This window comes from Maribellus sp. YY47 (assembly GCF_023111095.1).
In the GTDB taxonomy this organism is placed as follows: Bacteria; Bacteroidota; Bacteroidia; order Bacteroidales; family Prolixibacteraceae; genus Draconibacterium.
This window is the reverse complement of the sequence record NZ_JALGYW010000001.1, coordinates 115,344-278,878: the sequence shown is the minus strand read 5'-3', so window position 1 is coordinate 278,878 and position 163,535 is coordinate 115,344. Positions and strand designations below refer to the sequence as shown.

Here is a 163,535-nt window from a genome sequence, read left to right as displayed (position 1 = left end):
CATGGCGCTTACGGTCGTTTCATCGATACTTCCGTTGTTGTCCCAATCCCATCCATAAGTGGCGATTGGCATGCCGTTGGTTCCGGCTGTACTTCCTGAAGCATCAAAATCAACAACTGCATTGCCCAGACCATCCTCGCATTCATCGTCGGCATCCAGATCAGCTACCGGGTTGTCGTATACTGTAAACTGGGTGGTCGTACTGTTGTAGCAGCCAAACTCATCGGTTACGGTTACGCCTACCGTATGCGTTCCTACTGCAAAACTGTGGGAAGCCATTGCGCTTACGGTCGTTTCATCGATACTTCCGTTGTTGTCCCAATCCCATCCATAAGTGGCGATTGGCATGCCGTTGGTTCCGGCTGTACTTCCAGAAGCATCAAAATCAACTACTGCATTGCCCAGACCATCCTCGCATTCATCGTCGGCATCCAGGTCAGCTACCGGATTGTCGTATACAGTAAACTGGGTGGTCGTACTGTTGTAGCAGCCAAACTCATCGGTTACGGTTACGCCTACCGTATGCGTTCCTACTGCAAAACTGTGCGAAGCCATGGCGCTTACGGTCGTTTCATCGATACTTCCGTTATTGTCCCAATCCCATCCATAAGTGGCGATTGGCATGCCGTTGGTTCCGGCCGTACTTCCTGAAGCATCAAAATCAACTACTGCATTGCCCAGACCATCCTCGCATTCATCGTCAGCATCCAGATCAGCTACAGGATTGTCGTATACAGTAAACTGGGTGGTCGTACTGTTGTAGCAGCCAAACTCATCGGTTACGGTTACACCTACCGTATGCGTTCCGACTGCAAAACTGTGGGAAGCCATGGCGCTTACTGTCGTTTCATCGATGCTGCCGTTATTGTCCCAATCCCATCCATAAGTGGCGATTGGCGTGCCGTTGGTTCCGGCGGTACTTCCTGAAGCATCAAAATCAACTACTGCATTGCCCAGACCATCCTCGCATTCATCATCGGCATCCAGATCTGCTACCGGATTGTCGTATATAGTAAACTGGGTGGTCGTACTGTTATAGCAGCCAAACTCATCGGTTACAGTTACGCCTACCGTATGCGTTCCTACTGCAAAACTGTGGGAAGCCATTGCGCTTACGGTCGTTTCATCGATACTTCCGTTGTTGTCCCAATCCCATCCATAAGTGGCGATTGGCATGCCGTTGGTTCCGGCTGTACTTCCTGAAGCATCAAAATCAACAACTGCATTGCCCAGACCATCCTCGCATTCATCGTCTGCATCCAGATCAGCTACCGGATTGTCGTATACTGTAAACTGGGTGGTGGTACTGTTGTAACAGCCAAACTCATCGGTTACAGTTACGCCTACCGTATGCGTTCCTACTGCAAAACTGTGGGAAGCCATTGCGGATGCTGTCGTTTCATCGATGCTGCCGTTATTGTCCCAATCCCATCCATAAGTGGCGATTGGCATGCCATTGGTTCCGGCAGTACTTCCAGAAGCATCAAAATCAACTACTGCATTGCCCAGACCATCCTCGCATTCATCGTCGGCATCCAGATCAGCTACCGGATTGTCGTATACTGTAAACTGAGTGGTGGTACTGTTGTAGCAGCCAAACTCATCGGTTACAGTTACACCTACCGTATGCGTTCCTACTGCAAAACTGTGGGAAGCCATGGCACTTACGGTCGTTTCATCGATACTTCCGTTGTTGTCCCAATCCCATCCATAAGTGGCGATTGGCATGCCGTTGGTTCCGGCAGTACTTCCTGAAGCATCAAAATCAACTACTGCATTGCCCAGACCATCCTCGCATTCATCGTCAGCATCCAGATCAGCTAAAGGATTGTCGTATACTGTAAACTGGGTGGTGGTACTGTTATAGCAGCCAAACTCATCGGTTACAGTTACGCCTACCGTATGCGTTCCTACTGCAAAACTGTGGGAAGCCATTGCGGATGCTGTCGTTTCATCGATGCTGCCGTTATTGTCCCAATCCCATCCATAAGTGGCGATTGGCATGCCGTTGGTTCCGGCTGTACTTCCCGAAGCATCAAAATCAACTACTGCATTGCCCAGACCATCCTCGCATTCATCGTCAGCATCCAGATCAGCTACCGGATTGTCGTAAACTGTAAACTGAGTGGTGGTACTGTTATAGCAGCCAAACTCATCGGTTACAGTTACGCCTACCGTATGCGTTCCTACTGCAAAACTGTGCGAAGCCATTGCGCTTACCGTCGTTTCATCGATACTTCCGTTGTTGTCCCAATCCCATCCATAAGTGGCGATTGGCATGCCGTTGGTTCCGGCTGTACTTCCCGAAGCATCAAAATCAACTACTGCATTGCCCAGACCATCCTCGCATTCATCGTCAGCATCCAGATCAGCTACCGGATTGTCGTAAACTGTAAACTGAGTGGTGGTACTGTTATAGCAGCCAAACTCATCGGTTACAGTTACACCTACCGTATGCGTTCCTACTGCAAAACTGTGCGAAGCCATGGCGCTTACCGTCGTTTCATCGATACTTCCGTTGTTGTCCCAATCCCATCCATAAGTGGCGATTGGCATGCCGTTGGTTCCGGCTGTACTTCCTGAAGCATCAAAATCAACAATTGCATTGCCCTGACCATCCTCGCATTCATCGTCGGCATCCAGATCGGCTACAGGATTGTCGTATACCGTTATAGTAACCATTTCATAGTCGAAACAATCAAGATCGCCGTCTCCAGGATTCGAACTGCGAATCCAATATTCAGAACTTCCAACAGCTACCACAACGGACGGATCAATTGCACTTGCGCTATCGATCGCATTCTGCTGAGTCATGTGATAACTTAATACGCCTCCTCCATCACTGGTTACGGCATCATATAAATTAAAGCTGGCTTCACCTGTATTTCCTACTTCACAAGCTTCCAAATCTTTTACCATTAAATCAGGTGTTGCATGAATGGTAACCATAGCAGGTTCACTAGTCTTAATACAACCTTCTATACCTCCATTTATCGCTTTAACACTTACCTTGAAGCTAAAATCGCCAACAACATTTGTTGGAACGGGATAGGTTGGAGAATCAGTGCCAACTACAGTCCAAACATCTGCTGGTCCTTCTTTGTACCAGGTATACTCATAATCTACAGACGGCGGATTTTCTGCCGGAGAATTCCCCAGGTCAGCAGTCAGCACGACTGGCGGATCACCTTCACAGGCTGCTCCTCCTTCAAGAAATACTTCCAGTTGTGGTTTATCTCCCAAGTCAAATGGTCCACCCATATCTTTCAAAGATGATGGCAAAGATGCAGATGAACGGGATTTCACAATCACACTTCCCAAAGTTGAGATACAAGGATCGGCACCCGACCGAGTATCGAAACCCAATGCGGTTGCATTTATCGCAAACTCAACCAAAGTATTTGTCGGATATTGAGTTACAACATTTCCTTTTGAATTAATTGTACCCCAGGGTGGTGCCGCTACCTGTCCCGCATCGTTTAACTGCGTGTGCACAGCTTCATCCTGCAAATCACTCCTTAACTGAATCAATTGATATCCAAAATTATCATCATCAGGATCGTCGTCGAAAGAATTGGTACATGCATAAAACGCATCGTTTGCAATTACAAATTCGAATGGCCTCCCCGGTAATAAATTGAATGCATCAAGGTCAGCATCCGTAGGAAAATCTCTTTTATCGATCCACGCATACATGCTAATATTGGCATTTACACCTCCATTAACATAATCGACAGAAAGTATCACATCGCCATGTATTTCCACACTTCCATCCGGAAAAAAACTATAGGCCGTGTGTCCGCAATCGCCTCCGTCGTTTTCATCCTCATAAACAATGTGGTTATCGACAAAGTCTACCCTTTTTCGGAAGTATTCAAAATCAAGGTGGTTACTTCCGTCAGCATCGGCTGTGGAGGCGCCAAAAATGGCATACTCGTCATCAGCTGGTGGGGCAAGGGGTAGTCTGCGAATATGACCATAAACATCAATAATGTCGGTTTTCGCAGGTACATCACCTTCTTTGAAGCCCCAGGATCTTGGGTCATCAAAGTTTTTGTTAATACTTTGATCGAATACAGTCATGTCCTGATTTCCCCCGGCAATGTTCTGGTCGCGAAGATATGCAGCGTCAACCCAGGTACCGTTGCCATCGGGTGCCGTGTAAACAGGCGCCGACATTCGCAGTTCAATACCGACATTCTGTCCGCCGGATATTTTGGCTATTTCAGCCACGGCAGCAGCAGAAGTGATATCGATTACCCCCGCGCCGGTTGCAGTATTCCCATCAGGTAGTGCTGAAAACCAGTCATCGGTACCTATTGGATTTATCGGTGGTGGTGTCGGATAAAAAGATAAAATATCAGCCCAGACATCGCCATCAATACCAAAGTCGGCCCTCACAGTAGTTTCTGTGTTTATTAGCTGTGAATAAACCGGGTTATTCAAACTAAACAGGACCAAAAAAAATGGCAAAAAAAGCAAATGACGCCAATATCGGAACCATAACTTTTTTTGCCCGACGAATAACAAACGCGTGTCATCCGTAAGTTCGAAGTAATTGTTTCTCATAATCTGATAATTTAAAGTTTCTGATGTGCTCTAATCATTATCAGGTCATCTAAAAAACAAGTGCCTATAAAGTATAAATTGGTTTTAGGAATTAATCTAAGGGGAACAGATTTAAGTCCTTATTTTTATCAGTTTTCATGAGTGAAAAGTTACGGCAGCATAAAAAGGAAGTCAATCGGGTTTTATACTGATTTATTGAAGCATATTTTTAATCATACCAAAAAGTATTTTTTAAGAACTTATGACAAAATATTGTGGTGAAATGCATACCGTACCATATCTGCTGTAGAGTTAATTTTCAATTTCGAAAGTATATTCCTTTTGTGCGATTCAACGGTTCGCGGGCTGATACTTAACCTCGCCCCTATTTCCTTGTATGTCAATCCACTGGAAAACAGCTTCAGTACCGCCACTTCCCTTTCGGTAAGGTTTTCTACTTTTTTCTTGCTGTATTTCCGCTTTTGAAGAGAAGTCTTAAAAATATCCCACACCTTTTTTCTGAAAAATTCGCCACCGGCATGTAGCCTTTTAATGGCTTTAACCAGGTCATCTCCCGTCGCGTCGTTAAAAACAAATCCCTTCACGCCCAACCTGATATATTCTTCAAAACAATCGGAATAATTCTGACTTAATATCAATAAAACGGGAATTTCGGAGTACGCCCGCCTGATTTTTTTTATCTGCTTCATCCCCGAATTCTCTCCGTGTATCACGTCAAATATGATTACATCGGGCGCCCCGTTTTTTAATTGTTTAAAGAGATCGTTGCAATCTACAGCCTGAACAATTACCTCGCACCCTTCTGATTTATCCAGTATCGACTGGATTCCTGCAGCAAACAAAACAAACTTATCTAATATGGCAACTTTACACATGGCTAAACAATTAAGAGTGAACATTGTATCATTGATCGAAATTTTCATTTCAATACAACAATATTTTCATGCTTTCCTTTGGTATCTCCAATAAGATAATATTTACCTTACCAGCAAATCAGTCACATGTAAAAAGCTTCTCCACAGGTTAGTCTTGAGAAAGGGATTCTCGTTCTCAGTGGATAGACAAGTTACAACAATATACGACGCAATTCAATACGGATTTTTACGGATATGAATATCGGGAAATACGTAAATCCGGTCAATAAATGGCTATGGATAAACGATGTCATCACCCACAATAAGGGTATTTTATTACACAATCATTTGGTATCCGACGTGCAAATTTCGACAAATCTGTTCAATTTCGGGCAGCTTAAAATTCTAAGAGAAAATCTAACCCGGGATACCGGACAAACTCCATTTCATTCAACATTAAATCCCTGTGTCTGTGACTCAAGAGAACTCAAATGTATTTTTCCGATATCAGTTCCACCATCAAAAACAGTAAGCGGCGCTGATTTTGGGTTCCACTCTTGCTCAAAGAGCAAAAGAATCCGGCAAACAATCATCCTGCATTCTTCATTTCGTGCCACAAAATCTCTTTACATAAAAAAGCCTCTGTTTACCACTGCTCTGTTTATCAGTTGATTATGGAACTTTTTTTTTGGCTTTTATTATTTTTTATCTGAGTATCCAAACAGCAGCAAACACTGCTATTTCACCCACTTATAAACAAGATTTTGCGAGACAAGGCATCTCCCTGTTTAAAAAAACACTTGGATTACAATTAACAAGCATCTACTTTAGTCCTGCAAACCTGTTAGACAACAATCATAATTTGCTAATGGACGATCTTTCTATTTTATCCATGCAACTCTTGATTAATTAGAGATTTAAATTATTGAGGTATTAATTTTTATTAAGTTGTGAAAGGAATTTGATTAGGGGTATTTGAAGTTTTACAAACCCACTGTTTGTTTTTACAACAAACAGATCAAAAAAAGCAGGACCATTTAATCACTTTCAAAGGTATGCTATGAAAAAATCAGGGCTTTTTGCACTGCTGATTGTATTAATCAGCTGGGCTTCGTTTGGACAAAATTCAGACGACAATTTCAAAAAGGAAGGAAAAAATTCTCAATCCGTTAGTATCAATCAAAGCTTTTCCGGCTCATCCGAAATATTTCCGTTTGGACAAAACGGAGAGATAATTTACGGGCTTGATGCCACGGCTACCATTGAGCTGAATGGCGACAACTCGCTGGTGAGAATGATATTGACCGACAGTAACTATAACGAATATTTGATTTACGAAAGTTATAATCTCTTACTGGACGCGTCAACTTCTTTTACTATCGAAAATATTTGTGAGGAAACAAGTATCCTGGATGGAGTCTCACCACGCTCCATTCAAATTGAGATAAAAAATGCTCAGTTGCAGTTACAAAGTATAAGCTACTCAGCGGGTATTGACCCGGGCCTTAGCATCGAAAACCTAAAAAAGGAAAAGAAAAAAGGTCAGAATAAGGTCAAAATCAATAAAATCAACAATAACTTAAAAATGAAAGGACAACACTGGCTTGCAGGAGAAACCAGTGTTTCGGAGTTAAGTTTTGGTGATAGAAAAAAGCTGTACGGACAAAGCACTTTCCCTGCAGGATTTGAATATTACTCAGGCGGAGTGATTACAGCAGGCAGCACAGATTCAGGAACTACAACTGATGGCACTTTAAAGTCAGCTACTACCGCAACAGAAAGTCCTTATGTTGACAAATGGGACTGGCGCGACCGGCATGGGAAAAACTGGATCACTCCGGTTACTAACCAGGGAACTTGTGGTTCGTGTTGGGCATTTGCAGCAACGGGAGCTACAGAGGCTATGGTAAATCTTTTTTATAACCAGCAAATTAACCTCGACCTGTCAGAACAAGACCTTCTTTCGTGCAGTGGGGCAGGTGATTGCGGCGGCGGGTACCCGTCATATGCACTCGATTATATTGCAACTAAAGGTATCGTTGATGAGGCAACATTCCCTTATGCTCAAAGTGAACTTGCATGTAGCGAGAAAGGAAGCAATCCTCAGGAAACGATAAAAATAGGGGGCAGAGTAAATTTTGGATCCACTGCCTATCCCAAAAATGAAGATGTATTAAAAGACATGTTGATAAAGATGGGCCCATTAAGCGCCGGACAACGCAATTGGGCGCATGCAATGGTACTTGTTGGCTATCGGGTGGTAAAAGAAGGTGACATTTTCTATTATCAGAATTTAGATGGATATCGAAGTTGGGAAATTGTAACAGCCGAGAGTTCCTTGATTGGAAGAACTGTCTGGATTTTCAAAAACAGCTGGGGATCATATTTCGGAGATTCAGGTTATGTCTATATCGAATCCACCATGGATAATTTTGACTGGACACATGCGGTACTGACTCCGATCACCAGTACGGTAAAAAATTATAATGTAATTTGTGAAGATAAAGATGGAGATGGTTATTACTGGTGGGGAATGGGTCCAAAACCCGCAACATGCACAGGACCAGATGAACCAGACGGAGACGATTCTGATGCCACTCTTGGCCCGCTGGATGATTATGGACATTGTACTGTAATTGGGGGGCAACCTGTAGCTAATTTCCTGGCTGATATTACATCAGTTGTCGAAGGTGAGTCTGTTCAATTTAAAGATGTATCTTCAAACGCCTTAGCCAGAGAATGGACTTTTGAGGGAGGAACTCCTGCCACATCAACCTCCAGCAGCCCATCCGTGCTATACGAAACTCCCGGAATATATGATGTAACCTTAACCGTTTACAATAAGGAAAAATCAGACGTAAAGACCGTTGCCGGTTATATTGTGGTAGAGAAATACATTCCGGATTATTGCAAATCACATGGAGATGCATCAGCCCAATGGATTGAATCCGTACAGCTCGGTTCACAGATTTATACTTCAGGTTCTTCAGGAACAGCAGGTTATCAGGATCTAACGAACTTTACATACAATGTTGATCCTGGATCGGTTGTAACATTTACTTTAACGCCGGGTTTCTCCGGAAGGACATATCTTGAACAATGGAAGATTTGGATTGATTATAACGGAGACCTCGACTTCGATGACACAGGAGAACTCGTTTATACGAGTAGTATCACCAGTTATCCGGTTTCAAAAACAACAACTATACCTTCTAATTTAAACATTAAAACAGGCATGCGGGTCTCAATGAAACGTAACGCAAGTGCAAGCGCATGTGAAATATTTACAGAAGGAGAAGTTGAAGATTATACCATACAAATCGGCACACCTACCGGCAATTCTCCGGTAGCGAACTTCTCCACAAATAAAACCTTGGTTACAACCGATGAAACCGTCTCTTTTACTGATTTGTCAACCAACACACCAACTTCCTGGTACTGGACATTTGAGGGCGGAACTCCGGCCACATCAACGGCTCAAAATCCAACCGTTACTTATGGTTCTGCAGGAAGCTATAAAGTAACGCTGACAGCAACCAATGCCGACGGATCGAATACCAAAGCCATTGATAATTATATCGAAGTAACAGAACCGATTGTTGCTCCGGTGGCTAACTTTTCGGCCAATCCCAGATCGCTTGTTGAAGGAGAATCCGTTACCTTCACCGACCTGTCGTCGAACGAGCCGACCTCATGGGAATGGATTTTTGAAGGAGGCGATCCGGCTACATCTACCGCGCAAAACCCAACGGTTACCTATTACACTGCCAACACTTATTCCGTAACATTAACGGTTACAAATGAGGCGGGATCGAATACTCAGGTACTAGATAACTATATTGAGGTAAGCAAGCCGGTTATTCTTCCGATCGCTGATTTTAAGGCTAACACTACTTCGGTGACAACAAACCAAAGTGTCAATTTTACAGATCTGTCTTCCAACACCAACTCGTGGAACTGGACATTTGAAGGTGGTAATCCGGCAACATCATCAGCGCAAAACCCAATTATTTCCTATAGTGCTGCAGGAACCTTTAAAGTAACGCTAACCGCAAGTAATACCGATGGTTCGGACACAAAAACCATTGATAATTACATTGTGGTAACAAAACCGATTATTCTTCCGATTGCTGACTTTTCGGCTAACACTACTTCGGTGACAACAAACGAAAGCGTGATCTTTACAAATCTGTCTTCCAACGGCAACTCGTGGAGCTGGACATTTGAAGGTGGTAATCCGGCAACATCATCAGCACAAAACCCAAGTATTACCTATAGTACTGCAGGAACCTATAAAGTAACGCTAACCGCAAGTAATACCGATGGTTCGGACACAAAAACCATTGATAATTACATTGTGGTAACAGAACCGGTTATTCTTCCGATCGCTGATTTTTCGGCAGATAAAAGATCGGCAGACGTTGAAGAAACCGTAAACTTTACCGACCTGTCATCTGACGCAGACTCGTGGAGCTGGACTTTTAAAGGTGGTAATCCGGCTACTTCTACTCTCCAAAATCCTTCTGTTACCTATGCCGCTGCCGGTAATTACAATGTAACACTGGTTGCTAAAAATAAAGATGGGTCCAATACAAAAACAGTAGATAATTATATTCAGGTAAATGAAGCTGGTGTTGCTCCGGCAGCTAATTTCACGGCAAACATGACCAGCATTACGCAAGGAGAAACCGTAGCCTTTTCTGATTTATCAGCAAATGAACCAACCTCGTGGAACTGGACGTTCGAAGGCGGAAATCCAGGCACGTCAACAGCACAAAATCCAACCATTACCTATAGCGCTGCAGGAACTTATAAAGTTACCCTAGTCGCTGCAAATAACTTTGGTTCTGACACTAAAACCGTGGATAGCTACATTCAGGTAACAAAACCACTTGTTTTACCTGTGGCTGATTTTTCGGCAAACAAAACATCGGTAACGACTGATGAAACTGTGACCTTTACGGATTTAACAAGTAACAATCCTGTTAGCTGGAACTGGACTTTCGAAGGAGGGACTCCGGCGACTTCAACACAACAAAACCCAATGGTTACCTATAGTTCTGCAGGAACGTATAACGTAACGTTAACAGCAACTAATGCTGACGGTTCTGATACAAAATCAGTTTATAACTACATTGAAGTAACCAAACCCGTTGTTGCTCCGCTGGCTGAATTCTCGGTAGAAAACACTTCAATAACAGAGGGCGAGACAATAATTTTTTCTGATTTATCGTCGAATGAACCGACCTCCTGGAGCTGGAGTTTCGAAGGAGGAACCCCGGGGACTTCAACCCAACAAAATCCTTCTGTTACTTATACTACACCGGGCGTATACAGCGTAACACTAGTCACGTCAAACGCTGGCGGTTCCGATACAAAAACAATTGTCGGTTACATCCAGGTCGAAGAATATATTTCATCCTATTGTATTCCCACAGTAAATGCGAATGAAGAATGGATCGCCGGCGTTAAAATTGACGAACAGTCCAATACATCCGGATCAAACGGTTATGCAGACTTTACATCATTTGGATTTGACCTGGAAAGTGGATCAAACCAGACCATAACACTTACTCCCGGATTTAGCTCACGAAGCAAATTTGAGTATTGGGCAGTCTGGATCGATTTCAATCAGGATATGACTTTCTCTGACTCCGAAAAGGTTTTCAGTTCAGCAAAATCGAGATCAGCAATTACTGCAACAATTTTCATTCAGGCAGGAATAAACATCACTACACGAATGAGGGTGGCAATGAGTCCAACAGCACCTTCAGCATGTAATGAACTCACCGGAGAAATTGAAGATTATACGGTAAAAATATTTGAACCGGCTCCGGTTGCTGACTTTACAGCAAACAGTACAAGTGTTGCAGTGGGCGAAACGGTGCAGTTTACCAATACTTCGCTGTACAATCCAACCAGTTTACTGTGGAATTTTTACGGCATCAACCCCGGCACGAGTACTGCCAATAATCCAATTGTTACCTATAATATTCCAGGCGAATATATCGTTACCTTAACTGCATCAAATAACGCGGGAACATCGCAGAAAAGCATGAACATTACGGTTTATGCCCAGAACGATAACGCAATTCCAGACTATTGTTCACCCCAAGATGTAAGTAGTACACTTAACTATATCAGAAGAATTGTATTTGCAGGATCCGACATAGAATCAGGTGCCGAAAGTTATCAGCTGTCAGCATCAAAAATGGATAATATTACTGCCGGTGAAAATTACATCGCAGAATTTTATCCATACTCAAACGCTACTCGTAATTACTGGAAAGTATGGATAGACTATAACAACGATGGCGATTTTGATGATTCCAATGAAATGGTGCTCGATATCAGCAATAAAAAAGGAATGGTTAGCGGGACGATCTCCATTCCTTCAGATGCAGCAGGCACCACGCGAATGAGAGTGGTTATGAAAGTAGGCGGCGCTCCGGTAAGTCCATGTGAAACTGGCTTCTCCGGAGAGGCTGAAGACTACACTATCACCATTAACGAAGCATTGCCACAAGCGGCTACTCCACCATCGCCAATGGGAGATGTGATTCAAAACCAGTTAAAAGTATACCCGAATCCTACCACAGATTACGTCAACATTAAAATAGATGAAATAGGATTCAACGATATTTATTCCATCTACGACATAGGCGGTAAGCTGTTAGCTCAGGGACAGATTAGTTCATCCGACACAAGAGTTAATCTTTCAACCTATCCGCAGGGGATTTATATGATAAGAATTGCCAACAATGACCGAATCCATAATATGAAAATTATAAAAAAAGATTAGGGGCGCAAAGAGGATTTCTTAGAACACGATTAAAGGATTGCTAAAAGTTGAAAACATTTTTAGTAATCCTTTTTTTGATCTCTTCAAATCCTAATCAGAAGGACTAAAAACAAAGGAAAATCAGATAAATCAGATCCGATTCCTGCGAAGTAACAATTCTTTGTATTCTGACGGATCGACCACCGCTTCAATCACCATCGGTCGGTTTGCGTCAAGAGCTTTTTTTAGCGCTTTTTTATAGGTATCGAGATCCGCCACCTGAATAATAGGAACGCCAAAATAATAATTGGTGGGTGCTCCCGAAGCTTGATTCAGGTCGGTACCATAGTGAGAATCGTAGCCTTTATTTGTCTGTTTTATATTGATGAGCGAAAGGCTGCTATCGTTAATCACTACAAACACGATGTTTAAGTCCAAGCGGCTCACCGTAGCCAGTTCGCCAACGGTCATATGAAAACCACCATCTCCCAGCAAAGCTACAACAGGCAGTTCGGGATAATTCAGTTTGGCCGCCATTGCCGCCGGAATTGCAAAGCCCATTCCCGACCATCCGTTTGTCATCAATAACTTACCTGGCGCAGGAGTCCTCCATTGCTGACCGGCGAGGTGCAAGTGAGCTCCTACATCGACAGTAAGAACTCCGTCGTCGGGCAAAATATTTCTTAGTTCATGCAAAACTGCACGCGGACCAAAACTTCCGGGAGGAGGAGTCAACTTTTGAAACATCCTCTTTTTCCGTTCGGCTAACAACTCCAGATCCCAGTTTTTAGCTACTCCGTTTAACTTAAGCAATTCCTGCAAAGCCATCTCAATATTTCCGGTTACATTCAACACTTCGCGAAGCTTTCCGGTATCTACGTCGGCCTCTTTTTCGTCGATATGAATCAACGGAACGGGCGGCATCCATTCTTCATAATTAAATTCCACCGGATCGTAACCTACTCCAATCACCAAATCTGCCTGGCTGTACGTTTCAGCAACACTGTCCGACAAAGCATGAAACAATACCCCAGCATAAAGAGGATGATCTTCTGAAAAAATACCTTTTGCCATGGGTGTAAGCACCACTGGCATTTTGAATTTTTCAGCCAGGTTGATTAGTGCGGCCTGCACGTTATTGCGAACAGCCGATAAACCAACCACAAGTACAGGGCACTTACTTTTTGCAAATAACGACTCCACTTTTTTCACCTGCTCAGCCACCAGCGGCGACCAGCGCTTTTTCTCCACACGAAGGTATTCCAGCTCTTTCCCTACATTGTGCACTTCCTGCCTGCCGATACCAGCCGGCACACCAATGTGAACCGGACCGGGAACATCAGAAGTGGCAATTCCGGCAGACTTTAAAATAACCTCTTCCACATTTTCGGCTGAAAGGCGGGTAGTATGTTTGGTTATCGGAAAAAACAATTGCTGGTGGTTGACATTCATTTGAACTACACGGTTCAGCAAATGATCCGGCATCTCGTCGGTAAATGCAAGAAGTGGCGAACGGTCGAGCAATGCTTCTCCAACGCCGGTACTCAGATTGGTAGCCCCCGGCCCGAAAGTGGCAAAACATGCCCCCGGTATTCCGGTGATCCGCCCGCAAATATCTGCCATGATGGCTGCAATGGCTTCGTGCCCCACCAAAACAAAATCAATCCCGTCTTCTTCGCGAAGTGCCTCGATGTAATCAATCATGTTTCCGCTGGGAACGCCAAATACATACCGCACGCCTATTTCGCGAAGGGTGTGTGCAAATTGCTGAGCTACCGTTGGCATAAAAATTTATTTTTCGAAGATGGAATATACAATAAAAGAGGGCAAGAAAAAAGGCTCTTTCAAAAAGAACCTTTTCCTTTTCTGCTTCCCATTTCTGATGATCGTCAGAAAATAGGGGAAATAAGAAAACCTGCAGAAAACTATGTTCCCGGGTGTATCCCGAGCAGATTTTCAATATATTCCAGTTCCACATCAGGAACCGTTATTTGGTATTGAGCCTGAGTATAAAACTCGTTTCGCTTTTTTAATGTTTCATCGATAAAAGCCACCAGCTCTTCGCGCGACTTTCCTTTGATGAGCGGACGTTCGGTTTTTGACGTTAAAAGACGATCGGCCAAAATTGCGGGATTAATATTCATGTAAATGGTTTTCCCGGTGCGATTCATGAGATCAATGTTATCGAAAAAGCAAGGCGCTCCTCCACCGGTCGCAATTACAATGTCGGTAAATTCAGAAAGTTCTTCCAGCGCTTTTCGTTCTTTGCTTCGGAACTCTGCTTCCCCTTCTTCCTCAAAAATTTGCGGAATGGTTTTGCAGTTTCGTTCTTCAATGTAATGATCCATATCTACAAACTGCACATCCAGATGTTTCGCCAACCTTCTCCCCAATGTGGATTTTCCACATCCCATATATCCGATCAAATAAATTCTCATACAAAGTAGTTTAGAGTTTAGAGTTCAAAGTTTAAAGTAGATACTGAACTCCAAACTTGGAACACATAACTAAAAAAGTGACATCTGGTTTGAATTATCTTCGTCCTTTTTGGGTCGGTTCACTTCAAACGGAATATTATCGGTGTCTTCTTCCATCTCTGCATCTTCGGGCTCCGGCCTGTCGTCTTCATCCTTTATTACCGGTTCAAGCTCGGTAATATCTTTCACTTCGTAATTCGACAGTCGCTTTCCTTTAGCCTTCCACGATTTTACTCCGATAAACTCAGCCACCTCGATAATTTCATTTTCACGTTCTTCATTCTTCCCGCCAAAAGTGATTTCCAATCGAGGATAGTGCACCCAGGTAATACTCACCAGTTTGTTGTCGGGATGATCACCGATAAAACGAATCTGCTTGCCTTCCGGTTCATCAATTTCGAAACGTTTCACATAATAAAATTGCTGTTCGGCATCAAAATAAACAGCTGAAAGAACTTTGCTTTGGTCAAATTTCTCAATGGTAAGAATATTGTCGCTAAAGTGATTACTCAAATCATAGTTATACAATTGCAGATCACCGCTTTTATAAATAACCAGGATCTGATCCTCCCCGGAGAATTCACCCAGATAATCTCCGCGACCATCGGCATTCAACCTCAAAACATCGGGATCAAACCATATTTTGCGACCTCCCAGGGTAGAAACGCCTTTTTCCTTTAGCGAAATCTTATGCACATCGTATTTGGTTAATATGTTCCCCATCGATTGCCGTCCCTTAATGGCCAACTCACCAAGATCGACTTCAAAAACCAGCTTTTTAATACGCGGTTTTGGTTTTAAGACGATACGCAACGTTTCCGCCTCACCGTTCGGGTTTGCCGAAAAATAGGCAATCCTCGAACCCTTTGTTTCCTGGGTAATATTGTATTCCTTATCGCGGGTAACTCCGGTTACAGAAAATCTTTTCATGTAGAATACACCCGACTCACCGTCTTTGTACACTACGTTGTAAATGGTACGCTTGTCGTTCTTTTTGAAAACCGCCACGTACAATGGATTCTTTCCGATAAAGGCTTTGTCCGAAACTTTAGAGATAAAATATTTGCCATCGCGATGGAACACAATAATATCGTCGATATCGGAACAGTCGCAAACGTATTCAGCCTTTTTCAGCGAAGTTCCTATAAATCCTTCAGCCCTGTCCACATAGAGTTTTTCGTTGTTCACTACTACTTTGGTAGCCACAATGTTTTCAAAACTCCTGATTTCGGTTTTTCGAGGAAAGTTTTTGCCGTATTTATCTTTCAGATGCTGAAACCATTTTATGGTAAATGGAACAATATTCTCAATGTGATTCAGCACTTCAGCAATCTCGTCTTCAATGGCTTGCAGCTGATCGTTGGCTTTGTCGGTATTGAATCTCAGGATACGCGCCATGCGAATTTCCATCAGCTTCAGGATATCATCCCGCGTAATTTCCCTTCTTAGCTTAGGCTTCCAGGGATCGAGACGCTGATCGATATGTGCGACCGCCATATCCATGTTTTCTGCATCTTCAAACTTCTTGTCTTTGTAAATTCGCTCTTCAATAAATATTTTTTCAAGCGACAACGAATGCCATTGTTCATCCAGCTCGTTTTTTCTGATCTCGAGCTCCAGCTTTAAAAGTTGGAGTGTACTGTCGGCCGAACGTTTTAAAATCTCAGACACGCCGATAAACAACGGTCTGTCGTTTTCGATGATACAGGAGTTGGGCGCCAGTGAAACCTCGCAGTCGGTAAAAGCATAAAGTGCATCGATGGTTTTATCGGATGAAACACCGGGAGCCAAATGCACGAGGATTTCGACGTTTGCCGCCGTATTATCGTCAATCCGCTTGATTTTTATCTTTCCTTTTTCGTTGGCCTTTATAATCGACTCGATCAGCGAAGTGGTATTTTTACTAAAAGGTATTTCGGTAATGACCAGCGTTTTATTGTCCTGCTTTTCAATTTTCGCCCGCACTTTAATTGTACCGCCACGCACTCCATCATTGTATTTACTGAAGTCGGCCGAACCTCCTGTCGGAAAATCGGGATACAATTCAAAATCCTGTCCTTTCAGATAAGCGATTGAAGCGTCGAGCAGTTCGTTAAAGTTATGCGGAAACAACTTGGAGGCAAGACCAACGGCGATACCTTCAACTCCCTGTGCCAGCAACAGCGGGAATTTCACCGGCAGTGTCACCGGTTCGCGTTTACGACCATCGTACGAAAGTTTCCACTCCGTTGTTTTCGGATTAAACAGCACTTCGAGGGCAAATTTCGATAATCGCGCCTCGATGTAACGGGGAGCAGCCGCTCCATCACCGGTTAGAATGTTCCCCCAGTTACCCTGCGTATCAATCAAAAGCTCTTTTTGCCCCAACTGAACAATGGCATCACCAATGGAAGCATCACCATGCGGGTGATACTGCATGGTTTGCCCGATAACGTTGGCCACCTTGTTGTAACGCCCATCGTCCATTTCGCGCATGGCATGCAAGATACGTCGCTGCACGGGTTTTAAACCGTCGTTGATATAAGGCACTGCACGCTCAAGGATTACATACGAAGCATAGTCGAGAAACCAGTTGCGGTACATCCCCGACAAATAGGTAATTTCTTCTTTTGCGTTATCGTCCTGAATTTCTTCCTGATTCAAATTCTCTTCTGACATTCTTTCTCCTCAAAATTAGCGGTCCACCCTGTCGGGTAAATACATTGTTTAAGCCACCTCGTCTTTTTCTACGTACAGGTTATCAATAATAAAATCCTGCCGTTCAGGGGTATTTTTCCCCATGTAAAATTCAAGCATCTGTGCTGCCGATTCATGTTTTTTCATCTGCACCGGATCCAAACGGATATCTTTCCCGATAAAATTCTGGAATTCGTCGGGCGAGATTTCACCCAAGCCTTTAAAGCGGGTAATTTCAGGCTTTCCTTTCAACTGATCAATGGCAGCCTCTTTTTCGGCTTCTGAATAACAATATATGGTTTTTTGTTTGTTGCGCACCCTGAACAAGGGGGTTTGTAAAATATACACATGCCCCTTTTTAATCAGCTCCGGAAAAAACTGCAAAAAGAAAGTAATCAGCAGCAAACGAATGTGCATTCCGTCAACGTCGGCATCGGTAGCTATAATTACTTTGTTGTAACGAAGATCTTCCATGCTGTCCTCGATATTCAGCGCAGCCTGCAAAAGATTAAACTCTTCGTTTTCGTAAACTACTTTCTTGGTCAAGCCAAAAGTATTCAGCGGCTTACCTCTTAAACTAAATACTGCCTGCGTGTTTACATCTCTCGATTTGGTAATCGAGCCACTGGCCGAGTCTCCCTCGGTAATAAAAATACTCGAGGCTTCTTTTAACTCGTGCGAGCTGTTGAAATGCACCCGGCAATCGCGTAATTTCTTATTGTGAAGGCTCGACTTTTTGGCTCTTTGCTTCGCCAGTTTCTTGATTCCGGAAATGGCTTTACGTTCTCTTTCCGATTCAACAATACGCCGGTGGAGTACTTCGGCGGTATCCGGATTTTTATGCAAAAAGTTATCCAGTTCCTTTTGCAAAAAATTCCCAACGTGTGCTCTTACCGAAGGCCCGTCGGGACCAATATCTCTCGAACCAAGTTTGGTTTTGGTTTGCGACTCAAATACAGGCTCCTCAACCTTAATACTGATGGCCGCCACAATCGATGCACGAATGTCAGACGGGTCAAATTCCTTCTTGTAAAAATCCCTGATCGTTTTTACCAGTACCTCGCGAAAAGCCTGTAAGTGGGTTCCCCCCTGGGTCGTGTGCTGTCCGTTAACGAATGAATAATAGTCCTCCCCGTATTGGTTTCCATGCGTTATGGCAACCTCAATGTCTTCGCCTTTTAAATGTATAATTGGGTAAATTGGGTCATGATCCATGTTCTCTTCCAACAGGTCACGTAATCCGTTGCGCGAATAAAAACGTTCTCCGTTAAATTCAACGGTAAGCCCCGAATTCAGGAAAGTGTAGTTCTTCATCATGTTCACGATGTAGTCGCTGATGTAGCGGTACTTTTTGAACACGTTGACATCGGGAACAAAAGTTACTTCTGTACCATTTTCTTCCTCAACGCCGGTAAGATCTTTTTCGCCCTGCTTAATCCCTTTACTAAAGTAAACTTCCTTGCCTACTCCTTCACGAACGGCTTTGATGGTAAAATCGGATGAAAGCGCATTTACCGCTTTGATACCCACCCCGTTCAATCCCACTGATTTTTTAAAAACCTTATTGTCGTATTTCGCTCCGGTGTTCATTTTACTGACCACATCAACAAGCTTTCCGAGCGGAATACCACGGCCATAATCACGAATGGAAACTTTATCCTGATCCACATTCACCACGATCTTTTTCCCAAACCCCATCATAAACTCATCGATAGAGTTATCCATCACTTCCTTCAACAGTACATAAATACCGTCGTCGGCCGATGATCCGTCGCCAAGTTTCCCAATATACATCCCCGGACGCCTCCGGATATGCTCCTGCCAATCTAAGGTTTTAATTGTTCCTTCGTCGTAGTTTGCGCTCATAATCGAATTTCCAGATTTATATTCCGGATGCTGAACGCCGACATTATTGAAATTTATCTGGGGAGTGCTGTATTTCAAATAACTGCGGAGTTCACCGGATTGCCACAAATATAATTAAATCAAGCTGTTTTTTTGCCTTTTTACCCCCGCCATTAACTAACAATGAAGAGTTGAAAAATAGTGAATAAGATTTCCTCTGAAATGCGCACAAATAAAGGAAAAATATGGGGAATGACCGGCTCCGGAAAAAATTACAGCCACCATTCTTGATAATTTATTCAACTGAAAAAAAAGCCCCGAATTGAATCCATTTACATAGTTTCAGTGAGTTGTCGACAATAAAAAAATGTATCCAAAATGCTAAATCTGACAAAGGCAAACCGATTGTATCGTTCCTAAAAATTTCCGGAGCTACAAATTAGCTAACTTGCCCGGAAGAAAACAGACAGCCATTTCAATTCATGCCACTTACAGCTTTCATCCGGTCGAAACAAATCTCAAACAGCATAAGAACCATATTCAGGTCGCTGCAATACAGAAACTTCAGGCTGTTTTTTAGCGGGCAAAGCATTTCCCTGATCGGAACCTGGATTCAGCGGATTGCCATGCCCTGGCTGGTTTACGACCTCACCAACTCGGTTGTTCTTTTGGGTGTTGTGGGTTTTGCCGGACAAATTCCTACTTTTCTGATGGCTCCCTTTGCCGGGGTAATTGTCGACCGTAAAAATCGTTACAAGATTCTGGTCGCCACACAGGTTCTGGCGATGATTCAGGCACTGATGCTGGCCACCCTGGTTTACACCGGACAAATTCAGGTGTGGCATCTTATTGCACTCAGCATTATGCTCGGACTGATCAATGCCTTCGATATGCCTTCGCGCCAATCGTTTATGATTGAGATGGTGGAAAAGAAAGACGACCTGGGAAACGCCATCGCACTGAATTCTACGATGGTAAACGGCGCCCGGCTGCTGGGGCCTTCCATCGCTGGAGTTCTCATATCGCTGGCCGGAGAAGGAACCTGTTTCCTGATCAACGGACTGAGCTATACGGTTGTAATCACGACACTCCTTTTAATGAAAACCAAAGTCAAGCCGAAAATAAAAAAGACAACGAAAGCAGCACATGAGTTCCAGGAAGGATTTCGATATACATTTGGATTTAAACCCGTGCGTTTTCTCATTCTGTTACTTGCCCTGGTAAGTTTAATGGGCATGCCCTACTCGGTACTCATGCCCGTTTACGCCAAGGAAATTCTTCACGGCGGATCACACACTTTCGGGTTTTTAATGGGAGCTTCAGGCCTGGGTGCCTTGTCGGGAGCACTTTACCTGGCTTCGCGAAAAAATGCCGCCGGACTGGAAAAATTAATACCCGTTTCGGCTGCAGCTTTTGGAGTTGGCCTCATCCTGCTGGCGCTCACCAATACTTTCTGGGTAGCGTGTATCGTTATGACCATCACCGGCATTGGACTGATGATGGTGATGGCATCAAGCAATACGGTAATACAAACCATTATCGACGACAACAAACGGGGCCGGGTAATGAGCATCTATTCGATGGCATTTATGGGTACCGCACCTTTCGGAAGTCTGATGGCCGGTTCGCTGGCCAAAGCAGTCGGCACACCCATGACACTTGTTTTCGGAGGCTTGTGCTGTATCATAGGAGCCTTGATCTACCTGCGTAAATCTCCTGAACTGCAAAAACACATTCAGCCTGTTTATAAAACACTTGGAATTCTGAAAGAAAAGGAACCTAAAGGACTGAAGGATTGAAGGATTGAAAAGGAAATGCGGAAATGCATTAATGCCAGAATGCTTAAATATCAGAAAAATACGACAACACAAATTCCCTTTTACCGGAGTATTCACAGACGGAATCTTAAGCAACCGGCAAATAAAGACAACTTTAAACACTAAAACCGAAACTAAATAATCCCCATCTTTTTCATCAGAAAAGTGGCGTTCATTGTTTGGGTCACACCATCCGAAAGTTTGTAATCAAATATAAGTTCGTCATTCTCAATCCTGATCTCAAAACATTTATTAAATACTTGCTGCGGAAAATTTTTCTGCATTTCGCTTAGTTTCAGATCATGGGTGGCAATCAATGAAACCGACTGATACTGCACCAGTTTTCGAATCAGCTCGCGCGAACCATTTAACTTATCCACCGAATTGGTGCCCTTCAGCATTTCATCGAGAATAACAAAAATACGATCACCGTTCTGCAAACGGTCGAGCACCCCTTTGATACGTTTCAGTTCGGCAAAAAAGTACGATTCGTCTTTCAGCAACGAATCGGTGGTTCGCATATTGGTATACAAATCGATGGGTGTAACTGTCATACTTTTGGCGCACACCGGAGCTCCCGACTGCGCTAACAAAAGATTCACTCCAACGGTTCGCAAAAACGTACTTTTCCCGGCCATATTTGCACCGGTTACAATCATCACTTTTGACCAACCCTGAATACCAAAGTCGTTGCAAATCCTTTTTCCCTGCCGAATTAAAGGATGACCTAACTCTGTCGCGTCAAACACAAAGTCATCGCCATTCATTACAGGATAATTGAAATCCGGATGATTGTCGGCAAAATTTGCCAGGCTGATCAGCGCATCTACCTCGGCAATCGCATCGATCCATTTCTCCAAACTTCGATGATGAAGCTGATGCCATTTCCAGAGTTCATATACACAACGAATATCCCACAACAAAACAGAATTCAGGACAAAACCAACCAACAGATTCTGCCGGTATTCAAACTCCCCAACCCGTTTTTTTAGCTGACTGAAGGTTTTCCCTGCTGAAGGACTTTTAATATTTTGCTGCAGTTTACTGAGGTAAGCGGACTGAAAATCCTGTTGCTCCAGCAATTCCAACAATTTCATGTATTTTGACAACAACTGCGATTTCCGGCCAAAAAAACTAAAAAAGTAAGTGATTCGTTTCCGGTAAAAATAGGCCATCGCCCATTGCACGAAAACTGCCACAACCAAATAGGAATTTGACACTCCCGTAATCGCCAACGCAGCAGCCAGCAATGTCAGCGCCGAAACAATCCGAAGGATCCACTTCGTTAATTCCGGATTCCTAAGCTCAAATTCAGTCTCCGACCAGCCAATAATTTCACGGCTCAGCGCTTCTGTTTCTTCAAACAACTTTCCTTCGGCTAAAAACTGCAAGCGCCACTCGCGTCTTCCCGAAAGTTCTCGTACCGCCTGCTGCCTGTCTTCAATCTCTTTTTTATTTTTTGAAGGATTCACAAACCAGGATGCCAGTTTTTTAGCGCCGCCAACAGTGGAAGTGCGATTTAAAAACTGATAAAGCGAACCATCACCAAACAAATCGAGATCGTAGGAAAAGAAATGATTGGTATCCAAAAATTCAGCTCCGTTTTTAAAATGCAAAAAAGAATGATCGAGCGCCAGAAGCTCTTCTTCGGTCAGTTGCTTTAAAACAGCACATTTCTTTTTGCGTCTGTCGAGCCGAATACTGGTTTTGATCAGGAAAGAAAACAAAACCAGAAGCGACAAGGTCAAACCACCTGTTGCCCAACTTAATCCCAGGAAATAAAATGGAAAAAACAACGACACAAAAACCACCAAGCGCCACCAGGCCAACCACCTGATCTTTTGAGTCAGACTTTTAAACTCTGCTTCAAAAAGACTCTGTTGTTGCCGGTAGAATGCATGGCTATTGATCATTATAGATAATTGAAATGATGAAGCAGGCTAGTTACAATAAAAAAAGTAACTACCAGCACCACAAATACCAGCCAGATAATGCCCGACTCTTCGCGATGCAGCGCTGTTTTCTCGATTCTGGGCGATTTTGAATAAAAAAAATGGTTTTCCACAAACATCATCAACCTGAACAGAGCCCATCCAACACCCCACCCGAGCAGGATTCCACCCAAAATATCAAAAGGATAATGAACCCCTGAATAAATGCGGGAATAACAGAATGCCGCCGCCCACAAAAAAAGCAAAATGGAGTAACTTCTTCGTTTAAAAATCAATGATGTAAAAACCAGGATCGCCACCGAATTGGCCGCATGCGACGACACAAAGCCATACATGCCTCCTTTGCGGAGTACATTGTGAACCAAATGCCCGATAGCCGGATCGTGAACCGGCCGCAGCCGTTGAAATCCGATCTTCATCAACCCTGACAGCTGATCGGCAGCCAGTACCACCAGCGCCAGCCCAATAATGATCAGAATGGCCTTTGTCCGGTAATTTTTGACAATGTAATACAGAATCACCACAAAGAAAGGCAACCACGTTTCCTTGCGGGTTACGAGCAACATGATCGTGTCCCAGAAATCGTTATGAAAACTGTTGAGGTATAAAAACAGTTCCTGATCCCAGTTTAATATCGTATCTAAAAACCCCATTAACTATTTAATATATCCCAGATCTTATCTTTTAAAACCTGGATATTTTTACCTGACACCGAAGAGAAAAACAAATGTGGGATGTCTTTTAATTCCCTGCTGATTTCCTTCATCAGTTCTTCATCCAGCATATCCGCTTTACTAATCCCCAGGAAACGCTCTTTATCAAGCAATTCGGGGTTATATTTCTCGAGCTCATCCAGTAAGATCCGGTATTCTTTCAGGTGATCTTTGCTGTCGGCCGGAATTAAAAACAAGAGCATCGAATTTCGCTCGATGTGCCTCAAAAACCGCAATCCGAGCCCGCGTCCCTGATGTGCGCCTTCAATAATCCCGGGGATATCGGCCATTACAAACGAACGTTGTTCGCGGTGGCCCACAATGCCAAGGTTCGGAACCAGAGTGGTGAACGGATAGTCAGCGATTTTGGGTTTGGCAGCCGAAACCACCGACAACAAGGTTGATTTTCCTGAACTCGGAAATCCTACCAGTCCAACGTCGGCAAGCACTTTCAACTCCAGAATCTTCCAACCTTCCTGTCCCTCTTCGCCGGGCTGGGCAAAACGGGGCGTTTGGTTGGTAGCCGATTTAAAATGGTCGTTTCCCAGTCCGCCACGGCCTCCTTTCATCAAAACCTGGCTTTCGCCGTGCGTAGTAATTTCGAAGAGGAATTCACCGGTTTCTCCATCTCGGGCAATGGTTCCCAGCGGCACTTCCAGCACAATGTCTTCACCATCGGCTCCGGTACTGCGCTGCTTTCCACCCGATTCCCCATTTCCGGCTTTTATATGCTTCTTGTATTTTAAATGAAGAAGGGTCCACATATGCTGGTTTCCCTGCAAAATAATGTGTCCGCCTCGGCCTCCATCACCTCCATCCGGGCCTCCTTTGGGTACGAATTTTTCTCTGCGCAAATGCGCTGACCCGGCACCTCCCGCACCTGATTTACAGTGAATTTTCACATAATCCACAAAATTTGTCTCGGCCATTTTTCTTCTTTTAACTATTTCTCAAATTTAGCAACAAAGGTGAGAAATCCGGTTTACTTACAGAATTCCCACCTTCGTAACCGACTTCTAGTGAAGTCTATAACTTTTCAATAACTTCCTTCAAACGTCCGGCAATCTCTTCAATACTGCCCATTCCATCGATACCAAAATGCTTGCCTTGCGGCTTGTAGTACTCGATCAGCGGAAGTGTTTTTTCGCCATATACCTGAATACGGTTCTCAATCACTTTTTGGTTCTGATCATCCACACGGCCCGAGACTTTTCCCCGGCTCAGCAAACGGTTGATCAATTCCTGTTTCTCTACTTCGAGGCTCAGCATTCCCGATATTCCGGTTCCATGTTTTTCCAACATAGCATCCAACGCTTTTGCCTGGTCTACGGTTCTCGGAAAACCATCAAAAATAAAGCCTTTAGCTTCACGGCGGCTTTCCAGAATTGCCTCAATCATTTTTACCACCAACTGGTCCGGAACCAATTCTCCCTTGTCCATAAACTTTTTGGCTTCCAGCCCAAGTTCTGAACCTGCAGCAATCTCATTCCTTAAAATCTCTCCGGTCGACAAATGGATCAATCCGTAAGATTCAATCAAAAACTCGGCCTGAGTCCCCTTTCCTGCTCCGGGGGGGCCAAATAATACAATATTCAACATGTTGACTTTGGTTATTTTTCGGTTATTCTTTTACGACTGAATAAATATCAGTCAAATTTCTTCCATGTCCATCATAATCCAACCCGCACCCGACAATAAAGTCATTCGGAATTTCAATTCCTACATATTTCAGATCAACTTCTTTTTTAAGAGCATCCGGTTTCAGCAGCATGGTGGCTACCTGTATTTCTTTTGGATTCATACTTTTCAGTTGCTGCTGAATGGCATTGATTGTAATTCCTGTATCTACAATGTCTTCCAACACCACAACGGTTCTTCCCTCAATATTTTCATTCAACCCAATCAATTCTTTGACGCTTCCTGTGGAATGCTCTCCGGAATAAGACGCCAGTTTTACAAATGAAATTTCGGATTCAACAAAATTAATTCTTTTGAAGATTTCGGCAGCAAACATGAACGATCCGTTCAGTATACACAGAAAAAGCGGATCCTTACCAACCAGCTCGGCATTCATTTTTTCAGCCATCTCTTGAACAACGGACTGAATTTTTTCGTTTGAGATGAATAATTCGAACTCTTTATCGTGAATTTTTACCCGCTTCATGTAAATGTATGATTTTTATTAATACTTAAATTGCCTTAATTTTGCACTGAAAAATTTGGGCTACAAAATAACAAAAACAAATCGAGTATCAGAAAATAAAACTTAAATATGACACCAAAAGTTAGCATTATCATGGGCAGCACATCCGATATGAATGTGATGGAAAAAGCAGCCAGATTATTTGATGAATTTGAAATTCCGTTTGAGATCAACGCTTTATCTGCCCATCGCACACCCGAAGCAGTGGAAACTTTTGCCAAAGGAGCGAAAGACCGTGGCATTAAAGTGATTATCGCAGGAGCTGGAATGGCGGCTCATTTGCCGGGTGTTATTGCCGCTATGACGCCGCTACCGGTTATTGGTGTTCCGATCAATGCCAGCCTTTCTGGTTTCGATTCAGTACTTGCAATCCTGCAAATGCCTCCCGGAATTCCGGTGGCAACCGTTGCTGTTAACGGAGCCATGAATGCCGCCATTTTGGCCGTTCAAATGATGGCAACCGGCGACGAAGCCTTGATGCAGAAAATGCTCCAGTACAAAGAAGAGCTAAAAGAAAAAATTGTTAAGGCAAACCAGGAATTAGCCGAAGTTAAATTTAAGTTCAAAACGAACTAAGCAAAAGAAACATTTTTCGTACCTTTATAAGGGCGCAGTAATTATTACTCGCCCTTTTTTAGTGTATGAAAAAGCCCACTCACATACTCATTCTGTTTTTAGCCTTATCGTATACATCGATAGCCTCTGAAAATTTCACGGCCGGAGCCCGTGCAGTAGCGCTTTCCAATGCAACGGTTTCGCTGTCGGACGTATGGAGCACTTTTCACAACCAGGCCACACTCGCCGGCATGTCAAAGCTTTCAGCGGGCATTTATTACGAATCGCGGTTTATGCTGGAAGAACTTTCGCTGACCGCCGGAACCTTTTCCGCTCCATTTGGCGGCGGAACAGCCGGTATCAGTTTTTATCAATTTGGCAAAGGCAGCTACAAAGAATCAAAACTCGGACTGGCCTATGCCCGGCAACTTTCGCGAAAATTAAGCGCCGCTCTTCAATTGGATTATTTTGCCAGCCGCTTCCCCGAAAACGAGGGGGCTTTTACTTTCCTTACTTTTGAATGTGGCCTCGTGTACCAGTTAACACACGAACTGACATTGGGTGCGCATGTGTTTAACCCGGTAGAAAATGGTTTCGAAACCTATTCCGGAAAACAGGAAATGCCTTTCACCTATCGACTGGGAGGACATTATCTCCTTTCAGAATATGTACTCGTATGTGCTGAAGTTCAAAAATCCTCCGGATTCCCGGCACAGGTAAAATCGGGAGTGGAATTTATGCCGGTAAAAAACCTGGCTTTACGACTGGGGGTTTCGGGTAAGCCCTTTAACTATTCAGGAGGAATAGGCTACTCGTTGGGCAACATCTCTACCGATTTTGCCTTCAGCTATCACGGCAACCTGGGCTTTACGCCGTCTGTATCCGTTCAATTTCATTTAAGATGAAACGAACTCCCTTCCATATTACCATTTTACTGATCGTTGGGATTTCGCTCACAACGAACGCACAGGAACTTTCGCATCAGGAAATCATTGAGAATACTATTGAATCGCAATTGGAAAACCTCGAAGAAGAAGCGGATGCGGCATTGATGATCGAGGACCTGGAACGACTGATTGAACATCCGATCAACCTTAACTCCACGAATTCGGATGAACTTTCAAAAATGTACTTGCTGAACAGCATTCAAATTAAAAATCTGTTGGCTTACCTGGAGGAATACGGACCGGCTTATTCGATCTACGAATTAAATACGATTGATGGGTTTACCACCGAACTGCTGCAAAAAATGCAGGTATTTGTTGTTTTCGGGCCAAAAGATACGACTCCAGCTTCCTTAAGCGAGGAAATAAAACGCAACCGGCAGGAACTTATGCTGCGAAGTTTGGGAACATTGCAAAAAGAACGTGGTTATAAACCTAACGACGATGGCATCCAACCTTACGAAGGAAATCGCTTCAGGTATTACAGCCGTTACCGTTTTGAAGCCGGCGACAAACTTTCGGCCGGGTTAACCGCCGAAAAAGATCCGGGCGAAGCATTTTTCAAAGGCTCCAACAAACAGGGTTTTGATTTTTACTCGGGAAATGTGAGCATGAAAATCAATAAGACTTTTGAACGCTTGACTATTGGCGATTTCGTGATTCGCAGCGGACAGGGGCTGGTTCTCTGGCAAGGGTTTTCTCCGGGAAAATCTGCCGACGTTCTCGGGATCATCAAATACGGACAGGGCGTCAGACCCTATACATCGGTAGACGAAAATCTTTATTTCCGCGGAGCTACCACTTCCTTTCAACTAAAAAAGAACACCCTCCACCTTTTTGTTTCGCAAAAGAAAGCAGACGGCAACCTGGATACAGATCAAAACGGAGAGCCAGTTTTCACCAGCTTACAAACTTCGGGTTACCACCGCACACCAAGTGAGATCGACGATGAAAAATCAGTCAGATACCGCAACGCGGGATTGGTTTTTTCGAGAACCTACTCGAAACTAAAACTGGGGAGCATTTTCATTTACCAGGATTTCGACCGTGCATTTTATCCCGGAGATCAGCTGTACAATCGATATAAATTCAACGGCACAACGAACTACACCGGCGGAATTGATTATTTACTGAGCACCGGAAAGTACCAGTTGTTGGGAGAAGCTGCTGTCTCAAAATCGGGAGGAAAAGCTTTTTTGCAGGGAATTGTGGCCCACCTCAACGACCGTCTGAACCTTGCAGCTCAGTTTCGCAGCTTCGATAAAAACTATCAAGCCCTGTGGGGACAAGCGATATCGGAGAGCAGCACCGTTGCCAATGAAACCGGGTTTTACCTCGGCGCCCGGTTTCTTCCGGCTAAATTTGTCACTTTGTCGGCCTATTCCGATTTGTACCGTTCGCCCTGGATATCTTATACTACCGCAGGTCCATCTTCGGGACACGACATTTTTGCCCAGGCCGATTTTATTCTTTCCCAAAAACTCAAAGGCTACCTGCGCATCAAATCAGAAACAAAAGATCAGAAAAATAAAGCGGAAAAGCTATACGTGAATCTGCCGGAACACACTCGGCGAATCCGACTTCACACTGAATATTTCATTACCGACAACTGGAGATGGAGCAGCCGTTTCGAACACTCTTCGTTTAACGGAGTTTCAAAAGAACACGGAATACTGATCTTTCAGGATGTGCTTTACAAACCTCAGGGTGCTCCGCTCAGCCTCTCGGGCAGAATCGCATACTTTAACACCAGCAACTACGACGCCCGCATTTACGCTTACGAAAACGATTTATTGCACACGTTTTCGGTGCCCGCTTTTTTTGGCAAGGGCTGGCGTACTTACCTGAACCTCAAATACAAAATTTCGGACGGGGCCGAATGCTGGATTAAACTCGCCAACACCCGTTGGACCAATGGCGAAACCATCGGATCGGGCTATAACGGAATTGCAGGAAAAGATAAAACAGAAGTAAAAATGCAGCTCCGGTTGAAATTTTGAGATTGAATGTGTTACTTTGCTGAGTTAAATCATCTAAAATATGACGGGCTACAATTTCGATGACATTCGTCCTTATTACGATTCGGAAGTAAAGCAAAAGATGCGTTTACTGCTGAAAGACAGGGTTTTTGACGAGGTATTAATGATCCTGTTCAAAAATCGTCCGAAAGTGGAAATGGTGAAATTTCAGCTGCGGCGTATCAAAAGCGTGAAACAGCTGCAGGGTGTTTTTATTTACGACCTGCTGCACTGGCTGGTGGATAAAACGTCCAACGGGCTAAAATGTACCGGGATTGACAAACTGGACAAAAAGAAGCCGTACCTGTTTATTTCCAATCACCGCGATATTATTCTGGACGCTGCACTTCTTAACGTGCTCATTTTCGAACACGGAATGAATACCACGGAAATTGCGATTGGCGACAACCTCCTGCAATACGAATGGATTGAGCACACCGTTAAACTCAATCGCTCGTTTGTGATCAAAAGAAATCTCCCGCCCCGCGAACTAATGACGGCATCGCGGAAAGTATCGCATTTCATCCGGAAGTCGATCACCGAGGACAAAATGTCGATCTGGATCGCACAAAGGGAAGGCCGCACAAAAGACGGGAACGACAAAACGCAGGACAGCCTCCTCAAAATGCTCAATATGAGCAACAAGGGAACCATATCGGATGGATTCAATGAACTCAACATTGTTCCCGTATCTATTTCGTATGAAATAGAACCTTGCGGATTGGCCAAACTAAAAGAGCTGATCAAGAAAGAACACTACGGTCAGCTAAAAACCAGCAAAGACGATTTGAAAAGCATGTCGATGGGGATGTTTGCACCAAAAGGCAGGATACGTTTTGCCTTTGGCGAACCGATTGAGACGCATTTTCCTCCAGCAGAAAACAACGAACAACGCAACAAATACATTCGCGACATAGCCGAAATGATCGATAAACAGATCTACAAAAACTTTAAATTGTGGCCCAGCAATTACGTCGCCTACGACATGCTGATGCAGGAACACCGTTTTAAGGATAAATACACGAACGAGGAACAAAAGAAATTTGAAATCATGGTGGAACAAGCCATGGTTCACGTCGATTTCCCGGTGACCGACATACAGGAGCGCTTCCTGAAATTGTACGCCAATCCGGTGATCAATAAACTTAAAGTGAAAGATATTTAATATGCGTTCTGTTATTTGGGACTGGAACGGAACCCTGCTCGATGATCTGAATTTTTGTATTTCGACCATCAATCAAATTCTTGAGAAAAGAGACCTTGAATTGCTGGATCACGTTCAATACAAGGAAGTTTTTTCGTTTCCGGTAAAAGATTATTATGCCACCATTGGCTTTGATTTCAGCAAAGAGGATTTCGCCATTCCGGCCCGCGAATTTATCGACATATACGACAACGGCGTAAAAAGCTGCAACCTGCACCGATCAGCAGTAAAAGTGCTCGATTTCTTCAAAAATGCAGGCAAACGGCAGTTTGTTCTTTCGGCCATGAAGCAGAATATGCTGCAGGAAACGCTCGGTCATCAGAATATCCTCCACTATTTTGAAGGGATTGCCGGACTGAATGATCATTATGCGGCCTCCAAAATTGAACGGGGCGAGCAACTAATTGAATCACATCAGATACAGAAAGAAAAAGCAGTAATGATCGGTGATACGATTCACGATTACGAAGTAGCAGAAAAACTGGGAATCACTTGTATCCTGATTGCCAACGGGCATCAATCCAAAGAGAGACTGGAAAGCACAGGCGCTTTTGTGGCCGACAAGCTCGAAGATCTCATGGATCCGGAATTTCTGAAATTATTGCCGTAGCTACCAGCCAAATGACTCGCGCTTCTTTATATCGCGAATAAACAACTGTAGACTGGTTTTGCCGCGGTATTCGTTTTCGTTGATCGAATAGCAAATATCGAAAGGAGAACCGGATGTAATCAAATCATATGCATCCGACTGGTTAAATGCGATTCCCGGGAAAATACCGGAATTCACGTCAGGCTCCACCAAATCCAGTTTCAGATGCTCTTTGTTTTTGCCGACCAAACGACTGGTTCCGGCATCAAAAACATCTTCGGTTACAAATACCGGCATCATGTTATGCGGTCCAAACGGCGCGAATTGTTTCAGTATCCGGAAAAAGCGCGGAGTAATCTCACTCAAGGTAATCTTTGCATCAATATCGATCGACTGAACCTGCTGCTGATCAGTAATCTGGCGTGTCACAATCTCTTCGAAACGGCGTTTGAATTCCGGAATATTCTCGATCTTCATGGTAAGTCCGGCGGCGTACATATGCCCTCCGTACGACTCCAGCAAATCGCTGCACTGCCCGATGGCTTCGTACAAGTCGAAATCACGCACCGAACGCGCCGATCCGGTTGCGAGGCCATTCGATTCGGTCAGAATAACCGTTGGCCGGTAGTAATATTCGGTAACACGCGACGCTACAATCCCCACAACTCCCTTATGCCAGTCGCGGTTATACAGCACAGTGCTGTTCATCTCTTTTAACTCCTCACTATTTTCGATTGTATCCAGCGCTTCCTGTGTAATATCGCGGTCGAGCGTTTTACGGATCTCGTTAAACGAGTCGATTTCTTCACCCAAAAGATCCGATTTATCCTCGTCGTCAGAAACCAGAATTTGCACTGATTTTTTACCGTGCTCAATCCTTCCTGATGCATTCAATCGCGGGCCAATCTTAAAAACAATATCGCTGATGGTGATATCGCTTCCGTTGATTCCGGCAAAATTTATAATGGTTTGCAGCCCCACTCCGGGATCAGAATTCAGTTTTTTCAGCCCGTAGTATGCCAGTACCCTGTTTTCTCCGGTTATCGGTACAATATCGGCCGCAATACTAACGGCAACCAGGTCGAGCAAGTCATAAATTTCTTCCAGGTCGATATTGTTTTTGGTGCAGTAGGCCTGAAGCAGCTTAAAGCCAACACCGCAACCGGAAAGCTCTTTGTAAGGATATTTACATCCGGGCTGTTTTGGATCCAAAACAGCGCTTGCCTTTGGTACTTTTTCTCCCGGATTATGGTGATCGCAAATGATAAAATCGATTCCCAGTTCTTTCGCTTTCTCAATTTTTTCAACTGCTTTAATTCCACAGTCAAGAGCCACCACCAGTGTTACACCATTTTCGGCGGCATAATCGATACTTTTCGGAGAAATTCCGTATCCTTCACTGTACCGGTCCGGGATATAATATTCTATTTCCTTGATTCTTTCTTTCAGGAAGAGGTACATCAGCGCCACAGAGGTGGTACCGTCCACATCATAATCGCCGTAAACAATTACCTTTTCCTGGTTTTCGATGGCTTTTTCGAGACGTGCAACCGCTTCCTTCATGTCTTTCATCAAAAAAGGATCGTGCAAATCACTAAGTCGGGGGCGGAAAAATGCTTTGGCTTCGTTATAGGTTTTTATGCCGCGCTGTACCAGCAGCCGGGCCGTTACCATGTTTACATTTAACGCAGCGGAAAGGTGTTTTACCTCGTTTTGGTCGCCTTGTTTCTTATAGTTCCAAATTTTTTCCATTCTGCGTTTTTATTGATTTCAGACAAGAAGGAGCAAAGATACAAAATGCCCGTTCATATTTAAAAAAAACCTAAAATTGTCCGCTTTTTATTATTAACAAAGTTCCACTCCGAAAAGATGTAATCCGATGACTAATTGAGAATTCGGCCACACCTCAGAAGAGACAAGCGATTCATGAACACTATGTTATCCTTTAAAGACTTTGCAGGCATTTCATAAATACAAAAAAGGATGAGCAACTTGTTTTATTATCTTTGCCGAAATTTTTGCAAACATTCAGCAGGTTACCTCTTTATGGCCGGAAAAAAACGATTTGCATTCGCCGGTAAAAGAGCAGCCAAAAACAGAGTATAAAATGAGTCATCAGGAATTAAGTGAACAGGAATTAATCAGGAGAAATTCGTTGCAAAAACTGCGTGAACTGGGCATTGAGCCTTATCCTGCAGCACAGTATCATGTAAATGCCACTTCAGCCGACATAAAAGAAAATTACAAGGAAGAAGCCAACAATTTCCAGGATGTTGTGATTGCCGGCCGACTGATGAGCCGCAGAATTATGGGAAAAGCAGCGTTTGCTGAACTCCAGGATCAGGAAGGACGTATTCAGATATATGTAAACCGCGACGAAATTTGTCCGGGAGAAGACAAAACTTTGTACAACGAAGTGTTTAAGAAGCTGCTCGATATGGGCGATATCATTGGGGTAAAAGGATTTGCCTTTATTACTCAAATGGGCGAACTCACCGTTCATGTAAAAGAAATTACGGTGCTGAGTAAATCACTGCGTCCGCTTCCGGTTGTAAAAGAAAAAGAAGGAAAAACATTCGACGCATTTACCGATCCCGAACAACGATACCGTCAGCGTTATGTTGATTTGATCGTGAATCCGCAGGTGAAAGATACTTTCATAAAACGTACGAAGATCTACAACACCATGCGCCAGATGTTCAACGAATATGGCTACCACGAGGTGGAAACTCCGATTTTGCAGCCCATTCCGGGAGGCGCTACTGCCCGTCCGTTTATTACGCACCACAACGCACTGAACATGCCGTTGTACATGCGTATCGCCAACGAGCTTTACCTGAAACGACTGATCGTAGGTGGTTTCGAAGGTGTGTACGAGTTTGCGAAAGACTTCCGGAATGAAGGAATGGACCGCACCCACAACCCGGAATTTACGGTGATGGAAATCTACGTGGCCTACAAAGACTACAAATGGATGATGGAGTTCACCGAAGAAATCTGTGAACGCGTTGCGATGGCTTTACACGGAACAACAAAAGTTCAGTTGGGCGAGCACATTATCGACTACAAAGCACCGTTCCCACGTGTGACCATGACCGATGCCATTAAAGAATACACCGGTTATGATATTTCAGGAAAATCGGAAGCTGAGCTGCGCGAGATTTGCGATAAACTTGGCATCGAAACCGATGAAACAATGGGAAAAGGCAAACTGATCGACGAGATTTTTGGCGAAAAATGTGAGCACAACTACATTCAGCCAACCTTTATTATCGATTACCCGGTTGAGATGTCGCCGCTAACCAAAAAGCACCGCGACAATCCGGAACTGACCGAACGCTTTGAGCTGATGGTTAATGGGAAAGAGCTGGCAAACGCCTACTCTGAGCTGAATGACCCGATCGACCAGCGCGAACGTTTCCAGGATCAGTTAAAACTTTCGGAAAAAGGAGACGACGAAGCGATGTTTATCGACCAGGACTTCCTGCGTGCCCTGGAATATGGCATGCCTCCAACATCGGGTATGGGAATTGGCATGGACCGCCTGACCATGTTTATGACCAACAGTCCTTCGATTCAGGATGTGCTGTTCTTTCCTCAAATGAAGCCCGAGAAAAAAGCGGTTGAACTGTCGGAAGACGAGAAAAAGATTTTCAATCTTCTTCAAGATGATGGAGAGAAGCAGACTTATCCTCTTGATGAGTTAAAGATAGACTCGGAACTCAGCAATAAAAAGTGGGACAAAGCTATTAAAGGGCTTACCAGCAAAAAAGTGGCAAAAGTTGAAAATACCGATGCCGGATTAACGGTTACCTTGCTATAGACAAATAAAACCAGATAATAGCAAAGCCTCTTCGTCAGTTGACGGAGGGGCTTTTTTTATTTTGGATGCTGAATATGTAGATGCTTAATACAGCAATCGGGAGTTTGATACTGAGTTTATCTTTGACAGGTCTGATGCGACAGGAAAACACGAGGACACATTTCCTTTAATCAGGTCTCGCACCTCAATCTATTAGTCGGGGATTTTCAGGAAGCCGTTACACTGTGTTAACGATTTTGCTTCAGATCCCGGTAACTTAGATACATCATTACAGAAATCACCATCAGCAAAAGAATTGCGTAAGTAATAATTGCTACCATAACTCTAAGTTTTGCCCGACACATTAAGACAGCATCGGATATTTCGGATTCAAATTACGACCAAACGACCAATACAACGATCTGTTTTAAAGAAACTTATCAAACGGCGTTTGTTGATATGCGCCAGAAAAAAACGCGGGGAACCTTTAAATAAAAGGATTCCGGCTCTGTATTCCTCGTTCATAAATTTGTCGTAACTTGTATTTAACGCCAAAAAAGTAAGAAAATCCAGAGTCTGACAGTAGGTCGCAATTTGAAATTTCCCGGTAAACTATTTGAACAACAATAATATCCGAGTAAGCCAAAAATCGATAAGAGTAGGCAAAATCAAAAACGAATAATCATGAACCAGCTTCGTTTTCTTGCGATCACCTCAGTATTTTTACTGCTATTTAGCCTTTCGGCCTGCAATAAAGATGATTCCTCTGATGATTCAATTGTCGGCACCTGGGAATTTGTCGAATCAATGGAAGGATTCTCGATGACAATTACCATGACATTTAATGCAAACCATACGGGAACATCCACAATGGTCACAGTTTTTGCCGGAGAAACAGAGCGTGAAACAACCAGCTTTACATACAGTACCAACGGGTCGACGCTCACCATGACAGAAAGCGGAGAGACTGTTAGTCTTACTTATTCGGTATCAGGAAATACGCTGACACTTACCGAAGATGGTGAAAATATTGTGTTTACCCGAAAATAGAAACTTGAGTAGGTTTTGGTGTTGAAAATAAAGACACAGCTCGTCATTTTTAAACAAAATGCGCAAATTTCCTATTGTAAATTCTCATCTAATTTGTTTACTTCGTACATCAATAAGCCTCTTTAGCTCAGCTGGTAGAGCAGCTCATTCGTAATGAGCAGGTCGCGGGTTCGAGTCCCGTGAGAGGCTCAAAAACATTTTCATTGAACGCCTTTATTTCAGAAGGTTATTTTAAAACAACAAACCTCAGAAAAGAACAGACTCCTCCTTTCCAAGGCTTGCGCATCCTCAATCGATAAAAAAGGTAAACATATCTGATTCATCGAAACCAGCACTTTTTTATCCGTTATGTTTTACATCCCGATAGCTCAAGTATAACACGATTGCTACTACAACCAGCAACAGGACAGCGTATGCGATAAGTGCTCCCATGACTTTTTACTTTTAAACGATCTACTTCCGGCATGATAACCGGATTCATTTTCCTGCTCAGGTTTTTCTCATAGTTCATAACACTCCAGGTTTTCAGTGTTTTCTCATTTTTAAATGTATACGCAAAACAAATACACTTAGTTTTCTTTGCAATGAAAATCATTCCACATACTCTGGAAGCTCAGGCTTCAAGCATCTTCCAGAAGAAAGAATCCTGTTTGCTATCAAAAACTATCGCTTCCCATTTTATGGATGAGAACAGGAAGCAGGCTGCTCTGTCTTAGATATTTTCGAAAGAGCCGGCCATGATTTCAACGGGAACAAACTTGTATTTCACACTGATATTTAGTAAATTGATATGATTTTACGGACTGATTATCACCCTTTTTGATACTGTTGGGACGATTGCCAAATTTTATTTCAATACAGGTTCTTTGTCAATCGAAGAAGATGAAAGTTTTATTTATTAATGCTAATAATAAAACCTAACGGCGTATGAAGAGATTTTACAAATTCAGAAAACCCCTCCTCCTTATTGTCGTTTTATTCTACAGCTTGGCTGCTATTAGCCAGGAATCACTAATGTCAAAACCACGTGACAAAGAAGGAATGATGAACGATGAATATCCAAAAATTAAAATCGTTCCGGATAACATTCGTGTTGAAATAAGTGATTCGGTAGAGCTTACTGCTTTTTATATTGATTCTACCGGAATGAGAATCGACCCAACCTTTGAATGGAGGATAGAACCAATGGAACTTGGCAGCTTCTCCGTTTCCATTCCCAATCTTTTCTATTCGCCCGAAGTGCCTGGCAAAGGAATTATTATTGCCCATTTGGGAGATTTAGCAGACACAGCCAAAATAACCATTTACGAAACCCGCGAAAAAAAAGATAAAATCGAGAAAGAAAAAGATCAACAAAACAATCGCGGGAAACAACTCACCATCATTCCAAACGACATGACAGTTTATGCGGGCCACGATCCCATTCAATATTCAGCAACTTACAAAACAAATGGTATAAAGCATCAGAATGCGACCTATGTGTGGAGTGTTACTGATACTTCTATCGCAAAAATTGATGAGTACGGATTACTTACTTTATCGGGAGAAACCGGAATGACATTGATAACTGCGAATTACAGTAATTTCGTGGCTTCGGTTGAATTGCTAGTGGTAGACTCTACCGTTGATTTGGAAGTGAATACCATATCAATCAGACGCGTCCTGCCCAACGGCAACGAATTGCACCCGAAATATTTTAAAGAAGGAGAATCGTATAGAATTGGAGGACTTCCCTATCCGTTAAATTTGCTGAATGCAGGAATGCTGCATTTTCCGTTTGGCTGTATTAGCGAAGACATTGATATTTATATGTTCATCCCGGAGAAATATGCTGAAATGAGCGATGACAGCACTGAGGTTGAGTTTTCCGACGGCATCATTACCGGTGTAAAATTCAGTGTTGTCCCGGCCGGATCTGACACCATTGCAGAACCTTATTGGTTTAACATTCCCGTTGAATTGAAACTGGTTTACAAACAAGACCTTCTTGATTCGCTGGGCATTGACCCTATGAATCTGGATGTTTTCTTTGCAGACAATACGGGCTTTGTAGCTGTTGATGACCGGATCGCCAGGGTGGATACTGCACGACATCGGCTTTATGCTTCTATCGAACACTTTAGCACCATTGTTGTCAAGTCTGCCGACTCAAAAACTACGGTTCAAGAAATCAATCCCGAAGAAAATAATCCGTTTGAGGTCTATCCTAATCCCTTCAGTGATCGAACAAAGATTGAATTCGAACTCGAACAAAGCACAGAAGTACAGCTAAGTATTTTCAATCTTTTCGGACAGGAAATAAAGGTGCTGGCGAACGCGGAACTACAGGAAGGTACACATAAGTTAGTATGGAATGGCGACATTACAAACGGCGGTGCCGCGACATCGGGTATTTACCTGGTGAGACTAATACGAAACGGGAACGTAACCAACGTACAACGCCTGGTGAAAAATCGCTAGGCAAGCTTCAAACAACATAGCACAAAGCCTTTCTGCCACTCCGGCGGGGGGCTTTTTTTCTAAAAAAAAGGGGTTGTCAAAAACTGACAACCCCTTCATTTATTTCTTTAGCTTTTAATTAAGCATTCAAAGAATAGCGATCGAAAGCCGTAACTGTCAATCCACCATCATTTTGCTTCAGAAAATCTTTGATAGAAATTTTTCCATCTTTCACGTAAGTCTGGTTCAAAAGCGTTACGTCTTTGTACCATTTGTTCAGTGAACCCAAAGCGATCTTTTCAATCATTTCCTCAGGTTTACCTTCGTTACGATATTTTTCTTTAGCAAAAGCCAGTTCTTTATCAATTTCAGCCTGTGGAATAGACTTTTCGTCAACGGCAAGCGGAGCCATCGCTGCAACCTGCATCGCAACGTCTTTTCCTACCTGAATTTCAACTTCTTTGTTGAAACTTACCATTGTAGCGAGTTTATTTCCAGGGTGGATGTAACCAACTACAGCAGCATCACTCAAACACTTGTAGTATGAAAGATCAAGTTTTTCACCTGTTACACCGGTTTGTTCAGTTACCAGTGTTTCAATAGGAGTCCCGTCAAGCTCAATCGCTTTAAGGGCTTCCAGGCTTTCTACTTTATTTTCAAGGGCTGCATTCAGAATTCTTTCAGCGAATGCAACAAAGCTTTCGTTCTTAGCTACGAAGTCGGTTTCGCAGTTCAGTACAACCAATGCACCGAATTTGCCATCTTCTGTAACTTTCGCCAGCGCAACACCTTCAGCAGCGTCGCGGTCTGCACGTTTGTTTGCAATCAATTTTCCTTTTTCACGGATAATTTCGAGTGCTCTTTCAAAGTTACCGTCGGCTTCAGTCAGGGCATTCTTGCAATCCATCATCCCTGCTCCGGATACTTTACGCAGTTTAACTACGTCAGCTGTTGTAAAAGACATGATAAAATCTTTTTATTAGTTTATAGAATGTTAACCTTACTCGTCGTCTGAATCTTCATCGAAATCATCGTCTGAATCTTCTTTTGCTTTTGCTGCTTTTTTGCCGGAAGCAACATCAGCATCTTCTTTTTCCTTCTCTACTTTACGTTCGCCCAATCCTTCGCTGATAGCTTCGCACATAGCTCCAACAATCAGTTTAATAGATTGAGATGCGTCGTCGTTGGCAGGAATTACGAAGTCAACATCTTCTGGGTTTGAGTTGGTATCAACGATCGCAAACACGGGAATACCCAATTTTTTGGCTTCACGAACAGCGATTTTTTCTTTTAATACGTCAACTACAAAAAGGGCTGCAGGCAAACGGGTAAGATCTGAGATAGAACCCAAAACTTTTTCCAGTTTGGCACGCTGCCTTGTGATCTGCAATTTTTCACGTTTTGAAAGGTTATCCCAACTGGTGTCTTTCATCATTTTGTCGATGGAGATCATTTTTTTCACCGCTTTACGGATAGTCGGGAAGTTCGTAAGCATACCTCCGGGCCAGCGTTCAGTTACATAAGGCATTCCTACACCTTTTACCAAATCGCCCACCAATTCTTTGGCTTGCTTTTTTGTTGCAACAAACAAAACTTTACGGCCCGATTTTGCAATTTGCTTAATGGCTGCCGCTGATTCGTCAATTTTTACAACTGTTTTTTGCAGATCGATAATGTGGATACCGTTTTTCTCCATGAAGATATAAGGCTCCATGTTGGGATTCCACTTTCTTTTCAGGTGACCAAAATGTGCACCTGCTTCCAATAAATCTTGAAAATTTGTTCTTGGCATCTTTTTACTTTTTCTATGTTCTAAAAGCAACCGCTGGGTAGCTCCTCAAAGTCGGAGATCTCAGCCGTTTTAGATCCATATAAGTGAATAATAATAAAAATATTAACGTTTTGAGAACTGGAACCGTTTTCTTGCTTTTGGCTGACCTGGTTTCTTACGTTCAACTTCGCGCGGATCCCTTGTAACAAATCCGGCAGCTTTCAGTTGTGGTCTTGACTCAGGATCAATTTCCATTAAAGCACGGGTGATTGCCAAACGCAGCGCTTCTGCCTGTCCTTTTGGGCCACCGCCATCGAGGTTCACTTTGATATCGTATTTTTCAGAAACCTGAAGCAGATTCAGTGGTTGTAATACGATGTACTGCAGGATTTCTGACGGAAAGTATTCTTTCAGCTCCCTTTTGTTGATGGTAATGTTACCTTTACCTTCGCTAACGAAAATACGCGCAACTGCGGTTTTTCTACGTCCTAATGAATTTATTACTTCCATCTTGTTTATTTAGTTTTTAAATCAACAACTTTTGGTTGCTGCGCAGCATATTTGTGCTCAGCACCAATAACTACATGCAAGTTACCGTACAGTTTGCGACCCAGTTTATTTTTAGGCAACATACCTTTAACGGCTTTTTCCACTAGGCGCTCCGGATATTTAGCAAGAATTTCCAGAGGATTTTGAATACGTTGTCCGCCCGGGTAACCTGAGTGACGTACATATTGTTTGTCGCTCATTTTTTTACCGGTCAATACAACTTTTTCAGCATTGATCACGATTACGTTATCCCCACAATCAACGTGCGGAGTAAAGTTTGGCTTGTTTTTTCCTCTTAGCATTTTTGCCACTTCACTGGCCAAACGCCCCAAAACAAGTCCTTCAGCATCAACAAGAATCCACTCTTTGTTAACGGTTTCTTTATTCGCCGAAATTGTTTTATAGCTAAGTGTGTCCACTTTTAACTGTTTTTTTTGTATTCTACATTTCTGATCTTCTTGCTGCGGTACTGACTGCCTCAACGGAATTTTTCGACAACCGCCCTTACATCAAGAAAATCAATTATTTACACTCCTTATAAATAAGGATAATAATCGGGACTGCAAAAGTATTTTCTTTTTTTTGAAATCCAAAGAAATAAACATCAAATTTTCATGCACTTAGCAGGGTTCCACTCAAAATTAACAAATCGGGCCTTTAATTGATTTTCAAAACATTAATAATCCACACTTTTCGAGAACAAATACTGAAAGTAAAAAAGAAATCATTAACCGACTTACAAGAAATTCAACTCTAAATAATCTTCCTCGCTTTTATCCGTTAACCTTTATCGATACAAGCGAAAAATGTAAATAAAACCACAAAATGTTTCGGCAACAGCCTTTTTATTTAATTACATTTGTTGACCGCCGATGATTGAATAAGCATGAAAAAGCAAAGACCCGGGAAATTGAAAAAGCGATTTATGAACTCGTGGATGACTTCGCTGGTAAGCATCACACTGGTTTTGGTATTGATGGGCCTGCTAAGTCTGATTTTATTAAATACGCGCAAGTTATCGGAATACGTGCGCGAGCAGATTGGATTTACCCTGGTTTTGAAAGACAATTTAAAGGAAACCGAGATTCTGCGTCTGCAAAAAACACTAAACGCCAGCGAATACGTGAAATCGACCCGTTTCATTAGTAAGGAAGACGCTGCCAAAGAATTAACAGACCAACTTGGCGAAGACTTTTCGGGCTTTCTGGGCTATAACCCGCTTTTTGCCTCGCTCGATGTAAAACTTTATGCTCTTTACACGCAAAACGACAGCCTTATTATGCTCGAACAAAAGTTCCTCGAATACCAGCAGGTAACGGAAGTCTATTATCAGAAAAACCTTGTATCCTTAATTAACGACAACGTTCAGAAAATTAGTTTGATCATTTTAATCGTCAGCGGTTTACTGACTTTTATCTTTTTCGGATTAATCAACAATACCATCCGGCTATTGATTTATTCTCAGCGGTTTATCATTCACACCATGCAAATGGTTGGAGCCAGTAGAAACTATATCCGAAAACCTTTTCTAAAAAGAAGCATTATTTTGGGGGCCGCCGGGGCATTACTTGCCAATATAATTTTACTGGCAGCAGCATACACCTACAAAAAAGAACTTTACGGACTGATTTCGGAGAGCGACATACAAGTTGTTTTGTACGTAGTGGCGATTGTATTTGCACTGGGCTTTGTTATTTCACTGCTGTCGACCTGGCTTGCGCTTAACAAATTCCTCAGGTTGAAATTTGACGAATTATTTTATTGACTATCTTTACCCGACCAATTCCTCTGAAATATGGCAAAAAGAACAAAAGAAATGAAAGATACCGCGGGACTCGCACTCGGAAAGGAGAATTATAAATTGCTGGCAATTGGCTTTGCTATCATTATATTAGGATTTATATTAATGGCAGGCGGCGGCAGTCATGATCCCAATGTATTTAGTGAAGATATTTTCAGTTTCCGCAGAATTACGCTGGCCCCAATTCTACTTTTCATCGGCTTTGTTTTTGAGATTTATGCCATTATGAAAAAACCCAAAGAAGAGGAATAGACAGGTCGATGAACGAACTCCAGGCACTTTTACTCGGAATTATCCAGGGACTTACAGAATTTTTACCCATCAGCTCAAGCGGGCATCTTGAGATGGGCCATGCTTTGCTCGGAATTCATGGAGAAAACAACTTGCTTTTTGTGTTGGTTGTACATGTTGCAACTGTATTAAGCACACTGGTTGTCTTCAGGAAAGACATCGCAGTTTTATGCAAAGATTTGTTCCAGTTTAAATGGAACGAATCAACACAGTACATCGCCAAACTTTTTTTGTCAGCTGTACCAATAGCCATTGTTGGCCTGCTGTTTAAAAAGCAGATTGAAAGTCTGTTTACCGGAAATCTTTTATTTGTAGGACTGATGCTGCTGGTTACTGCCGGACTACTCACTCTCACCAGTTTTGTAAAGAAAAGCGATGGCAAAATCACCTACAAAAATGCTTTTATTATTGGCCTGGCTCAAACACTCGCCATTTTACCCGGCATTTCACGAAGTGGATCGACCATCGCCACCGGTTTGTTGCTGAAAGGCAAAAAGGAAGATATTGCACGTTTTTCGTTTCTAATGGTATTGCTGCCCATCCTTGGCGCATTAGTATATGATGTTACTAAAGAAGGTGTTACCCTGGAAGTAACAGAGATTAAAAACCTGCTTATCGGATTCTTTGCTGCTTTTGTTTCGGGTTTACTGGCCTGCTCCTGGATGATCAAAATTGTAAAACGGGGAAAATTAATTTATTTCGCAATTTATTGCGCGCTTATTGGGGTAATTGCTATCTTTGCTGCCTGATTTTCGAGAATTTCAATTCAATACTCTGAATTACAGAGATTTACATATGCCCGAATTTAAAAACAAATACGACTTTCCTGCAGGAGAGGTTTTATTGTTTGACAAAGATTTAAATTGGACTTCGTTTGATTTGGTCAACAAAGTACGCTACGAACTGTGTCAAAAACTTGGTATTAAAAAGCTGAAAGTCGGGCATGCCGGGACACTCGATCCCCTGGCAACCGGACTAATGATCCTGTGCACAGGTAAATCCACAAAAAATATAGAAGAAATCCAGTATCAGGAGAAAGAATACCTGACGACCTTAAAACTGGGGGCCACCACTCCTTCATTCGATCTGGAAACCGAAGAAGACAGTACTGCTGATTACAGCCACGTTACTCAGGAATTATTGAATAAAGTTTTAGAAACTTTCGTTGGAGAGATCGACCAGGTACCGCCCATATTTTCGGCAGTTAAAGTAAAGGGCAAGAGAGCTTTTGATTATGCCCGCAGTGGGAAAGAGCTAGAACTTCAGCCAAAAAAAATTGTTATAAAAGAAATAAAGACAGAGCAGTTTGATTTACCTTACATAAAATTAAGAATTACATGTGGTAAAGGAACCTATATCCGCGCACTAGCCCGCGATATAGGGGCAGCCTTAAATTGTGGGGCATATTTAACCGCTCTGACAAGGACAAGAATAGGAGATTTTGGTTTGGACGATGCATTTAACGTGAATTATTTCCTGGAAAACTTAACTTTAGATGAATCAAAATGAAAATTCAGCCGTATAACGGAACTCTGAATAAAAAAACTGACAATCTGTATTATTTTTGTCAATCACTTAAGAAAGAAATACTTAAAAAAAGAAGCATATGAAATTATCAAAATTCAAGTATGACCTTAATCCGGAAAGAATTGCCTTACATCCAGCTGACAATCGTGATGAGTCGAAACTGATGGTTCTTAACAGGGCCACACGTACCATCGAACACCGCTTGTTCAGAGATGTACTTGACTATTTTGATGATAATGATGTAATGATTTTCAACGATACCAAAGTTTTTCCTGCCCGTCTGTACGGAAACAAGGAAAAAACCGGCGCCGAAATCGAAGTCTTCCTGCTTCGCGAACTCAACCGCGAACAACGTCTTTGGGATGTGTTGGTTGATCCTGCAAGAAAGATCCGTATCGGGAATAAATTATACTTTGGTGACGACGATCTGCTGGTAGCAGAAGTAATTGACAATACAACATCACGTGGTCGTACCCTTCGGTTTTTGTTTGATGGCCCGTACGACGAGTTCAAGAAAACACTTTACGGTCTGGGCGAAACTCCGCTACCGAAGTTTATCAACCGCCAGGTTCAGCCCGAAGATAAGGATCGTTACCAGACAATTTATGCCAAGCACGAAGGCGCTGTTGCTGCGCCAACAGCTGGTTTGCATTTTAGTCGCGAACTGATGAAACGTCTCGAGATCAAAGGAATCGACTTTGCCTACGTCACGCTTCATGTGGGTCTGGGAAATTTCCGCAGTGTAGATGTGGAAGACCTGACCAAGCATAAAATGGATTCTGAACAAATATGGATACGCGAGGAAGCTTGCAACATTGTTAACAACGCAAAAGAAAACAAGAGAAATGTGTGTGCGGTAGGTACCACTGTAATGCGTACGCTCGAAAGTTCGGTATCAACACAGGGACACCTAAAGCCATTTGAAGGATGGACAAATAAATTTATTTTCCCTCCTTACGATTTCAGTGTAGCCAATTCAATGATTACCAACTTCCACCTTCCGTATTCAACGCTGTTGATGATGGTAGCTGCCTTCGGAGGTTACGACTTTGTTATGGAAGCCTACAAATCAGCGATTAAAGAAAACTACCGCTTTGGCACCTACGGAGATGCAATGCTGATTATATAAAAAGCAATTTCAAAAAAAATTGCAAGCCGCGATTCGTTAAAGGACCGCGGCTTTTTTATCTGCTGTAAAGACTGTGTAATGTCTACAAATTTACGAGCACCTTATAGTAATTGAATTTACATCGCTTATCCGGATCAAACTGGTAATAGGCAATCGCGATTCTGCAAATATCCTGAATAACGGAGTAAATACCGGCAACTTCCTGCCTCCCGTATTTATTCAGTTCTGTCTCGCTTTCGAGTGCCATGAAACAATCTTCGCATTCATCGACACGTTCGGCACAAGTCAAAATTTTATCAAAAAGCGAATCAACTGTTCCCTTCTCTGAAATTCTTCGTCTTGATTCGGGATCAAGGTTTCGTTCAAATGTCTTCAGAAATTTATACAGGCTAAAATGATCGCCGTTTTTGGCATCGCTGAAATACTCGGAGTAACCCGTTTTATCGAAAAATTCCTTCAGGAACTCCTTCTCTTTCTTAAAGTCAACTTTCATGGAAGCCCGCAGTACCTTTAAATGCTGGAGACCTTCTACCATTACTTCGTGCCAGTGTTTGTAGTGTTCATCTGCTATCGAATCAAGACTATCGGAATAGTGTTTTTCAATGGTGTCGTCTATCCAGATATTCAGTGAAGTGGCGTATTCAGGATCCCATTCATTACGCAGGATACTGAGTTCGTAGATGTTCTCTTTAAAGGTTTTGGCTATTTTCTGGCACGCTAAGATCGTAGCCGTACTGGTTGGGCAAACGGTTAGTGTTTCCATAAAAAGTTGTTTTTTGAAGTTAGTAGTATAACAAAGCTACGGACTACCCAACAATAAAACCTAATCACAAAACCTTTATTTACAATGTTTTGCAACTATGTTACGCAACTATGTTACGCAACACCTATTTATGAACATATGGCACCACCCAAACCGTCAGGGTTAAGAGAAAACAGCTAAAGAAGAGCGTCTTATTTATGTCGCTTTTTTAATTCCCTTACAATATCCTCAATCCTGTATCCTTTGTGAGTAAGCAGAACAATGAGGTGATAAAGTAAGTCTCCGGCTTCATAAATGAAGTTCTCATCGTCGTTGGCCATAGCACCAATAATGGTTTCTACAGCTTCCTCCCCTACTTTCTGGGTAATTTTCCGTGTTCCTTTCTGAAACAGCGAAGTAGTATAAGAACCTTCAGGCATATCGGCTTTACGTTTGTCGATAAAATCCTGCAGGTAAGTTAAAAACTGAATGTCGTTGCCCGAGTTGGTCTCTTCAAAACAGGTATCAGCGCCAGTGTGGCAAACCGGACCAACCGGATTAACCTTAATCAGCAAGGTATCGTTATCACAATCTACTGCCATTGAAACCACATTCAGGAAATTACCCGATTCTTCTCCTTTGGTCCACAAACGGCTTTTGGTACGGCTAAAAAAAGTAACTTTCCCAATTTCCCGTGTTTTCGAAAGCGCTTCTTCATTCATAAAACCCAGCATTAATACATTCTGAGTTTCGGCATCCTGAATAATGGCTGGTACCAGACCGTCCATTTTATTAAAATCGATATCTGATGTTGCTGTTAAAGTCTTCATTTATTCAATTTTGCTGCGAAGTTAAGCATCGTACGCCTAACGAACGACAATTCCTTGTTCTTTTAAATATTTTTTAAGTACCGGGATCGGTATTTCGTTGTAGTGGAAAATACTGGCTGCCAACCCGGCATCGGCTTTTCCCTGGGTAAAAACATCCACAAAATGTTCTTTTGCACCGGCTCCTCCCGATGCAATAATCGGAATTTTCAGCATGTCGGCCATGCGCGAAAGCTGGTGATTGGCAAAACCGTTTTTGGTTCCGTCGTGGTTCATCGAAGTAAACAGAATCTCTCCTGCACCACGATCTTCTGCTTCTTTTGCCCACGAAAAAAGTTCCTTATCGGTTGGAATTCGTCCACCGTTTACCGTAACTGTCCAGTGGTCATTCTCGTCGCCTCGGGCATCAATGGCCACCACCACAAACTGACTTCCAAAATTCAAGGCCAGTTCGTCAATCAGTTTTGGATTCCGGACTGCTGACGAGTTGATCGAGATTTTGTCGGCACCGGCACTCAATAGTTTTTCAGCGTCTGAAATTTCGCTGATTCCACCACCCACCGTAAACGGAATGTTCAGATGTGCCGCAATCCGTTTTACCAGTTCCACAAAGGTTTTACGCCCTTCGTGAGTGGCAGTAATATCCAGAAAACACAATTCATCGGCTCCCTCGGCAGCGTATTTTGCGCCCAGCTCCACCGGATCTCCCACTTCCTGAATATTCACAAAATTTACTCCCTTAACGGTCTGCCCGTTACGGATATCTAAACAGGGTATGATTCTTTTTGCCAGCATACTTGAGTTCAAAGTCGATAGTTCAGCGTTTAAAGTATGAACTTCTCAATTTCTTTCAAAGTTATCCTATTTTCATAAATGGCTTTGCCCGTAATCACGCCAGGCACGCCCATTTCATCTAATTTTAATACGTCGTCCATCGATGCAATACCGCCACTGGCAATTATTTCCACTTTTGGCAGCTCTTCCATAATCCGGGCATAAAGATCAAAAGCAGGTCCACTTAGCATTCCGTCGCGACTGATATCGGTCGAAATCACTTTTGAAATTCCCTGCTGATGATAATCTTTCATAAACTCGACAACCGGAAGTTCGGTTGATTCGAGCCAGCCGCTTACAGCTATTTTCCCGTCTTTTGCATCTGCCCCGAGAATAATCTTTTCGCTGCCGTATTTTTCGAGCCAGGCTAAAAATGTCTCTTTCTGTTTTACCGCGATACTCCCTCCCGTAACCATCGACGCACCCGAACTGAAGGCAATTTCCAGGTCTTTATCGGCTTTTAAGCCTCCTCCAAAATCGATCACCAGCCTGGTTTTCGATGCGATGGTTTCCAGTACTTTGTAATTTACAATGTGCTGTGCTTTTGCCCCATCGAGATCCACGAGGTGTAAACGCGAAATACCGGCATCTTCAAACATTTGTGCCACCTCCAGGGGATTTTCATTATAAACCGTTTTCTGGTTGTAGTCTCCCTGTGAAAGACGAACACATTTCCCGTCAATCAAATCAATGGCCGGAATTATTTCTATTTTCTTACTCATTCTTCTTTTGTTAGCCGCAAAGATGCAAAGTTTCTGCTTACAAATCTTCCAAAATCATTTTCAACACTGCCTGGGCAGTAACTTCACGGTTATAAGCTTCCTCCACAACAATGGAGTTGGGGCTATCGATCACACCGTCGGTAACCACCACATTTCGGCGAACCGGCAAACAATGCATAAATTTAGCATTGTTGGTTAAGGCCATTTTCTCCTCATCAACGGTCCAGGCAAAATCTTTCGAAAGAATCTGACCATAATGCGTATACGACGCCCAGTTTTTTGCATAAATAAAATCAGCTCCTTCAAATGCCTTTTTCTGATCGTATTCCACTTTTACATCACCCATAAATTCGGGGGCCAGTTCGTAGCCTTCGGGATGAGTTACCACCAGTTCGTAATCGGTTTCGCGCATCCATTCCACAAACGAATTAGGTACAGCCTGAGGTAAAGCCCGTGGGTGCGGAGCCCAGGTAAGTACCACCTTCGGCCGAGCGGTTTTTTTGTGTTCTTCGATGGTTAACAGGTCGGCAAAACTCTGCAGCGGATGGCGGGTTGCTCCCTCCATACTCACCACCGGAACACCGGCATAATCAACAAACTGACTTAAAATCCGCTCCGAATAGTCTGCTTCTTTATCTTCGAACTTCGCAAAAGCACGCACCCCGATAATATCACAATATTTACCGATAACCGGAATTGCTTCGCGCAAGTGTTCGGCATTTTTACCGTCCATTACCACGCCCATTTCCGACTCCAACTGCCAGCTGTCTTCCGTTACATTGAGCACCATGGTATTCATACCCATATTCATGGCAGCCTTTTGCGTACTTAAACGGGTACGCAAGCTGGAATTAAAAAACACCAACACCATCGTTTTATTTTTTCCAAGATGTTGAAATCCATAGGGATTCTTTTTGACTTCGAAAGCCGTTTCTAACGCTTTTTCGATGCTGGGCAGGTCTTTTACAGAAATGAACTTTTTCATAATATGTTTTTCGCGGTGTTTACTTGTCTTTTGATTTGGTTTTTATCTCTAAAATTACGTTGCTTTAACTTTCTGTTCGAATTTAATCCTTCAACTATTTGGGCCGTACCTGGCCGCTTCCTTCTACAATCCACTTGTAGCTTGTCAATTCTTCGAGCGCCATCGGACCGCGTGCATGCAATTTCTGGGTACTGATCCCGATTTCAGCGCCAAGCCCAAACTGAGCTCCATCGGTAAATGCTGTTGACGCATTCGAATATACCGATGAAGCATCCACCATTTTTCGAAAAGTGTTGATTCGCTCAGCATTTTCACTAACGATTGCCTCGCTGTGTTTCGAACTGTGCTGGCTAATGTGCGCGATCGCCTCATCAAAATCTGCAACGGTTTTTACCGACATTTTAAGCGATAGAAACTCCGTACCATAACTTTCGGGAGTTGCCTGAAAAAGCAATTCATGCGGATAGTGCCCGTCAAATATTTTATAGGATTTCTCGTCGGCATAAATTATCACGTTCTCTTCCTGCAGTTTTGCAGCGAAAACTGGTAAGTCATTCAATCTGCTTTCATGAATCACCAAACAATCCAACGCATTACAAACCGACGGACGGCGTGTTTTGGCATTGAAAATGATTTCACGGCCTTTCTCTGCATCGCCAAATTCATCAAAATAAGTATGACAGATTCCGGCTCCGGTTTCAATTACCGGAATGGAGGCATTTTCGCGAACAAAATTGATCAATCCCTGGCTTCCCCTCGGAATGATCAGATCGATGTAACCGCGAGCCCGCAACATTTCGTTGGTTTCCTCGCGACCGGCAGGTAGCAAAGCAACCGAATTTTCGTTTAATCCGAATTTCTTAAGTACGTTTTGAATGATCGAAACAATAGCCTGGTTAGAGTCGATCGCATCGCTTCCTCCTTTAAGAACACAGGCGTTTCCTGACTTTAAACACAGCGCAAATACATCGAAGGTAACATTCGGACGTGCTTCATAAATAATACCGATTACGCCAAACGGAACCGTAACCTTTTTGATTTTTAAGCCATTCGGGCGTTCTGTTTCTTTCAACGTTATCCCAACCGGGCTATCCAGCGAAGCCACATTTTCAATGTCGGATGCGATACCGTCAATCCTGTCTTTGGTGAGTTTCAACCGATCGTATTTTGGATCTTCCGGGTCCATCCGGTCCAAATCTTTTTGGTTTTCTTCCAAAATATAAGCGGTATTTGCCCTGGCCTGAAGCGCCAGCTCCAGCAACACTTCCTTTACGCGATCGTTCTCAACCAGATTGAGCTGACGCGATGCTTCAAGGACTTTCCTTAGTTGTTGTTCGATCTTCATCTTCGTATTGTATTATGGCTCTAAAAAGCCCTGATTTCTAATAAAACCCTCTCCCGGGGGAGGAAGAGGGAGCTCAGAATAATTTCTAATAGGGTATAAAAAAAGGGAGAATTGATTGCCGTAAACCGGCTTTTGTTGAAGTTTACCCTGAGCTGTTTTTACATATATAATCGTCTGTCCGTAATCCCGTTTTAACTTGTTCCGTTTTTATTTTCCAGGTACAGGTAATCGTAATGCACTACCGGCCGTTGTTTCTCCGATAGTTTTTCTTTTTCCAATTTATCTGAGTTGTAGGCTGCCTTTCCTAATCCAATGGGTTCTCCCTTTTCGTTGATGATCTTGATCAGGTCGCCCTTTTTGAATTCAATATCGATACGCACCACCCCCACTGGCAATAAACTTACTGCCTTTTCCGAACAAAGGACATTTACTGCACCTTTGTTAACTACAATCTGGCCTTTCGCAAATCCGTCGGAATAGCCGATCCATTTTTTTACGCCGCTCGATGGTTTTTCCTTTGGCACAAAAAAAGTATGTTTCAACGATTTCTGAACATCCAGCAAATCGATCAACACATTGTCGCGGGTGCCGTTGGCGACGTGAACTCCAATTCCGTCGCCGGCCACTTTCTTGGCAATTCTGAATTTGGTAAGCATTCCGCCACGTCCAAAATTCGAACGTTCCGATGAAATCGCATTTTGTGCGTCGTTATCCGCAATCTCAATTCGCTCAATCAGTTGTGCATCTTCGCTTTTCGGATGGGCATTGTAAACACCATCGATGTTACTTAAGATGATAAGCGCCTCAGAATCTACCATTGAAGCGATCAAGCCCGAAAGCTCATCGTTATCGGTAAACATCAGTTCGGTGACCGAAATTGTATCGTTTTCGTTTACAATCGGTATCACTTTGTTCTCCAACAACGTGCTGAAACAATTTTTCATGTTCAGATAGTGCCCGCGGCTCGAGAAATTCTCTTTGGTCGTAAGCACCTGCGCACAAGTCAGACCGTCTTCCTGAAAAAAATCGGAATACCGCGAGATCAGTTTCACCTGGCCCAAAGCTGCCCACAGCTGGCGTTGCGACACTGCATCCGTTTTTTTGTGCGGTTGCATTACGGCACGTCCGGCAGCCACCGCCCCTGAAGATACCAGCACCACCTCCACACCGTGTTTGTGCAGATAGGCAATCTGATCCACCAAATGTGCGATGCGCGAAACATTCAGTGTCCCGTCGGATTTGGCCAATACATTACTGCCAACTTTTATGGTTATTTTTTTATATCGAAATTGCATTTCTTTTCATCTTCAAATTCGCGCCGGGGGACTTCTTTTAAATATTCTGCAGCCTACCTCCACATGGAACCGCTGCCTGATCGTTTATTTGTTTGGAGCAATTTTTTTATACGAAGCCAGCACTCCCTGAATAAGCGAAGAACTGAAACCTTTGTGCTCCATTTCATTCAAACCGGTAATGGTAACGCCCATTGGTGTGGTAACTTTGTCGATCTCACGTTCCGGATGATGACCCGACTGTAACAGAAGTTCGGTAGCTCCTTTTACGGTTTGAGCCGTAATAAACTGGGCCATTTCTGCTCCGAAACCAATTTCGATACCGCCTTGCATAGCAGCACGAATGTAGCGCAAAGCGTATGCAATTCCACAGGAAGAAAGCACGGTCGCCGCCGCCATCAGCTCTTCCGGAATTTCAATAGTCTTACCCATATTGTTGAACATCTCCACTACAAAATCTTTGTGCGGTGCTGTGTTACCGTTGGCAGAAATACAAGTCAGCGACTCACGAAGCGCGATGGCAGTATTGGGCATCACCCTGAAAATCGGAATTTCCGATCCGGCCATTTCAGCCAAAGTATCCATGCCCACTCCCGAAACGATAGAAATCAAAATTTTATCAGCAGAAAGTACAGCTTTGATTTCTTTCAGCACTCCTTCAATATGATAAGGTTTTACGGCTACAATTACCACATCGGCATTTTTTGCTGCATCCAGGTTTTCCTTGAATGTATTTACACCCAGTTCGGCCATTTTTGCCAGCGTGCTTTCTTTCCGGTCGGAAACAGAAATATCGGAAGCAGGCACAAAGCCTGACTTTACCAACCCAATGGCAATCGCACCTCCCATATTTCCAACACCTATTATCGCTATTTTCTTATTCCTCATAATTCGCAAGTTACTGGTTCAAATTTTATTTCTACTTATTATCGGAAAACATTGCTGCAATATCCGCATAAACCGCTTCGAAAGCCGCCAAAAATTCGTTAGCCTGCGAAATTGTTAATCCAAGAGGCGGCAACAAACGAATAATGTTTTGGCCTGAAACGCCGGTAAAAATGCCGTAGTCAAACAGCAGTCTTTTACGAATTTCGGCAATCGGAAACGGAAATTCAATACCAATCATCAATCCTTTTCCCCGTACTTCAAAATCACCGTCGATCGCAGCCAGCGCTTCCATCAGGTAATTTCCGGTTTTTTCAGAATTTTCCACCAGTTTTTCATTCTGAATAACATCCAGAACGGCAATGGCGGCGGCACAAGCCAAATGGTTTCCACCAAAGGTTGTTCCCAACATTCCGTACCACGGTTCAATTTCAGGCTGAATCAGCACACCTCCGATCGGAAAACCGTTGCCCATTCCTTTTGCCATGGTAATAATGTCAGGTTTAATTCCGGCATACTGGAACGCGAAAAAGCGACCGCTTCTCCCGTAACCCGACTGGATTTCATCAATAATAAGCGCAGCCACATATTTTTCGGTGAGCTTTTTAAGTTGCTGCAAAAAGTTCATGTCCGGAACGCGGATACCTCCAATTCCCTGAATACCTTCCACAATAACAGCAGCAACATCGCCGTTTTTCAAAACTTCTTCAGTCGCTTCAATATCGTTAAACGGAAGAATTATGGCATTCGGAGTTTCGTTTACCGGCGCAACAATTTTAGGATTGTCGGTAATCGCCACCGCTGCCGAAGTTCGTCCGTGAAAACCTTTTTTATAACTGATCACCTTTTTCTTTCCTGTAATGAAAGAAGCCAGTTTCAATGCGTTTTCGTTGGCTTCGGCACCCGAATTACACAGGAAAAGCTGATACTCGTCGCAACCCGACACCTGTCCCAGTTTATCTGCCAGTTCGTATTGCAAAGGATTTTGAACAGAGTTCGAATAAAATCCGATTTGCGACAACTGATCCGAAATTTTTTGCACATAAACCGGATGACTGTGTCCGATCGAAATTACGGCGTGTCCCCCGTACAAATCGAGGTATTTGTTTCCATCCTTGTCCCAAACATGACATCCTTCGGCTTTTACCGGAGTAATATCAAAAAGCGGATATACGTCAAATAGTTTCATATTCTTCAAGTTGGAAGTACGAAGCCAGAACAGTTCTTCCTCCCAATTAATAATTTCTAATTCCAGTTTTTTAATTAAAAAGCAACAGGCTTTAAACCTAATCCTGCTTTTTCATCCAGTCCGAACATCAGGTTCATGTTTTGAACCGCCTGCCCGGATGCACCTTTTAAAAGGTTATCAGTTACCGTAACCACCACCAGTTTATTTCCGTGCTTTTCGAGATAAATTACCGCTTTATTGGTGTTCACCACCTGCTTTACAGATGGATTCTCATCCATCACAAAAACAAACGGATGACCGGCATAATAGTTTTTGTAAATCTCGTTTGCCTCTTCGATCGAACCATTATAGTTGGTATAAGCGGCAACAAAAATACCACGGGTATGGTTTCCGCGAATCGGAACAAAGTTAAAGCCGCTTGCAAAACCGGGCTGCAACTGCTTCCAGCTTTGAAGGATCTCGCCTTCGTGCTGATGTTCAAATATTTTGTATGCTGAAAGGTTATTGTTGCGCCAGCTAAAATGCGAAGTGGAAGTGGGTTTTTGTCCGGCGCCGGTTGAACCGGTAATGGCCTGAACATGTACCTCATCTTTCAACAAACCGTTGGCCGCCAAAGGCAAAAATGCCAACTGAATTCCGGTAGCAAAACATCCCGGATTGGCAATATATTTGGCCGATTTTATGGCTTCGCGATTTAACTCGGGCAAACCGTATATAAAATCGTTCCCTGCTCTTTTCAAGCGAAAATCATGACTCAGGTCTATGATTTTCAACCCTTCGGGCAATTGATTTTCTTCCACAAATTCTTTTGACTTTCCGTGCCCCATACACAGAAAGATCACATCAACCTTTTCAAAAGGCATTTCTTCGGTAAAAACCAGGTCGGTATCGCCCAGCAAGTCAACATGCACGCTTGAAATAGTATTTCCTGCATTACTTGTGCTCTGAACAAACACCACCTCAACCTCCGGATGATGAATAAGAATACGCAACAACTCACCGGCTGTATAACCGGCTCCTCCTATAATTCCAACTTTAACCATTTGATTGGCGATTGATGATTAACGAATTAAGATTTCAGATTTTCCTCATCTATCGGCATTCGTTAATCGAAATTCAACATTCTTATAAATCTCCGTTTACCTTATTATAAATCTTCAACGAGTTCGACAAAATCTTGGTAAACCCTTTTACATCGTCGGCGGTCCAGGCTTCTACGGTTTCGCCGTATTGTCCAAATCCTGAATTCATCAGATCATGCTCCGATTCGATTCCAACCAGGTCGAAATGATACGGACGCAATTTTACGATCACTTTTCCGGTTACCTTCTCCTGTGTTGATTCCAGAAAATCTTCGATGTTGCGCATCACCGGTTCCTGGTACATGGCTTCGTGCAGGAACATTCCATACCAGTTGCCCAGCTGTTCTTTCCAATACATCTGCCATTTGGTAAGTGTATGTTTTTCGAGTAAATGATGTGCTTTGATAATGATCAGCGGAGCTGCGGCCTCGAAACCTACACGACCCTTAATTCCGATAATGGTATCACCAACATGCGTATCACGGCCGATGGCATATTTCGATGCTATTTCTTCCAACGCGCGGATAATTTCCGGGCCGTTTTCATAAAACTCGCCATTCAATGCAACAAACTCCCCTTTCTCAAATCCCAGTTCAATCACCTGCTCGCCGGTTGCTTCCAATTGTTTCGGGTAGGCACTTTCCGGCAAATTTTTATCGGTGGTCAGCGTTTCTTTTCCGCCAACACTGGTTCCCCAAAGCCCCTGGTTAATGGAGTACTCCATTTTGGTAAAATCAGCTTCGTACCCGTGCTTTTTCAGGTAGTCAATTTCCTGCTGACGGGTCAGCAACAAATCGCGGGTAGGCGTAATAATTTCGATTTCGGGCGCCAGTACCTGGAAAGTAAGGTCGAAACGAATCTGGTCGTTTCCGGCACCGGTACTTCCGTGTGCTATCGCAGTGGCTCCAATTTCCTTGGCATATTCAATGGTGGCAATTGCCTGAAAAGCACGCTCCGAGCTTACAGAAATAGGATAGGTATTGTTTCGAAGCACATTTCCGAAAACCATGTAGCGGATACACTTTTCGTAATACTCGTTGGTTACATCGAGGGTAATGTGTTTTACGGCGCCCAACGCCAAAGCGCGTTTCTCAATCACCTGTAGTTCTTCATCCGAAAAACCACCTGTATTCGCAATGGCTGTATAAACTTCAAAACCCTTTTCCTCTTTTAAATACTTAACGCAAAACGAGGTATCGAGCCCCCCGCTAAATGCTAAAACCACTTTTTTGCTCATGATATATTTTTTCTTGAAAGAAGAATGACAGCAAAATTAACCTCCCCCCAGGTAACCTGTAGCTGTCTGTTCACATCCACAGTGCTGCCACCCTCTTATTTATTCTTTTTCAGTAATTTGTTCTTTTTGTTTGCCAGTCCCGGTTTAAGTTTTGGAATCAATTCCAACAGGCTGCGCTTCTTTATTGGACTACCGTTAATTACCGGTTTTTCCCAGGCCGGGTCGTACAACATTCCGGTACACAAGCACTTGCTGCGGCCGGTTCTTTCCAGAATATCATGGTTCACACAGCCCTGGCATCCTTTCCAAAACTGATCGTCCATGGTCAATTCCGAAAACGTCACCGGACGGTAACCCAGCTCATGATTGATCTTCATCACCGCCAAACCTGTAGTCAATCCAAATATTTTTGCATTCGGATACTTCTTCCTCGAAAGTTCAAAGGCTTTCTTTTTGATCGCTTTTGCCAATCCGACACCACGATATTCCTCCTTGACAATTAATCCGGAATTCGCTACAAAACCTTTCTCCTGCCAGGTTTCGATGTAACAAAAACCTGCAAACTGATCTTCATCTAACGCAATTATGGCTTTACCCTCCTGCATTTTCGAGGCCAGATATTCGTATGTTCGGCGGGCGATACCCGTTCCTCTTTTTTTCGAGGCTTCATCAATGGCATCGTTTATATCGTCAACAAACTTAAGGTGCTCCTCGCTGGCCACCTCAACTTTAATTTTATCCAAACTTTTCATTCTCGTTTCTATAACTTTTCTTTCAGCTTTGGCATTATTTTAACTAACGCCTCCATCAAATCATTTTTAGAAATTCCTTCCCTCTGTATAATTAAAATGGTATCATCACCGGCAACTGTGCCTATGATCTCCCATGAATTTGAAGCATCGACCACAGCTGCAATACTACTGGCATAACCGGGCAAGGTTCTTAACACCGCCAGGTTACCCGAAAATTGCAAATCCTTGAAACCATCCGCCAGGTAATTAACCCGGTTCTGCTCCATAACCGACATGGTAGTACCGTTTTCGGGAATGGTGTAAATGTAACCCAGCACCGGATGTGGCACTTTCGCTACCTGCAACATTTTCAGATCGCGCGAAAGCGTGGCTTGTGTCAGCTCATATCCTTTACTTCTCAACGCCGACAGCAAATCTTCCTGACTTTGCACCTTCCCGTTTTGGATTATTTTTCTGATTTCAAGTTGTCGCTGTACCTTATTCTTCATTGAATAAATATTCATTTTCGTTGCAATAATATTCATTTTAATTTAGAATCAAACTAATTTATTCAGAATATTTACTATTTTTGCATCGATTTTGATTTTGACTTCACGTTACAATCATTATGTATGGGGAATACTTATCAGAAAATATTTATAGAGAAGAACTGAAATGCGTTTGTCGATTTTAGAACAAACGCATTTTTTTTAATATCAAATCGGAATATGTTTAAAGTAAGACAGGCAAAATTAACATTGGAAGACGGAACTGTTTTCGTTGGAAAATCATTCGGAAGTGAGAAATCGGTAGCCGGAGAAGTAGTGTTTTATACCGCAATGACCGGTTATCCCGAGAGTCTGACTGATCCGTCGTACACCGGACAAATACTGGTTTCAACCTACCCTATGATAGGAAACTACGGGGTTCCGTTTAATCAGAAAGAAAACGGCATCCACAAGTATTACGAATCGAACAAACTGCATATCACCGGTTTAATCATCTCTGATTATTCGTTTGAATTCAGCCACTGGAACGCTGAAAAGAGTTTGTCTGATTGGTTGAAAGAATACGAAGTTCCGGGCTTATTTGACATTGACACGAGAGCCTTAACAAAAATTTTACGTGAGAAAGGTTCGATGCTGGGAAAAATTGAATTTGATGAAGAAATTGATTTCTACGATCCCAACAAACAAAACCTGGTGGCAGTGGCCAGCTGTAAAAAACGGGAAGTATACGGCGATGGAGAACACAAAGTTGTTCTGATTGACTGCGGGGTAAAAAACAACATTATCCGCTGCCTGCTCGACCGGAATGCAACCGTGATTCGCGTGCCCTGGGATTACGACTTCACCCAGGAAGAGTACGACGGTGTATTTATCTCGAACGGCCCCGGCGACCCGGCTATGTGCGACGCTACCGTAAGCTACATAAAAACAGCAATTGCCGAAGAGAAACCGATCATGGGAATTTGCCTGGGGAACCAGCTGCTTGCCCGTGCTGCCGGAGCTGACACTTACAAACTGAAATACGGTCACCGCAGCCACAACCAACCGGTACTGCTGCAGGGAACCAACAAATGTTACATTACTTCTCAGAACCACGGTTTTGCCGTTGCAACCCAAACATTGCCTGAAGACTGGGAGCCTTTGTTCACCAACGTGAACGATGACACCAACGAAGGAATCAGACACAAAACCAAGCCGTTCTTTTCTACTCAGTTCCACCCCGAGGCATCGAGTGGTCCGACTGACACAGAGTTTTTATTTGATGAATTCATAAAAAATATTGTGCAATACAAAAAACAGGATTGAACCGCAGAATATCGATTAACGATTTAAGAATTAAGAACAAAAAGAAGAGATGAACAGATTTGATTTGGAGGAAAGATTGATAAAGTTTGCAGCTTTGATTATCAAGCTGGCAGAGACTTTACCCAATTCTCCGGTTGGTGTTCATATGAAAAATCAAATCGTCCGTTCGGGAACATCTCCTGCTCTAAATTATGGCGAAGCTCAAAGTGCTGAATCGAAAAAAGATTTCATTCATAAAATGAGCATTTGCCTTAAGGAACTCAGGGAAACGTTTGTTGCTATCAAAATCATTAAGTATTCCGACCTTACAAAATCAATTGATTTACTGGAAGAATGTTTTATTGAGAACAACGAATTGATATCCATCTTTGTTAAAAGTATTGAAACAGCAAAAAAGAATAAAAGTGAAGAACACAACGATTAAGATTAATTTGAGACCACTCAATCCGAAATCTTCAATCGTTAATCATCATTCGAAAATCAATAGTTATCATGATAGAAACACATATTAAAAAAGCGATTGTACTGGGTTCGGGTGCCCTGAAAATTGGAGAAGCCGGTGAGTTTGACTATTCAGGTTCGCAAGCTCTAAAGGCGCTGAAAGAAGAAGGCGTTGAAACGGTTTTGATCAACCCGAACATTGCCACCATCCAGACTTCGGACAACATTGCCGACAAAATTTACTTTTTGCCGGTAACGCCACACTTTGTGGAAGAAGTTATTAAAAAGGAAAAGCCTCAGGGAATTTTGCTGGCTTTTGGTGGTCAGACTGCATTGAACTGTGGAGTAGCTCTATACAAGTCGGGCGTTCTGGAGAAATACAACGTTGAAGTTGTTGGAACTCCGGTGCAATCGATCATCGATACCGAAGACCGCGATATCTTCTCCAAAATGTTGGCAGAGATCGATGTTAAAACACCTAAAAGCATCGCTGCCTCGAACATGGAAGAGGCAAAAGCAGCTGCCAAACAAGTCGGATTCCCGATCATTATCCGGGCAGCGTATACACTTGGAGGACTTGGCTCGGGTTTCTGCGAAAACGAAGAGGAACTTGAAAAACTGGCCGGAAGCGCTTTCGCCTATTCTCCTCAAATCCTGGTTGAAGAATCCATAAAAGGATGGAAAGAGGTGGAATACGAAGTGGTACGCGACAAATACGACAACTGTATCACGGTGTGTAACATGGAGAATTTCGACCCGCTGGGAATTCACACCGGAGAAAGTATAGTAGTAGCACCTTCGCAAACGCTTTCCAACTCAGAATACCACAAACTAAGAGCAATCTCTATAAAAATCATCCGCCGCGTGGGTGTGGTTGGCGAGTGTAACGTTCAATTCGCACTTGATCCAAATTCTGAAGATTACCGCGTAATTGAAGTAAACGCACGTTTATCCCGTTCATCGGCGCTGGCGTCGAAAGCAACCGGTTACCCGCTGGCATTTGTAGCCGCCAAACTGGGCTTGGGCTATGGCTTGCACGAACTGAAAAACTCGGTAACAAAAGTAACCACTGCCGCGTTTGAACCCGCACTCGACTACTGTGTGGTAAAAATTCCACGCTGGGACCTGAGTAAATTCGTAGGCGTTTCGAAAAACATCGGAAGCTCGATGAAATCGGTGGGCGAAATTATGGCCATCGGTCGTACTTTCGAAGAAGCCATTCAGAAAGGTATCCGAATGGTAGGACTCGGCATGCACGGATTTGTAGCCAACCGCGAAGAAATCAACATCCCGGAAATTGAACAAGAGCTGACCAATCCAACCGACCGCAGGATCTTTGCCATTGCCGAAGCTTTTAACAAAGGGTATTCGATCGACGAGATTCACGAGAAAACCAAGATCGACCGCTGGTTCCTGCAAAAGCTGAACAACATTTACAAGATAAAACTGGAGCTGCGCCAGGTAAACGAACTGGAACAACTTCCAATACCGCTGTTGAAAGCAGCCAAACAGGCAGGTTTCTCCGACTTCCAGATTGCCCGGCTGGTGATTAAAAGTTCGGTAAAAGAAATTTACAACGATTTGCTGCGTGTCCGCGCTTACCGTAAAGAACATGGCATTGTTCCGGTGGTAAAACAGATCGACACGCTGGCGGGCGAATATCCCGCTCAAACCAACTATCTGTACCTGACACACAACGGAACCGAAAATGATGTTCACTATTTAGGTGATCACAAATCGGTGGTGGTGCTCGGATCCGGAGCTTATCGAATTGGAAGCTCGGTAGAATTTGACTGGTGTAGCGTAAACACGATCAACACTATCAAAGAACAAGGCTACCGTGCGGTAATGATCAACTACAACCCGGAAACGGTAAGTACAGACTACGATACCTGCGACCGGCTTTATTTCGACGAGCTGAGTTTCGAGCGTGTAATGGATATTTACGACCTTGAAAATCCGCACGGAGTGGTGGTTTCCATGGGGGGACAAATCCCAAACAACCTGGCCATGAAACTGCACGGACAGAATGTCCCTGTATTGGGAACATCGCCGGTGAAGATCGACAATGCAGAAGACCGCGAGAAATTCTCGTCGTTGCTGGATACACTGAATGTTGACCAGCCACGCTGGGCCCGCCTTTCGACCATCGAAGAAATTCACAAGTTCGTGGATGAAGTAGGCTACCCGGTATTGATCCGTCCGTCGTACGTACTTTCGGGAGCAGCCATGAATGTGGTTTCTAACCCCGATCAGTTGGAACACTTCCTCGAAATGGCGGCTAACGTATCAAAAGAACATCCGGTGGTAGTGACCGAATTTATCGAAAACGCCAAGGAAATTGAGATTGATGCAGTAGCCAATAACGGAGAAATGATCGCCTACGCGATTTCGGAACACGTGGAATTTGCCGGCGTTCACTCGGGTGATGCCACGATCGTTTTCCCACCACAGAAATTGTATGTGGAAACCATCCGCAGGGTGAAAAAGATTGCACGCCAGATTGCAAAAGGTCTCGAAATTACAGGACCTTTCAATATGCAGTTCCTGGCAAAAGACAACGATATAAAAGTAATTGAATGTAACCTCCGCGCTTCGCGAAGCTTCCCGTTTGTGTCGAAAGTAATGAAACTCAACATGATTGAGATCGCTACCAAAGTGATGCTGGGAATTGATGTTCCGAAACCCGACAAATCGCTGTTTGAACTGGATTATGTAGGTGTGAAAGCGCCACAGTTCTCGTTTGCCCGTCTGCTGAAAGCCGACCCGGTTTTGGGTGTGGATATGTCATCGACCGGAGAAGTAGGTTGTATAGGCGAAAACTTCTACGAAGCGATTTTGAAGTCAATGCTGTCAGTAGGCTATAATTTCCCAAAGAAAAACATCCTGATTTCATCCGGACCATCTCGGGGAAAAATCGAATTGCTAAACAGCGCCAGAATGCTGGTAGAACGTGGATACAATATCTTCGCCACTGAAGGAACGCACAAATTTTTCCGCGAGAACGGTGTAGAAAATACGCTGATCTACTGGCCCGACGAAGATGGGCAAGTTCCAAATACACTGGATTACATCAAACAAAAGAAAATCGACCTGGTGATCAACATCCCGAAAAACCATACCACCCGGGAGTTGAAGAATGGATACAACATCAGACGTAGCGCCATCGACTACAACATTCCGCTGATCACCAATGCCCGTGTGGCAAGTGCTTTCATTTACGGAATTTGTAAGTACACCATGGAAGATATCAAGATAAAAAGCTGGGACGAATACAAATAGGATCAGCCAAATTGCAAGAATAAAAAAGCTCCGGTCGAATTCGTTTGATCGGAGTTTTTTTTTATTGAATAGTCTTTCTCTTTTCCCTATTCAAAAAGCGGAATCAAGGGACTCATCGACCATCACATTACCGGATTGAGCGAAAAATGTCGTATTGCACACTGATAGTCCACTGCTTCAGTTTCGATCCTCTTTTGTACAAGTTCTGCGTAACATTATTGGTAGTGAAAACTCTGCCCGCCAAAGCAAACCGGCCGTAACTAAAACCGGCGCCAAACATCTCTTTGGCAGAGGAGTCGAAACGATAGGTATGATTAGAGTTAAGAAACAATTCTGAATTGTCAAGAATAATTTGGGGACAGAACCCCACCTCTAGAAACAATCTCCCCCCGGGAAAAAGGTGACCATAATACCTTAAACCAACCGGCAAGTCCATGGAATAATAATCCCATTTATAACCATCGTGAGTGACCTGGATGGAATGATCAGAATAATCACTGTAATAGGAGGCATAATTTGCGCCGCCAAAAACAGCCAACTTATTACGATTGAAGGCAAAATTATATTCCACTTCGAGCCCGTAACCAAAAGATTGAGCTGCTTTAAAAGAAACAAACTCGGTATCGCCAAGATCCTGCATTCGCGAACTAAAGCTATTGCTGTTTAACACTCCCCTAACCGTAAATATCGGTTTCGAATCGTTCTTCGCAATATTTTCGCCACTGGCGTTGTGCGCTTTATGATAGTTCTCGAAAAATTGCACCAGACTGTTTTTGGTGTAGCTCAATTTTTGCAACGTGCGCTCTTCTTGAATATGAAACGCCTGTGCCAGTTGCTCCTTATACGTATCGTCCCGGCTCGTTTCAACAACACCGGTAGCTATTTCCATTTGATACTGTTTGTGATACAACAATTCTATCGTTGACTGTCGAACACGGTAATAATAAAAAGTATTCCCTTGATCATAATAAGCGTACAACGATCCTAGCTTCCCTTCGAACAACACTCTCAGGTAGGCATGCCCTTCGTCCAACTCTGGCCCTTTTTCTATTTCTTTCGCATTCCGGATACGGTTAGGCGACACATCGATCTGTATCAACTCACGCACGCATTTTACCTGGTTGTAAATGGCAAATTCCTTGATTTTGGCAAGGTCCATCAAGTGAAATATGTTTTCCCCCGGAAGACTGTATTCATATTTTCCTGTAGATTCACCCGAACCGATGTTGCGCAAAAAACACTCGTTTTTTTCACCCTTGTTGTTAAGAATGTATCCATTGATCTTTTGCCCGTAGCTCATTACCGACAAAAGCAGAAATAACACCAGAAAGAAGCTTAGATTTTTGATCATGTTGGCTTAAGTAGTTGTTTTTTAGTCTCTGCAATTTAGCATAATCCCACGATATCATGCATCTGAACATCAGAAAAAAATAGATGTGATTTTGAATAAGGGCGTCAATATAAACTAGCAAGAATGCACTCACCTTTCACTTTGTTTCTTGAGCTTCTGGCAGAAGGTTCTCCATGAAGAATTCGAAGCATAAAAAAAGCTCCGGTCGTATTGGCCAGAGCTTTTATTTTAATTCAGATAGATGTGCATTTCCCATTTTTTCGATTTCCGGAAGACCGTATATGTCTTTTCGGAAATCCCCGAACGCAAGCCGATTTTTGCTTCCCAAACCGAGCCTCGTTCGCTTGTTTCGAGTTTTTTGTTGTTTCCTTTCATTTTATCTGTTTCATAGCATTGGCTCAATATACAAAATCTACCCAAACATCAATGATTTAATGCCGATTATTTTCCACAACCGGCTTAAAACAAGCCTATTCGGCAGATTTCACTTCGTAGCCACGCTTTTTTACGGCTTCTTTAATATCGTCGAGCTGCAGCACCGAGGCATTGTATTTGACAACAGCAGTAGAATCTGCTAGTGTTACTTTCACCGCTTCGATTCCTTCCAAACTGTTGATACCTTTTTCAACCGACATCACACAATGCTCGCAGGTCATTCCCCCGATACTCAGCGAAACTTCAGTTATTTCGGCCTGCGCTGTCGCCTTAGTTTCCGTTTTCTTTTCGGCCGAACCACAGGCAAACAAACCAACGGTCAGCAATAAAAACAATACTTTCTTCATCTCTGTTAGTTTTTTGATTTTTTATTTCTTCATCCAACTATTTGATAACAGGAGCCAAAATCTGTAGGTTTTCAGCGCTTGCGTCTCCCATTACATCTTTTACCTTCTTTCCCATAAACCTGGAGAAAAGTCCCGAGTTCAGCATCGAAACATAGGTTTTACCTCCCTTCTCGTACACCGCAGCCCGGCAGGGCATTAAAGCCGATACCATTCGTACCTTATCGTCGCTGAGAATTTTGTAGGCATGTTCGGGTTTGCACAGCGAAAACACTTTTACAGGCTTTACATCAAATCCGTTCTTTTTCATGGTCGCCTGCAAATCGTACATATGCGGCATACTCCATTTATTTTCCTGAACTGATTGCGTGATCGCTTCCACCGTTTCGTCAAAACCCAGTTTGCTCTCGTTGATGACAAACATCTTTTTTGGCAAGATCACAACGATTAAAACGATCGTTAGCCCAATTCCTACAATTAATCCTGTTAAAAACATAGTTGTTCCTTTCTTCATTTTTAAGTTCATTACTTACGAAAGAAACAACTTTTTTTGGACTTTTGTTCGATCGATTCCATTGATACGCCATTCATGGTTTCGAACATTTTTACACTAAAAAAATAGCCGGCTAAAACTAACCGGCTATCAAAATTAATACAGTCCGTCTACGGACAAATATCGTTCGCCGTGGTCGTACGAGAAAGTAAGGATTCTCGAACCCTTCGGCAGTTCCTTAATCTTTTTGGCTACCGCAGCCAGCGAGGCTCCCGACGAAATTCCCACAAACAGGCCTTCCTCTTTTGCAGCTCTCTGCGCATATTCAAAGGCTTCTTCCTTGCCCACCTCAATGGTTCCGTCCAGCAAATCCGTATTTAGGTTTTTAGGAATAAATCCCGCACCGATTCCCTGGATAGTATGAGGACCCGGATCTTTCCCGCCAATTACCGGGCTGGTATCGGGTTCTACCGCAAACACTTTAATGTTCGGGAATTTTGCCTTTAAAACCTCAGCTACACCCGAAATATGCCCTCCGGTTCCCACACCCGTAATCAGGTAATCAAAACCTTCAGGAAAATCGTTAATAATCTCTTGTGCTGTAAAATCACGATGTACCGAAACATTCGCCGGGTTATCAAACTGAAGAGGAATCCATGAATTTGGAATATCGGCCGACAATTCCTGTGCTTTGGCAATCGCTCCTTTCATTCCCTTTTCTTTTGGAGTGAGTTCCAACTCGGCACCCAATGCGGTCAACACACGGCGTCTTTCGAGCGACATCGACTCGGGCATGGTCAGGATCAGTCGGTAACCTTTCACCGCAGCTACCAGCGCCAGCCCTATACCTGTATTTCCGGAAGTCGGTTCAATAATTACAGAACCTTCCTTCAAAATGCCTTTCTTTTCAGCATCTTCAATCATCGACAGCGCAATACGGTCTTTGATACTTCCTCCCGGGTTTGTTTTTTCTACTTTCACCCAAACCTCGTAACCTTCAGGATACAAACGGTTGATTTTCACGTGTGGCGTGTTGCCAATTGTTTCAAGAATGTTTTGTGCTCTCATCTTGTTAATTTTAATTTCTCCTTTACGGATTAAGATGCCACCTTTCCCTTTGTCTTTTGAACGACGGGACCTGTTTCATCTTGTTCTATTTTTTGAGTTATATGTTTCTTCTAAATAAATGTCAATAAAAAAGGCCTTCCCGTTACTCGGAAAGGCCTTGTTATCGTGACTCGACTAAGTTCAATTTATACTACGACAATACCTTTCCGGAGATTTCCGAACAGCAACACATATAAGTATGGTACATCGATATCATCATAATGGAAGCAAGATAGGTAATTTTTATTAAATCTAAATAACCCAACCAAGGATAATCCTTATTTTTTTTGTTTTCTTAATTTTTATACCGCAACCACTTCACGAGCTCTTTCAAATTCACCTTTTTCCCGTACATCAGTAAACCTACCCGGTAAATTTTGGCAGCGGCGTAAATCGCTCCCACAGTTGCCAATACCAGCAGGGCCATCGAAAGCAGAATTTCCCACGTGGGTAAGCCGTAGGGAATACGGGCCATCATGGCAACGGGCGAGGTAAACGGAATAATCGATGTCCAGAACGCCAGCGGTCCTTCCGGGTTTTTGGCAATCGGGAATAACAACATGATCGAAAGTATCAGCGGAAAAGTAACCGGAAATACCATTTGCTGCGAATCTTCGTCGTTATCAACTGCAGCGCCAACGGCTCCCAGCAGCGAGCTGTACAACAGGTAACCGGCCAAAAAATAAAATACAAAGGCAAAGAGGATAAGCGGAATATTCAGGTTCCCGATCATTTCCAGTATCTCGTTCACCTTATTGGGTTCGGCGGCCTGTGCCATGGCGGGGTTCATACCTCCCTGCGCTTCCATCAGGCTTTGCCCCATTTGCTGAGCCGTTTCAGGGGCAAATAGTCCTTGCACCACAAAGAGTCCGATACCACCCAGCGCTACCCAAATAGCCACCTGGGTTAAACCCACCAGCGCCGTACCGATGATTTTTCCGGCCATCAGCTGCGAAGGTTTTACCGACGAAATAATTACCTCGATGATGCGGCTTTTCTTTTCTTCCATCACGCTGCGCATCACCATGGCGCCGTACATAAACACAAAAAAGTAGATGATGATTCCCATTGCATAACTGGCAATAAAAGCCACTACCGAGGAACTCTTTTTGGTTTCGCCCGACTCCGACAGTTTCAGCGTATTCAGCCGCACTGAAGTCCGGGCTTGGTTTAAGCGTTCGTCAAGATCGGGGATCCCCGATTCGTCGATTACCTTCTGGCGTTTATCGTTCTCGATAAAGCGGCTTAGTTTGCGCTCGATCTGCTCGGTCAGTTCCAAAGGCAACTGTTTCTCGGAAGTCAGCTGCGCCTGGTTGTTGGTGTAAATATTTCCGGGAATGTAAAGCACTGCATAATAGCCGCTGCCTTTTAGTTTGCCTTTTAGTTCGGCATACTCTTCTTTCGGAACAAAGTGGTATTGGGTAGCTCCCTGGTCTTCGAATTCTCCAAGAAACAGTGTCGACTCATCGTAAACGGCAATGGTGCGTTCCTGCGTGTCGTCTTTTATCGAAAAATAAATGACCAGCGCATAAACACCGGCAATCAAAAGCGGCATCAAAATGGTCAGAATGATAAACGATTTCTTTTTGACCCTTTTCAGATACTCTTGTTTCAGTATTAAAAATGTATTATTCATTGTTCTTCATTTACTTCATAAAGTGGATAATTATCGCAACCGGCCCCTTATTTTCGGTTGGCGTTTTGAACCGCCCTAATAAACACATCGTTCATGCTCGGAATCACCTCTTCAAAAGCGCTTATTTCAACCACCGGCATCAGCGCCTTTATCAGATCGTTGTTCGAGTTACCGTTCAGGTATTGAATTTTCAGCGTATTGAATTTCTCCGTTTCTGCGTGGCTGATAATCTCGTACTGAACCCCCAGTGCCTTTTCCACATCGGCAAATTGCCCGCGGTACCGCACATCGTAAATGTTCGACTTGTATTTTTCGCGAATCGCATCGGTAGGACCATCCTCTATTTTCACCGATTTGTTGATCAGCGCAATGCTGTCGCACAATTCTTCCACCGATCCCATGTTGTGGGTCGAGAAAATAATCGTAGCTCCTTCGTTGCGGAGGTTCAGAATTTCTTCTTTTAAAAGATTGGCGTTAATCGGGTCGAAACCGCTGAAAGGTTCGTCGAAAATCAGCAGTTTGGGCTGATGCACCACCGTGGTAATAAACTGCACTTTCTGCTGCATCCCTTTCGACAACTCCTCCACTTTTTTGTGCCACCACGGCATAATGTCGAATTTCTCGAACCATTTTTTGAGGTTGCGAACCGCGTCTCCGTGCGACATTCCCTTCAACTGCGCCAGGTAAATGGCCTGGTCGCCGATCTTCATTTTTTTGTACAAGCCCCGTTCTTCGGGCAGATAGCCGATTTGCGAAATATCGGCACGTGTCATTTTACGCCCTTCCAGGAAAATCTCGCCCTTGTCGGGTGCTGTAATCTGGTTAATAATGCGGATCAGCGTGGTTTTCCCGGCGCCATTGGGCCCCAGCAAGCCAAAAATGCTTTGCTCTTTTACCGAAATGCTTACATCCGACAAGGCCTTGGTAGAGGCAAAAACCTTCTCCACATTCCGCGCTTCAAATAATTCCATCTTGATTTTTATTGAATAGTATAAGTTTTGCCGTACAAATTACGGTTTTGCTATTTATTCGTAAAGAAAACCGAAAAATAACATTCTCTGAAAAAATTATCGCTTAACCGGGTGTTTTAGCCGACAAAAACGATCTCGCCAGGAATATCATACCGGCAATCCCATAAAGATTGGATTTTAGGAATCTTCTGTTTTATAAAAATCCAAGGCATATAGCGTTTGTTCCACATAAAGCGCTTAGTGGTTCTAACCACTAAGCGCATAAAACAACATCATAGTGAAGGCCCCGCAGTTGTTTGTAATAAAACAACCAGGCGTTGGGCAGCAACCGTACTGAGTACATTGCATCCCTTTTCTTTCGGGCAGTAAACGTACTGAGTACATTCCTTCACCCATCAATTGGGGAACAAACGTACTGAGTACGTTGCCTCCTTTTTCGGCTGGGCGACAAACGTACTGAGTACGTTACCTCCTTTCCCGGTTGGGCGACGAACGTACTGAGTACGTTGCTTCAACTTTTATCCCGACAAGGATCGTTACGGTAACGCTGACTGTTTTTTGCCCGTAGCTCGCGACCCGCAGCTTAATTCAGCAGTTAAGCATTCAGGCATTTTCGCATTCTTCCCTTCAGTCCTTCAATCCTTCAGTCCTTCAGTCCTTCAACAAAAACACCGGCCTTCAAAAAAAGAAAACCGGTGTTTTGCGTTTTATCCTATCCGATATTATTTAAGATCGTTATCAGGTTCTTCGGGAGCTTCTTCTACAGCCACTTCTTCGGCGGGTGTGCCTTTCAGATAATTGGGCAGTTCCATTCCGGCCGATTTAAATACATCGTCGAGCGGAGGAAGCGATCCCAGCAATCCCTGCATAAAATTGGCAGTCGATGTTTTGCCGTCTTTTCCATTACCGGTTTCCCAAACCGTAACTTTATCGATCTTAATGTTCTTGATGGCTTCCACCTGTGTTTTCACCAGCTCAGGCAATTTGTCGGTGATCATCATCAGCGCAGCGCTTTGCGCATCGCCACCGGCAGCTTTCACCAGTTTTTCGAAACCCTCGGCTTGTTTGCTCAGGATTTCGTAAATACCTTTTCCTTCTGCCGCCATTTTCAGGTAAATCGCATCGGCTTCCCCTTTGGCAATCCGGCGTTTTTGTTCGGCAACGGCTTCGGCATCAATTTCCACCTTTTGTTTGTCGATTTCGGCCGGAACCACAATGTTGGCGGTTTGCGTAGCCTTGTCTCTCTCTGCCCTTACCTGCTCAGCCAGTTTTTCAGCCGCATAAGCTTCCTGCAACGCCTGCGCATCAGTAACCTTCTCAGCGGCAACTGCGCGGCGGTTGGCTTCAGCTTCTTTCTCGCGACGATCGGCATCCGAGTTGGCAATCGTAACTTTTGCCAGGTTCTCCCCTTCTACGGCGGTAGCATCAGCGCTGGCCACCTGCACACGTTGTTCACGGTGTGCCATAGCCTGCCCAATTTCCCCGTCACGGTTTTTCTCGGCCACACTTTTCTTGGCATCGTTGATGGCTTTTGCAGCAGCTTCCTTACCCAGCGCTTCAATATAGCCCGACTCGTCGTTAATGTCGGTGACGTTTACGTTGATCAGTTTCAAACCGATTTTTTTCAATTCGGCTTCCACGTTTGAAGAAACGGCGGCCAGAAACAGGTCGCGGTTGCTGTTGATTTCTTCGATTTCCATGGTAGCCACCACCAAACGCAACTGACCAAAAATGATGTCTTTTGCCAGGTTACTGATCAGGTCTTGCGACAATCCCAGCAAACGCTCGGCAGCATTGTTCATTACATTGGGTTCGGTAGAAATACCCACCGTAAAACGGGAAGGCACATCCACACGAATGTTTTGCTTACTCAGTGCGTTGGTCAGGTTGATTTCGATGGAAATAGGTGTTAAATCCAGAAATGCATACGAATGAATGATGGGCCAGATAAACGCGGCACCCCCGTGAATACACTTCGATGAACGTGATTCGCGGTCGGAACCTTTGCCAATTTTACCATACACCACCAGGATGCGGTCGGAGGGGCAACGTTTGTACCTCCTCATCATTGCCACCACTATAATAAAGAGAAAAAAGGCAGCAACGGTGATTAGAATTACAAAATAATCTTGCATTGATTTTTAGTTTTTATGGGTGTTTAATTTCCTTGTTTTTTTACCAGCAGAATACTGTCGTCGATCACATCGACCACCTGAACAATGGAGGCGGTGGCAATTTCATCCAGGTCGTCGGTAATGGCATCGAGCGTACGCACCGATCCCTGAACGGTAAGCTGCACTTTTCCCATTCCGCCTCTTTCGGCCGGAATACGCAGATAAACCTCGCCGAGCTTTCCAATGGCGTTATTCATTTTCAGGGTACCGTTCTCGGCCAGCTTCGACATCAGGTAGAACAGTGTTGCCATCAGCGACATCATCAGCAAGCCGCAAAAAACCGCCAGCACTATCACCAGCCACGGCTCCATCCCTGCATTGATAAAGCCAATCCCCGACCAGCCGAAAACCGCAAAAAAAGCCACAATGTTTTTCAGCGAAATAAACTGGAACGGAATCGTATCACCGTCCGAGATGTCTGCATCCACGTCAGTATCAACATCGGTATCCGTATCACCGCCAAAAATGGAAAGCACCATCAGCAGAATCAAAATAAGCGTAGTTGGAATGGCCAGGTACCAAAATATCCGTTCGAACAATTCCATTGTCGACCAATCCGGGAGTATTGAAATTAATAGCATGGGAAAAAGTATTAGTAGTTTTTCAGCTAATTTAATGGAACAGAAGTTTTTTCCAACACAATTGGGGTACTGGTTTGCTGAAATATGTTCAATAACACTTTAACATCTTTCAATTTTAAGGGAAACAGCATTTGAGTGCAGCCTAAAACACAAAAAAATCTACTGTCTTTTATCTTTTAACCACAGAGGGCACAGAGTAGACACAGAGGAACACTGAATTAGAAGTCGGCCCGGCATATTTTAGCGGATGGAGTCATAAAACAATCATGATTCTCAGGAATCACCAACAGATATGAAAGTAAAGACTTTTACTTCTATCGGGGATTTGTTTTCAATTTTTAATGCAGGACACGCAATGTAGAATTCGCAATATCCAATTTTCAGGATTTTGTTGAATATTTTACATTCAAAATTGAGAATGGGATATTTTTTAAAAATTGACTTTCAGAAAAAAAGAGGTCGTGACTCGAAGCCTGTACTCAAGGCTCGCAGCTCATTCAAGCATTTCCCTTACAAACAAAAAGCGCACCCCGAAACCGGAATGCGCCTGAAATAATTGTGTATATCGAACAACGAATTATTCTAAAAATGATGATGGATACTTTCCTGCAAATACGGATGATTTTTAGGTACCAGCGAAGCTTTTGTCAGCGCGGTGCCAACCACCCATGAAAATAAGCCCACATACCCCAGGAAGGTGCCGATTTCGAGTAAGCCAAATTTGGCTTCGTGAACCGTTGCCGGCCAAATGATATAATAAAGCTCGGTATACTGCCCGATGATCAGCAAAAGCACCACGGGAAGAATGATCATTTTACTACGCGAAGATTTACGCGGCATCAACACCAGGAATGGAATTCCCCAGTTGAGTATGATGTTCGCAAAAAACAGGATTTTGTAGGTTCCCTCCCAGCGATGTACAAACCAAACAGTTTCTTCAGGGATGTTTCCGTACCAGATCAACATGAATTCAGCAAAATTAAAATAGCCCCAAACGATGCTCGCCATAAAAATGTAGCGGGTAAAATCGTGCAGGTGACTTCCGTTCATTTGTTTGTAGTAGCCTTGTTTCGACAGCAGGATAACGATCAACGCAATAATAGATGATGCATGAAGTAAGCCGGCAATAAAACTTTTCCCGGCAAACAAGGTGCTATACCAGTGTGGTTCGAGCGACATCAGCATATCAACGCCAAACAAGCTGAAGGAAAAGGCGATGATAAAAATGAATATTTTCGAATAAAACTCCGACTTCCTGAAATAATCCATGCCTCCGTGTTCGTCTTCCTGTAACGAAAGTTTGCGCAATAACCTTGACATGATGATCCACAAACCGATGAATACAACCACCCGGATAAAAAAGAAAGGAATGTTCAGGTAAGGCGATTTGAACTGCAGGAGATGATCGTGCTGAACTACTTCGTCGTGGGTCCATTCGTAGATCGAATGCATTCCGAAAAACATCAGGATAAAAAATACGGCAGCAAACGGAAACCAGGCAGCCATCGCTTCAGGGACACGCTTAAACAGGGCCGACCATCCCGATTGTGTAATGTATTGGATGGCACCAAAAAAGGCAGCTCCCACGGCCAGCGAAACAAAGTAATAATTATTCAGCAGGTAATTGGCCCACGTACGTTCTGCATCGAACACAAAGCCCAGTGCAAACGAAAGTACACCAATGCCGATGAGTATGTAGGTGATTAATTTGAATTTCCCTGAAAGGACCACTTTCTCTTCCATAATCGGATATTTTGAAAACTATTTCTGTAACTCGTTTTTAATATACATTGAGATCATCCAGCGATCGTCGGGCGAGATCATCGAACCGTGTGCTGCCATAATTCCGTAGCCAACTGTGATCACATGGTAGATGTCTGCTTCCGGATTTGCCAACATTTTTTCGCTCAGCAAACTGGCCGGCGGATAGGTGTATTTCTTTCTGACATACAATTGCCCCTGTCCGTCGCCTTTATCACCGTGACATTGGGCACAGTAAATTCCGTATTGCTTTTTGCCCCGTGCCAGGTTATCTTCCGTCAACGGAACATCATTAACCAACGACTGAGCAGCCAGGGCCCGGTCTTCATCTGTTTTTTGATAAGGATAGGGTATCATTCCCCTCGGAATGGTTCCCGCAACCGGAGGCTGCATCGTTTTTCCATCCGCAAAATTTGGGTTAGGCGTATACGTTTCGTAAGCCGACGATTCCACCATATCGTCGAAATACTGCCAGCCCGTTGTTTTGCGGCTGTAATCGCACGAGGTGAAGGCAAAAAGTAAAAAGGCAAAAGGCAAAAGGCGAAAGGCAAAAGAAAACCTTGTTTTTTTGATGAAATTCATTGTATCTGATTTAGTCTCAATACTCATATCTCCTTGTCTCCATACTTATCTTTGCATTACTCTACTTCTCCGTGTTCCCTGATAATTTCCTCCACTGCTTTTGAGTCAGCTCCAAGACTTTCAGGATCGAGCACGATTACAAACTTGTCGTCGGTAGCCCGCTCATGAAAAATCTCGGCCTTTTTACCCGGAAATATCTTTGCCCGGGCCGAAAAGGTAAACAGTGTCAGCAAAGTGATCGAAAGGATGGTAGCCACAATCGTCACCACAATAAACGACGGAAAAGCATTAAAAGGCTTTCCTCCGTAATGCAGCGGCCAATCGATCACTGCAGCATAAGTCAGGAAACTAAGTATACCCACAGCAGCAAACAGCCCGTAAAAAAATGCCGCATGCGTGATCCGGGTCTTCTTTCCCATTCCTTCCAAGATTTCGTGAATCGGGTAAGGCGTAAAAACCTCAACAGGCATAATTCCTTTGGCTTTTATCTTTTCGAAAGCATCCACCAAAGTTGCCTCATCGTTAAAAACTCCAAGGATATATTCTTTACTCATGGCTGCTCGATTTTAGTTGTCCGTTGTTGGGTTTGTCAAATTTGGCCACCGATTTCAGTTCCGAAATAGCGATCATCGGGATATAGCGGAAGAACAGTAACACCCCGGTAATAAACATACCGATCGTTCCGGTGAAAAAGGCGATCTCCACCCAGGTAGGCGAATACGACGCCCAGGCAGAAGGCAGGTAATCGCGGCTTAGCGAAGTAACCACAATATTAAAGCGCTCGAACCACATCCCAATGTTGATGATAATGGAAATGATAAATACGATCCACATCCGGCGGCGAACTCCCTTGAACCAGAATAACTGCGGAATCACCGCGTTGGCAATAAACATAGCCCAAAACTGGAATGCATATTCCCCGAATAAACGGGTTTTGAAAAAGAGCGCAAATTCGTAGTCATTGGCAGAATACCAGGCCATGAAGATTTCAGTAATGTAGGCCGTTCCCATGATCAGTGAAATAAAAATCAGGATACGGCAAACCGCATCAACGTGAGAGTCGGTGATAAAATCGTTCATTTTATACAGGCCGCGCATGGTAATTACCAGTGTCAACACCATCGCAAAACCGGAGAAGATCGCTCCCACCACAAAGTAGGGCGGGAAGATGGTTGTGTGCCAGCCGGGTTTCACAGATACTGCAAAGTCGGTAGAAACGATCGAGTGAACCGAAACCACCAGTACCGCGGCAATACCTCCAAGCACAAAACTCAGTCCTTCAAAGCGCAGCCACTCTTTGCTCGAGCCTGTCCAGCCAAAAGAAAAGAAACCGTAAACCGCTTTTTTAATTTTTGATTTGGCAGTGTCGCGAATGGTTGCAAAATCAGGCACCATACCGAAGTACCAGAAACTGGCTGAAATCAGAAGGTAAGCAGAAATAGCTACAAAGTCCCAGAAAAGCGGTGAATTAAAGTTTACCCACAAGGGACCACGAGTATTCGGGTAAGGAAAAATCCAGAAAAACAACCAGGGCCGCCCCATGTGTAACAACGGGAACAAACTCGCACAAAATACAGCCACAACTGTCATTGCTTCGGCGGCGCGGTTAATGGCTGTTCTCCATTTCTGACGCAGGATCAGCAGGAAAATCGAAAATGCTGTTCCGGCATGCCCGATACCGATCCACCACACAAAGTTGATGATGGCCCATCCCCAGGCGATGGAGTTATTCACTCCCCAGGTACCAATACCGGTGGAAACGGTAATGTATTTGGCATACAATCCAAAACCAAACATGCTAAGACTGACCAGTAAGGCAGCATACCACCAGAGTGGCGGCTTTTTCCTATGAATCGGGGCAAGGATCTCCTGCGAGATTTGCCCGAGGCTTTTGTCGCCTTCGATCAGTTTTCCTCTTACCTTCGAATTATACATAAGTTACTATGCTTTTAACCCCAAACCCCTAAAGGGGCTTTTCAGGTTTAGTTATTTATATTTATATCCAATTTCAGTCTCACTACTCCTTACTAAATACTCAACTCTTTTTATTCCTCACTTTAGTTAAATATCCTACCGATGGCAAAGTGTGTAACTCTTCCAGCAGGTGATAGTTCCGTTCATTTTTGAAGTACTTCGAAATTTTGCTGTTCGGGTCATTCAGATCACCAAACACCAGCGCATCAGCCGGACATGACTGAACACAAGCCGGTTGAATTTCTCCGTCTTCGACTTTTCTTCCGGCAACTCTGGCTGCGGTTTTCTTTTCCTGAATACGCTGCACACAGAACGAGCACTTCTCCACTACCCCACGCGAACGAACTGTCACATCAGGGTTCAACACCATCCGACCCAAATCACTGTTTGAATTAAAATCGAACGCATCGTTTTTCACGTATTCGAACCAGTTAAAACGGCGCACTTTATACGGACAGTTATTGACACAGTATTTTGTTCCCACGCAACGGTTGTAAGCCATTTGGTTAAGACCTTCGTCACTGTGTGGTGTAGCCGAAACGGGGCATACATTCTCACACGGTGCATTATCACAATGCTGGCACATCACCGGCTGATGATACACTTCCGGATTCTCGGGATTATTGGAAAAATACCGGTCGATCCGGATCCAGTGCATAATACGGCGGTTGCGGACCTGTTCTTTTCCAATTACCTGAACATTGTTCTCTGCCTGACAGGAAATAGCACAGTTGCTGCAACCGATACACGACGACAGATCCACTGCCATTCCCCAATGGTGCCCTTTGAATTCGGGAGCCGGGTACAGGCTTACATCGTGTTTCTCGTGTTCTTCTTTTAACTCATTGCCCGAACGCGGATCGATTTGCCATTCGCTGAAATTGGTTTCGCGAACAATAGGCCTTCCTTCCATCGAATGATGCGTTTGCGACAAGGCCAGTTCAAAGGTTTTAGCAGTTGTTTGCACATCGGCACCAGCTACCCAGAATTTCCTGGCTCCGTTCTCAACCGACACGAACGGGTACATGTTTGTTCCCACTCCATCACCCACTTTACCGGCAATTTCACGACCATAACCAAGAGCAACCGAAATGGTTCCGGCGGCCTGTCCCGGCTGAATAAACACCGGCAATTCAACACCGTTGATCGTTATTACCGATTCATTCTGAAGTCCGTTTTCTTCGGCCCATTTTACCGGAACTGCGGCAAAGTTGTCCCAGCTGATCTTGGCAACCGGGTCGGGTAATTCCTGCAACCACGGGTTGTTGCCCGAGCTTCCGTCTTTTAAACCCACACTCTCGTACAAAACCACTTCCCAGCCTTTAGATTCTGATTGAGCGCTCAACGCTTCTCCCAATCCGGCTTCGGAATAGGTAAGTTGTCCGCTTGCTTTTTCAGGTTCGAAAACACCTTTTTGCAAAGCTTCGTTCCAGAAAATGCGGGTATCGGTATAAGTATTCTGAAGTTTGAAAAGCTCCTCGCTCCAGTATTTTTTTACATATTCATAATAATTGGGCGTTTCCTCTCCTGCCCACTTCAACAAAGTTTCCTGCACCTGACGGCTGTCAAACAATTTGGAAATGGTTGGCTGAGCCAGGCTATACATTCCTGATTTGGGTTCGGCATCGTTCCAGCTTTCAAGGTAATGCGGTTCGGGGCAAACCCAATGACAGGCAGCCGTGGTTTCATCTTTTCGATCCGAAAAAGAAACCGACAATTCAGCGCCTGCTATTAAATCTTTTAATTCGCTGCCTTTCGGATGGTTGTACACCGGGTTAACACCCCAGCATAAAACACCGGCAACGGTTTTATTTTTTAATTCTGAAATGAAAGTCTCAAAATCGGCATCTATTCCCTGATGTGTATTTAGTGTAGTGCTTGTCAAAACGGTATTTCCGTAGTTTCCGAGCAGCTGGTTGATCGCATTAACAATCAACTGCGTATTTACATCGTTACTTCCGGAAACCACCAGCGAATGTCCTTCGTTAGCCAGCAAATCCTCGGCCAGTCCGTTGATATCAACCGGGCTGGCGGGTGCTGTAACCGTCATCGAACCTTTTGCCTGCAACAACTGGTAATAGAGCGCCGTCAGGATTGTTTTTTCCTCCGAAGGTTTAATCGGGAAGCGAACATCGGCATTGGAACCGGTCACCGTCATACCCGTTTCAAACTGATAATGGCGATTCATTTCATCGCCCTTTTCAAGCACTCTTCTTCCGGCAGAGTATCCTTTGATGTATTCCACCGACGAAAGCCAGGTTCCCAGAAAATCGGCACCAAAACCAACAACTACTTTCGCCTTTTCAAAACGGTAATCCGGAATAAAAGCCGACCCAAAACTCAATTCGTTGGCTTTTAATATTCCCGTGGCAGAAACGGCATCGTAAGGCAACCACTCCACAACCGGGTATCTTTCCTGAAATTGCTGGATTACTTTTTGGGTAGAAGGCGAAATGATGGAAGAAGTTAGAAGTACAACTTTTTTGTTGTCCTGATTCAATTGCGCCAGTTTTTTAGTGATGTAGTCATCCACCGCTTCCCAGGTTGTAGCCTCTCCTCTTTTTAGCGGTGTTTTAAAACGGGCATCGTCGTACAAATTCAAAACCGACGCCTGCACCCGGGCCGAAGTTCCGCGTTTCGACACAGATGAAAGATCGTTTCCTTCAATCTTAATCGGACGGCCGTCACGAACCTTTACCAATACGCTGCAATATTCGTTGCCTTCGAAATAGGAAGATGCGTAGTAATTGGCGACACCCGGAGTTACTTCTTCTGGCTTTACAAGATAAGGAATCGCTTTATCGACCGGGCGTTTGCAACTGGCAACCACGGCTGCCGCTGCCACGCTAAACCCAAAAGTTTTAAGAAAATCGCGGCGGGATGAACCGGCGGCTTTTTGTGTGACTGCTCTTTTGGCATCCACCTCCAGCCTGATCTCACTTTTCTTAAAGGCTACCGGATCATTTAACTCTTCTAAACTTCTCCAATATTTTGTCATAATTTTTAGCTGTTAGGCGCTAGCTTATCGTCACTAGCTCTTTAAACTTTCAACATTAAATTTTGAACTTTACGCAATTGCAAATCGTATTTCCCTTGGTTTCTTCAAACGCTGAACTAATAATGGCAACGCATACAATCGTTGGCGCCAATATCATTGGCAGTCACCGAATCGATCGCTCCCGATTTTAGGTCTTCGTGCAGTTTTACAAAATGTTCGTAATATCCGTTTCCTTCAAAGTCGACCTTAGTATCTCGGTGGCAGTTTATACACCAGCCCATAGATAAGTCACTATGCTGCTGCATAATGTCCATTTCCTGAACCTGTCCGTGACACTGTTTGCAATCGAGCTTACCCGAGCCCACATGAATAGCATGACTGAAGTAAACGTGATCGGGGAGGTTATGAATGCGCACCCACTCAATGGGCTTGCCGGTTTCGTTGGCTTCCACCACTTTGGCAATTTCGAATTTACCGGAGTTGGTTCCTTCCCTGATCAAAACATGGCAGTTCATACAAAGATTCGCTGCCGGAATTCCGGCCGATTTGCTATTCTCTGCGGTGGTGTGGCAATACATACAATCGATACCATTCTCTCCTACGTGCACCTTGTGCGAAAACTTCACCGGCTGATCGGGGGCATAATTTTCCTGCCGCCCCAGTTTAATGGCATCGGTAACAATCATTTTTACCTGCCAGCCAAAAGCTCCCACAAAAATGATCAATGGAATTGCTTTCCATTTGATTTTATGGAGGAAGATCAATTCCACCAGCGCCCAGGTCAGTAACAATCCCAAAAAGATAAATAAAATAAGATTGAAAAAAGTGGGTTTGGCTGGTGCTGTGCCGTTATGTGCCAAATCGTCGAGATAAAGCTTGACCGCTTTTAAATCTTCCTCTGCAATGTTAAAGTTCACATGCGAGGCTTCCATTTTTACTCCCGACGGATTTTTTACCGACGCCTGAAATGCTTCGAAATCCTTGTCAACAAATTTCAATGCAAGATCCATCGCTGAAGGATTCCAGTTCAGTGTATCAACCGGATTCAGATTATGACACGAAACGCAGGATGCGTATTCTCTTTTAAAGGGCAACAAACCTTTAAAAAAACGTTCTCCGCGTTTGATCTCATGTTCTGAGTGCCCGTTGGTCACCACAGATTCATTAGCATCAGCATAAATAGTATTGGGAATTGAAAAAAATGCAGCGAAGAGGAAAATGAAAACCGGCAGATTTTTCCGTAGCATTTTCCTTACGAAATATTTTCTCATTCTGTTCAGTTTAGCAATATAATTAAGGCTTTTTATTGGATAAATCACCTATATTAACAATAGACTCCCTCTATTGTTCCTACTAATTTATTTTTTTTTTGAATGAATTGAAAATGTGCTTGTTGCGCAGGGTTTTTGATCATAATCGGGATTAATTCTTTCGGATTATGGGCTCAGAAGAAGGCAGATAAAAGACTCAATTCTCTTCTTTTTCCAATCCCCGGGTCATCTTTTGAACCAGCTTCATGTTTTCAAAGAATTCCTTTGCAATCACCCTTAAAATGGTATAAACCGGAATGGCCAAAATCATTCCCAGTATTCCGGCCATGCTTCCGGCTGCCAGTATTACTAGAAAGATCTCAAGTGGATGCGCTTTTACGCTGCTGGAATAAATAAGTGGCTGAAATAAAACATTATCGCACACCTGCACCAGCGCAAAAACGAGGGTCATCCATCCCAGTAACGGGAGGGTTTCGCTCATAAAATCGGCATTGATATGAAGTGCAGCACCGATCAACAAACCCAGCATCGCTCCCATCCATGGCCCGAGATAAGGAATAACGTTAAAGATACCGCAGAAAAGTCCGATCACAACGGCATGTTCAAACTGAATTCCAACGATGGAAAGCCCCACCGTGACCAGTAACATCACCATAAAAACCTCGAACACCAAACCGATAAAGTAGCGGCGCAACAGGTAGGAAATTGAGTCCATTGCGTGTGCAACTTTACTTTCGAGGTTACTCGGCACCAGCAAAATAATAAACTCGCGAAACATGTTCTGCTCCTTCAAAAAGAAATAGGTAATAAACGACACCGAGAAGAAAGCGATCAAAACTTCCCCCAACGTTCCGGCGATCACACCAAACCAGTTGGATACTTTTGAAAAATCGATTTGAGCGCCTATGTTTTCACTGATCAGATCGAGGAAATTCTTTTCATTGATGTCAACAGGTTCGCGGGTAAAAAAATGCTGGATTTGCAAAAAGGGCTCTTCTATTGAATCCAACACTGCTGTAAAATCGATCTTCGAAAGCGTTTCGAGTTCCCGAATCAGCAGCGGAATGATAAAGCGAAAGAACGAAAGAAAAACAATCCAGATAACTCCCAGCGAGATAAAAGCCGCCAACGACTGAGGAATTTTGAAACGTTTGTATTTCAACCTGGTGAGCCAGTGCATCAGCGGACGCCCCATAAAGGAAAGCACCACTGAAATCAGGATATAGGTTACAATGTTGCTAAAATACCATATGAGAAAAAGGATGAACAGAAATCCGAGGATCAACAGGGTATTACGGGTCCAGCCTTTAAGTTGAATCATATTGGTGAGCTTTCTAACAAAAATAAGAGATAAATTCTGAAAACCCTTCAGCAGAAGTACGAAATCAAAACTTCAGGAGCATAAACGCTTATGCATCAATTTTTCTATTTTTAGCAGCAAATTAAACGTGTGAAAAAGGCACTAAATACAGTTTCGGCTTTTCAGTTTTTTCAGCTGGTACGTTATTCCACGCTTATATTAATTGGTATTGTTTTCACCAAAACAGCACTGTCAAAAACCGAAATCGGCGAATACGAAACCTTTGTTTTTATTGCCGGAGCAGTCAGCTTTTTCTGGCTCAATGGTTTACTTAAAGCTTCGTTGCCGATTGGCAAAAACACAGAGCGATCAAAAACAAACATCTTCAGCGCTTTCCTGGTCGTTCAGCTTTTTAGCCTGACAGCCGCCTTGCTCTTGTATTTTCTGCAGCCATTTTTTTCGCGCTTTCTTTTAAATCACCAACCCCTACCCGAAATTTATTTTCTGCTGGCATTTATTGTTATCAGTGTTCCGGCTAACCTGGTTGAATACTATTATTTAATCAGGGGCAAAAACAAGGCAATCGTAGTTTATGCGATCGTTTCGTTTACGCTGCAGTTTATTCTGGTTGTTTTTCCTGTCATCATGCACCTTCCAATCAGATGGGCAATGATTGGTCTTGCATTGTCGGCTTTACTTCGCTACGCTTGGCTCTGGATTTTGCTGATCGTTAACAACGAGCTTTTTGTTTCTTCAAAATTTATCCGCGAACATTTAAACCTGGGAACTCCATTAGTTGTCGCCACACTGTTAAGCGGATCGGCCCAGTTTGTCGACGGATTTATTGTCACTTCCAAATTCAACGAAGAAGCATTTGCGGTTTTTCGCTTTGGCGCACGCGAACTTCCGTTGGCCATGCTAATGGCAAATGCTTTGAGCAGTGCCATGCTGCCTGCTTTTGCCAACGACCAAAACCGACAGAAAAACCTTCTTCGGTTAAAAACCAGCGTCACGAGACTCATGCACTTTCTTTTTCCGCTAACAGCAGTTTTGCTTCTCGTTTCCAGACCGCTTTTCCCGGTGATCTTCAATCCCGACTTTGCGGAAAGCGCTTCGGTTTTCAATGTCTACCTCTTGCTGGTGATCAGCCGTTTAATAATGCCGCAAACCATCCTGAATGGTCTTCGGATCACACAACCTATTATGCTGGCTTCGGCTATTGAACTAATCCTGAATATAGCGCTAAGCCTTGTATTTGTTCAGTTTTGGGGATTACCGGGAATTGCGTTTGCCACTGTTATTGCTTATCTGACTGAAAAAGCATACCTGTCATACAGACTAAAAAAACAGTTTGATATTGTGCTTTCATCATACCTCCCGGTCGGAATATATGCTTTATATTCTTTTGGAATTGTGGTAATCTTTATTTTTGCTGAACAAATTTTCTAGAAAATGGATTTTATTCTCGATAACCAGGAAAGCGAAGCACAATACCAAAAACTGCTTCAGGCAATCAAACTGAGGAAAAGCGGTGAGGTTTCCGACAGCATGAACCAACAGGGAATCAGCTACAAAATGAACTGGGGCGTTTCCCTCATCGATTTGCGGGAACTGGCACAGACATACGAACGCAATCATCTGCTGGCCTTAAAACTCTGGAACAAGCAGTGGCGCGAAACCATGATTTTGGCCACACTGCTCGATGAACCAGCAGAGGTAAGTGAAGAGCAAATGGATTTCTGGACCAAAACTTTTGAGACCACCGAAATAGCCGAACAGGCATCGGCCAATCTCTGGTGTAAAACCAAATTTGCGTTTATCAAGGCGCTCGAATGGTGCCGTGGAAAAAAACACATCGTACGTTTTACAGGTGTTCACCTGATGGGACGCCTGGCGATTACTGACAAAAAAGCCATCGACGAGATGTTCGAACCTTTTTTCGATGAACTGCCCATCCTTGCGCGCGATGAAAAGCTTTTTACTCCGCTCTACCGGGCTATCATCGCTATGGGAACCCGTTCAAAACAACTAAACACTGCATGTATAGCGCTTTCCCAAAACATGAAGCTCGACCATTCGGCAACAGCAGTAAAGCTTGGCGAACAACTTTTTGAGGAACTGAACAGCGATTACGTACAGGAAACATTCGAACAACAGAATCCTTAACGTACTTTAACTGCAATCTTGTCAGGGCGTCTTTATTTTGGCAAACAAATTGATTTACCCAACCCTGAAGCCGTGTAAATTGTTACATGATTCAAAAAAACAGAAACTATAAACAATTAAAATGATGAACATTTCAAAATCTTCGAATCCCGTTTTCAAGGAAAATGTATTTAGCAAAGATTATTCGTATTCTTCGCAGGCCATGACCATAAGCGGGACCATGAACAAAACCGCACTGATGCTTTTACTCGTAATCGCCGGCGCCGTTTTTACATGGAATAAATTCTTTGATGCCATAGCTACCAATCCAGAAGCAGGTTTGGCTGCAGTTGGCCCCTGGTTGCTGGTAGGTGGAATCGGTGGTTTTATTACCGTGCTTGTCACTGTTTTCAGACCACAAAGCTCGGGTATTTCGGCTCCGATTTATGCCGTATTCGAAGGCTTGCTGCTCGGAGGAATTTCTGCCATCCTCGAAATGCAATTCAGCGGAATTGTTATTCGTGCGGTTGCATTAACCATGGCCGTTTTTTTAGCCATGCTTTTCCTTTACCGTTCGGGAGCCATTAAGGTAACCAACAAATTTATGATGGTAGTTTTTGCGGCTACTGCAGGCATTGCACTGGTGTACCTGGGAAGTTTTATTGCCGGATTGTTTGGCGCTCAAATGTCATTCCTTTACGGCAACTCCAACTTTAGCATCGGTTTTAGCCTGGTAGTGGTTGCCATCGCTGCGCTTAACCTGGTACTCGATTTTTCGTTTATTGAAAGAGCTTCGGCTTCGGGCGCTCCCAAATACATGGAGTGGTACGGTGCGTTTGGATTGATGGTGACTTTGATCTGGTTATACCTGGAAATTCTTCGTCTGTTGTCGAAGGTTGCCAGCCGCGACTAATAAAGTTGATTTAATTTTAAGAAAAGGATTTATCTCGCTCCAGGGGATGAATCCTTTTTTCATTTATTGTCAAAAACATTACTTTCGGGAATTCCGGAATGTAAAAAAATAAAAACTCATGCATATTGTTCAGGTTACCAACCGAAAATTGGTAGATGAATTTCACCGAGTACCCGACATAATTTACAAGAACGACCCCAACTATATTCCGCCTTTGCGGATGATGATTGAAAACACATTCAACCCAAGTAAAAACAAACGCTTTTTAAATGGCGATGCCATTCGCTGGATCATACAGAAGGATGGAAAATATGTAGGCCGGATTGCCGCTTTCTACGACGAAAAGTATGCGGGTGGCTACGATCAGCCCACCGGTTGTTGCGGTTTTTTTGAATGTATTTACGACCAGGAAGCTGCCAACCTGCTTTTTGATACTGCTCACGAGTGGCTCAAAAAAAACGGCATGGAAGCCATGGATGGCCCGGTTAATTTTGACGAAAACTTCTTTTACTGGGGGCTGCTCACCGATGGTTTCCAACCGCAAACCTTTGGGATGCAATACAACCCCGACTACTACCTGAGTCTGTTTAAAAGTTACGGATTTAAGACCTACTACCGTCAATACAGTTATTCACTCGACATCACCAATCCCGACCTGCCCGACAGATTCTGGAGAATTGCCAGCTGGGTGGCTAAAAAACCCGGCTATTCATTCGAGCATTTCAAATTCAGTGAACAGGACAAGTACATTCGCGATTTTATCGAGATTCATCAAAAGGCCTGGGGAAATCACGGAAACTATAAACCGCTCGATTTCAGACTCGTTAAAGCCCTGCTAAAAGACGCCAGGATAATTCTGGACGAGGAATTTATCTGGTATGCCTACCACAATGGTAAACCCATCGCTTTTTTTATGCAAATCCTCGACCTGAACCAGATCATTCAAAAACTAAAAACGGGTAAACTAAACCTGTGGCAGGCGCTAAAAATGCTTTACCTCATCAAGCGAAAAACCATCAAACGATGCAGGGTAATTGTGTTGGGCGTGGTACCGGGCTACCAGGGGAAAGGTATCGAGTCAGGAATTTTCCATCACCTGAAAAAAGTAATGCTGAAAAAAGACTGGTACAACGACATGGAAATGAGCTGGGTGGGCGATTTCAATCCTAAAATGAATGCACTGTTTAAGTCGTTTGGCGCCGATCATAAACTGACGCACAGAACCATGCGATACCTGTTCGACCGGAAAAAAGAATTTGTACGCGCACCGATTATTGACTAAAAGCTCGCGCATTTGTCCTTTTTGAATTATTTTGGCCTAAAATTTTACCATGCAACTGATAGAGGTTACCGATAAAAAAACGAAGAAACTGTTTCACAGTGTTCCGCCGCTCATTTACAAAAACGATCCCAACTGGCCGGGAATTCCTCCGATGATGATTGAATCGGTGTTCAACCCGAAAAAAAACAAAACCTTTAAAAAAGGGAAAGCCATTCGTTGGATATTGCAAGGCGACGACGGAAAACTGCTGGGACGAATTGCTGCATTTATCAACTTCGATCTGGCAAAAACCTACGAGCAACTCACCGGAGGCTGTGGTTTTTTTGAATGTGTCGACGATCAGGAAGCAGCCAACATGTTGTTTACTGCAGCAGCTGAGTGGAACAAGCAGAATGGTATGGAAGCCATGGACGGCCCCATTAATTTTGGCGAAAACTATGTAAACTGGGGATTGCTGGTTGATGGATTTATGCCACAGGCTTACGGAATGCCCTACAACCCGAGTTACTACGAAAAGCTCTTCCGTGGTTTTGGTTTCGAGGTTTACTTTGAACAGTATTCCTTCCACCTTGACTATACGGTTCCGTTTCCCGAACGTTTTTGGAAAATTGCTACCTGGGTGGCTCAAAAACCACAGTTTAAATTCCGCCATTTCGACTACAAGGAAACCGATAAGTTTGTGAAAGATTTTTGCCAGGTGTACGATGCGGCCTGGTCGTTTCACGAGCATTACAAACCACTCAACCCCGACGATCTGTACGATTTTCTGAAAGAATCGAAGGCCATAGTTGATCCGGCAATGATCTGGTTTGCCTACGACCAGGAACGCCCGATTGCCGTGTTTGTGATGGTCCCCGATGTCAACCAGATTTTCATGAAACTGAAAGGTAAAATGGACCTGTGGGGAATCATCAAATTCTTTTGGTACAAACACAAAAAAGTGATGACCCGCACCCGGATTCTGTTGATGGGAGTCGATCCCAAATACCAGCGTTCTGGAATTGAATCAGGTATTTTCTGGCACCAGGAACAAATTATGAAAACAAAATCGCACGAGCACTATACCGAGGTTGACCTTTCGTGGGCAGGCGATTTCAATCCGAAAATTATTGCGATTTATGAGGCAACCGGCGCCAAACGCGCCAAAACGCATTACACCATGCGGTATATGTTCGACCGGACTAAAAAAGTGAAAAAAGCTCCGATAATCGGCGCCTGACAACAACTTATATTACAAGGAAATAAATGCCTGAAGTTTTTGGAAAAATGCAAACAATATTTATCTTTGCAGCCCGAATTAGAAATTGTAATAACGCAAGAATGGATTACAGTATAGAATGTAACCATTCGAAAAACATATAAAAAAAATGAAAAAAGACATTCATCCTAAGGAATACAGACTGGTAGCGTTCAGAGATATGTCGAACGGACATACTTTCTTTACACGCTCAACTGTTGACACCAAAGAAACAGAAGTTATTGATGGTGTTGAGTACCCGATCTACAAACTTGAGATCTCTAATACTTCTCACCCGTTCTACACCGGTAAAACCAAATTGGTGGACACTGCAGGACGTGTTGACAAGTTCATGAGCCGTTACAGCAAACACATGGAAAACCGGAAAAAGTAATTTTTTCGAAAAGATATAAAAAAGCATCCGCCTACCGACGGGTGCTTTTTTTTGCTCCCAACATGCAATTTTGTCGGTATTTACAGTATTTGAAATGAACAAACAGCTAATGTTTGCATTCTTTGTAATTGGCACGGCTATTGCAAAACATTAGCCCTGTAGAATCAGGCACTTTGCCTGCGACATTCTGTCATTTATAGAAAAGAAATATGGGTAAGATTAGAAATACAGCATTTGAAGCGTTATTTGCATCAGGAATTATGAACGACGATTCCGAATACATCCCGATCATTGCCGACGGAGATGACAAGGAATTAAAAAACACCGAGATCCCATCGGTATTACCCATTCTTCCGTTGCGCAACACGGTACTCTTTCCGGGAGTGGTGTTACCCATCACTGTTGGACGCGAACGTTCGCTTCAGTTGGTTCGCGATGTAAACCGCGGCAACAAACTTCTGGGAACCGTAGCTCAAAAAGATTATACAATTGACCGACCCGAGAAAGAAGATCTCTACGATGTTGGCACTATTGCCGAAATCCTGAAAGTACTGGAGATGCCCGACGGCTCGACTTCAGTGATCATCCAGGGAAAAAGAAGATACCAGATACGGGAATTTATCAGCGAAGATCCGTACTTCAAAGCAACGGTGGAACCTCTGGACGACATCAGCTCAAAAGACGACAACGAGTTCAACGCAATAGTTGGTTCATTGAAAGACCTGTCCATTAAAATTGCGCAGTTCTCTTCGAATGTTCCGCCTGAAGCTACTTTTGCTGTAAAGAACATCGAGAACTCTACTTTCCTGATCAACTTTATCTGTTCTAACACTGACTTGAGTGTTGATGACAAACAAAAGTTGCTTGAAATCAGCAATCTGAAAGACCGGGGTATTCAAGCCATCAGCTTTTTGGTGAAAGAAGTTCAAATGCTGGAATTGAAACACGACATCCAGAAAAAGGTAAAAACCGACCTGGATCGCCAGCAGCGTGAATACATGCTGAACCAGCAAATGAAAACCATCCAGGATGAGTTGGGAGGAAATCCGGTAGAACAGGAAATAAATGCGTTGAAGGATAAAGCCAAGGACAAGAAATGGGATGAAGATGTAGCCCGGTTCTTCGAAAAAGAAGTGGAAAAACTGGGAAGGCTTAACCCGGCTGCCGGAGAATATTCGGTTCAGTTTACCTTCTGTCAGACTTTGCTCGATCTGCCCTGGAACGAATACACCTCTGATAATTTTGATTTAAAACATGCCAGTAAAGTATTGGATGAGGATCATTACGGTCTGGAGAAAGTAAAGGAACGTATTCTCGAACATCTGGCGGTTTTGAAATTAAAGAACGATATGAAGTCGCCGATCCTTTGTTTATACGGCCCTCCCGGAGTTGGTAAAACTTCGCTGGGAAAATCAGTAGCACGTGCACTGGGCAGAAAATATGCCCGGATGAGTTTAGGCGGCTTACACGACGAATCAGAAATTCGCGGTCACCGCAAAACATACATCGGAGCCATGCCCGGCCGAATCATTCAGAACATAAAAAAAGCCAAGTCATCGAACCCGGTTTTTATTCTGGATGAAATCGACAAGGTATCAAAACACTTCCACGGCGACCCGGCGTCGGCTTTGCTGGAAGTACTGGATCCGGAGCAAAACGGCGAATTCCACGACAATTATATCGAACACGATTACGACCTGTCGAAGGTGATGTTTATTGCAACAGCCAATTCACTGAGCACTATTGCACCAGCACTCCGCGACCGTTTGGAACTGATTGAAGTAAGTGGATATCTGCTGGAAGAAAAAATAGAAATTGCAAAACGGCATTTGATCCCAAAACAGCTCGAAAACCACGGGTTAAAAAAATCGGACATCAGTTTCCCAAAAGAAGTGATCGAGATGATCATCGATGGTTATTCCCGTGAATCGGGTGTTCGCGAGCTCGACAAGAAAATTGCCAAAGTGGTGCGCCGGGTAGCCAAAAAGATTGCTTTTGAGGAAGAATACAATAAAAAACTTACCCGCGAAGACATTCGGGAATACCTCGGTGTTACCGAATATTCGAAAGAAAAATATCAGGGCAATGATTTTGCCGGTGTTGTAACCGGACTTGCCTGGACAGCCGTTGGCGGTGAAATTCTTTATGTAGAATCGAGCCTAAGCAAGGGAAAGGGAGCATTAACGCTTACCGGCAACCTGGGCGATGTGATGAAAGAATCGGCGATGCTGGCACACGAGTATTTAAAATCTCATGCTGAAGAACTTGATCTGAATCCGGATATTTTTACCAACTGGAATGTCCATATTCACGTTCCCGAAGGTGCGATTCCGAAAGACGGTCCGTCGGCCGGGGTTACCATGGTTACCTCGCTGGCTTCGACCTACACGCAGCGAAAAGTAAAGAAAAGCCTTGCAATGACCGGTGAAATTACCCTCCGCGGAAAAGTACTTCCGGTGGGAGGAATCAAGGAGAAAATTCTGGCAGCCAAACGGGCGGGCATTACAGAAATCATTCTTTCGGAACAAAACAGGAAAAATCTGGAAGACATTAAGGAAGAGTATTTGAAAGGCTTGAAATTTCACTTTGTCAACACGATTATGGATGTGCTGGACATCGCTCTGTTAAAAACCAAAGTGGATAAGCCGCTGAAGATAATGTAATTTTACACTACAATACGGATTTAGAACAGGCCATCTCTTGCAAAAGAATGGCCTGTTCTAGTATCTGCTCTTTACTCTATAATCAGAATACTATCTATCATTATTTCTTTTTAACAATGAATGTAATTGCCCTATAAACCCTAATGGAATAACCCCATCATTATTCAGAATGTGATTCATCAAAAGAATCTTCTTCAAAAACCCCGTCTATAAACAATAATAGCTTGCTTTTACTTTCCCAATTTATTAGAACGCGGTGTTTCCCTCTGCTTTTAACATTTCAGCATGACGCACGAATGTTCAGAAAATCACATCGTTAACATATTGTTTTTTATCAATTGTTAGCGTAACTTGTTATTGATAAAAAACAAGGGGGAAAATGCTATATCGTTGCTGACAAGCAGATTATCCCACCAACTACTCTTTAAATACAAAATTTATGAAAAGCATTACTTTGTTAATTCGTATTGCCTTTATGGCAGTGCTATGTCTAATTTCTGCTACTACCTGGGCACAGGCGCCGGAAGGAATAATTTACCAGGCAGAAGCCCGAAACCAGATTGGAGACCTAATTGCAAATTCTTCTCTTGAAGTTAAAGTGACGATTCTCAAAGAATCAGCCCAAGGCAATGTTGTATGGGAAGGTAATCACAAAGTCATTACCAACAACTATGGGATGTTTGTTCTTGTAATTGGAACAGGTGAATCATCCGGAATGTACAATTTTGAAGAAATAGACTGGGGCTCTGCTCAACATTTCCTGAACGTTAAAGTAAAAACGGAGGAATCAGCGGGATGGATAGATATGGGCACTTCCCAGTTTTTATCGGTTCCTTATGCCTTACATGCAAAAACAGCAGGTTCGCTCACCGGCGTAGAGTTAAAAAGTGCTGCTAAGGATGGGGTTCCATCTCAAACCTGGTCGTTATTTGGAAATTCAAAAACTGATCCCGACAAAGATGTTCTGGGAACCACCGACTCCAAGGATTTGGTTATGGTAACCGATAACATAGAACGATTAAGAATTCAGAGCAACGGGAACATTAACCTGGCCAGAAGTCTTGATGTTGGAGAGGATCTTTCTGTTAAACAGAATGTATACTTAAATACAGCATCCGGAGAAACGGTCAATAACGGACCTTTATCAGTGACCAACAACAGTCCTACGGTATTGACGGGGACGTTGGATGTGGAGGGTGCAACTCACTTAAAAAATACGCTTGAAGTTGACGGAACTTCGGATTTGAATAACCAGTTAAATGTAAATAATGCAAGTCCAACCTATTTGAGCGGAACATTAACAGTAAATGAGAATACCCTACTCCATCAAAATCTAGAGGTTAAAAACAATGCTATGGTTGAAGGCAATACCAATCTCAAAAAAACGCTGACAGTTGATGGAACGACTAATCTGATGAACAAGGTAAATGCCGGTGGCCAGGTTACCATCAAATACAATAATCCGGAAGGGGACGCATCCGACTACGATGAATATGCACTACAAATTGAAGGAAGCAAACATGGTATTGGAATTAAATCAACAGCAATTCTTCCCAGCCGACAGGATAATTTTATTACTTTTTTTGACAGGCAGGGAAGTGCAAAAGGTAGAATTGAAGGTAATTCAGGTTTACCGGGGCTAATACTAAGTGTAATATACGATATCCTAAAACCAGAACCTTTTTCGATAAAGCTGGATGGTAAGCTGCCCGGTACACCTTTACCTGCACAAGGAGATCAAAGTGGAGCTAAACCGCTGAAAATTGAACCTGATGGTATTGACTTTACTAGTGAATATGCCGTAGAACTATATTCTATTGGCGTAGACTTTACAAAATCAGTGATTGTATTTGGAGTGAACTGTGTGGGAGCTCTTGTGGGAGAAGCTATTTTGGGTGACATCGATGACGTGGTTTGGTCAGGAGTTGACGTAGTTACAGAATCGCTGCAATGGGGCATTTTTGAAGCATTCCATACAATTGGATTAGGAGTAGCCTTTGAGTCAGGGGGAGCAGATTATGCTGAATGGCTCGAAAAAAAGGAAGAAACCGAACTTCTTTTGTTTGGCGAGGTAGTTGGGGTTAATGGCGGCGTCATTTCCAAAGACTTCAAAAAAGCAGAAAAATTCATGGTGATCACCCAGAACCCGACCGTAATTGGAGCCATGCCCGAAGGTGACAACGAAAAAAAATATGAAAAAGTAGCCTTCATGGGACAGGTTCAGGTAAGGGTAATTGGCAAAGTTAAAAAAGGCGATTACATCCTGCCATCAGGCAACCAGGATGGAATGGCAATAGCTGTGGATCCGAAAAACATGGCTGTAGGTGATTATGCACGAATTATAGGTATCGCATGGGGAGAATCGGACGGTAAAGAAATTTTCTCTTTTGTAAATACTGCAGTGGGAATCAATACAAACGATCTGACCAGGGTAATAGAAAATATGCAGAGCACGTTAAATGACATGCAACTGGCATTGGCTGAAGTTAATCCTAACTATAATCCTCAGTTATATGCAGTTAACGGAAATGCAGAGCAGGCAAACAACCAAATTACCACATCGCCTTCGGTGAACACACTTATGGCTAACAAAAGTGGGGCATTGGAAGCACAAACAGTGGAAGAAGCAATAATGAAGATTAAAGATTATGCATACATGAATAACCCTAACCTCGATTTAAGCCAATTTCCTTATCTCGAAGAAATGTTTAATAATCCAACTGCTGAAACAGCACAAGCGATGGTCGACCATTATCAAATGGTATTAGAGCGTTTAATAAGCCTGGCTCCGACAGCTCAAAAAAATTAAAGGTTTTCAGATGAGAAATCTATTGATACTATTCACAATCCTGATTTCCTTAGTTTCAAATGCACAGGAGATCAATCTGAATGTTCCTAATATTACCACAAGCGGAATTGTGACGAAAAGTGCACAAGCAACAAATGTGAACATTTCAAAATGGCAACTTGGAGAAATTCATCTGCTAACCGTTGCGGGGAATGAAATGATAAACAAAGAAGATAATTCTGCTCTAAAAGTGTATCCAAATCCTTTCAGCAGCCAGCTTCACATTCAGCTCAAGCATAACCGGAAGGAAGTATGCAATATTAATGTACTGGACGTAACTGGCAGAGTTTGTAAAACGATAAAAGATGAGACCTTTTTGCCTAATCAGGCAGTTGAGCTTGATCTGAATGAATTAACATCCGGCATGTATCTTTTGAGCGTAAAGCCAAAGGACTTAGAGAAACAATGGATGGTTAAAATTCAGAAGCAATAAAAGAAATAAAAAAACCTAAGGGAGCTTTATTACCCTTAGGTTTTTCATTTTAAAAGAAACCCAGTTCGAGGCGGGCTTCTTCGCTCATCATCGATTTGTCCCATGGCGGATCAAACGTCAGATCTACGTTCACCTCCTGGATCCCTTCAACCGATTGAGCAGCCTGGGTTACATCGTCGATCAGAACATCCACCACCGGACATCCGGGAGCCGTGAGTGTCATTACAATGTTGGCGTTATTTTTTTCGTCAACATCCACATTGTAGATCAATCCCAAATCATATACATTCACCGGAATCTCCGGATCGTAGACCTCTTTCAGGTTATTTATGATTAAATCAATTCTTTTGTCCATGTCAACCTCCTTATCCTGCAATTTTGCTATAAGCAACAGCGTATAACCTAATTTGTTTTACCATGGCCAGTAATCCGTTTGAGCGCGTGGGCGACAAATGCTGCTTCAATCCAATGTCGTCGATGAAATGCAATTCATTTTCGAGCAATTCCTCTGGAGTTCTCCCCGATGCCACCCGCAACAACAAAGCGACCAATCCTTTTACAATTACGGCATCACTTTCTCCGCGGAAATCAATCTTTCCATCTTCCATTTCTGCCACCAGCCACACCCGCGACTGGCACCCCTTAATCAGGTTTTGATCATTTTTATCTTTGGCATCAAGTTCGCCCAAATCATTTCCGAGTTCGATCAGATAGGAATATTTGTCCATCCAATCTTCGAACATCGAAAATTCACCGATTATTTCCTGTTGAACTTCTTCGATCGTCATACTGATCCACATTAATTTAAGATGCAAATGTCGTAATTTTTTAATGTAACACAATAGCATCACAGCGCTTATTCAGAAAGTTTCAAAATTGATAACACGATCAAGTTAACAATATAGTTTTCGTTAAATTTGACAAAAAAATCAACAAAAGCATTTAACCATGACTAGTTTAGCAGGTACAAAAACAGAACAAAATTTACTAAAAGCATTTGCCGGCGAATCTCAGGCCCGCATGCGTTACGATTATTTTGCCAAACAAGCCAAAAAAGAAGGGTTGGAACAAATTGCAGCAATTTTTACTGAAACCGCAGAAAATGAGTACGAACACGCCAAACGTTTTTTCTCGTTTCTTGAAGGCCGTATGGTGGAGATAACAGCAACGTATCCGGCAGGAAAAGTGGGAACAACACTTGAGAACCTGCAAGCTGCAGCAGAAGGCGAAAACGAAGAATGGACCGACCTTTATCCGGAATTTGCAAAAATAGCTGAAGAAGAAGGCTTTAAAGAAATTTCACAGGCTTTTACCATTATTGCAAAAGTGGAAAAAGAACACGAAGCACGCTACCGTACGCTATTTACAAACCTTGAAGAAGGAAAAGTATTTAAACGCGAAGACAAAGTGATCTGGAAATGCCGCAAATGTGGTTTTATACACGAAGGCCGCGTGGCTCCGAAACAATGCCCTGCCTGCAAACACGAACAGGCTTATTTCGAAATCAAAGAGTCGAATTACTAAACTCAATAAGACCCTAAGGAAATTCAACCTTAGGGTTTTCTATTTTTTCAGAACATCATCAGCACCTTGTTCAAGGCCACCATAAAAGCATCGATCTCTTCTTTGGTGTTGTACATTCCGAACGAAATACGCACGCAGCCCTGAATGCCGTAATGTGCCATCACCGTATCGGCACACAAATGCCCAGTACGCAGTGCAACTCCCATTTTATCGAGCAACATGCCCAGATCATACGAATGAATGCCATCGATATTAAACGAAATCACACCCGATTTCTCAGGAGCTTCACCATAAATTTTTAATCCTTCGATTTCCTTTAGTCTTTGAGTGGCGTATTCGAGTAGCGAATGTTCCCAGGCAGCCAGATTTTCCAGACCAATTTCATTTATCAGATCGAGTGCTGCACCAAAGGCAATCACACCCGAAATATGCGGTGTACCTGCTTCAAATTTATAGGGCAGTTCGTTAAAGGTTGTACCTTCAAACGAAACCTCCGAGATCATTTCGCCTCCTCCCTGGTATGGAGGCATTTCTTCCAGCCATTTTTCTTTCCCGTACAAAACTCCCACTCCATTCGGGCCGTACATTTTGTGGGCAGAAAACACGTAGAAATCGGCATCCAGCTCCTGTACATCTATCTTAATGTGGGGCGAAGCCTGTGCCCCATCTACCAAAACAGCTATATTATTTTGATGCGCGAGCTCAATAATTTCCTTTACGGGATTGATCGTTCCCAACACATTCGAAACGTGCGCCACCGCGATCAGTTTTGTTTTTTCGCTGATGAGTCCGGGAAGCTTTTCTATTTCCAAAATACCAAGGTCGTTAAACGGAAGCTTAACGATTTTTGCTCCTTTCCGGCTGGCTGCCAGTTGCCACGGAACAATGTTGGCATGGTGTTCCATTTCCGAAACAATAATTTCGTCGCCGGCACTAACAAAACGCTCGCAAAACGAACTGGCCACCAGGTTTATGCTTTCAGTGGTTCCTTTGGTAAATATGATCTCCTTTCGGGAAGCAGCATTTATAAAGGCACGCAATTTTTCGCGCACGTCTTCAAACTCCAGCGTGGCTTTATCGGCCATAAAGTGTGCACCGCGGTGAATATTCCCGTAATGATCGTTATGCAGTTCTTCCTCTTTCATTAATACCTGCACCGGTTTTTGAGAAGAAGCTGCGCTATCAAAATAAATCAGTGGTTTGTTGTAAACCTCTTTCCGCAGCACTGGGAAGAAACTTCTTATTTCGTCTATATTGTAAGCCATGTTTGTTCTGTTTTGTCGTTTCGAAAACGACCACTGCAAAGGTGCGAAAGATTTCTTAAAACAAAGAACCGCTCCTTGTGTGAAAGAACGGTCCCTGTCATCCGGTCTAACATATCAAAACTGATACTTCCGGAATATTTATAACTTAAAATTTAACAGTCTTTTCCGTAAGAGCAATCGTGGCAACGCGCCAGCTCACCCTTTAACCTTTTATCCACCAGTTCGTCGATACGTTCACGCAGCGGCTCCAGTTTAATCTCCTGGATTACCTCGTGTGCAAAAGCATTCATCATAATCAGTCGTGCCTTGCCTTCATCAAGCCCGCGGGCACGAAGGTAGAACAGTGCTTCTTCGTCGATCTGACCAACAGTTGCACCGTGGCTGCATTTTACATCATCAGCATCAATAATCAGCTGAGGTTTGGTTTGCATGGTGGCCTCATCGGTCAGCAGCAAATTGTTGTTTCGCTGGAATGCATTTGTTTTCTGCGCGTCACGAACCACATGTATTCTTCCGGCAAAAGCTCCGGTTGATTGCTCATCCAGCACATTTTTGTAGAGCTGGTTACTTACGCAGTGAGGTTTTGCATGAATAACCTGGGTAAAATTATCGACATGCTGCTTTTTGTCCAGAAAGGACATTCCGTACATGTTTGCTTCGCAGTTCTCGCCATCTAAAATGAATTTCAGGTTATTGCGAATCAAACCGCCGTGCAACGAAGCAGTATGCGTTGTCACCCTTGAATCACGCTGCTGTTCAACAAAAACGGAGTGTATGTTGGTGGCTTTGTTGTGCTGGTTTTGCAACATATAGAATTCCAGCTCAGCATTGCTCCCCACAAACACTTCAGTCACCGAATTGCTCAGATAATTATTCTGGTTTTCGCTGTGGTCGCAAAGCAATAACTGCAGTTTTGCTCCTTCTTCCACATAGATATAGTTACGTTGCGTTGTAAACATATCCGATGATCCCTCCATCAGGTTAATAATCTGAATGGCATTTTCGAGCACAACTCCCTTCGGAACGTACACAAAGAAACCGTCTTTGGCAAATGCGGTGTTCATCGCCACCATCGGGTCTTCTTCCGGATCAGCTAAACTCGCGTAACGCGACAGGAGTTCGGGCTGTTGTTTTGAAATGCTTTCGAGGCTGTCCAGAATCACTCCTTTGGGAAGTTGATCAATGGCGCTGCTCTTTCTCGAAAACCATCCGTTGTATACAAATGCCAGCGTTGTGTTCAACTGCGGCACATCGCAACGAAATATTTCCTGCAAATCAGCTTCCTTCTCTGTTTTCGAATGAGCAAAACTGAACTCTGGCGAAAACGAAGGATGCAGGTTGGTATATTTATAATTTTCGTTTTTCCGCGTTGGGATACCCTGCATTACAAAACTCTGAAATGCCTTACTTCGCTGGGCATTCAGGATGTCGGAAGAACCTTCGAAAAGTTCCTCTTTCACCTGTTTGTAATACGCGGTGTACTTTAGCGATAAATCTACTTTTTCTAATGTAACACTCATCTTAATTGGCGTTTTCTGTTTTAATCCAGTCGTACCCTTTTTCTTCCAGTTCGAGAGCCAGTTCTTTTCCGGCGGTTTTTACAATTTTTCCTTTGTAAAGAATATGTACATAATCGGGTACAATGTAATCCAGTAGTCGTTGGTAGTGGGTTACCACAATAGCCGATCTTTCGGGAGAACGTAAAGCGTTTACTCCGTTGGCCACTGTTTTCAGTGCGTCGATATCGAGACCTGAATCAGTTTCATCTAAAATTGCCAGCTTCGGTTCGAGCAGAGCCATCTGGAAAATTTCGTTTTTCTTTTTCTCACCACCCGAAAAACCTTCATTTACCGAGCGGTTTGTCAGGTTCGGATGCATGTCGACCATGTCCATTTTTTCCCGCATCAGTTTGAGAAACTCACCTGCAGTAAGTTCTTTTTCACCTTTATATTTGCGGTGCTCGTTGACGGCCGATTTCAAAAAGTTAACCATCGGCACCCCTGGAATTTCGACAGGATACTGAAAGCTCAGGAAAAGGCCTTCCTTTGCCCGTTCTTCCGGTGCTTTCTCCAGCAAATTCTCGCCTTCGAAAAGCACTTCGCCCGAAGTAACTTCATATTCTTCTTTCCCGGCCAAAACGCTTGCCAGGGTACTTTTCCCCGAACCGTTTGGTCCCATTATAGCGTGTATTTCTCCGGGTTTTACTTCCAGGTTAATTCCTTTCAGTATTTCCATTCCTTCAATGGAAACATATAAATCTTTAATTGATAACATTTTTAATAGTATTGAGATTTGAGTATTGAGTAAAGAGCCTCTTTACTTCCTCTTTAACTTTGAACTTTAAACATTAAACACTGAACACCTAGCCTACACTTCCCTCCAGACTAATCTGCAACAATTTCTGGGCTTCAACGGCAAACTCCATTGGCAGTTTGTTCAGCACTTCTTTGGCATAACCGTTTACGATCATCCCAATCGCCGTCTCGGTGTCGATCCCACGCTGGTTACAGTAAAAAATCTGGTCTTCACCAATCTTCGATGTAGTGGCTTCGTGTTCCACTACCGACGATTTGTTTCCCACTTCAATGTATGGGAAAGTGTGAGCGCCGCAAGTATCATTCAACAACAGCGAATCGCACTGCGAGAAGTTTCTTGAATTTTTAGCTCCCGGAAGAATTTTTACCAAACCACGGTACGAATTATCGCTTTTGCCGGCGGAAATACCTTTCGACACAATGGTTGACTTGGTATTTTTACCGATGTGGATCATTTTTGAACCGGTGTCGGCCTGCTGATGATTGTTGGTTACTGCCACCGAGTTAAATTCACCGACTGAATTGTCACCCATCAAAATACAACTCGGATATTTCCAGGTAATTGCTGACCCGGTTTCTACCTGAGTCCAGCTTATTTTGGATGACACTCCGCGGCAAACACCACGTTTGGTAACAAAGTTGTAAATACCGCCTTTCCCGTTTTTATCACCCGGGTACCAGTTCTGAACCGTAGAATATTTTACTTCTGCCCTATCGAGTGCAATAATTTCGACCACCGCAGCATGCAATTGGTTTTCGTCGCGCATTGGCGCCGTACAACCTTCCAGGTAACTCACGTAACTGTCGTCGTCGGCCACAATTAAGGTACGCTCAAACTGACCGGTATTGGCCGCGTTAATACGGAAATACGTCGACAATTCCATTGGGCAGCGAACTCCCTTTGGAATATAACAAAACGAACCGTCGCTAAATACCGCCGAATTCAATGCTGCAAAATAATTATCGGCAACAGGTACTGCCTGTCCGAGGTATTTTTTTACCAGTTCGGGATGTTCTTTTACCGCTTCCGAAAACGAGCAGAAAATAATACCTTTTTCAGCTAACGTTTCCTTAAAAGTAGTTTTTACCGAAACACTGTCGATTACCGCATCAACGGCCACTCCTGCCAGGTGCTTCTGCTCTTCCAACGGAATACCCAGTTTGTTGAAAGTCTCCAGCAACTCGGGATCAACTTCATCCAAACTTTCGTATTGTGCTTTTTTCTTAGGCGCGGCGTAGTAACTGATGGCCTGAAAATCGATGGGTGGAACTTTCAAATAAGCCCAGTTTGGCATCTTCATCTTCAGCCATTTACGGTAAGCTTCCAGACGAAAATTCAACATAAATTCCGGCTCTTCCTTTTTCGCAGAAATCAAACGAATCACGTCTTCATTCAGCCCTTTCTCGATGATATCGGTTTCAATATCGGTTACGAAACCGTATTTGTATTCGCGTTGCGTAACTTCTGATAATATCTTATCCTGATCTTCCATTTTTCTAGTTTTCTACCCTTATAACAATGTTGAAATAAGAGTGTTTAAATAAATTGCAAAGATATAAAACTATGGGTATTTTTGCTCCCTGAAATCTACAATTCATACTTCTTTGTCTGTAATTAATAATGAGTAAAGAAACAAAACATACCAGCATCTCTACACTCGGAGAATTTGGCCTGATCGATCGCCTGACAAAAAACATTCAGTTAAAAAACGACAGTTCTGTGTTGGGCGTTGGCGACGATGCAGCGGTGCTTGACTACAAGAACAAACAAATTGTTGTAACCAGCGATTTGCTGACCGAAGGAATACATTTCAACCTGATGTACGTTCCGCTAAAACACCTGGGTTATAAATCGGTTGCTGTCAATCTTTCTGACATTTATGCGATGAATGCCACTCCCAAACAAATCACGATCAGCATTGCCATTTCCAGCAAGTTTTCGGTAGAAGCCATCGATGAATTGTACGAAGGTATTTACCTCGCCTGCGAAAAATACGGGGTTGATCTGGTAGGAGGCGATACCACAAGCTCGCTGACTGGATTAACGATCAGCATAACGGCCATCGGTGAAGCGGACAAAGCGGATATTGTAAAAAGAAGCGGAGCAAAACCTAACGATTTACTTTGTGTTTCAGGCGATTTGGGTGGCGCATACATGGGCCTGCAACTTTTGGAACGCGAAAACGAAGTATTTAAAGTGAACGAAAACATGCAACCCCAGCTGGCCGGTTACGATTATATACTCGAGCGCCAGTTAAAGCCTGAACCGCGTGCCGACATTATCGCCGCCTTCAAAAAGCTGGGCATCAAACCTACTTCGATGATCGACATTTCAGACGGGCTTTCTTCCGAAATTATGCACTTATGCAAAAACTCGGGGGTAGGTTGCAGTTTGTTTGAAGATAAGGTTCCGATGGACCTGCAAACCAAACAAATGGCAGAAGAATTAAATATTAATCCGCTGGTGGCTGCACTTAACGGCGGAGAAGATTATGAGTTGCTGTTCACGCTTCCGCTCGATGATTACGAAAAAATCAAGAACGATCCTGATTTTACCATTATCGGTCATATGACCGAGGCTTCGGAGGGAGTTAACCTCATCACTACCGGAGGTTCTGCCATTCCTTTGCAGGCACAAGGCTGGAATCACGGGAAATAAATCGCTCTGCTGAAGAAGCACACAGGTTTTATTATGAATGAAATTGGCTCAGCGAATTTTACAGTTGGCCGGAAGACGGAAGTTTGAAGTCGGGGGCAAAAATATAGCGGGTTTCGAAATATCGTTCGGGCTTCTGACTGCAAAATAATCGCAGGAATTTGACCATTAACCAGAAATAAAAAATGCCACCCCGTTTCCAGGATGGCATTTACTTAGTTTTTATCACAACTTAATCGGGGAAATACCCACGAATAATTCCACGTTTCGAGTCTTTTACAAATAAAAGGACTTCATCGCGTTCGGGTGTTGCGGGCATTTCTGCCTCAATAATTTCAACTGCTTGTGCCACATTTAATCCTTTTTGGTAAATGTACCGGTAAATGTCCTGCACTTCGCGTATTTTGTCGTTGTTAAAGGCTCTTCTGCGTAAACCAATCGAGTTGATTCCAACATACGAAAGTGGCTCGCGACCGGCTTTAATAAATGGAGGAACGTCTTTGCGCACCAAAGAACCTCCGGAAATCATAACGTGTGTTCCGATCCGGCAGAACTGATGAACGGCTGTCATACCGCCAATAATTGCCCAGTCTTCAACACAAACTTCACCAGCCAGTTGCGTACTGTTCACCAGGATCACATTGTTTCCTACCACACAATCGTGGGCAATGTGAACGTAAGCCATGATCAGGTTATTATTTCCCACCACAGTTTTACCTTTTGCAGAAGTTCCCCTGTTAATGGTCACAAATTCGCGGATGGTGTTGTTGTCACCAATTTCAACGGTAGAATATTCTCCCTTGAATTTTAAGTCTTGCGGAACAGCGCCAATTACAGCCCCCGGAAAGATCTTGCAGTTTTTACCAATCCTTGTTCCCGGCAAAATGGTAACACTTGAACCTATTCTTGTTCCTTCTCCAATCACCACGTCGTGGTCGATAGAAACGAAAGGCTCAATAACAACGTTATCAGCAATTTTCGCATCCGGATGAACGTAAGCTAGTGGTTGTTTCATTCTATAATATTATTGATTAATCTGTTTTAAGAACTATTTGCGCCATAAACTCACCTTCTGCTACGATCTTATCTCCCACATAGGTAAGTCCTTTCATGTTGGCAATTCCTCTTCTGATCGGCGAAGTTAATTTTAATTTAAAAATCAACATATCACCGGGCACAACTTTCTGCCTGAACTTAACATTATCAACCCGAATAAAGTAGGTTGAATATTTCTCTTTTTTCTGACTAAGCACCAGCAATCCACCGCATTGAGCCATGGCCTCGATCAACATAACTCCAGGCATTACGGGCTCTTCAGGAAAATGTCCCTGAAAAAACGGTTCGTTTACGGTAACATTTTTTACCCCGATTATTTCGTCTTCGTTGATACAAACAATTTTATCAACCATAAGAAAAGGATAACGATGCGGCAACAAATCCTTAATCTTGTTGATATCCATCAAAGGTTTATCGTTCGGATTGCACTTGGGCGCAGCTTCTTTTTCTTTCAGCCACTGACGTTTTAGCTCCTTTGCAAAAATCGCATTCGGCCCGTGTCCGGGTTTCGAAGCGATGATCCTTCCTTTTATCCGCTTACCGCAAAGGGCAAGGTCGCCAACCACATCCAGCAGCTTGTGACGTGCACATTCGTTATCGAAATGCAGTTCGAGGTTATTCAGGATACCCTGAGGTTTTACCTCTACTCTCGGATGGTTGGTCAGATCGGCCAAACGGTCGAGTGCTTCCTGCGATATCTCCTGGTCAATAATCACAATGGCGTTGTTCAGATCGCCACCTTTGATCAGGTTATGATTGAGTAAAAATTCAATTTCACGAACAAATACAAAGGTACGGCACTCAGCGATTTCTGTTCTGAAATCCTGAATGGAATCGAGCGTGGCATATTGATTATTCAACACTACCGACGGGAAAGAGATCATCACATTCAGCCGGTAGTCATCATCGGGAAGGGCTACAATGTGCGCTCCCGATTTTTCGTCAAATATTTCGACCTTCTCTCTGATTTCAAAATATTCACGGTCAGCATCCTGTTCTACCACTCCTGCTTTTTCGATGGCTTCTACAAAATACTTTGAACTGCCATCCACAATCGGAGCTTCTTCGTTGTTTACCTCGATCAATACATTATCGAGATCCATCCCCACCAGAGCAGCCAGCGCATGTTCGATGGTACCGATTCGGGCGCCGTCTTTTTCGAGCAACGTTCCCCTGGAGGTATCCACTACCAAATCAACATCTGCATCAATAATAGGCTGATGCTCTAAATCTACTCTTTTGAATTTAAATCCGTGATTCACGGGCGCCGGCAGAAAATTCATGGTTACCATTACACCGGTGTGCAATCCCTTGCCCTCGATCTTGAATGGGTTAGCCAGCGTTTTTTGTTTTTCAAGCATGTAATATGAAATTCGTTCTATTTGTCTTTAAGGGCTTCCAAATCCTTTTTCAGCCTAGCAACATCGGTGCGCATCTCGGGCAAATACCGAAGCGCAACATATGCCTTCATGGCCTGTTTTATTTCGATAGCCGGAGATCCGAACAATACCTGATTACTTTTCACACTCTGACCAACACCAGATTGTGCGCCCAAAGTAACATGGTCTCCAACCGTAATGTGCCCTCCCAGTCCTACCTGACCGGCAAACTTATTATAGTTTCCAACTTTTGTCGATCCGGCAATTCCCACCTGACCGGCAAATACATTGTGCTCGCCAATATCGCAATTGTGTGCAATCTGAACCAGGTTATCGATTTTGGTGCCTTTCCGGATAATGGTATGCCCCATGGTACCGCAATCGACGGTGGTATTGGCTCCAATTTCCACATCGTCTTCAAGGATCGCAATTCCGATCTGTGGTATTTTTTTATAGCTACCGTCTTCCTGAGGTGCAAACCCAAATCCATCGGAACCAATCACTGCTCCTGAATGAACAATGCAACGGTTGCCAATTACAGTACCGGGATAAATTTTTGCCCCAGCATATATAATACTGTTGTCGCCAATGGTAACATTTTCGCCGATGTGAACCTGAGGATGAATCTGAACCTTGTTTCCAATCACAGCTCCCTGCCCGATATAGGCAAACGCCCCCACATAAACATCTTCGCCCAACGGCACACCTTCGCTCACAAAACTGGGTTGTTCAATACCTTTCTTCACTTTGGTAGTGGCCTGCACATACAGGTCGAGCAACGAAGCAAAAGCCTTGTAAGCATCGTCTACTTTAATAAGTGTAGCACTGATCTCCTTATTCGGAACAAAGGTCCTGTTCACCAAAACAATCGATGCCTTGGTTTCATATATATAATGTTCATATTTTGGATTTGCCAGGAAAGCCAGGGTTCCTTCTTTCCCTTCCTCGATTTTCGAAACATTGTTTACTTTTACATCACTATCCCCAACGATTTCACCGCCCAGAAATGACGCAATGTCCGTAGCTTTAAACTCCATTATCCGTTTTTTTTGCGATGCAAATATAGCTTTAAACTAATAAATGTCCAATTCTTTAGGATAACACACAAAATACTTACGTACAGCCTTTGATAATACAGACAGATTAATATCGGAGGCTTCGTTCAACTCCCTTACGGTGTGATCTTTATACAGAACAAAAATATTTTCATCGTGCTTATTGTAAGCGCTGTTGGTGATACCACCAGTCATCAAAAAATACTTTGCACAATCCGGATCCCCGATAATCTTTTCCCTGATCTGCCCGAGCAACTGCTCCTCATTTTTTTTTGAAAGCGGCTTGTCGGTTAATCTGATTTTAAAGATCTTACGATTGGTGAGGCTCCAGGCCAGCTTCGACAAAACCGGATCGGGATGATGCTGCCACTCCTTCATCGAAATCATAATGTCGTTGTCGTCCAGCAACGTGTACCAGTTTAAAACGGGCCTCCCATCCACCTCGATGTTACGACGAAAGTCTTCTGACAAAAACGCGTTTTCAAGAAAAATTTTCAAGGTCGGGGTAGCATAAAGCTTTTCGCCCGCATGAATAAGCTCCCGTGCCCGCTTCAGCACATTCAGCAACATAAACTCGGCAGCCACAACGGTTTTGTGCAGATAAACCTGCCAGTACATGAGCCGTCTTGAAATCAGGAATTTTTCAATCGAATAAATACCTTTTACATCTACCACCAGTTTGTCGTCGTAAACGTTCAGCATTTTTATAATACGATCGATGCCAACCGTTCCTTCTGCAACCCCAGTAAAAAAGCTGTCGCGGCCCAGGTAATCCAGGCGATCCATATCCAACTGACTGGCCACCAGCTGATGTAAAAACTGCTTTTTATATTGGTTTTTGAAAATCGTGATTGCCAGGTCAAGCTTACCGCCGAATTCACGGTTTAGTTCCTGCATCAGCAACAGCGATATTTCTTCGTGAGAAATATTCACCAGGGTATTTTCGAGCACATGCGAAAAAGGCGCATGCCCAATATCGTGCAGCAAAATTGCGATGGTTACGGCATCCGCTTCCTCTTCCGTAATTTTGTGCCCTTTCAGTCGAAGCGTGGCAATGGCCTCCCGCATCAGATGAGTGGCGCCCAGAGCATGTTCAAAACGACTGTGATTAGCACCGGGAAATACCATGAATGACAAGCCCAATTGCTTGATTCTCCGCAGGCGCTGAAAAAATGGATGCTCGAGCAAATCGAATACTGTCTCCGACTGAAGGTTGATAAATCCCAGCACGGGATCGTTTATAATCTTTTTCTTATTTACTTGTTTTGGCTTCACCTGACTACTGTATTCGAAACGCCTAAAAGTACAAAACTTTACCAAAACGCAAAGTAATCTGATTTTGCGACTGCTGCCGCACCACAGGAGAATTCATCCGGCAATAAAAACGAGCATCAGCCAAAAGATTTTATCGTTTAAAATCAATAATTTAAGCTTTGCAAACATATTTGCCAATGTTCAGGAATTTTTCTATTTTTGCGGAGAATTTTCTAAAATGTGTTTTTAGGGGACCTCGGGTTCCCTATTTTGTTGGAAGTAATAGTCATGATTGCCAAGGAAATAATAGAAAAACTGGTAAAGGAAAAATTAGACGAACGCATGTTTATCGTCGATATCAGTGTTAGCAGCACCAACGTTATCCATATTTTTGTGGACAGCTACGACGGGATGACGATTGAACAATGTATCGCTATCAGCCGTCATGTAGAACACAGCTTCGACCGCGAAGAAGAAGATTTTGCACTGGAAGTTTCTTCTCCCGGATTAACCGAAAGCTTCAAAGTTAAAGAGCAATACGTTAAATATACCGGCAAGGCAATTAAGATAGTAACTTCAGACGACCAGAAACTGGAAGGTTTATTAAAATCAGCATCAGATTCGGGAGTTGTTTTAGAGACATCCGGAAAAGAAAAAGTGGAGGGTCAGAAAAAGAAACAGCTGATAGTAAAAGAATACAATATAAATTACGACGATATTAAAAGTGCGAAAGCGGTAATTTCATTTAAATAAAGTTGACAATGGAAAATATAAACCTGATAGATACTTTTGCTGAATTCAAAGAGCTGAAGAACATTGATAGGGTAACAATGATGAGTGTGCTGGAAGAAGCGTTCCGCAGTGTACTTATCCGTCAGTATGGCACCGATGAAAATTTCGATGTGATCATTAACATCGATAAAGGCGACTTTGAAATTTGGAGAAGACGTGAGGTGGTTGCTGACGAGGACCTCGAAGATCCGTATCTTCAGATTTCGCTTACCGACGCACATAAAATCGACGAAGACTTTGAAGAAGGAGAAGAAGTAACCGACGAGGTGAAACTTGCCGACTTTGGAAGAAGGGCCATTCTGAATTTACGTCAGAACCTGGCCAGCAAAATCCTCGAACTGGAAAAAGACCACATTTACGGTAAATACAAAAATAAAATCGGTGATATTATCACCGGAGAAGTCTACCAGGTTTGGAAAAAGGAAATTCTGATTCTGGACGACGAAAGCAACGAACTGATTCTTCCAAAATCAGAGCAGATTCCTTCCGACTATTTCCGCAAGGGAGACAACGTTCGCGCCATTGTATACAAAGTAGAATTGCGCAACAACAACCCGCTGATCATTTTATCGAGAACGGCACCTGCTTTCCTTGAAAGATTGTTCGAGCTGGAGATCCCTGAAATTTTTGACGGACTGATCACCATCAAAAAGATTGTTCGCGTACCCGGCGAGAGAGCAAAAGTTGCTGTTGAGTCGTACGACGAAAGAATCGACCCGGTGGGTGCCTGTGTGGGCATGAAAGGATCACGTATTCATGGTATCGTTCGCGAGTTAAGAAACGAAAATATCGACGTGATCAATTATTCGGCCAACCTGCAACTCTATATTAAGAGAGCATTAAATCCGGCAAAAATTAACTCGATCAAAATTATCGAAGACCAGAAAAAAGCGGAAGTTTACCTGAGACCCGAAGAAGTTTCACTGGCCATCGGTAAAGGAGGGTTGAACATTCGTCTGGCCAGTCAGTTAACTGGTTACGAGATCGATGTTTACCGTGAAATGGAAGAAGACGAAGAAGACGTTAATCTGGATGAATTCGCTGACGAAATCGAAGATTGGGTAATTGATGCCCTAAAAGGAATCGGTTGCGATACGGCTAAAAACGTATTGAACATTCCCCGCGAAGACCTGATTAAACGTACTGACCTTGAAGAAGAAACCATCGATGATGTCCTCAAGGTATTGAAATCAGAGTTTGAATAAAATGCCGGTTATATCCTCTTGGAAACGGGCGTTTAAAATGAATAGAAAATAAAAATTTATGGCAGGTACAATTAGGCTCAGTAAACTTGCAAGAGAATGTAATGTAGGGATCCACACAATTGTGGAATTTCTGCACAAAAAGGGATATGATATTGATTCGAATCCAAACACAAAAGTGGATCCGGTTGCCGTACAACTGCTTGAGCAGGAATACAAGGTAGACATTTCACTAAAAAAGGAATCGGAGAAGATCAGTCTTAAAAGTCAGCGCCCGAAAAAAGAGGTGCTCACCATCGACGGCGAGGAAGAATTTACCGAACCTGAAAGCAAAGCAAAAGAACCTGCGCCAACTCCCGTTCCTGCAGAAAAACCTGCTCCGGCTCCTGAAAAGCCGAAGCCAGAGGAGATTAAAATCGAAAGGCCTGTCGCCGAAGCGCCGAAAATCCTTGGGAAGATTGACCTTGACGAGCATAATAAAGTAAAGAAAAAAGCAGAAGAGCCGGTTAAAGAAGAGCCTAAGGCAGCTGAAGTAAAACCTGAAGTTGCAAAAGAAATCCCCGCTCCGGTAGCCCCAGCACCTTCTAAAAAAGAGGAAATTAAAGAAGAACCAAAAATGCAACCGGTAGTGGAGAAAGCAGAGCCAGAGATGGTGCAGACCGACATTCCTAAAGTAGAGGAAGTTAAAGTTGTCGGTAGAATTAACCTTGATAATATCAATCAAAAAACACGGCCCGACAAAAAAACAAGGGAAGAAAAAGAACGGGAACGTCAGGAAAGAAACCGCCAGCGTATGGCCGAGCATAAACCTGAAGTTCAGCCGAAAGAAAATAAGGAAGCAAAAGAAGACGACAATATGATCCGGACCAGGGTACAAAAACTCAATGGCCCTACGGTTCTTGGCAAAATTGAATTGCCTCAGAAAAAAGAATCTTCCGACTCAGATCAGAATTCACGTAATAAAAAACGCCGGAAGAGAATCCCCAAAGACGGTGCCGGTGGTCGTGTGAACGTCGATCGTCCGCAATCGCCCAACCAGCCCAAAGGAAAATTCCAGGTGAATAAAGCAGGTGTTGCCGGAGGTAAGAAAAAACGTTTACTGAAAAAAGAAGTAAACGAGGAAGATGTACAAAAGCAAATTAAAGATACCCTGGCCCGTTTGACCACCAAGGGAAAATCAAAAGGGTCGAAACACCGCCGTGACAAACGTGCTGCTGCATCCGAAAGAATGCACGCCGACATGGAAAAACAGGCACTTGAACAGAACGTTCTGAAAGTAACAGAATTTGTTACGGTTGCTGAATTGGCAACCATGATGGATGTTGGGGTGAACCAGATTATTTCGGCCTGTATGTCACTGGGGTTGTTTGTTTCCATCAACCAGCGCCTCGATGCAGAAACACTATCGGTAGTTGCCGAAGAATTCGACTACAAAGTGGAATTTGTAAGTGTTGAAATTCAGGAAGCCATCGAAGAGGAAGAGGATTCAGAAGAAGATCTGAAACCACGTCCGCCGATTGTAACCGTAATGGGACACGTTGACCATGGTAAAACTTCGTTGCTCGACTACGTTCGTAACACCAACGTAATTGCGGGTGAGGCCGGAGGTATTACTCAGCACATCGGAGCATACAATGTGAGCCTCGAAGACGGTCGTGTGATCACCTTCCTGGACACTCCGGGTCACGAAGCCTTTACCGCGATGCGTGCACGTGGAGCACAGGTAACCGACATCGCCATTATTATTGTGGCGGCCGACGATAATGTGATGCCTCAAACCATTGAAGCAATCAACCATGCCGCTGCTGCAGGCGTACCAATCGTTTTCGCGATCAACAAAATTGACAAACCGGGCGCTAATCCCGAACGGATCAAGGAAGAACTCGCCAACATGAACTACCTGGTGGAAGAATGGGGTGGAAAATACCAGAGCCACGACATTTCTGCCAAAGCCGGTACCGGAGTGGAAGAGTTACTTGAAAAAGTATTGCTCGAAGCCGAAATGCTTGAGCTGAGAGCAAATCCGGATAAAAAAGCACACGGAACCATTATTGAATCCGAGCTCGACAAAGGACGCGGTTATGTTTCAACCGTACTTGTTGAAAGCGGAACACTCCGCGTTGGAGACATCCTGATTGCAGGCCAGTATTTTGGTCACGTAAAAGCGATGTTTAACGAACGTAACCAACGCGTGAAAGAAGTGGGCCCTGCACAACCGGCGATTGTTCTCGGTTTGAACGGAGCTCCGCAGGCCGGTGACAAATTCAACGTAATGGACAGCGAGCGCGAAGCCCGTAACATTACCAACAAGCGTGAACAGCTGGCCCGCGAACAGGGGCTCAGAACTCAAAAACATATTACGCTGGATGAAATCGGCCGCCGTATTGCGATCGGTAACTTCCAGGAGTTGAACCTGATTGTTAAAGGTGACGTGGACGGATCGATCGAGGCATTGTCTGACTCGTTGATCAAATTGTCGACCGAAGAAATTCAGGTAAACATCAAACACAAAGCAGTGGGTCAGATCACCGAATCAGATATCCTTTTGGCGGCAGCTTCTGAAGCCATCGTTATCGGATTCCAGGTTCGCCCATCGTTGAATGCCCGTAAACTGGCTGAAAAAGAACAAATCGACGTTCGCATGTACTCGATCATTTACGATGCCATCAACGAAATCAAAGCTGCGATGGAAGGTATGTTGGCACCGGATATCAAAGAAGAAATTCTGGGTACCGTTGAGGTAATGGAAACCTTCAAAATTACGAAAGTGGGTACGGTTGCTGGTTGTATCGTTCGCGACGGTAAAATCATCCGTAACTCAAAAATCAGGGTCATCCGCGACGGTATCGTGATCTACGCCGGAACACTGGGCTCGCTTAAACGTTTCAAAGAAGACGTGAAAGAAGTGAAGAACGGTTACGAGTGTGGTTTGAACATCGACAACTTCAACGACATCAAAGTGGGCGACCACATTGAAGCGTTCCACGAAGTTGAAGTAGCGAAACAATTGTAAAACACAAATAAAGTTTGGAGAGAGGCCGGGAGTTAATTCCGGCCTTTTTCATAAACGCCCATTATATCTTGCAAAAAACAACCGCCGGATGGCTGGGTTGAAATCGCAGTTACCTTAAACAGCAGCATAATTATCAACAATCGTTTTTTCATACTATAATTGAAAAAGCTGTTAGTTAGCGTTTTCTAATTTGTACTTTTGAATATTTGATTCTTTCAGGTGAACCAGTCATGCGCCGGACGGTTAACAAATCGCGGAAAACAAAATAATTACCGGGCAGATTGAGGCATCACCATTGAACGTAAATAGTTTTTGTCACATGAAGAAGTATCTCATCATCATACTCCTTATTGTTGTTGGTGGCCTTGCCGCTTATTTCCTCTGGAATAAAACCGAGTCGGTTTTCACCAAAGAAACATCTTTCTTCAAAGCAGTGCCGGTATCATCGCCCTTTTTTCTGGAGCTGAGTTCGCTTCGCTCCTTACCCGTTGATAACGAAATTCTGGAAGGCCTGTCATCGATGGAAGACATCAGCTGGCTCACCACCACCTGCGAACAAATTGACACGCTGATCCGGAATAACCGCGAGATTCAAAATTCGCTGGGCAAACGTCCTTTTGTGATGGCTTTTGATTTTGTTGGCGAGAACAAACTGCAGCCGCTGATTATTGCCCAAATGAAGAGTTCGCATGAACTTCATTCGCTCGAACTGTTGCTTTCCGGTTTGCTGCATACTCCTGTTTCTTCTTTCACTTCAAAAAAATACAACGGACATAAAATAACCCAGGTCAGTGGCAGTGCAGGAAAAGGGATCAGCTTTGCTGCGCTCGACGGATTGGTACTAATCAGCCCTGAAGTAATTCTGGTGGAAAAGGGAATCCGGCAGTTAAGTGCAGGCAACCTGCTCGACAACCACGACTTTGTAAAGGTCAGCAAATCGGTCACTACACAAACACGGATCGCCTGGTACGTGAACCAAACCCGCTTGCCGGAACTATGTTCCCATATCCTCAGCGGAAAAAGAATAAGCCTTAACAACGAATTTGGCGAGTCGTTTTCGGCAAGTCCTCAAAGTGCAGTGCGCGATTTGGAGAACTTTGCCCAATGGAGCGAACTCGATATTGCTCTCGATAAAAAAAGCATTAAAGCCAACGGGATAACCATTGCATCGGATTCGCTGAATAATTTTCTGTCGGTTTTTGCCGGGCAGGAACCCGTTACGCGAGAAGCCGGAAAAGTACTTCCTGAAAACACAGCCTGGTATATTTCGTTCTCATTTTCGGACCGGAAAAAGTTTTTTGAGCAACTCGAAAACTACTTCAAAAGAAGCACCGATTTTTACCAGCGCGAAGAACGGATCCGCAAAATGGAGCGGGCCATGTCGGTCGATTTTAAAACCACTTTCGAAGGGATGATCCACAACCAGGCCATTGGTGCGGTTACGTCTTTCAGCGAGGGAAAACCAGCGGGCAGCCTGTTTATTTTTAACCTGAACGCTAAGAAAGCCGCACAGTCGGCCATCGACGAAATGATCGGAAGTTACGCCAGCCGGAATAAACTCGAACCCGAGAAACTAATAACAAACTACACCAATGCAGGAGGTGAAAAGTTCCGGATTTATCAATTCCCCTTCCCTTCCCTGCCGTCGGTGTGGATGAGCAAGGCCTTTGTATTACCGCAGGCCTCGTTCCTCGCTTTTTACAGCGATTATGCCATTTTTGGCAGCTCTGAAAAAACGCTTCAAAACTGCCTCGACAACCTGAGTTCGGGAACAACTTTGGGCGATGCCCCGCTTTACAGATCCTTTGCCGAAAACATGGAAAGCCGCTCGAATGTGGAAATTTACGCCGATATCAACCGGAGTTTTGAATGGAACCAGACACTTTTTAACGACGCAACGAAGGCTCTTTTTAAATCGAACGAAGAAGCGCTGCGGAAATTCGATGCCTTTAGCTGGCAAATCATTTGCGAGAAAGAATTGTTTTTCAATTCGGCCTGTCTGAGTTTCGACAGCCGCCCCAAAGCATCGAGCCGCGCTGCCTGGCAAACCAACCTCGGCGACGCCATCGAAATGAAACCCCAGATTGTAGTGAACTACAACAACAAGGCCACACAAGACGTGTTGGTGCAGGATAAAGGCAACCAATTACACCTGGTATCCGAAAACGGAACAAAAATCTGGAGCATTCCGATCAGTGGAAAGATAATGGGCGAAATTTTCCAGATCGACTTTTTCCGCAATGGCAAACTTCAGTTTCTGTTTAATACGCGCGAGAAGTTATACCTGATCGACCGGAACGGAAACAACGTAAGCGGTTTCCCGGTTGCTTTCGCATCGCCGGCAACCAACGGGGTAAATGTTTTCGACTACGACAATAACCGGAAATACCGCTATTTTGTGGCCTGCGAGAACCGGAAAGTACTCGCCTACGATCAAAATGGGAAGATGGTTTCGGGTTGGGATTTCGATAAAACAGCCAGCGAAGTAAGCACTCCCGTTCAGCACTTCAGGGTGGCCGGCAAAGATTACATTGTTTTTAAAGACCGCTCGAAAATCTATATTCAGGACCGCCGGGGAATAACGCGCGTAAAAACCGCTGCTGCATTCGAGAGCTCCGACAATCCGTTGTATCTGAATCTCGACGGGACACCCAAAATGGTAACTACCGATAAAGACGGGGTGGTGTATTACCTCTATTTCGACGGACGATATGTGCAGAAAAATACCGGAAAATACAGCAGTAAACACCGGTTTAATGTAAGCGACCTTAACGGCAACGGTATCCCCGATTTTATTTTTGTGGATGAAAACAAGCTGGAAGTAATTGACGAAAACGGGAAAAAACTGTATTCCGAAAAACTGGACAACACCATTACCGAAGCCCCCGGTGTGTACACATTTTCGGCTAACCAGAAAATGGTGGGCATAAGCGATACAAAAGCCGAAAAGATCTACCTGTTTAAGCCCGACGGCAAACTGTACGACGGCTTCCCGATGCGTGGCAGCAGCGCCTTTAGCATTGGAGCACTCACGCAGGGGCAACTCAATGTGGTCGTGGGCAGCAACAGCGGAAAATTGTACAGCTATGCTTTAAAATAGCCACCAGCTTCGGGCCGCGAGCTATAAGTAAATTGCCAAATTGCAAAACGGCTAAATTGTAAATGAATAGCGACCTACCAGAGGACTGATCAGTTGAAGGATTGAAGGGATTGAGTGTTCAGCGTGCAGTGTTCAGAGTCAGTCGCAGTATCCAGTCTCAGTTTGCAGGGAGTAATAGTGTTGTAGCAATAATCCATAACTAATATTCAATAACTTTTGCCCGGCATAACCAGCGTGAAGGCGTTAATACCGGCAACTATCAAGTAATAATTGTTTCACCCCGGCTTTGGGGAGGCAATTATCAAACAATAATTGGAATATTATGAAAAGGTGAGCCAATTATCAAATGATATTCAATTGCGAAATGATCTTATGTTTATTTTTAGAATGCTAAAAATAAAAAAAGCCGAATGCACTGAAATTACTGCTTGCAAATACGGAAAGCCTTTCCCCGATTTTCAAAGGCGAAATATTGAATTTTAATACATTAACAGACTGAAGCCTGGTTGGATAAAATACGATTACGTTCAAGCGCCAGTGTCCAACTATATTTTATCCTCCATTCGATTTAAACAAAATTTATGACAAAAACCATAGTGAATTTATGTTCGTTATTGTAAATTACCTGAACGTTGGATAAAATACGATTACGTTGAACGTTCATTGGTACAGGCCTTTCAACAGGCTTTGAAACATTGAAAAAATATTTAAAACGAACCTATTTTCATATAACACCGGTTCACTTTTTTGACAACTTCAATACGAAAGGATTCCCAAAGCCTTATACAAGTAGGGATAAACTATTTTAGTATTATGAAAAACCAACGCCTGATTATTCCCTTACTATTAGGAATACTCCTATTTATTACAGCTGGATGTAAAAAAGATGATGACGCGGTAAAGCCTACGATAACCACCGAACAGGTTACAGCCATAACCACCACCACGGCTACCTGTAGCGGAAATATTACGAATGATGGCGGAGCTCCCGTTACTGCGTGTGGAATGGTTTGGGGCACAACAGAAAATCCAACCGTTGATAACAACACAGGAATAACCACCGATGGTACAGGTACGGGCAGTTATACCAGCAACCTTACCGGTTTAACACCAAACACCACCCATTATGTCCGGGCGTATGCCACCAATAGTACAGGGACAGGATACGGTAATCAGCAAACCTTTACAACCCTTGACGGTGTCATTGATGCTGACGGCAATGTTTACAGAGTTATAACGATAGGCACCCAAACCTGGATGGCCGAAAATTTAAAAACCACACATTATAACGATGGCACAGAAATACCCAATATAACAGATAGTAATGAATGGGTTGCATTAACAAGCGGGGCGTATTGCTGGTACAATAACGATGAAACCACTTATAAAGATACTTATGGTGCATTATACAATTGGTATGCAGTAAATACAGGCAAACTGGCCCCCACAGGCTGGCATGTACCTACCGATGCCGAGTGGAGAGTATTAATCGATTATCTTGGAGACGAAAGAGAAGTCAGTGGCAAGCTAAAAGAATCCGGCATCACACATTGGGCAAACCCAAATTTTGCAGCAACCAACGAAACTGGCTTTACAGCCCTTCCGGGTGGTTACCGTGAATACCAATATGGGGCATTCGACGGCATTGGCAACACCGGGTTCTGGTGGAGTGCTACCGAGAGCGTTAACAATAGCGCCTGGTACCGGGCCATGTTCGCCGTTAGCAGCATTGTGACCACACCCAATTACTTTAAGGGAAATGGCTTTTCTGTTCGCTGTATTAGGGATTAAGACACTTTGATTATTGGAGTATGGGGCGTCGCCCCATCGATTTTAAAAAATGAAGTTAGATGTAGATAGAACCGATGACAGGTTGTGACTCTCTTGTAACACTTAACCTAACAATTAATAGTGTTTCAGACGTTACTACCTCAACCATAGGAACTACTATTAATTCAAATAATAGTGCAGCGACTTACCAATGGTTAGACTGCGATAATAGTTAAACAGAAATAGCTGGCGAAACAGGACAATCTTTCACAGCAACAGCTAATGGTAATTATGCCGTTGAACTCACAGAAAATGGATGCGTAGACACAACTGCATGTGTAGCGATAACCACAGTTGGTATTTATATCATTTCAATTCAAACGAGTGACAAAAGAGCTTTTATTCGCTTGGTAAAAGAGTAAAACGGATGCTAATCGGGTAGACGGCCGGTGAGCCGAAGCCCCCGGAGCGCTCTCACACCATGAGTTAGTCGACGGATACGGGTCTCGTATACGGCCCCGGAGACGCTGAATTAAGTCATAGCAAACAACGGTGTCTTTACAAAAGATCCAATCCCTAAAAAGTTGTTCTTAGATAAGCTATATTGCCTCACTATTTATTGGAGATATTACTACCAACTTCTCGCTTTACCATCCACTGATCGTAAAGTTTCAGTAAACCGTAAAAACAAGAGCGGTTCTAATTTTCCTCCTCGGTTTCCGGCTCTTCAAGCTCCGGCTCATCAGTATCCGGTGCCTCGTCGCCTTCCCGAAAATCGTCTCCTGCAAAGGCATCTTCCACTGTTTCTTCTTCCTCGGTATCGTTTTCGAACGGATTTACGCCATCGGTAAAAATAGGATTGGGTTTTGGCTTTTTCTCAAGCGGCACAAAACCTTCAGGAATCATCGATTCACTTGGTTCGTATGGAAATACATCAACAATGTTGCTAACGGCAAGCGAAGAAGTAACATAAGGAATCACCAGGTAATTCAGGCTTTCGTCGAGACGGTTAAGCGCTTCGCGAATATCATCGGCCATTATCAGGTAGTAGGTACGCAGCTTTTTTTCCTTACCGGCTTCCTCATCCACGGTTACCAGGTTAATGGTTGCTTTATACCACCACTCGCCGTCTTCGAAAGGGAACACTTCTGCAATCCTCGATTTCTTGATATCAACAATGGTAAACTCACCGCCGCGCACCATTTCCTGCATTTTCCGAATAATACGTGTTTCGGCATCGGTGTAGGAAACAGCATCCAACAAGAAGCTTTCAGTCACCATCATTTCGGTTCCACTTTCGGAAACCTTCATATATTTTACTTTGCTTTCGAACCAAGTCTGCATCATGATCTTTCAGATTTTTTTGAGTCAGCAAAAATAACGATCGACAAACGTTTCAACCCCGAAACTTTTATTTTTTATCAACAAAACCAGGAAATTAAATCGCTTTTAACTGGAGCCGAGAGGGCTAAAGTTGATTGACGACAATACAGCTGCGAGCTTTGAGCTTCGAGCAGCGAGCAACAAGTCACTGGTCATTAGTCATTGATTACTGGATAGCTTGGTAGACTTGGCAGGCAGCAAGGATCGAGTAGCGAGTATCAAGCATCGAGCTTTCGGCATCAAAAAAACCGGCTGCCTTCTGACAACCGGTTCCCGTTTCTCTAATCTAACTAAAATAGCTAGCCTTGACCTTAAATGAACGTGAAATATGTAACTGTTAGGTAGTTTATTTTCTTCTGTAACGGTTCCGAGAAAAGGCCCCACCCACTGGTGGGGCCATAAACAGACAGCTACAGACTTAAAAGCTGAAGAAGATTAGTTGTAGGCACTCTCACCGTGCTCATACACATCGAGGCCCTCTTCTTCAATGCGCCTGGAAACGCGCAGAATATTTGTTTTCTTCAGGATGAAGAATAAAATCAATCCTAAACCAAATGCCCATACAAAAAATGTTAATACACCAATTGCCTGGATACCCAGTAATTTAGCGCCACCGCCGTAGAACAAACCTTCGCTTGTTGAGAATAAGCCAACAGCCAAAGTACCGATAGCGCCACTCACTCCGTGTACTGAAACAGCACCCACCGGATCGTCAACTCTTAATACTTTATCGATAAATTCTACTGCAAACGGCAATACAAAACCGGCGATAATACCGATTGCAACGGCTCCCTCCGGGTTAACGGCATCACAACCAGCGGTAATACCAACCAAACCAGCCAAAGCGCCGTTCAGCGAAATAGAAAGAGAAGGACGTTTGTAACGGAACCATGCGACCAGCATAGCAGTAACAGCACCAGCGGCTGCAGCCAGGTTAGTAGTAACAGCAATGTGACCGATGGCTACGGCATTGTCGGTTCCGGCAGCTGCCAGCTGAGAACCCGGGTTAAATCCGAACCATCCGAACCACAGGATGAATACCCCCAGTGCACCATAGGCCAGGTTGTGACCCGGAATAGCATTGGGAGTTCCGTCTGCTTTGTATTTGCCGATACGTGGTCCGATCATAGCTGCACCAGCCAAACCAACCCATCCGCCCACAGAGTGAACGATCGACGAACCGGCGAAATCGTGGAATCCAAGTTGGCTCAACCAGCCACCACCCCATGTCCAGTGACCTGAGATTGGATAAATCAGGACAGTAATAACGATACTGAAAATCAGATATGCCTTGAATTCGGTTCTTTCAGCCATGGCTCCCGAAACAATGGTAGCAGCAGTAGCAGCAAACACTGTCTGGAAAAACAAGTCGGCATAGTCGGAGTAGTTGTCACCAAAACCATCGCTCATAAAGAACAGATCGGGCATTCCTATAAATCCACCGATTGAATCACCATACATGATTGTAAAACCTATCGCCCAGTATAATAATGAACCGATACAAAAGTCAAGCAAGTTTTTCATCAGGATGTTTGCGGTGTTTTTCTGACGGGTAAAACCTGCTTCAACCAGCGCAAATCCGGGTTGCATGAACATTACCAGAAATCCGGTAACCAATAACCACATGTTGTCGATACCTATTTGTAGGCCTTGTATTGTTTCTTCCATGATAATCTAATTTCTTTTCAGTTACTACTCTTCTTTTCCTTTGATGTAAAGTGATTCGTCGCCCTCTTCACCGGTTCTGATCCTGTACGATTCTTCGATCGGGAGAATAAAGATTTTACCATCGCCGATTTCGCCGGTTCTTGCAGCGCTTAGAATAGCGGAAACTGTTTTCCCCACATTTTTGTCGCGAACAATAATCTCGAGTTTCGTACGCTCAATGGTACTGGTGTCGTAAATAACTCCACGGTAAACGCGGCCCTCGCGAGCCTGTCCGATACCCCTGACATCCCAGAAGGAGAAGAATTCGATCCCTGCTTCGTACAGCGCATCTTTTACTTCTTCAAATTTTGTTTTGCGTATAATCGCTTCAATTTTTTTCATTGTTATCGAATTTTAATGATTACAGAGAAATACCTACAGTGATAAAGAATCCGCCGGTAGTAGGATTTAGGATAACGGCTCCCGATACGGGCAGCGTGAAAGTATCGGTTATCTTCACTTCCTTCGATGTTCCGATATTGATATTACAGATTCCAAAGTCATCTTTTTCGTTTCCTTCGTCATCGGCATGTAACGTGTACTGGCCTTCACCAGCGCCAACACCGATACTAAATTTTTCAAAAGAATAACTGGCTTCTACATACACGTCGCCATCATTTTCTGAACCGTCTGCCGACATAGCACCATCGGGCAAAAACATATAGGCACCTGTTAACGACAAGCCTCCAAGCCCTACACCCACCATTGGCTCTATCGAATGATAGTCAGAGCTTGTCCAATCGCCCCCAAAGTAATAGTCGGTTACTGTTAAACTCAATGAATTTCCTTCGCCAAGATCAAAACTGTATCCGACATAAAGGTCCATTTCAAAGCCTTCGTCCACTGAAGAGCTAACTGAGCCCCATGCACCGATCGCAAAACCTCCGGCATTTAATTCAAGGGATGGCTGAAATGCAGGACCTGATCCAAATTTGGCCCCCCTCCAGATGTAGCTTGAGTAAATATCCAATCCGGTGCTCCACTCCTGCGCTTTTGCGCCGGGAGCAAAAAGAGTTACCAATAGTAACATACTTGCAGCAATGAATAGTGTTTTTTTCATAATCGTAAAAATTAAAAGTTATACTGTTAGATATTTTAGTTTTTCAATCTTTAGTATGCATTTTTCAATACCTTAATAGATTTTTTATTACTTTTTCTGTAGCTAACCCCCTTATTTTTCTTTCTTTATTCAAATAAAAATATTTTTTTGGCGACATACCCCTAAAAAATACACCTCACACATGTCGTTTAACAAATTATTAATGTTTGATGTCATTTTATTTCTTTTTGATATTATCAGTGCGCTTTTTATGTCTTTTATTTTACCTGATAGGGAATACAAAGATTTTTGTCCATACATCACCCTTTTCAAAATTGATCTGAAAACAAAAAAAAACAGCCCAGGCAGGCTGTTACAGAATAAAAAGACATAAGATGAAAAAAGTGCGCCTCATTGCACACAACAAGACGACTGACCCCAAAAAACAATGGTGCCGTAAATTGGGGGTAATAAACGTATGTAACTTAGAATTATCTCAGGATCAAGAGGTACATTTTTTGAAACCTCGAAGCCCGTTTATTTGGATTAAGAAAATTAATGGACTGACTGGTTACTTTTTTATGCTCGGTAAATTCGTGCGCCACTTCCATCTCAATTCCCTTCTCCTGCATTTCGGCATACCCGGCTTCAGTTGTATAGATCCAGGCACCGGGATGAGGCAAAAAGTCATCCAGCATTTCCGGGGTTTGCAGATAGGTTCCGTACGAATCGGAATAAAACAGCAACTCCCACAAACGGGCTTTTTCTCCGTAAATATTTAAAGTTGCTCCCGGTTCTGCCATTTTATTAAAAATTTCTGCAGCCTCAATCGAAGTTTCATACTTACACATATTGGGAAGCATGTTATAATTAATGGTAAACAAAAGCGCAGAAGAGGCCAACAGCAACATCAACATTTGTTTTTTCAGATCAATTTTCCGCAGAACAAAGTAAACCGCCCCTCCTGCCATAAGAACCACAATAATCCAATACAGAATTCTGGTTTCGGGGAAGAAAAAGGCAGACATAAACGGGATCATGGCCAAAAACAAAACCGTCACCACCTTATTAATAACCGAAATTACTTTTGCTTTTTTAGCAAACTGCTCCCTGGCAAAGTTCCGGACGGTCCACTTGGCGGTAATGATAAACATGAATGGAATCGCACTAAGCATGTAGTGTGGGTTTTTCTGCTTGGCTACACTCAGAATCCCCAGAAAGAAGACTACTGCCGCAATATTTGCTACCTCCACGGTTTTTATCTCTGATTTTTTCAGCCTGACCAGGCTTTTAATTTCATCAAACATGGCCACCACTAAAAACACGGTCCAGGGCAGCAACATGTACAACGAAGTATGAATATAAAACGAATAGTCGTTGTTTGTCCCCTGATAAGAACCAGTAACACGCCCCATGTTGTTGGTCCAGAAATAAAACTTTATGCCCTCCAGCCCAAACTGACGGAACAATCCGAGCAAGGCGGGAATAATAATAATCCCGACAATAAGGGCAGCAACCAACCACCGAAGATTAAAAATATCGCGCCATTGTTTATGCACCAGCAAACTGGCACCCACTGCAAAAGCGGGAATCAGCAATCCGACCGGCCCTTTTGTCACCATCGACAAACCAACTCCTACAGCGCCCAGGATAAACTGGTACCACTTCCGTTCTTTGAAATAGGCCATAAACTGCCAAACCGAAAAAACAACAAACGACACCATCATCGTATCGGTATGGATGTCGTTATGAAAATGAAGATAACCCAGCGAAGTTCCCCAGAAGAGCGCTGCCAGCAAACCGGTTTCTTTACCGTAGAAGAACTTGCCTAACCGATAAGTAGAATATATACCTAAAAGAGAAACTGTAATTACTGATATTTTATAAGCTGAAGCCGAATAACCAAACACACTAAACATTACTGCAGCCAGCCAGAATAACATCGGTGGCTTTTGATCGTAAGCTTCACCACCTATCGTAAGATTGATCCAGTCGTGATTTACAAGAATTTCGCGCCCCACTTGTGCGTACTTTGCCGCGTTCACCAACAAAGGCACCGGAAGTGAAGCAACGATTACAATGAGGACCAAAACAACTGCAGTGAGGATAAAATAACGATCTTTTGTCATATTGGTAATTTCAAATAGCTTACGAATAATAAAAATCTTAATTTTGGCGCAAGTTACAATTAAACGCTGAAATGAAACGGAGATGATCATTATTTTGAGATCATTAACAACAGAGACTGTTCATCCCGGTTCCATCGTATTCCATAAATAACAATTTTACAAAATGAGCAAAAAGGTATCAGGAATTTTAATCACCGACATTATCGTTTACGGAATTATCATTTGGTTTATTGCTTACGCCAAAATTAAAGGAATGGAAAGCTACGAAGCCTTCCGGGTAGTTGTTCGCGAAGACGGCTGGGTAGAATACCTCACGGCTCTTTTCCTTTTTCTCGGTGCCATTGTGCTCGGAATTAACGCGGTAAAGGCTATTCAACGAAAAGACAAAAAACAAATTCTTTTTTATACACTCTCCTGCCTTGTTTTTATTTTCGGCGCCGGTGAAGAAATTTCCTGGGGACAAAGAATACTGGGCCTTCATACAGGAGAATATTTCATGGAACACAACTACCAGGGCGAAACCAACCTTCACAACCTTAAAATCGATGGAGTTGACCTTAATATCCTCGTGTTTTCAAAACTGATGTTTGTGGCGCTGGTGGTGTATTTCATTCTTCTTCCTTTGTTAACCTGGAAAATGAAATCCTTCCGCAAACTGGTTATTGATTTTGGAGTTCCGGTACCGCGCTTACACCACATCGCGGTGTTCTTCATTACCAACATCGCAGTTCTCACATTGATACAAATGAAGAAAGAAAGTGAATTACATGAACTTGCACTGGCTGGAATTTTGTTTCTGATTTTCCTGAATCCTGCCAAAAAGATTAAAGACATCGTAATACGCAGCTAGCTGAATCTAACTGAAAGCAGCAGCTTGCTTTCTTCTCATTTTCATTAGTTTTCGTTTTTTGAGTGCCTTTCTGTTTCGGATCACTACATCCGGAAGATGATTAAAGAAGTGTTCGGTGAGGGTGTCTTTCCCACCCCATATTGGAATTTTTGCACCTATTCGCGTGCTGATATCGTACATCAGAAACTCAGACAATTCGAGACTTTTTGAACCGGCGGCGTAAACCATTTGCGTTGGATAGGCGAGATTCCCAAAAGTCGGGATCATTCCCACAAAAAGCGCAATCCAGCGCGGATGACGTTTTTCGGAAGGCAAAAACAAACGCTCGTAAACCATCCGCCCCAGCGTATAAAGCGTACGGTAAATTATACCTCCGAGCGCCACACCAAGCACCAGGGTTGCTTCACTGATGACACCGGCAGCATACAATGCCGGAAAAACAAACAATTCCACAACGTTCATTAACGGCTTCAACCCGATCAGTATAATAAAGTCGGACAGATACGGACTGGCAAGTTCCTTATCGGCCTGCCCCCTCAAAAAATCAGCACTCTTCTGATTTAACTGGCCCCGCTTTTCCCATTCTGTAATCCGTTGTTTCAACAACACATCAACACTCTGCTTCCGGTAATCGCCATTAAACAAAAAACGCACAGCATTTTTCAACACTTTGAGATACGGGAGGGAACGCAGCCACCGAAAAGCCGTCGAAGGCAGATCAACCAATACCTTCACAAACGCCTTTTTCGAGAAACGCAGCAATTCTTTTTTTACCCACTGTACTTTATTCCGAGAATAATAATCAGCCTCTTCGGAATTAATCTTTCCCTTAACAAGCTGATAATTGATACTTTTCTGAATCCGGCGAACCGACTTCCACGCCTTTTGATGCTGATCCAGCTGTTTTATACGTTCGAGCAAAAGAATAAAACCATCCTCACTCAACACCTGTACAATTGCTTCCCGCCGCTCGCCCAGATACGATCTTAGCTTCGGAATATCGACATCATCAAAGAGGGCACGCCGGTAACGTACCGACTTCGGCAGATAATACCCCAGCAACGAAAACGGATTTAAGGGAAACAAAGCCGGTACACCCGACTCGGCATCTATCCAAATCCAGGTTTTATCTTCTCCCAGAAGAAAATTGTTCAGCGCAATGGGATTGCCTTTTCCAGCCTGCCAAACCAGCCCGTCAAAACCCGATTCAGCGAGTTTCTCCTGCAAAGGCTTCATCACGTTTCGGGTGAGATCATCCAATTCCCAATCGCATTTCCCGGAAAAAGGATGGTGAAGCTTCGCGGGCCGTCCGCTCACAAACTCGGTAGATATTTTAAATGATTTTTCGGCTGCATGCCAACCGGCTCCATAAGATTTAGCAATTCGGACTTTTGTTCCAAACCAGAAATACAAAAGTTGCTCAAGTATTTCCCGTCTCAAATGTGCACTCATCACTGCATCTTCGCTCCAACCGTACGGATTGGGCGCCCCGGTAACAACATAGTTCACCAGGTCTGTCAGGCTATCTACCCCCGAGAATACCTTCACGGCCAGATCGTTGCCATTTTCAGACAAGCGATACACTTTCCCCGAACGGCCCTGTCCGATCAACCTGCCACTGACTCCTTGTTTTAAATTCGTTCCCATTGCTTTCAGACTACAAAAATACCAAGATTCGCCGATCTAACCCAAACGCATAGAGAAGGTTACCTGTATGTTAACAAACAAACAGGCATTACGGCTGAAGAACCCGCCAAAACCTTTTGGCAAGGCAGCGATTTTCAGCACACACAACAAAAGGAATAACATTAGGACAATGATTCTGCCCTTTGACAAGCTGGCTATTTTTTTAGCAATCCCTCCTTTTCATTCCAGGGATCGATAAAAACAAGTAACAAAATTGTAGCAAAAAGCGCCTCCCACAATTCCCAGATTCTTTTGTCGGGCACAAGCAGAATGGGCAAGGTGCACACAAGAAGTATAATTGAATACTTTATTCGAGGCATGGGAACACCAAATAAATCAACAAGATTTTTAAACCGATTCCACCTACGGTATAAAACAAGTGAAAGAACGAAATAGAATCCAAAGACAATTACGAGTCCTTGCGAGAATATCAGTTTATTCAGATTAACACCGCCAATCTCGAGATTATGCAGATTGGTTTCCCCCTGCAGGTTATTCTGCATAAAGTATTCGCCCGATTGAATACCAAAAATCCGCTGTCCCCATGAAATCTCTTCACCAAAAGCAAAAAAGGTACCCAAAACAATCAACACATTCAGAATCACCCAAAATTTATTTCGCGTGTTCCGCTGTCTGACCAAGCGGGCAACCGACAAACCGGAAATAGCCAGCAAAGCTAAAGCAGTAAGATTCTCAAAAGGACCGTCTTCGGCTACCATTTTATGATAAAAAGGCTCGGCAAAATAGAAAGAAGTGATTGCCAGTAACGAACTTGCAATAACGATGTACAATACAATCTTAAATGTTTTCATCTGCTTAACGTTCTTTATTTCGGGGAATCAACCACTTTTATCAAACTTACCTGTCGCTAAAAATTCGCAGGCAGTTGAAGGTGGAAATTTCCCCTGATCCAGGAGCACATGGTTTCCTGAATTTAATATTTTTTTAACCGCACAAATGTAGCAATATTCCCGAACACCCTTCAGGGAAAGACATCATTCTAATGGTAACCAAACGTAGTCATCAACATACCTTTCGCTGTAAAACAGATACGATCACCAAAAACATTTTTAATCCCATATATTATACATTTTGACCACCAAAACAACCTTCTGCTAACATTTGGCTCTTTTTCAGAAAATAAACAAACACGAAATTTTATCTTTGCAAACGCGGGATTAGGTGGGACAGCCCAATAAATAAAATTCAGTTCAAGCAAAAAACAGTTTGCTGGCGGAGTTTTCCGCACAATACAATAATAAACAGGCAGATCTCCTGTAAGTCAATGGGCAACAGGAAGAGCTAAATTCAACAAATACTTTGACAACATGAAACTCTGGGACAAAGGAACACCGGTAAACAAAGCCATCGAAGAATTCACCGTGGGAAAAGACCGTGAACTCGATCTTTATCTTTCCACGCACGATATACTCGGATCGATGGCGCACATCACCATGCTGGAATCGGTGGGATTAATTGGGAAAGAGGAACTCCCGGTTTTGCTCGCCGAACTAAAGCGACTATATAGCGAAGCAGCGGCCGGTAATTTTGTTATCGAAGAAGGAGTGGAAGACGTACACTCTCAGGTTGAATTTTTATTGACGCAAAAGCTCGGCGATCTGGGCAAAAAAATCCATAGCGGACGTTCGCGTAACGACCAGGTACTGCTCGACCTGAAACTGTTTACCCGCGATGCGATCAAAGAAATTGTGGAGAGCACTGCAACCCTGACAAGTATACTGCTCAAAAAAGCAGAGGAAACAAAAGAAATCCTTCTGCCTGGCTACACTCACCTGCAGGTGGCCATGCCTTCGTCTTTCGGGCTTTGGTTTAGCGCATATGCCGAAAGCCTCACCGACGATCTTGAACTGCTGGCTTCCGCATTTAAAATCACTAACCAGAATCCACTGGGGTCGGCAGCAGGCTATGGCTCTTCGTTCCCGTTGAACCGCCAGATGACAACCGATCTGCTTGGATTCAACAACATGAATTACAACGTAGTTTATGCTCAGATGGGACGTGGGAAAGTCGAAAAAATCGTTTCGTTTGCCCTCTCCAACCTGGCGGCTACACTTTCAAAACTTGCCTACGATGTTTGCCTCTTTATGAGTCAGAACTTCAATTTTGTAAGCCTACCGTCCGAATTCACCACCGGCTCGAGCATTATGCCGCACAAAAAGAACCCGGATGTTTTTGAACTTACCCGGGCACGATGCAATAAATTACAGGGAGTCCCCGGTCAAATCAGCATGATTATCAACAATCTGCCGAGTGGCTACTTCCGCGACCTGCAAATGGTGAAAGAAGTATTTCTGCCGTCGTTTAAAGAAATGAACGACTGCCTGAACATCGTTACGCTTGCTATCGAAAACATGACAGTAAATACAAATATTCTGAATGATTCGAAGTACGATTATTTATTCAGCGTAGAAGAAGTGAACAAACTTGTTCTAAACGGAGTTCCCTTTAGGGAGGCCTACAAACAGGTTGGAGCACAGATTGAAGAAGGCAGTTTTCATCCTGAAAAATCGGTAAAACATTCCCACGAGGGGAGCATTGGCAACCTTTGCCTGGATGAAATTGGCAAAAAAATGGAAAACACATTGCAAAGCTTTCACTTTGAAAGCATTGAAGAAGCCAAGCATAAGTTACTAAGCAAATAGCTTAACGTCCTAAAATCCTGACAAATGTCATGATTTTGGAAGCAAATTAACCTTCCATTACGGATTTAGATCTTAAAAACCAAAGTTAATTGTATGTTATTAAACAAGTAATTTTGGATGATTGATTGTGAATCTTAACGTCTTTAATTATTTTTGATTTCACTCCGTAAGTAAAATTTAATTTTAACTTACAATTTGGCAGTGCTTAATTTTAGACAGCGGTTATCACTGTACATTAAGGGAAATTTAAACAGAAAGGAATGATGATGCAGACAAAAAAACCTGTAGCGAGAGGATTGTACCGCCCCGAATTTGAACATGGGAGTTGTGGTATCGGCTTTGTAGCAAACCTAAAAGGGAGAAAGAAACACAGCGTGATTTCTGATGCTTTGTCGATGCTTGAACGTATGGAACATCGCGGGGGTACCGGGTTTGATATTAAGAGCGGTGACGGTGCAGGGATATTACTACAAATTCCACATGAACTTTTCATGGAAGAATGTCCAAAGCAGGGCATTAAATTACCTCAATTTGGAGAGTATGGCGTAGCCATGATTTTCTTCCCCAAGGAAGACGGAAAACGTTCGGAATGTAAAGATATTATCGGAAGGACACTTAAGAAATTTGGACTACCCTTCTTAGGTTATCGTGAAGTTCCGGTTGACAATTCGGATTTGGGCCGCGATTCGCTGGCTTCCGAACCCTATATCGAACAGCTTTTCATCGGAAAGCCCGATGGCATGACAGTGGAAGAGTTTGACCGCAAACTTTTTGTTTTCAGAAAATATACCGAGAAACTGGCACGTGATTCAGTTGCCGGTTTGGGATTCAATGGCATGAACATTATTTCATGTTCTTACAAAACCATTATTTACAAAGGACAGCTAACCACCGGACAGGTTTCTTTATATTTCAAAGACCTCACCAATCCGCTGGCGGTTAGCGCATTATCACTTGTTCACTCACGTTTCTCTACAAATACTTTCCCTTCGTGGAAACTGTCACAGCCATTCCGCTTTATTGCGCATAACGGCGAGATCAACACCAACAAAGGTAACATCAACTGGATGCGTGCCCGCGAAGTACTTCTGCAATGCTCAGCATTCACAAAAGAAGAACTGGAAATGATCTTCCCCATCTGTGACATCAGGGATTCAGACAGCGCCAACCTCGACATGGTTATCGAAATGCTGGTTTTGAGTGGAAGATCCTTACCTCATGTGTTGATGATGCTTATTCCTGAAGCATGGCAAAACAATCCTGACATGGATCAGAAAAAGAGAGACTTCTATGAATTCTATTCTGCCATGATGGAACCGTGGGATGGTCCGGCATCAGTATGTTTTACCGACGGAATACTAGTTGGAGCGACACTCGACCGTAACGGCTTGCGTCCGTCCCGCTATTGTCTCACGGAAGACGACACATTGATTATGTCTTCGGAAACCGGTGCAATTGATGTTCCTCACGACAAGGTGAAAATCAGAGGCCGTCTGCAACCGGGAAAAATGTTTGTTGCTGATTTGCAACAAGGTCGCATTATTTCTGACGAAGAAGTTAAAGCTGAAATTTGCTCAAGCCAGCCTTATGGCGAATGGGTAAAAAACAATATGACTTACCTGGATGATCTTCCTTTTATTCCCGACCTGGAACTAAAAGACCCGGATAAGAAAACACTCTTTAAAAGACAAAAGGCATTTGGATTTACGCATGAAGACATTGAGGTCATCCTGAAACCCATGGCAAAAACCGGAGGCGAAGCCTTGGGTTCAATGGGTGCTGACAATCCGCTGGCTGTCCTTTCCGATCGCCCGGTGCATCTGGCACATTACTTTAAGCAGTTATTCGCACAGGTAACCAATCCACCAATCGACCCCATCCGGGAGCGTATTGTTATGGACTTAAGAACCTATGTCGGTGGTTTTAAAAATATCCTGACTGAATCGCCGGAGCACTGCCGCAGAATTGCAGTTCATCAACCGGTTTTAACCAACGAACAATTGGTAAAACTGGCTTATGTTGATCATACACACTTCCAAACCAAAAAAATTAGCATCGTTTTCCATGCTAATGGAAAAGAAGGAACATTGGAGAATAAACTGGAACGTTTGTGTCAATACGTAGAAGATGCCATCGACGAAGCATACTCTATCATCTTGTTGACCGACTTTGCAGTCAGCACCGACCATGCTCCAATTCCATCTCTCCTGGCAGCCTCGGCTGTTCACCACCACCTTATTCGTGTTGGGAAAAGAGGGAAAGCTGACATTATAATGGAAGCCGGAGATGTGCGTGAAGTTCACCATTTTGCCACTTTATTGGGTTACGGTGTTTCTGCCATTAACCCATACATGGCTATCGATACCATCAAAAATCTGGTGGATGAAGGAAACCTTGGAAATCTTACCAAGGAACAAGCCGTCCAGAATTACGTGAAAGCGATCGGCAGTGGACTGCTGAAAGTATTTTCGAAAATGGGTATTTCAACTTTGGCTTCGTACCAGGGCGCGCAGATTTTCGAAGCCGTTGGTTTGAAACAGGAAGTGGTTGACAAATACTTCACCGGAACCGTTAGCCGTGTAGAAGGCTTAAGCCTTGACGACATTGCCAAAGAAGCCATGATGCGTCATCGCAAAGGATTTCCAACCCGTCAGGGTGGACCAAAAGTGCTCGAACCGGGTGGTGAATATCATTGGCGCAAAGACGGAGAACGTCACTTGTTGAGTCCGGAAGCCATCCAGCTTATCCAGGAAGCAACAAGAAAAAAGGATTACGAGAAATATAAAAAATATTGTAACGTAGTAGACGATCAGGCAAAAGCCGCTTTCACCTTACGTGGGTTGATGGATTTTAATTCCGATCGGAAATCAATCCCACTCGAAGAGGTGGAGTCGGCCAAAAGCATTCTTACCCGTTTTGCTACGGGAGCAATGTCGTTTGGATCGATCTCGTGGGAAGCACATACTACGCTCGCCATTGCCATGAACCGCATTGGCTCGAAATCAAACTCAGGAGAAGGGGGTGAAGACCCAATTCGCTACACCAAACTGCCAAATGGCGACGATATGTGCTCTGCCACCAAGCAGATTGCATCCGGACGTTTCGGTGTAAACAGCTACTACCTGAGCATGGCCAAAGAGCTGCAGATTAAAATGGCTCAGGGAGCAAAACCGGGAGAGGGAGGTCAACTTCCGGGACATAAAGTAAATGGCTGGATTGGGCGTACCCGTAACTCAACTCCGGGAGTAGGATTAATTTCGCCTCCTCCTCACCACGATATTTATTCGATTGAGGATTTGGCACAGTTGATTTTCGACCTGAAAAACAGTAACCGCGATGCACGTATCAACGTGAAACTGGTTTCTGAAACAGGAGTAGGAACGGTTGCTGCCGGCGTTTGTAAAGCAAAAGCCGATGCTGTGCTGATTTCAGGATTTGATGGAGGAACAGGTGCATCGCCAATTAGCTCAATTAAACATGCCGGTCTGCCATGGGAACTTGGGTTATCAGAAACACACCAAACATTGGTTCGCAACCGCTTACGTAACCGTATTGTGGTTCAGGCGGACGGACAGATGAAAACCTCGCGTGACCTTGCTATTGCCACCTTACTGGGTGCCGAAGAATGGGGCGTGGCTACCATGGCCCTTGTGGTGGAAGGCTGTATCATGATGCGCAAATGCCACAGCAACACATGTCCTGTGGGTGTGGCCACACAGAACGAAAGATTACGTGGTTTATTTAAAGGCAATCCGGACCATGTTGTAAACTTCTTCGAATTCCTGGTTGAAGGTCTTCGTGAGATTATGGCAGAACTCGGCTTCCGCACGATCAACGAAATGGTGGGTCAGTCGCAGTGTCTGAAATTTAAAGACGATATCGATCACTGGAAATACAAAGGTCTTGACCTGAGCCCAATTCTTTTTAAAGAAACGATTGGCGCTGAAGAAGGTCTTTACTGCACCAAAAAACAAGATCACCAGATGGAAGAAATTCTCGACTGGAAATTTGTTGAAGCTGCACAAAAAGCAATAAAAGACGGTGAAAAGGTAGCCGCAGAATTCGAGATTAAAAACATCAACCGTAGTGTTGGTACCGTTCTGTCGCACGAAGTAACCAAAGTATATAAAGGCGAAGGCTTGCCTGACGGAACCATCCATTTTAAAATGAAAGGTTCAGCCGGACAATCGTTTGGTGCATTTGTTTGCAAAGGTATCGAATTGGAGGTTGAAGGAGATGCGAACGACTATTTCGGAAAAGGATTATCCGGAGGTCATTTGACGATCTACCCGGCTAAAAATGTACAATTCATTCCTGAACAGAATATCATTGTAGGTAACGTATGTTTCTACGGGGCCACAAACGGAGAAGCTTACATCCGCGGTGTTGCCGGCGAACGTTTCTGTGTTCGTAATTCGGGAGCAAAAGTAGTAGTTGAAGGAATTGGCGACCACGGTTGCGAATACATGACCGGAGGAACAACCGTTATTCTGGGTAAAACCGGAAGAAACTTTGGTGCAGGAATGTCGGGCGGTGTTGCCTATGTACTCGATATCGACGGCAATTTCCCCAGCCTTTGTAACAAGGGAATGATTCAGCTGGAAAGAGTGGAGAACAAGCAGGATCAGGAAGAACTGAAAGCTATGATCCAGAAACACTTGGACAAAACAGGGTCAACCGTTGCAGAATATGTTCTTTCTGACTGGAACGAGACAATAGGCAAATTTGTAAAAGTTATTCCAACCGATTACAAACGCATGCTGAACTACATTGAAGAAGCCCGCAAAACGGGGAAATATGAAAAAGAGTCTGATGTTATTGATGCTGCATTTGATATGCATCTGGCCAACTTGTAATTTTTAGAGACGTTAAGACATGGGAAAGCCAACAGGATTTTTAGAATATCAAAGAATATCCAATCCAACGCGTAAAATTGAGGAGCGACTGAAAGATTGGAACGAAGTATACATTCTTCGCGACAAAGAAACATGCGAGACGCAAGGTGCCCGCTGTATGGATTGCGGAGTTCCTTTTTGCCACCGCGGTGCGCTACTGCACAACGGAGCCTCGGGATGTCCGGTGTACAACCTGATACCCGAATGGAACGACCTGATTTATAAAGGCCACTGGAGAGAAGCACTTGATCGTCTTCACCACACCAATAATTTTCCTGAGTTTACAGGAAGAGTGTGCCCTGCTCCCTGCGAGGCCGGATGTGTGCTCGGAATTAACGAGCCTGCCGTAACCATTCACGATAACGAAAGAACCATTATCGACAATGGATTTGACCAGGGATGGGTAGTTCCGGAACCACCGGAAAGCCGCACCGGTAAAACTGTTGCCGTTGTTGGATCGGGTCCGGCAGGACTGGCATGTGCTGCGCAATTAAACAAAGCCGGCCACACTGTTACTGTTTTCGAACGCGACGACCGTATTGGCGGATTGCTGATGTACGGAATTCCAAATATGAAACTGGATAAAGAGGTAGTGCAACGACGGGTGGATATTTTGGCCGCCGAAGGCATTATCTTCCAAACCAACACTGAAATCGGGAAAGACATTCGCACCAAAAAATTAATCGAAGATTTTGATGCCGTTGTTTTAACCACCGGTTCTACCAAACCTCGCGATTTAAAGGTTGAAGGCCGTGAGTTGGATGGCGTTCATTTTGCCATGGAATTCCTGGCTGCCAATACAAAAAGTTTGCTCGACAGCCGACTTGAAGATGGCAAATACATCTCGGCAAAAGATAAAAATGTAATCGTAATTGGAGGTGGTGACACCGGTACCGACTGTGTGGCAACATCGTTGCGTCATGGCTGTAAAAGCATTACTCAGCTTGAAATTATGCCGCAGCCTCCAAAAGAACGCAACAAAGCTATTAACCCATGGCCCGAATGGCCCGGCAGCGAAAAGACCGATTACGGTCAGCATGAAGCGATTGTCGCGAAAGGAAAAGATCCGCGCCAATATTCTGTAATGACCACTAAAATTGAAGGAAACAATGGCAAAGTAAAAGCCTTGCACACCGTACAGGTGGAATGGGTAAAAACGGATAACGGCGGCAGAATGCCTCAGGCAATTCCCGGAACAGAAAGATACATGAAAGCAGACCTGGTACTGTTGGCGATGGGTTTCCTGGGTCCTGAGGATAAAATTGCGGAAGAGCTGAATATGGAACGCGATCCAAGATCGAATTATAAAGCAGAGTACGGCCAATTTAAAACCAGCATTAAAAAGGTTTTTGCTGCCGGAGATGCCCGTAGAGGACAGTCGCTGGTAGTTTGGGCCATTAATGAAGGACGTGCCGCTGCCCGCGAAGTGGATCTTTACTTAATGGGCGACACTGTATTGCCATAACAAAAAAAGGCTATGCATTGCCTGTAAGTTAATTGCGATCGTCGTGGAAATGCAAACGAGCGTAAGCAAACATCGGTAGTGAAAACTGCCGGTGCTGCAGAACAAGGAGCAAGCACGGTTGTAACTTATTCCAGACCGGAAAAGCAGAACACAGAACGTTGATGTTTTTCGCAGGAAATAATGGTACAAGCGATTTAAAACAGATTGATTTGGATTAAAATCAAATAGTGCAGTTTTTTCAGGGGGACCGGATAAAAGGACATTTTCCTAACTAATCACTATTCCTTGACCAGAACGTGATGAAGCCGGTTACCCCTTTTTTGTGCCTGATTTTCAGCAATTATAACGTCAGCTCGATTCCTTCCGGGCGTCGGTGTTTCCAGCGGCGATGAGACCAAAGATAGTATTCGGGAGTTTCCCTGATGATTTCTTCCATCTTTCGGATATAAGCCAGCATGATATCTTTCGACTCTACATTTTTTGGCTCTTCAAACATTAACGATACATCAGCTTCATACTTTCCTCTGCCTGTTTTCTTCAGATGAAGAAAGAATACCGGCTGATTGGTTTTTATCGCAATCTTTTCGGGGCCGGAAAAAAACGGAGCTTCACGGTTTAAAAACAGGGTCCAGAAAGGCGAATCGGCCGAAGGCGTTTGATCGGCAGCCAGCCACAAGGCTACCGGTTCTTTTTTACGAACCGCATCGATGGCCATGCGCGCCGATTTATGTACCGGAACCGAAACACCACCCCACTTCTCGCGCGAGTGAGCAATAAACTTGTCGAGCGCCTGATTTCCCCGCATAGGATTCACAATCATCAGCAGCTTGTTGTCCCAGCGCTTTTGAATAGAACTACACCATTCCCAGTTGTTGTAATGAAATCCGAGCAAAATAATGCTTTTCCCCTGGCTCGTATATTCACTCACCTGATCCATCCCTTTAACCGTCAACCTTTTCTTCATTTCGGCATCGTTCATACTGTATAACTTCACGGTTTCAAGCGCAAAGTCACAAAAATGCCGGTAGAATTTATTAGCAATCTGATTTTTCTCCTCTTCTGACTTTTCGGGAAAAGCATAAGTCAGATTTTCAAGAATAACTTTCTTCCGGTACTTTACAACGTTCTTCAAAAGAAAGTATAGGACATTTGAAATACCATAAATCACCCAAAAAGGAAGTATGGAAAGAAAACGCAGGAAAAGGACCAGTGTCCCGTTGCCGATCTTTTTGAAAAATCCTTCGTGGTAGCGTTTATCTCGTTTTGCCAGTTCTTTATCAATCATTGTTTTCTCTTTTTACTGAATAAGCGGTGCGGTTGCCGGGCGTTGGTGCTTCCAGCGCCTGTGGCTCCACAAATAATATTCGGGTGCCTCGTATATGGCTTCTTCCATTTTGCGAATATACGTCAGCAATATTTCATTCGGAGCAGCTTTAACCGGTTCTTCCACCATCAGCGTAAATTCGTATTCGTATTTTCCCCGTGCTACTTTCTTAACCTTCTGGAAAAACACAGGTTGATTTGTTTTTCGCGCAATCTTTTCAGGGCCCGTATAAAATGCTCCCTCGCGGTTCAGAAACAAGGCCCACGATCCCAATTCGGGCAAGGCCCTCTGGTCGGCCACCAGCCACAACAACGAAGGCTTGCTCTTTTTAGCTGCGTCAAAAGCCGCTTTTGCAGCACGCCCCATTTGCACTGCCTGTCCGCCCCATTTTTCGCGCGAAAGTAATAAAAAGTCATCCATTGGCGGGTTATTCCTCATTTTATTGTACACCATCAGGATATGATGCTTCGATTGTGTTTGAAGGTAACTCCCCCACTCCCAGTTATTGTGGTGACAAGCCAGCACGATTACACCTTTCCCTTCTTCCGCATACCGGTTCATCTCTTCCACTCCAATAAAGCGCACCCTTTTTTGAATCTCTTTTTCTTTCATGTAATGCAATTTCGCGGATTCCAGGAAAACATCGGAAAGATGCCGGTAAAAGCGATTCTGCAGTTCAACAATTTCTTCATCTCTTTTATCCGGAAATGCAGCTTTAAGATTTTCGAGAATCACGGCATTTCTATACTGTACGATGTACTTCAGCACAAAATAAATCCCGTCAGCCAACAAATACAAAGCGCCAAAGGGTAATCGCGCCATTGCCTTCAAAAGCAACACCACAAATACATTTGAAGCTCCTGATAACCCGTCCCCGGTCTTCTTGCTTTTCCTGTTTGTTTTGGTCATGTTGTAAAAGGCGGTGAAGAAAATAATAACCTTTAAAATGCATTAAAAGTGGTTTCAAAACTACATTTTTAAGCTTACATTCGCTAAAATTATTGTTACTATCGATACAAAGCAACATCATGAAGACAATTATTTCAATTCTGTTATTTACCGTTTTTGGGTATAATCTTATGGCACAAAGTTCTATCATTGCTCATCGGGGCGCTTCTTACCTGGCACCTGAAAATACGGTCGCTTCGGCTAAGCTGGCGTGGGAACTTGGCGCTGACGCCGTGGAAATTGACATTCACCTGGCCAAAGACAACCGGATTATGGTGATACACGACAAAAACACCAAAAGAACCTGTAACGGCAAAAAGAACCTCGAAATAAAAACAACACCTTCGATTCTGCTGCGTGACCTCGATGCTGGTATTTGGAAAGGTGAGGAATTTAAAGGTGAGAAAATTCCGTACTTATCGGAAGTTATTCAAACCATTCCGGCCAACAAAACGCTGGTGGTAGAAATTAAATGCGGTGCTGAAGTCGTTCCGTTGCTGGAGCGGGTGCTGGAAGAAAGCGGAAAACAGGATCAAATTGTATTTATCAGTTTCGACTGGAATACGATTGTGAAAGCGCAAAAAGCTTTTCCGAAAAACAAATGTTACTGGCTGAGTTCAGCAAAACAAGGATTGACCCAGAAAATGGAGGAAGCCGCTACTAAAGGGCTCGCCGGAGTGAATCTGCAAAGTTCCATCATCAGCGAGGAAGTAATGGCAACTGCAAAAAAGCTAAACCTCGAAATGTTGGCATGGACTGTTGACGATCCCGCTGAAGCCAAACGCCTTGCTGACATCGGCGTGTCAGGGATTACCACCAACCGACCCAAATGGTTAAAAGAAGAAATGGCAAAATTATAATGCAAAAAGGGAATCTCGCGATTCCCTTTTTTTTGACGTTTTTTGAACAGTGCTAAATCGTAAAATAACCAAGTATTAATTATACGATCAAAACTACGAAATAACTATGTTAAAGACATTTAATGAAAACCGCGTTACTGTTAAACAAAATTTAGCTTTGTTAAAATGTGTGTCCAACTGTGAAAATCATTGAATGAAAGTTAATTATACCCGGCTACGTGCAACTACCAGTTGAAAAGCACCTTTTCCGATTGCCTGCGCTTTTTCAATGGAAAGCCCGTTTCCCGGCAAGATCGATTCCAAACCACCGGCGCGAGTATAACTTTTAAAATTCCGGTTATGATCTCTCCCGGCCAGAAACTCCGCCACTCTTGAAGCAACTCCCACATAATTTCCGGGTAGCGGAACGGCATAGTCAAGAACGACGATTTTATTGGCCACCTTTTGAATCTCAAGTAAAACAGGATGGCGCAAATCAGGATCAAACTGATGCAAGGCGAGTGAAAGAATAGCCACATCAAATTTGTCGCCATAAAACCTGGACAAATCCCTCGCGTCTTCATCATAAAACCGGGCATCAGTGAGTTTGCGCTTATTCGCTTCCTTTTGAGCAAAACGCACCATCGAGTCGCTTAGATCAACACCGGTAACTGAAGCCGTCAACCGGGCCAGTTCAAAAAGCTGTGCTCCCGTTCCACAGGCAACATCAATAACCCGATCTCCCGGGTTAATATGCTGCGACACTCGTTTTCTCAACTGCTGTAAAAAAGGATCGATTACTGTGCTGTAAAAAATACCCGACTCTACCATCTCGTACTTTATTGTCGATTTGAAAAATAACCATTTTTATTGCAATGAAAAAGTGCAGGCTGAAATGAGTTCCCATTCTTTATTCTTTTACGGAAAACCCCTTTCTCCTATTTTTGTTATTAACTGAAACAAAACAATATGCAAAGATTCAAGTCCTTAATCCTGATTATTTTCGTGGTTTTTACAGCATTCAAGTCCGACAAACCAGCCTACCTTCTTTTTGACAAAGATGGGAAAACCACTAAGTATGAAAAGCTACTGCGACAAATCGAAGACGCTGATATTGTTCTTTTTGGCGAACTGCACGACAATCCGATTTCGCACTGGCTGGAACTGGAAGTTACAAAAGACATGTATGAAATAGCAGGGAACAACCTGATCTTGGGAGCAGAAATGTTTGAAACCGACAATCAGCTCATTTTAACCGAATATGTTGACAGCCTGATTTTGACCAGCAGGTTTGAAGACGAAGCCAAATTATGGCCCAACTATAAAACCGACTACAAACCTTTAGTTGAATTCGCCCGCACAAACAAGCTTACTTTTGTAGCTACCAATGTACCCCGACGCTATGCTTCGCTGGTAAATGCGAAAGGCCTGGAAGCCCTGGAAGAACTCCCCGAAGAAGCAAAAGCCTATCTTCCTCCGCTGCCAATTGCATACGATCCGACCCTTAACTGCTATAAAAGCATGTTGGAAATGGAAGGAATGGGAAGTCATGTAAACGAGAATTTTCCGAAAGCACAGGCGATAAAAGACGCCACCATGGCCAATTCCATCCTGAAACACTGGGAGCCCGGGAAAAAACTGCTTCATTACCACGGCGCCTACCACAGTCAAAATTTCGAAAGTATTTATTGGTACCTGAAACAGTACAAACCCGAGCTACGAATTGTTACCATCCACTGTGTTACCCAAAATGATATTTCGGAACTGGAAAAGGATAATACCGGACTTGCTGATTTTACCATCTGCATAGACGAGGATATGACACGAACAAGGTGAAACTTCGAATCGGCATTATTGCCGGACGAGGCCATATAACGTAAAAAAGGCAGCATTTAAATGTCGCCTTTCTTTACGGTGCGAATGGAGAATATTTTTAAGGGAGGGAAGTTGTTCTTTTTCGCATTGCAATATAATCGAGGATTTCCTATTTTTAAATACCTAATTTTAGGTATTTTAGCAAAGCCATGTTAACATAAGCTGTAATGTAAGGAATCAGAAAAATGGATAACGAAAGTGTAGCAAGAATCAAGGAGGCATGGAAACCCAACAAAATTGAGAAACCGGTAAAAACAGAATTATACCTGAACGTTATTGAACAAGTTGCCAACTTGTTCTCGGCAGGAAGTTTCTACTATTACATCTTAAATTTTGAAACCCTCCAAATGGAATATGTGGATAAAAGAATTGAATCGATACTGGGATTTAAACCTGCTGAATGGAGCTTAGATAAAGCGTTTGAACTGATACACCCCGAAGATCTGAATCAAATGCACCGAAAGGAAGCCGCAGCCGTCGATTTTCTTCTTAACCGAATCCCTCCTGAAGACATTTTACACTACAAAGTGGTTTACGTGATTCGCATCAGGCATGCGAATGGCAGCTACAAAACCATCCTTCATCAATCAAAAACACTCAGTTTATCTGAAGATAAAAAAGCGCAGCAGGTACTGGGTATCCACACCGATGTCAGCTATCTGGACATGCCCATCGACAACAAAATATCGTTTATCGGCGATGGCCGTCCTTCCTATTATGCCATATCCACCGACGATGATTTTATTCCGAAACAATACAACTATGAAACGCTTTTCACTCCTCGGGAAAAAGAAATTCTGAGAAATATTGCCAATGGACAAACTTTTGGAGAAATCGCAGAAATCCTGAATATTTCACCTCATACCATCAATACCCACAAGAAAAATATTCTACGCAAAACCGATTGTAAAACCACCACTGAACTGATCGCGCGCTGTGTTCGGGACGGTATTATTTAACTATTTGTAGAAATTCATTTCTTCGAGGTACTCCCATGTTTTGGGAGGTAAAAAATGCCGGACATCTTTCCCTTCACTAATCGCATTTCGGATAAAGGATGCCGATATTTCCATTAGTGGAGCATCTGCTGCGATTGTTATATTTTTATGATTAACCAGCACCTTTGATGGATCAAAACCCGGACGGGGATAAACAACCACACCATAATTTTCCAGAATGGTTTCGAAGTTTTTCCACTTGTGAAAACTCTCCAGATTATCAGAACCCATCATAATAACAAAGTCGTAGTTCGGATGCTGTTCTTTTAAATATGCGAGAGTATCTACTGTGTAACTGGGTTTGGGCAGGTTGAATTCGATATTGGAAGCCCGCAAGCGGTCGTCGCCTTCCACGGCGCGATGCACCATTTCGAGGCGTTGGTAATCGTCGAGCAGGTTATTCTTTTTTTTATGCGGATTATGCGGCGAAACCACAAACCAAAGCTGATCAATATCGGTGAACTCCACCATGTAATTGGCAATCGCCAGGTGCCCGATGTGAATCGGATTGTACGAGCCAAAGTACAAACCAACTTTTAAGCGGAGATTGGTTTTTGGTGCGAGTATGTCGATAACCGGATTGCTCATGAATGTTTAAAGTCGCAATATTGAATGTTCAATATTCAAAAATAGTGCATTATTTGTGAGTTGAAAATTGAATATTGATTATTGGATATTTTGACTTCGTGTTTATTCATCGGATGAAAGTTCAGCATTTTTTGAATCAGATTCCAACCCGTTGACTGATGGATGAAATGACAACCCAATGCTAGTCCGCTAAGAACTTTCCAATTACCTTTTCCACCTCGTCGCAGGCTTCTTCGAGCTTGTCGTTTACAATTACCACGTCAAATTTGGGTGCGAAACTGAGTTCATGTTCAGCTTTGGCAATTCGCATGGCAATTTTCTCCTCGGTTTCGGTTGAACGGGCCGTTAAACGGTTTCTCAACTCTTCCACCGACGGTGGCTGAACAAAAACCGCCAGCGCCTCATCGCCATAATATTTCTTGATGTTTAACCCACCGACTACGTCCACATCAAAAATCACGTTCTTGCCTTCTTCCCGAATACGTTCCACCTCGCTTTTAAGGGTTCCGTAGAAGATTCCGGAATAAACTTCTTCCCACTCCAGAAAATCGTTTTTTTCTATTCTTTCCTTGAATTCCGATTCGGAAAGAAAGTAGTAATCTTTTCCATGGGTTTCGGTATGACGCGGTGCACGCGAAGTGGCCGAAACTGAAAATTCGAGATTAAAGCCTTTATCGAGTAAATGACGTACGATAGTGGTTTTACCGGCTCCCGACGGAGCAGAAAATATAATAAGCTTTCCTTTCATAAATGAGCTTCAAGCCACCAGCCTCTAGCTGCGGGCTTTTCTTTGAACTTTAAACACTAAACTCTGAACTACAGTACATTTAACAACTGCTCCTTCACCCGTTCCAGATGATCTTTCATGTGAACAACAATGCGTTGAATGTTGCTGTCGTTGGCTTTGGAACCGATGGTATTGATCTCGCGGCCAATTTCCTGCGAAATAAACCCAAGTTTTTTACCTGAAGATTCCTTTAAACCGGCCGTTTCGTAAAAGTAATTACAGTGGTTGTTCAGACGCACTTTTTCTTCGTTGATATCCAGTTTCTCAAGGTAAAAAATCAGTTCCTGCTCAAAACGATTCTGATCCACGTTACCGTTCATCTTCAGGCTTTCCAGGTTGTCCGTCAGCCTTGTTTTTACGGCTTCGATCCGTTGTTTTTCAAAAGGCTCGATATCTTTCAGCAACTGATGAATGCTTTTTACATTTCCGATAATATCCGTTTCGAGCGCCAATCCTTCCTTGTCGCGAAACGTATCGATATCATTCAGCGCTTTTCTAATATTCGCTTCGATGGTTTCCCATTCCTGCTCGTCGAGCGATTCGTATTCGGTTTTTACCACATCGGGTAAACGCAAAGCAGCATGCAACGTACGATGATCAGTGGTAAGTCCCAGTTTATCACTTACCTCTTTCAGCTGATGAAAATACCCTTTCAGAATCTGTTCGTTGATTTTGGAATTGGTTTCATCACCCAGATTTTCGACATAAATATTTAAATCAACTTTTCCACGAACCAGTTTTTCGGAGATTAGCTTACGAATTTCTATATCCTTTTCGCGATACAATGCGGGTGTGCGGGTATTAATATCGATTTGTTTGCTGTTCAGCGATTTTATTTCGATGGTTATTTTCTTGTTGTTTATCTCAAATTCGGCTTTCCCAAAGCCGGTCATCGATTTTATCATGTGTTAAAAATTTTGTCCTAAGTTAGTTATTAAGTCGAAGCAACGAGCTACTGAACCAATGTTTTAAGCAATCACTCCAGAACCAATTAATTCATCGCCGTCGTACCAGGCTGCAAACTGCCCCGAAGTGATTCCGCGCTGCTCGTTTTCGAATAAAAACCAGGCTCCGTCTTCGCGCAAATGAATGGTTCCTTTTTCGAGCGGCTGACGGTAACGGATGCGGATTTCGTAGTCGCGCTTCTCTCCCTCCTGCATTTTCAAATCGGTCCTTATCCAGTGCACATCTTCGTTGGCAATAAACAATCCTTTCCGGTGTAAGCCCGGATGATTCTGTCCTTCGCCCACATAAACAATATTCCGTTTTACATCGGTACCAATTACAAACAACGGTTCTTTGTGCCCGCCAATGTTTAGTCCCTTTCTTTGCCCGATGGTATAAAAATGTGCGCCTTCGTGTTCTCCAATCACTTGTCCGTTCCAGGGTTTATACGGAAACGGAAAACAGAGCTTACGATAGTTTTCTTCGTTTATTTCAACTTGCTTTTTCTTTTCCATGAAAGCAGCCGGAATCTCAATAACGTTACCCGCTTTTGGTTCAAGTTGCTGCTGAAGAAAAGTAGGAAGATCAACTTTACCAACAAAACAAATCCCCTGCGAATCCTTACGTTCAGCAGTCGGAAGATTTTGCTCGCGGGCAATTTCGCGCACTTCGGGTTTTAACAAATCACCAATCGGAAACATGGCTTTCGACAGCTGCTCCTGGCTTAATTGGCATAAAAAATAACTCTGATCTTTATTCGGATCTTTCCCGGCCAGCAACTGATGAATGGTTTCGCCGTTTACTACCACCTCACTTTTGCGGCAATAATGCCCGGTTGCCACAAAATCGGCATCAAACTTCATCGCTTCTTCGAGGAAGGTATCAAATTTGATTTCCCGGTTACACAGCACGTCGGGATTGGGTGTGCGGCCCGCCTGGTATTCGGTAAACATATAGTCGATCACACGCTTTTTGTAATCCTTGCTTAAATCAACAATATGAAACGGAATGTCCAGTTTTTTGGCCACCATTTTTGCAATCAGCGAATCTTCTTCCCAGGTACACGAGCTGGTAAGCACACCTTCGCGTTCATGATAATTGATCATAAACAGTGCGATCACATCGTAGCCCTGCTGTTTCAGCAAATACGCAGCTACGCTTGAATCAACTCCGCCCGATAATCCTACAACCACTCTTTTCATGGCGCAAAAGTAGAAAGATAAAATCCAATTCTGCAAACAGCTTTCGAAAAATGAAGATTTGTTAAACAGATTTATCCTGTTCTATTTCAAAGTTTTATCAAAAACTGAATTCTTTGTGACACTTCCGTGATACTTTCCCCGGACCTTTGATTCAGATTATTCACCATAAATTATATCGTTATGAAATCACTTCGTTAATTATTGAGCTTATCTATTGTAGCCGTTTTGTTTGCCCAGTTTATGAAAGACGAAATAGAAAAACCTGATCTGAAAAGAGGAACTTTGCCCGATGTTGTCCCCTCGAAAATGTATACTGTAACGGTTGAAAATGTATCAACAGCCTACAAATATTTTGAAGCAGGAGCTGCAGCCATTCCGAAAGAAGAAACTGAAACAGCACCGGCCTTCCCGGGACAAAAATCGAGGGATGAAGATGATGGCGGATTGGTGCACTTACTTGATGACGGCTATACTTATCCTGCAGTGGACAAGATTATAAAAGTCACCCTTCATAAAAATAAGAAGTAGAAAAATTGTTGAGGGGAAAACTTTGAGCAAGAATCTGCCGCCTGGTTTCGGTGGATTTTTTTTATTTTTTCTTCATCCGGTTGGTACCGAAACAAGCCAGTTCTTTTCCCGGAAAACCAACGTCGAAAACCGTTTCAATTTCATTCTCCGCTTTCAGCCTGATGGTAAAACGGGCTCTGCCTCCCGGAACAAAATTCTCGATCCGTTCGGTTTCGAAAACCAGTGTAGAATCATTCGATTCGGCTGTATTCAAAATGTATTCATTAAAAAAACCTTCGCTATGGTACTGTCTGAAAACGACCACACTGCGTTCTTTATTGAAACTGATCATCCCCCAATCGTCGTGAATCTCGCCTTTGGAATTTTGGGCTGTTGGGGCAAACGCTGAATGATGTTTCACTTCAATAAATTTGCGGTCCATCAGCCAGTTGTATTCTGCAGAGATGTTTGATTTCGAATTTCCAAATCCCTCACCTGTCCCTTCCCATTTGCCAATTAGGGATTCCAGCTTTTCAAGCGGATTCTGTGCCTGTAATGAAACGCTGAATATCAGCGCTGCAATTGCAATAAAAGCTTTGGATAACATTTCGCAAGCGGTTTTAGGTTCGTAAAAAAGTGCGGTTTATTTTTTCTTCTTGCTTTGGTAGTTCTTCCGGTGCTGGGGCTGAGCTCCTCCTCCTTGATTTTTGTATTTATGAAAATTACCTTTCCCCTTTTTTCTGCCTTTTGAAGCTACTTTCCATTCGGGTCCCACTCCAAGATGTTCCGGCATCGGAATTTTGAAAACTTCACGTTCGATCAATGTTTCGATCTGGTGGAATTTATACATGTCGTCCTCATTCACCAGTGTCAAAGCCACTCCAGTTGAATCGGCGCGGGCAGTACGCCCCACACGGTGCACATAGTCTTCTGCATCACTTGGCACGTCGTAATTAATCACCAGATTAATGTCTTTTATATCAATACCGCGGCTCATCACATCGGTAGCCACTAGAATCCGGATTCGTTTCGAACGAAATCCGTTCAACACACTTTCTCGTTCCGACTGTTCGAGATCTGAAGAAATTGCTTCAGCTGCAAATTTCTTCTTTTTTAATGCACGCGCCAACTCGTTGGTTGCCCGTTTCGTGGAGCAAAATATTATAATACTGTTGTAGTCCGGATTATCAGAAATCAGATGGGTTACCAGGTCATTTTTTTGCTTGTCGTAAATCAGGTAGGCCGCCTGCAAAACACCTTCTGCGGGTTTTGAAATCGAAATGTTAATTTCCTTGGGTTCGTGCAAAATCTGTGAAGCCAGTTTCCTGATCTTTGGCGCCATCGTCGCACTGAACATCAACGTTTGTCTCTCTTTGGGCAGGTAGGAAATGATCTTCACAATATCGTCGTAAAAACCAATATCCAGCATGCGGTCGGCTTCGTCCAGAATCAGAAATTGGATGGTATCAAACTTCACATACCCCATGTTCAAATGCGATATCAGTTTTCCGGGTGTTGCAACTATGATATCTGCTCCTTTTGTAAGTGCCGTTTTTTGTTGTCCCCATTCATCGCCGTCACCACCTCCGTACAGCGCAATGGAATGTATGCCCATTGTGTAACCGATTCCCTGAACCTGCTGATCAATCTGCATGGCCAGCTCGCGTGTAGGAACTATGATAAGTGTGGATGTTTCACCTCCGGGTAAATCAGCGATCAGGTCGAGCACAGGAAGCAAAAAAGCAGCAGTTTTTCCTGTTCCTGTCTGTGCACAGGCAATCATGTCGTGACCATCCAAAATAATGGGGATCGCTTGTTCCTGTATAGGAGTCGCTTCTTTAAATCCCATGTATTCGATGGCATCTAAGAGGTCATCGTGTATTCCGAGTTCTGAAAATTTCATGTAAAAAATAAATTTCGATGCTGCAAAGTTAACGAAATTAAAGCCACCAAACTTATCCGTGAATCAAGTCTTTACCAAACTGTCGACAATCAGAAAGATCATCATAAACAAATAAAGAAAGTTTAGCTTGTAAAATGCGGGCCTCACCTTGAATTCCTTTTGCATAAAAACGGCCAGGGTGAGGGAAAAAAGCAGGTAAAAAATATAAAAGATCAGAAAAAACATGACAATACGGCTTTGCACCACAAAAAAGAGCACCAGCAATGCCGAGGCGATGGTGGTCAGCACCCAGGCATAAGTTACGCGCTTGATCTGGTCGTTGCTGAAAAGCTGATTTAAACTGGGCATACTGGCTTTTTGGTATTGCTCGCCAAACATGAGCAACAACAGCCAGAAATGAGGAATCTGACCGATGAAAAAGAAAGCGGCCACAATAAGTATGGATTCAGAAGTGAGGCTTCCTCCGGCGGCAGTCCATCCAATTAGTGGAGGCAAAGCTCCTACCATTGAACCGGGAATAACTGCAAAAGCCGAGAACTTTTTCATGGGGGTGTAAACACCGTTGTAAAAAAACAGGGTTACCCAACTTAACACCAGCGCCATCACCGGGCTTGACACCAGCAAAATCACCGAACCGCTTAATGCCAAACCTACGGCCAGCATTAAAGCTCCATTGGCGCTTATTCGTCCCGAAGGAATGGGACGGTCTTTTGTGCGGGGCATTTGTGCATCGAGGTTTCGTTCCTGCCAGTGATTAATTACACTCGAACTGCACGACATCAGGAAAACACCCAGGGCCAGCAACCAGCCCTGCGCATCCATAACGTGTTGCATTAAAACATAACCGGTAACTGCAGAAAGGGCAATGGGCAACGAGATACGAACTTTCCCCAGTTCGTAGATCACTTTTAGCTGCTGCTTAAAGTCAAGCGTTTTATTTGTTTCCAGCATACTCAACGACCCTTCCATTCTGCCAGCTTTTCTTATTTCAATGTTTTCAGGTACTCAATAATGTTGTTTACATCGTCGTCTGAAAGTTGCCCTTCATACGTCAGCATCAGCCCTTTCTGATAGCCGTCAGCAATATCGGCATTCGGATCAAATATCGAGCGTTTGATGTATTCTTCGTCCACAGTAACCTCGCGTTTGTCGCGCCCGGTTGCAACGGTTTGCGTTTCGCCCCAGATTCCTTTAAAACTTGGCCCAACCAGGCGGGTTCCGTCGATGGTGTGGCAGGCAAAACAGCCAATGTTCTGCATAATCCGTTTTCCGGTAGCTGCAGGCGATTCAACCGCTGCCACCGAAGCAGCCACACTCGTAGTATCAGCAATCCAGGCCTGAAAAGCCGAATCTTTCATCACCTCCACATAGGTATACATGTAGGAGTGCTGTAAACCGCAGTACTCAGCACAAAACAATTCGTAGGTTCCTTCTTTCTGCGGTTCAAACCACATAAAATTATCTTTCTTTCCCGGTACCATGTCCTGTTTTACCCTAAAAGCCGGAATGTACAAACTGTGCAGTACATCCATCGCCACCAGGTTCAGTTTCACCGGTTTGTCTTTCGGAAGAAACAAAGTATCCGATCTTCTCCCGTTATCGTATTCAAAACTGAAATTCCACATCCGTCCGTAAACCGTTACTTCCATGGCATCTTTCGGCGGCTTGTGCATGGGTTTCCAGCCTGCCCAGCCATAATAAAACATCAGCATGGTCAGTAAAAAGGGAATGATCGTCCAGATGATCTCCAGTTTTGTACTTCCCTCGATCTGAGTCGGTTTCGGATTTTTCTTTTTATTGTACTTGTAAATGAAATACAACATAACGGCCGTTAAACCAATCAGGAATATGAAGCATATTGCCAGGATTATAATAAAGGCCGTGTCAACACCTTGTACAAAATTTGAGGCTTGAGTCACTTCTGAGTTCATAGCTATCTATAAAGGTAATCTAAAAAGGTTATCACTATCATCACCAAAAAGATGGCAAACACAAAGCCGACCATAATCTTGATATAAGGTTTATCGTATTTCAGGTGCATGAAATAGTTCAAAACCAGATATGATTTAACTATTGCAAACAATAAGGCAGCTGCCACCGTATAGTCCCGCAGTTCGATGCTGGTGATCCATACCGACGCAAAAGTGAGAGCCAGCAAGGCAATCAACACAACAAAATACAGCCGATAGGGAACTATGTGATGCTTTTCTCCGGACATATTGATTTAGTTTTAGTGTATTAAATAAAATAACGGGAACAGGAAAATCCAGATCAGGTCAACCAGGTGCCAGTACAATCCGCAGTTATCGAGCAGCGAAGGCCGGTCGGCATGCACTTTCCCTCTTGCAAGACCGCGTACGGCAAAAACCATGATCGCCATCCCGATGATGATGTGCAGGGCATGCAAGCCCGTCATTACGAAGTACAAGCCAAAAAACAAAATCTCACCGTGGCTCATTTCGCTGATCATGTGTTCTGATCCGGGCCAGATTCCGTGCGAAAATTTCACTCCCCACTCAAAGTACTTGTTAACCAAAAAAGCAAGCCCGATCACAAAGGTGATACTCACCAGGCCGATCGCCACATTTCGGTGTCCTTTCTGTAAAGCAGTGGTGGCCATGGCAATGGTCATACTACTTATCAGCAGGATAACGGTATTGACTGTCCCGATGACCCGGTTCAACTCCTCGCCTGCCAGGTGAAATGCATCGGGGTTCATATAGCGGTAAACCGCGTAAATAACGAACAGTGCCCCAAAAAGCAGTAATTCAGTAAAAATAAACAACCACATGCCGACTTTCGACGACTCGGCATCATACATATCGGGATGTTCTACATGATGTGCATGTTCCATATCCGTTTAGTTAAGTTTTATTCGTAATTGTAAGGTCCGTCATTTTCTCCGATTACCGGTTCCTTATCAAAATTCAACACCGGAGGTGGAGATGGCACTGTCCATTCAAGGGTTCTACCATGCCACGGATTAGCTTCGGCAGGCGCTCCTTTTCGGGCCGAACGCACCAGGTTAACCACAATAATTATGAAACCGGTTGCCAATACCCAGGAGCCAAATGTACTCAGGATATTACCGCCATGAAATTCTTCCAGATAGTCGTAATAACGGCGGGGCATCCCCATCATTCCCAGGTAAAACATGGGTGTATAAAGTGCCAGGAAACCAACAAAGAAAACCAGCCAGCCCGTGTTGGCCCAGGCTTTATCATACATTCTTCCAAAAATTTTGGGGAACCAGTAGTGCATTGCGGCAAAAAAGGCAAAGCCTGTTCCGCCAAAAACGATGTAATGAAAATGGGCTACAACAAAAGCAGTATCGTGCACATGAACATCGGTGGCCAGCGCCCCCAAAACAAGTCCGCTTAAGCCTCCTATCATAAAGACAAAAATAAACGACACTGCCCAGTAAAAGGGAGTCTGGATATTGATCGATCCCTTGTACAGGGTCGATATCCAGTTGAATACTTTAATTGCACTTGGGATGGCAACGATAAAGGTTAACAGCGAAAAATAATATTGGGCTGTTCCGCTCATACCGGCCGTGAACATGTGGTGGCCCCAAACCAGGTATCCCACAAATGCAATGGCCATTGTTGAAGCGATAATTGCCTTATATCCAAAAATATGTTTTTGTGAAAAAGTCGGTATAATTTCGGAAATCGCCCCCATGGCCGGAAGGATCATGATATAAACAGCCGGATGCGAATAGATCCAGAACAAATGCTGATACAGGATAGGATCGCCACCCAGGGCCGGATCAAAAATACCGACACCAAACACGCGCTCCAGTGCAACCAATACCAGGGTTATTCCAACTACCGGGGTTGCGAGTAACTGTATCCAGGCAGTTCCGTAAAGTGTCCAGACAAAAAGCGGAAGCTTCATCCACTTCATTCCTTTACATCTCAGGCGGTGAATCGTTACCAGAAAATTCAGCCCGGTAAGAATGGACGAGAATCCCAAAACAAAGGCGCCAAAAATGGCGGGTAACATATTTGTTCCGGTTTTAAAACTGTAGGGCGCATAAAAAGTCCAGCCGGTATCGGGTGAACCTTTACCAAAAAGCAATGCTGCCAACACCAGGAAAACACCGGAAACGTACAACCACCATGATAAGAGGTTCAGCTTTGGGAAAGCCACGTCGCGGGCCCCGATCATAATCGGCAACATCAGGTTACCAAATACTGCGGGAAGTCCCGGAACCACCACCATGAATATCATGATCACTCCGTGAACGGTAAAAACCGAGTTATAGGTCTGCGCTTCCATAATGGTTTTCCCCGGAGCCAGCAACTCAAATTTCATGGCCAGTCCCAGTAATACTCCCGTTGTAAACATGGTAGCGATCGAATACAGATACAACAGTCCGATTCGTTTGTGATCGGTCGAAAAAATCCATCCGAGCAAACCTTTGTATTTTCCCTGATAGGTTAAATAATTTGCTCCGTTAACAGCAGTTGTTTGCATAAGTTTTGTTTAAATTGACTTCTTTCGTTTTGGTTTCAACACCATAACAAGCAGCAACACCACAGCAAAAAACATGATGAGTGTTCCGCCAAGTTTTGTTACATTTAATACATATGTTTGACCTTTCGGGTCGTATGAAAAGCAAAACCGTAATACTTTGTTGAGCGTGGGGCCCGACTGTCCTTTTGAGGCTTCCACAATTGCCATTTTCCACTCAAACGGAAGAAAATACAAGCCATTCAGATACCGGGTTATTTTTCCGTCGGGGCTCACCACCGTCAAAGAGGCCGCATGTAAATAATCGTTGCCGTTCCTTTTGTACTTAAACCCGGTTGCATTGGTAGCCCTTACAATACTGGCGCTGTCCGAAACAAAAAACTTCCATCCTGTTTTGGCCGCCTCTACTTTGTCGGCATTGTTCATCAGGTTGAGGTAATTGTTTTTTTTGCGAATCCCCAAATCGATGGTCTCGGTAGGATCGAAACTGATGGTCAACACCTGGTAATCTTTCCCGGGAATTAACTCCGATTTGTCCATCACTCCGGCAACCGCCTCCATCAGCGGGCTGCAAATTCCCGGGCAGCGGTAATACACAAAGTTGATCACCGTTGGTTTATCAATAACATCAGCCAGCCAAACTTTTTCGCCGGCTTCATTGATCAGGGAAATACTGTCGGGAAGAAAATCATCGAGATGTTCAACAACTCCGATTTCTACATCGTCGTCACTGGCTGCAGGATTAACAGGCTGCTGGGCACGACTTGTAACGCTCACAAACAGTAGAGTTGTGACAATCAGAATTACTGTGTTAAGCTGATTTCTCATTTTTATTAATCCAGTTTTAGCAGGCTCTGTCTTTGATCTTTTATCCTGATTTGCCCGTCTGAAGCATTGTACACGAACAAATGTCAGCCAGACACAAAGACAAACGATTCAATTTGTTCGTTTATAAAACCACAAAAGCTGCTGAATGTTTATTCAAAAAGCCTGTTTCTTAATGTTTTTCGATTTTGAAGTCATCCAGTCCAAGGCATTAAAATCATTTGTTCAGTTCAGAAGGATTATAAATTACAGCAAACATCGCAGTGAAAGGGAAGATAAATTCAACATAAAATACTATTTTCACCAACTCTTATCCCGAAACATCTTTTAAAAACATGTTTTACAACATATAATTTTTACCTCAATTCGGTTCTTATGTTGAATTACCGGCCGAAGAAAAAAACTCAGTGAAACAATCGCAAGTTTTGGATTGTTCACACAAAAATTGGAGAAAAATTACTGTTTCCGGCTATTGCAGTTCAAATCAATTGTTTATTCCAAAATAAAACTTGATATTTTTTTACAAACGCACGTGTAACTAACTCAAATTTAGACTTCTGAGACTAATTCATCTTTTATTACCTGGAAACATTTATGATTTGGAACGAGCCCCATATTTTATAATTTCGCTTAATTTAAAGGATATTTAATCTGGATATTAGTTGATAAAAATTGTCTGTTTATGGAAAAGAAATCGCGCAGAAGCTTCATGAAAACCCTTGGGGTGTCGATCGGCGCCGCAGGTGTTGTCGGGGGATCTTCCATTTTGAATTCTTGCACTCAGGTTGAATCAACCAGTGGCGACACCATCACCTTGTTGACTTCGAGCGGAGAACTGGTGAAAGTTGAGAAATCACAGCTGAAACCTGCAGATATCCCAAGTCTGTCGGAGAATCAAAAGCGTGGCCGCGAAGGCTTGCCCGGGAAGAAATTTGTAATGGTGATTGACCTGTCGAAATGCCGGAATGCACGTCAGTGTATGAAAGCCTGCCAGAACCACCACCAGCTCCGGCCGGAACAGCACCATATTAATGTATTGGAAATGCAGGATGCCGAAAACACGGCTCCTTATTATATGCCGAAACCATGTCAGCACTGCGACAATCCGCCATGCACCAAGGTATGTCCGGTAAATGCAACATTTAAACGTGAAGATGGTATCGTACTGATCGACAATGAACGTTGCATCGGCTGCCGTTTCTGTATAGCCGCCTGTCCGTATTCAGCCAGGGTATTCAACTGGTTCGAACCCCGCGATGCTGACAAATACAAAGGCGTAACCTATAATATTGAAGCCAACGTTCCGCAGAAAAAAGGAACCATTTCGAAATGTTTGTTTAGCGCCGACCGTTTGCGCGACGGAAAACTGCCTTCGTGTGTTTCTGCCTGTCCGAACGGCGTTTACTGGTTTGGCGACCAGAACGAAGATGCCGTAACCAACGGAACCACACACGAAACCACCAGTTTTAGCGAGCTGATTAAAACCAATGCAGGATACACTTTGATGCCTGACCTGGGAACCAAACCAAGGGTTTATTACCTGCCTCCCAAAGACAGGGCTTTCCCATTCCAGGGCGAAATCGAGCAACACCATTCATAATCAACTAATTTCAGCATCATGGAGAAAGAAAAATCACCGGAGGAATCCCGGAAGCTGTTAGATAAAATCACGTTCGATCTCACGCGTTCGATTGTTAAGCGCGACGAATTAACCAATTTCTGGTATTTCATACTGATCATGTTCGCCTTGGTCGGACTGTGGGGTTGGGGCATTCAGGTACGCGACGGACTGGGAGTTACGGGAATGCGCGATTACGTATCCTGGGGAATGTACATTGCCAACTTTGTATTTTTTGTTGCCGTTAGTTTGATCGGATTCCTGATTAGTTCGGCGCTGCACCTGTTAAAAATTAAATGGTCGAAAGTAATTTCCCGCGTAGCAGAACAGGTAGCAATAGCGGGTGTTGCACTTGCCGGAATCATCATCGTAATGGACATGGGGCGCCCCGACCGCTTTTTAAACGTATTTCTGCACGGACGATTTGCGTCACCCATTATCTGGGACGTTACCGTAGTTACCACCTACCTGACCATTTCGGTATTGCTGTTTTATTTACCGCTGCTTCCCGACCTGGCCCTGTTGCGCGACAAAGGCAGCGACGACATTCCGCAATGGAAAAGAAACGTATACCGCATACTGGCTTTAGGCTGGAAAGGTAACGCCGAACAGTATAAACTGATGGCACACGCCATGCGCATCCTGATGATTCTGATTGTCCCGGTTGGACTATCGATCCATACAGTAACCTCGTGGCTGTTTGCCGCGACCCTGCGTTCGGGCTGGGATACCACCATTTTCGGTCCCTATTTCGTGGCCGGCGCTTTTGTTGCGGGTGTAGCCGCGGTAATTATCGTGATGTACATGTACCGTGTCCGCTACGGATTAAAAGACTATTTCGAAGACTATCATTTTAATATGATGGGGAAATTGTTTGTACTGGTTTGCCTGGTTTATCTTTATTTCAATATCAACGAATTCTTCGTACCGGGTTATAAAATGAAAACCGCCGAAAGCATTCACCTTTCCAACCTGTTTACCGGTAAGTTTTCGACGATGTTCTGGGCTACCCAACTTTTTGGATTGTTCCTGCCCATCACCCTGATGGTCAATAAGTTTTTCAGAAAGCCCTTGCCCATCACCATCATTTCAGTTTTTGTTTTGATTGCATCGTGGTTCAAACGGTATATTATCGTGATCCCAACGCTGGAACATCCGTTTTTACCCGTACAGAATGTACCTGAAAATTACCAGCATTACGCGCCAACCAGCATCGAAACCATGATTACGGTGTTCTCGTTTATGGCAGCTATACTGATCATCACCATCCTGGCAAAAATGTTCCCGGTGATCGCCATCTGGGAATACGCTGAAGAAAAAGGCATCTCAAGAGAAATTATTTCGGAACCCAAAAACTAAGGAAAGATGAAGAAGCAATTCACACTCACATTGGTAATCGCCCTGATGACAGTTTATCAGGGGATGGCGCAGGAATGGTTGGTTCCGGATGATCAGAAAGGATTGACCAATCCGTCAGAATACAATCTTTCGAACGTAAAGAAAGGGAAAGACCTGTACATGAAAAACTGTAAGTCGTGCCACGGCGATCCGGGCAAACACAACGGCTTACCGCTGGTACCTCCCCCGCCGGATATGGTATCGGAACAGATGCAAAAAAATACCGACGGCGAACTGTTTTTTAAAATCACCAAAGGACGGGGTGGCATGCCTCAGTTTGAAACCACCATTTCGGAAGACGACCGCTGGAGGCTGATCAACTTTATCCGGAACTTTGATCCTTCACACGAACAGCTTTTGGTAGATGCTCCGCCTCAGAAAGCAAAGTTGCTGGCTTCGGTAAACGAAGTGGAAAAGAAAGTGGAAATTTTTGCTGAAGTGGACGATAAAAACGGATCGTTTGTAAAACTCCCGAATGCTGCCGTGAAAATTTCGGCAAAAAAAGCTTTTGGAAACCTGCCCATCGGCGAAGTGCTGACGAATGCTGAAGGGCGTGCGGAATACCAGATTCCAGAAACCTTAATCGGCGATGAAAGCGGAATGGTAAACATTGTGGTGCAGTTAGACGAAAATTATGTTACCGACAATGTGGTTCTGGATGCGGCAAAAGTAGGACAACCTAAGCCACAGCCCCGGCTGATCAAAAAGGAAATTTTATGGTCGACCAACGAAAACGTCCAGTCGTGGCTGCTGCTATCGTACCTTGGAGCAGTTGGCGCTGCCTGGGCGGCCATCGGTTATGTGGTGTTCCAGATTTTTAAGATCTGGCGCGTGGGAAAAGAATAAAATCGTCATGAATATATTTTACCTGCTGATTGGAGTGAGTCTGCTGGCAGCCCTGATCTTTCTGGGGGCCTTCATCTGGGCGGTGCGCAATGGCCAGTTCGATGACAATGAAACACCATCGATCAGGGTATTATTCGACGACGATGAACCGGAGACTGAAACAAAAGAAGAAAAGAAACAAACGACATAAATCCATATTATGGAAAATCAAAAATTCTACTACGACAACAAAATCGTTAAGCTGTTTATCCTGGCCACTCTGGTATGGGGAGTTGTCGGGATCCTTGTTGGGATTCTGGCGGCGGCACAACTGGCTTTCCCGGTATTCAACTTCGGGTTGGAGTACACCACTTTCGGGCGGGTACGGCCGTTGCATACCAATGCCATCATTTTCGCATTTGTGGGAAATGCCATTTTTGCAGGAGTGTATTACTCCATGCAGAAACTACTCAAAACCCGCATGTTTAGCGATAAGTTGAGTAAAATCCATTTTTGGGGCTGGCAGCTCATTATTGTTCTGGCAGCTGTAACCTTGCTTGCCGGTATCACCACCAGTAAAGAATATGCCGAACTGGAATGGCCGATCGATATTCTGATCACCATTATTTGGGTAGTTTTTGGCTGGAACATGATCGGGACCCTGATTGTCCGCCGTGTTCAGCACATTTATGCAGCCATTTGGTGGTACCTGGCTACGTTCTTAGGTGTAGCCATACTGCACGTGGTGAACTCCTTTGAACTCCCGATTTCATTATTTAAAAGTTATTCGATTTATGCCGGCGCACAGGATGCCGTGGTACAATGGTGGTACGGTCACAATGCCGTGGCTTTCTTCCTCACCACTCCTTTCCTTGGTTTGATGTATTACTACCTGCCCAAAGCAGCCAACCGGCCAATCTATTCGTATAAATTATCCATCATTCATTTTTGGTCGCTCATATTCCTTTATATGTGGGCTGGCCCTCACCACCTCTTGTATCAGGCTTTGCCGGAATGGGCACAGGCACTTGGAGTAACTTTCTCCATTATGCTGATTGCTCCGAGCTGGGGTGGTATGATTAACGGATTACTGACGCTACGCGGTGCCTGGGACAAGGTACGCGACAGTGCAGCGCTTAAATTTCTGGCAGTGGGTGTTACCGCTTATGGTATGTCTACTTTCGAAGGGCCGATGATGTCGCTGAAAAACGTCAACCAGATTACGCACTTTACCGACTGGACCATTGCACACGTTCATATTGGCGGTATGGGTTGGAACGGCGGTCTTGTATTTGGTATGCTGTACTGGCTGGTTCCCAAATTATTCAAATCAAAATTATTCTCAGAAAAGCTGGCCAACATTCATTTCTGGATGTCGACCCTTGCTATTCTGCTTTATGCCATTCCGCTCTACTGGGCAGCCGTTACACAATGGCTGATGTGGCAGGAATATACTCCGGAAGGACTTTTAGCTTATCCGAACTTCTTGGAGACACTGACCCAGATTGTACCGATGTACACGGTTCGTGTTTTCGCCGGATTACTTTTCCTTGGAGGTTTCGTGATTATGGTGTTTAACCTGGCCAAAACCATGAAGGCCGGAAGTTTTGTAAACGACGAAGCTTCGGAAGCTCCTGCACTTGTATTGGCCGGAAAAAGAAACCCGGTGACAGAAACGCTGCACCGCTGGATGGAGCGCAGAGCAGTACGTTTTTCAATCCTAACATTCATTGCCCTGGCTATTGGTGGGGCTGTGGAAATTATCCCGATGATTTTTATTAAATCAAACGTACCTACACTCGAATCAGTAAAGCCTTACACGCCGCTTGAACTGGAAGGCCGTGACATATATGTTGCTGAAGGATGTTACGTTTGCCACTCGCAAATGGTACGCCCGTTCCGCTGGGAAACCGACCGCTATGGCGAATACTCAAAAATCGGGGAGTTTGTTTACGATCACCCGTTCCAGTGGGGATCGCGCCGAACCGGACCGGATTTGGCTCGCGCGGGTGTAATTGGTGGCCCGATGTATAAAAATGCAGTCTGGCATTTCAACCACTTTATGGATCCGCAAAAAATGAACGAGGAATCCATCATGCCAAATTATGCCTGGCTGGCGGTGAAAGATGTTGATGTAACACAAACGCCAAAGAAAATCAGGGCGATGCAAACGCTGGGCGTTCCTTACGAAGAAGGCTACGACGAAAAAGCAGTGGATGAACTGATGGCACAGGCACAAACAATTTCCGACGACCTGAAAGCTTCGGGAATTGAGCTGGCGCCGCAAAAACAGATGATCGCGCTGATCGCCTATCTGCACAAGCTGGGACGTGACATTATGAGTGAAAATGCAGCTGTAACAGAAGAACAGGGTGAGACGGCTGAACAACAGGCAAAAGAAATTACCTTACTCGATACTCCTGAAGATCTGGAAGCAGGAAAGAAGTTGTTTCAGGCGAACTGTGTGGTTTGCCACGGCGCTGAAGGAAAAGGAATACCACCGGCATTTCCAAGCCTCGTTGATGACGAATGGATAAAAGGAAATACACCTACTGATGTATTCCACTCCATTGCTGAAGGAAACGTTACCAAAGGAATGGTTCCGTACAAAAACATGTTGTCTGAGAAACAAATCACGCAGCTGGCAAGTTATGTACTGATCACACTTCAGGAACAGAACAAACAAAATTAAAACCGAATGAAGATTGTAAGTGACCTGTTAACGAGTATTGAAGGAATCCGGATCTTTTACATTGTCGGATTACTCATTTTTGTGGTACTATTTATTGTTATCACTGTTCGTACCATGCGAATTCCAAATAAAGAAATGGAGAACATCAAAAACTCAATACTGGCGGATGGCGAATCCGAAGACATTACCACTTCAAATTAAATTGTAAAGCTATGTCAGAAGAAAAAATAAAACATACTGAACCGGAGGAACACATCACCGATCACGATTACGACGGAATAAAAGAACTGGACAATCCGCCACCGCGCTGGATTATGCTTCTTTTTTATATCACCATTGGGTGGGCGATAATCTACGCCGCTTATTTTTTCTGGTTGAAAGAAGGAGATCACCAGGATGCAGAGTATGCGCGTAAATCAGAAAAACACGATCAGAAATACCAGATTGCTTCTTTGTCGGCTGACGACCTGGTAGCTTTCACCGATGAAGCTTCGCTCGCCGAAGGGAAACAAATTTATACCGATATGGCTTGCATGGCCTGCCACGGGTTAAACGGAGAAGGAAATGCGGTGGGTCCGAACCTGACCGACACACACTGGATTCACGGATGCGATATCCAAAGTGTCTTTAATGTGATCAAAAACGGTGTTCCGGCTAAAGGGATGACTGCTTTTAAAGGCCAGATCAGCGACGACAAAATCCAGAAAGTAGCCAGTTATGTGCTAAGCCTGAAAGGTTCTAATCCTGCCAATGCAAAAGAACCTCAGGGAGTAGAATGTAATAACTAGAACGATAAGATATATTAAACGCGGGGAAGTTTCTTCCCCCTTTTTTAGTTCCATTTTGAACATATGACAGAACACGAAATCACATTCAGGGACAAACCCATCAACCTCAACGAACGGGGAGGCAGAAAATGGGTGTACGCCAAAAAGCCTTCAGGGAAATGGTGGAAGCGCCGGACAATTGTTGCCTGGTTGCTAGTGGCGTTCTGGGTAGCGGTTCCTTTTGTCCGGATCAACGGCAATCCGCTTATTTTACTCGACATTGCCAACCGGAAATTCATCATTTTTGGCGCTATCTTCTGGGCACAGGATACTTTCATCCTGGCATTGCTGATGTTGTCGTTTGTGCTGTTTATCGTTTTGTTTACCGTAACCTACGGACGATTGTGGTGTGGCTGGGCCTGTCCGCAAACTATTTTCCTGGAAATGATCTTTAGGCGGATTGAATTCCTGATTGAAGGCGACTATCGCGAACGTCACAAGCTTGACAACAGTCCCTGGACCGGCCAAAAGATCTTCAAAAAAACACTGAAGCACGGCATATTTATTCTGATTTCGGTCGCCATGACCAATGTTTTCCTGATGTGGTTTATCGGCAGCGAACGCTGGATTCAGCTGATTACTGAACCTATTTCCGAAAACCTGGGTGGTTTTGCAGTCATGTTGCTTATTTCCGGCGTATTTTATTGGATATACTCGTTTTTCCGCGAGCAAATTTGTACGATGGTCTGCCCTTACGGAAGAATGCAGGGCGTTTTGCTCGACTCAAAATCGATCATGGTTGCCTACGATTATGTACGCGGAGAACCACGCGGCGGAAGAGGAAGCGGCGATTGTACCGATTGCAAACAGTGTATTTCGGTATGTCCCACCGGCATCGACATTCGTAACGGCACGCAGCTCGAATGCATCAACTGCACTGCCTGTATCGACCAGTGCAACAAAATCATGAAAGTGATCGGAAAGCCACAGGGACTCATACGGTATACTTCGGAAGCCGCCATCAAGGGAGGACATCCCTCGGTGTGGAATGCCCGAAACCGCGCCTACACGGTGGTGCTGTTTATCATCTTTTCGTTTTTTGTGTTCACACTGGTTTCGCGTCCCGAAATTGAAACCACCATTTTGCGCACACCGGGGCTGATTTACCAGGAACAGGATTCGACCTATTCGAATGTTTACAACATAAAAATCGTAAATAAAACACACGAAGAGATGCCACTCGAACTTCGACTTTTATCACACAAAGGAAAAATTCAGATGGCAGGAAATTCAATGGAGATCAAAGATCAGGATAAATTTGAATCAACTTTTTTGGTCTATATTCCCAAACAGGAAATTACCAGCGATAAAACCGAAATTGAATTTGGTATTTTCAGCAACGGGAATCTGATGGAAACGTACCACACCACTTTTGTCGGGCCATAAAACAATTTGCAGTAACAGTTTTCAGTTAACAGATAATAGAACGATCATGAAATTTAATTGGGGAACAGGAATTTTTCTTTTTTTGGTGCTGTTTTTAGCCGGATCAGCAGCTTTTATCATTTTTGCTTCGCGGCAAACCGTTAACCTTGTTCACAAGGATTATTACGAAAAAGGCGTTGATTATTCCGAAGAAATAAGAGTAAAAGCCCGCTCGAAAGAATTTATGGAGGCACTGAATATTCAGTTGGGCAACGAAAGCCTACAGATCATCATCGATCCTTCGGTTGCAGCAAAAATCGACTCAGGAAGCATGTATTTGTACCGCCCATCCGACAGCAAAAGAGACATTACCTTTACATTGGAACCACGAATCAGCCAGGTTGCTTTTCGTAAATCAGATCTGAGTAACGGGAGATACATCCTCAAATTCACCTGGTACAGCCAGAGCGAAAAATACCAGATTCAGAAGCCGGTAAACGTACAGTAAATAGGAATACACTTCGACACTAACTTTAGTCCAAAATAATTGCCATGACCATTCTTTTATCAGCACTCGTACTTGGAATAATGGGTAGCTTTCATTGTGCAGGCATGTGCGGCCCGATTGCCGTTGCGCTGCCTTTGCACGGAAATACCCTTCCGCAAAAAATATTTGGAGGCACACTCTACAACATCGGCCGAACCATCACCTACGGAATTATGGGAGCCGTTTTTGGCTTGCTGGGTCAAGGATTGCACCTGCTCGGTTTTCAGCAAAAAGTTTCCGTACTGATGGGAGCTTTAATGATTGTCTCAGTTCTGTTTCCGGCACTGTTCCGCAACCAGTACAGACTCGATAAAAGCTGGCTTTCGTTTGTTGGAAAGCTCAAAAAAACAATTGGAAAGATGTTTGCCATCCGTTCGTTCCAAAGCCTCTTATTTATCGGGATGCTAAACGGACTGCTACCCTGCGGACTGGTTTATATGGCCATTGCAGGGGCAATCGGTACCGGAGGTGTAGTTGAAGGTTCGTTGTACATGATTCTTTTCGGATTGGGGACCATCCCGATGTTACTGGCCATTTCGCTGGCCGGAAACGCAATGAGCCTCGCTGTTCGTAAACGAATCAACAAACTGATCCCGGTATTGGTAGTGGTAGTCGGAGTATTGTTTATTCTCCGGGGGTTGAGCCTGGGAATCCCCTATTTGAGCCCACCCAAGCAAAAAATCGAACAAAAATTTGAAAAAAGCCTTCAGTCGGAAGCCGCTGAGCTGCACGAAGAATCGAAGGGAGATTGTTGTAAGGGAAACATCGAATAAATTATCTGGAAGGAAAAGAGCCCGTACATTAGCTCTGGTTTCCATCTCAAAAATTATGGAAACTTAAAAAGGTATAAAGAAAGTTAAGCCATCATGTAAATCAGGCTGACTTTCATAATTTTACCTTGATACTAAATTGGGAGTCAGACAAAAATGGGTAAAAACACTTTTGTCTGATCCTTGTCCTCTCTCAGATACTTAAATGACGGCTAATAATTAAACAGACAAATTATTGTTAATGAAACAGAAATTCTTCCCACGCATTGTTTTGTTCATTTGTGTTTTGCTCGTCTTCCACTTTAACTGTTCCGCTCAATCTGAAATTGAATGGAAAGATACGATCAGGATCAAAAACAATCTGTTTCCGAATACCCTGCCTCCCGAAGCACTTCCCTTTTCAATGCCATTATCACCAACACTGAACAAAATGCAGTTATTCCCTGATAAATCCCCAAGGGTTTATCAGTTTACCCCCCGACCGAAACAGTTTAATAGTTTTTCGTTCATCCAGGCAAAAATCGAGTCTGAAATACCATCTATCGGATTCTCCCGCCAGTTCAACAACACCCTTACCTACAGAAACAGAAACAAACTTGTTGCGTCTGCCGGAATTGGGCTTGTACACCAGAACTCGGTTTTAAATGCCTATACACCCAACTACCAGCTAAATTTTCAGGCTTACTTGGAATATGACCTGACAGATTGGTTAAGTGCCTACTTTCACGGCCAGTATGTTACGCCATCGTTGACGGTCGATAATAAATTTGTAGATCCGCTCATGCTTTGGAGTCCAATATTTGAACAAACAGAGATAGAAGCCGGGCTACAGGCAAAATACAAAAAGGTAAAACTGGATATTGGAATGAAGAAAACGTTTAATACACAAATCCGTGATTTTGGTGTAAAATCGATGCATTCCAAGTTGATCCTCGGGTTTTAAGTAAAATGAAATCGATATCCGGGAAAATGCTTGGCTAAGAACTCGCCCCTTGAATTTGAGCTTGGATCTTAACCTGAAAGCAGTTCCCGGAAATGATTATTTTCGCACAAGAGATTTATGAAGACAAAAGAAAATAATAATGCGTGTGTTCATTGCGGGGCCGATTGTGGCAAAGAACCAGTAATGTGGAACCACCTGCGTTTTTGTTGTAACGGCTGCCTTACCGTGTATCAGCTTCTGAATGAAAACAAGCTTTACAATTATTACAAACTGGAGGAAACACCCGGGATTAAAGTTGAAACCACCGAATTTGGCAACAAATACGCTTTTCTCGACAACGAAGAAGTAAAACAGAAACTCACTTCATTTTCTGAAGGAAGTATCTCAAAAGTGAGATTCTTTATTCCGGTTATCCACTGTGCCTCGTGCATTTGGTTGCTCGAGCATCTGCAAAAGCTCCATTCAGGAGTGAAACACTCGTTTGTGAATTTCACCAAAAAGGAAGTCGATATTACCTTCGACGAAAGCAAAATCACCTTGCGCCAATTGGTAGAATTGCTTTCTTCTATTCATTACATCCCTGATTTATCGCAAAGTTTATCGGATAAGAAGGACGACAAATCGTATAAAAAGCTGTTGTACAAAATCGGGTTGGCAGGGTTTGTTTTTGTGAATGTGATGACCTACAGCTTGCCGGCTTATTTCAACGGAGAGCCGCTGAGTGATAAACTGCAGTCGGTTTTTAGCATTCTGAGTTACATCCTCGTTATTCCGGTGGCCCTATACAGCGGTAGCGATTACTACATCTCGGCTTTCAAAAACCTTTTGAAAAAAAATATCAGTATTGATCTTCCCATTGCACTGGGTATCATTGTGCTATTTATAGTTACTTCTTACGAAGTGATCTCCGGAATTGGACCGGGTTACTGCGACAGTTTGGCCGGATTGATTTTCTTCCTGCTTGTCGGAAAGTGGTTTCAAAGCAAAACCTACGAAGCGCTTTCCTTCGAACGCAATTACAAATCGTATTTTCCGATAGCGGTTACTAAAATCAACAAGCAGGTGGAAGAAAGCATTCTACTCGAAAGAATTATGGTTGATGACAAATTGCTGATTCGGAACAAAGAACTGATACCTGCCGATTGCGAACTTCTGGAAGGAGATGCCCGTATCGATTACAGCTTTGTGACCGGAGAATCGACACCCGTGGTAAAAAACACCGGAGATTTTATTTATGCGGGTGGTCGCCAAATGGGCGGAATCATCCGAATAAAA

General features: G+C 43.6%; 131 protein-coding genes and 1 tRNA gene (1 of these 132 only partly in view). 55 read left to right on the top strand and 77 right to left on the bottom strand.

The features are described from left to right. Together MR764_RS01225 and MR764_RS01220 are read right to left on the bottom strand one after the other, a co-directional pair. Positions 1 to 4,401: hypothetical protein (locus MR764_RS01225; protein ID WP_247977561.1), on the bottom strand; the 4,401-nt coding region annotated here is incomplete at its 3' end. Between the two features lie 407 nt (positions 4,402 to 4,808). Then, the gene (locus MR764_RS01220) at positions 4,809 to 5,444 is read right to left on the bottom strand and encodes a response regulator transcription factor (RefSeq protein ID WP_247977560.1); all 636 of its coding nucleotides are present in this window, start codon (positions 5,442 to 5,444) and stop codon (positions 4,809 to 4,811) included. Positions 5,445 to 6,483: 1,039 nt separating this feature from the next. On the opposite strand from MR764_RS01220, the gene MR764_RS01215 reads away from it, so the two are divergent. Continuing rightward, positions 6,484 to 12,225: a PKD domain-containing protein gene (locus MR764_RS01215; protein WP_247977559.1), complete on the top strand. Its 5,742-nt coding sequence runs from the start codon at positions 6,484 to 6,486 to the stop codon at positions 12,223 to 12,225. Positions 12,226 to 12,354: 129 nt separating this feature from the next. Here MR764_RS01215 and MR764_RS01210 read toward each other — a convergent pair whose 3' ends face one another. The 4 genes from MR764_RS01210 to MR764_RS01195 form a co-directional block, all read right to left on the bottom strand. Continuing rightward, entirely contained in the window at positions 12,355 to 13,989 is a 1,635-nt protein-coding gene (locus tag MR764_RS01210) for a thiamine pyrophosphate-binding protein (RefSeq protein ID WP_247977558.1), read from the bottom strand. Positions 13,990 to 14,129: 140 nt separating this feature from the next. Further along, complete coding sequence (locus tag MR764_RS01205; RefSeq protein ID WP_247977557.1) at positions 14,130 to 14,642, bottom strand: shikimate kinase; 513 nt, start codon at positions 14,640 to 14,642, stop codon at positions 14,130 to 14,132. A 69-nt stretch (positions 14,643 to 14,711) separates the two neighbouring features. Next, positions 14,712 to 17,339: a DNA gyrase/topoisomerase IV subunit A gene (locus tag MR764_RS01200; protein WP_247977556.1), complete on the bottom strand. Its 2,628-nt coding sequence runs from the start codon at positions 17,337 to 17,339 to the stop codon at positions 14,712 to 14,714. A gap of 48 nt (positions 17,340 to 17,387) precedes the next feature. Continuing rightward, positions 17,388 to 19,223 carry a DNA topoisomerase IV subunit B gene (locus MR764_RS01195; RefSeq protein ID WP_247977555.1) on the bottom strand — a complete coding sequence of 612 codons (1,836 nt, stop codon included), beginning with the start codon at positions 19,221 to 19,223 and terminating at the stop codon, positions 17,388 to 17,390. Positions 19,224 to 19,684: 461 nt separating this feature from the next. On the opposite strand from MR764_RS01195, the gene MR764_RS01190 reads away from it, so the two are divergent. Further along, positions 19,685 to 21,001 (top strand): MFS transporter, encoded by a 1,317-nt coding sequence (locus MR764_RS01190; RefSeq protein ID WP_247977554.1) that lies wholly within the window; start codon positions 19,685 to 19,687, stop codon positions 20,999 to 21,001. Between the two features lie 152 nt (positions 21,002 to 21,153). Here the strand turns inward: MR764_RS01190 and MR764_RS01185 are convergent, their stop codons facing one another. From MR764_RS01185 to hpt, 5 genes are all read right to left on the bottom strand, one after another. After that, on the bottom strand, positions 21,154 to 22,932 hold the full coding sequence (locus MR764_RS01185) for a hypothetical protein (RefSeq protein WP_247977553.1): 1,779 nt from the start codon (positions 22,930 to 22,932) through the stop codon (positions 21,154 to 21,156). Then, positions 22,932 to 23,624 (bottom strand): phosphatase PAP2 family protein, encoded by a 693-nt coding sequence (locus tag MR764_RS01180; protein WP_247977552.1) that lies wholly within the window; start codon positions 23,622 to 23,624, stop codon positions 22,932 to 22,934. The genes MR764_RS01185 and MR764_RS01180 overlap by 1 nt, the downstream gene beginning before the upstream one ends. Then, positions 23,624 to 24,613 (bottom strand): GTPase ObgE, encoded by a 990-nt coding sequence (obgE, locus tag MR764_RS01175; RefSeq protein ID WP_247977551.1) that lies wholly within the window; start codon positions 24,611 to 24,613, stop codon positions 23,624 to 23,626. The genes MR764_RS01180 and obgE overlap by 1 nt, the downstream gene beginning before the upstream one ends. Positions 24,614 to 24,710: 97 nt before the next feature. Then, positions 24,711 to 25,283, bottom strand: a complete 573-nt coding sequence (locus MR764_RS01170) for an adenylate kinase (RefSeq protein WP_247977550.1) — start codon at positions 25,281 to 25,283, stop codon at positions 24,711 to 24,713. Positions 25,284 to 25,305: 22 nt separating this feature from the next. Further along, positions 25,306 to 25,848 (bottom strand): hypoxanthine phosphoribosyltransferase, encoded by a 543-nt coding sequence (hpt, locus tag MR764_RS01165; protein WP_247977549.1) that lies wholly within the window; start codon positions 25,846 to 25,848, stop codon positions 25,306 to 25,308. A gap of 108 nt (positions 25,849 to 25,956) precedes the next feature. On the opposite strand from hpt, the gene purE reads away from it, so the two are divergent. From purE to MR764_RS01140, 5 genes are all read left to right on the top strand, one after another. Then, on the top strand, positions 25,957 to 26,463 hold the full coding sequence (gene purE, locus MR764_RS01160; RefSeq protein ID WP_247977548.1) for a 5-(carboxyamino)imidazole ribonucleotide mutase: 507 nt from the start codon (positions 25,957 to 25,959) through the stop codon (positions 26,461 to 26,463). A 65-nt stretch (positions 26,464 to 26,528) separates the two neighbouring features. Further along, complete coding sequence (locus tag MR764_RS01155; protein ID WP_247977547.1) at positions 26,529 to 27,347, top strand: hypothetical protein; 819 nt, start codon at positions 26,529 to 26,531, stop codon at positions 27,345 to 27,347. Beyond that, positions 27,344 to 29,386, top strand: a complete 2,043-nt coding sequence (locus MR764_RS01150; protein WP_247977546.1) for a helix-hairpin-helix domain-containing protein — start codon at positions 27,344 to 27,346, stop codon at positions 29,384 to 29,386. Before MR764_RS01155 ends, MR764_RS01150 begins: the two co-directional genes overlap by 4 nt. A 40-nt stretch (positions 29,387 to 29,426) precedes the next feature. Then, positions 29,427 to 30,569 carry a 1-acyl-sn-glycerol-3-phosphate acyltransferase gene (locus MR764_RS01145; protein ID WP_247977545.1) on the top strand — a complete coding sequence of 381 codons (1,143 nt, stop codon included), beginning with the start codon at positions 29,427 to 29,429 and terminating at the stop codon, positions 30,567 to 30,569. A gap of 1 nt (position 30,570) precedes the next feature. Further along, on the top strand, positions 30,571 to 31,218 hold the full coding sequence (locus MR764_RS01140; RefSeq protein ID WP_247977544.1) for an HAD hydrolase-like protein: 648 nt from the start codon (positions 30,571 to 30,573) through the stop codon (positions 31,216 to 31,218). On the opposite strand, the gene recJ is transcribed toward MR764_RS01140, so the two are convergent. Further along, complete coding sequence (gene recJ, locus MR764_RS01135; RefSeq protein WP_247977543.1) at positions 31,219 to 32,949, bottom strand: single-stranded-DNA-specific exonuclease RecJ; 1,731 nt, start codon at positions 32,947 to 32,949, stop codon at positions 31,219 to 31,221. Positions 32,950 to 33,304: 355 nt separating this feature from the next. Between recJ and lysS the strand changes: the two genes are divergently transcribed. The 4 genes from lysS (at position 33,305) to MR764_RS01115 (ending at position 38,509) form a co-directional block, all read left to right on the top strand. Beyond that, the gene (gene lysS, locus MR764_RS01130; RefSeq protein WP_247977542.1) at positions 33,305 to 35,020 is read left to right on the top strand and encodes a lysine--tRNA ligase; all 1,716 of its coding nucleotides are present in this window, start codon (positions 33,305 to 33,307) and stop codon (positions 35,018 to 35,020) included. A 663-nt stretch (positions 35,021 to 35,683) separates the two neighbouring features. Then, positions 35,684 to 36,049 (top strand): lipocalin family protein, encoded by a 366-nt coding sequence (locus MR764_RS01125; RefSeq protein WP_247977541.1) that lies wholly within the window; start codon positions 35,684 to 35,686, stop codon positions 36,047 to 36,049. A 116-nt stretch (positions 36,050 to 36,165) separates the two neighbouring features. Further along, positions 36,166 to 36,238, top strand: a tRNA-Thr gene (locus MR764_RS01120). A 738-nt stretch (positions 36,239 to 36,976) separates the two neighbouring features. After that, complete coding sequence (locus tag MR764_RS01115) at positions 36,977 to 38,509, top strand: T9SS type A sorting domain-containing protein (RefSeq protein WP_247977540.1); 1,533 nt, start codon at positions 36,977 to 36,979, stop codon at positions 38,507 to 38,509. A gap of 118 nt (positions 38,510 to 38,627) precedes the next feature. On the opposite strand, the gene tsf is transcribed toward MR764_RS01115, so the two are convergent. The 4 genes from tsf to rplM all read right to left on the bottom strand — a co-directional run bounded on the left by tsf (position 38,628) and on the right by rplM (position 41,227). Next, positions 38,628 to 39,452 (bottom strand): translation elongation factor Ts, encoded by an 825-nt coding sequence (gene tsf / locus MR764_RS01110; protein ID WP_247977539.1) that lies wholly within the window; start codon positions 39,450 to 39,452, stop codon positions 38,628 to 38,630. Positions 39,453 to 39,488: 36 nt separating this feature from the next. Next, complete coding sequence (gene rpsB / locus MR764_RS01105; RefSeq protein WP_247977538.1) at positions 39,489 to 40,280, bottom strand: 30S ribosomal protein S2; 792 nt, start codon at positions 40,278 to 40,280, stop codon at positions 39,489 to 39,491. A 102-nt stretch (positions 40,281 to 40,382) separates the two neighbouring features. Further along, positions 40,383 to 40,769 (bottom strand): 30S ribosomal protein S9, encoded by a 387-nt coding sequence (rpsI, locus tag MR764_RS01100; RefSeq protein ID WP_247977537.1) that lies wholly within the window; start codon positions 40,767 to 40,769, stop codon positions 40,383 to 40,385. Between the two features lie 5 nt (positions 40,770 to 40,774). Then, positions 40,775 to 41,227: a 50S ribosomal protein L13 gene (gene rplM / locus MR764_RS01095; protein ID WP_247977536.1), complete on the bottom strand. Its 453-nt coding sequence runs from the start codon at positions 41,225 to 41,227 to the stop codon at positions 40,775 to 40,777. A 467-nt stretch (positions 41,228 to 41,694) separates the two neighbouring features. On the opposite strand from rplM, the gene MR764_RS01090 reads away from it, so the two are divergent. The 5 genes from MR764_RS01090 (at position 41,695) to queA (ending at position 45,556) form a co-directional block, all read left to right on the top strand. Further along, positions 41,695 to 42,573, top strand: a complete 879-nt coding sequence (locus MR764_RS01090; RefSeq protein WP_247977535.1) for a permease-like cell division protein FtsX — start codon at positions 41,695 to 41,697, stop codon at positions 42,571 to 42,573. A gap of 30 nt (positions 42,574 to 42,603) precedes the next feature. Continuing rightward, a complete protein-coding gene (locus MR764_RS01085) occupies positions 42,604 to 42,861 on the top strand; it encodes a DUF3098 domain-containing protein (RefSeq protein WP_247977534.1) in 258 nt (85 codons plus the stop codon). 8 nt (positions 42,862 to 42,869) lie between these two features. Continuing rightward, positions 42,870 to 43,649: an undecaprenyl-diphosphate phosphatase gene (locus MR764_RS01080; protein WP_247977533.1), complete on the top strand. Its 780-nt coding sequence runs from the start codon at positions 42,870 to 42,872 to the stop codon at positions 43,647 to 43,649. Between the two features lie 46 nt (positions 43,650 to 43,695). Next, the gene (truB, locus tag MR764_RS01075; protein WP_247977532.1) at positions 43,696 to 44,409 is read left to right on the top strand and encodes a tRNA pseudouridine(55) synthase TruB; all 714 of its coding nucleotides are present in this window, start codon (positions 43,696 to 43,698) and stop codon (positions 44,407 to 44,409) included. Between the two features lie 97 nt (positions 44,410 to 44,506). After that, positions 44,507 to 45,556 (top strand): tRNA preQ1(34) S-adenosylmethionine ribosyltransferase-isomerase QueA, encoded by a 1,050-nt coding sequence (gene queA / locus MR764_RS01070; RefSeq protein ID WP_247977531.1) that lies wholly within the window; start codon positions 44,507 to 44,509, stop codon positions 45,554 to 45,556. Between the two features lie 82 nt (positions 45,557 to 45,638). On the opposite strand, the gene MR764_RS01065 is transcribed toward queA, so the two are convergent. From MR764_RS01065 to argR, 13 genes are all read right to left on the bottom strand, one after another. Continuing rightward, positions 45,639 to 46,319 carry a hypothetical protein gene (locus tag MR764_RS01065; protein WP_247977530.1) on the bottom strand — a complete coding sequence of 227 codons (681 nt, stop codon included), beginning with the start codon at positions 46,317 to 46,319 and terminating at the stop codon, positions 45,639 to 45,641. Positions 46,320 to 46,510: 191 nt separating this feature from the next. Continuing rightward, positions 46,511 to 47,128, bottom strand: coding sequence for a bifunctional phosphoribosyl-AMP cyclohydrolase/phosphoribosyl-ATP diphosphatase HisIE (gene hisIE / locus MR764_RS01060; RefSeq protein WP_247977529.1), 618 nt, complete (start codon positions 47,126 to 47,128; stop codon positions 46,511 to 46,513). 36 nt (positions 47,129 to 47,164) lie between these two features. Continuing rightward, complete coding sequence (gene hisF, locus MR764_RS01055) at positions 47,165 to 47,920, bottom strand: imidazole glycerol phosphate synthase subunit HisF (RefSeq protein ID WP_247977627.1); 756 nt, start codon at positions 47,918 to 47,920, stop codon at positions 47,165 to 47,167. A gap of 29 nt (positions 47,921 to 47,949) precedes the next feature. Further along, the gene (gene hisA / locus MR764_RS01050) at positions 47,950 to 48,681 is read right to left on the bottom strand and encodes a 1-(5-phosphoribosyl)-5-[(5-phosphoribosylamino)methylideneamino]imidazole-4-carboxamide isomerase (RefSeq protein ID WP_247977528.1); all 732 of its coding nucleotides are present in this window, start codon (positions 48,679 to 48,681) and stop codon (positions 47,950 to 47,952) included. Between the two features lie 37 nt (positions 48,682 to 48,718). Continuing rightward, a complete protein-coding gene (locus tag MR764_RS01045) occupies positions 48,719 to 49,666 on the bottom strand; it encodes an N-acetylornithine carbamoyltransferase (RefSeq protein WP_247977527.1) in 948 nt (315 codons plus the stop codon). A 94-nt stretch (positions 49,667 to 49,760) separates the two neighbouring features. Then, positions 49,761 to 51,011, bottom strand: coding sequence for a glutamate-5-semialdehyde dehydrogenase (locus tag MR764_RS01040; protein ID WP_247977526.1), 1,251 nt, complete (start codon positions 51,009 to 51,011; stop codon positions 49,761 to 49,763). A 191-nt stretch (positions 51,012 to 51,202) separates the two neighbouring features. Then, positions 51,203 to 52,306 carry a glutamate 5-kinase gene (proB, locus tag MR764_RS01035; protein ID WP_247977525.1) on the bottom strand — a complete coding sequence of 368 codons (1,104 nt, stop codon included), beginning with the start codon at positions 52,304 to 52,306 and terminating at the stop codon, positions 51,203 to 51,205. A gap of 84 nt (positions 52,307 to 52,390) precedes the next feature. Further along, positions 52,391 to 53,191 (bottom strand): pyrroline-5-carboxylate reductase, encoded by an 801-nt coding sequence (gene proC / locus MR764_RS01030; protein ID WP_247977524.1) that lies wholly within the window; start codon positions 53,189 to 53,191, stop codon positions 52,391 to 52,393. Between the two features lie 31 nt (positions 53,192 to 53,222). Continuing rightward, positions 53,223 to 54,377: an aminotransferase class III-fold pyridoxal phosphate-dependent enzyme gene (locus MR764_RS01025; RefSeq protein ID WP_247977523.1), complete on the bottom strand. Its 1,155-nt coding sequence runs from the start codon at positions 54,375 to 54,377 to the stop codon at positions 53,223 to 53,225. Positions 54,378 to 54,451: 74 nt separating this feature from the next. Then, positions 54,452 to 55,420, bottom strand: coding sequence for an N-acetyl-gamma-glutamyl-phosphate reductase (argC, locus tag MR764_RS01020; protein WP_247977522.1), 969 nt, complete (start codon positions 55,418 to 55,420; stop codon positions 54,452 to 54,454). Positions 55,421 to 55,502: 82 nt separating this feature from the next. Beyond that, positions 55,503 to 56,696, bottom strand: coding sequence for an argininosuccinate synthase (gene argG, locus MR764_RS01015; RefSeq protein WP_247977521.1), 1,194 nt, complete (start codon positions 56,694 to 56,696; stop codon positions 55,503 to 55,505). A gap of 95 nt (positions 56,697 to 56,791) precedes the next feature. Continuing rightward, the gene (locus MR764_RS01010) at positions 56,792 to 57,448 is read right to left on the bottom strand and encodes a GNAT family N-acetyltransferase (protein ID WP_247977520.1); all 657 of its coding nucleotides are present in this window, start codon (positions 57,446 to 57,448) and stop codon (positions 56,792 to 56,794) included. A gap of 8 nt (positions 57,449 to 57,456) precedes the next feature. Beyond that, entirely contained in the window at positions 57,457 to 57,936 is a 480-nt protein-coding gene (gene argR / locus MR764_RS01005; protein ID WP_247977519.1) for an arginine repressor, read from the bottom strand. Between the two features lie 219 nt (positions 57,937 to 58,155). Between argR and carA the strand changes: the two genes are divergently transcribed. From carA to carB, 3 genes are all read left to right on the top strand, one after another. After that, positions 58,156 to 59,241, top strand: coding sequence for a glutamine-hydrolyzing carbamoyl-phosphate synthase small subunit (gene carA, locus MR764_RS01000; RefSeq protein WP_247977518.1), 1,086 nt, complete (start codon positions 58,156 to 58,158; stop codon positions 59,239 to 59,241). Positions 59,242 to 59,290: 49 nt separating this feature from the next. Then, complete coding sequence (locus MR764_RS00995) at positions 59,291 to 59,665, top strand: four helix bundle protein (protein WP_247977517.1); 375 nt, start codon at positions 59,291 to 59,293, stop codon at positions 59,663 to 59,665. A gap of 68 nt (positions 59,666 to 59,733) precedes the next feature. Further along, complete coding sequence (gene carB, locus MR764_RS00990; protein ID WP_247977516.1) at positions 59,734 to 62,964, top strand: carbamoyl-phosphate synthase (glutamine-hydrolyzing) large subunit; 3,231 nt, start codon at positions 59,734 to 59,736, stop codon at positions 62,962 to 62,964. A 127-nt stretch (positions 62,965 to 63,091) separates the two neighbouring features. Here the strand turns inward: carB and MR764_RS00985 are convergent, their stop codons facing one another. The 16 genes from MR764_RS00985 to MR764_RS00910 all read right to left on the bottom strand — a co-directional run bounded on the left by MR764_RS00985 (position 63,092) and on the right by MR764_RS00910 (position 81,963). Next, positions 63,092 to 64,315 (bottom strand): hypothetical protein, encoded by a 1,224-nt coding sequence (locus MR764_RS00985; protein ID WP_247977515.1) that lies wholly within the window; start codon positions 64,313 to 64,315, stop codon positions 63,092 to 63,094. A gap of 228 nt (positions 64,316 to 64,543) precedes the next feature. Continuing rightward, positions 64,544 to 64,690 carry a hypothetical protein gene (locus MR764_RS00980; protein ID WP_247977514.1) on the bottom strand — a complete coding sequence of 49 codons (147 nt, stop codon included), beginning with the start codon at positions 64,688 to 64,690 and terminating at the stop codon, positions 64,544 to 64,546. 95 nt (positions 64,691 to 64,785) lie between these two features. Continuing rightward, positions 64,786 to 65,097, bottom strand: a complete 312-nt coding sequence (locus MR764_RS00975; protein ID WP_247977513.1) for a copper ion binding protein — start codon at positions 65,095 to 65,097, stop codon at positions 64,786 to 64,788. 37 nt (positions 65,098 to 65,134) lie between these two features. Next, a complete protein-coding gene (locus MR764_RS00970) occupies positions 65,135 to 65,608 on the bottom strand; it encodes a DUF302 domain-containing protein (protein ID WP_247977512.1) in 474 nt (157 codons plus the stop codon). Positions 65,609 to 65,743: 135 nt separating this feature from the next. Further along, on the bottom strand, positions 65,744 to 66,655 hold the full coding sequence (gene cysK, locus MR764_RS00965; protein ID WP_247977511.1) for a cysteine synthase A: 912 nt from the start codon (positions 66,653 to 66,655) through the stop codon (positions 65,744 to 65,746). A gap of 334 nt (positions 66,656 to 66,989) precedes the next feature. Continuing rightward, positions 66,990 to 68,330 carry an ABC transporter permease gene (locus MR764_RS00960; RefSeq protein WP_247977510.1) on the bottom strand — a complete coding sequence of 447 codons (1,341 nt, stop codon included), beginning with the start codon at positions 68,328 to 68,330 and terminating at the stop codon, positions 66,990 to 66,992. Between the two features lie 47 nt (positions 68,331 to 68,377). Then, entirely contained in the window at positions 68,378 to 69,301 is a 924-nt protein-coding gene (locus MR764_RS00955) for an ATP-binding cassette domain-containing protein (protein ID WP_247977509.1), read from the bottom strand. A gap of 722 nt (positions 69,302 to 70,023) precedes the next feature. Then, complete coding sequence (locus MR764_RS00950) at positions 70,024 to 71,436, bottom strand: flotillin family protein (RefSeq protein ID WP_247977508.1); 1,413 nt, start codon at positions 71,434 to 71,436, stop codon at positions 70,024 to 70,026. Between the two features lie 23 nt (positions 71,437 to 71,459). Then, positions 71,460 to 72,056 (bottom strand): hypothetical protein, encoded by a 597-nt coding sequence (locus tag MR764_RS00945; protein ID WP_247977507.1) that lies wholly within the window; start codon positions 72,054 to 72,056, stop codon positions 71,460 to 71,462. A 582-nt stretch (positions 72,057 to 72,638) separates the two neighbouring features. Then, positions 72,639 to 73,799, bottom strand: coding sequence for a hypothetical protein (locus MR764_RS00940; protein ID WP_247977506.1), 1,161 nt, complete (start codon positions 73,797 to 73,799; stop codon positions 72,639 to 72,641). Between the two features lie 18 nt (positions 73,800 to 73,817). Continuing rightward, positions 73,818 to 74,399 carry a cytochrome c gene (locus MR764_RS00935; RefSeq protein WP_247977505.1) on the bottom strand — a complete coding sequence of 194 codons (582 nt, stop codon included), beginning with the start codon at positions 74,397 to 74,399 and terminating at the stop codon, positions 73,818 to 73,820. A gap of 56 nt (positions 74,400 to 74,455) precedes the next feature. Continuing rightward, positions 74,456 to 74,953 (bottom strand): DUF3341 domain-containing protein, encoded by a 498-nt coding sequence (locus tag MR764_RS00930; RefSeq protein WP_247977504.1) that lies wholly within the window; start codon positions 74,951 to 74,953, stop codon positions 74,456 to 74,458. Then, positions 74,946 to 76,334: an NrfD/PsrC family molybdoenzyme membrane anchor subunit gene (gene nrfD / locus MR764_RS00925; protein ID WP_247977503.1), complete on the bottom strand. Its 1,389-nt coding sequence runs from the start codon at positions 76,332 to 76,334 to the stop codon at positions 74,946 to 74,948. Before nrfD (MR764_RS00925) ends, MR764_RS00930 begins: the two co-directional genes overlap by 8 nt. Positions 76,335 to 76,434: 100 nt before the next feature. Next, positions 76,435 to 79,371 carry a TAT-variant-translocated molybdopterin oxidoreductase gene (locus tag MR764_RS00920; protein ID WP_247977502.1) on the bottom strand — a complete coding sequence of 979 codons (2,937 nt, stop codon included), beginning with the start codon at positions 79,369 to 79,371 and terminating at the stop codon, positions 76,435 to 76,437. A gap of 116 nt (positions 79,372 to 79,487) precedes the next feature. After that, positions 79,488 to 80,642 (bottom strand): cytochrome c3 family protein, encoded by a 1,155-nt coding sequence (locus MR764_RS00915; RefSeq protein WP_247977501.1) that lies wholly within the window; start codon positions 80,640 to 80,642, stop codon positions 79,488 to 79,490. Positions 80,643 to 80,838: 196 nt separating this feature from the next. Continuing rightward, positions 80,839 to 81,963 (bottom strand): AI-2E family transporter, encoded by a 1,125-nt coding sequence (locus tag MR764_RS00910; RefSeq protein WP_247977500.1) that lies wholly within the window; start codon positions 81,961 to 81,963, stop codon positions 80,839 to 80,841. Between the two features lie 129 nt (positions 81,964 to 82,092). Between MR764_RS00910 and MR764_RS00905 the strand changes: the two genes are divergently transcribed. From MR764_RS00905 to MR764_RS00865, 9 genes are all read left to right on the top strand, one after another. After that, the gene (locus tag MR764_RS00905; protein WP_247977499.1) at positions 82,093 to 83,391 is read left to right on the top strand and encodes an oligosaccharide flippase family protein; all 1,299 of its coding nucleotides are present in this window, start codon (positions 82,093 to 82,095) and stop codon (positions 83,389 to 83,391) included. Between the two features lie 3 nt (positions 83,392 to 83,394). Continuing rightward, positions 83,395 to 84,108: a hypothetical protein gene (locus MR764_RS00900; protein WP_247977498.1), complete on the top strand. Its 714-nt coding sequence runs from the start codon at positions 83,395 to 83,397 to the stop codon at positions 84,106 to 84,108. Between the two features lie 121 nt (positions 84,109 to 84,229). Next, on the top strand, positions 84,230 to 85,000 hold the full coding sequence (locus MR764_RS00895; protein ID WP_247977497.1) for a Bax inhibitor-1/YccA family protein: 771 nt from the start codon (positions 84,230 to 84,232) through the stop codon (positions 84,998 to 85,000). 118 nt (positions 85,001 to 85,118) lie between these two features. Continuing rightward, entirely contained in the window at positions 85,119 to 86,282 is a 1,164-nt protein-coding gene (locus MR764_RS00890; RefSeq protein WP_247977496.1) for a GNAT family N-acetyltransferase, read from the top strand. Between the two features lie 49 nt (positions 86,283 to 86,331). Next, a complete protein-coding gene (locus MR764_RS00885; RefSeq protein WP_247977495.1) occupies positions 86,332 to 87,501 on the top strand; it encodes a GNAT family N-acetyltransferase in 1,170 nt (389 codons plus the stop codon). Between the two features lie 148 nt (positions 87,502 to 87,649). Beyond that, a complete protein-coding gene (locus tag MR764_RS00880; RefSeq protein WP_233379349.1) occupies positions 87,650 to 87,913 on the top strand; it encodes a type B 50S ribosomal protein L31 in 264 nt (87 codons plus the stop codon). A 209-nt stretch (positions 87,914 to 88,122) separates the two neighbouring features. Beyond that, positions 88,123 to 90,576, top strand: a complete 2,454-nt coding sequence (lon, locus tag MR764_RS00875) for an endopeptidase La (protein WP_247977494.1) — start codon at positions 88,123 to 88,125, stop codon at positions 90,574 to 90,576. Positions 90,577 to 91,015: 439 nt separating this feature from the next. Then, complete coding sequence (locus tag MR764_RS00870; protein WP_247977493.1) at positions 91,016 to 93,385, top strand: hypothetical protein; 2,370 nt, start codon at positions 91,016 to 91,018, stop codon at positions 93,383 to 93,385. Positions 93,386 to 93,395: 10 nt separating this feature from the next. Continuing rightward, positions 93,396 to 93,857, top strand: coding sequence for a T9SS type A sorting domain-containing protein (locus MR764_RS00865; protein WP_247977492.1), 462 nt, complete (start codon positions 93,396 to 93,398; stop codon positions 93,855 to 93,857). A gap of 49 nt (positions 93,858 to 93,906) precedes the next feature. Here MR764_RS00865 and MR764_RS00860 read toward each other — a convergent pair whose 3' ends face one another. Together MR764_RS00860 and MR764_RS00855 are read right to left on the bottom strand one after the other, a co-directional pair. After that, complete coding sequence (locus MR764_RS00860; protein ID WP_247977491.1) at positions 93,907 to 94,212, bottom strand: iron-sulfur cluster assembly protein; 306 nt, start codon at positions 94,210 to 94,212, stop codon at positions 93,907 to 93,909. A gap of 10 nt (positions 94,213 to 94,222) precedes the next feature. Then, positions 94,223 to 94,645, bottom strand: a complete 423-nt coding sequence (locus MR764_RS00855) for a SufE family protein (RefSeq protein WP_247977490.1) — start codon at positions 94,643 to 94,645, stop codon at positions 94,223 to 94,225. A gap of 160 nt (positions 94,646 to 94,805) precedes the next feature. On the opposite strand from MR764_RS00855, the gene rbr reads away from it, so the two are divergent. Next, positions 94,806 to 95,381 (top strand): rubrerythrin, encoded by a 576-nt coding sequence (gene rbr, locus MR764_RS00850; protein WP_247977489.1) that lies wholly within the window; start codon positions 94,806 to 94,808, stop codon positions 95,379 to 95,381. Between the two features lie 47 nt (positions 95,382 to 95,428). Here the strand turns inward: rbr and MR764_RS00845 are convergent, their stop codons facing one another. From MR764_RS00845 to sufB, 4 genes are all read right to left on the bottom strand, one after another. Then, entirely contained in the window at positions 95,429 to 96,646 is a 1,218-nt protein-coding gene (locus MR764_RS00845) for a cysteine desulfurase (RefSeq protein ID WP_247977488.1), read from the bottom strand. 152 nt (positions 96,647 to 96,798) lie between these two features. Beyond that, on the bottom strand, positions 96,799 to 98,166 hold the full coding sequence (gene sufD, locus MR764_RS00840) for a Fe-S cluster assembly protein SufD (RefSeq protein WP_247977487.1): 1,368 nt from the start codon (positions 98,164 to 98,166) through the stop codon (positions 96,799 to 96,801). 1 nt (position 98,167) lies between these two features. After that, entirely contained in the window at positions 98,168 to 98,920 is a 753-nt protein-coding gene (gene sufC / locus MR764_RS00835) for a Fe-S cluster assembly ATPase SufC (protein WP_247977486.1), read from the bottom strand. A gap of 88 nt (positions 98,921 to 99,008) precedes the next feature. Continuing rightward, a complete protein-coding gene (gene sufB / locus MR764_RS00830; RefSeq protein WP_247977485.1) occupies positions 99,009 to 100,454 on the bottom strand; it encodes a Fe-S cluster assembly protein SufB in 1,446 nt (481 codons plus the stop codon). A gap of 128 nt (positions 100,455 to 100,582) precedes the next feature. Here sufB and thiL point away from each other — a divergent pair, with 128 nt between their 5' ends. After that, positions 100,583 to 101,620 (top strand): thiamine-phosphate kinase, encoded by a 1,038-nt coding sequence (gene thiL / locus MR764_RS00825; protein WP_247977484.1) that lies wholly within the window; start codon positions 100,583 to 100,585, stop codon positions 101,618 to 101,620. A gap of 229 nt (positions 101,621 to 101,849) precedes the next feature. Here thiL and lpxA read toward each other — a convergent pair whose 3' ends face one another. The 4 genes from lpxA to MR764_RS00805 are packed head-to-tail and all read right to left on the bottom strand — an operon-like array spanning position 101,850 to position 106,382. Then, positions 101,850 to 102,632 (bottom strand): acyl-ACP--UDP-N-acetylglucosamine O-acyltransferase, encoded by a 783-nt coding sequence (lpxA, locus tag MR764_RS00820; protein ID WP_247977483.1) that lies wholly within the window; start codon positions 102,630 to 102,632, stop codon positions 101,850 to 101,852. A 16-nt stretch (positions 102,633 to 102,648) separates the two neighbouring features. Continuing rightward, positions 102,649 to 104,034, bottom strand: a complete 1,386-nt coding sequence (locus MR764_RS00815; protein ID WP_247977482.1) for a bifunctional UDP-3-O-[3-hydroxymyristoyl] N-acetylglucosamine deacetylase/3-hydroxyacyl-ACP dehydratase — start codon at positions 104,032 to 104,034, stop codon at positions 102,649 to 102,651. Positions 104,035 to 104,051: 17 nt separating this feature from the next. Beyond that, positions 104,052 to 105,089, bottom strand: a complete 1,038-nt coding sequence (gene lpxD / locus MR764_RS00810) for a UDP-3-O-(3-hydroxymyristoyl)glucosamine N-acyltransferase (protein ID WP_247977481.1) — start codon at positions 105,087 to 105,089, stop codon at positions 104,052 to 104,054. 36 nt (positions 105,090 to 105,125) lie between these two features. Continuing rightward, positions 105,126 to 106,382, bottom strand: coding sequence for an HD domain-containing protein (locus MR764_RS00805; protein ID WP_247977480.1), 1,257 nt, complete (start codon positions 106,380 to 106,382; stop codon positions 105,126 to 105,128). A gap of 267 nt (positions 106,383 to 106,649) precedes the next feature. On the opposite strand from MR764_RS00805, the gene rimP reads away from it, so the two are divergent. The 5 genes from rimP to MR764_RS00780 all read left to right on the top strand — a co-directional run bounded on the left by rimP (position 106,650) and on the right by MR764_RS00780 (position 116,259). Next, complete coding sequence (gene rimP, locus MR764_RS00800; protein WP_247977479.1) at positions 106,650 to 107,114, top strand: ribosome assembly cofactor RimP; 465 nt, start codon at positions 106,650 to 106,652, stop codon at positions 107,112 to 107,114. Between the two features lie 8 nt (positions 107,115 to 107,122). Continuing rightward, a complete protein-coding gene (gene nusA / locus MR764_RS00795) occupies positions 107,123 to 108,358 on the top strand; it encodes a transcription termination factor NusA (RefSeq protein WP_247977478.1) in 1,236 nt (411 codons plus the stop codon). Positions 108,359 to 108,416: 58 nt separating this feature from the next. Further along, positions 108,417 to 111,368, top strand: coding sequence for a translation initiation factor IF-2 (gene infB / locus MR764_RS00790; protein WP_247977477.1), 2,952 nt, complete (start codon positions 108,417 to 108,419; stop codon positions 111,366 to 111,368). A gap of 319 nt (positions 111,369 to 111,687) precedes the next feature. Beyond that, positions 111,688 to 114,468, top strand: coding sequence for a DUF3352 domain-containing protein (locus MR764_RS00785; RefSeq protein WP_247977476.1), 2,781 nt, complete (start codon positions 111,688 to 111,690; stop codon positions 114,466 to 114,468). Positions 114,469 to 115,281: 813 nt separating this feature from the next. Continuing rightward, positions 115,282 to 116,259: a fibrobacter succinogenes major paralogous domain-containing protein gene (locus MR764_RS00780; RefSeq protein ID WP_247977475.1), complete on the top strand. Its 978-nt coding sequence runs from the start codon at positions 115,282 to 115,284 to the stop codon at positions 116,257 to 116,259. A 678-nt stretch (positions 116,260 to 116,937) separates the two neighbouring features. Here the strand turns inward: MR764_RS00780 and MR764_RS00775 are convergent. The 5 genes from MR764_RS00775 to MR764_RS00755 all read right to left on the bottom strand — a co-directional run bounded on the left by MR764_RS00775 (position 116,938) and on the right by MR764_RS00755 (position 122,496). Continuing rightward, positions 116,938 to 117,585 carry a DUF4494 domain-containing protein gene (locus MR764_RS00775; RefSeq protein WP_247977474.1) on the bottom strand — a complete coding sequence of 216 codons (648 nt, stop codon included), beginning with the start codon at positions 117,583 to 117,585 and terminating at the stop codon, positions 116,938 to 116,940. A gap of 471 nt (positions 117,586 to 118,056) precedes the next feature. After that, complete coding sequence (locus MR764_RS00770) at positions 118,057 to 119,289, bottom strand: ammonium transporter (RefSeq protein ID WP_247977473.1); 1,233 nt, start codon at positions 119,287 to 119,289, stop codon at positions 118,057 to 118,059. A gap of 24 nt (positions 119,290 to 119,313) precedes the next feature. Beyond that, positions 119,314 to 119,670, bottom strand: coding sequence for a P-II family nitrogen regulator (locus MR764_RS00765; protein WP_247977472.1), 357 nt, complete (start codon positions 119,668 to 119,670; stop codon positions 119,314 to 119,316). A gap of 19 nt (positions 119,671 to 119,689) precedes the next feature. Next, a complete protein-coding gene (locus MR764_RS00760) occupies positions 119,690 to 120,388 on the bottom strand; it encodes a TorF family putative porin (RefSeq protein WP_247977471.1) in 699 nt (232 codons plus the stop codon). A gap of 470 nt (positions 120,389 to 120,858) precedes the next feature. Next, positions 120,859 to 122,496 (bottom strand): glycosyltransferase family 39 protein, encoded by a 1,638-nt coding sequence (locus MR764_RS00755; RefSeq protein WP_247977470.1) that lies wholly within the window; start codon positions 122,494 to 122,496, stop codon positions 120,859 to 120,861. A gap of 163 nt (positions 122,497 to 122,659) precedes the next feature. Here MR764_RS00755 and MR764_RS00750 point away from each other — a divergent pair, with 163 nt between their 5' ends. Continuing rightward, the gene (locus MR764_RS00750; RefSeq protein ID WP_247977469.1) at positions 122,660 to 123,346 is read left to right on the top strand and encodes a hypothetical protein; all 687 of its coding nucleotides are present in this window, start codon (positions 122,660 to 122,662) and stop codon (positions 123,344 to 123,346) included. Between the two features lie 6 nt (positions 123,347 to 123,352). Here the strand turns inward: MR764_RS00750 and MR764_RS00745 are convergent, their stop codons facing one another. Then, positions 123,353 to 124,993 carry a hypothetical protein gene (locus MR764_RS00745; RefSeq protein WP_247977468.1) on the bottom strand — a complete coding sequence of 547 codons (1,641 nt, stop codon included), beginning with the start codon at positions 124,991 to 124,993 and terminating at the stop codon, positions 123,353 to 123,355. A 194-nt stretch (positions 124,994 to 125,187) separates the two neighbouring features. Further along, positions 125,188 to 125,844 (bottom strand): hypothetical protein, encoded by a 657-nt coding sequence (locus MR764_RS00740; protein WP_247977467.1) that lies wholly within the window; start codon positions 125,842 to 125,844, stop codon positions 125,188 to 125,190. Between the two features lie 516 nt (positions 125,845 to 126,360). Here MR764_RS00740 and argH point away from each other — a divergent pair. The 3 genes from argH (at position 126,361) to MR764_RS00725 (ending at position 134,055) form a co-directional block, all read left to right on the top strand. Continuing rightward, a complete protein-coding gene (gene argH, locus MR764_RS00735) occupies positions 126,361 to 127,695 on the top strand; it encodes an argininosuccinate lyase (RefSeq protein ID WP_247977466.1) in 1,335 nt (444 codons plus the stop codon). Positions 127,696 to 127,955: 260 nt separating this feature from the next. After that, a complete protein-coding gene (gene gltB / locus MR764_RS00730; protein ID WP_247977465.1) occupies positions 127,956 to 132,551 on the top strand; it encodes a glutamate synthase large subunit in 4,596 nt (1,531 codons plus the stop codon). 19 nt (positions 132,552 to 132,570) lie between these two features. Beyond that, a complete protein-coding gene (locus tag MR764_RS00725; protein ID WP_247977464.1) occupies positions 132,571 to 134,055 on the top strand; it encodes a glutamate synthase subunit beta in 1,485 nt (494 codons plus the stop codon). Positions 134,056 to 134,395: 340 nt separating this feature from the next. Here the strand turns inward: MR764_RS00725 and MR764_RS00720 are convergent, their stop codons facing one another. Both MR764_RS00720 and MR764_RS00715 read right to left on the bottom strand, forming a co-directional pair. After that, on the bottom strand, positions 134,396 to 135,340 hold the full coding sequence (locus MR764_RS00720; RefSeq protein ID WP_247977463.1) for a lysophospholipid acyltransferase family protein: 945 nt from the start codon (positions 135,338 to 135,340) through the stop codon (positions 134,396 to 134,398). Between the two features lie 12 nt (positions 135,341 to 135,352). Continuing rightward, positions 135,353 to 136,288, bottom strand: a complete 936-nt coding sequence (locus MR764_RS00715) for a lysophospholipid acyltransferase family protein (RefSeq protein ID WP_247977462.1) — start codon at positions 136,286 to 136,288, stop codon at positions 135,353 to 135,355. Positions 136,289 to 136,407: 119 nt separating this feature from the next. Between MR764_RS00715 and MR764_RS00710 the strand changes: the two genes are divergently transcribed. After that, positions 136,408 to 137,187 (top strand): glycerophosphodiester phosphodiesterase family protein, encoded by a 780-nt coding sequence (locus MR764_RS00710; RefSeq protein WP_247977461.1) that lies wholly within the window; start codon positions 136,408 to 136,410, stop codon positions 137,185 to 137,187. A 204-nt stretch (positions 137,188 to 137,391) separates the two neighbouring features. Here MR764_RS00710 and MR764_RS00705 read toward each other — a convergent pair whose 3' ends face one another. Then, positions 137,392 to 137,997, bottom strand: a complete 606-nt coding sequence (locus tag MR764_RS00705) for a class I SAM-dependent methyltransferase (RefSeq protein ID WP_247977460.1) — start codon at positions 137,995 to 137,997, stop codon at positions 137,392 to 137,394. A gap of 138 nt (positions 137,998 to 138,135) precedes the next feature. Between MR764_RS00705 and MR764_RS00700 the strand changes: the two genes are divergently transcribed. Beyond that, positions 138,136 to 139,002, top strand: a complete 867-nt coding sequence (locus MR764_RS00700; protein WP_247977459.1) for a ChaN family lipoprotein — start codon at positions 138,136 to 138,138, stop codon at positions 139,000 to 139,002. A 224-nt stretch (positions 139,003 to 139,226) separates the two neighbouring features. After that, positions 139,227 to 140,000: a LuxR C-terminal-related transcriptional regulator gene (locus MR764_RS00695; RefSeq protein ID WP_247977458.1), complete on the top strand. Its 774-nt coding sequence runs from the start codon at positions 139,227 to 139,229 to the stop codon at positions 139,998 to 140,000. Here MR764_RS00695 and nadD read toward each other — a convergent pair whose 3' ends face one another. The 4 genes from nadD to mnmA all read right to left on the bottom strand — a co-directional run bounded on the left by nadD (position 140,001) and on the right by mnmA (position 143,561). Next, positions 140,001 to 140,627, bottom strand: coding sequence for a nicotinate (nicotinamide) nucleotide adenylyltransferase (nadD, locus tag MR764_RS00690; protein ID WP_247977457.1), 627 nt, complete (start codon positions 140,625 to 140,627; stop codon positions 140,001 to 140,003). 181 nt (positions 140,628 to 140,808) lie between these two features. Continuing rightward, positions 140,809 to 141,375, bottom strand: coding sequence for a guanylate kinase (gene gmk / locus MR764_RS00685; protein ID WP_247977456.1), 567 nt, complete (start codon positions 141,373 to 141,375; stop codon positions 140,809 to 140,811). A 68-nt stretch (positions 141,376 to 141,443) separates the two neighbouring features. Further along, entirely contained in the window at positions 141,444 to 142,319 is an 876-nt protein-coding gene (locus tag MR764_RS00680; RefSeq protein WP_247977455.1) for a YicC/YloC family endoribonuclease, read from the bottom strand. A 63-nt stretch (positions 142,320 to 142,382) separates the two neighbouring features. Beyond that, the gene (gene mnmA, locus MR764_RS00675; protein ID WP_247977454.1) at positions 142,383 to 143,561 is read right to left on the bottom strand and encodes a tRNA 2-thiouridine(34) synthase MnmA; all 1,179 of its coding nucleotides are present in this window, start codon (positions 143,559 to 143,561) and stop codon (positions 142,383 to 142,385) included. 201 nt (positions 143,562 to 143,762) lie between these two features. Between mnmA and MR764_RS00670 the strand changes: the two genes are divergently transcribed. Continuing rightward, positions 143,763 to 144,089, top strand: a complete 327-nt coding sequence (locus MR764_RS00670; protein ID WP_247977453.1) for a hypothetical protein — start codon at positions 143,763 to 143,765, stop codon at positions 144,087 to 144,089. Between the two features lie 61 nt (positions 144,090 to 144,150). On the opposite strand, the gene MR764_RS00665 is transcribed toward MR764_RS00670, so the two are convergent. The 8 genes from MR764_RS00665 to MR764_RS00630 form a co-directional block, all read right to left on the bottom strand. After that, positions 144,151 to 144,675 (bottom strand): hypothetical protein, encoded by a 525-nt coding sequence (locus MR764_RS00665; protein ID WP_247977452.1) that lies wholly within the window; start codon positions 144,673 to 144,675, stop codon positions 144,151 to 144,153. Positions 144,676 to 144,711: 36 nt separating this feature from the next. After that, positions 144,712 to 145,971, bottom strand: a complete 1,260-nt coding sequence (locus MR764_RS00660) for a DEAD/DEAH box helicase (protein WP_247977451.1) — start codon at positions 145,969 to 145,971, stop codon at positions 144,712 to 144,714. 63 nt (positions 145,972 to 146,034) lie between these two features. Then, positions 146,035 to 146,940, bottom strand: a complete 906-nt coding sequence (locus MR764_RS00655) for a protoheme IX farnesyltransferase (RefSeq protein ID WP_247977450.1) — start codon at positions 146,938 to 146,940, stop codon at positions 146,035 to 146,037. 14 nt (positions 146,941 to 146,954) lie between these two features. After that, positions 146,955 to 147,902 carry a cytochrome c oxidase subunit II gene (gene coxB / locus MR764_RS00650; protein WP_233376708.1) on the bottom strand — a complete coding sequence of 316 codons (948 nt, stop codon included), beginning with the start codon at positions 147,900 to 147,902 and terminating at the stop codon, positions 146,955 to 146,957. Between the two features lie 2 nt (positions 147,903 to 147,904). Then, positions 147,905 to 148,189: a cytochrome C oxidase subunit IV family protein gene (locus MR764_RS00645; protein ID WP_119437192.1), complete on the bottom strand. Its 285-nt coding sequence runs from the start codon at positions 148,187 to 148,189 to the stop codon at positions 147,905 to 147,907. Positions 148,190 to 148,201: 12 nt separating this feature from the next. Continuing rightward, complete coding sequence (locus MR764_RS00640) at positions 148,202 to 148,825, bottom strand: cytochrome c oxidase subunit 3 family protein (RefSeq protein ID WP_247977449.1); 624 nt, start codon at positions 148,823 to 148,825, stop codon at positions 148,202 to 148,204. A gap of 17 nt (positions 148,826 to 148,842) precedes the next feature. After that, entirely contained in the window at positions 148,843 to 150,453 is a 1,611-nt protein-coding gene (locus MR764_RS00635) for a cbb3-type cytochrome c oxidase subunit I (protein ID WP_247977448.1), read from the bottom strand. A gap of 9 nt (positions 150,454 to 150,462) precedes the next feature. Further along, positions 150,463 to 151,278 (bottom strand): SCO family protein, encoded by an 816-nt coding sequence (locus MR764_RS00630; RefSeq protein WP_247977447.1) that lies wholly within the window; start codon positions 151,276 to 151,278, stop codon positions 150,463 to 150,465. A 679-nt stretch (positions 151,279 to 151,957) separates the two neighbouring features. Between MR764_RS00630 and MR764_RS00625 the strand changes: the two genes are divergently transcribed. The 12 genes from MR764_RS00625 to MR764_RS00570 form a co-directional block, all read left to right on the top strand. Next, on the top strand, positions 151,958 to 152,875 hold the full coding sequence (locus MR764_RS00625) for a 4Fe-4S dicluster domain-containing protein (protein WP_247977446.1): 918 nt from the start codon (positions 151,958 to 151,960) through the stop codon (positions 152,873 to 152,875). An 18-nt stretch (positions 152,876 to 152,893) separates the two neighbouring features. Further along, positions 152,894 to 154,252, top strand: coding sequence for an NrfD/PsrC family molybdoenzyme membrane anchor subunit (gene nrfD / locus MR764_RS00620; protein ID WP_247977445.1), 1,359 nt, complete (start codon positions 152,894 to 152,896; stop codon positions 154,250 to 154,252). Between the two features lie 6 nt (positions 154,253 to 154,258). Continuing rightward, positions 154,259 to 155,137: a cytochrome c gene (locus MR764_RS00615; RefSeq protein WP_247977444.1), complete on the top strand. Its 879-nt coding sequence runs from the start codon at positions 154,259 to 154,261 to the stop codon at positions 155,135 to 155,137. Between the two features lie 7 nt (positions 155,138 to 155,144). Continuing rightward, a complete protein-coding gene (gene ccoS, locus MR764_RS00610; RefSeq protein WP_247977443.1) occupies positions 155,145 to 155,327 on the top strand; it encodes a cbb3-type cytochrome oxidase assembly protein CcoS in 183 nt (60 codons plus the stop codon). Between the two features lie 9 nt (positions 155,328 to 155,336). Next, complete coding sequence (ccoN, locus tag MR764_RS00605; RefSeq protein ID WP_247977442.1) at positions 155,337 to 157,808, top strand: cytochrome-c oxidase, cbb3-type subunit I; 2,472 nt, start codon at positions 155,337 to 155,339, stop codon at positions 157,806 to 157,808. Positions 157,809 to 157,814: 6 nt separating this feature from the next. Next, a complete protein-coding gene (locus tag MR764_RS00600) occupies positions 157,815 to 158,009 on the top strand; it encodes a cbb3-type cytochrome c oxidase subunit 3 (protein WP_247977441.1) in 195 nt (64 codons plus the stop codon). An 11-nt stretch (positions 158,010 to 158,020) separates the two neighbouring features. Then, positions 158,021 to 158,596: a cbb3-type cytochrome c oxidase N-terminal domain-containing protein gene (locus MR764_RS00595; protein WP_247977440.1), complete on the top strand. Its 576-nt coding sequence runs from the start codon at positions 158,021 to 158,023 to the stop codon at positions 158,594 to 158,596. Between the two features lie 63 nt (positions 158,597 to 158,659). After that, positions 158,660 to 160,021 (top strand): cytochrome c oxidase accessory protein CcoG, encoded by a 1,362-nt coding sequence (gene ccoG / locus MR764_RS00590; RefSeq protein WP_247977439.1) that lies wholly within the window; start codon positions 158,660 to 158,662, stop codon positions 160,019 to 160,021. A 46-nt stretch (positions 160,022 to 160,067) separates the two neighbouring features. After that, entirely contained in the window at positions 160,068 to 160,508 is a 441-nt protein-coding gene (locus tag MR764_RS00585) for a FixH family protein (RefSeq protein ID WP_247977438.1), read from the top strand. 44 nt (positions 160,509 to 160,552) lie between these two features. Continuing rightward, positions 160,553 to 161,320, top strand: a complete 768-nt coding sequence (locus MR764_RS00580) for a sulfite exporter TauE/SafE family protein (protein ID WP_247977437.1) — start codon at positions 160,553 to 160,555, stop codon at positions 161,318 to 161,320. Positions 161,321 to 161,558: 238 nt separating this feature from the next. Continuing rightward, on the top strand, positions 161,559 to 162,260 hold the full coding sequence (locus tag MR764_RS00575) for a hypothetical protein (RefSeq protein ID WP_247977436.1): 702 nt from the start codon (positions 161,559 to 161,561) through the stop codon (positions 162,258 to 162,260). A gap of 117 nt (positions 162,261 to 162,377) precedes the next feature. Beyond that, positions 162,378 to 163,535 carry the 5' end (the start) of a heavy metal translocating P-type ATPase metal-binding domain-containing protein gene (locus MR764_RS00570; RefSeq protein WP_247977435.1) on the top strand. Its footprint extends 1,236 nt past the window's final position, so the window shows 1,158 of its 2,394 coding nt (coding positions 1-1,158); its start codon is at positions 162,378 to 162,380; its stop codon lies off the right edge, out of view.

Coding starts and splice junctions, on each gene's coding strand:
- MR764_RS00935 (WP_247977505.1), bottom strand. CDS start 74,399: ATGAATTTCATCAAAAAAACAAGGTTTTCTTTTGCCTTTCGCCTTTTG.
- MR764_RS00715 (WP_247977462.1), bottom strand. CDS start 136,288: ATGACCAAAACAAACAGGAAAAGCAAGAAGACCGGGGACGGGTTATCA.
- sufD (WP_247977487.1), bottom strand. CDS start 98,166: ATGAGTGTTACATTAGAAAAAGTAGATTTATCGCTAAAGTACACCGCG.
- MR764_RS00890 (WP_247977496.1), top strand. CDS start 85,119: ATGCATATTGTTCAGGTTACCAACCGAAAATTGGTAGATGAATTTCAC.
- nrfD (WP_247977503.1), bottom strand. CDS start 76,334: ATGTATAATTCGAAGGTAAGAGGAAAACTGATCGAAGGCGACAAAAGC.
- rbr (WP_247977489.1), top strand. CDS start 94,806: ATGACTAGTTTAGCAGGTACAAAAACAGAACAAAATTTACTAAAAGCA.
- MR764_RS00660 (WP_247977451.1), bottom strand. CDS start 145,971: ATGAAATTTTCAGAACTCGGAATACACGATGACCTCTTAGATGCCATC.
- MR764_RS00710 (WP_247977461.1), top strand. CDS start 136,408: ATGAAGACAATTATTTCAATTCTGTTATTTACCGTTTTTGGGTATAAT.
- MR764_RS00640 (WP_247977449.1), bottom strand. CDS start 148,825: ATGGAACATGCACATCATGTAGAACATCCCGATATGTATGATGCCGAG.
- queA (WP_247977531.1), top strand. CDS start 44,507: ATGAAATTATCAAAATTCAAGTATGACCTTAATCCGGAAAGAATTGCC.
- MR764_RS00860 (WP_247977491.1), bottom strand. CDS start 94,212: ATGGACAAAAGAATTGATTTAATCATAAATAACCTGAAAGAGGTCTAC.
- MR764_RS00750 (WP_247977469.1), top strand. CDS start 122,660: ATGAGCAAAAAGGTATCAGGAATTTTAATCACCGACATTATCGTTTAC.
- MR764_RS01040 (WP_247977526.1), bottom strand. CDS start 51,011: ATGAAGATCGAACAACAACTAAGGAAAGTCCTTGAAGCATCGCGTCAG.
- MR764_RS01115 (WP_247977540.1), top strand. CDS start 36,977: ATGAAGAGATTTTACAAATTCAGAAAACCCCTCCTCCTTATTGTCGTT.
- MR764_RS01045 (WP_247977527.1), bottom strand. CDS start 49,666: ATGAAAAAGTTCATTTCTGTAAAAGACCTGCCCAGCATCGAAAAAGCG.
- MR764_RS00920 (WP_247977502.1), bottom strand. CDS start 79,371: ATGACAAAATATTGGAGAAGTTTAGAAGAGTTAAATGATCCGGTAGCC.
- nrfD (WP_247977445.1), top strand. CDS start 152,894: ATGGAGAAAGAAAAATCACCGGAGGAATCCCGGAAGCTGTTAGATAAA.
- MR764_RS01205 (WP_247977557.1), bottom strand. CDS start 14,642: ATGAGAATTTATTTGATCGGATATATGGGATGTGGAAAATCCACATTG.
- coxB (WP_233376708.1), bottom strand. CDS start 147,902: ATGAACTCAGAAGTGACTCAAGCCTCAAATTTTGTACAAGGTGTTGAC.
- MR764_RS01025 (WP_247977523.1), bottom strand. CDS start 54,377: ATGAAACTATTTGACGTATATCCGCTTTTTGATATTACTCCGGTAAAA.
- MR764_RS01215 (WP_247977559.1), top strand. CDS start 6,484: ATGAAAAAATCAGGGCTTTTTGCACTGCTGATTGTATTAATCAGCTGG.
- MR764_RS01150 (WP_247977546.1), top strand. CDS start 27,344: ATGAAACGAACTCCCTTCCATATTACCATTTTACTGATCGTTGGGATT.
- MR764_RS01220 (WP_247977560.1), bottom strand. CDS start 5,444: ATGTGTAAAGTTGCCATATTAGATAAGTTTGTTTTGTTTGCTGCAGGA.
- MR764_RS01065 (WP_247977530.1), bottom strand. CDS start 46,319: ATGGAAACACTAACCGTTTGCCCAACCAGTACGGCTACGATCTTAGCG.
- MR764_RS01170 (WP_247977550.1), bottom strand. CDS start 25,283: ATGTTGAATATTGTATTATTTGGCCCCCCCGGAGCAGGAAAGGGGACT.
- MR764_RS00700 (WP_247977459.1), top strand. CDS start 138,136: ATGCAAAGATTCAAGTCCTTAATCCTGATTATTTTCGTGGTTTTTACA.
- MR764_RS01080 (WP_247977533.1), top strand. CDS start 42,870: ATGAACGAACTCCAGGCACTTTTACTCGGAATTATCCAGGGACTTACA.
- MR764_RS01190 (WP_247977554.1), top strand. CDS start 19,685: ATGCCACTTACAGCTTTCATCCGGTCGAAACAAATCTCAAACAGCATA.
- lpxD (WP_247977481.1), bottom strand. CDS start 105,089: ATGGAGTTTAAAGCTACGGACATTGCGTCATTTCTGGGCGGTGAAATC.
- proC (WP_247977524.1), bottom strand. CDS start 53,191: ATGAGGAATAAGAAAATAGCGATAATAGGTGTTGGAAATATGGGAGGT.
- MR764_RS00975 (WP_247977513.1), bottom strand. CDS start 65,097: ATGAAGAAAGTATTGTTTTTATTGCTGACCGTTGGTTTGTTTGCCTGT.
- MR764_RS00995 (WP_247977517.1), top strand. CDS start 59,291: ATGAACAGATTTGATTTGGAGGAAAGATTGATAAAGTTTGCAGCTTTG.
- MR764_RS00680 (WP_247977455.1), bottom strand. CDS start 142,319: ATGATAAAATCGATGACCGGCTTTGGGAAAGCCGAATTTGAGATAAAC.
- MR764_RS01125 (WP_247977541.1), top strand. CDS start 35,684: ATGAACCAGCTTCGTTTTCTTGCGATCACCTCAGTATTTTTACTGCTA.
- hisF (WP_247977627.1), bottom strand. CDS start 47,920: ATGCTGGCAAAAAGAATCATACCCTGTTTAGATATCCGTAACGGGCAG.
- MR764_RS01090 (WP_247977535.1), top strand. CDS start 41,695: ATGAAAAAGCAAAGACCCGGGAAATTGAAAAAGCGATTTATGAACTCG.
- MR764_RS00625 (WP_247977446.1), top strand. CDS start 151,958: ATGGAAAAGAAATCGCGCAGAAGCTTCATGAAAACCCTTGGGGTGTCG.
- MR764_RS01185 (WP_247977553.1), bottom strand. CDS start 22,932: ATGATCAATAGCCATGCATTCTACCGGCAACAACAGAGTCTTTTTGAA.
- MR764_RS00880 (WP_233379349.1), top strand. CDS start 87,650: ATGAAAAAAGACATTCATCCTAAGGAATACAGACTGGTAGCGTTCAGA.
- argC (WP_247977522.1), bottom strand. CDS start 55,420: ATGGTTAAAGTTGGAATTATAGGAGGAGCCGGTTATACAGCCGGTGAG.
- MR764_RS01155 (WP_247977547.1), top strand. CDS start 26,529: ATGAAAAAGCCCACTCACATACTCATTCTGTTTTTAGCCTTATCGTAT.
- lon (WP_247977494.1), top strand. CDS start 88,123: ATGGGTAAGATTAGAAATACAGCATTTGAAGCGTTATTTGCATCAGGA.
- MR764_RS00595 (WP_247977440.1), top strand. CDS start 158,021: ATGTCAGAAGAAAAAATAAAACATACTGAACCGGAGGAACACATCACC.
- MR764_RS00615 (WP_247977444.1), top strand. CDS start 154,259: ATGAAGAAGCAATTCACACTCACATTGGTAATCGCCCTGATGACAGTT.
- MR764_RS00960 (WP_247977510.1), bottom strand. CDS start 68,330: ATGAATAATACATTTTTAATACTGAAACAAGAGTATCTGAAAAGGGTC.
- MR764_RS00940 (WP_247977506.1), bottom strand. CDS start 73,799: ATGGAAGAGAAAGTGGTCCTTTCAGGGAAATTCAAATTAATCACCTAC.
- tsf (WP_247977539.1), bottom strand. CDS start 39,452: ATGTCTTTTACAACAGCTGACGTAGTTAAACTGCGTAAAGTATCCGGA.
- MR764_RS01180 (WP_247977552.1), bottom strand. CDS start 23,624: ATGGGGTTTTTAGATACGATATTAAACTGGGATCAGGAACTGTTTTTA.
- MR764_RS00785 (WP_247977476.1), top strand. CDS start 111,688: ATGAAGAAGTATCTCATCATCATACTCCTTATTGTTGTTGGTGGCCTT.
- proB (WP_247977525.1), bottom strand. CDS start 52,306: ATGCAATTTCGATATAAAAAAATAACCATAAAAGTTGGCAGTAATGTA.
- MR764_RS00865 (WP_247977492.1), top strand. CDS start 93,396: ATGAGAAATCTATTGATACTATTCACAATCCTGATTTCCTTAGTTTCA.
- MR764_RS00645 (WP_119437192.1), bottom strand. CDS start 148,189: ATGTCCGGAGAAAAGCATCACATAGTTCCCTATCGGCTGTATTTTGTT.
- MR764_RS00815 (WP_247977482.1), bottom strand. CDS start 104,034: ATGCTTGAAAAACAAAAAACGCTGGCTAACCCATTCAAGATCGAGGGC.
- MR764_RS00575 (WP_247977436.1), top strand. CDS start 161,559: ATGAAACAGAAATTCTTCCCACGCATTGTTTTGTTCATTTGTGTTTTG.
- MR764_RS00945 (WP_247977507.1), bottom strand. CDS start 72,056: ATGCTATTAATTTCAATACTCCCGGATTGGTCGACAATGGAATTGTTC.
- MR764_RS00760 (WP_247977471.1), bottom strand. CDS start 120,388: ATGAAAAAAACACTATTCATTGCTGCAAGTATGTTACTATTGGTAACT.
- MR764_RS00930 (WP_247977504.1), bottom strand. CDS start 74,953: ATGAGTAAAGAATATATCCTTGGAGTTTTTAACGATGAGGCAACTTTG.
- MR764_RS01195 (WP_247977555.1), bottom strand. CDS start 19,223: ATGAGCGCAAACTACGACGAAGGAACAATTAAAACCTTAGATTGGCAG.
- argG (WP_247977521.1), bottom strand. CDS start 56,696: ATGAGCAAAAAAGTGGTTTTAGCATTTAGCGGGGGGCTCGATACCTCG.
- MR764_RS00745 (WP_247977468.1), bottom strand. CDS start 124,993: ATGGGAACGAATTTAAAACAAGGAGTCAGTGGCAGGTTGATCGGACAG.
- argH (WP_247977466.1), top strand. CDS start 126,361: ATGAAACTCTGGGACAAAGGAACACCGGTAAACAAAGCCATCGAAGAA.
- hisA (WP_247977528.1), bottom strand. CDS start 48,681: ATGAGTAAGAAAATAGAAATAATTCCGGCCATTGATTTGATTGACGGG.
- MR764_RS00705 (WP_247977460.1), bottom strand. CDS start 137,997: ATGGTAGAGTCGGGTATTTTTTACAGCACAGTAATCGATCCTTTTTTA.
- MR764_RS00655 (WP_247977450.1), bottom strand. CDS start 146,940: ATGGAAGGGTCGTTGAGTATGCTGGAAACAAATAAAACGCTTGACTTT.
- MR764_RS00915 (WP_247977501.1), bottom strand. CDS start 80,642: ATGAGAAAATATTTCGTAAGGAAAATGCTACGGAAAAATCTGCCGGTT.
- purE (WP_247977548.1), top strand. CDS start 25,957: ATGACACCAAAAGTTAGCATTATCATGGGCAGCACATCCGATATGAAT.
- argR (WP_247977519.1), bottom strand. CDS start 57,936: ATGAAGAATAAGGTACAGCGACAACTTGAAATCAGAAAAATAATCCAA.
- nusA (WP_247977478.1), top strand. CDS start 107,123: ATGGAAAATATAAACCTGATAGATACTTTTGCTGAATTCAAAGAGCTG.
- MR764_RS01010 (WP_247977520.1), bottom strand. CDS start 57,448: ATGAAAAGTTTGGATAAAATTAAAGTTGAGGTGGCCAGCGAGGAGCAC.
- MR764_RS00955 (WP_247977509.1), bottom strand. CDS start 69,301: ATGGAATTATTTGAAGCGCGGAATGTGGAGAAGGTTTTTGCCTCTACC.
- hisIE (WP_247977529.1), bottom strand. CDS start 47,128: ATGAAGACTTTAACAGCAACATCAGATATCGATTTTAATAAAATGGAC.
- recJ (WP_247977543.1), bottom strand. CDS start 32,949: ATGGAAAAAATTTGGAACTATAAGAAACAAGGCGACCAAAACGAGGTA.
- MR764_RS00695 (WP_247977458.1), top strand. CDS start 139,227: ATGGATAACGAAAGTGTAGCAAGAATCAAGGAGGCATGGAAACCCAAC.
- MR764_RS00855 (WP_247977490.1), bottom strand. CDS start 94,645: ATGACGATCGAAGAAGTTCAACAGGAAATAATCGGTGAATTTTCGATG.
- gltB (WP_247977465.1), top strand. CDS start 127,956: ATGATGATGCAGACAAAAAAACCTGTAGCGAGAGGATTGTACCGCCCC.
- MR764_RS00775 (WP_247977474.1), bottom strand. CDS start 117,585: ATGATGCAGACTTGGTTCGAAAGCAAAGTAAAATATATGAAGGTTTCC.
- MR764_RS00755 (WP_247977470.1), bottom strand. CDS start 122,496: ATGACAAAAGATCGTTATTTTATCCTCACTGCAGTTGTTTTGGTCCTC.
- MR764_RS00630 (WP_247977447.1), bottom strand. CDS start 151,278: ATGAGAAATCAGCTTAACACAGTAATTCTGATTGTCACAACTCTACTG.
- MR764_RS01200 (WP_247977556.1), bottom strand. CDS start 17,339: ATGTCAGAAGAGAATTTGAATCAGGAAGAAATTCAGGACGATAACGCA.
- lysS (WP_247977542.1), top strand. CDS start 33,305: ATGAGTCATCAGGAATTAAGTGAACAGGAATTAATCAGGAGAAATTCG.
- truB (WP_247977532.1), top strand. CDS start 43,696: ATGCCCGAATTTAAAAACAAATACGACTTTCCTGCAGGAGAGGTTTTA.
- ccoS (WP_247977443.1), top strand. CDS start 155,145: ATGAATATATTTTACCTGCTGATTGGAGTGAGTCTGCTGGCAGCCCTG.
- MR764_RS00885 (WP_247977495.1), top strand. CDS start 86,332: ATGCAACTGATAGAGGTTACCGATAAAAAAACGAAGAAACTGTTTCAC.
- ccoN (WP_247977442.1), top strand. CDS start 155,337: ATGGAAAATCAAAAATTCTACTACGACAACAAAATCGTTAAGCTGTTT.
- MR764_RS00985 (WP_247977515.1), bottom strand. CDS start 64,315: ATGATCAAAAATCTAAGCTTCTTTCTGGTGTTATTTCTGCTTTTGTCG.
- MR764_RS00950 (WP_247977508.1), bottom strand. CDS start 71,436: ATGCAAGATTATTTTGTAATTCTAATCACCGTTGCTGCCTTTTTTCTC.
- MR764_RS00765 (WP_247977472.1), bottom strand. CDS start 119,670: ATGAAAAAAATTGAAGCGATTATACGCAAAACAAAATTTGAAGAAGTA.
- MR764_RS00720 (WP_247977463.1), bottom strand. CDS start 135,340: ATGATTGATAAAGAACTGGCAAAACGAGATAAACGCTACCACGAAGGA.
- mnmA (WP_247977454.1), bottom strand. CDS start 143,561: ATGAAAAGAGTGGTTGTAGGATTATCGGGCGGAGTTGATTCAAGCGTA.
- MR764_RS00740 (WP_247977467.1), bottom strand. CDS start 125,844: ATGAAAACATTTAAGATTGTATTGTACATCGTTATTGCAAGTTCGTTA.
- MR764_RS00895 (WP_247977497.1), top strand. CDS start 84,230: ATGATGAACATTTCAAAATCTTCGAATCCCGTTTTCAAGGAAAATGTA.
- MR764_RS00870 (WP_247977493.1), top strand. CDS start 91,016: ATGAAAAGCATTACTTTGTTAATTCGTATTGCCTTTATGGCAGTGCTA.
- MR764_RS01145 (WP_247977545.1), top strand. CDS start 29,427: ATGACGGGCTACAATTTCGATGACATTCGTCCTTATTACGATTCGGAA.
- MR764_RS01140 (WP_247977544.1), top strand. CDS start 30,571: ATGCGTTCTGTTATTTGGGACTGGAACGGAACCCTGCTCGATGATCTG.
- sufB (WP_247977485.1), bottom strand. CDS start 100,454: ATGGAAGATCAGGATAAGATATTATCAGAAGTTACGCAACGCGAATAC.
- MR764_RS00900 (WP_247977498.1), top strand. CDS start 83,395: ATGGATTTTATTCTCGATAACCAGGAAAGCGAAGCACAATACCAAAAA.
- MR764_RS00580 (WP_247977437.1), top strand. CDS start 160,553: ATGACCATTCTTTTATCAGCACTCGTACTTGGAATAATGGGTAGCTTT.
- MR764_RS00845 (WP_247977488.1), bottom strand. CDS start 96,646: ATGGCTTACAATATAGACGAAATAAGAAGTTTCTTCCCAGTGCTGCGG.
- MR764_RS00665 (WP_247977452.1), bottom strand. CDS start 144,675: ATGTTATCCAAAGCTTTTATTGCAATTGCAGCGCTGATATTCAGCGTT.
- carB (WP_247977516.1), top strand. CDS start 59,734: ATGATAGAAACACATATTAAAAAAGCGATTGTACTGGGTTCGGGTGCC.
- MR764_RS00780 (WP_247977475.1), top strand. CDS start 115,282: ATGAAAAACCAACGCCTGATTATTCCCTTACTATTAGGAATACTCCTA.
- sufC (WP_247977486.1), bottom strand. CDS start 98,920: ATGTTATCAATTAAAGATTTATATGTTTCCATTGAAGGAATGGAAATA.
- MR764_RS00770 (WP_247977473.1), bottom strand. CDS start 119,289: ATGGAAGAAACAATACAAGGCCTACAAATAGGTATCGACAACATGTGG.
- infB (WP_247977477.1), top strand. CDS start 108,417: ATGGCAGGTACAATTAGGCTCAGTAAACTTGCAAGAGAATGTAATGTA.
- MR764_RS00600 (WP_247977441.1), top strand. CDS start 157,815: ATGAAGATTGTAAGTGACCTGTTAACGAGTATTGAAGGAATCCGGATC.
- gmk (WP_247977456.1), bottom strand. CDS start 141,375: ATGAAAGGAAAGCTTATTATATTTTCTGCTCCGTCGGGAGCCGGTAAA.
- lpxA (WP_247977483.1), bottom strand. CDS start 102,632: ATGAAACAACCACTAGCTTACGTTCATCCGGATGCGAAAATTGCTGAT.
- rpsB (WP_247977538.1), bottom strand. CDS start 40,280: ATGCCAAGAACAAATTTTCAAGATTTATTGGAAGCAGGTGCACATTTT.
- obgE (WP_247977551.1), bottom strand. CDS start 24,613: ATGGCCGAGACAAATTTTGTGGATTATGTGAAAATTCACTGTAAATCA.
- MR764_RS00725 (WP_247977464.1), top strand. CDS start 132,571: ATGGGAAAGCCAACAGGATTTTTAGAATATCAAAGAATATCCAATCCA.
- MR764_RS00910 (WP_247977500.1), bottom strand. CDS start 81,963: ATGATTCAACTTAAAGGCTGGACCCGTAATACCCTGTTGATCCTCGGA.
- MR764_RS01210 (WP_247977558.1), bottom strand. CDS start 13,989: ATGCCAACGGTAGCTCAGCAATTTGCACACACCCTTCGCGAAATAGGC.
- rimP (WP_247977479.1), top strand. CDS start 106,650: ATGATTGCCAAGGAAATAATAGAAAAACTGGTAAAGGAAAAATTAGAC.
- MR764_RS00585 (WP_247977438.1), top strand. CDS start 160,068: ATGAAATTTAATTGGGGAACAGGAATTTTTCTTTTTTTGGTGCTGTTT.
- nadD (WP_247977457.1), bottom strand. CDS start 140,627: ATGAGCAATCCGGTTATCGACATACTCGCACCAAAAACCAATCTCCGC.
- MR764_RS00970 (WP_247977512.1), bottom strand. CDS start 65,608: ATGAAGAAAGGAACAACTATGTTTTTAACAGGATTAATTGTAGGAATT.
- rpsI (WP_247977537.1), bottom strand. CDS start 40,769: ATGGAAGTAATAAATTCATTAGGACGTAGAAAAACCGCAGTTGCGCGT.
- MR764_RS00635 (WP_247977448.1), bottom strand. CDS start 150,453: ATGCAAACAACTGCTGTTAACGGAGCAAATTATTTAACCTATCAGGGA.
- carA (WP_247977518.1), top strand. CDS start 58,156: ATGTTTAAAGTAAGACAGGCAAAATTAACATTGGAAGACGGAACTGTT.
- thiL (WP_247977484.1), top strand. CDS start 100,583: ATGAGTAAAGAAACAAAACATACCAGCATCTCTACACTCGGAGAATTT.
- ccoG (WP_247977439.1), top strand. CDS start 158,660: ATGACAGAACACGAAATCACATTCAGGGACAAACCCATCAACCTCAAC.
- MR764_RS01085 (WP_247977534.1), top strand. CDS start 42,604: ATGGCAAAAAGAACAAAAGAAATGAAAGATACCGCGGGACTCGCACTC.
- hpt (WP_247977549.1), bottom strand. CDS start 25,848: ATGAAGCGGGTAAAAATTCACGATAAAGAGTTCGAATTATTCATCTCA.
- MR764_RS00980 (WP_247977514.1), bottom strand. CDS start 64,690: ATGAAAGGAAACAACAAAAAACTCGAAACAAGCGAACGAGGCTCGGTT.
- cysK (WP_247977511.1), bottom strand. CDS start 66,655: ATGAGAGCACAAAACATTCTTGAAACAATTGGCAACACGCCACACGTG.